This is a genomic window from Burkholderia sp. BCC0044, assembly GCF_902832955.1.
GTDB lineage: Bacteria > Pseudomonadota > Gammaproteobacteria > Burkholderiales > Burkholderiaceae > Burkholderia.
In genome coordinates this window covers 112,696-324,153 of record NZ_CADFDO010000006.1, presented here as the reverse complement: position 1 = coordinate 324,153, position 211,458 = coordinate 112,696, and the positions used below count along the sequence as shown (strand labels likewise).

At 67.2% G+C, this 211,458-nt stretch carries 201 protein-coding genes, 4 tRNA genes, 1 other RNA gene, 5 pseudogenes and 1 riboswitch (1 of these 212 only partly in view); of the genes and pseudogenes, 106 read left to right on the top strand and 105 right to left on the bottom strand.

The genetic code is table 11. The annotated features are described in order from the left end of the window. The 6 genes and pseudogenes from HWX14_RS36680 to HWX14_RS31760 all read right to left on the bottom strand — a co-directional run. Window positions 1-561, bottom strand: a pseudogene (locus HWX14_RS36680) (hypothetical protein); the annotation flags it as partial. A 290-nt stretch (window positions 562-851) separates the two neighbouring features. Further along, window positions 852-1,862, bottom strand: coding sequence for a HoxN/HupN/NixA family nickel/cobalt transporter (locus tag HWX14_RS31780; RefSeq protein ID WP_175886158.1), 1,011 nt, complete (start codon window positions 1,860-1,862; stop codon window positions 852-854). 161 nt (window positions 1,863-2,023) lie between these two features. Then, the gene (gene fusA, locus HWX14_RS31775; protein ID WP_175886157.1) at window positions 2,024-4,135 is read right to left on the bottom strand and encodes an elongation factor G; all 2,112 of its coding nucleotides are present in this window, start codon (window positions 4,133-4,135) and stop codon (window positions 2,024-2,026) included. A gap of 242 nt (window positions 4,136-4,377) precedes the next feature. Further along, window positions 4,378-4,878, bottom strand: a complete 501-nt coding sequence (locus tag HWX14_RS31770) for a DUF192 domain-containing protein (protein WP_175886156.1) — start codon at window positions 4,876-4,878, stop codon at window positions 4,378-4,380. A 160-nt stretch (window positions 4,879-5,038) separates the two neighbouring features. After that, window positions 5,039-5,254, bottom strand: a complete 216-nt coding sequence (locus tag HWX14_RS31765) for a hypothetical protein (protein WP_011352970.1) — start codon at window positions 5,252-5,254, stop codon at window positions 5,039-5,041. Between the two features lie 281 nt (window positions 5,255-5,535). Then, window positions 5,536-6,114, bottom strand: a complete 579-nt coding sequence (locus tag HWX14_RS31760; RefSeq protein WP_006490892.1) for a pseudouridine synthase — start codon at window positions 6,112-6,114, stop codon at window positions 5,536-5,538. A 275-nt stretch (window positions 6,115-6,389) separates the two neighbouring features. On the opposite strand from HWX14_RS31760, the gene icd reads away from it, so the two are divergent. Then, window positions 6,390-7,646 carry an NADP-dependent isocitrate dehydrogenase gene (gene icd, locus HWX14_RS31755; RefSeq protein WP_039368210.1) on the top strand — a complete coding sequence of 419 codons (1,257 nt, stop codon included), beginning with the start codon at window positions 6,390-6,392 and terminating at the stop codon, window positions 7,644-7,646. A gap of 280 nt (window positions 7,647-7,926) precedes the next feature. Beyond that, the gene (locus HWX14_RS31750) at window positions 7,927-10,155 is read left to right on the top strand and encodes an NADP-dependent isocitrate dehydrogenase (RefSeq protein WP_175886155.1); all 2,229 of its coding nucleotides are present in this window, start codon (window positions 7,927-7,929) and stop codon (window positions 10,153-10,155) included. Between the two features lie 123 nt (window positions 10,156-10,278). Here HWX14_RS31750 and HWX14_RS31745 read toward each other — a convergent pair whose 3' ends face one another. Continuing rightward, complete coding sequence (locus tag HWX14_RS31745) at window positions 10,279-10,503, bottom strand: hypothetical protein (protein WP_069248666.1); 225 nt, start codon at window positions 10,501-10,503, stop codon at window positions 10,279-10,281. Window positions 10,504-11,124: 621 nt separating this feature from the next. Between HWX14_RS31745 and HWX14_RS31740 the strand changes: the two genes are divergently transcribed. After that, a complete protein-coding gene (locus HWX14_RS31740) occupies window positions 11,125-12,732 on the top strand; it encodes a multicopper oxidase family protein (RefSeq protein WP_175886154.1) in 1,608 nt (535 codons plus the stop codon). A 181-nt stretch (window positions 12,733-12,913) separates the two neighbouring features. Here the strand turns inward: HWX14_RS31740 and HWX14_RS31735 are convergent, their stop codons facing one another. Continuing rightward, entirely contained in the window at window positions 12,914-13,117 is a 204-nt protein-coding gene (locus HWX14_RS31735) for a cold-shock protein (protein WP_006478030.1), read from the bottom strand. A gap of 545 nt (window positions 13,118-13,662) precedes the next feature. Between HWX14_RS31735 and clpS the strand changes: the two genes are divergently transcribed. The 4 genes from clpS to HWX14_RS31715 all read left to right on the top strand — a co-directional run bounded on the left by clpS (window position 13,663) and on the right by HWX14_RS31715 (window position 18,667). Then, the gene (gene clpS / locus HWX14_RS31730; RefSeq protein ID WP_006398529.1) at window positions 13,663-13,977 is read left to right on the top strand and encodes an ATP-dependent Clp protease adapter ClpS; all 315 of its coding nucleotides are present in this window, start codon (window positions 13,663-13,665) and stop codon (window positions 13,975-13,977) included. Next, on the top strand, window positions 13,974-16,274 hold the full coding sequence (clpA, locus tag HWX14_RS31725) for an ATP-dependent Clp protease ATP-binding subunit ClpA (protein ID WP_034186321.1): 2,301 nt from the start codon (window positions 13,974-13,976) through the stop codon (window positions 16,272-16,274). The genes clpS and clpA overlap by 4 nt, the downstream gene beginning before the upstream one ends. A 103-nt stretch (window positions 16,275-16,377) precedes the next feature. Continuing rightward, window positions 16,378-17,757 (top strand): amino acid permease, encoded by a 1,380-nt coding sequence (locus tag HWX14_RS31720; protein ID WP_175886153.1) that lies wholly within the window; start codon window positions 16,378-16,380, stop codon window positions 17,755-17,757. Window positions 17,758-17,896: 139 nt separating this feature from the next. Next, entirely contained in the window at window positions 17,897-18,667 is a 771-nt protein-coding gene (locus tag HWX14_RS31715) for a hypothetical protein (RefSeq protein WP_175886152.1), read from the top strand. 60 nt (window positions 18,668-18,727) lie between these two features. On the opposite strand, the gene dut is transcribed toward HWX14_RS31715, so the two are convergent. The 5 genes from dut to HWX14_RS31690 all read right to left on the bottom strand — a co-directional run bounded on the left by dut (window position 18,728) and on the right by HWX14_RS31690 (window position 24,988). Next, the gene (gene dut, locus HWX14_RS31710; protein ID WP_006488961.1) at window positions 18,728-19,174 is read right to left on the bottom strand and encodes a dUTP diphosphatase; all 447 of its coding nucleotides are present in this window, start codon (window positions 19,172-19,174) and stop codon (window positions 18,728-18,730) included. Between the two features lie 55 nt (window positions 19,175-19,229). Then, window positions 19,230-20,441, bottom strand: coding sequence for a bifunctional phosphopantothenoylcysteine decarboxylase/phosphopantothenate--cysteine ligase CoaBC (gene coaBC, locus HWX14_RS31705; RefSeq protein WP_175886151.1), 1,212 nt, complete (start codon window positions 20,439-20,441; stop codon window positions 19,230-19,232). 67 nt (window positions 20,442-20,508) lie between these two features. Continuing rightward, the gene (lspA, locus tag HWX14_RS31700; RefSeq protein ID WP_124677943.1) at window positions 20,509-21,009 is read right to left on the bottom strand and encodes a signal peptidase II; all 501 of its coding nucleotides are present in this window, start codon (window positions 21,007-21,009) and stop codon (window positions 20,509-20,511) included. Between the two features lie 2 nt (window positions 21,010-21,011). Next, on the bottom strand, window positions 21,012-23,849 hold the full coding sequence (gene ileS / locus HWX14_RS31695; protein ID WP_175886150.1) for an isoleucine--tRNA ligase: 2,838 nt from the start codon (window positions 23,847-23,849) through the stop codon (window positions 21,012-21,014). A gap of 101 nt (window positions 23,850-23,950) precedes the next feature. Beyond that, on the bottom strand, window positions 23,951-24,988 hold the full coding sequence (locus tag HWX14_RS31690) for a bifunctional riboflavin kinase/FAD synthetase (RefSeq protein WP_347879879.1): 1,038 nt from the start codon (window positions 24,986-24,988) through the stop codon (window positions 23,951-23,953). A gap of 78 nt (window positions 24,989-25,066) precedes the next feature. On the opposite strand from HWX14_RS31690, the gene purN reads away from it, so the two are divergent. The 6 genes from purN (at window position 25,067) to nadC (ending at window position 32,070) form a co-directional block, all read left to right on the top strand. Continuing rightward, window positions 25,067-25,729 carry a phosphoribosylglycinamide formyltransferase gene (gene purN / locus HWX14_RS31685; RefSeq protein WP_175886148.1) on the top strand — a complete coding sequence of 221 codons (663 nt, stop codon included), beginning with the start codon at window positions 25,067-25,069 and terminating at the stop codon, window positions 25,727-25,729. Next, window positions 25,726-26,991 (top strand): RsmB/NOP family class I SAM-dependent RNA methyltransferase, encoded by a 1,266-nt coding sequence (locus HWX14_RS31680; RefSeq protein WP_175886147.1) that lies wholly within the window; start codon window positions 25,726-25,728, stop codon window positions 26,989-26,991. Before purN ends, HWX14_RS31680 begins: the two co-directional genes overlap by 4 nt. Before the next feature lie 18 nt (window positions 26,992-27,009). Beyond that, entirely contained in the window at window positions 27,010-28,392 is a 1,383-nt protein-coding gene (locus HWX14_RS31675; RefSeq protein ID WP_175886146.1) for a mechanosensitive ion channel domain-containing protein, read from the top strand. A 215-nt stretch (window positions 28,393-28,607) separates the two neighbouring features. Further along, the gene (locus HWX14_RS31670) at window positions 28,608-29,804 is read left to right on the top strand and encodes an acyl-CoA desaturase (RefSeq protein WP_175886145.1); all 1,197 of its coding nucleotides are present in this window, start codon (window positions 28,608-28,610) and stop codon (window positions 29,802-29,804) included. A gap of 251 nt (window positions 29,805-30,055) precedes the next feature. Further along, a complete protein-coding gene (gene nadA, locus HWX14_RS31665) occupies window positions 30,056-31,192 on the top strand; it encodes a quinolinate synthase NadA (RefSeq protein WP_175886144.1) in 1,137 nt (378 codons plus the stop codon). After that, window positions 31,189-32,070, top strand: coding sequence for a carboxylating nicotinate-nucleotide diphosphorylase (gene nadC, locus HWX14_RS31660; RefSeq protein ID WP_175886143.1), 882 nt, complete (start codon window positions 31,189-31,191; stop codon window positions 32,068-32,070). Before nadA ends, nadC begins: the two co-directional genes overlap by 4 nt. A gap of 103 nt (window positions 32,071-32,173) precedes the next feature. Here the strand turns inward: nadC and nadB are convergent, their stop codons facing one another. The 4 genes from nadB to radC all read right to left on the bottom strand — a co-directional run bounded on the left by nadB (window position 32,174) and on the right by radC (window position 35,362). Beyond that, a complete protein-coding gene (gene nadB / locus HWX14_RS31655; protein WP_175886142.1) occupies window positions 32,174-33,760 on the bottom strand; it encodes an L-aspartate oxidase in 1,587 nt (528 codons plus the stop codon). A 172-nt stretch (window positions 33,761-33,932) separates the two neighbouring features. Further along, on the bottom strand, window positions 33,933-34,100 hold the full coding sequence (gene rpmG / locus HWX14_RS31650; protein WP_006478046.1) for a 50S ribosomal protein L33: 168 nt from the start codon (window positions 34,098-34,100) through the stop codon (window positions 33,933-33,935). Window positions 34,101-34,117: 17 nt separating this feature from the next. Further along, complete coding sequence (gene rpmB, locus HWX14_RS31645) at window positions 34,118-34,351, bottom strand: 50S ribosomal protein L28 (RefSeq protein ID WP_004186391.1); 234 nt, start codon at window positions 34,349-34,351, stop codon at window positions 34,118-34,120. Between the two features lie 237 nt (window positions 34,352-34,588). Continuing rightward, the gene (radC, locus tag HWX14_RS31640) at window positions 34,589-35,362 is read right to left on the bottom strand and encodes a DNA repair protein RadC (RefSeq protein WP_175886141.1); all 774 of its coding nucleotides are present in this window, start codon (window positions 35,360-35,362) and stop codon (window positions 34,589-34,591) included. A 135-nt stretch (window positions 35,363-35,497) separates the two neighbouring features. On the opposite strand from radC, the gene HWX14_RS31635 reads away from it, so the two are divergent. From HWX14_RS31635 to HWX14_RS31600, 8 genes are all read left to right on the top strand, one after another. Further along, window positions 35,498-35,953, top strand: a complete 456-nt coding sequence (locus HWX14_RS31635; protein ID WP_006488950.1) for a peptidylprolyl isomerase — start codon at window positions 35,498-35,500, stop codon at window positions 35,951-35,953. A 2-nt stretch (window positions 35,954-35,955) separates the two neighbouring features. Continuing rightward, window positions 35,956-36,936, top strand: coding sequence for a 4-hydroxy-3-methylbut-2-enyl diphosphate reductase (gene ispH / locus HWX14_RS31630; protein ID WP_126362942.1), 981 nt, complete (start codon window positions 35,956-35,958; stop codon window positions 36,934-36,936). Between the two features lie 269 nt (window positions 36,937-37,205). Beyond that, a complete protein-coding gene (locus tag HWX14_RS31625; RefSeq protein WP_175886140.1) occupies window positions 37,206-37,850 on the top strand; it encodes an amino acid-binding protein in 645 nt (214 codons plus the stop codon). Between the two features lie 211 nt (window positions 37,851-38,061). Beyond that, window positions 38,062-39,012, top strand: a complete 951-nt coding sequence (locus tag HWX14_RS31620) for a branched-chain amino acid ABC transporter permease (protein WP_175886139.1) — start codon at window positions 38,062-38,064, stop codon at window positions 39,010-39,012. Window positions 39,013-39,031: 19 nt separating this feature from the next. Further along, entirely contained in the window at window positions 39,032-40,201 is a 1,170-nt protein-coding gene (locus tag HWX14_RS31615) for an ABC transporter ATP-binding protein (RefSeq protein ID WP_175886138.1), read from the top strand. A gap of 23 nt (window positions 40,202-40,224) precedes the next feature. Continuing rightward, window positions 40,225-41,001, top strand: coding sequence for an ABC transporter ATP-binding protein (locus tag HWX14_RS31610; RefSeq protein ID WP_050017531.1), 777 nt, complete (start codon window positions 40,225-40,227; stop codon window positions 40,999-41,001). Then, the gene (locus HWX14_RS31605) at window positions 41,001-41,717 is read left to right on the top strand and encodes an ABC transporter ATP-binding protein (RefSeq protein ID WP_050017530.1); all 717 of its coding nucleotides are present in this window, start codon (window positions 41,001-41,003) and stop codon (window positions 41,715-41,717) included. Before HWX14_RS31610 ends, HWX14_RS31605 begins: the two co-directional genes overlap by 1 nt. Window positions 41,718-41,932: 215 nt before the next feature. Next, on the top strand, window positions 41,933-42,604 hold the full coding sequence (locus HWX14_RS31600; protein ID WP_175886137.1) for a DUF2278 family protein: 672 nt from the start codon (window positions 41,933-41,935) through the stop codon (window positions 42,602-42,604). Between the two features lie 23 nt (window positions 42,605-42,627). Here HWX14_RS31600 and HWX14_RS31595 read toward each other — a convergent pair whose 3' ends face one another. The 3 genes from HWX14_RS31595 to HWX14_RS31585 all read right to left on the bottom strand — a co-directional run bounded on the left by HWX14_RS31595 (window position 42,628) and on the right by HWX14_RS31585 (window position 45,146). Then, complete coding sequence (locus tag HWX14_RS31595) at window positions 42,628-43,083, bottom strand: GNAT family acetyltransferase (protein ID WP_175886136.1); 456 nt, start codon at window positions 43,081-43,083, stop codon at window positions 42,628-42,630. 13 nt (window positions 43,084-43,096) lie between these two features. Beyond that, the gene (locus HWX14_RS31590; RefSeq protein ID WP_175886135.1) at window positions 43,097-44,281 is read right to left on the bottom strand and encodes an acetylornithine transaminase; all 1,185 of its coding nucleotides are present in this window, start codon (window positions 44,279-44,281) and stop codon (window positions 43,097-43,099) included. Window positions 44,282-44,564: 283 nt separating this feature from the next. Next, complete coding sequence (locus tag HWX14_RS31585; protein ID WP_175886134.1) at window positions 44,565-45,146, bottom strand: 2Fe-2S iron-sulfur cluster-binding protein; 582 nt, start codon at window positions 45,144-45,146, stop codon at window positions 44,565-44,567. Window positions 45,147-45,254: 108 nt separating this feature from the next. Here HWX14_RS31585 and HWX14_RS31580 point away from each other — a divergent pair, with 108 nt between their 5' ends. Further along, window positions 45,255-46,292, top strand: coding sequence for an NAD-dependent epimerase/dehydratase family protein (locus HWX14_RS31580; RefSeq protein WP_175886133.1), 1,038 nt, complete (start codon window positions 45,255-45,257; stop codon window positions 46,290-46,292). Here the strand turns inward: HWX14_RS31580 and HWX14_RS31575 are convergent. Continuing rightward, window positions 46,275-46,463: a hypothetical protein gene (locus tag HWX14_RS31575; protein ID WP_175886132.1), complete on the bottom strand. Its 189-nt coding sequence runs from the start codon at window positions 46,461-46,463 to the stop codon at window positions 46,275-46,277. The genes HWX14_RS31580 and HWX14_RS31575 overlap by 18 nt on opposite strands. Before the next feature lie 106 nt (window positions 46,464-46,569). After that, complete coding sequence (locus HWX14_RS31570; protein ID WP_175886131.1) at window positions 46,570-47,286, bottom strand: 16S rRNA pseudouridine(516) synthase; 717 nt, start codon at window positions 47,284-47,286, stop codon at window positions 46,570-46,572. A 114-nt stretch (window positions 47,287-47,400) separates the two neighbouring features. Between HWX14_RS31570 and copC the strand changes: the two genes are divergently transcribed. The 4 genes from copC (at window position 47,401) to HWX14_RS31550 (ending at window position 50,401) form a co-directional block, all read left to right on the top strand. Continuing rightward, window positions 47,401-47,775 carry a copper homeostasis periplasmic binding protein CopC gene (copC, locus tag HWX14_RS31565; protein WP_175886130.1) on the top strand — a complete coding sequence of 125 codons (375 nt, stop codon included), beginning with the start codon at window positions 47,401-47,403 and terminating at the stop codon, window positions 47,773-47,775. A 66-nt stretch (window positions 47,776-47,841) separates the two neighbouring features. Next, a complete protein-coding gene (locus tag HWX14_RS31560) occupies window positions 47,842-48,342 on the top strand; it encodes a DinB family protein (RefSeq protein ID WP_175886129.1) in 501 nt (166 codons plus the stop codon). Window positions 48,343-48,532: 190 nt separating this feature from the next. After that, the gene (locus HWX14_RS31555) at window positions 48,533-49,306 is read left to right on the top strand and encodes an SDR family oxidoreductase (protein WP_175886128.1); all 774 of its coding nucleotides are present in this window, start codon (window positions 48,533-48,535) and stop codon (window positions 49,304-49,306) included. Between the two features lie 165 nt (window positions 49,307-49,471). Beyond that, window positions 49,472-50,401, top strand: a complete 930-nt coding sequence (locus HWX14_RS31550; RefSeq protein ID WP_175886127.1) for a LysR family transcriptional regulator — start codon at window positions 49,472-49,474, stop codon at window positions 50,399-50,401. Between the two features lie 98 nt (window positions 50,402-50,499). On the opposite strand, the gene HWX14_RS31545 is transcribed toward HWX14_RS31550, so the two are convergent. Then, complete coding sequence (locus HWX14_RS31545) at window positions 50,500-51,387, bottom strand: LysR substrate-binding domain-containing protein (RefSeq protein ID WP_175886126.1); 888 nt, start codon at window positions 51,385-51,387, stop codon at window positions 50,500-50,502. Window positions 51,388-51,493: 106 nt separating this feature from the next. Between HWX14_RS31545 and HWX14_RS31540 the strand changes: the two genes are divergently transcribed. Next, entirely contained in the window at window positions 51,494-52,384 is an 891-nt protein-coding gene (locus HWX14_RS31540; protein WP_175886125.1) for an alpha/beta hydrolase, read from the top strand. 30 nt (window positions 52,385-52,414) lie between these two features. Here the strand turns inward: HWX14_RS31540 and HWX14_RS31535 are convergent, their stop codons facing one another. Further along, window positions 52,415-53,314 carry an SDR family oxidoreductase gene (locus HWX14_RS31535; protein WP_175886124.1) on the bottom strand — a complete coding sequence of 300 codons (900 nt, stop codon included), beginning with the start codon at window positions 53,312-53,314 and terminating at the stop codon, window positions 52,415-52,417. Window positions 53,315-53,357: 43 nt separating this feature from the next. Beyond that, complete coding sequence (locus HWX14_RS31530) at window positions 53,358-54,095, bottom strand: SDR family oxidoreductase (protein WP_175886123.1); 738 nt, start codon at window positions 54,093-54,095, stop codon at window positions 53,358-53,360. 119 nt (window positions 54,096-54,214) lie between these two features. Between HWX14_RS31530 and HWX14_RS31525 the strand changes: the two genes are divergently transcribed. Continuing rightward, on the top strand, window positions 54,215-55,117 hold the full coding sequence (locus HWX14_RS31525; protein WP_175886122.1) for a LysR family transcriptional regulator: 903 nt from the start codon (window positions 54,215-54,217) through the stop codon (window positions 55,115-55,117). Between the two features lie 28 nt (window positions 55,118-55,145). Here the strand turns inward: HWX14_RS31525 and HWX14_RS31520 are convergent, their stop codons facing one another. From HWX14_RS31520 to HWX14_RS31505, 4 genes are all read right to left on the bottom strand, one after another. Continuing rightward, the gene (locus HWX14_RS31520; protein ID WP_175886121.1) at window positions 55,146-55,313 is read right to left on the bottom strand and encodes a hypothetical protein; all 168 of its coding nucleotides are present in this window, start codon (window positions 55,311-55,313) and stop codon (window positions 55,146-55,148) included. A 148-nt stretch (window positions 55,314-55,461) separates the two neighbouring features. Then, window positions 55,462-55,546 (bottom strand) — tRNA-Leu (locus tag HWX14_RS31515). Between the two features lie 105 nt (window positions 55,547-55,651). Then, entirely contained in the window at window positions 55,652-56,827 is a 1,176-nt protein-coding gene (locus HWX14_RS31510) for an ABC transporter substrate-binding protein (protein WP_175886120.1), read from the bottom strand. Between the two features lie 112 nt (window positions 56,828-56,939). Next, on the bottom strand, window positions 56,940-57,881 hold the full coding sequence (locus HWX14_RS31505) for a CysB family HTH-type transcriptional regulator (RefSeq protein ID WP_006478072.1): 942 nt from the start codon (window positions 57,879-57,881) through the stop codon (window positions 56,940-56,942). 214 nt (window positions 57,882-58,095) lie between these two features. Between HWX14_RS31505 and HWX14_RS31500 the strand changes: the two genes are divergently transcribed. From HWX14_RS31500 to HWX14_RS31470, 7 genes are all read left to right on the top strand, one after another. Further along, window positions 58,096-59,775 carry a nitrite/sulfite reductase gene (locus HWX14_RS31500; RefSeq protein ID WP_175886119.1) on the top strand — a complete coding sequence of 560 codons (1,680 nt, stop codon included), beginning with the start codon at window positions 58,096-58,098 and terminating at the stop codon, window positions 59,773-59,775. 25 nt (window positions 59,776-59,800) lie between these two features. Then, complete coding sequence (locus HWX14_RS31495) at window positions 59,801-60,343, top strand: DUF934 domain-containing protein (protein ID WP_175886118.1); 543 nt, start codon at window positions 59,801-59,803, stop codon at window positions 60,341-60,343. Beyond that, on the top strand, window positions 60,340-61,089 hold the full coding sequence (locus HWX14_RS31490; protein ID WP_175886117.1) for a phosphoadenylyl-sulfate reductase: 750 nt from the start codon (window positions 60,340-60,342) through the stop codon (window positions 61,087-61,089). The genes HWX14_RS31495 and HWX14_RS31490 overlap by 4 nt, the downstream gene beginning before the upstream one ends. A 76-nt stretch (window positions 61,090-61,165) precedes the next feature. Beyond that, a complete protein-coding gene (gene cysD, locus HWX14_RS31485; RefSeq protein ID WP_175886116.1) occupies window positions 61,166-62,128 on the top strand; it encodes a sulfate adenylyltransferase subunit CysD in 963 nt (320 codons plus the stop codon). Window positions 62,129-62,150: 22 nt separating this feature from the next. Further along, window positions 62,151-63,467: a sulfate adenylyltransferase subunit 1 gene (locus tag HWX14_RS31480; RefSeq protein WP_126362889.1), complete on the top strand. Its 1,317-nt coding sequence runs from the start codon at window positions 62,151-62,153 to the stop codon at window positions 63,465-63,467. Between the two features lie 60 nt (window positions 63,468-63,527). Further along, window positions 63,528-64,277: a uroporphyrinogen-III C-methyltransferase gene (cobA, locus tag HWX14_RS31475; protein WP_175886115.1), complete on the top strand. Its 750-nt coding sequence runs from the start codon at window positions 63,528-63,530 to the stop codon at window positions 64,275-64,277. A 30-nt stretch (window positions 64,278-64,307) separates the two neighbouring features. Next, window positions 64,308-64,408, top strand: a tRNA-Gln gene (locus HWX14_RS31470). 4 nt (window positions 64,409-64,412) lie between these two features. Here HWX14_RS31470 and HWX14_RS31465 read toward each other — a convergent pair. Genes HWX14_RS31465 through lptF form a run of 3 tightly spaced genes read right to left on the bottom strand, consistent with a single transcriptional unit; the run spans window position 64,413 to window position 67,065 of the window. Beyond that, window positions 64,413-64,793: a CbiX/SirB N-terminal domain-containing protein gene (locus tag HWX14_RS31465; protein WP_175886114.1), complete on the bottom strand. Its 381-nt coding sequence runs from the start codon at window positions 64,791-64,793 to the stop codon at window positions 64,413-64,415. Between the two features lie 25 nt (window positions 64,794-64,818). Continuing rightward, window positions 64,819-65,967, bottom strand: coding sequence for an LPS export ABC transporter permease LptG (gene lptG / locus HWX14_RS31460; protein ID WP_060966774.1), 1,149 nt, complete (start codon window positions 65,965-65,967; stop codon window positions 64,819-64,821). Between the two features lie 3 nt (window positions 65,968-65,970). Next, window positions 65,971-67,065 (bottom strand): LPS export ABC transporter permease LptF, encoded by a 1,095-nt coding sequence (gene lptF / locus HWX14_RS31455; protein ID WP_175886113.1) that lies wholly within the window; start codon window positions 67,063-67,065, stop codon window positions 65,971-65,973. Window positions 67,066-67,187: 122 nt separating this feature from the next. Here lptF and HWX14_RS31450 point away from each other — a divergent pair, with 122 nt between their 5' ends. The 3 genes from HWX14_RS31450 to HWX14_RS31440 are packed head-to-tail and all read left to right on the top strand — an operon-like array spanning window position 67,188 to window position 69,940. Beyond that, window positions 67,188-68,699, top strand: a complete 1,512-nt coding sequence (locus HWX14_RS31450; protein ID WP_175886112.1) for a leucyl aminopeptidase — start codon at window positions 67,188-67,190, stop codon at window positions 68,697-68,699. Between the two features lie 34 nt (window positions 68,700-68,733). Then, window positions 68,734-69,150 carry a DNA polymerase III subunit chi gene (locus HWX14_RS31445; RefSeq protein WP_050012070.1) on the top strand — a complete coding sequence of 139 codons (417 nt, stop codon included), beginning with the start codon at window positions 68,734-68,736 and terminating at the stop codon, window positions 69,148-69,150. 25 nt (window positions 69,151-69,175) lie between these two features. Continuing rightward, window positions 69,176-69,940, top strand: a complete 765-nt coding sequence (locus tag HWX14_RS31440; RefSeq protein WP_175886111.1) for a DUF2486 family protein — start codon at window positions 69,176-69,178, stop codon at window positions 69,938-69,940. A gap of 149 nt (window positions 69,941-70,089) precedes the next feature. Here HWX14_RS31440 and HWX14_RS31435 read toward each other — a convergent pair whose 3' ends face one another. Together HWX14_RS31435 and ilvD are read right to left on the bottom strand one after the other, a co-directional pair. After that, a complete protein-coding gene (locus HWX14_RS31435; RefSeq protein WP_175886110.1) occupies window positions 70,090-70,416 on the bottom strand; it encodes a c-type cytochrome in 327 nt (108 codons plus the stop codon). A gap of 126 nt (window positions 70,417-70,542) precedes the next feature. Further along, window positions 70,543-72,216: a dihydroxy-acid dehydratase gene (gene ilvD / locus HWX14_RS31430; RefSeq protein WP_175886109.1), complete on the bottom strand. Its 1,674-nt coding sequence runs from the start codon at window positions 72,214-72,216 to the stop codon at window positions 70,543-70,545. Between the two features lie 136 nt (window positions 72,217-72,352). Here ilvD and HWX14_RS31425 point away from each other — a divergent pair, with 136 nt between their 5' ends. After that, window positions 72,353-73,267: a LysR substrate-binding domain-containing protein gene (locus tag HWX14_RS31425; protein ID WP_175886108.1), complete on the top strand. Its 915-nt coding sequence runs from the start codon at window positions 72,353-72,355 to the stop codon at window positions 73,265-73,267. 89 nt (window positions 73,268-73,356) lie between these two features. Beyond that, window positions 73,357-74,253 carry a prolipoprotein diacylglyceryl transferase gene (gene lgt, locus HWX14_RS31420; RefSeq protein ID WP_175886107.1) on the top strand — a complete coding sequence of 299 codons (897 nt, stop codon included), beginning with the start codon at window positions 73,357-73,359 and terminating at the stop codon, window positions 74,251-74,253. Between the two features lie 136 nt (window positions 74,254-74,389). On the opposite strand, the gene HWX14_RS31415 is transcribed toward lgt, so the two are convergent. The 5 genes from HWX14_RS31415 to HWX14_RS31395 form a co-directional block, all read right to left on the bottom strand. Further along, on the bottom strand, window positions 74,390-75,130 hold the full coding sequence (locus HWX14_RS31415; protein WP_034186272.1) for an SIMPL domain-containing protein: 741 nt from the start codon (window positions 75,128-75,130) through the stop codon (window positions 74,390-74,392). Window positions 75,131-75,311: 181 nt separating this feature from the next. Next, window positions 75,312-75,773 carry an EVE domain-containing protein gene (locus tag HWX14_RS31410; protein ID WP_006478090.1) on the bottom strand — a complete coding sequence of 154 codons (462 nt, stop codon included), beginning with the start codon at window positions 75,771-75,773 and terminating at the stop codon, window positions 75,312-75,314. Window positions 75,774-75,843: 70 nt separating this feature from the next. Beyond that, window positions 75,844-76,025, bottom strand: a non-coding RNA gene (ssrS, locus tag HWX14_RS31405) — 6S RNA. Between the two features lie 81 nt (window positions 76,026-76,106). Continuing rightward, window positions 76,107-76,421 (bottom strand): cell division protein ZapA, encoded by a 315-nt coding sequence (locus HWX14_RS31400; RefSeq protein WP_011352906.1) that lies wholly within the window; start codon window positions 76,419-76,421, stop codon window positions 76,107-76,109. Next, window positions 76,418-76,768, bottom strand: a complete 351-nt coding sequence (locus HWX14_RS31395) for a hypothetical protein (RefSeq protein ID WP_059504792.1) — start codon at window positions 76,766-76,768, stop codon at window positions 76,418-76,420. Before HWX14_RS31395 ends, HWX14_RS31400 begins: the two co-directional genes overlap by 4 nt. Window positions 76,769-76,922: 154 nt before the next feature. Then, window positions 76,923-77,172, top strand: a riboswitch (cobalamin riboswitch). A gap of 41 nt (window positions 77,173-77,213) precedes the next feature. On the opposite strand from HWX14_RS31395, the gene HWX14_RS31390 reads away from it, so the two are divergent. From HWX14_RS31390 to cobC, 5 genes are all read left to right on the top strand, one after another. Continuing rightward, window positions 77,214-78,329, top strand: coding sequence for an iron ABC transporter permease (locus HWX14_RS31390; RefSeq protein WP_175886106.1), 1,116 nt, complete (start codon window positions 77,214-77,216; stop codon window positions 78,327-78,329). Further along, window positions 78,326-79,141: an ABC transporter ATP-binding protein gene (locus HWX14_RS31385; RefSeq protein WP_175886105.1), complete on the top strand. Its 816-nt coding sequence runs from the start codon at window positions 78,326-78,328 to the stop codon at window positions 79,139-79,141. Before HWX14_RS31390 ends, HWX14_RS31385 begins: the two co-directional genes overlap by 4 nt. A gap of 61 nt (window positions 79,142-79,202) precedes the next feature. Next, window positions 79,203-80,258: a nicotinate-nucleotide--dimethylbenzimidazole phosphoribosyltransferase gene (gene cobT, locus HWX14_RS31380; protein WP_175886104.1), complete on the top strand. Its 1,056-nt coding sequence runs from the start codon at window positions 79,203-79,205 to the stop codon at window positions 80,256-80,258. A 13-nt stretch (window positions 80,259-80,271) separates the two neighbouring features. Beyond that, a complete protein-coding gene (locus HWX14_RS31375) occupies window positions 80,272-81,024 on the top strand; it encodes an adenosylcobinamide-GDP ribazoletransferase (protein WP_175886103.1) in 753 nt (250 codons plus the stop codon). After that, complete coding sequence (cobC, locus tag HWX14_RS31370) at window positions 81,009-81,593, top strand: alpha-ribazole phosphatase (protein WP_175886102.1); 585 nt, start codon at window positions 81,009-81,011, stop codon at window positions 81,591-81,593. The genes HWX14_RS31375 and cobC overlap by 16 nt, the downstream gene beginning before the upstream one ends. Before the next feature lie 109 nt (window positions 81,594-81,702). Here cobC and HWX14_RS31365 read toward each other — a convergent pair whose 3' ends face one another. The 4 genes from HWX14_RS31365 to cobU are packed head-to-tail and all read right to left on the bottom strand — an operon-like array spanning window position 81,703 to window position 85,121. Continuing rightward, window positions 81,703-82,620, bottom strand: a complete 918-nt coding sequence (locus tag HWX14_RS31365; protein ID WP_175886101.1) for a cobalamin-binding protein — start codon at window positions 82,618-82,620, stop codon at window positions 81,703-81,705. Further along, window positions 82,617-83,636, bottom strand: coding sequence for a threonine-phosphate decarboxylase CobD (cobD, locus tag HWX14_RS31360; protein WP_175886100.1), 1,020 nt, complete (start codon window positions 83,634-83,636; stop codon window positions 82,617-82,619). Before cobD ends, HWX14_RS31365 begins: the two co-directional genes overlap by 4 nt. Next, window positions 83,629-84,573: an adenosylcobinamide-phosphate synthase CbiB gene (gene cbiB / locus HWX14_RS31355; RefSeq protein ID WP_175886099.1), complete on the bottom strand. Its 945-nt coding sequence runs from the start codon at window positions 84,571-84,573 to the stop codon at window positions 83,629-83,631. The genes cobD and cbiB overlap by 8 nt, the downstream gene beginning before the upstream one ends. After that, entirely contained in the window at window positions 84,567-85,121 is a 555-nt protein-coding gene (gene cobU, locus HWX14_RS31350) for a bifunctional adenosylcobinamide kinase/adenosylcobinamide-phosphate guanylyltransferase (RefSeq protein WP_175886098.1), read from the bottom strand. The genes cbiB and cobU overlap by 7 nt, the downstream gene beginning before the upstream one ends. A 74-nt stretch (window positions 85,122-85,195) precedes the next feature. Between cobU and HWX14_RS31345 the strand changes: the two genes are divergently transcribed. The 4 genes from HWX14_RS31345 (at window position 85,196) to HWX14_RS31330 (ending at window position 88,286) form a co-directional block, all read left to right on the top strand. Further along, a complete protein-coding gene (locus tag HWX14_RS31345) occupies window positions 85,196-86,698 on the top strand; it encodes a cobyric acid synthase (protein ID WP_175886097.1) in 1,503 nt (500 codons plus the stop codon). A gap of 82 nt (window positions 86,699-86,780) precedes the next feature. Next, window positions 86,781-86,918, top strand: coding sequence for a hypothetical protein (locus HWX14_RS31340; protein ID WP_175886096.1), 138 nt, complete (start codon window positions 86,781-86,783; stop codon window positions 86,916-86,918). Between the two features lie 148 nt (window positions 86,919-87,066). Further along, window positions 87,067-87,480: a DoxX family protein gene (locus tag HWX14_RS31335; RefSeq protein ID WP_175886095.1), complete on the top strand. Its 414-nt coding sequence runs from the start codon at window positions 87,067-87,069 to the stop codon at window positions 87,478-87,480. A gap of 146 nt (window positions 87,481-87,626) precedes the next feature. Further along, window positions 87,627-88,286 carry a ParA family protein gene (locus HWX14_RS31330; RefSeq protein WP_175886094.1) on the top strand — a complete coding sequence of 220 codons (660 nt, stop codon included), beginning with the start codon at window positions 87,627-87,629 and terminating at the stop codon, window positions 88,284-88,286. A 141-nt stretch (window positions 88,287-88,427) separates the two neighbouring features. On the opposite strand, the gene panD is transcribed toward HWX14_RS31330, so the two are convergent. The 4 genes from panD to HWX14_RS31310 form a co-directional block, all read right to left on the bottom strand. Beyond that, window positions 88,428-88,814 carry an aspartate 1-decarboxylase gene (gene panD, locus HWX14_RS31325; RefSeq protein WP_006484038.1) on the bottom strand — a complete coding sequence of 129 codons (387 nt, stop codon included), beginning with the start codon at window positions 88,812-88,814 and terminating at the stop codon, window positions 88,428-88,430. A 43-nt stretch (window positions 88,815-88,857) separates the two neighbouring features. Continuing rightward, entirely contained in the window at window positions 88,858-89,697 is an 840-nt protein-coding gene (panC, locus tag HWX14_RS31320) for a pantoate--beta-alanine ligase (protein ID WP_175886093.1), read from the bottom strand. A gap of 262 nt (window positions 89,698-89,959) precedes the next feature. Continuing rightward, window positions 89,960-90,832: a ScpA family protein gene (locus HWX14_RS31315; protein ID WP_012329011.1), complete on the bottom strand. Its 873-nt coding sequence runs from the start codon at window positions 90,830-90,832 to the stop codon at window positions 89,960-89,962. Window positions 90,833-90,836: 4 nt separating this feature from the next. Beyond that, window positions 90,837-91,025 carry a DUF3460 family protein gene (locus tag HWX14_RS31310; RefSeq protein ID WP_006478107.1) on the bottom strand — a complete coding sequence of 63 codons (189 nt, stop codon included), beginning with the start codon at window positions 91,023-91,025 and terminating at the stop codon, window positions 90,837-90,839. A gap of 248 nt (window positions 91,026-91,273) precedes the next feature. Here HWX14_RS31310 and HWX14_RS31305 point away from each other — a divergent pair, with 248 nt between their 5' ends. Both HWX14_RS31305 and HWX14_RS31300 read left to right on the top strand, forming a co-directional pair. Further along, window positions 91,274-93,088: an autotransporter assembly complex family protein gene (locus HWX14_RS31305; protein WP_175886092.1), complete on the top strand. Its 1,815-nt coding sequence runs from the start codon at window positions 91,274-91,276 to the stop codon at window positions 93,086-93,088. A 40-nt stretch (window positions 93,089-93,128) separates the two neighbouring features. Next, entirely contained in the window at window positions 93,129-97,172 is a 4,044-nt protein-coding gene (locus HWX14_RS31300; RefSeq protein ID WP_175886091.1) for a translocation/assembly module TamB domain-containing protein, read from the top strand. A 91-nt stretch (window positions 97,173-97,263) separates the two neighbouring features. Here the strand turns inward: HWX14_RS31300 and metG are convergent, their stop codons facing one another. Beyond that, on the bottom strand, window positions 97,264-99,420 hold the full coding sequence (gene metG, locus HWX14_RS31295; protein WP_175886090.1) for a methionine--tRNA ligase: 2,157 nt from the start codon (window positions 99,418-99,420) through the stop codon (window positions 97,264-97,266). 379 nt (window positions 99,421-99,799) lie between these two features. Beyond that, the gene (locus HWX14_RS31290; protein WP_050012048.1) at window positions 99,800-100,447 is read right to left on the bottom strand and encodes an OmpA family protein; all 648 of its coding nucleotides are present in this window, start codon (window positions 100,445-100,447) and stop codon (window positions 99,800-99,802) included. Between the two features lie 352 nt (window positions 100,448-100,799). Between HWX14_RS31290 and apbC the strand changes: the two genes are divergently transcribed. The 5 genes from apbC to HWX14_RS31265 all read left to right on the top strand — a co-directional run bounded on the left by apbC (window position 100,800) and on the right by HWX14_RS31265 (window position 106,428). Continuing rightward, window positions 100,800-101,891 carry an iron-sulfur cluster carrier protein ApbC gene (gene apbC, locus HWX14_RS31285; protein WP_175886089.1) on the top strand — a complete coding sequence of 364 codons (1,092 nt, stop codon included), beginning with the start codon at window positions 100,800-100,802 and terminating at the stop codon, window positions 101,889-101,891. Window positions 101,892-102,024: 133 nt separating this feature from the next. Then, on the top strand, window positions 102,025-102,561 hold the full coding sequence (sodC, locus tag HWX14_RS31280; protein ID WP_175886088.1) for a superoxide dismutase [Cu-Zn]: 537 nt from the start codon (window positions 102,025-102,027) through the stop codon (window positions 102,559-102,561). Between the two features lie 112 nt (window positions 102,562-102,673). Next, a complete protein-coding gene (gene dcd / locus HWX14_RS31275) occupies window positions 102,674-103,243 on the top strand; it encodes a dCTP deaminase (protein ID WP_006398615.1) in 570 nt (189 codons plus the stop codon). Between the two features lie 81 nt (window positions 103,244-103,324). Further along, entirely contained in the window at window positions 103,325-105,604 is a 2,280-nt protein-coding gene (locus HWX14_RS31270) for an arginine/lysine/ornithine decarboxylase (protein ID WP_059504824.1), read from the top strand. Window positions 105,605-105,636: 32 nt separating this feature from the next. Next, window positions 105,637-106,428, top strand: a complete 792-nt coding sequence (locus HWX14_RS31265; RefSeq protein ID WP_175886087.1) for a lysozyme inhibitor LprI family protein — start codon at window positions 105,637-105,639, stop codon at window positions 106,426-106,428. A gap of 90 nt (window positions 106,429-106,518) precedes the next feature. Here the strand turns inward: HWX14_RS31265 and HWX14_RS31260 are convergent, their stop codons facing one another. The 3 genes from HWX14_RS31260 to HWX14_RS31250 form a co-directional block, all read right to left on the bottom strand. Next, window positions 106,519-107,202, bottom strand: coding sequence for an HAD family phosphatase (locus HWX14_RS31260; RefSeq protein WP_175886086.1), 684 nt, complete (start codon window positions 107,200-107,202; stop codon window positions 106,519-106,521). Between the two features lie 104 nt (window positions 107,203-107,306). Continuing rightward, on the bottom strand, window positions 107,307-108,716 hold the full coding sequence (gene argH, locus HWX14_RS31255) for an argininosuccinate lyase (protein WP_175886085.1): 1,410 nt from the start codon (window positions 108,714-108,716) through the stop codon (window positions 107,307-107,309). Window positions 108,717-108,821: 105 nt separating this feature from the next. Then, entirely contained in the window at window positions 108,822-109,631 is an 810-nt protein-coding gene (locus HWX14_RS31250) for a helix-turn-helix transcriptional regulator (protein WP_175886084.1), read from the bottom strand. A 226-nt stretch (window positions 109,632-109,857) separates the two neighbouring features. Here HWX14_RS31250 and HWX14_RS31245 point away from each other — a divergent pair, with 226 nt between their 5' ends. Then, entirely contained in the window at window positions 109,858-110,610 is a 753-nt protein-coding gene (locus HWX14_RS31245) for a class I SAM-dependent methyltransferase (protein WP_175886083.1), read from the top strand. Between the two features lie 142 nt (window positions 110,611-110,752). Here the strand turns inward: HWX14_RS31245 and ppc are convergent, their stop codons facing one another. Beyond that, on the bottom strand, window positions 110,753-113,782 hold the full coding sequence (ppc, locus tag HWX14_RS31240; protein WP_175886082.1) for a phosphoenolpyruvate carboxylase: 3,030 nt from the start codon (window positions 113,780-113,782) through the stop codon (window positions 110,753-110,755). Between the two features lie 208 nt (window positions 113,783-113,990). Here ppc and hemC point away from each other — a divergent pair, with 208 nt between their 5' ends. Genes hemC through HWX14_RS31225 form a run of 3 tightly spaced genes read left to right on the top strand, consistent with a single transcriptional unit; the run spans window position 113,991 to window position 118,155 of the window. Further along, the gene (gene hemC, locus HWX14_RS31235) at window positions 113,991-114,995 is read left to right on the top strand and encodes a hydroxymethylbilane synthase (protein WP_011545947.1); all 1,005 of its coding nucleotides are present in this window, start codon (window positions 113,991-113,993) and stop codon (window positions 114,993-114,995) included. After that, window positions 114,995-116,965 carry a fused uroporphyrinogen-III synthase HemD/membrane protein HemX gene (hemDX, locus tag HWX14_RS31230; RefSeq protein ID WP_175886081.1) on the top strand — a complete coding sequence of 657 codons (1,971 nt, stop codon included), beginning with the start codon at window positions 114,995-114,997 and terminating at the stop codon, window positions 116,963-116,965. Before hemC ends, hemDX begins: the two co-directional genes overlap by 1 nt. A gap of 2 nt (window positions 116,966-116,967) precedes the next feature. Continuing rightward, window positions 116,968-118,155: a heme biosynthesis protein HemY gene (locus HWX14_RS31225; protein ID WP_175886080.1), complete on the top strand. Its 1,188-nt coding sequence runs from the start codon at window positions 116,968-116,970 to the stop codon at window positions 118,153-118,155. A 91-nt stretch (window positions 118,156-118,246) separates the two neighbouring features. Here the strand turns inward: HWX14_RS31225 and HWX14_RS31220 are convergent, their stop codons facing one another. The 4 genes from HWX14_RS31220 to HWX14_RS31205 form a co-directional block, all read right to left on the bottom strand. Continuing rightward, on the bottom strand, window positions 118,247-118,612 hold the full coding sequence (locus HWX14_RS31220; protein WP_175886079.1) for a DUF4180 domain-containing protein: 366 nt from the start codon (window positions 118,610-118,612) through the stop codon (window positions 118,247-118,249). A 40-nt stretch (window positions 118,613-118,652) separates the two neighbouring features. After that, on the bottom strand, window positions 118,653-119,957 hold the full coding sequence (locus tag HWX14_RS31215; RefSeq protein ID WP_175886078.1) for an MFS transporter: 1,305 nt from the start codon (window positions 119,955-119,957) through the stop codon (window positions 118,653-118,655). Between the two features lie 96 nt (window positions 119,958-120,053). After that, entirely contained in the window at window positions 120,054-120,812 is a 759-nt protein-coding gene (locus tag HWX14_RS31210; RefSeq protein ID WP_175886077.1) for an SDR family oxidoreductase, read from the bottom strand. 85 nt (window positions 120,813-120,897) lie between these two features. Next, window positions 120,898-122,337 (bottom strand): aldehyde dehydrogenase family protein, encoded by a 1,440-nt coding sequence (locus HWX14_RS31205; RefSeq protein WP_175886076.1) that lies wholly within the window; start codon window positions 122,335-122,337, stop codon window positions 120,898-120,900. A gap of 389 nt (window positions 122,338-122,726) precedes the next feature. On the opposite strand from HWX14_RS31205, the gene ppa reads away from it, so the two are divergent. Beyond that, window positions 122,727-123,254 (top strand): inorganic diphosphatase, encoded by a 528-nt coding sequence (gene ppa / locus HWX14_RS31200; RefSeq protein WP_006489643.1) that lies wholly within the window; start codon window positions 122,727-122,729, stop codon window positions 123,252-123,254. 54 nt (window positions 123,255-123,308) lie between these two features. Here the strand turns inward: ppa and HWX14_RS31195 are convergent, their stop codons facing one another. After that, a complete protein-coding gene (locus tag HWX14_RS31195) occupies window positions 123,309-124,148 on the bottom strand; it encodes a GIY-YIG nuclease family protein (RefSeq protein WP_175886075.1) in 840 nt (279 codons plus the stop codon). A 49-nt stretch (window positions 124,149-124,197) separates the two neighbouring features. Continuing rightward, entirely contained in the window at window positions 124,198-125,232 is a 1,035-nt protein-coding gene (locus HWX14_RS31190) for an AraC family transcriptional regulator (protein ID WP_175886074.1), read from the bottom strand. 151 nt (window positions 125,233-125,383) lie between these two features. On the opposite strand from HWX14_RS31190, the gene HWX14_RS31185 reads away from it, so the two are divergent. After that, on the top strand, window positions 125,384-127,630 hold the full coding sequence (locus HWX14_RS31185; protein WP_175886073.1) for a glycoside hydrolase family 3 C-terminal domain-containing protein: 2,247 nt from the start codon (window positions 125,384-125,386) through the stop codon (window positions 127,628-127,630). Window positions 127,631-127,702: 72 nt separating this feature from the next. Here the strand turns inward: HWX14_RS31185 and HWX14_RS31180 are convergent, their stop codons facing one another. Continuing rightward, window positions 127,703-128,881, bottom strand: a complete 1,179-nt coding sequence (locus tag HWX14_RS31180) for a GNAT family N-acetyltransferase (protein WP_175886072.1) — start codon at window positions 128,879-128,881, stop codon at window positions 127,703-127,705. A 109-nt stretch (window positions 128,882-128,990) separates the two neighbouring features. Between HWX14_RS31180 and HWX14_RS31175 the strand changes: the two genes are divergently transcribed. Next, window positions 128,991-130,733, top strand: a complete 1,743-nt coding sequence (locus HWX14_RS31175; RefSeq protein WP_175886071.1) for an NAD+ synthase — start codon at window positions 128,991-128,993, stop codon at window positions 130,731-130,733. Window positions 130,734-130,816: 83 nt separating this feature from the next. Then, on the top strand, window positions 130,817-131,155 hold the full coding sequence (locus HWX14_RS31170; protein ID WP_006398637.1) for a P-II family nitrogen regulator: 339 nt from the start codon (window positions 130,817-130,819) through the stop codon (window positions 131,153-131,155). A gap of 176 nt (window positions 131,156-131,331) precedes the next feature. Here the strand turns inward: HWX14_RS31170 and HWX14_RS31165 are convergent, their stop codons facing one another. Both HWX14_RS31165 and HWX14_RS31160 read right to left on the bottom strand, forming a co-directional pair. Then, window positions 131,332-132,411, bottom strand: coding sequence for a porin (locus HWX14_RS31165; protein ID WP_175886070.1), 1,080 nt, complete (start codon window positions 132,409-132,411; stop codon window positions 131,332-131,334). Between the two features lie 542 nt (window positions 132,412-132,953). Continuing rightward, complete coding sequence (locus HWX14_RS31160; protein WP_175886165.1) at window positions 132,954-133,907, bottom strand: LysR family transcriptional regulator; 954 nt, start codon at window positions 133,905-133,907, stop codon at window positions 132,954-132,956. 105 nt (window positions 133,908-134,012) lie between these two features. Between HWX14_RS31160 and HWX14_RS31155 the strand changes: the two genes are divergently transcribed. Then, window positions 134,013-134,510 (top strand): GNAT family N-acetyltransferase, encoded by a 498-nt coding sequence (locus HWX14_RS31155; protein WP_175886069.1) that lies wholly within the window; start codon window positions 134,013-134,015, stop codon window positions 134,508-134,510. 64 nt (window positions 134,511-134,574) lie between these two features. Here HWX14_RS31155 and HWX14_RS31150 read toward each other — a convergent pair whose 3' ends face one another. The 4 genes from HWX14_RS31150 to HWX14_RS31135 form a co-directional block, all read right to left on the bottom strand. Beyond that, the gene (locus tag HWX14_RS31150; RefSeq protein WP_175886068.1) at window positions 134,575-135,354 is read right to left on the bottom strand and encodes an ABC transporter ATP-binding protein; all 780 of its coding nucleotides are present in this window, start codon (window positions 135,352-135,354) and stop codon (window positions 134,575-134,577) included. 18 nt (window positions 135,355-135,372) lie between these two features. After that, on the bottom strand, window positions 135,373-136,086 hold the full coding sequence (locus tag HWX14_RS31145) for an ABC transporter permease (RefSeq protein ID WP_050012017.1): 714 nt from the start codon (window positions 136,084-136,086) through the stop codon (window positions 135,373-135,375). Then, on the bottom strand, window positions 136,083-136,772 hold the full coding sequence (hisQ, locus tag HWX14_RS31140; RefSeq protein ID WP_006489645.1) for a histidine ABC transporter permease HisQ: 690 nt from the start codon (window positions 136,770-136,772) through the stop codon (window positions 136,083-136,085). Before hisQ ends, HWX14_RS31145 begins: the two co-directional genes overlap by 4 nt. A gap of 230 nt (window positions 136,773-137,002) precedes the next feature. Beyond that, window positions 137,003-137,785 carry an ABC transporter substrate-binding protein gene (locus HWX14_RS31135; protein WP_175886067.1) on the bottom strand — a complete coding sequence of 261 codons (783 nt, stop codon included), beginning with the start codon at window positions 137,783-137,785 and terminating at the stop codon, window positions 137,003-137,005. A 365-nt stretch (window positions 137,786-138,150) separates the two neighbouring features. On the opposite strand from HWX14_RS31135, the gene HWX14_RS31130 reads away from it, so the two are divergent. After that, window positions 138,151-138,855, top strand: a complete 705-nt coding sequence (locus HWX14_RS31130) for a pirin family protein (protein WP_175886066.1) — start codon at window positions 138,151-138,153, stop codon at window positions 138,853-138,855. Window positions 138,856-138,923: 68 nt separating this feature from the next. Here HWX14_RS31130 and HWX14_RS31125 read toward each other — a convergent pair whose 3' ends face one another. Continuing rightward, on the bottom strand, window positions 138,924-139,478 hold the full coding sequence (locus HWX14_RS31125) for a periplasmic heavy metal sensor (protein ID WP_175886065.1): 555 nt from the start codon (window positions 139,476-139,478) through the stop codon (window positions 138,924-138,926). A gap of 224 nt (window positions 139,479-139,702) precedes the next feature. Here HWX14_RS31125 and HWX14_RS31120 point away from each other — a divergent pair, with 224 nt between their 5' ends. Together HWX14_RS31120 and HWX14_RS31115 are read left to right on the top strand one after the other, a co-directional pair. Next, entirely contained in the window at window positions 139,703-140,428 is a 726-nt protein-coding gene (locus HWX14_RS31120; RefSeq protein ID WP_006493394.1) for a response regulator, read from the top strand. Next, window positions 140,412-141,728: an ATP-binding protein gene (locus tag HWX14_RS31115; protein ID WP_175886064.1), complete on the top strand. Its 1,317-nt coding sequence runs from the start codon at window positions 140,412-140,414 to the stop codon at window positions 141,726-141,728. The genes HWX14_RS31120 and HWX14_RS31115 overlap by 17 nt, the downstream gene beginning before the upstream one ends. A 42-nt stretch (window positions 141,729-141,770) precedes the next feature. Here the strand turns inward: HWX14_RS31115 and HWX14_RS31110 are convergent, their stop codons facing one another. Then, window positions 141,771-142,037, bottom strand: a complete 267-nt coding sequence (locus HWX14_RS31110) for a hypothetical protein (protein WP_011545926.1) — start codon at window positions 142,035-142,037, stop codon at window positions 141,771-141,773. Between the two features lie 505 nt (window positions 142,038-142,542). On the opposite strand from HWX14_RS31110, the gene HWX14_RS31105 reads away from it, so the two are divergent. Further along, window positions 142,543-144,300, top strand: coding sequence for an ABC transporter permease subunit (locus HWX14_RS31105; protein WP_175886063.1), 1,758 nt, complete (start codon window positions 142,543-142,545; stop codon window positions 144,298-144,300). A gap of 22 nt (window positions 144,301-144,322) precedes the next feature. Then, on the top strand, window positions 144,323-145,660 hold the full coding sequence (locus HWX14_RS31100; protein ID WP_175886062.1) for a nitrate/sulfonate/bicarbonate ABC transporter ATP-binding protein: 1,338 nt from the start codon (window positions 144,323-144,325) through the stop codon (window positions 145,658-145,660). Window positions 145,661-145,738: 78 nt separating this feature from the next. Here HWX14_RS31100 and HWX14_RS31095 read toward each other — a convergent pair whose 3' ends face one another. Next, window positions 145,739-146,233: a hypothetical protein gene (locus tag HWX14_RS31095; protein WP_175886061.1), complete on the bottom strand. Its 495-nt coding sequence runs from the start codon at window positions 146,231-146,233 to the stop codon at window positions 145,739-145,741. Beyond that, a complete protein-coding gene (locus tag HWX14_RS31090) occupies window positions 146,230-146,781 on the bottom strand; it encodes a hypothetical protein (protein ID WP_175886060.1) in 552 nt (183 codons plus the stop codon). The genes HWX14_RS31095 and HWX14_RS31090 overlap by 4 nt, the downstream gene beginning before the upstream one ends. Window positions 146,782-147,069: 288 nt before the next feature. Between HWX14_RS31090 and HWX14_RS36675 the strand changes: the two genes are divergently transcribed. From HWX14_RS36675 to HWX14_RS31080, 3 genes and pseudogenes are all read left to right on the top strand, one after another. After that, window positions 147,070-147,279, top strand: a complete 210-nt coding sequence (locus HWX14_RS36675) for a hypothetical protein (RefSeq protein WP_244130385.1) — start codon at window positions 147,070-147,072, stop codon at window positions 147,277-147,279. A 138-nt stretch (window positions 147,280-147,417) separates the two neighbouring features. Continuing rightward, the gene (gene otsA / locus HWX14_RS31085) at window positions 147,418-148,839 is read left to right on the top strand and encodes an alpha,alpha-trehalose-phosphate synthase (UDP-forming) (RefSeq protein WP_175886059.1); all 1,422 of its coding nucleotides are present in this window, start codon (window positions 147,418-147,420) and stop codon (window positions 148,837-148,839) included. Next, window positions 148,832-149,423: pseudogene (locus tag HWX14_RS31080) on the top strand (AAA family ATPase). The gene otsA and the pseudogene HWX14_RS31080 overlap by 8 nt, the downstream one beginning before the upstream one ends. Before the next feature lie 30 nt (window positions 149,424-149,453). On the opposite strand, the gene HWX14_RS31075 reads toward HWX14_RS31080, so the two are convergent. After that, window positions 149,454-150,821 (bottom strand): MFS transporter, encoded by a 1,368-nt coding sequence (locus HWX14_RS31075; protein ID WP_175886058.1) that lies wholly within the window; start codon window positions 150,819-150,821, stop codon window positions 149,454-149,456. 179 nt (window positions 150,822-151,000) lie between these two features. Continuing rightward, window positions 151,001-151,381: a DUF5594 family protein gene (locus HWX14_RS31070; protein WP_175886057.1), complete on the bottom strand. Its 381-nt coding sequence runs from the start codon at window positions 151,379-151,381 to the stop codon at window positions 151,001-151,003. A 117-nt stretch (window positions 151,382-151,498) separates the two neighbouring features. Here HWX14_RS31070 and HWX14_RS31065 point away from each other — a divergent pair, with 117 nt between their 5' ends. Next, window positions 151,499-151,900 carry a hypothetical protein gene (locus HWX14_RS31065; RefSeq protein ID WP_069618065.1) on the top strand — a complete coding sequence of 134 codons (402 nt, stop codon included), beginning with the start codon at window positions 151,499-151,501 and terminating at the stop codon, window positions 151,898-151,900. A gap of 198 nt (window positions 151,901-152,098) precedes the next feature. On the opposite strand, the gene HWX14_RS31060 is transcribed toward HWX14_RS31065, so the two are convergent. Next, window positions 152,099-152,413, bottom strand: a complete 315-nt coding sequence (locus HWX14_RS31060; RefSeq protein ID WP_175886056.1) for a hypothetical protein — start codon at window positions 152,411-152,413, stop codon at window positions 152,099-152,101. Between the two features lie 143 nt (window positions 152,414-152,556). On the opposite strand from HWX14_RS31060, the gene eco reads away from it, so the two are divergent. Next, complete coding sequence (gene eco, locus HWX14_RS31055; protein ID WP_006497142.1) at window positions 152,557-153,057, top strand: serine protease inhibitor ecotin; 501 nt, start codon at window positions 152,557-152,559, stop codon at window positions 153,055-153,057. A 21-nt stretch (window positions 153,058-153,078) separates the two neighbouring features. Here the strand turns inward: eco and HWX14_RS31050 are convergent, their stop codons facing one another. Continuing rightward, complete coding sequence (locus HWX14_RS31050; RefSeq protein ID WP_175886055.1) at window positions 153,079-153,702, bottom strand: TetR/AcrR family transcriptional regulator; 624 nt, start codon at window positions 153,700-153,702, stop codon at window positions 153,079-153,081. Between the two features lie 115 nt (window positions 153,703-153,817). On the opposite strand from HWX14_RS31050, the gene HWX14_RS31045 reads away from it, so the two are divergent. After that, window positions 153,818-154,558 carry an SDR family NAD(P)-dependent oxidoreductase gene (locus HWX14_RS31045; RefSeq protein WP_175886054.1) on the top strand — a complete coding sequence of 247 codons (741 nt, stop codon included), beginning with the start codon at window positions 153,818-153,820 and terminating at the stop codon, window positions 154,556-154,558. A gap of 60 nt (window positions 154,559-154,618) precedes the next feature. Here the strand turns inward: HWX14_RS31045 and HWX14_RS31040 are convergent, their stop codons facing one another. Both HWX14_RS31040 and HWX14_RS31035 read right to left on the bottom strand, forming a co-directional pair. Next, window positions 154,619-154,951: a hypothetical protein gene (locus HWX14_RS31040; RefSeq protein WP_175886053.1), complete on the bottom strand. Its 333-nt coding sequence runs from the start codon at window positions 154,949-154,951 to the stop codon at window positions 154,619-154,621. Between the two features lie 210 nt (window positions 154,952-155,161). Next, window positions 155,162-155,238 (bottom strand) — tRNA-Met (locus tag HWX14_RS31035). A 174-nt stretch (window positions 155,239-155,412) separates the two neighbouring features. On the opposite strand from HWX14_RS31035, the gene HWX14_RS31030 reads away from it, so the two are divergent. From HWX14_RS31030 to HWX14_RS30990, 10 genes and pseudogenes are all read left to right on the top strand, one after another. Continuing rightward, window positions 155,413-155,994 (top strand): sigma-70 family RNA polymerase sigma factor, encoded by a 582-nt coding sequence (locus HWX14_RS31030; RefSeq protein WP_175886052.1) that lies wholly within the window; start codon window positions 155,413-155,415, stop codon window positions 155,992-155,994. Window positions 155,995-156,006: 12 nt separating this feature from the next. Continuing rightward, the gene (locus HWX14_RS31025) at window positions 156,007-156,315 is read left to right on the top strand and encodes a hypothetical protein (protein WP_175886051.1); all 309 of its coding nucleotides are present in this window, start codon (window positions 156,007-156,009) and stop codon (window positions 156,313-156,315) included. 2 nt (window positions 156,316-156,317) lie between these two features. After that, on the top strand, window positions 156,318-156,614 hold the full coding sequence (locus HWX14_RS31020; protein ID WP_175886050.1) for a 4Fe-4S binding protein: 297 nt from the start codon (window positions 156,318-156,320) through the stop codon (window positions 156,612-156,614). 107 nt (window positions 156,615-156,721) lie between these two features. Further along, window positions 156,722-157,438, top strand: coding sequence for a class I SAM-dependent methyltransferase (locus tag HWX14_RS31015; protein ID WP_175886049.1), 717 nt, complete (start codon window positions 156,722-156,724; stop codon window positions 157,436-157,438). A 172-nt stretch (window positions 157,439-157,610) separates the two neighbouring features. Next, window positions 157,611-157,832: pseudogene (locus HWX14_RS36670) on the top strand (hypothetical protein); the annotation flags it as partial. 275 nt (window positions 157,833-158,107) lie between these two features. Beyond that, window positions 158,108-158,323, top strand: coding sequence for a hypothetical protein (locus tag HWX14_RS31010; RefSeq protein ID WP_175886048.1), 216 nt, complete (start codon window positions 158,108-158,110; stop codon window positions 158,321-158,323). A gap of 6 nt (window positions 158,324-158,329) precedes the next feature. Next, window positions 158,330-158,704 (top strand): hypothetical protein, encoded by a 375-nt coding sequence (locus HWX14_RS31005; protein ID WP_053526435.1) that lies wholly within the window; start codon window positions 158,330-158,332, stop codon window positions 158,702-158,704. A 59-nt stretch (window positions 158,705-158,763) separates the two neighbouring features. Then, a complete protein-coding gene (locus tag HWX14_RS31000; RefSeq protein ID WP_175886047.1) occupies window positions 158,764-159,828 on the top strand; it encodes a hypothetical protein in 1,065 nt (354 codons plus the stop codon). Window positions 159,829-160,360: 532 nt separating this feature from the next. Next, window positions 160,361-161,329 carry a hypothetical protein gene (locus HWX14_RS30995; RefSeq protein WP_175886046.1) on the top strand — a complete coding sequence of 323 codons (969 nt, stop codon included), beginning with the start codon at window positions 160,361-160,363 and terminating at the stop codon, window positions 161,327-161,329. 220 nt (window positions 161,330-161,549) lie between these two features. Then, window positions 161,550-161,786: an excisionase gene (locus HWX14_RS30990; RefSeq protein WP_175886045.1), complete on the top strand. Its 237-nt coding sequence runs from the start codon at window positions 161,550-161,552 to the stop codon at window positions 161,784-161,786. A gap of 29 nt (window positions 161,787-161,815) precedes the next feature. On the opposite strand, the gene HWX14_RS30985 is transcribed toward HWX14_RS30990, so the two are convergent. After that, window positions 161,816-162,175, bottom strand: coding sequence for a hypothetical protein (locus HWX14_RS30985; RefSeq protein WP_175886044.1), 360 nt, complete (start codon window positions 162,173-162,175; stop codon window positions 161,816-161,818). Between HWX14_RS30985 and HWX14_RS30980 the strand changes: the two genes are divergently transcribed. After that, complete coding sequence (locus HWX14_RS30980) at window positions 162,138-162,617, top strand: DUF2514 family protein (protein WP_175886043.1); 480 nt, start codon at window positions 162,138-162,140, stop codon at window positions 162,615-162,617. The genes HWX14_RS30985 and HWX14_RS30980 overlap by 38 nt on opposite strands. Before the next feature lie 153 nt (window positions 162,618-162,770). On the opposite strand, the gene HWX14_RS30975 is transcribed toward HWX14_RS30980, so the two are convergent. The 4 genes from HWX14_RS30975 to HWX14_RS30960 all read right to left on the bottom strand — a co-directional run bounded on the left by HWX14_RS30975 (window position 162,771) and on the right by HWX14_RS30960 (window position 165,113). After that, the gene (locus HWX14_RS30975) at window positions 162,771-163,091 is read right to left on the bottom strand and encodes a hypothetical protein (RefSeq protein WP_175886042.1); all 321 of its coding nucleotides are present in this window, start codon (window positions 163,089-163,091) and stop codon (window positions 162,771-162,773) included. A gap of 249 nt (window positions 163,092-163,340) precedes the next feature. Further along, entirely contained in the window at window positions 163,341-164,537 is a 1,197-nt protein-coding gene (locus HWX14_RS30970) for an integrase arm-type DNA-binding domain-containing protein (protein WP_175886041.1), read from the bottom strand. A gap of 169 nt (window positions 164,538-164,706) precedes the next feature. Then, window positions 164,707-164,781, bottom strand: a tRNA-Arg gene (locus tag HWX14_RS30965). A gap of 149 nt (window positions 164,782-164,930) precedes the next feature. Further along, the gene (locus tag HWX14_RS30960; RefSeq protein ID WP_175886040.1) at window positions 164,931-165,113 is read right to left on the bottom strand and encodes a rubredoxin; all 183 of its coding nucleotides are present in this window, start codon (window positions 165,111-165,113) and stop codon (window positions 164,931-164,933) included. 199 nt (window positions 165,114-165,312) lie between these two features. Between HWX14_RS30960 and HWX14_RS30955 the strand changes: the two genes are divergently transcribed. The 5 genes from HWX14_RS30955 (at window position 165,313) to HWX14_RS30935 (ending at window position 173,253) form a co-directional block, all read left to right on the top strand. Continuing rightward, complete coding sequence (locus HWX14_RS30955) at window positions 165,313-165,717, top strand: DUF4399 domain-containing protein (protein WP_175886039.1); 405 nt, start codon at window positions 165,313-165,315, stop codon at window positions 165,715-165,717. Window positions 165,718-165,949: 232 nt separating this feature from the next. Further along, window positions 165,950-167,935 carry an ATP-binding cassette domain-containing protein gene (locus tag HWX14_RS30950; RefSeq protein ID WP_175886038.1) on the top strand — a complete coding sequence of 662 codons (1,986 nt, stop codon included), beginning with the start codon at window positions 165,950-165,952 and terminating at the stop codon, window positions 167,933-167,935. Between the two features lie 220 nt (window positions 167,936-168,155). Beyond that, window positions 168,156-170,138: a DNA topoisomerase IV subunit B gene (gene parE, locus HWX14_RS30945; RefSeq protein ID WP_175886037.1), complete on the top strand. Its 1,983-nt coding sequence runs from the start codon at window positions 168,156-168,158 to the stop codon at window positions 170,136-170,138. A gap of 76 nt (window positions 170,139-170,214) precedes the next feature. After that, window positions 170,215-172,536, top strand: coding sequence for a DNA topoisomerase IV subunit A (gene parC / locus HWX14_RS30940; protein ID WP_175886036.1), 2,322 nt, complete (start codon window positions 170,215-170,217; stop codon window positions 172,534-172,536). 258 nt (window positions 172,537-172,794) lie between these two features. Next, window positions 172,795-173,253, top strand: coding sequence for a CopD family protein (locus HWX14_RS30935; RefSeq protein ID WP_175886035.1), 459 nt, complete (start codon window positions 172,795-172,797; stop codon window positions 173,251-173,253). A 63-nt stretch (window positions 173,254-173,316) separates the two neighbouring features. Here HWX14_RS30935 and HWX14_RS30930 read toward each other — a convergent pair whose 3' ends face one another. Then, window positions 173,317-174,201 carry a LysR family transcriptional regulator gene (locus HWX14_RS30930; RefSeq protein ID WP_175886034.1) on the bottom strand — a complete coding sequence of 295 codons (885 nt, stop codon included), beginning with the start codon at window positions 174,199-174,201 and terminating at the stop codon, window positions 173,317-173,319. Between the two features lie 113 nt (window positions 174,202-174,314). On the opposite strand from HWX14_RS30930, the gene HWX14_RS30925 reads away from it, so the two are divergent. Continuing rightward, window positions 174,315-174,761, top strand: coding sequence for a multidrug/biocide efflux PACE transporter (locus tag HWX14_RS30925; protein WP_175886033.1), 447 nt, complete (start codon window positions 174,315-174,317; stop codon window positions 174,759-174,761). 45 nt (window positions 174,762-174,806) lie between these two features. Here the strand turns inward: HWX14_RS30925 and HWX14_RS30920 are convergent, their stop codons facing one another. The 7 genes from HWX14_RS30920 to HWX14_RS30890 form a co-directional block, all read right to left on the bottom strand. After that, window positions 174,807-176,015 carry a chromate transporter gene (locus HWX14_RS30920; RefSeq protein WP_175886032.1) on the bottom strand — a complete coding sequence of 403 codons (1,209 nt, stop codon included), beginning with the start codon at window positions 176,013-176,015 and terminating at the stop codon, window positions 174,807-174,809. 203 nt (window positions 176,016-176,218) lie between these two features. After that, window positions 176,219-178,558, bottom strand: a complete 2,340-nt coding sequence (locus tag HWX14_RS30915; RefSeq protein ID WP_175886031.1) for an EAL domain-containing protein — start codon at window positions 178,556-178,558, stop codon at window positions 176,219-176,221. 216 nt (window positions 178,559-178,774) lie between these two features. Next, window positions 178,775-179,659: a PhzF family phenazine biosynthesis protein gene (locus tag HWX14_RS30910; RefSeq protein ID WP_175886030.1), complete on the bottom strand. Its 885-nt coding sequence runs from the start codon at window positions 179,657-179,659 to the stop codon at window positions 178,775-178,777. Between the two features lie 13 nt (window positions 179,660-179,672). Further along, window positions 179,673-180,131, bottom strand: a complete 459-nt coding sequence (locus HWX14_RS30905; protein WP_006478174.1) for a RidA family protein — start codon at window positions 180,129-180,131, stop codon at window positions 179,673-179,675. 43 nt (window positions 180,132-180,174) lie between these two features. Further along, on the bottom strand, window positions 180,175-181,356 hold the full coding sequence (locus HWX14_RS30900; RefSeq protein WP_175886029.1) for a PLP-dependent aminotransferase family protein: 1,182 nt from the start codon (window positions 181,354-181,356) through the stop codon (window positions 180,175-180,177). A 152-nt stretch (window positions 181,357-181,508) separates the two neighbouring features. Next, window positions 181,509-182,417 (bottom strand): DMT family transporter, encoded by a 909-nt coding sequence (locus HWX14_RS30895; protein WP_175886028.1) that lies wholly within the window; start codon window positions 182,415-182,417, stop codon window positions 181,509-181,511. Between the two features lie 49 nt (window positions 182,418-182,466). Beyond that, window positions 182,467-183,159: a VOC family protein gene (locus tag HWX14_RS30890; protein ID WP_175886027.1), complete on the bottom strand. Its 693-nt coding sequence runs from the start codon at window positions 183,157-183,159 to the stop codon at window positions 182,467-182,469. Between the two features lie 230 nt (window positions 183,160-183,389). Between HWX14_RS30890 and HWX14_RS30885 the strand changes: the two genes are divergently transcribed. From HWX14_RS30885 to HWX14_RS30870, 4 genes are all read left to right on the top strand, one after another. Next, on the top strand, window positions 183,390-184,850 hold the full coding sequence (locus HWX14_RS30885; RefSeq protein WP_175886026.1) for a PLP-dependent aminotransferase family protein: 1,461 nt from the start codon (window positions 183,390-183,392) through the stop codon (window positions 184,848-184,850). Window positions 184,851-185,036: 186 nt separating this feature from the next. Next, entirely contained in the window at window positions 185,037-186,935 is a 1,899-nt protein-coding gene (htpG, locus tag HWX14_RS30880; protein WP_175886025.1) for a molecular chaperone HtpG, read from the top strand. An 8-nt stretch (window positions 186,936-186,943) separates the two neighbouring features. After that, on the top strand, window positions 186,944-187,540 hold the full coding sequence (locus HWX14_RS30875; protein ID WP_175886024.1) for a chorismate lyase: 597 nt from the start codon (window positions 186,944-186,946) through the stop codon (window positions 187,538-187,540). Next, on the top strand, window positions 187,540-188,016 hold the full coding sequence (locus tag HWX14_RS30870; RefSeq protein WP_175886023.1) for a DNA-deoxyinosine glycosylase: 477 nt from the start codon (window positions 187,540-187,542) through the stop codon (window positions 188,014-188,016). The genes HWX14_RS30875 and HWX14_RS30870 overlap by 1 nt, the downstream gene beginning before the upstream one ends. 47 nt (window positions 188,017-188,063) lie before the next feature. Here HWX14_RS30870 and HWX14_RS30865 read toward each other — a convergent pair whose 3' ends face one another. After that, entirely contained in the window at window positions 188,064-188,387 is a 324-nt protein-coding gene (locus HWX14_RS30865) for a helix-turn-helix transcriptional regulator (protein ID WP_175886022.1), read from the bottom strand. Next, on the bottom strand, window positions 188,387-188,764 hold the full coding sequence (locus HWX14_RS30860; RefSeq protein WP_175886021.1) for a type II toxin-antitoxin system RelE/ParE family toxin: 378 nt from the start codon (window positions 188,762-188,764) through the stop codon (window positions 188,387-188,389). Before HWX14_RS30860 ends, HWX14_RS30865 begins: the two co-directional genes overlap by 1 nt. A gap of 260 nt (window positions 188,765-189,024) precedes the next feature. Between HWX14_RS30860 and HWX14_RS30855 the strand changes: the two are divergent. Next, window positions 189,025-189,391, top strand: a pseudogene (locus HWX14_RS30855) (DNA-deoxyinosine glycosylase); the annotation flags it as partial. 102 nt (window positions 189,392-189,493) lie between these two features. Here HWX14_RS30855 and HWX14_RS30850 read toward each other — a convergent pair. The 3 genes from HWX14_RS30850 to HWX14_RS30840 form a co-directional block, all read right to left on the bottom strand. Further along, the gene (locus HWX14_RS30850) at window positions 189,494-190,297 is read right to left on the bottom strand and encodes a hypothetical protein (protein WP_175886020.1); all 804 of its coding nucleotides are present in this window, start codon (window positions 190,295-190,297) and stop codon (window positions 189,494-189,496) included. Between the two features lie 74 nt (window positions 190,298-190,371). Further along, window positions 190,372-191,067 carry a mobilization protein gene (locus HWX14_RS30845; protein ID WP_011545877.1) on the bottom strand — a complete coding sequence of 232 codons (696 nt, stop codon included), beginning with the start codon at window positions 191,065-191,067 and terminating at the stop codon, window positions 190,372-190,374. 203 nt (window positions 191,068-191,270) lie between these two features. After that, window positions 191,271-192,533 (bottom strand): glycosyltransferase family 87 protein, encoded by a 1,263-nt coding sequence (locus HWX14_RS30840; RefSeq protein ID WP_175886019.1) that lies wholly within the window; start codon window positions 192,531-192,533, stop codon window positions 191,271-191,273. 284 nt (window positions 192,534-192,817) lie between these two features. On the opposite strand from HWX14_RS30840, the gene HWX14_RS30835 reads away from it, so the two are divergent. The 3 genes from HWX14_RS30835 to HWX14_RS30825 all read left to right on the top strand — a co-directional run bounded on the left by HWX14_RS30835 (window position 192,818) and on the right by HWX14_RS30825 (window position 195,723). Continuing rightward, window positions 192,818-193,735: a spermidine synthase gene (locus tag HWX14_RS30835; RefSeq protein ID WP_175886018.1), complete on the top strand. Its 918-nt coding sequence runs from the start codon at window positions 192,818-192,820 to the stop codon at window positions 193,733-193,735. Between the two features lie 198 nt (window positions 193,736-193,933). Then, on the top strand, window positions 193,934-194,176 hold the full coding sequence (locus HWX14_RS30830; protein WP_006490660.1) for a DUF3311 domain-containing protein: 243 nt from the start codon (window positions 193,934-193,936) through the stop codon (window positions 194,174-194,176). Further along, window positions 194,173-195,723 carry a sodium:solute symporter family protein gene (locus HWX14_RS30825; protein ID WP_175886017.1) on the top strand — a complete coding sequence of 517 codons (1,551 nt, stop codon included), beginning with the start codon at window positions 194,173-194,175 and terminating at the stop codon, window positions 195,721-195,723. Before HWX14_RS30830 ends, HWX14_RS30825 begins: the two co-directional genes overlap by 4 nt. Window positions 195,724-195,810: 87 nt before the next feature. On the opposite strand, the gene HWX14_RS30820 is transcribed toward HWX14_RS30825, so the two are convergent. The 5 genes from HWX14_RS30820 to HWX14_RS30800 form a co-directional block, all read right to left on the bottom strand. After that, window positions 195,811-196,266, bottom strand: coding sequence for a VOC family protein (locus tag HWX14_RS30820; protein ID WP_175886016.1), 456 nt, complete (start codon window positions 196,264-196,266; stop codon window positions 195,811-195,813). A gap of 242 nt (window positions 196,267-196,508) precedes the next feature. Continuing rightward, complete coding sequence (gene tal / locus HWX14_RS30815; RefSeq protein ID WP_175886015.1) at window positions 196,509-197,462, bottom strand: transaldolase; 954 nt, start codon at window positions 197,460-197,462, stop codon at window positions 196,509-196,511. A gap of 168 nt (window positions 197,463-197,630) precedes the next feature. Further along, window positions 197,631-198,842: a benzoate/H(+) symporter BenE family transporter gene (locus HWX14_RS30810; RefSeq protein ID WP_175886014.1), complete on the bottom strand. Its 1,212-nt coding sequence runs from the start codon at window positions 198,840-198,842 to the stop codon at window positions 197,631-197,633. A 55-nt stretch (window positions 198,843-198,897) separates the two neighbouring features. After that, on the bottom strand, window positions 198,898-200,073 hold the full coding sequence (locus HWX14_RS30805; protein WP_175886013.1) for a VWA domain-containing protein: 1,176 nt from the start codon (window positions 200,071-200,073) through the stop codon (window positions 198,898-198,900). Window positions 200,074-200,094: 21 nt separating this feature from the next. Further along, entirely contained in the window at window positions 200,095-200,937 is an 843-nt protein-coding gene (locus tag HWX14_RS30800; protein ID WP_175886012.1) for a MoxR family ATPase, read from the bottom strand. Between the two features lie 244 nt (window positions 200,938-201,181). On the opposite strand from HWX14_RS30800, the gene HWX14_RS30795 reads away from it, so the two are divergent. Together HWX14_RS30795 and HWX14_RS30790 are read left to right on the top strand one after the other, a co-directional pair. After that, window positions 201,182-201,541 carry a cytochrome c gene (locus tag HWX14_RS30795; RefSeq protein WP_006478192.1) on the top strand — a complete coding sequence of 120 codons (360 nt, stop codon included), beginning with the start codon at window positions 201,182-201,184 and terminating at the stop codon, window positions 201,539-201,541. Window positions 201,542-201,581: 40 nt separating this feature from the next. Then, on the top strand, window positions 201,582-201,941 hold the full coding sequence (locus tag HWX14_RS30790; RefSeq protein WP_006478193.1) for a cytochrome c: 360 nt from the start codon (window positions 201,582-201,584) through the stop codon (window positions 201,939-201,941). A 103-nt stretch (window positions 201,942-202,044) separates the two neighbouring features. Here HWX14_RS30790 and HWX14_RS30785 read toward each other — a convergent pair whose 3' ends face one another. After that, a complete protein-coding gene (locus tag HWX14_RS30785; RefSeq protein WP_006490655.1) occupies window positions 202,045-202,479 on the bottom strand; it encodes a DUF1841 family protein in 435 nt (144 codons plus the stop codon). A 249-nt stretch (window positions 202,480-202,728) separates the two neighbouring features. Between HWX14_RS30785 and HWX14_RS30780 the strand changes: the two genes are divergently transcribed. Continuing rightward, window positions 202,729-203,658, top strand: coding sequence for a DMT family transporter (locus tag HWX14_RS30780; RefSeq protein WP_175886011.1), 930 nt, complete (start codon window positions 202,729-202,731; stop codon window positions 203,656-203,658). 100 nt (window positions 203,659-203,758) lie between these two features. Here HWX14_RS30780 and nth read toward each other — a convergent pair whose 3' ends face one another. Further along, on the bottom strand, window positions 203,759-204,403 hold the full coding sequence (nth, locus tag HWX14_RS30775; protein WP_006478196.1) for an endonuclease III: 645 nt from the start codon (window positions 204,401-204,403) through the stop codon (window positions 203,759-203,761). Next, window positions 204,400-205,421 (bottom strand): annotated as a pseudogene (rsxB, locus tag HWX14_RS30770) (electron transport complex subunit RsxB). Before rsxB ends, nth begins: the two are co-directional and overlap by 4 nt. Window positions 205,422-205,577: 156 nt before the next feature. On the opposite strand from rsxB, the gene HWX14_RS30765 reads away from it, so the two are divergent. Then, entirely contained in the window at window positions 205,578-206,210 is a 633-nt protein-coding gene (locus HWX14_RS30765; protein WP_059583716.1) for a TetR family transcriptional regulator, read from the top strand. A 110-nt stretch (window positions 206,211-206,320) separates the two neighbouring features. Here HWX14_RS30765 and phaZ read toward each other — a convergent pair whose 3' ends face one another. Both phaZ and HWX14_RS30755 read right to left on the bottom strand, forming a co-directional pair. Then, complete coding sequence (phaZ, locus tag HWX14_RS30760) at window positions 206,321-207,811, bottom strand: polyhydroxyalkanoate depolymerase (protein WP_175886009.1); 1,491 nt, start codon at window positions 207,809-207,811, stop codon at window positions 206,321-206,323. 213 nt (window positions 207,812-208,024) lie between these two features. Continuing rightward, window positions 208,025-209,854 (bottom strand): glycoside hydrolase family 15 protein, encoded by a 1,830-nt coding sequence (locus tag HWX14_RS30755; protein ID WP_175886008.1) that lies wholly within the window; start codon window positions 209,852-209,854, stop codon window positions 208,025-208,027. A 167-nt stretch (window positions 209,855-210,021) separates the two neighbouring features. Here HWX14_RS30755 and HWX14_RS30750 point away from each other — a divergent pair, with 167 nt between their 5' ends. Continuing rightward, the gene (locus HWX14_RS30750) at window positions 210,022-211,269 is read left to right on the top strand and encodes a lactonase family protein (RefSeq protein WP_175886007.1); all 1,248 of its coding nucleotides are present in this window, start codon (window positions 210,022-210,024) and stop codon (window positions 211,267-211,269) included. Window positions 211,270-211,401: 132 nt separating this feature from the next. Here HWX14_RS30750 and HWX14_RS36665 read toward each other — a convergent pair whose 3' ends face one another. Continuing rightward, window positions 211,402-211,458: the 3' portion of a DNA translocase FtsK gene (locus HWX14_RS36665; protein WP_244130384.1), read on the bottom strand. It continues 4,479 nt past the right edge of the window; only the last 57 of its 4,536 coding nucleotides appear in the window; the start codon falls outside the window, past its right edge — the gene reads right to left on this strand; its stop codon occupies window positions 211,402-211,404.

The following is a 211,458-nucleotide window of genomic DNA, read 5'->3' as shown; positions in this document are numbered from 1 at the left end:
GCCACCCGAAGTACCGCCGCCCGAAGTGCTGCCGCCCGAAGTGCCGCCACCCGAAGTACCACCACCCGAAGTACCACCACCCGAAGTACCGCCACCCGAGGTACCACCACCCGACGTACCGCCACCTGAACCACCGTTGCCGGACGCATTGCCTCCGCGGCCCGTGCCGCTCGTACTGCCTGAGGTACCACCTGTCGTTCCGCCGACACCGGCAGGTCCGACGGCGCCGTTTCCATTGTTCCCGCCGCTGCCGTTCCCGTTCCCGCTACCGGTGCCACTGCCATTCCCATTGCCGCTGCCGCTCGCCCCGGCGCCGCCATTACCGACGCCCCGGCCGGCATAAACGTGCACCGCGCACGCAGCCGGATTGGCGGCGCACGGCGAGGCGTTCTCGACCAGCGTCATGATGGTGTCCGCGCTGGCGGTCGCGTCGGGCGCGGCGTCAGGCGTCGTGTTCTGTGCGACCGCATACGAGCAGCAGCACGCAAACGCGGCCGCGGCGAGCAAGGTTGCACGAGGGCGCCGTCCCGCCGCGCGGAACGGTTGTTTCGTTTTATGCATCATGGCCTCCCCATGCGCGCGATGCCTCGTTGCCGCGCGACTATTTACGTGTGGTGCAGGGGGGCTTGAAAGATTCGTTGTCCTATCGTCGGCCGATGGCCTTCGGGCCGGCGCTTGACGCCAGCCGCGAACGCGGATCGGCACGCGGGCCCGCCGTGCGAATCCCTATCTGCGAGATTCGTGCCATCGGCCGCGCGGGCCCATGGCGCAAGGCGGGCGCAGTCGCGTGACCACGCATGCAACGTCGTTGGGGAGCGTTTTGTTTCCGGAATGAAACGTCGGCGCGTCGTTCAGCGCGCGGGCGCGTCGGCCGCGCGTTGCCAGCGGTGGAACAGGATCGATGCGATCCAGCAGACGAGGAACAGCGCGACGATGCCGTAGCCGATCGAGCCGAAGCGTTCGCCGAGCGCATCGAGCGTGTCGCGCACGGGGCCCGTCAGCGACAGCTTGTCGGCCAGCAGGCCGGCCGCCTCGATCCCGCCGATCGCCAGCGCGACGGCCGCCGACACGAACGTGATGCTCGCGTTGTAGAGCAGCTTGCGTTGCGGATCGTCCATCGCCCAGCCGTAGGCCTGGATCATCAGCACGTTGTCGGTCGAGTCGATCAGCGTCATGCCGGCGGTGAAAAGCGCGGGAAACAGCATGACCGTATAGACCGGCAGCCCCTGGCTCGCCTGCGCGGCGGCGATCGCGAGCAGGCCGATTTCGGTTGCAGTATCGAAACCGAGCCCGAACAGCACGCCGACCGGATACATGTGCCAGCTCTTCGACACGAACCGGAACAGCGGGCGCAGCAACCGCGACACGAGTCCGGCGGGACGATGGTCGTGCGCGCCGTCGTGCGGGTGCCCGGATGCGCCGCGATAGCGTCGCCACACGTCGCGCAGGATCATCAGGTTCACGCACGCGAGCACCAGCAGGAACGTGGCCGATACCGCCGTGCCGATCGTGCCGCCGATTTCGCGGAACGCATCGAACCGGTCGCGCAGCGCGAACGCGGTCAGCGCGATGCCGAGTGTCGCCGCGATCACGATCGTCGAATGACCGAGCGAGAAGAACAGGCCGACGCTCACCGGACGCTGGCCGTCCTGCATCAGCTTGCGTGTCGCGACGTCGATCGCGGCGATGTGATCCGCGTCGACCGCATGACGCAGCCCGAGCCCGTACGCGATCGCCGCGGTGCCGAGCAGCAGCGGATGGTCGCGCAGCACCGCGAGCGCCCACAGCCACACGGCGACGTTCGCGGCGATCAGGCCGGCATAGAGGGTCAGCAGGCGGCGCAGGGCAGGGGTGGGCGGCATCGGGCGGGTTCCATCTGACGATTCGCCATCCATTGTGGCACGCGAAAAAAAGCTCGGCGCGCCGATCAAAAAGCCGCGAACGCGATGCGCGCCGAAAGAAAAAAGCCCGTCCGGAACCGGACGGGCTTTGAGCGCATGCGCCAGGGCGCGAGCGAGCGGCCTTACTTCGTCTTCGCGTTGATCACGGCTTCCGACACGTTCGCCGGCGTTTCCGCGTAGTGCTTGAACTCCATCGAGTACGTCGCGCGGCCCTGCGTGGCCGAACGCAGCGACGTCGAATAGCCGAACATCTCCGCGAGCGGCACCTCGGCGCGCACCAGCTTGCCGCCGCCGCCCGCGATGTCCTCCATTCCCTGCACGATGCCGCGCCGGCTCGACAGGTCGCCCATCACGTTGCCCATGAAGTCCTCGGGCGTCTCGACCTCGACCGCCATCATCGGCTCGAGCAGCACCGGCTTCGCCTTGCGCATCGCTTCCTTGAACGCCATCGAGCCGGCCATCCGGAACGCGTTTTCGTTCGAGTCGACGTCGTGGTACGAACCGAACGTCAGATGCACCTTCACGTCGACGACCGGGTAGCCCGCGAGCACGCCGCTCTTCAGCGTCTCGGTGATGCCCTTGTCGACGGCCGGGATGAACTCGCGCGGAATCACGCCGCCCTTGATCTCGTCGAGGAACTCGTAGCCCTTGCCCGGGTTCGGCTCCAGCGTGATCACCGCATGGCCGTACTGGCCGCGCCCGCCCGACTGCTTGACGAACTTGCCCTCGACGTCGGCCGCCGTCGTGCGCACCGTTTCGCGATACGCGACCTGCGGCTTGCCGACCGTCGCCTCGACGCCGAACTCGCGCTTCATCCGGTCGACCAGGATTTCGAGGTGGAGCTCGCCCATCCCCGAAATGATGGTCTGGCCGGACTCTTCGTCGGTCTGCACGCGGAACGACGGGTCTTCCTGCGCGAGACGGTTCAGCGCGAGGCCCATCTTTTCCTGGTCGGCCTTCGTCTTCGGCTCGACGGCCTGCGAGATCACCGGCTCCGGGAATTCCATCTTCTCGAGGATGATCGGCTTGGCCGGATCGCACAGCGTGTCGCCGGTGGTCGCTTCCTTCAGGCCGACCGCAGCAGCAATGTCGCCCGCGCGCACTTCCTTGATTTCCTTGCGCTCGTTCGCGTGCATCTGCAGGATCCGGCCGAGCCGCTCCTTCTTGTCCTTCGTCGCGTTGAGCACCGTGTCGCCCGACTCGACGACACCCGAATACACGCGGAAGAAGATCAACTGGCCGACGAACGGGTCGGTCATGATCTTGAACGCGAGCGACGAGAACGGCTCGTCATCGCTCGGATGACGTTCCGCCGGCTTCTCCGGATCGTGGAAGTCGTGGCCGAGAATCGCGGGCACGTCGACGGGCGACGGCAGGTAGTCGATCACCGCGTCGAGCATCGCCTGCACGCCCTTGTTCTTGAACGCGCTGCCGCACAGCATCGGCACGATCTCGTTCGCGATCGTGCGCTGGCGCAGCGCGGCCTTGATCTCGTCCTCGGTCAGCGATTCATGGTCGTGCAGATACTTCTCGAGCAGTTCCTCGCTCGCTTCGGCCGCCGCCTCGACCATCTTCTCGCGCCACTCGTGCGCGAGCTCGACGAGGTTCGCGGGGATGTCCTCGTACGTGAACTTCACGCCCTGGCTTTCGTCGTCCCACACGATCGCCTTCATCTTCACGAGATCGACGACGCCCTGGAAATGATCTTCCGCGCCGATCGGAATCTGGATCGGCACGGCGACGCCCTTCAGGCGCTCGCCGATCTGCTTCTGCACGCGGAAGAAATCGGCGCCGATCCGGTCCATCTTGTTGACGAACGCGATGCGCGGCACCTTGTACTTGTTCGCCTGGCGCCACACGGTTTCCGATTGCGGCTGCACGCCGCCGACCGAGTCGTAGACCATGCACGCGCCGTCGAGCACGCGCATCGAGCGCTCGACCTCGATCGTGAAGTCGACGTGCCCGGGCGTGTCGATGATGTTGATCCGGTGTTCCGGATAGTTGCCGGCCATGCCCTTCCAGAAGGCGGTGGTCGCCGCCGACGTGATCGTGATGCCGCGTTCCTGCTCCTGCTCCATCCAGTCCATCGTGGCCGCGCCGTCGTGCACTTCACCGATCTTGTGGCTCACACCGGTGTAAAACAGGATGCGCTCGGTCGTCGTGGTCTTGCCGGCATCGATGTGAGCGCTGATCCCGATATTTCGATAGCGCTCGATGGGGGTTTTGCGGGGCACGTGAACCTCCTGGTGGTTCGGATCGTAAGCGGGCCGGCTGATTGGGTGCCGGCCCGGGCTGGAACTAGCGAGATTTAAAGGATAGCGCTTGTCCGTGGCTTTTGCAGATGCGGGCAGCGCCTGCCGAATCAAGGCGGGCGCCGCGGGCGGGCGCAAAAAAAGCCGGCGCCCGACAGAAATGACGGGGCGGCCGGCTTTCGGTCGGTGCGCGCGGCGCGATGCCGCCGCGCGGGCCGTCGCCGTTACTGGGCGCGCGGCAGGCCGTCGAGCTTCATGCCGGGCTTGATGCCCTTCGCGGCGAACCAGCCCTTGCTCATTTCGAGCGCATAGACGCCGTTGTTGCGCGGGCAGTGGTTGTCGGTGGTTTCCGCGCGCATCTCGTCGATGTCGGTGATCGTGCCGTCCGCGCGGATGAACGCGATCGACAGCGGAATCAGCGTGTTCTTCATCCAGAAGCAGTGCACGGCGTTCTCGTTGAAGACGAACAGCATGCCTTCGTTCGGCGCGAGCTGCGAACGGTACATCAGCCCCTGTTCGCGGTCGGCGTCGTTCGCGGCGACGGCCGCGTCGATCACGTACATGCCGGCGCGCAGCTTCACGCGCGGGAACTCGCTCGGCTGCTTGGCGCCGGGCGGCACTTGCGCGCTGGCGGCCTGCATGCCGAGTGCGAAGACGGCGAGCGCGGCGGGAAACACGACGGCGCGCGCAAGGCGGCCGAGCGACGGGCGCAGGGAGAATGACACAGCATGGCTCCTGTCTGGAAAACGAGACCCGCATGGTACGCGATGCGCGCCGGCGGGCACAAAAAAGAAAAAGGCAGATCGCCTTGCGGTGATCTGCCTTTCAACGCCGTAAGAACGGCAAGACTGCGTGTTCTTGACTGCGTTATTACAGCCAGCTTACTTAGTTCGAAGCAGCTGCCGGTGCTGCTGCGTCGCTTGCTGCAGCCTTCTTCGATGCCTTGTGGTGCTTCTTGGCAGCGTGGTGCTTCTTGGCAGCGTGCTTAGCCGGTGCCGAAGCAGCTTCTGCTGCTGCCGGAGCAGCTTCCGGAGCCGAAGCTTGTGCGAAAGCAGCCGTTGCGAAGAGGCCAGCGACCAGAGCGGCGATCAGTTTGTTCATGTTGTGTTCCTCAGCTTTAGTTAATTAACCAAATGACCCGGCAATAGGAGTCATGTCGTCTAACGGTGCCATCCACCTTTCGGTTGACAGACGCTTCGAGAAATTTCTCTTTGCGCTGCGGGCGCCGAATCGTATTCGAATAAAACGTCGCTTTCGTGACGCAAACACGGGTTCGGCTGCCAATGCCGGATAGCTAAGGTTGGCATCTGCGTGGTTTAACGCACGATCTCCGCAGGCGGTTGACGAAAAAGACGACGAAAAATGCGCGCGTCCCGGATTCGTCAGCCGGCGGGCGCGAAACCGTCCCACGGCGCGCGCGGCGGCAAGGCGATCGTTTCGCCGGGTGCAATGCCGAGCGCGAATATATCGAGCGCGCCGATGCCGACGCGCACCAGACGCAACGTCGGGAAACCGACGGCGGCCGTCATCCGGCGCACCTGCCGGTTCTTGCCCTCGGTAATCGCCAGCTCGATCCACGTGGTCGGGATCGCGGCGCGGTAGCGGATCGGCGGGTTGCGCGGCCACAGCGTGTCGGGCGGCTCGATGAATTCGGCGCGGCACGGGCGCGTCACGTAGTCGCCGAGGTCGACGCCGCGGGCGAGCGCCTTCAGGTCGGCCGGCCCCGGCGCGCCGTCGACCTGCGCCCAGTAGCGCTTCACCAGCTTGTGGCGCGGCTCCGCGATGCGGGCCTGCAGCGCGCCGTCGTCGGTGAGCAGCAGCAGCCCCTCGCTGTCCGCGTCGAGCCGGCCGGCCGCGTACACGCCGGGCGTTTTTACCCAGTCGCCGAGCGACGGCCGCGTCTCGTGCGCGGAAAACTGGCAAATGGTGCCGAACGGCTTGTTGAGGGCGATCAGGTTCATGGCGGGGCTTCTGCGGCGCCCCTGCGGGGAAGCGGGCGGGCGGTCTATGGCAAATGGCGGAATCTTAATGCATAATACGGAACGGCAAGTCCTCTGTCTTATATAAGACATAAGTAAGGTCTTGATACGCAGTGCCGCGGTTCGCGCCGAAGTGCCCGGTTGGGGCGCTAGAATAGCGGCTCGCTGTTGCCGTCACGGGGTGGCCATGCCGCGCCCCCGCCGCGCGCGCAGTTTCGACCAGCATCACCTGCTCAGCCACGTCACTGGAGTCGATCATGCCGTATCAGCACATCAAGGTTCCGGAGGGCGGTGACAAGATCACCGTCAACAAGGACTTCTCGCTCAACGTTTCCGATCAGCCGATCATTCCCTATATCGAAGGCGACGGTACGGGCTTCGATATCACGCCGGTCATGATCAAGGTCGTCGACGCGGCGGTCGCGCATGCGTACAAGGGCCAGCGCAAGATCCACTGGATGGAGATCTTCGCGGGCGAGAAGGCGACCAAGGTGTACGGTCCGGACGTGTGGCTGCCGGACGAGACGCTGCAGGTGCTGAAGGAATACGTGGTGTCGATCAAGGGGCCGCTCACGACCCCGGTCGGCGGCGGCATCCGTTCGCTGAACGTCGCGCTGCGCCAGGAGCTCGATCTCTACGTGTGCCTGCGCCCGGTCCAGTACTTCAAGGGCGTGCCGTCGCCGGTGCGCGAGCCGCAGAAGATCGACATGGTGATCTTCCGCGAGAACTCGGAAGACATCTACGCGGGCATCGAATGGGCCGCGGGCTCCGAGCAGGCGAAGAAGGTGATCAAGTTCCTGCAGGACGAGATGGGCGTGAAGAAGATCCGCTTCCCGGAAACCTCCGGGATCGGCGTCAAGCCCGTGTCGACCGAAGGCACCGAGCGGCTCGTGCGCAAGGCGATCCAGTACGCGATCGACAACGATCGCAAGTCGGTCACGCTGGTGCACAAGGGCAACATCATGAAGTTCACGGAAGGCCTGTTCCGTGACGCCGGCTATGCGCTCGCGCAGAAGGAATTCGGCGGCGAGCTGATCGACGGCGGCCCGTGGATGCGCGTGAAGAACCCGAAGACGGGCAACGAGATCGTGATCAAGGATTCGATCGCCGACGCGTTCCTGCAGCAGATCCTGCTGCGCCCGGCCGAATACGACGTGATCGCGACGCTGAACCTGAACGGCGACTACATCTCCGACGCACTGGCCGCGCAGGTCGGCGGCATCGGGATCGCGCCGGGCGCGAACCTGTCGGATTCGGTCGCGATGTTCGAGGCGACGCACGGCACGGCGCCGAAGTACGCAGGCAAGGATTACGTGAACCCGGGTTCCGAGATCCTGTCGGCGGAAATGATGCTGCGCCACCTCGGCTGGACGGAAGCAGCCGACACGATCATCGCCGCGATGGAGAAGTCGATCCTGCAGAAGCGCGTCACGTACGACTTCGCGCGCCTGATGGAAGGCGCGACGCAGGTGTCGTGCTCCGGCTTTGGCGAAGTGCTGATCGAGAACATGTAAGACCCCTTCCGGGGTGGGCCGGCAGGTTGCCGGCCGCCCCGGCGCTGACTGCCGGCGCCGGAGCGTTTCGTGGATGGCAGGTTTGTTGGCAGGGTGGTCCGGCATGCGGGCCGCGGCGCCGCGAAGCGGCCCGGAAGCCCTGCAAGGTAGAACATGACGGCCCTCGCAACACCACCGCCCGGCTGAGCCGGCGCCCCTTTCGCGATCGACCCGGTCGCTCCCCGCCGGTTACCGCCGGCGCTCCTCAGTCCCCTAATCACGTAGCAATGCTTTGACCACCATGTCCACTTCGCCCAAGATCATCTACACCCTCACCGACGAAGCGCCGGCGCTCGCGACTTACTCGCTGCTGCCGATCGTCAAGGCCTTCACGCGTTCGTCCGGCGTTGCCGTCGAAACGCGCGACATCTCGCTCGCCGGCCGCATCATCGCGGCATTCGCAGACGTCCTGCCGTCGGAGCAGAAGGGTTCCGACGATCTGGCCGAACTGGGCCAGCTCACGCTGAAGCCGGAAGCGAACATCATCAAGCTGCCGAACATCAGCGCATCGGTGCCGCAGCTGAAGGCCGCGATCGCCGAACTGCAGGCGCAGGGCTACGCGCTGCCGGCCTATCCGGAAGATCCGTCGACCGACGAAGAGAAGGCCGTCAAGGCGCGTTACGACAAGATCAAGGGCAGCGCGGTGAACCCGGTGCTGCGCGAAGGCAACTCCGACCGTCGCGCACCGCTGTCGGTCAAGAACTACGCACGCAAGCATCCGCACAAGATGGGCGCGTGGAAGGCCACGTCGAAGGCCCACGTCGCGCACATGACCGAAGGCGACTTCTACGGCAGCGAGAAGTCGGCGCTGATCGCCGATGCCGGCAGCGTGAAGATCGAACTCACGACGACCGACGGCGCGAAGAAGGTGCTGAAGGAAAAGACGGCCGTGAAGGCCGGTGAAGTGATCGACGCGTCGGTGATGAGCCGCAACGCGCTGCGCAGCTTCATCGACGCGCAGATCGCCGACGCGAAGGCGCAGGGCGTGCTGTTCTCGGTGCACCTGAAGGCGACCATGATGAAGGTCTCGGACCCGATCCTGTTCGGCCACTTCGTGTCGGTGTTCTACCGCGACGCGCTCGCGAAGCACGCGGACGTGCTGGCGAAGGTCGGCTTCAACCCGAACAACGGGATCGGCGACCTGTACGCGCGCCTGAAGGATCTGCCGGCCGACACGCGCGAAGCGATCGAAGCCGACGTCAAGGCCGAGTACGCGGTGCGCCCGCGCCTCGCGATGGTCAACTCGGACAAGGGCATCACGAACCTGCACGTGCCGAGCGACGTGATCGTCGACGCATCGATGCCGGCGATGATCCGCGATTCGGGCGGCATGTGGGGCCCGGACGGTCAGTTGTACGACGCGAAGGCCGTGATTCCGGACCGCTGCTACGCGGGCGTGTACCAGGCCGTGATCGAGGACTGCAAGCAGCACGGCGCGTTCGATCCGGTCACGATGGGCAGCGTGCCGAACGTCGGCCTGATGGCGCAGGCGGCCGAAGAATACGGTTCGCATGACAAGACGTTCCAGATCCCGGCGGACGGCGTCGTGCGCGTCACCGACGAAGCCGGCAACGTGCTGCTCGAGCATGCGGTCGAGGCGGGCGACATCTGGCGCATGTGCCAGACGAAGGACGCACCGGTGCAGGACTGGGTCAAGCTCGCGGTCAACCGTGCCCGCGCGACCGGCGCGCCGGCCGTGTTCTGGCTCGATCCGGCGCGCGCGCACGATGCGCAGATCATCGCGAAGGTCGAACGCTACCTGAAGGATCACGATACGAACGGCCTCGACATCCGCATCATGACGCCGGTGGAAGCCACGCGTTTCTCGCTCGAGCGCATCCGCGCGGGCAAGGACACGATCTCGGTCACCGGCAACGTGCTGCGCGACTACCTGACCGACCTGTTCCCGATCATGGAACTCGGCACCAGCGCGAAGATGCTGTCGATCGTGCCGCTGATGGCCGGCGGCGGGATGTTCGAAACGGGTGCGGGCGGTTCCGCGCCGAAGCACGTGCAGCAGTTCGTCGAGGAAGGCTTCCTGCGCTGGGATTCGCTCGGCGAATTCCTCGCGCTGGCCGCGTCGCTCGAACACCTCGGCAACGCGTACCAGAACCCGAAGGCAGTCGTGCTCGCGAAGACGCTCGACCAGGCGACCGGCAAGTTCCTCGACGAGAACAAGTCGCCGGCGCGCAAGGTCGGCGGCCTCGACAACCGCGGCAGCCACTTCTACCTGTGCCTGTACTGGGCGCAGGCGCTGGCCGAGCAGACCGAGGACGCCGCGCTGAAGGCGCAGTTCGAGGGTGTCGCGAAGGCGCTGTCCGACAGCGAGGCGCGCATCCTGGAAGAACTGGCGGCCGCGCAAGGCAAGCCGCAGGCGATCGGCGGCTACTACCGTCCGAACGTCGAGCTGACGAGCCAGGCCATGCGCCCGAGCGCGACGCTGAACGGCATCGTCGACGCGGTCGCGTGACGCCGGCCGCGCCATCGCGCGAGCGACTGCGACAGCCGATACGGCGGGCCTCGCGGCTCGCCGTCCCGGCGAACATGAAAACGCCCCGGTCGCCCGGGGCGTTTTTTGTTGCAGGGGCGTCATTCAGACGTGAACGATTTCCCATTCGGCGATTTCGTCCGGCACTTCCAGCGTAGCCGTGTCCAGTTCGGACGGCTGTGCGCAGTCGCCGCGAGAGATATGGTCGGCGGCGACTTCCGGGCACGAGAACGCGCCGAGCGAAGCGTTGCCGAACGTCGCTTCCCAGCCGCCGTTTGCCGGCAGGATATAGAACGACCCGAGCGCTGAACCAAAGCGAAATCCCTTCATTTCCGTTCTCCCTTTCTGATCACAAGCGATTCTGTTGTGCCGCCTGCCGGCTCGGCCGGCTATGGCCCGACTGGCTGCTTGCGCCGGATTCCGTATCGAACGTCGTGGCGAAGCGTCAGTGCATGGAACAAAGTCTACGTCCGCGACCTGCTCGGATGGTGCGTGTAGAACGGCTTCTCGAAACAAAAATTCCCCTTCAAAAACAAGTAATTACTTTCGTCGTTTTGTATTGCGGAACGTTTTTCGGCATCGCGAAACGCGAAATTTGTGCCCTGCACCACGAATTTTTATAACGCAGAGACTTGTTCCGCATCGTGAAAAATCGGCGTTTTGCGAAGTGGCAATTCCACGGACATGAGTGCGAGATCGGGTGGAAGGCGCAAAGCGGTCGCCCGGATGGTGCAGGGGATGGGCTAAGAGGCGAATGGAGCGGCCAGCCGAAGCGAGGCACGGCGTCGTTCGGCGATGCCGCGTGGCGTGGCGCCCGGCGCGGCAGCAGTCGCGTGCTGCGGCGTATCGCCGCCCGCCCGGCGGCGGCGTCTTTCGATCCGGCCCTGCGGTTATGATGACGCGACCGCCGCGGCTGTCGCGTGGCGCTGCATGAACAACGAGGATCGATTGATGAGACGGAGAACCTTCCTGTCGCACGCCATCGGCGTCGCGGCCGCGTCGCTGTTCGCGCGCACTGCGTGGGCGCAGCATGCCGGTCACGCGGGCATGGCCGGCATGGATTCGATGGACGACATGCCGGGCATGTCGGGTATGTCAGGGATGTCGGGGCACGCCCAACACGCCAAGCCCGCGCCGGCGGCGCTCGCGGCCGCCGACGCATTGCCGGCCGGCGCGCCGCTCGCGACATTGCGCACGCTGGCCAACGAAAGCCGCGAGCCCGGCACGTTCCGGGCCACGCTGGTCGCGCAACCGGTGGCGCGACCGCTGCTGCGCGGCGCGCGGCCGACGACGTTCTGGCAGTTCGGCGCGGGCACGCAAGGGCCCGTCGTCGGCCCGCTGATCGACGTGCGCGAGGGCGATACGGTCGAGATCCGGTTCGTGAACAAGCTGCCGCAGGCGTCGACGATTCACTGGCACGGCCTGCCCGTGCCGCCCGACCAGGACGGCAACCCGTCCGATCCCGTCGCGCCCGGCGCGTCGCGCGTGTATCGCTTCACGCTGCCGAAGGGCAGTGCCGGCACTTACTGGTACCACCCGCATCCGCACATGATGACGGCCGAGCAGGTGTTCCGCGGCCTGGCCGGCCCGTTCGTCGTGCGCGCCGCGGACGATCCGCTGGCCGGCTGGCCCGAGCGCCACCTGTTCGTGTCGGACCTGAAGCTGGCACGCGACGGCACGATTGCGCCGAACGACATGATGGACTGGATGAACGGCCGCGAAGGCCAGTTCGTGCTGGTCAACGGCGCGCGCCGGCCGCGCCTCGACGTCGCGGGCGACGAACGCTGGCGCGTGTGGAACGCGTGCAGCGCGCGCTACCTGCGCATCGCGTTCGACGACGGCCGCGCATTCGAGCACGCAGGCACCGACGGCGGGTTGTTCGACGCGCCGCGGCGCGTGACGTCGCTGCTGATTGCCCCGGGCGAGCGCGCGGAGCTGCTGGTGCGCGCCGGCGACCGGGTGTCGCGCGCGGTGCTGCAGGCGGCCGAGTACGACCGCCGCAAGATGGCGATGTCCCACGACGACGGCCACGGCAGCCTGCCGCCCGATCCGGCGCTGGCGCTGGCCGATGTCGCGTTTGCGCCCGCCGAGGCCCGCGCGCTGCCGGCCACGCTGCGCGCGGTGCCGCCGCTCGGCGAACCGGTCGCGCACAAGACGGTCGCGTTCGGCGAGGAAATGGACATGGACGCGATGATGAAGGGCGGCGCGCACGGCCGCCCGGCGGGCATGCGCTTCACGATCAACGGTGACACCTACGCGCCGCACCGCGCGACGCTGACGAGCCGCCGCGGCGACGTCGAGCGCTGGGAGATCCGCAATACGACCGACATGGACCACCCGTTCCACCTGCACGGCACGCAGTTCCAGGTGATCGAACGCGCGTCGGACGGTACGCGCACGAGCGAGCCGTTCCGCGCGTGGCGCGATACCGTGAACGTGCGCAGCGGCGAAACCGTGTCGATGCTCGTCACGCAAGACATGCCCGGAGAGCGCATGTTTCATTGCCACATTCTCGAACACGAGGATCTCGGCATGATGGGCACGCTGAAGGTCGTGTAACGAAGCAGCGAATATGTTTCACGTGCGGGATCGATACGCGATCTGCGCACGCGACGAGACAATACGTGTTCAATTAACGGGATTGAACGAAAAGGCCGGCCAATCGATAATCGATTGGCCGGCCTCAAAAAAAGAAACCCGGCGCTGTGCGCCGGGTTTCTTCGTCCGATATCCGATGCCTTTATGCGGCCTGGATGTTCGACGCTTGCTTGCCCTTCGGTCCTTGAACGACGTCAAAGCTCACCTTCTGGCCTTCCTTCAGCGTCTTGAAGCCATTCATGGTGATAGCCGAGAAGTGCGCAAACAGATCCTCACCGCCCTCGTCGGGAGTGATGAAACCGAAGCCCTTCGCGTCGTTGAACCACTTAACGATACCAGTTGCCATTTTCCTACTTCCCCTGTCACACAGTCGCTGCTACTTACCACGAGCACGCTCGAAAAGCTAAACGACTGAAAATACAGTCGTTCCCCCCTCACAAGCTCACCTCGGCCTCTCTCGTTTCGCCAATCGGCAAATTGAAAAAAGTGCCAGCTTGATTGTTGGCGCTCTTTATTGGAGTGTCAAGTGGAATTTTTCGACGTTTAGAGGGTCGTTGTAAAGAACCCATTTTCAGGGTTTTTCCGGCTTTGCTTTGCAGCATGCGGCCAAGCGCGGGGGCTTGAAAAGCCGCATAATCGGCTCATATACCAGGCTCGAGTGACACGCGTTCGAGTCGTCCCGGCTTGTGGGATACTGGATGCGGACACGACGTTCCGGTGCGATTCCCCCTGACGGTTCGTGTTCCGCGCCATGCGTGAAAGCCGGCACCGCAGCCGGCTTTCGTATGGCGCGAAGATGAGCGCGTGTTCCGGGATACCGGGGAGGGCGCCGGCCGGTCGGTCGGGTAATGGCAGGATTGCGGGCCTGTCCGAGTTGTTTAGAATGGGTGTATGGCGATTATCCCGGACAAGCAGGACAGTACCGTCCTGGAACGCAAGCAGCAGAAGCTCAAGCCGCCTTCGATGTACAAGGTGGTGCTGCTCAACGACGACTTCACGCCGATGGAGTTCGTCGTGATGGTGGTCCAGGAGTATTTCAAGAAGGATCGCGAGACGGCCACGCAGATCATGCTGAAGGTCCATCGCGAAGGGCGAGGGGTTTGTGGGGTCTATACGCGGGACATCGCGTCGACCAAGGTTGAGCAAGTCGTTACCCATGCGCGGCAGGCAGGGCATCCGCTGCAGTGCGTGATGGAGGAAGCATGATTGCCCAGGAATTGGAAGTCAGCCTGCACATGGCGTTCATGGAAGCACGCCAGGCGCGCCATGAGTTCATTACGGTCGAGCACCTGCTGCTGGCCCTGCTGGATAATCCGACGGCAGCCGAGGTGTTGCGCGCGTGTGCGGCCAACATCGAGGACTTGCGTCAGAACCTGCGCAATTTCATCCACGACAACACACCTACCGTCCCGGGTACCGACGATGTCGATACCCAGCCGACGCTCGGTTTCCAGCGCGTGATCCAGCGCGCGATCATGCACGTCCAGTCGACGTCGAACGGCAAGAAGGAAGTCACCGGCGCGAACGTGCTGGTCGCGATCTTCGGCGAGAAGGATTCGCACGCCGTGTACTACCTGCAGCAGCAGGGCGTGACGCGCCTCGACGTGGTGAACTTCATTTCGCACGGCATCGCGAAGACGAACAACGGCGAAGCCGCGAAGTCGACCGACGCGAACGCGGAAAGCGAAGACGCGAATGCGCAGAAGGAAACGCCGCTCGCGCAGTTCACGCAGAACCTGAACCAGATGGCGAAGGACGGCCGCATCGATCCGCTGATCGGTCGCGAGCCCGAGGTCGAGCGCGTCGTGCAGGTGCTGTGCCGTCGCCGCAAGAACAATCCGTTGCTCGTCGGCGAAGCCGGCGTCGGCAAGACCGCGATCGCCGAAGGCCTCGCGTACCGGATCACGCGCGGCGAAGTGCCGGACATCCTCGCGAACGCGCAGGTGTATTCGCTCGACATGGGCGCGCTGCTCGCGGGAACCAAGTATCGCGGCGATTTCGAGCAGCGTCTGAAGACGGTGCTGAAGGAACTGAAGGAGCGTCCGCACGCGATCCTGTTCATCGACGAAATCCATACGCTGATCGGCGCGGGCGCCGCGTCGGGCGGCACGCTCGATGCGTCGAACCTGCTGAAGCCGGCGCTGTCGTCGGGCACGCTCAAGTGCATCGGCGCGACCACCTTCACCGAGTATCGCGGCATCTTCGAGAAGGATGCGGCGTTGTCGCGGCGCTTCCAGAAGGTCGACGTGACGGAGCCGAGCGTCGAGCAGACGGTCGCGATCCTGCGCGGGCTGAAGTCGCGCTTCGAGGAGCACCACGGCGTCAAGTATTCGTCGGGCGCACTGTCGGCCGCGGCCGAGCTGTCGGCGCGCTTCATCACCGACCGTCATCTGCCGGACAAGGCGATCGACGTGATCGACGAAGCGGGCGCCGCGCAGCGCATCCTGCCGAAGTCGAAGCAGAAGAAGACGATCGGCAAGAGCGAGATCGAGGAAATCATCTCGAAGATCGCGCGCGTGCCCGCGCAAAGCGTGTCGCAGGACGATCGCAGCAAGCTGCAGACGCTCGATCGCGACCTGAAGAGCGTCGTGTTCGGCCAGGATCCGGCGATCGACGCGCTCGCGGCTTCGATCAAGATGGCGCGCGCGGGCCTCGGCAAGATGGACAAGCCGATCGGCGCGTTCCTGTTCTCCGGCCCGACGGGCGTCGGCAAGACCGAAGTGGCGCGCCAGCTCGCGTTCACGCTCGGCATCGAGCTGATCCGCTTCGACATGTCGGAATACATGGAGCGTCATGCGGTGAGCCGGCTGATCGGCGCGCCGCCGGGCTACGTCGGGTTCGACCAGGGCGGCCTGCTGACCGAAGCCGTCACGAAGAAGCCGCATTGCGTGCTGCTGCTCGACGAAATCGAGAAGGCGCATCCGGACATCTTCAACGTGCTGCTGCAGGTGATGGACCACGGCACGCTGACGGACAACAACGGCCGCAAGGCGGATTTCCGCAACGTCATCATCATCATGACGACGAACGCGGGCGCCGAGTCGATGCAGAAGGCGACGATCGGCTTCACGACGCGCCGCGAAACCGGCGACGAGATGACCGACATCAAGCGTCTGTTCACGCCGGAGTTCCGCAACCGCCTGGATTCGATCATCAGCTTCCGCTCGCTCGATGAGGAAATCATCATGCGCGTGGTCGACAAGTTCCTGATCCAGCTCGAGGAACAGCTGCACGAGAAGAAGGTCGACGCGCTCTTCACCGACGCGTTGCGCAAGCATCTCGCGAAGCACGGCTTCGACCCGCTGATGGGCGCGCGGCCGATGCAGCGGCTGATCCAGGACACGATCCGGCGCGCGCTGGCCGACGAACTGCTGTTCGGCAAGCTGTTGAACGGCGGGCACGTGACGGTCGACGTCGACGAAAACGACAAGGTGCAGTTGTCGTTCGACAAGCTGGCGAATCCGCCGCACAAGCCGAACGAAGAGACGGTCGAAGTCGAGTAAGCGATAATTCGTTGTTCATGCGAACGGCGCGGGAAGTTCTCCGCGCCGTTTCGTTTTATCCGGCGCCGGCGGCGCGATGGTGGGGCAGGGGAGTGGTAACGCAGTGACACAACAACAACGGTCGTTCGACGCTATCGTCGCGCGCGAACAAGGGTTGCGCCACGCGCTGACGTCGGGGCAGATGGCGATGATCGCGATCGGCGGCGCGATTGGCACCGGGCTGTTCCTCGGCAGCGGGTTCGCGATCGGGCTGGCCGGCCCCAGCGTGCTGGTTTCGTATGCGATCGGCGCGCTGATCGCGCTGCTGCTGATGGGCGCGCTCGCGGAAATGACCGTCGCGCATCCGACGGCCGGCTCGTTCGGCGCCTATGCCGAGCACTACGTCGGCCCGCTCGCCGGTTTTCTCGTGCGTTATGCGTACTGGTTCGCGGTTGTGTTCGCGATCGGCACCGAGATCAGCGCGATCGCCGTGTTCATGAAGTACTGGTTCCCCGCCGTGCCCGGCTGGTACTGGGTGATCGGCTTCTCCGCGCTGCTGATCGCGGTGAACCTCGCGAGCGTCGCGTTGTACGGGACGGTCGAATATGCGTTCTCGCTGCTGAAGATCGCGGCGATCATCGTGTTCATTGTGCTCGGCGCGTATCTCGTGTGGTCGGCGCCGGCCGCATCGGGTATCGGTTTCGCGAACTACACCGCACACGGCGGCTTCATGCCGAAGGGGCCGTGGGGCACCTGGGTCGCGGTGATTGTCGCGATCTTCAGCTACATGAGCATCGAAGCCGTCGCGATCGCGGCCGGCGAGGCGCGCGATCCGCAGCACGCGGTCACGCGCGCATTCCGCTCGACCGTGTTCCGGCTCGTGCTGTTCTACCTGCTGACGCTCGCGCTGATGCTCGCGATCGTGCCGTGGACGCAGGCCGGCACCGACGAAAGCCCGTTCGTGAAGGTGATGGCCGCGACGCACGTGCCGTACGCGGCGGGCGTGATCAACTTCGTGCTGTTGATCGCCGCGCTGTCGGCGATGAACAGCCAGCTCTACGTGACGACGCGGATGATGTTCAGCCTCTCGCGTGCGCGCCTCGCGCCCGCGGTGTTCGGCCGGCTCGGCGCGAACGGCGTGCCGCGCGCGGCGCTGTGGATCTCGACGAGCGGCGTCGCGGTGGCGGCCGTGCTGGTCGCGCTCGCGCCCGACACCGCGTTCACGGTGATGATGGCGATCGCGATGTTCGGCGCGCTGTTCACGTGGCTGATGATCTTCGTCACGCACCTGCGGTTCCGTGCGCGGTATCGCGGCCCCGCGCTCGCGTTCCGGATGTGGGGGCACCCGTTCGGCAGCCTGCTCGGCGCGGGGCTCGTCGCGGCGATCCTGCTGACCACCGCTTTCACGCGCGAATTCCGGATGACGATGGTGGTCGGCGTCGTCTTCGTCGTGCTGCTGACGCTCGCGTACGCGCTGCATTACCGGCACCAGCACGCGCGCTGACCGCGCCGGCGTGGCGGTTGTCCACGCCGTTCTTCACAGTCGCTAAGGTTCCGTTAAGCGAGCGGCGACTACATTCGATCCTGTCTGCATGGCGCGTCGGCCCGCACCGGCGCGCCGTTTCCAGCAAAAAGGGGTTCGAATGAACAAACTTCCCGAAATCACGCTCGCGTTCTGGATCATGAAGATCTGCGCGACGACGCTCGGCGAAACCGGCGGCGACCTGCTGTCGATGACGCTGAACGTCGGCTACGCGGTGAGCTCGATCCTGCTGTTCGGTTTCTTTCTCGTGACGCTGGGCGCCCAGCTCAGGACGACGCGTTATCGCCCGGCGATCTACTGGGCCGTGATCGTCGCGACGAGCACGGCCGGCACGACGATGTCGGACTTCATGGACCGTACGCTCGGCCTCGGCTATGCGGCCGGCTCGTCGATCCTCGTCGCGATCCTGCTGGCGATCTTCGCGGTGTGGCGATTCAGCGGCGAATCGCTGTCGGTCGACCTGATCCGTACGCGCAAGGTCGAGTTGCTGTACTGGATCGCGATCCTGTTCTCGAACACGCTCGGCACCGCGCTCGGCGACTTCCTCGCGGACAGCTCGGGGCTCGGCTTCGGCGGCGGCGCGCTGCTGATCGGTGCGCTGCTGGCGGTGATCGTGCTCGCGCACTACTTCACGCGGATCTCGGGCGTGCTGCTGTTCTGGGCCGCGTTCGTGCTCACGCGTCCGTTCGGCGCGACGGTCGGCGACCTGCTGACGAAGCCGGTCGCGAAGGGCGGGCTTGCGCTCGGCACGGTCGGCTCGTCGGCGGTGCTGCTCGGCGTGCTGGTCGCGATGGTCGTCTATGCGAGCATCGCGCAGGCGCGGCGCCGCGAACCGGCTCCCGCGAGGATCGCGCAACCGGCCGGCAAGTGACGGCGCTTGAAAGAGAACAGGGGCCACTCAGCATGGCCCCTTTTTTTCGTGCTGCGTGGCTCAGTGGCGCCCGGTGCTGCCGAAGCCGCCTTCGCCGCGATCGCTCTCGGTGAATTCGTCGACGATGTTGAACTGCGCCTGCACGACCGGCACGATCACGAGCTGCGCGAGACGTTCGAACGGGTTCAGCACGAACTCGGTCTGCCCGCGGTTCCACGTCGAGACCATCAACTGGCCCTGGTAGTCGGAGTCGATCAGGCCGACCAGGTTGCCGAGCACGATCCCGTGCTTGTGGCCGAGGCCCGAGCGCGGCAGGATCAGCGCCGCATAGCCGGGATCGGCGAGGTGGATCGCGAGGCCCGTCGGCACCAGCGTGGTTTCGCCCGGCTGCAGCGTGACCGGTGCGTCGAGGCATGCGCGCAGGTCGAGGCCGGCGCTGCCGGTGGTCGCGTAGGCGGGCAGGTAGTCGCGCATGCGCGCGTCGAGAATCTTCAGGTCGAGTTTCATGCGGTCGTCGAATCGGTCGGGAAGGGCGCGGCGGCGCGTGCCGCCGCGCAAGGGATCAGATCAGGCGGTTGTCGGGCAGGCGCTTCGCGATTTCAGCGACGAGCGCATGCGCGAGTTCGTCCTTCGGCGCGCGCGGCAGGCGCGTGAGGCCGGCGGCCTCGAACAGCACGACTTCGTTGTCGTCGAGGCCGAACGTCAGCGGGCCGAGGTTGCCGACGAGCAGCGGTACGTTCTTGCGCTTGCGCTTTTCGTCGCCGTGCACGTCGAGGTCGCCGCTTTCGGCCGCGAAGCCGACGCAGAACGGCGCATCGGGCAGCGCCGCGACCGACGCGAGGATGTCGGGATTCTCGACGAACGCGAGCGCCGGCATCTTGCGGTCGGCCGTCTTCTTCATCTTGTGCTCCGCGGGTTGAGCGACGCGCCAGTCGGCGACCGCGGCCACCGCGATGAAGATGTCCGCGTCGGCGACCGCATGCATCACCGCGTCGTACATCTGCTGCGCGGTCTGCACGTCCTGGCGGTACACGCCCCACGGCGTATCGAGCGCGACCGGCCCGGCGACGAGGTGCACGTCCGCGCCGGCCTGTTGCGCGGCGCGCGCGAGCGCGAAACCCATCTTGCCGCTCGAGCGGTTCGTCAGGCCGCGTACCGGGTCGAGCGGTTCGAACGTCGGCCCGGCCGTGATCAGCACGCGGCGGTGCGCGAGCACCTTCGGCGCGAAGTGCGCGACGATCGCTTCATAGATCGCCTCGGGCTCGAGCATGCGGCCGTCGCCGACTTCGCCGCAGGCCTGCGCGCCCGAATCCGGGCCGAGCACCGACACGCCGTCCGCACGCAATTGCGCGGCGTTGCGTTGCGTGGCCGGGTTCTGCCACATCTGGCGGTTCATCGCGGGGACGACGAGCAGCGGACAGTCGCGCGCGACGCACAGCGTCGACAGCAGGTCGTCGGCGAACCCGTGCGCGAGCTTCGCGAGGAAATCCGTCGACGCGGGCGCGATCACGATCGCGTCGGCTTCACGCGACAGGTCGATGTGCGCCATGTTGTTGTCGACGCGCGCGTCCCACTGGCTCGTATAGACGGGCCGGCCCGACAGCGCCTGCATCGTGACGGGCGTGATGAACTGGGTCGCGGCGTCGGTCATCGCGACCTGCACGGTCGCGCCGGCCTTCACGAGCAGCCGCGTGAGTTCGGCGATCTTGTAGCAGGCGATGCCGCCCGTCAGGCCGAGAACGAGGTGTTTTCCTGCGAGTTCTGCGTGTGCCAACTCAGGCCTCCTGGGGTCAAACGGAACGGCCGGCGCGAAGCCGGCCGTCGACACGGAGTATGCGCGCTCAGCGCGAGCCGCGCACGCGCCGCAGCTCGTCGTAGATCAGCAGCACCGCGCCCACCGTGATTGCGGAATCGGCGAGGTTGAACGCCGGGAAGTGCCACGCGCCGAGGTGGAAATCGAGGAAGTCGATCACGTGGCCGTAGACGAGCCGGTCGATCACGTTGCCGAGCGCGCCGCCGAGGATCAGCGCGAGCGACACGCTGAACAGCCGCTGGTGGCCGTGGCGCTTCAGCAGGAAGCAGATCACGAGCGTCGCGCCGACGCCGAGCGCGGTGAACGCCCAGCGCTGCCAGCCGCTCGCGGTCGACAGGAAGCCGAACGCGGCGCCGCGGTTGTACACCAGCACGAGGTTGAAGAACGACGTCAGCGCATGCTGCGCGCCGTACGCGAACGTTTTGAGGATCGCGATCTTCGACAGCTGGTCGAACAGGATCACGATCAGCGAAATGCCGAGCCAGGGCGCGAGCGCGCCGCTGGCCGGTTTCGACAGGGTCTTCGCCATATTTAAGCAGCGCTCCGGATTTCGCCGTTTTCAAACAGGTTCGAGAAGCAGCGGCCGCACAGCGTCGGATGGTCGGCGTGCGCGCCGACATCTTCGCGGTAGTGCCAGCAGCGCTCGCACTTCTGGTACTTCGACGCGGCCACGTCGACGCTTTCCTGCGCTTCGTCGTCGACCTGGACGACCGTCGCGGCCGACGTGATCAGCACGAACTTCAGGTCGTCGCCGAGGCTCGTCAGCGCGTCGTAGCGCGCGCCGCTCGCCTGCACGGCCACTTCGGCCTGCAGCGACGAACCGATGCGGTTCGCGGTGCGCGCTTCCTCGAGCGCCTTCGTCACGTTGCCGCGTACTTCGCGCAGCAGCGCCCACTTCTCGATCAGCGCGGCCGAGCCGGCGACTTCCGGATACGCGTAGTAGGTTTCCGTGAAGATCGTGTCGCTCGCCGGCTGGAACACCTTCCACGCTTCTTCCGCCGTGAACGACAGGAACGGCGCGAGCACGCGCAGCAGGCCGTGCGTCAGGTGATACAGCGCGGTCTGCGCGGAGCGGCGCGCGCGCGAATCGGCGGCGCTCGTGTACAGGCGGTCCTTCAGCACGTCGAGGTAGAAGCCGCCGAGGTCTTCCGAGCAGTACGTCTGCAGCTTCGCGACGACCGGGTGGAATTCGTACTTCTCGTAGTGGCCGAGCAGCTCCGTTTGCAGTTGCTGCGAGAACGCGACCGCGTAGCGGTCGATCTCGAGCCATTCGTCGACCGGCACCGCGTGCTGCGCGAAGTCGAAATCCGACAGGTTCGCGAGCAGGAAGCGCAGCGTGTTGCGGATCCGGCGATAACCTTCCGTCACGCGCTTCAGGATTTCCTCGGAGATCGCGAGCTCGCCCGAGTAGTCGGTCGACGCGATCCACAGGCGGATGATTTCCGCGCCGAGGCGGTTCGCGACTTCATGCGGGTCGATGCCGTTGCCGAGCGACTTGCTCATCTTGCGGCCTTCGCCGTCGACCGTGAAGCCGTGCGTGAGCAGGCCCTTGTACGGCGCGCGGCCGTCGATCATCGATGCGGTCAGCAGCGACGAGTGGAACCAGCCGCGATGCTGGTCCGAGCCTTCGAGGTACAGGTCGGCCGGGAACTGCAGCTGATCCTTGTGCGAGCCGCGCAGCACGTGCCAGTGCGTCGTGCCCGAGTCGAACCACACGTCGAGCGTGTCGCGGTTCTTCTCGTACAGGTTCGCGTCGTCGCCGATCAGCTCGCGCGGGTCGAGCGATTGCCACGCCTCGATACCCGACTGCTCGACGCGCTTCGCGACTTCCTCGAGCAGCTCGAGCGTGCGCGGGTGCAGCTCGCCGGTTTCCTTGTGCACGAAGAACGCCATCGGCACGCCCCACTGGCGCTGGCGCGACAGCGTCCAGTCGGGCCGGTTCGCGATCATGCTGAACAGGCGCTGCTTGCCCCACGACGGGTAGAACGCGGTCGCGTCGATGCCTTCGAGCGCGGTTTCGCGCAGCGTCTTGCCGCCGTCTTGCGGCGTCACGTCCATGCCGGCGAACCACTGCGACGTCGCGCGGTAGATGATCGCCGTCTTGTGACGCCAGCAGTGCATGTAGCTGTGCTTGTAGTGCTCGCTGCGCAGCAGCGAGCCGGCTGCGTTCAGCGCGTCGACGACCTTCGGGTTCGCGTCCCAGATCGACAGGCCGCCGAACAGCGGCAACGATTCGATGTAGCGGCCGTCGCCCATCACCGGGTTGATGATGTCCGAGTCGGTCATCCCGTGCGCCTTGCACGACTGGAAGTCCTCGATACCGTACGCAGGCGACGAGTGCACGACGCCGGTACCGGTGTCGGTCGTCACGTAGTCGCCGAGGTAGACGGGCGCGGTGCGCTGGTAGCCGGGGTGGGCCGACGCGAGCGGGTGGTGGAAGCGCAGGTTCGCGAGCTTCACGCCGGGCGCGGTCGCGACGACGCGGCCGGTCAGCTTGAAGTCGGCCATGCACGCTTCGACGCGCTCTTCCGCGATGATCAGCAGCCCGCGCTCCGTGTCGACCAGCGCGTAGACGATTTCCGGATGGAGGTTCAGCGCCTGGTTGGCGGGGATCGTCCACGGCGTGGTGGTCCAGATCACGATGCCGCCCTCGGCGCGCGGCAGCGCCGGCAGGCCGAACGCGTGCGCGGTCTTTTCCGGTTCCGCGAACGCGAACATCACGTCGATCGTCGGGTCGGTGCGGTCCTTGTACTCGACTTCCGCTTCCGCGAGCGCCGAGCCGCAGTCGAAGCACCAGTTGACCGGCTTCAGCCCGCGATACACGTAGCCCTTCTCGATGATCTTGCCGAGCGCGCGGATTTCTTCCGCCTCGTTCACGAAGTTCATCGTCTTGTACGGATTCGCCCAGTCGCCGAGCACGCCCAGGCGCTTGAAGCCGACCTTCTGCTTCTCGATCTGCTCGGTCGCATATGCGCGCGCCTTGCTCATCACTTCGGCCGCCGGCAGCGACTTGCCGAACTGCTTCTCGATCTGGATCTCGATCGGCATCCCGTGGCAATCCCAGCCCGGCACGTACGGCGCGTCGAAGCCGGCCATGTTGCGCGACTTGACGACGATGTCCTTCAGAATCTTGTTGACCGCGTGGCCGAGGTGGATGTCGCCGTTCGCATACGGCGGGCCGTCGTGCAGGATGAACTTCGGCCGGCCCTTGCTGGCCGCGCGGATCTTCTCGTAGATGCCGCGCTCCTCCCACTCCTTGACCCACTGCGGCTCGCGCTTGGGCAGGTCGCCGCGCATCGGGAACGGCGTGTCGAGCAGGTTGACCGGATACTTGGCCTGCGGTTTCGAATCGGCTTTCTTGTTGCTCATGATGGGATCGCTATCTAAATCGGGGACGCTCGGGCGTCGTGAATCGGGTAGGCGCGCGGCAGGGCGGCGCGAGGGTGCGGCGCGAGGCGCCGCCGTCCGGATCAGCTAATTCGGTCAGTGGCCGACGTCGAGAAGCCCGTCGCGCGGCTGCCCGGCGCACGATCGCGCTCGATGAAGTACGCGCGCGCATTCGCGACGTCCAGCGCGATCGCGCGCGACAGCGCTTCGAGATCGTCGAACTTCGCTTCGTCGCGCAGCTTTTTCAGGAATTCGACGCGGATCAGCTTGCCGTACGCATCGCCATGCCAGTCGAGCAGGTGCACTTCGAGCAGCACGCGGCCCGAATCGTCGACGGTCGGGCGCAGCCCGAGGCTCGCGACGCCCGGCAGCGGCGCGGGGCCGAGGCCGTGCACCTGCACGACGAAGATGCCCGCGAGCGCCGGCCGCTTGTGCGCGATCGGCAGGTTCAGCGTCGGGAAGCCGAGATCGCGGCCGAGCTTCAGCCCGTGCGCGACGTGGCCGCTGATCGCATAGCCGTGGCCGAGCGCCTGCGCGGCCGCGTCGAGATCGCCCGCGGCGAGCGCCGCGCGCACGCCGGAGCTGGAAATGCGCGTGCCGTCGCTGCCGGCCACCGTGCCCATCTGCTCGACCTCGAAGCCATGCAGCTCGCCGGCCGCCTTCAGCGTGTCGAAGGTGCCCGCGCGCTTCGCGCCGTAGCAGAAATCGTCGCCGACCATCATCCAGCGCGCGTGCAGCCCGTTCACCAGCGTGCGCTCGACGAACGCCTGCGGCGACTGGCTCGCGAACGTGTGGTTGAAGTGCTCGACGACGACGCGGTCGACTCCGTGGTCGCGCAGCGCTTCCAGCTTGTCGCGCAGCATCGCGATGCGCGGCGGCGCGCCGGCCGGGTTGAAGAATTCGCGCGGGTGCGGCTCGAACGTCATCACGCACACGGGCAGGCCGCGCGCGTCCGCTGCCGCGCGCACGCGCGCGAGCAGGGCCTGGTGGCCGCGATGGACACCGTCGAAGTTGCCGATCGTCAGCGCGCACGGGGCGCGGCTCTCGGCGTTGGGCAGGCCGCGGAAGACTTTCACGATAGCGGATGCAGCGTCGGGGGAATGGGCGGTGGGAAGCCGCAAAGCAGAAGATTATAAACGTTCGGACGGGCCGACGGCCGAGAAGGCGGGAAACGCGAAGGCGAATGGTAAAATTCGCGGATGAAAAAACTCGTGATCCTGATTTCCGGTCGCGGCAGCAACATGGAGGCCATCGTCCGCGCGTGCGCGCAGGAACGCTGGCCGGCCGAGATTGCCGCCGTGATCGCCAACCGGCCCGATGCGGCCGGGCTGGCTTTTGCCGCGTCGCACGGGGTGGCGACGGCGGTGGTCGACCACCGGTCGTTCGATGGCCGCGACAGCTTCGACGCGGCGCTCGCCGCCGAGATCGACCGTTTCTCGCCCGATCTCGTCGTGCTCGCCGGCTTCATGCGCATCCTCACGCCCGCATTCGTCAGACGATACGAAGGCCGGCTGCTGAACATCCATCCGTCGCTGCTGCCGAGCTTCAAGGGCATCCACACGCACCAGCAGGCGCTGGATGCCGGCGTCGCGCTGCATGGCGCGAGCGTGCATTTCGTCATTCCCGAGCTCGACAGCGGGGCGATCGTCGCGCAGGGCGCGGTGCCCGTGCGCGCCGGCGACGACGCGGCCGCCCTCGCGCAGCGCGTGCTGATGGTCGAGCACGTGCTGTATCCGCGTGCGGTGCGCTGGTTCGTCGAGGGGCGTCTGCGCCTCGAGGACGGCCGTGCAGTGGTCGCGCCCGAAGAGGCGCGCTGGATTTTCGCGGATCAACCGCAAACCGAAACGAGTGAGGGCGTATGAAGCTGCACGGATTCCTGATTGGCCAGACCGAAACCCTGCTCGCCGAGGTGCTGAAGTTCGCCGGCCCCGCCGACGCGACGACGAGCCGGTTCTTCCGCGCGCACCCGAAGCTCGGGCATGCCGAGCGTGGCGTGATCGCCGAGGCCGTGTTCGCGGTGCTGCGCCGGAAGATGGAGTTCTCGCATCTGGCCGAAAGCGGCACGGGCACGCCCGCGCGGCGCCTCACGCTGCTCGGCCTGATGCAGACGATGGGGCGCAATGCGCTGAAGCCGTTCCTGTCCGACACCGAGTCCGCGTGGCTCGAGCACGTGTCGAAGATCGATCCGGCAAGCCTGCCCGTGCGCATTCGCACGAACCTGCCCGACTGGATTCATCAGGCGCTGTCGGCCCGTTTCGACGCCGACGAGCTCGCGCAGCTCGCCGCCGCGCTGAACTATCCGGCGCCGCTCGACCTGCGCGCCAACGCGCAGAAGGCGACCCGCGACCAGGTGATCGAGGCGCTGCGCGTGAGCGGTATCGATGCGGGCGCGACGCCGTTCGCGCCGTTCGGCGTGCGCGTGGTCGGCAAGCCGGCGCTGACGCGGCTGAAGCTGTTCGAGGAAGGCGCGATCGAGGTGCAGGACGAAGGCAGCCAGCTGCTGTGCTCGCTGGTCGCGCCGCGGCGTGGCGAGATGATCGTCGATTTCTGCGCGGGCGCGGGCGGTAAGACGCTCGCGCTCGGCGCGATGATGCGCTCGACCGGGCGCCTCTATGCGTTCGACATCTCGGAGAAGCGCCTCGCGAAGCTGAAGCCGCGCCTCGCGCGCAGCGGGCTGTCGAACGTGAACCCGGTGCTGATCGACAGCGAGCACGACGCGAAGATCAAGCGGCTCGCCGGCAAGATCGACCGCGTGCTGGTCGACGCGCCGTGCAGTGGCCTCGGCACGCTGCGCCGCAATCCGGACCTGAAGTGGCGCCAGACGCGCACGGCGATCGACGAGCTGACGCCGAAGCAGGCGTCGATCCTCGCGAGCGCCGCGCGGCTCGTGAAGAAGGGCGGCCGGCTCGTGTACGCCACCTGCAGCGTGCTCGATGCCGAGAACGAGCGCATCGTCGAGCAGTTCCTCGTCGATCACCCCGAGTTCGTGCTGGTGCCGGCGCAGCAGGTGCTGGCCGATCAGCGCATCGAGCTCGAGACGGGCGACTACCTGTCGCTGTGGCCGCACCGTCACGCGACCGACGGCTTCTTCGCCGCGGTGCTCGAGCGCCGCGCCGCGCAGTAACGACTGCCCGGACGGACGATGGAGAATCTGCAGAGCCGCCTGCTGTCGCACCGGCTGGCATCGGTGATTCGCGATTTCCACCAGCCGGTGATGATCTGGCAGGCGGCGATCCTCGTCGGTGCGCTGTGTTTCGCGTGGGTGGCCGCGCGCTTCGTGCACGGCCGGATCGATGCGCGGCGGCGGGCGGCCGGACGCGCGCCGGGCGCGGGTGCGCAGAGCCTGAAGCGCGCGCTGTTTCCGTTGTTCGGCAGCGTGTTCGTCGGCGGCGCGCAGCTCGCGTTCGATCCGTTCATGTCGACGTCGCTGCTGTCGCTGGCGCTCGTGCCGCTGTTCGGCATCGGGCTGATCTACGTGCTGTTCTTCTTCGCGCGGCGCGTGTTCGCGCGCGACGGCCACACGCACGCGTGGCTGTCGATCGTCGAGAAGATCGTGTCGACCGTCGTGTGGGCCGCGATGGTGATGACCGTGCTCGGCATCCAGCGCGACGTGCTCGGCTGGCTCGACAGCGTGCAGTTCCGGGTCGCGACCGCGCACCTCACGCTGCTGTCGGTGATCTCCGGCGCGCTGTGGGTGTGCGTGACGCTGATGGTCGCGATGTGGCTCGGCTCGGTGCTCGAGGATCGCCTGTCGCGCGCGAGCACGCTCGACGCGAACCTGAAGGTCGTGCTGTCGCGGGTCGGCCGCGCGCTGCTCGTGTTCGCGGCGATCCTGATCGGGCTGTCGCTCGTCGGCATCGACGTGACGGTGCTCGGCGTGTTCGGCGGCGCGGTGGGCGTCGGCCTCGGTTTCGGGCTGCAGAAGATCGCGAGCAACTACGTGTCGGGCTTCATCATCCTGCTCGACCGCTCGCTGCGGCTCGGCGACGCGATCAGCGTCGGCGGGCTGCAGGGCGTCGTCACGCAGATCCGCACGCGCTACACGGTCGTGCGCGGCCTCGACGGCAACGAGACGCTGATCCCGAACGAGAAGCTGATCACCGACGTCGTGCAGAACCAGTCGTCGTACCTGACGCGCGGCTATGCGAAGGTCGCGGTGCAGGTCGCGTACACGAGCGACGTCGAGCAGGCGCTCGCGTTGCTCGCCGACGCCGCGAAGGACGTGCCGCGTGTGCTGGCCGAGCCGGCGCCGACCCCGTATCTCGTGAGTTTCGGCGCGGACGGGATCGACCTGGAGCTCGGTTTCTGGATCGAGGATTCCGCGAAAGGCACGTCGGGCGTGCGCTCGAGCGTGAACCGCAACATCTGGCGGCTGTTCAGCGAGCACGGGATCTCGATTCCGTTTCCGCAGCGCGAAGTGCGCGTGGTCGGGCTGCCGGAAGGTTTTCCCGCGGCGGACGCGGCAGCCGGGCGCGAGCCGGCGGCGGCCAACGGTGCGCTGGACGGGCACGCGCCGGCGGCGTAGCGGGTGCGGGCGGTCAATCGTACCGATTGTGCGGTCGAAACCGGATCGCGGGTCTTTCCCAGTCCGCACATGGACCGCGCGGATTGCGTCAGGGCAAGAAAATATTCATTTTTTACAAAGACTTGGAACGGTTGAAGTAAAATTCTGGTCTACACGCGGTATGCTTTCATTCTTCTGACGCCAGCGTGGCGTCGCTCTCATCACGGGTAACTGCCTTGTTGAATTCTGTGCTCGATTTTCTTTCCCACGGGCTCCTGCATTTTTCGTGGTGGCAAGTCGCATTGTTCGCGCTCGCCGTCACGCACGTCACGATCATCGGCGTGACCGTCTACCTGCACCGCTGCCAGGCGCACCGCGCACTGGAGCTGCATCCGATCGCGAGCCACTTCTTCCGTTTCTGGCTGTGGATGACCACCGGCATGCTGACCGGCCAGTGGGCCGCGATTCACCGCAAGCACCACGCGAAGTGCGAGACCGAGGAAGATCCGCACAGCCCGCAGACGCGCGGCATCTGGAAGGTATTCCTCGAGGGCGCCGAGCTGTATCGCGCGGAAGCGAAGAACGAAGAGACGATGCGCAAGTTCAGCCACGGCACGCCGAACGACTGGCTCGAGCGCAACGTCTACTCGAAGTACCCGATTCTCGGCATCAGCATGATGATGGTGATCGACGTCGCGCTGTTCGGCGTGCTCGGCCTGACCGTGTGGGCCGTGCAGATGGTCTGGATTCCGTTCTGGGCGGCGGGTGTCGTCAACGGCTTCGGTCACTTCTGGGGCTATCGCAACTTCAACTCGGCCGACGCGAGCACGAACCTGTTCCCGTGGGGCATCGTGATCGGCGGCGAAGAACTGCACAACAACCACCACACGTTCGCGACGTCGGCGAAGCTGTCGAACAAGTGGTACGAGTTCGACATCGGCTGGATGTACATCCGCATCATGTCGGCATTCGGTCTCGCGAAAGTGAAGAAGGTCGCGCCGACGCCGCGCCTGAACAAGCCGAAGACGGTGCTCGACCAGGAAACGCTGCAGGCCGTGCTGTCGAACCGCTACGAAGTGATGGCGAGCTACGGCAAGGCCGTGAAGCGTGCGTACCGTCAGGAGCTCGCGCACCTGAAGGAACTCGGTTCGAGCGAGAAGTACCAGCTGATGCGCGGCGCGCGCAAGTGGTTCCACAAGGACGCCGACGGCCTCGACGAGCCGCAGAAGAAGCTGCTGCCGGAAATCTTCGCGAACAGCCAGAAGCTGCATACGTACTTCCAGCTGCGCCAGGATCTCGCCGCGATCTGGGATCGTTCGACCGCGTCGCGCGAACAGCTTCTCGCGCAATTGCAGGATTGGTGCCATCGCGCAGAACAAAGCGGCATCAAGGCGCTGCAGGAATTCGCGACACGCCTGCGTCGCTACGCCTGATTCGAAATCGATTAGAATCTCAGGACGTCACAAACCCCGCGTTGGCGGGGTTTTTTCATTTGGGCCGCCGGTTTTTGACGGATCGGTGGTGCCCGGATTGGTATGAGGCTTGGGGCCGTGGCGCGTGGTGTCCGGCCGACCGCGTAGCATGGGACCCAAGTAAGCGCTAAAGCGCTAACTTGGGTCGACCGCGAAGCATGGGGCCGGAGTAAGTGCTGAAGCACTAACTCCGGCCGACAGGAGATATGGAGATGCAATCGACGATCAAACCCGTCGAGTACGACCGGCCCGTCGCAGCAGGGACCGTGTGCGGCGTCGGACAGGCATGGGCCAAGGTGCCCGACGCGCCGTCCGCCGAGGAGCGCGCTGCGCTGAAGGCACGCATCAAGGCGTTGCTCGCCCGTGAAAAGGCCGTGCTCGTCGCCCACTACTACGTGGATGCCGAACTGCAGGAACTGGCCGACGAAACGGGCGGCTGCGTGGCCGATTCGCTCGAAATGGCCCGCTTCGGCCGCGACCACGACGCGCAGACGCTCGTCGTCGCCGGCGTGCGCTTCATGGGCGAAACCGCGAAGATCCTGAGCCCGAACAAACGGATCCTGATGCCCGATCTCGACGCGACCTGTTCGCTCGACCTCGGCTGCCCGGTCGACGAATTCTCGGCGTTCTGCGATGCGCATCCGGACCGTACCGTCGTCGTCTACGCGAACACCAGCGCGGCCGTGAAGGCGCGCGCGGACTGGATGGTCACGTCGTCGATCGGCCTCGAGATCGTCGCCGACCTGCACGCGCGCGGCGAAAAGATCATCTGGGCGCCGGACCGCCATCTGGGCAGCTACATCCAGAAGAAGACCGGCGCGGACATGCTGCTGTGGCAGGGCTCGTGCCTCGTCCACGACGAATTCAAGGGCATCGAGCTCGACCTGCTGCGTGCCGAATATCCGGACGCGAAGGTGCTCGTCCACCCCGAGTCGCCGGAAAACGTCGTCGCGCAGGCCGATGTCGTCGGCTCGACCACGCAACTGATCGACGCGGCCGTCAAGTTCGACGCGAAGCGCTTCATCGTCGCGACCGATCTCGGCATCCTGCACAAGATGCAGCTTGCCGCACCCGGCAAGACCTTCATCGCCGCGCCGACGGCCGGCAACAGCGCGACCTGCAAGAGCTGCGCGCACTGCCCGTGGATGGCGATGAACGGCCTCGCGAACCTCGCCGACGTGCTCGAACGCGGTCACAACGAGATCTTCGTCGATCCCGCGATCGGCGAGCGCGCACGTCTGCCGATCGACCGGATGCTCGAATTCGCGGCCGCGCACAAGAAGCGCGTGCAGGCGAGCGGCGATCTGCAGCGCGACCAGCCACTGTTCGCGAACGTGGGGGCGGCATGAGCAACGCCGTATCCCCGCTGTTCGACGCCGTCCGCGCCCAATACGGCGCGGCATTCGACGAAGCGATCGCGCGCAACGTGGCCGATGCGATCGCCGAAGACGTCGGCGCCGGCGACCAGACCGGACGGCTCGTGCCGGCCGGCGAGCGCCGCCGCGCGCGGATCATCGTGCGCGAGGAAGCCGTGCTGTGCGGCGTGCCGTGGTTCGAGGGCGTGATCGCGCGGATCGATCCGTCGATCGTCGTGCAATGGCGCTATCGCGAAGGCGACCGGATGACGCCGGATTCGACCGTCTGCGAACTCGAAGGGCCCGCGCGCGCGCTGCTGACGGCCGAGCGCAACGGGCTGAACTTCCTGCAACTGCTGTCGGGTGTCGCGACCGCGACGCGCCGTTACGTCGAGCGCGTCGAGGGCACGCGCGCGAAGATCCTCGATACGCGCAAGACGCTGCCGGGGTTGCGGCTCGCGCAGAAGTACGCGGTGCGCGTGGGCGGTGGCGAGAACCAGCGGCTCGCGCTGTACGACGGCATCCTGATCAAGGAGAACCACATCGCGGCGGCCGGCGGTGTCGGCGAGGCGCTCGATGCGGCGTTCGCGCTGGAGTCGGGCGTGCCCGTGCAGGTCGAAGTCGAGACGCTCGCGCAGCTCGACACGGCGCTCGCACATCGCGCGCAGTCGGTGCTGCTCGACAACTTCACTCTCGACATGATGCGCGAAGCAGTGCGCGTGGCTGCGGGCAAGGCCGTGCTCGAAGTCTCGGGCGGCGTCAATTTCGATACGGTGCGCGCGTTCGCGGAGACGGGCGTCGATCGCATCTCGATCGGCGCGCTGACGAAGGACGTGCGGGCGACGGACTATTCGATGCGAATCGTCGACTGACCGAACGTCGTCCGATCAGACAAAAAGCCGTTGGCGTGCAAACGCCAACGGCTTTTTTCTTGTGCTGCGGCCGCAGCCGCAGCCGGGAAGGGCGGCGCGCCGCTCAGCGGCGCACGCGTGGCGTAAGCACGCTCGGCAATGCCTTCGGCAGCGTGTGCGGCCAGTCGCGGCTATAGTGCAGCCCGCGGCTTTCGCGGCGCGAGTGCGCGCTCTTCACGATCAGCGTTGCGACGTCGACGAGGTTGCGCAGTTCGAGCAGATCGCGCGTCACGCGGAAATTCGCGTAGTACTCGTGGATCTCGTCGCGCAGCAGCGACAGCCGGTGCTTCGCGCGTTCGAGGCGCTTGTCGGTGCGCACGATGCCGACGTAGTTCCACATCAGGCGGCGCAGTTCGTCCCAGTTGTGTGCGACGACGACTTCTTCGTCCGCATCCGACACGCGGCTTTCGTCCCACGCGGGCAGCGTGGCCGGCGCGTCGGCGTCGAAGCCGGCCGCCTCGATCGCCTCGGCCGCCGCGCGGCCGATCACGAGGCATTCGAGCAGCGAGTTGCTCGCGAGCCGGTTCGCGCCGTGCAGCCCCGTGTACGACGTTTCGCCGACTGCATACAGCCCGGCGAGATCGGTGCGTCCGGCGAGATCGGTGACGACGCCGCCGCACGTGTAGTGCGCGGCCGGCACGACGGGGATCGGCTGTTTCGCGATGTCGATGCCGAATTCGAGGCAGCGCGCATGAATCGTCGGGAAATGTTCGCGCAGGAACGCTTCCGGCTGATGGCTGATGTCGAGATACACGCAGTCGATCCCGCGCTTCTTGATCTCGAAGTCGATCGCGCGTGCGACGATGTCGCGCGGCGCGAGTTCGGCGCGCGGATCGTGCGCGGGCATGAAGCGCGTGCCGTCGGGCAGCTTCAGCAAGCCGCCTTCGCCGCGCACGGCCTCCGAAATCAGGAACGATTTCGCATACGGGTGGAACAGGCAGGTCGGGTGGAACTGGATGAATTCCATGTTCGACACGCGGCAGCCGGCCCGCCACGCCATCGCGATACCGTCGCCGGTCGCGGTGTCGGGGTTCGTCGTGTACAGGTAGACCTTGCCGGCGCCGCCGGTGGCGAGCACCGTGTGCGGCGCCTCGATCGTGATCGTGCGGTCGTTGTCGACGTCGAGCGCATACAGGCCGTGACAGCGGCGGCCGGGCAGGCCGAGCCGGTCCGACGTGATCAGGTCGATCGCGTGGTGGTTTTCGAAGAACGTGATGTTCGGATGCTGGCGCGCGCGCTCCGACAGCGTCGCGAGCACCGCATGGCCGGTCGCATCGGCCGCATGGATGATCCGGCGGTGGCTGTGGCCGCCTTCGCGCGTCAGGTGAAAGCCGAGTTCGGCCGCGTCGTCCTTCGTGAACGGCACGCCTTGCGAGATCAGCCATTCGATCGCCTCGCGGCCGTGCTCGACGATGTAGCGCGTCGCGCCTTCGTCGCACAGGCCGCCGCCGGCGACCAGCGTGTCGTCGACGTGGTTCTCGATGCTGTCCGCCGAGTCGAGAACCGCCGCGATGCCGCCCTGCGCGTTATCGCTCGCCCCCTCCATCATCGAACGTTTCGCGATCAGCGCGACACGTCGCGTGCTGGCCAGGTTGAGTGCGACCGACAGCCCTGCCAGGCCGCTGCCGACGATCGCCACGTCGAATTTCATGCTGCATCTCCATCGTTGCGCTTTTTGATCTTGCGTTCCGTCGGCCGTGGCCGCGGAAAGGAGAGAGCATACCGCGTCGGGCGCGAGCGCGTGCGCGCAAACTGCGCGCCAAAACGAAAAGCCCCGCAGTGCGGGGCTTTTCGGTCGCCGTCAGGCTGGCAGAAACCGGAGATTACTTGATCTTGGTTTCTTTGTATTCCACATGCTTGCGGACGACGGGATCGAACTTCTTGATCGCCATCTTTTCCGGCATGTTGCGCTTGTTCTTCGTGGTCGTGTAGAAGTGACCCGTACCAGCGGTCGACTCAAGCTTGATCTTGTCGCGGGCGCCTTTTGCCATGATTGTGCTCCTTGGGCTTAGGCTTCGCCGCGTGCGCGCAGGTCAGCGAGCACGGAATCGATGCCGTTCTTGTCGATCAGGCGCAGGCCCGCGTTGGAAACGCGCAGGCGCACCCAGCGGTTTTCGCTCTCAACCCAGAACCGGCGGTTTTGCAGGTTCGGGAGGAAGCGGCGCTTCGTCTTGTTGTTGGCGTGGGAAACGTTGTTGCCGCTCATCGGCGCTTTCCCAGTTACTTGGCATACGCGTGCCATGAGAGCACTCCTAATACGCTAAATTCGGGGTTCGATCGCCGGTGAAGGTTCCATCGCACCGCCACGTGATCCATGGCTGCACTCAGAACGCCGTAGCCCTTACAGACAAGGCCCTTCGATGGCTAGAACTGGTTGGAAAAAAGACAGACGACGATTCTAGCAGAAAAAGTTCAGAAAAATCAAACCTAATTTCGCTTCGTCGTTGCGGCGCCCTAGGATGGGCCGCCGCGCCACAGTCTACAGCCAACCGGCCCGTGCGAACGAGAAAGTATCGCTGACGCCGACGACGACGTGATCGAGCAGCCGCACGTCGACGAGTTCGAGCGCGTCTTTCAGCACGCGGGTCAGGCGGCGGTCTTCCGCGCTCGGCTGCACCGCGCCCGACGGATGGTTGTGCGCGACGATCAGGGCTGCGGCGTTCTGTTTCATCGCGCGGCGCACGATCTCGCGCGGATAGACGGCCATGCGCGTGAGCGAGCCGCGCGCGATTTCCTCGATGTCGATCATGCGGTTGCGGGCGTCCAGGTAGACCGCGACGAACACTTCGTGCGGGAGCGTGCCGATCTTCATTCGCAGGCAATCCTCGACGGCGCCGGGCGAATCGATCTGCATCCCCTCCCGTGCCTTCTCCTCCAGCATGCGCCGGGCGATCTCGGTGACCGCGACCAGCCGCGCGGAGCGCGCGGGGCCGATGCCGGGGTGCGCCTCGAAATCGTCGGCGTCCGCTTCGAGCAAGCCGCGCAGCGACTTGTACTGAGCGACCAGTTCGCGGGCGATCACGAATACGTCGTGACCGGGCTTGCCGGTGCCCAGCAGCAGCGCGATCAGTTCGTCGTCGGTCAGCGCGGCCGGCCCGCGTTCCAGCAACCGTTCGCGCGGCCGCTCGGGCCGCCAGTCGCCCGGGCGGCGCCTGCGCGGGTTGATCGGGATGACGCGGGCGGGCGGATCGGCCGCCGCATCGGTGGTGTCGCGGCATTCGGCCGATGGCAGGATGAGGCAGGGTGACGGCATGGTCGGAACTCCATTGGCGGCGGGCGGTGTGCGCAACGTCGTCGCACTTTCCGCCTTGCACGCTCAGGTGACTTACAATATTGGCTTTGCGCCGGGCCATTCGGCCGTAGCGGGCGCCGACTGAACGAGTAATTCATGAGCCTCATCGATCTATCCGAAGTGAAGCCCGGTTCCCACGTCACGTTGCATTACCGGCTGGCCCTGGCCGACGGCGCCGACATCGTCAACACCTTCTCGGACAAGCCGGCCACGCTGTTGCTGGGCGCGGGGCAACTGGCGCCGTCGCTGGAACAGATTCTGCTCGGGCTCAGGGTCGGCGACCATTCGACTTTTCAGCTAGCCCCCGATCAGGGGTTCGGCCCCCGCAATCCCGACATGCTCCAGCGCGTGACGCTGTCGACGCTGCGCGAGAACGGGATGGTCGGCGACGATTTCACGCCGGGCGAACTCATCGAGTTCAACGCGCCGGATGGCGGTCGCTACGCGGGGGTGCTGAAGGAAGTCAGCGAGACTTCCGCGCTGTTCGACTTCAATCATCCGCTCGCGGGCCAGGCGCTCACGTTCGAAGTGAAAATCATCGGAATCCTGTAATCATGAGTACCACCGATACGCTGTCCGCGCAGACCGTCGCCGCCGACGCCGAAATCCTGCTGGCCCAGCCGCGCGGTTTCTGCGCGGGCGTCGACCGCGCGATCGAGATCGTCGAGCGCGCCATCGCGATGCACGGTGCGCCGATCTACGTGCGTCACGAAATCGTCCACAACAAGTACGTGGTCGAGGATCTGAAGAAGAAGGGCGCGATCTTCGTCGAGGAACTCGAGGAAGTGCCGGCCGGCAACACCGTGATCTTCAGTGCGCACGGCGTGTCGAAAGCCGTGCGCGACGAGGCCGACGTGCGCGGGCTGCGCATTTACGACGCCACCTGCCCGCTCGTCACGAAGGTGCACGTCGAAGTGGCGAAGATGCGCCAGGATGGTGTCGACATCGTCATGATCGGGCACAAGGGCCATCCCGAAGTCGAAGGCACGATGGGCCAGGTCGAGCGCGGCATGCATCTCGTCGAAAGCGTCGAGGACGTGCAGAAGCTCGAGCTCGCCGATCCCGAGCGCATCGCGCTCGTCACGCAGACGACGCTGTCCGTCGACGACGCGGCCGAGATCATCGGCGCGCTGAAGGCGAAGTATCCGAAGATCCGCGAGCCGAAGAAGCAGGACATCTGCTACGCGACGCAGAACCGCCAGGACGCGGTGAAGTTCATGGCGCCGCAATGCGATGTCGTGATCGTGGTCGGCAGCCCGAACAGCTCGAACTCGAGCCGGCTGCGCGAAGTGGCCGAAAAGCGCGGCGTGGCTGCGTACATGGTCGATGCGCCGGACCAGATCGATCCGGCATGGGTCGCGGGCAAGCGCCGCATCGGCGTGACGGCCGGCGCGTCGGCGCCCGAAGTGCTCGCCCAGGCCGTGATCGCGCGGCTGCGCGAACTCGGCGTGCGCAACGTCCGCGCGCTCGACGGCATCGAGGAAAACGTGTCGTTTCCGCTGCCGCGCGGGTTGAACCTGCCGCCCGCCGCCTGATTGCCGCATCGCACCCTGCGGAACACCGAAGCGCGCCTTCCCGGCGCGCTTTTTTTGTGCCTCGAAATTCACATCGCAACCATTATTCCCCTTCGCAGTGCAACCCGGTTGCTCCCGTTGCGCCGAATCGTGTCTCAAAATTGGTTGCAATGCAGGAAAACCCCATCGAATCAGGAATATTGGCGGCCTATAAATGGAGTTACAATGCGCCCGTTTTCAAGCCGGAATGGCTTTGAAACGGGTTTTGGCAAGGCGCGGGAGACCATTCAATGCATGTGAAGTTGGCTTACGCCGTGTCCGTCGCCGCACCGGTTGCAATGCTTGCCGGCTGCAGCAAAAAGAGCGACGACGAGGCGGGCAGCGAGGCTGCGGGGTTCGCGGCATCATCGGCCAGCGGCGTGCGCGCCGCCGGAGCCGGACGTGCGGCGCCATCGGCGCGCCGTATCGCGCAACTGGGCAGGGACAAGGAAAACGGGGCACGTTTGACGATCGAGGAACTCAACGCGCTTGGCCTGACGACCGGGCCGGCAGCGGGCATGCGGGCAGCGGCGCGGCAAGCCGACGGCCGACGGATGCCGGACGATCGCGGCGTTGCCGGCAGCGTGCCGAGGCCACGGTCCCCCCTTCAATTCGATTCGACGAAACAGCGCGCCGCCGCGACCGACCGTGTCGCGACGCGCAGTCTGGTTCGTACGATGGATTCCGATGCAGTCCTGACGAAAGTCGGGCGCGGCTGCCGCAACGCCCTGACCGGCGACGCGGCGCGGAATCCGATCCGTCCTGGCGCGATGCTTGCATCGCACCGGACGGGCCAAGGCACGGATGCCGGGCAACCGGACGACGGCCGTCTCGGCATGCTGCCCCACGACTTCAAGGAGGCCACGAACACCGTCCTCGATGTCGTGACGATTTAGCGACGGGACTCATGACGGCACCGGAACAGTGCGGTGCCGTTTTTGTATCCGCTCCGGCGGCAGGTCCGGCCGTACAGGCCGGGCGGCGCGCGCCGGGACGATCCACCCTTACCGGTATCGACTAGTACCCGCAGTGTCGCCGAGAAGGCGCGATTCCTCGCTTACCCGCGGGGCGCAACGTCCTCCGGCAGCAGGGGCCAAGGAGCTTTAAATGGATATTTTCGTCCAGCAGGTTCTCAACGGGCTGGTGCTCGGCAGTGTGTACGCCATCATCGCGTTGGGATACACGATGGTGTACGGCATTCTCGGCATCATCAACTTCGCGCACGGCGACGTGCTGATGATCGGCGCGATGGTCGCGCTGTCGGCCATCACCGTGCTGCAGAACCACTTTCCCGGCCTAGGCAACGTCGCGACGCTGACGATCGGCCTGGGCATTGCCGCGATCGTCTGTGCGTTCGTCGGCTTCACGATCGAACGCGTCGCGTACCGGCCGCTGCGCCGCGCGCCGCGCCTCGCGCCGCTGATCACCGCGATCGGCGTGTCGATCCTGCTGCAGACCGCTGCGATGATCATCTGGTCGCGCAACCCGCTGCCGTTCCCGCAATTGCTGCCGACCGACCCGATCAACGTGATCAAGGCCACCGACACGACGCCCGGCGCCGTGATCTCGGTCACCGAAATCGTGATCATCGCGGTCGCGTTCATCGTGATGGGCGGCCTGCTGCTGCTCGTGCACAAGACCAAGCTCGGCCGCGCGATGCGCGCGATCGCCGAAAGCCCGAATACGGCGAGCCTGATGGGCGTGAACCCGAACTTCGTGATCTCCGCGACGTTCATGATCGGCTCCGCGCTCGCCGCGCTGGCCGGCGTGATGATCGCGTCCGAATACGGCAACGTGCACTTCTACATGGGCTTCATCCCCGGCATGAAGGCGTTCACCGCCGCGGTGCTCGGCGGGATCGGCAACCTCGGCGGCGCGATGGTCGGCGGCGTGCTGCTCGGCCTGATCGAACAGCTCGGGGCCGGCTACATCGGCAACCTCACGGGCGGCGTATTCGGCAGTAACTACCAGGACGTGTTCGCCTTCGTCGTGCTGATCATCGTGCTGGTGTTCCGTCCGTCGGGCCTGCTGGGCGAACGGGTCGCGGACCGCGCGTAACGGAAGGGGAGCAAACGACATGACATCCATTCAACCGATCGAATCGTCGACGTCGCTCGTCGAAGAGCGCAACACCGCCAAGACCGTCGTCATCGGCCTTCTTACCGCCGTTCTCGTGATCGCCGCGCCGATCGTGATCGGCTCGGCCGGCGGCAACTACTGGGTCCGCGTGCTCGACTTCGCGATGCTGTACGTGATGCTCGCGCTGGGCCTGAACGTGGTGGTCGGCTTCGCCGGCCTGCTGGACCTCGGCTACATCGCGTTCTACGCGGTGGGCGCCTACACGGCGGCGCTCTTGAGCTCGCCGCACCTGACCTCGCAGTTCGAGTGGATCGCGGCGCTCGCGCCGAACGGCCTGCATGTGCCGTTCCTGCTGATCGTGCCGATCGCGATGGCGCTGGCGGCGACCTTCGGGATCCTGCTCGGCGCGCCGACGCTGCGCCTGCGCGGCGACTACCTGGCGATCGTGACGCTCGGCTTCGGTGAAATCGTCCGGATCTTCATGAACAACCTCGACCGTCCGGTGAACATCACCAACGGCCCGAAGGGGATCACGGGCATCGATCCGGTGCACGTCGGCGGCTTCAACCTGTCGCAGACGCACTCGCTGTTCGGCTTCCAGCTGCCGTCGGTGTACATGTACTACTACCTGTTCGTGCTCTGCTCGCTGCTGGTGATCTGGGTGTGTACGCGTCTGCAGCACTCGCGTATCGGCCGCGCATGGGCCGCGATCCGCGAAGACGAGATCGCCGCGAAGGCGATGGGCATCAACACCCGTAACGTGAAGCTGCTCGCGTTCGCGATGGGCGCGTCGTTCGGCGGCCTGTCGGGCTCGATGTTCGGCGCGTTCCAGGGCTTCGTGTCGCCCGAGTCGTTCACGTTCTGGGAATCGATCGTCGTGCTCGCGTGCGTGGTGCTCGGCGGCATGGGCCACATCCCGGGCGTGATCCTGGGCGCGGTGCTGCTCGCGATCTTCCCGGAATTCCTGCGTTCGACGATGAGCCCGCTGCAGCACGCGCTGTTCGGTCATGACATCGTCGATACGGAAGTGATCCGTCAGGCGCTGTACGGCCTCGCGATGGTGATCATCATGCTGTACCGCTCGGAAGGCTTGTGGCCCGCGCCGAAGCATGAGGACAAGATCGCGAAACTGGCGAAGCGCAACAGCAAGAAGCCGGTGCGCGCTTAACCTACGGACAAGGGGATACACACATGAGCGACAAGCAAATCCGACTGTCCGTCTCGGGCGTGAACAAGCGCTTCGGCGGGCTGCAGGCGCTGTCCGACGTCGGCCTGCAGATCAAGGAAGGAGAGATCTACGGCCTGATCGGCCCGAACGGCGCCGGCAAGACCACGTTCTTCAACGTGATCACGGGCCTCTACACGCCGGACTCCGGCGACTTCAAGCTGGACGGCACGAACTACACGCCGACGGCCGTGCACCAGGTGGCCAAGGCCGGCATCGCGCGTACGTTCCAGAACATCCGCCTGTTCGGCGGGATGACGGCGCTCGAGAACGTGATGGTGGGCCGCCACGTGCGCACCAAGCACGGTCTGCTCGGCGCGGTGTTCCAGACGCCGGCCGAACGTCAGGAAGAGCGCGAGATCAAGGAACGCGCGATCGAGCTGCTCGACTACGTCGGCGTGCTGCAGTACGCCGACTACACGTCGCGCAACCTGTCGTACGGTCACCAGCGTCGTCTGGAAATCGCCCGTGCATTGGCGACCGACCCGAAGCTGCTCGCGCTCGACGAGCCGGCAGCCGGGATGAACGCGACCGAGAAGGTCGAACTCACGCGCCTGCTCGACAAGATCCGCTCGGACGGCCGCACGATTCTCCTGATCGAGCACGACGTGAAGCTCGTGATGGGGCTGTGCAACCGGATGACGGTGCTCGATTACGGCAAGGTGATCGCCGAGGGTCTGCCGCAGGACGTGCAGAAGAATCCGAAGGTGATTGAGGCATATCTCGGCGCAGGGGTGCACTGATGGCAGCGGCAATGTTGAAAATCAAGGGCTTGCAGGTCAACTACGGCGGCATCCAGGCCGTCAAGGGCGTTGACATGGAAGTCCGTCAGGGCGAGCTCGTGACGCTGATCGGCGCGAACGGCGCCGGCAAGACCACGACCATGAAGGCGATCACCGGCCTGAAGCCGTACTCGGCGGGCGACATCGAGTACGACGGCAAGTCGATCAAGGGCGTGCCGTCGCACGAACTGCTCAAGCGCGGCCTCGCGATGGTGCCGGAAGGCCGCGGGATCTTCGCGCGGATGTCGATCATCGAGAACATGCAGATGGGCGCGTACCTGCGCAACGACAACGACCAGATCAAGAAGGACGTCGACCGGATGTTCGGCTTCTTCCCGCGCCTGAAGGAACGGGCGACGCAGCTCGCGGGCACGCTGTCGGGCGGCGAGCAGCAGATGCTGGCGATGTCGCGCGCGATTCTGTCCAAGCCGAAGCTGCTGCTGCTCGACGAGCCGTCGATGGGGCTGTCGCCGATCATGGTCGAGAAGATCTTCGAAGTGGTGCGCGAGATCTCGAAGGAGGGCATCACGGTGCTGCTGGTCGAGCAGAACGCACGCCTCGCGCTGCAGGCGGCCGACCGCGGCTACGTGATGGATTCGGGCACGGTCACGATGGAAGGCGACGCGAAGCAGATGCTTGACGATCCGAAGGTGCGCGCCGCGTATCTGGGCGAGTAAGCGATGGAGTGAGCGGGCCCGGTTGCGCAGGTCGCACCGGGCTGTCGAAAAGCCGTTACGGGAAGAAACCGTGACGGCTTTTTTCGTATTGGGCGATTCGCGTTGAACAGTGCGCGCAAAGGCGACTCCATTCGACTGTTGCGCCGGCCGGTCGCCGGCAAACCGACACACGGGCCGCGTAGCATCGATGACCCATCGGCACACGGAGAACACACATGAGTCTGGACTACGGTTTCGTGAAGGCGAAGGTGACGTCGGTGGCGAAGCTGAAGGGCTCGCCGCACGGCAGCGAGATCCAGTATCACGTTCACCTGACGCTGGCGCTGCCGGCAGGCGACTGGGACGTCGCGATCAACGTCGGCACCAACGATGCGGACGACCTGCTGAACTACAAGCTCGTCTACGATTTCCACCATCCGGTCACGCAGACGCTCGCGGCCGCGGCCGAAGGGTACACGGACTTGACCGGGCAAACGGCGCTGCCCGCGCTTGACTACCTGCGCAGCGACATCCTGAACGAGACGGGCGCGTGGCGCGCGAGTGCGGTGATGGACGGCACCGAGCATCCGGAGCCGATCCCGTCGCTGCTGCGGCTCGTGAACGCCGCGCAGTCGCAGGAGCTCGACGTCGTCGTGTTCGGGCGCACCTATGCGCAAGGCAACGGGATCCACGACGCGCACATGAACCAGGGCTCGACGGGCCCGAACTACCTGCATCGCGCGGGCGACGACCACAACGATCATAACGACGTGTGGCAGGACGGCGCGCTGCTCGTGCGCGTGAGCGACACGCAGTGGGCCGCGTATTTCGCGGCGTTCGAGCAGCAGGCCGTGCCGACCGACGCGCTCGGCAATCCGCTGCCGGGCGCGGGGCCGATCACGCGCTGAGCCGCGCGGCTGCCGGCGGCGTTTTACGCGACCGGCAGCGTCTTGCCGAACGAGATGCGTTCCTCGACGCGATAGCCGAGCGCCGCGTAGAAGCGGCATGCGTCGTCGTTGCCGGGCAGCACCTGCAGGTTGATCTTCAGGCAGCCGCGCGCGGCGAGCGCGCGTTCCGCATGCGCGATCAGCGCGCGGCCGACGCCGAGCCGGCGCGCGTCGTTCGCGACGCCGAACGAGTAGAGCCAGCCGCGATGTCCGTCGAAACCGGCCATCAGCGTGCCGACGACGCGCGCGCCGCTGGTCGCGACGAAGAACAGCTCCGGCTGCGTCGCGAGCTTCAGCTCGATCGATCGCAGCGGATCGCGGTGCGGCGGCGCACCGGCCTCGTCGTACTGCGGGAACGCGTCGCGCCATACCGCGAGCACGGCATCGGTGTCGGCGCGTTCGAACGGGCGGATCGCGACAGCATCGGCGGCGGCATCCATCGCGGCGGTCTCCTTACAGCGTGTCGAGGATCGACCGCAGCATCGCCATCATCTGGTCGATTTCTTCGGTCGTCACGTTCAGTGCCGGCATGAAGCGCAGCAGGTTCGGCCGGGCGGCGTTCAGCAGCAGGCCGTCGGGCTGCATGTCGCGCGCCTTCTCGACGATCTGCGGGCCGATGTCCTTGCCGAGCAGCAGCGCGCGCAGCAGGCCTTCGCCGCGTTCGCCCTCGAAGCCGCGTTCCTCCGACAGCTCGAGCAGCTTGCGCTTCAGATACTCGCTGCGCGCACGCACCCCTTCGAGGAAGCCGGGTGCGACGAGCTGCGAGATCACCGAATAGCCGACCGCCGTCATCAGCGGGTTGCCGTTGTACGTGCCGCCCTGGTCGCCGGCCTCGAACACCGCGACGTCGGCCTTCGACAGCAGCGCGCCGAGCGGTGCGCCGCCGCCGATGCCCTTCGCGAGCGTCATGACGTCCGGCTCGATGCCGGACAGTTCGTACGCGAACAGCGTGCCGGCGCGGCCGCAGCCGCTCTGCACTTCGTCGACGATCAGCAGCAGGTTGTGCTGCTTCGTCAGCGCGCGCAGCGCCTGCATGAACTCACGCGTGGCCGGGATCACGCCGCCTTCGCCCTGGATCGGTTCGAGCATCACGGCGACGGTCTTGTCGGTGATCAGCTTCTCGACCGACTCGATGTTGTTCAGTTCGGCCTTCGGGAAGCCCGGCACCTGCGGCGCGTAGATCGTGTCCCAGCCCGGCTTGCCGCTGGCCGACATCGTCGCGAGCGTGCGGCCGTGGAAGCTGTGGTCGAACGTGATGATCTCGTACGCGCCGTTCCTGAACTTGCGGCCCCACTTGCGCGCGAGCTTGATCGCGCCTTCGTTCGCCTCGGCGCCGCTGTTCGTGAAGAACACCTTGTCGAACACGCTGTGCTGCGTGAGCAGGCCCGCGAGCTTCGCCATCGGCTCGTTGTAGAACGCCGGCGACGGGTTCAGCAGCTTGTCGGCCTGCGTCTTCAGCGCCTCGACGATGCCGTCGTTGCAGTGGCCGAGGCTGTTGACGGCCCAGCCCTGGATGAAGTCGAGATAGCGCTTGCCCGTGTGATCGTAGAGCCACGAACCCTTGCCGTGCGTAAACACGATGTCGGGGCGGTTCGTGATGTACATCAGCGAGTCGATCGGATAATCGTTCAGGGGCATGGCAGCAGACTCCAGCGGGCGTTGAAAGGGAAACGGGCAATAAAAAAGCCACGGAAGGCCGTGGCTGGTGGGTCGAACAGCTTGTGCGTAACCGGTGAAGCGGAGGAAGGTTACGCGCGAGTCCGTGACGAGCCGGCGGCATCCGGGCGGAGCGGCGAGCGGCGACGTCGGAGAGCGGACAGGAAGCGGTTCATGTGCGCAAGCATAAGGCATCCCGCGCCCCACTGTAAACCGCCGCGATGCCACGGATGTGACACGGCGGCGCGCAGCGGGCGCGCGGTGCTTAGACCGGATGCGCGAGATCGGCGGCGCTCGTGAACGAGTCGGCGTAGAACTCGTCGGCCGGCAGCGCGTGGTGCTGCGTGAAGTCGCGCTGCGCGGATTCGACCATCACCGGCGCGCCGCACGCGTACACCTGGTTGCGGCGCGAGCCGTCCTTCAGGATGAATTCGACGTACTGGCCCGCGAGGTATTGCAGGCGTTCGTTGGCGGGCAACTGCAGCTTCACGACCATCACGTCGTCCGCCTTGCGTTCGAGCGCGGCGATCCGGCACGGCAGCTTCTTCACCTGCACGCCGTCGACGCCTGCGATCTCGCGCACGTCGATCTCGAGATCGCATTGCGCGGTCGAGCAGCACAGCAGCGCGAGGCCGCGCGTGCGTTCGTCGTTGGACAGCGCCGACGCGGCGTGCGGGCCCTGTTCGATCTGGCCCGACACGATCTGGCCCTTGCAGGAGCCGCACGCGCCGTTCTTGCAGCCGTACGGCAGATGGACGTTCTGGCGCAGCGCGGCCGCCAGCACGGTTTCGTCCGACTCGACCTGGAATTGCCGGCCGCTTTGCTTGAGAGTGACGTTGAATGCCATAGAACCAAACTAGAACAAAATGGGGGAACCGTGCATGTCGCGCACGGCAGCTACAATGCAAAGCCGTTGCGCGTCGCGCAACGGCGGCTACTGATTTCGCAACCAAACATGATCGCGACACGAATCCTGCGCCGGCCGCGCGTACTGATCGTCGGCTGCGGCGACGTCGGCATGCGCTGCGTCGCGCAATGGCGCGACGCGCGCCGCAATCTGCGCATCCTCGCGCTGACGAGCCACCCGGCCCGCCGCGACGAACTGCGCGCCGCGGGCGCGACGCCGATCGTCGGCGACCTCGATCGCCCGGCGACGCTCGCCCGCCTCGCGGGCCTCGCCCGCACGATCCTGCATCTCGCGCCGCCGCCGTCCGACGGCCGCGACGACCGGCGCACGCGTGCGCTGATCGCCGCAACGTCCATGCCCGCGCGTCGGCCATCGACCCCGCCGGCACCGGCGGTCGGCCGGCTCCGAACGCTGCGCTGCGCGGCGCGACAGGCCGGCACGCCCGTTCGGGGAGCGCGTATTGTACCCGACGGCCTTCGCGCGCCGAGGCTGGTCTACGCCAGCACGACGGGCGTCTACGGCGACTGCGGCGGCGCGCGCATCGACGAAACGCAGCCGCTGCGCCCGGCGAACGCGCGTGCGTTCCGGCGCGTGTCGGCCGAGCGGCAACTGCGTGCGGCGACGGTGCGCGGCGTGCTGTCCGCGCGCATCGTGCGCATTCCCGGCATCTACGCGGCGAACCGCCTGCCGGTCGCGCGGCTTGAGCGCGGCACGCCGGCGCTCGAGCCGGCCGACGACGTGTACACGAACCACATCCACGCGGACGATCTCGCGGCGATCCTGCGCCGTGCGGCCGAGCGCGGCAAGCCGGCGCGCGCCGTGCACGCGTCGGACGACACCGAACTGCGGATGGGAGAGTATTTCGACCGGGTCGCGCAGGTGCTCGGCCTGCCGAAGCCGCCGCGCATCAGCCGCGCGGACGCGGAGCGCCTGCTCGAGCCGACGCTGCTGTCGTTCATGCGCGAGTCGCGGCGCCTGTCCAACGCACGGCTCAAGGCCGAATTGTGCGTGACGTTGCGCTATCCGACCGTAGACGATTTCCTTCAAACGCTCGCGCCCGGCAGCGCGTCAGGTGAGCGCCGGTAACGCCTCGATCAGCAGGAAGCACAGCAGCGCACCGATCAGCGCGCCGATCAGGTTCGGATGATATTTGTGCTTCAGATGCATCGTGGCCAGCAGGCCGCCGATCACGACGACACCGAGGACCGCGAACGCGATCATCACCGACGACAGTTCGAAAGAATGGTTGACGTTCATGATGCCTCCCCCTGCATTGCTGCTCTTGCAGCTTGTGATTTCAGTATAGCGGGGGAACCTGCGGCCGAGACGCAGCCGGACATCGAACGGTCGTGCGGATTTTCCCTTACAGGGTTTGAACGGGATTGCGCAGCATTGAAAGGTCGGCTTCGTCGAGCCATCGCCACGCGCCCGGCGCGAGATCGGCCGGCAGCACGAAGCCGCCGATGCTTTCGCGGTGCAGCAACTCGACGCGGTTGCTCGCCGCCGCGACCATCCGCTTGACCTGGTGGTACTTGCCTTCGAGCACGGTCAGCGCCAGCGCGTGCGTGTCGCGGGCCTCGGCGGCGACGGCCGCGATCGGCTTCGGCTCGCCATGCAGCTGCACGCCGGTGCGTAGCGCGTGCAATTGGGCGTCGTCGAGCGGGTGGCGCACGGTCGCGACGTAGGTCTTCGGCACCTTGCGCTTCGGCGACGTGTACGCATGCACGAACTGGCCGTCGTCGGACAGCAGCAGCAGGCCGGTCGTGTCCTGGTCGAGCCGGCCGACGCACTGCACGCCGCGCGCGACCAGCGGCGCGGGCAGCAGGCTGAACACGCTCGCATGGTGCTGCGGATCGCGCGAACACTCGTAGCCGGCCGGCTTGTTGAGCGCGAGATACGCGCGCGCATGGAACGGCCATGCCGTATCGTCGACCGAGAACACGAGGCCGTCGGTGTCGAAGGGGGCGTCCGGGTCGGTCGCGGCAGCGCCCGCGACGGCGACGCGGCCTGTTTCGATCAGACCGCGGCACTGGCGGCGCGAGCCGAAGCCCTGGGTGTAGAGAATGCTTTCGAGATCCATAGCGCGCGCATTCTATCAAGCACCGGCGTAGGGACGGCATGAACGCGCCTGCGCTGGTAAGCTGCCGGGACGCCGCGCGGCGCGCGGCGCCCGTTCATTCTTCACGGACAGTCCATGCCTTTCGATTCATTCCGGTTCGGCCGCCATGCGGCCGCCGTCATCGTCGCCGCGACCGTTTCGTCGGCCGCGTTCGCGCACGCGCATCTCGCGAAGAGCGACCCGGCGGCGGGCGCGGCGCTGGCCGCCGCACCGGCGGCCGTCACGATCGACTTCACCGAGCCGCTGGAGCCGGCATTCAGCTCGATCGTCGTCGTCGACGGCGACGGCAAGACGGTGTCGAACGACCGCGCGCGCATCGACGCGTCGAACCGCAAGCGGATGACGGTGCCGCTCGCGGCGCTCGGCACCGGCGCGTATACGGTGAAGTGGGTGGCCGTCGCGACCGACGGGCATCGCACGCAGGGCGCATACGGCTTCAGCGTGAAGTGACGCAACGGCGGCGGCAGGCCCGTGCCTGGGTTGCCGCTCGCCTTTATCCGACAGGGAGGCTCCCGCATGAATCCGACGACGCTCGACGCACTCGCCGATTTCCCCCGTCAGCTCGAAGCGCATTTCGCGGCCGTGCCCGACGGCTACGCGCGCTGGACGCCCGACGACTGGGCCGGCATCCCGAGCGAGCATTTCTCGCCGCTCGGGCAGCTGTGCCACGTGCGCGACATCGAGATCGACGGCTATCACGTGCGGCTGCGGCGCATGCTCGACGAAGACCACCCGCTGCTCGTGTCGATCGACGGCGACGCGCTCGCGATCGCGCGGCGCTACGACGATGCGTATGCATCCGACGTGCTCGCGGCGATCCGCGACGCACGACGCGAGACGCTGGAATGGCTGTCGCGCCTCACGCCCGAGCAGTTCGAGCGTACCGGCGCGTTCGACGGCTACGGTTCGCTGACCGTGCGCGGGCTCGTCCACTACCTGTGCAGCCACGACCAGCAGCATCTGGCCGGCATGCAGTGGCTGCTCGGCAAGATCGACGCGGCGCTGTACGCGCGCTGAGCCGGCCGGGGGCTGCGCAGTCCGCAGTCGATCGGTCGCAGAATCCGGCGTCGCCGTCGGTGCGGCAGACCACATTACCGGGCTTCGATTGGCTCGGTTTTCTGGATAATCCATCCAGCCGCGGCCGGCTGACCGGTGCGTCGCATATGCCTACACTCCTAGCTTCGTCCAACGAAAAAAGGAGTCAACCGTGGCAACTCATACGCTCGCAGACAAGGTCGTCCTGATCGCAGGCGGCGCAAAGAATCTCGGCGGCCTGATCGCCCGGGACCTGGCGGGCCACGGCGCGAAGGCGGTGGCGATTCACTACAACAGCGCGGCGTCGCAGGCGCAGGCCGAGGAGACGGCCGCCGCGGTGCGGGCGGCCGGCGCACAAGCCGCGACGTTCCAGGCGGACCTGACGACGGCCGCCGCGGTCGAGCAGCTGTTCGACGACGCGAAGCAGCGCTTCGGCAAGATCGACATCGCGATCAACACGGTCGGCAAGGTGCTGAAGAAGCCGTTCACCGAGATCAGCGAAGCCGAGTACGACGAGATGTTCGCGGTCAACAGCAAGTCGGCGTTCTTCTTCATCAAGGAAGCCGGTCGGCACCTCGAGGATCACGGCAAGCTCGTCACGCTCGTGACGTCGCTGCTCGGCGCGTTCACGCCGTTCTACGCGGCGTACGAAGGATCGAAGGCGCCGGTCGAGCACTTCACGCGCGCGGCGTCGAAGGAGTACGGCGCGCGCGGGATCTCGGTGACGGCCGTCGGGCCGGGCCCGATGGATACGCCGTTCTTCTATCCGGCCGAAGGCGCCGATGCGGTCGCGTATCACAAGACGGCCGCCGCGCTGTCCCCGTTCAGCAAGACGGGGCTGACCGACATCGAGGACGTCGTGCCGTTCATCCGCCATCTCGTGACCGATGGCTGGTGGATCACGGGCCAGACGATCCTGATCAACGGCGGCTATACGACCAAGTAACGGGGCCGCTTGCGGCCGCGCGGCGCACCGCACTGGCGCGTTTGCGTGGACAATGGACGGGCGCGCAGCCATGAGGCCGCGCGCCCGTTTTCTCTGTGCCGCCGAAGCCGGCCGCGATGCGCGGCGGCCGGCGCCGACCGTCGTTCGAACCCGGGTTTCCCGCCGATGGACAAGCTGGATCAGGTCAGGATCTTCCTGCAGGTTGCCGAGATGGGCAGCTTCATCAAGGCCGCGCATGCGCTCGACGTGCCGCGCGCAACCGTGTCGGCGGCCGTCCAGCAGCTCGAGACGGCGCTCGGCACGCGGCTGCTGCACCGCACGACGCGCCAGGTGCAGCTGACCGCCGACGGCGCGTTGCTGCTCGAACGCGGCCGGCGCCTGCTCGCGGAGGCCGACGAACTCGACCGCCTGTTCCGGCGCCGCGACCGCGACGTGGTCGGGCGGCTGAACGTCGACGTGCCGAGCCGGATCGCGCGGCGCGTCGTGGCGCCCGCGCTGCCGTCGCTGTTTCGCCGCCACCCGAAGCTGCAACTGTCGCTCGGCTCGACGGACCGCACGATCGACCTCGTGCAGGAGGGCGTCGACTGCGCGATCCGCGTCGGGCGGCTCGCGGACAGCAGCCTCGTCGTGCGGCCGCTCGGGCAGTTCACGCTGATCAACTGCGCGAGCCCCGACTACCTGCGCGAGTGCGGCGTGCCCGAGCATCCGGATGCGCTCGCGCACGGGCACTGGGCGATCGGCTATGCGTCGCCGACGACGGGGCGCGAACTCGGCTGGGAATACTGCGCGAACGGGCAGCGGCACACGTTGGCACTGCCGAGCCGCGTGATCGTCAACAACGCCGAAACCTATATCGCCGGCTGCGTCGCGGGAATGGGGCTGATCCAGATTCCGCGCTTCGACGTCGAGCATTTGCTCGCAAGCGGTGCGCTCGTCGACGTGATGCCTGGCCACCGCGCCGAGCCGATGGACGTGTCGGCCGTGTATCCGCACCGCCGGCATCGCTCGAGGCGGCTCAATGCGTTCATCGAGTGGTTCGGCGCGTTGATGGCGGAGGCATTGAACGACGCGGGCGCGAGCGACAGCGGCGACTGACAGCGGCATCGTGCCGGTATCCACAGGCCGTCCGTCGTTTACCGGCCCGTGACGCCGGCGCGACGCGGCGGCCCGTGCGACGAGCGCGCCGCGCGCGCTCAGGCGGCGAACTGCCGCATGCGCCCGGTGGCCCGCACCGCGTCGATCAGCGCGGCGCCGACGCCTGCGGGTTTCGACGCGAATGCGTAAAAGCGGGCGGCCGGCAGCGCCGGCAGGCCGTCGTGCGGCCCGCACGCGCGCAGGCCGTCGCGCAGTTGGCTGCGCGCGAGCGCCGTGACCGCGAAGCCGGCGAGCGCGGCCGACATGCAGCCGGCCATGCTCGCGCTTTCGAACAGCACGCGAAACGGCCGCAGCGCCGCCGCGAGCGTGGACACCGCGGCTTCCCGGTACACGCACGGTTCCGGAAACAGCGCGAGCGGCACGCCTTCGTCGGCGTCGAGCGCCGTATCGGCCGCGAAGGCCCACACGAGCGGCTCCTCCCACAGCAGTTCGCCCGGCGTGTCGACCTGTCGGCACTGCTTGCCGAACACGACGTCCAGCCGGCCCAACGATTGCTCGCGCAGCAGCGACGCGGTGATCCCGACCTTCAGTTCGATCGATGTGCGCGGATGGCGGTCGCGGAACGTGCGCAGCACCTGCGGCAGCCACGTGCCCGCGAAATCCTCCGACGCGCCGATCCGCAGCGGCCCGTGCGCCGGCGCGCCGCGCAGCCGCGCGCGCACCTCGCGCTCCATGTCGACGATGTTGCGCGCGTACGCGTACAGCGTGTCGCCGGCCGGCGTCAGCGCGATACGGCGTGTCGTGCGCGCCAGCAGCACGGTGCCGGCCGCCTGTTCGAGCCGCTTGATGTGGCCGCTGACGGCGGACGGCGTCAGCGCGAGGCGTTCCGCGGCCGGCGCGAACCCACGGCTGTCGACGACTTCGAGAAAGGTGCGCAGCAGCGCGATGTCGAGCGCGGTGGACGCGGGGTCGGTCGGCGGTTCCATGGATCGATTCAACACAATATTTGACGAGTGAATCATGATACTCCGCGAATCGTGATGAAAGGCCGGCCTACCATCGTAGGTTCAAGCTGACTGTATGGAGTACACGATGACGACCTATGCGCAGGCGACGACCGCGTCGCTCGACATTGCCTATCTCGAATGGAACCCGCGCGGCGAGCGCGTGGCCGTGCTGCTGCACGGCTGGCCGGACAGCCCGGTCGGCTGGGAGGCGGTGGCGTCGGCGCTGGCCGCACGCGGCTACCGCGTGCTCGCCCCTGCATTGCGCGGTTTTGCGCCGACCCGCTTTCGCGACGCGTCCGTGCCGCGCAGCGGCCAGCTCGCGGCGCTCGGGCGCGACCTGCTCGAATTCGTCGATGCGCTCGGTATCGAGCGGCCCGTGCTGGTCGGCCACGACTGGGGCGCCCGCGCGGCCGCGAACGCGTGCGGGCTGCGCGACGGCGTCGCATCGCAGCTCGTGATGCTGTCGGTCGGGTACGGCACCAACGATCCCGCTCAGCCGCTGTCGCTACAGCAGGCGCGCAACTACTGGTATCACTGGTTCATGGCGACGCCGCGCGGCGAGCAGGCGCTGCGCGACGACCGCCGCGCGTTCGCGCGCCTGATGTGGGATACGTGGTCGCCACCGGGCTGGTATCGCGACAGCGATTTCGACGCGGCGGCCGTCGCGTTCGACGGACCCGACTGGATCGACGTCGTGCTGCATTCGTACCGGCAGCGCTGGGGCTTCGCGCCGGGCACGCCGGCCTATGCCGCCGACGACGCGCGGCTGAACCCGGCGCCCGTGCTGGCGGTGCCGACGCTGGTGCTGCACGGCGGCGCGGACACCTGCAATCATCCGGACAGCTCGGCCGGGCGCGAGCGGTTCTTCGCCGGGCGCTACGAGCGGCAAGTGCTCGACGGAATCGGGCACTTCCCGCAGCGCGAATCCGCGGCGGCGGTCGCGGACGCGATTCTCCGGTTCTGCGAGCGGGGTTGACGCGCGCCGGCCGGCCCGGCGCGCGAACGATCAGCCGCCGACGCGCGGCGCGAGCAGATCGGCGAGGCCGATGTTCCTGAACAGCTCGCGGCGGATGCGATCGCCGACGCGGAACACTTCCTCGGCGCCGTCCTGTGACGGGTCGACGAACACGGTATAGGGGCGCTTGCCGGCCGGCGCCGCGACGAGCTCGGCAATCGCCGTGGCGACGGCGCCGGCGTCGGCGTCGGCCGGTTCAAGCGCGGCGAGGCCCGTCAGCGCCTGGTCGGCGACGCCCGCGTACGGCCCGTTGTCGTAGGCCGCCTGCACGGCGGTATCGGCCGGCTTGCCCGCATGGACGAAGTGATTCGTGCCCCGGGTGAACGCGCCCGGCACGACGATCGACGTCTCGATGCCCCAGCGGGCGAGTTCGGCGGCGTAGGACACCGCGAGCGAATCCATCGCGGCTTTCGCGGCGAAGTAGGGCGCGAGGAACGGCGGGGTGCCGCCGCGCGCCGACGAGGACGACACCCACACGAGCAGGCCGCGACCCCGGCGGCGCAGGTGCGGCAGCGCCGCGCGGTTCACGCGCTGGGTCGACACGACGTTGATGTCGTAGAGCTGCGCAAGCTGCTCGGGCGTGAACGCTTCGGCCGGCCCGAACACCATGTGGCCCGCGTTGTGGACGACGATGTCCAGACGGCCGTTGTCGGCGATCACGCGCTCGATGGCGGCGTCGACCGATACGTCGTCGCCGACGTCGAGTTCGACGCTGCGCAGGTCGACGCCGTGTTCCTGCGCATAGGCCGCGACGGCGGCGGCGCGCGGCGCATTGCGCCCGGCGCTCTCGCGCATCGATGCATAGACCGTGTGACCGGCGCGGGCGAGCGCCTGGGCCGTCAGCCAGCCGAAGCCGCTGGACGCGCCGGTGACGAGGACGACTTTGTTCATGAGCTATCTCCTGCGGAAAGATGAGGCGGCGGCGAGCGGCCCGTCAGCACATGCCGCCGTTGGCGCGCAGGATCTGGCCGTTGATCCACGCGCCGTCCGGGCCGGCGAGGAATGCGACGACGCGCGCGATGTCGTCGGGCTGGCCGAGCCGCTCAAGCGGATTCAGCTTCGCGAGCCGATCGACGAGTTCGGGGCTCTTGCCCTGCAGGAACAACTCGGTCGCGACCGGCCCGGGCGCGACCGCATTCACGCGGACGCCGCGCCCGCGCATTTCCTGCGCAAGCACTTGCGTGAGGCTTTCGACTGCCGCCTTGCTGGCGACGTACACGCCGTAAGTCGGCATGCGCATGCCGATCACGCTGGTCGACAGGCTGATGATGCGTCCGCCGTCGCGCACCCGCCTCGCCGCTTCGCGGCAGACGTTGAACGTGCCTTTCACGTTGATCGCGAACGTTTCGTCGAAGAGCGCATCGTCGCAGTCGGCGATGGTCGCCAGCTTCATCACGCCTGCGGAATTGACCACCACATCCAGGCCGCCGAATGCGTCGCGGGTGGCGTCGAACAGCGCGGCCACGGCGGCCGGGTCGGCGACGTTCGCCTGCACCGCGACCGCCTGGCCGCCGTCGGCGACGATCGCGTCGACCACCTCGCGGGCCGGGCCGGCGCTGCCCGCATAGTTGACGACGACCCGGAAGCCGTCGCGGGCGAGCTGGCGCGCGATTTCCGCGCCGATGCCGCGCGACGAACCCGTGACGAGGGCGACCTGTTCCGATGTGCTCATGTCCTGCTCCTGATGAAGGTTGAATGCCGTTCGATCCGGCGACAGAACTACTGTAGGCTTCCTCGATCAATAAAAATAATGAATAATGATCAGTCAATGAATGACTGAAAGTATGTCTCATGGGATTCGACAGCAGGCTGCTCAGCGGTATCGGCGTGCTCTCCGCGGTGATCGAGGCCGGCACCTTCGCGCGGGCGGGCGAGGCGATGGGGCTGACGCAACCGGCGGTGAGCCGCGCCGTCGCCCGGCTGGAAGAGCGGGTCGGCATCCGGATCTTCAACCGGACGGCGCGCGCGATCACGTTGACCGACGAAGGGCGACGCTTTTACGAGGCGGTCGCGCCGCTCTTGGCCGGCATCGAGGAGGCGGCGCTCGACGCCGGCCAGTCGAAGGCGCGCGTGAGAGGGCGGCTGCGGGTCAACGTGGACGGCACGTTCGGCCACTACGTGCTGGCGCCGCGGATGGCGGAATTTCTCGACCGCTTTCCCGATCTGTCGGTCGAGATCAGCGTGCGGGACCGGATGGGCGACCTCGTCGCCGACGGCTTCGACGTGGCCGTGCGCTTCGGCATCCCGGAGCCGTCGTCATATCGGGCGCGACTGCTGCTCGAGACGCGCGTGCTGACCTGCGCATCGGCAGCCTACGTCGCGCGTCATGGCGAACCGCGGCACCCGCGGGATCTCGCGGACGGTCACCGGTGCGTGCTGATCCGCGATCCGGTGACGGGCCGACCGTACGAATGGGAGTTCCATCGCGGCAAGGAAGTCGTGCCGATCGACGCCGCCGGCAGGTTGACCGTCAACGATACGGGCGGGCTGCTCGGCGCGTGCGTGGGCGGCGTCGGTATTGCGCAACTGCTGGAACTCTATGCGCGGGACGTCTTGGCCGAAGGGCGGCTGGTCCTGCTGTTGCCGGAATGGACGGACGAAACCTTCCCGCTTTACGCGTATCACCACGCGTCGAACCTCGTGGCCGCGAAAGTGAGGGTGTTTCTCGACTTCGTCCGCGAGTTGATGGCCTGAGTCTGACGGGCGAAGGGCGGCCGTCAGGTCATTCGGTGCGATGGGGAATGTTGTCCGGGAACGGATAGGGCGCGTGCGGCCCGGGCCAGTCGGGCACGGGCGGCGCGCTCAGTATGTCGCAGCCGCCGAGCATGAGCGCCAGCACGGTGGCGAGCACGCCGCGGCAAGTCCGGCATGCAATCGTGCGCATGGACATGGGCGGCCTCCATGGTCGGCATTTCCTGATGCTTGGACTGTCGGAGCGGGCCACCTGTTGCGGCGAACGCGGCGCAACAACAAAAAACCCGCGAAGCGGCGAGCTTGCGCGGGTTTCGACGGTTGCAGCGCATGATGCTGCGAAAGACTGGTGCCCAGGGCCGGAATCGAACCGGCACGCCTTGCGGCGGGGGATTTTGAGTCCCCTGCGTCTACCAATTTCACCACCTGGGCTTGATCCTGGCCGCGCGTCCGATGATGCAGATTGTGCGCGGCGAAACGCGGATTATGGCGGAAAACGGGGCGCCGGGCAAGCAGCTCCGCGACCGGCCGCATCTGCTACTGGCTCAGGTACACGAACCGGCCCTGTTTCACGATCCCCATCACGCTCGCGCGCTGGTCGAGTCCCACGTGATCCTTGTCGCTCGTATTGACGACGCCGTTCGGCACGACGAGCTCGTGCGCGCGTTCCAGCTCGCGGCGCAGCGCCGCGCGGAACGCGGGCGTGCCGGGCTGCGCGGTTTTCAGCGCGCGGCCGACCGCATCGGCGAGGCGCGGGTAGACGCCTGCCGCGTCGCCCGCGAACTGCGTGACCGTGCCGGCGCCGTACTTCGCGTCGTACGCATCGACGAACGCGAGCGCGGCCTGACGGGCCGGGTGGTCGGCCGGCAGCGTGCGCGCGACGACCACCGGCTGGGTCGGGAACAGCGTCCCGTCGACGTCCTTGCCGCCCAGCTTGATGAATTCCGGCGTCGCGATCCCGTGCGTCTGGTAGATCGCGCCCTTGTAGCCGCGCTCGATCAGCGTACGCTGCGGCAGCACGGTCGGCGTGCCCGCGCCGGCGATCAGGATCGCGTCGGGTTTCGCCGCGATCAGCTTCAGCGCCTGGCCCGTGACGCTCGCGTCGGTGCGGTTGAAGCGTTCGGTCGCGATCACGCGGATCTTGCGCAGGTCCGCGAAGCGCGTGAATTCGTTGAGCCAGCTGTCGCCGTAGCTGTCCGCGAAGCCGATGAAGCCGACCGTCTTCACGCCGTGGTTCGCCATGTAGCGCGTCATCACGTCGGCCATCGCGCGGTCGCTCTGCGCCATCTTGAACGCCCAGGTCCGCGCGCCTTCCTGCGGCTCGACGATCGAGCCCGAGCCGACCAGCGTGATCATCGGCGTCTGGGCTGCGGCCACCGGGTCGAGCGCCGCGAGCGCGGCCGGCGTGATGTTCGGGCCGACCACGACGTCGACGTGATCCTCGTCGACCAGCTTGCGGATGTTGCGCACCGCGGCGCCCGGGTCGGACGCGTCGTCGAGCACCGTGACCTGCACGGGTTGCCCGGCGATCGTCTTCGGCCACATCAGGATCGCGTTCTTGCTCGTGATGCCGATCGCGGCGGCCGGGCCGGTCGACGACAGGTCGACGCCGACCTTCAGGTCGGCGTGCGCGGCCGCGCAGGCCAGCACGAGGGCGGCGCCGGCGGCGCGGCGCAACGAGGCGGGCAGCCGTGGCAGGGCGGGAAGCGTCATGCGGGAATCTCCGTCGGGCAACGAAAAGGGGCGCGATATGCGCCCCGGTGTTTATACACGCGGGCTCGGGAAAACGCCGGGCCGCCCCGGGTTTTCCGGACCCCCGGGGCGCTTACAGCTCGTACGATTCGGCTTCGCCCTTGAGCGCCTGCTCGATCAGCTTGCGGTTCAGCGTCGGCGACAGCAGTTCGACGAGCGTATACACATAGCTGCGCAGGTAGGCACCCTGCTTGAGCGCGACGCGCGTCACGTTGCTGCCGAACAGGTGGCCGACCGGGATCAGCCGCAGGCCGCGGTCGCGCTCCGGATTGAACGCGATGTCGGCCATGATGCCGACGCCGAGGCCGAGTTCGACATAGGTCTTGATCACGTCGGCGTCGATCGCCTCGAGCACGATGTCCGGCGACAGCCCGCGCAGCGCGAACGCATGATTGATCTTCTTGCGGCCGGCGAACGCGTCGTCGTACGTGATCAGCGGGTACTGCGCGAGATCGTCGAGCGTGACCGGCTTGCGTTCGAGCAGCGGATGGTCGGCCGGCACGACGGCCGCGTGATGCCACTGGAAGCAGGGCAGCGACACGAGCTCCTTGTAGTCGGAGATCGCCTCGGTCGCGATCGCGAGATCGGCCTGGTCGTGGATCACCATCTCGGCCACCTGCGTCGGGCTGCCTTGCAGGATCGACAGGTGCACCTTCGGGAAGCGCTTCTTGAACTCGGCGATCGCGGCCGGCAGCGAATAGCGGGCCTGCGTGTGGGTCGCCGCGATGGTCAGGTTGCCCTGATCCTGCGCCGCATAATCCTTTCCGACCCTTTTCAGGCTTTCCACCTCCTGGAGAATCCGCTCGACCGACGCGAGGATGATCCGGCCCGGCTCGGTGAGCGAGCGCACGCGCTTGCCGTGCCGCGTGAAGATCTCGACGCCCAGCTCGTCCTCGAGCTCGATGATCGCCTTCGATACCCCCGGCTGCGACGTGTAGAGCGCCTTGGCGGCCTCGGTGAGGTTGAAATTCTGCCGGACGGCCTCGCGCACGAAGCGAAATTGGTGCAGGTTCATTTATAACCCTTCCGCATATCAACAGAATTTTTTAGTCGTTTGAAATATAAGGCGAGTTTATTACGATTCACCGGAGTTTTTCAAATATGGATATCTGTTTTCGTCATTAGCAATCCAGCCGGCCTCGGTTGGCGGCGGTGACGACGGAACGGAGATTCGGGCGCGACGTGGCTAGGACGTCGCGCGGTCAACACGAAAACCCTGGGGTCCCCGAATGTATCAGTACGACCAATACGACCAGACGATCGTCGACGAGCGAGTCGCGCAGTACCGCGATCAGGTGCGCCGCCGGCTGTCGGGCGAGTTGAGCGAAGACGAATTCCGTCCGCTGCGTCTGCAGAACGGCCTGTACATGCAGCGCCACGCGTACATGCACCGCATCGCGATTCCGTACGGCAACCTGCGCAGCGACCAGCTCCGGATGCTGGCGCGCATCGCCCGCGAACACGACCGCGGCTACGGCCACTTCTCGACCCGCTCGAACATCCAGTTCAACTGGATCGAGCTCGAAGACACGCCCGAGATCCTCGCGAAGCTCGCGTCGGTGCAGATGCACGGGATCCAGACGTCGGGCAACTGCATCCGCAACATCACGGCCGACCAGTTCGCCGGCGTCGCGCACGACGAAGAGATCGATCCGCGCCCGTGGGCCGAGATCCTGCGCCAGTGGTCGACGTTCCATCCCGAATTCGCGTGGCTGCCGCGCAAGTTCAAGATCGCGGTGTCGGGCTCGGCGCATGACCGCGCGGCCGTGCAGATCCACGACCTCGGCGTGTACCTGAAGAAGAACGCGCAGGGCGAGGTGGTCGCGAGCATCCTCGCGGGCGGCGGCCTCGGCCGCACGCCGATCATCGGCGCGGTGATCAAGGAAGACCTGCCGTGGCAGCACCTGCTCACGTACTGCGAAGCCGTGCTGCGCGTGTACAACCGTTACGGCCGCCGCGACAACCTGTACAAGGCGCGGATCAAGATCCTCGTGAAGGCGCTGTCGCCGGCGAAGTTCGCGCAGCAGGTCGAGGAAGAATGGCAGCACCTGAAGGACGGCCCGTCGACGCTCACGCAGGCCGAAATCGACCGCGTGTCGCAGTACTTCCAGCCGCCCGTCTACGAGAAGCTGGCCGACACCGACGCGTCGTTCGAACAGCACCTGCTCGAGAACAAGGCGTTCGCGCGCTGGGTCGAGCGTAACGTCGCGCCGCACAAGGTGCCGGGCTATGCGGCCGTCACGCTGTCGCTGAAGGACCACCGCGTGGCCCCGGGCGACGCGACCGACGCGCAGATGGATCTGGTCGCCGACTGGGCCGACGCGTACTCGTTCGGCGAGCTGCGCGTGTCGCACGAGCAGAACCTGATTCTCGCGAACGTGAAGAAGCGCGACCTGTTCGCGCTGTGGGAAAAGGCGAAGGCGGCCGGTTTCGCGACGCCGAACGTCGGCCTCCTGACCGACATCATCGCGTGCCCGGGCGGGGACTTCTGCTCGCTTGCGAACGCGAAGTCGATCCCGATCGCGCTGGCGATCCAGCAGCGTTTCGACGATCTCGACTACGTGTACGACCTCGGCGAACTGTCGCTGAACATTTCCGGTTGCATGAACTCGTGCGGTCATCACCACGTCGGCAACATCGGCATCCTCGGCGTCGACAAGGACGGCGCCGAGTGGTACCAGGTGTCGCTCGGCGGCGAGCAGGGCACGGGCCGCAACGGCGCGCGCCTCGGCCGCGTGATCGGGCCGTCGTTCTCGGCGGAAGAAGTGCCCGACGTGATCGCGAAGCTGATCGACACGTTCGTCGAGGCACGCATCGACGGCGAGCGCTTCGTCGACACGTACGACCGCATCGGCATCGCGCCGTTCAAGGAGCGCGTGTATGCGGCGCGCCAGGCAGTGAACGCGTAACCAACCGGGTAGAAGGAATTTGCAGATGGCTTCGATTATCAAGAACCGCGCAGTGATCGACGACGCATGGCAGGTCGTGCGCGCGGCGGAAGACGGTACGCTGCCCGCGGTCGACGCATTGCCGGCCGGCAAGGTGCTGGTGCCGTTCGCATTGTGGCAGGCCGAGCGCGCGGCGCTCGTCGCCGCGAAGACGAAGGACGAACTCGGCGTGTGGCTCGCGCCGGACAGCGAGCCGGCCGATCTCGTGGCCGACTTCGGTGCGATTTCGCTGATCGCGGTCGATTTCCCGCGCTTCGCGGACGGCCGCGGCTACAGCATCGCGCGCCTGCTGCGCGAGCGTCATGGCTGGACCGGCGAGCTGCGCGCGATCGGCGACGTGCTGCGCGACCAATTGCTGTACATGTCGCGTTGCGGCTTCGACGCATTCGCGGTGCGTGCCGACAAGGACATCCACGACGCGCTGAATGCGTTCACGGAATTCACGCAGCGTTACCAGGGCGCGTTCGACGAGCCGGCGCCGTTGTTTCGCCGCCGCGAGGCAGCGCCCGACGCCAAGGTGAGCGCATGAGTACCGCGACCGTCACCGCGCTGACGCCGGAACTCGCCGCGAAGGTCGAGCGCCTCGACGCGCTGCTCGCGCAGATCGGCGAGCGTCACGACAAGGTGAAGTTCGCGAGCAGCCTCGCCGCGGAAGACATGCTGCTCACGCACGCGATCCTGTCGAAGGGCGTGTCGATCGGCATCTTCTCGCTGAACACGGGCCGTCTGCATGCGGAAACGCTCGGCATGATCGACCGCGTGCGCGAGCGCTACGGCTACGAGATCGAGCAGTTCCACCCGCGGCAGGACGCGGTCGACCAATATGTCGCCGAGCACGGCCTGAACGCGTTCTACGAGAGCGTCGAGCTGCGCAAGTCGTGCTGCCACATCCGCAAGGTCGAGCCGCTGAACCGCGCGCTGGCGGACGTCGGCGCGTGGGTGACGGGCCAGCGCCGCGAGCAGTCGGTCACGCGTGCGGAGCTGCACGAGGAAGAACAGGACGAAGCGCGCGGGATCGCGAAGTACAACCCGCTCGCCGACTGGACGGAAGCCGACGTGTGGGCGTACCTTAACGCGTTCGACGTCCCGGTCAACCCGCTGCACGCGCGCGGCTACCCGAGCATCGGCTGCGAGCCGTGCACGCGCGCGATCCGTCCCGGCGAGGACAGCCGCGCGGGCCGCTGGTGGTGGGAGTCGCGCGACACGAAGGAATGCGGGCTGCACATCACGATCACGCCGATTCCCGCGGCGGCCGAAGCCGGCGCCGCGCACTGAACGCCCGATAAGAAACTGAATATTGCGCCGCCTGCGACAGCGGGCGGCACGAACCCAGAAGAGAAGGACTGAAATCATGAGCACGACGCTCGAGCAATCCGCCTTTGCCCCGCCCACCGGCGACGACAGCCGCATGGGCCACCTCGACTGGCTCGAAGCCGAGTCGATCCACATCCTGCGCGAACTGGTTGCCGAATGCAGCAAGCCGGCGCTGTTGTTCTCGGGCGGCAAGGATTCGGTCGTCGTGCTGCACCTCGCGCTGAAGGCATTCGGCCTCGGCGCGAACCGCAAGACGACGCTGCCGTTCCCGCTCGTGCATATCGACACGGGCCACAACTACGAGGAAGTGATCGACTTCCGCGATCGCCGCGCGCAAGAGCTCGGCGCCGAACTGGTGGTCGGCCACGTCGAGGATTCGATCAAGCGCGGCACGGTCGTGCTGCGCCGCGAAACCGATTCGCGCAACGCCGCGCAGGCCGTCACGCTGCTGGAAACGATCGAGCAGCACGGCTACACGGCGCTGATCGGCGGCGCGCGCCGCGACGAAGAGAAGGCGCGCGCGAAGGAACGGATCTTCTCGTTCCGCGACGAATTCGGCCAGTGGGACCCGAAGGCGCAGCGCCCGGAACTGTGGAGCCTGTACAACGCCCGCCTGCACAAGGGCGAGCATCTGCGCGTGTTCCCGATCTCGAACTGGACCGAGCTCGACGTGTGGCAGTACATCGCGCGCGAGAACCTCGAACTGCCGTCGATCTATTACGCGCACCAGCGCGAGATCGTGCGCCGCAACGGGCTGCTCGTGCCGGTCACGCCGCTCACGCCGATGCGTGACGGCGAGACGAGCGAGCTCGCGCAGGTGCGCTTCCGCACGGTCGGCGACATCAGCTGCACGTGCCCGGTCGAGAGCGACGCGGACGACGTCGAGAAGATCATCGCCGAGACGGCGGTGACCGAGATCACCGAGCGCGGCGCGACCCGGATGGACGACCAGGCATCCGAAGCCGCGATGGAACAGCGCAAGAAGCAAGGTTATTTCTGAAGCACACGAGGACATTCACATCATGAGCATCATCGAGAACACCGAAGACCTCGGCGTGTTGCGTTTCATCACCGCGGGCAGCGTCGACGACGGCAAGAGCACGCTGATCGGCCGCCTGCTGTACGACAGCAAGGCCGTGCTGTCCGACCAGCTGTCCGCGCTGTCGCGCGCGAAGAACAAGCGCACGGTCGGCGACGAGCTCGACCTCGCGCTGCTGACGGACGGCCTCGAAGCCGAGCGCGAGCAGGGCATCACGATCGACGTCGCGTACCGCTACTTCGCGACCGCGAAGCGCAAGTTCATCATCGCCGACACGCCGGGCCACGAGCAGTACACGCGCAACATGGTGACGGGCGCGTCGACCGCGCACGCGGCGATCGTGCTGATCGACGCGACGCGCATCACGGTCGAGAACGGCGTCGTGCAACTGCTGCCGCAGACCAAGCGCCACAGCGCGATCGTCAAGCTGCTCGGGCTGCAGCACGTGATCGTCGCGATCAACAAGATGGACCTCGTCGACTATAGCGAGGCGCGCTTCAACGAGATCCGCGACGCGTACGTCGCGCTCGCGAAGCAGCTCGGCCTGACCGACGTGCGCTTCGTGCCGGTGTCGGCGCTGAAGGGCGACAACATCGTCGGCGCGAGCGAGCGCATGCCGTGGTACGCGGGCGAGCCGCTGCTCGACGTGCTCGAGTCGCTGCCGGTCGAGACGCAGGCGCATGACGCGCTGCGCTTCCCGGTGCAGTGGGTCGCGCGCCAGGACGGCAGCTCGGCCGACGATTTCCGCGGCTACATGGGCCGGATCGAGTCGGGCGAGGTGAAGGTCGGCGACGAAATCGTCGTGCTGCCGTCGAACCGCACCGCAACGGTCGCCGAGATCGTCGCGCCGGTGCCGGGCGGCACCGCGTCGGTCGCGCACGCGTTCGCGGGCCAGACGGTGACGATCCGTCTCGAAGAGGACGTCGACGTGTCGCGCGGCGACATGTTCGTCACGACCGCCGAGCCGGTCGAGCCGGCCAAGAAGCTGGAAGCCGACCTGTGCTGGTTCGACGACGCGCCGCTGTCGCAGCAGCGCAAGTACCTGCTGAAGCAGACCACCAGCACGGTGTTCGCGAAGATCGGCGCGGTCAAGCAGGTGCTCGACGTGCATACGCTGTCGCACGCGACCGACCGTCAGGAACTGAAGATGAACGACATCGGCCGCGTGGCGCTGACGCTGCAAAAGCCGATCGTCTGCGACACCTACGATGCGCACCCCGGTACGGGCGCGTTCGTGCTGATCGACGAGGCGACGCATCACACGGTCGCCGCGGGCATGATCCGCGCGTTCTCGGCGTAATCGTCAATTTGCGCGGCGGCGAACCGGCCGCCGCGGCAGGACCCTAGCGAAGCGACACACATGGGCAAGGTATATCTGATCGGAGCAGGACCGGGCGCGGCGGACCTCATCACGGTGCGCGGCATGCGGCTGCTCGAACAGGCCGACGTCGTGCTGCACGACGCGCTCGTCGAGCCGGCGATGCTCGACTATGCGCCGAACGCGCGGAAGATCGCGGTCGGCAAGCGCTGCGGGCAGCGCTCGACCGCGCAGCATTTCATCAACAAGCAGATCGTCGATGCGGCGCGCGAGCATGCGTGCGTCGTGCGGCTGAAGGGCGGCGATCCGATGCTGTTCGGCCGCGCCGAAGAGGAAATGCGCGCGCTGGAGGCGGCCGGCATCGACTACGAGGTCGTGCCGGGCATCACCGCGGCGCTGGCCGGTGCGGCGACGCTCAAGCGTTCGCTGACATTGCGCGGCGTATCGCGCAGCGTCGCGTTCGCGACGCACAGCCGTGCGCCGGGCAGCGACGAGATCCGCGAAGCCGCGCGCGCCGATTCGATCGTCTACTACATGGGCCGCGACAGCGCGCCCGGCATCGCGCAGGAACTGATCGACGCGGGCCGTGCGCCGGCGACACCGGTGGCGATCGTCGAGGCCTGTAGCACCGCCCGCGAACGCACGCTGACGCTGACGCTCGCGCAGATGGCGGCCGGCGACGCGCAGGCATGGCTCGATCCCGCGGAACCGAGCCTGCTGATGATCGGCGACGCGTTCGCCGAACGCGCACGGCTCGTGAAAGAGGGCGGCGCGTTGCGCAATGCCGCTTGAGTCGGCGGAGCAGTTCGCGCGGCACGCGACGCGGCGATTGCTCCGATAGGCGAAAAAAAGCGCTGGCTTCTGAAGCCAGCGCTTTTTTGTTTTGGGCTTGCCGGTTGGGCTTACCGCTTCGGCTCGCCGCGTCGCTTACGCGTCGCCGCCGAGCTGGTCGACGCAGTAGCGCGCGACCGCGTCGAGCACGCCGTCGTCTTCGCCGACGGCCGTCGCGCAGCGGATCTCGACGCCCGGATGCGCGGTGCGGCATGCGTCGACGAGCTGCGGCAGGTCGCGGCGTACATGGCCGCCCTGGCCGAAGAACACCGGCACCACGGTGATGCGCGTGCAGCCGGCCGCGACTTGCGCGGCCACGGCATCACCGAGCGACGGCGTCATCAGTTCGAGGAACGCGAGCGACACCTGCGCGGCAGGGGAGCCGCCGCGCAGCCGCGCGGCGAGCCGCTCGAACGGCTCGGCCCAGCGCGGGTCGCGGGCGCCGTGGCCGAACAGGACGATACCGTGCGAACTCATCTGGAAGCCTCCGTCGTGACGGCGCTCAGTGCCGGTCGACCCACTTGAGCGCGAACAGGCCGAGCGCGAGATAGATGAGGCCCGGCGTCGCGGCGGTGAGCGGCGCGGGCCACGTGTTCAGCGTACCGATGTGCGAGAACAGCGTGTTGAGCAGCTGGAAGCTCATGCCGAGCATGATGCCGCCGAACACTTTCACGCCGACCACGCCGGCGCGCGTGTGCAGGTACGCGAACGGCAGCGACAGCACGAGCATCACGAACACCGCGAACGGATACAGCAGCTTGCGCCACAGCGCGATGTCGTAGCGCTGCGTGTCCTGCTGGTTCTCGCGCAAGTGCTGGATGTAGCGGAACAGGTTGATGATCGACATGCGCTCCGGCGACACGAGCAGCACCGACAGGATCTGCGGTGTCAGGTCGGACCGCAGCCGGTATTCGGGCAGCGACACCTGCTGCGACCGGTACACGGGGTTCAGCGCATCGGCCGGCTGGCCGCTGACCGGCTTGATCGGCGTCAGCTCCGTTTCGGTAACGCCCTTCAGCAGCCAGTGGCCGGGCGGCTCGTAGCGGCCGGTCTGCGCGATCCGCACGTTCTGCAGCTGGAATTTCGAGTCGAATTCGTAGATGCGCACGTTGCTGATCGTCGAGTCGGGCGACAGGCTGCCGACGTTGACGAAGCGCGTGACCTGCTCGCCGTTCTCGCGGGCCGCGAGCGTGTCCTTGACCCACACGCCCGACTGGAAGTTCGACGACACCGATGCGCCAAGCGCCTGCAGCCGCACGCGTTCGGACAACTGGTCGGCGTACGGGCCGACGAATTCGCCGATCAGGTAGGTGACGATCACGAGCGGCACGCCGATCTTCAGCAGCGAGCGCAGCGCCTGGTTGGTCGCGAGGCCCGACACGCGGAAGATCGTGAATTCCGAGTTCGCGGCCATCTGCGCGAACACGTAGATCGCGCTGATCAGCGCGGCGACCGGGATGATCTCGTAGAAGCGCGACGGCGTCTGCAGCGCGACGCGCAGCACCGCGTAGCCGAACTTGTAGTTGCCGTGCCCGACCGAGTTCAGTTCGCTGATCAGGTCGAAGAAGAAGAACAGACCGGAGAACGCGAACAGGATGAAGATGAACGTGACGTAGATCTGCCGCGCGAAGTACTTTTCATAGAGCCGCATCGATCATGCTCCCGAGCGGCCGAACAGCGCGCGTGTCAACAACGGACGATTGCGCACGCGCAACCAGAAAATGAACGCGACGATCGCCGCGACGAGCACGTGCAGCCCGACGAGGCCGACGCCGAACGACATCTTGCCCTGCTCGATCTGCGCCTGCACGACGTTCAGCAGGTTCGAATACGTGAGGTAGATCAGCACGGCCATCACGAGGTTGATCGTGCGGCTGCGGCGCGGGTTCTGGTACGACAGCGGGATGCCGAGCACCATCAGGTTGATCGCGATCAGCGGCAGCCCCGCGCGCCACGCGAATTCCGCGAGGTTGTCGCGCGTCGGGTTGCGCAGCAGGTCGGGCGTGGGCGTGCTGTTGGTGGTCTGCACGTTGGTGACCGGCTTGCTCGTGATTTTCACGCCGTAGCGCTCGAACTCCATGATCTTGAAGTTCGGCTGGCCGGGCGTGCCGTCGTAGCGGCGGCCGTCCTCGAGGACGACGAAGCGATCGCCGTCCTTCGAGGTTTCCGTATGGCCCGTTTGCGACACGACCACGTTGACCTTGCCGTTTTCCGTCGACGTGACGAAGACGTTCTGCACCTTGCTCTGGTCGGGCGACATCTTCTCGATGAAGAACACGCGGTGGTTCGCGGCCGACTCGCGGAACTGGCCGGGCGCGAGCAGCGAGATTTCGTCGCGCTGCTGGAAGCGCGCCTTGATCATCTTGCTCTGCTGGTTCGACCACGGCCAGCCGACGAACGCGAAGAAGGCGATCAGCAGGATGATCGGCGTGGCGAACACGCCGATCGGCTTGATGAGGCGCGTGAGGCTCACGCCGGACGCGAGCCAGACCACCATTTCGGAGTCCCGGTACCACCGGGTCAGCACGAACAGGATCGACACGAACAGCGTGACGACGAGCATCACGGCGAGATAGCCGATCACGGTCAGGCCGATCAGCACGAGCACGTCCCGGGGATCGATTTCGCCGGACGCGGCGTAGCCGACGATGCGAATCATCATCGTCGTGAGCATGATCGTGAGCAGCACCATGAACACGGCGCCAGCCGTATACGCAAGCTCGCGCTGGAGGGAGCGTTCGAAGATCATTCTTGATGAGAAGAGGGCGGGAGGCTGCGCACGCGTGGTGCGGCGCTCGCGCCGCCACGGGAAAAATAGCGGATAATTGCGGCTTTCATCCTTAGCCCAGATTTTATCCGAGGACAAGCGCGATGGACTTTAGCATAAAAGGCTGTGATTGGAGCAAAGGCGAGGCCAAGGGGTTCCTGACCGGGAAGTCCGACTGCATCGTGCTCGGCATCTTCGAGGCGCAGACCCTGTCGGGCGCGGCGCTCGACATCGACACGGCCACCAAGGGACTGATCTCGCGCGTGGTGAAGGCCGGCGACATGGACGGCAAGCGCGGCAAGACGCTGTTCCTCCACGAAGTATCGGGCATCGGCGCGTCGCGCGTGCTGCTCGTCGGGCTCGGCAAGCAGGATGCTTTCAATCAGAAAGCCTATAACGACGCGGTGACGGCCGCCTGGCGCGCGCTGCTGGCGACCAAGGTCGTCCAGGTCACGTTCTCGCTCGCGCAACTGCCGGTCGACGAGCGCAGCTCCGACTGGGGCGTGCGCGCCGCTATCCTCGCGCTGCGCAACGAGACCTACCGCTTCACGCAGATGAAGAGCAAGCCGGAACCGGCGTCGCACACGCTCAAGCGCGTCGTGTTCAGCGTCGACCCGGCCGACGAAAAGGCCGCGAAGGTCGCGATCAAGCAGGCCGTCGCGCTCGCGAACGGGATGGATCTCACCCGCGACCTCGGCAACCTGCCGGGCAACGTCTGCACGCCGACCTACCTCGGCAACACCGCGAAGAAGATCGCGAAGGATTGGGGCCTGAAGGCCGAAGTCCTCGGGCTCAAGCAGATCCAGGCGCTGAAGATGGGGTCGTTCCTGTCGGTCGCGCGGGCGTCGGTCGAGCCGCCGCAATTCATCGTGCTGCACTACCAGGGCGCCGCCGCGAAGGCCGCGCCGGTCGTGCTGGTCGGCAAGGGCATCACGTTCGATACGGGCGGCATCTCGCTGAAGCCGGGCGAAGGCATGGACGAGATGAAGTACGACATGTGCGGCGCGGGCTCGGTGCTCGGCACGATCCGCGCGGTTGCCGAGATGGGCCTGAAGATCAACGTCGTCGCGATCGTGCCGACCTGCGAGAACATGCCGGGCGGCAACGCGACGAAGCCGGGCGACATCGTCACCAGCATGAAGGGGCTGACGATCGAGGTGCTGAACACCGACGCCGAAGGCCGCCTGATCCTGTGCGACGCACTCACGTATGCCGAGCGCTTCAAGCCGGCCGCGGTGATCGACGTCGCGACGCTGACGGGCGCATGCGTGATCGCGCTGGGCGGCCACAACAGCGGGCTGTTCTCGACGAACGACGCGCTCGCGGGCGAACTGCTCGACGCGTCGCGCGAGGCGAACGACCCGGCATGGCGCATGCCGCTCGACGACGAGTACCAGGATCAGCTGAAGTCGAATTTCGCGGATCTCGCGAACATCGGCGGGCGCCCGGCCGGCGCCGTGACGGCCGCGTGCTTCCTGTCGCGCTTCACCGAGAGCTATCCGTGGGCCCACCTCGACATCGCGGGCACCGCATGGAAGGGCGGTGCCGCGAAGGGTGCGACGGGCCGTCCGGTGCCGTTGCTCGCGCAGTTCCTGATCGACCGCGCCGGCCAGTGATGGCGGGGCTGACGACGCTGCGGGTGCGCGGGCAATGACGCGGATCGATTTCCACTCGAACGTCGGCGATTCGCTCGCGTACGCGTGCCGGCTGCTGCGCAAGGCCTACCTGGCCGGGCAGCCGGTCGTCGTGCTCGCCGAGCCCGCGCGCCTGCGCGCGCTCGACGAGCGGCTCTGGACGTTCTCGCCGCTCGATTTCATCCCGCATTGCGGCGTCGACAGCGAGCACGCAGCCGGCACGCCGATCGTGCTGGCCGCCGATCTCGACCGCGCACCGCATCATCACGTGCTGCTGAACCTCGGCGCGACCGTGCCCGCGCAGTTCGCTCGCTTCGAGCGCCTGCTCGAAGTGGTCGGCAACGCGCCGGACGAGCTGGCCGCGGGCCGCGACCGCTACCGGTTCTACCGCGACCGCGGCTACGCGCTGAACAACTACAAGCAGGGCGGCTAGCCGCAACCGTCGACGGAGTGTTCCCGTGACAGAAGCCGATTCATCCTCGATCCCGACGCTGACCGACGTGCTGGTGCCGGGCAAGCCGGCGCCGGCGCGTTCGCCCGCGTCCGCCGCACCCGGGCCGCGGCCGCACGACAGCGCGGCGATTCCGGTGCTCACCGACGTGATCGCACCGGCCGCCGCCGGTGCTGCGCCGGCCGATTCCCACCAAGCCGAAGCCGACCCCGATTCCGTCGTGGTCGAACCGGTACCGACGCCGCACGTGCCGGCCGTCGAGCTGCCGGGCGACGTCGCGACGGCCGCTGCCGCGGGCGAAACCGATGCGCCGGCCGAACCCGGCGCCGCGGAGCACGTGGTCGCCGAAGACGCCGCGGCGATGACGGCGCCGCTGCGCTCGTCGCTGGTCGATGACGACCTGCCGCCCCACACGTTCGCCGCGATTGCACGCGAAGCGGCCGCGCACGCGCCCGACACGGCCGTGCCGGAGGCGGGCCTCCCGCCCAGTGCAGCGCCGCAGCCGGATGCGCAGGCCGCAGCGGCCCTGACGCCGGAAGATGCGCAGCACATCGCCGAACGGCTGCGCCATCGCCTGACGAACTATCTGACGGGGCCAGGACGCGAGGCCATCGAAGCGCGTTGTCGCGATGCGCTGCACGAGCATTCGGCCTGGCTGGTCGGGCAGGTCACGCGTGAAGTCGCGCTCGCGCTGGAAACCGAGGTGATGGATTGGGTGCGCGATGCGGTCGATGAAGAGATCGCCCGCCGTCGCGCCGGTCATTCCGGCTGAACGGCAATCGTTCGCGGCGGGGAAAAAGAGGGGGCGGTTAGTAAGGGCCTGCGAAGCCGGCAGTGAGGTGCCGCCGGTCGGGGGCGGTGCGGGGCCGTCTGCCCGCGACGCGCTGCATACGACGTAGGTGCGCCGCGCCGGTACCCGATTCAGCGAACCGACAGCACCCACTGGGCCAGCGTGCGGGCTTCGATGCTCGTCAGTTGCGTATTGGCGGGCATCGGCACGCTGCCCCATACGCCGACGCTGCCTTTCACGATCGATTGCGCCAGATAATCGGCCGCGTCGCCGCGCGCCGCGTACTTGCCGGCGATGTCGTGGAACGACGGACCCATCAGCGGCTTGCCGATCGCATGGCAGGCCATGCAGTTCTTGCGCTGGGCGAGCGCGAGCCCGTCGGCCTGGTCGGCGCGCGCCGCCGCAGCGCTGCCGGTCAGCAGCGTGGCGAGCAGCACGCGCAATATCGTCTGTTTCATGCGGTTCTCCGCCGGCGGGGACGGCCGGCTTCATGGTCCGCGCATTATAGAAGCAAAGGGAAAGCACGTTTTGGGCGTTCCCCCGGCGGCCCGTTTATCGGGGTCGCATGCGATGACGTCGCTGCATCAACCGGTGACCGCCCCCTGGTTCGCCGGCCGGGCGAGCGCCGCGAATTTCGCGAGCACCCCGCGCGTATAGCGCGGCGCCGGTTGTCGCCAGGCGGCGCGGCGGCGCGCGAGTTCCGCGTCGTCGACGTTCAGTTGCAGCAGCAGCCGGTGCGCGTCGATCGTGATCGAATCGCCTTCCTGCACCAGCGCGATCGTGCCGCCGACGAACGCCTCCGGCGCGACGTGGCCGACCACCATGCCCCAGGTGCCGCCCGAGAATCGCCCGTCCGTGATGAAGCCGACCGATTCGCCGAGCCCCTTGCCGATGATCGCGGAAGTCGGCGCGAGCATCTCCGGCATGCCGGGGCCGCCCTGCGGGCCGAGGTAGCGCAGCACGAGGATGTCGCCCGCGCGGATCCGGTCGCCGAGGATCGCATCCATCGCGCTCTGCTCGTCGTCGAACACGCGCGCCGGGCCGGTGATCACCGGGTTCTTCAGGCCGGTGATCTTCGCGACCGCGCCGTCTTCCGCGAGATTGCCCTTCAGGATCGCCAGGTGGCCTTCCTTGTACAGCGCGCGGTCGATCGGGAAGATCACGTCCTGGTCCGCGCGCGGTACGGCCGGCACGTCCTTCAGCTCGTCGGCGATCGTGCGGCCGGTGATCGTCATGCAGTCGCCGTGCAGCAGCCCCGCGTCGAGCAGGATCTTCAGCACCTGCGGAATCCCCCCGGCCCGGTGCAGGTCGGTCGCGACGTACTTCCCGGACGGCTTCAGGTCGCAGATCACCGGCACGCGCTTGCGGATGCGCTCGAAGTCGTCGATCGTCCAGTCGACCTCGGCCGCGTGCGCGATCGCGAGATAGTGCAGCACCGCATTGGTCGAGCCGCCGGTGGCCATGATCACCGACACCGCGTTCTCGATCGATTCCTTCGTGATGATGTCGCGCGGCTTCAGGTCGCGCTTCACGGCCTCGACCAGCACGCGCGCCGATGCGGCGGCCGAATCGACTTTCTCCTGATCGGGGTTCGCCATCGTCGACGAATACAGCAGCGACATCCCGAGCGCCTCGAACGACGAACTCATCGTGTTCGCGGTGTACATGCCGCCGCACGACCCCGACGTCGGGCACGCGTTTTTCTCGACGCCTTCGAAATCCTCCTGCGACATCCGGCCCGCGGTGAATTCGCCGACGGCCTCGAACGACGACACGATCGTCAGGTCGCGGCCCTTCCAGTTGCCCGGGCGGATCGTGCCGCCGTACACGTAGATGCCCGGCACGTTCAGGCGCGCGAGCGCGATCATGCCGCCGGGCATGTTCTTGTCGCAGCCGCCGACCACCACCACGCCGTCCATCCACTGGCCCTGCACGCAGGTCTCGATGCAGTCGGCGATCACTTCGCGCGACACGAGCGAGTACTTCATGCCTTCGGTGCCCATCGACATGCCGTCCGAAATCGTCGGCGTGCCGAAGATCTGCGGGTTCGCGCCGGCCGCCTTCACGGCGTCGACCGCGGCGTCCGACAGCCGCTGCAGGCCGGAATTGCACGGCGTGATCGTCGAATGGCCGTTCGCGATGCCGACCATCGGCTTGTCGAAATCGTCCTTCTGGTAGCCGAGCGCGTAATACATCGAGCGGTTCGGCGAACGGGCCACGCCTTGCGTGATGTTTCTAGAGCGGCGGTTGTACGACATGGGGAGCTCCATCGTTGTTTTGGCGACGCCGGCGCGAACGGCGCGCCGGGTGGGTCAATCAAGCATGGAGTTTCCGTTATGGGATGTCCAATATATTATTTGTCTCCTATTAAGTCGTTTTGCGAATGAGTCGAGTATGGCCGATCCCACCCCCGACCTGCGCCAGTGGCGCTATTTCGTCACCGTCGCCGACGAGCGCCATTTCGGCCGCGCGGCGGAGCGTCTGTCGATGACGCAGCCGCCGCTGTCGCAGGCGATCCGCGCGCTCGAGGACGCGCTCGGCGTTGCGCTGTTCGTGCGCACCAAGCGCTCGGTCGCGCTGACGGCGGTCGGCGCGGCGCTGCTGCCCGACGTGCGCCGGCTGCTCGCGTCGGCCGATGCGCTGCCGCCGCTCGCGCGACGGCTCGCGCGCGGCGAGGCCGGCTCGCTGTCGCTCGCGTTCGTGTCGACCGCCGATTACGGGCTGCTGCCGTCGCTGCTGCGTGCGTTCGCCGCGCGCTATCCGCAGGTCCGGCTGCAGCTCACGGAAGCGACGAGCGACGTGCAGATCGACGAACTCGTCGCCGGGCGCATCGACGCGGGGCTCGTGATTCCGCCCGTGCCGCCGCGTCACGCGGCCGGGCTGTCGTATCTGCCGGTGGTGCGCGAGCCGCTGGTAGTCGCGATGCCGGCCGGGGCGTCCGACGCGCCCGAGGACGAGCCCGTACAGCTCGCCGAGGTCGCCGCGTTGCCGCTCGTGATCTTTCCGCGCCGTTTGGCGCCCGGCTTTTATGACATCATTACGGGCTGCTACGGCGCGGCGGGGGAAACCCCGCGCATCGGCCAGGAGGCGATCCAGATGCAGACGATCGTCAGCCTCGTGTCGGCCGGGATGGGCGTCGCACTGGTGCCGCAATCGCTGCGTAACCTGCGGCGCACCGGCGTCGTGTACCGGCCGCTGGCCGGCCACGCGCCGGTCGTCGAGACGGGGCTCGTGTGGCGCACCGGCGACGTGAGCCCCGTGCTCGCGGGCTTCATCGACGTCGTGCGCGCGCAGGGGCTGGCCGCGTGACGTGAACGATGGTGCGCGGGCGCCGTCCAACGCGCGGTGCCGCACGTGTGCGACGGCCGTACCGTATTCGAAAACTTCTTCGCTAACCCATGATCATTCACCCGAATTTCGACCCCGTTGCGATCCATCTCGGGCCGCTGGCCGTGCGCTGGTACGGCCTCATGTATCTCGTCGGCTTCATCGCTGCGATCGTCGTCGGCCGGATCCGCCTGAAGCTGCCGCACGTCGCGGCGCAGGGCTGGACCGCGAAGGACATCGACGACATGATGTTCTACGGCGTGCTCGGCACCGTGCTCGGCGGCCGGCTCGGCTATGTGCTGTTCTACAAGGCCGATTTCTACTTCTCGCATCCGCTCGACGTGTTCAAGGTGTGGGAAGGCGGCATGTCGTTTCACGGCGGCTTCCTCGGCGTGACGCTCGCGATGATGCTGTTCGCGTGGCAGCGCAAGCGGCACTGGCTGCAGGTCACCGATTTCGTCGCGCCGATGGTGCCGTTGGGGCTCGCGGCCGGGCGGCTCGGCAACTTCATCAACGGCGAACTGTGGGGCCGCGTGACCGATCCGACGGCGCCGTGGGCGATGCTGTTCCCCGGCGCGATGCGCGACGACGCGGCATGGCTGCCGAAGCATCCGGAGCTCGTCGAGAAGTGGCATCTCGCCGACGTGTTCATGCAATACCAGATGCTGCCGCGCCATCCTTCGCAGCTCTATGAAATCGCGCTCGAAGGCATCGCGCTGTTCTTCGTGCTGTTCCTGTTCGCGCGCAAGCCGCGGCCGATGGGCGCGATATCCGCGCTGTTCCTGATCGGTTATGGGCTCGCACGCTTCACGGTCGAGTTCGCGCGCGAGCCCGATGATTTTCTCGGCCTGCTCGCGCTCGGCCTGTCGATGGGGCAGTGGCTGTCGCTGCCGATGATCCTCGCGGGTGTCGCGATGATGGTCTGGGCGTATCGCCGCCGCGCGGCGAACGCGAATGCGGCTGCGTGAAGTGGCTGCATGCGGTGGCTGCTTGACGCGGTATCGATGTACGCGTGATCGGCGCGTGCATCGGTCACCCGGATGCACATGAAAACGCCGGCCCTCGGGCCGGCGTTTTTCGTTTTCGACTGCTGCGCGATGCGCGTTACTTCATCTGCACCGAGCCGTTGACGGTGACCGACACGGTGGCCTTGCCGCCTTCGACCGCGATCGGCGCGCTCATCTTCGCGCTGTCCATCGGCGCCGCGGCCATCGCCATCATGCGCGGATACGGCTGCACGTTGCGGCCGCTGCCGACGTTCACATCGCGGATCGTGTAGCTGCTGTAGCCGAAGGCCTTCGCGGCTTCGTCCGCGCGGGCGCGGAACGACTTGATCGCCTCGGTCGTGAGCTTCTGCTCGGCCGTGCGCTGCGCTTCCGGCGACAGCGAGAACTCGACGTTCGCGACCTGCATCAGGTTCGACAACTGGCCTGCCAGCTTCGACGCCGCGGCGAAATCGCGCGATTCGAGCGCGACCTCGGTGCGGCCGCGCCATGCGGAGATCTTGCCGTCGCGATCGGTGCTCGGATACACGGAGAACGCGCCCGTGTGCGCGGTGACGCCCGATACGCCCTTCGCCTGCGACAGGGCCGCGTCCGCGCGCTGGTTCAACTGCGCGGTGAGGCTGCCCGGATCCTTGGCCTGCTGCTCGTAGAACAGCGTGATGTGGATGATGTCCTGCGGCACGTCGGCACTGGCCTGCGACGACAGCGACAGCACGCCCGCCGGCTCCGGAAAGTGCGGGTTCGCCGTCTGGGCGTGCGCGGCGGGCGACGCGAGCGTCAGCGCGACGGGAACGGCGGCGGCGAGGGCGAGCGACAGCGCGAGTGCGGATTTCTTGGTCATTGTTGGACTCCTTGTGCGAGGGCGCGCACGCGGATCACGCGTGCGCGACGCGGGCGTACCGCGCGACGAAAAAAACGACGGCCGGCCCGATCGGCCGACAGCGGTTGCTTAGGCCGCGCGAACGTGTCGCGAGTTCCGTTGCGGCGGCGCGTACTGACCAGATTTGACCTTTGGCGCGCGCCTACTTCATCAACTTTTCGGTGATGAATCGCCATTCGGCCCGCGTGACGGGCGTGATCGACAACCGGTTGCCGCGGGCGAGCACGCGCATGTCGGCGAGCTCGTCGTGCTCGCGCAGCGCGGCGAGCGGCACGAGCGGCGACTTCTTCACGAAGCGCACGTCGACGAGCAGCCAGCGTGGCGCTTCCTGCGTCGATTTCGGGTCGTAATAGGGGCTTTTCGGATCGAACTGCGTGGGATCGGGGTAGGGCGTGGACGATACTTCGGCGAGCCCCGCGATGCCCGGCTCGGGGCAACTCGAGTGATAGAACAGTACGCCGTCGCCGATCTTCATCGTGTCGCGCATGAAATTGCGCGCCTGATAGTTGCGCACGCCGGTCCACGGCAGCGAGCGCTGCGGTGCGTTGGCGAGATCGTCGATGCTTGCTTCGTCCGGTTCGGACTTCATCAGCCAGTATTGCATGGTCGTGATCGACGCAGAAAAAGGCCGCTACAAAAGGAAACGGCATCGGGCGTTACCCGATGCCGTTGGATAGGCCCCCGCCTTGGCCGCTAGGCCGGCATCCTGAACCTGAGGTTCAGAATTGGTCGCAGTTAGCAGCACTTCGGGTACATCAGACAGAGTGACGCGCGCGCCCGTGCTACAAATTTCCGCAACCGTGCACATGGCATTGGTTCAAGGAATATATGACCTTGGCGAACCAGGCAGGGAAGCTGACTGAACTGTGTTTCGATGCGCCAATTTGACCACCGTTGACCGTCGAGATCAAGCGGAATCGACGCATCGTTTCAACCGTTACTGCGTCTCGTGCTGTGCGAGCACCGCGCCGAGCTGTTCGTTCATCTGATGCATTGTACGACGGATTTCCTCCGCCGGAAATGCTTCACCGTGCCGCACGCTCGTTTGCAGTCGCAGCAATTCCGATGCAAGCGACAGCGCCGCCATCACCGCGATGCGATCGGTGCCGCGCACCGAGCTGTTCGAGCGGATTTTCGACATTTCGGCGTCGACGCGCGCGACCGCTTCGAGCAGCGCCGCTTCGGTCTCGGCCGAACAGGCGAGCCGATAGGCCTGACCGAGAATCGAGACTTCGATCTGCTTGGTGCTCATGCATGTTCTCCGTGGCTGGCCGCGTCATCGCCATCCGTGCGCGCCTGCGCATCGAGCAGGTCGAGCTGGTTGTCGGCTTGCTCCGCGCCCTTCGAGCGCGGCAGCTTTTCGAGAATCGCGTTCAGTTTCACCTGGGCGTCGTCGATCTTCGCCGACAGCGTGTCGCGCTCGGCCGCGAGCGCATTGCGTTCGTCGCGCAGCTGCGCGAGTTCCGCGCGGACCGTGTCCGCTTCCGCGCGCAATTGCGCGACCTGCTCCTCGAGCGCGAGCCGTTCCGAGTGATAGCGCTTGTTCAGCGAAATCAGACGGCCAATATTTTGAGACAGGGTTTCGAGTTCGTTGAGCATTTGCTGCGTCCTCTAAAGACCCAGCATTTTAGCGCGGAATACCGCGCAATCCGACATCTGTAACGTTTCCAGTCGTAACACCCCTGCTTCTTGCCGCGAATCGGCGCGTCCCGCGCGGGTCCGGATGCTTCCTTGACGCTCGCGCGACCGGCTCCTAAACTGGCGCCGCCTCGGTGCTCGCGCGCAGGACGCGCGGTTAAACGGGAAGCAGGGTGTGGGCTCCACGAGCGCGCCAACCTGCGCTGCCCCCGCAACGGTAAGCGGCCGCGTCGCGTGACGCAGGCCGGCTCGGGCGCGTTTCGCGTGCAGGTCGCTCGCGGGCGCGGGCCACTGCGCGTCATCGCGCGGGAAGGCGAGCCGGTCCGCCGCCAGCCCGGATACCGGCCGAGACGGGGAGCCCGCACGGGCTCCATGACGCGCGGCCTGCGGGGAAGCGGGGCGCGCAATGTTTCACGGAACGTCCTTCGATGCCGACCCCAATCGTCCGCCACGCGCCCCTGTCGCGCCCGGCCGGCTGCCGCAAGCGGATGCGCCGCGCGTCGTGCGCGCGGCCGTGCGCGGCATGAGCGCCGCGCGCGCCGCCGTCATCTGGGCCGCGCTGGCCGCCGTGGTCGCGCTGCTGTTCGTCGCGTCGCTGTCGATCGGCAGCGTGCCGATGTCGCCATGGCAAGCGCTCGCGTCGCTCGTGCCGCACGGCGGCGATACCCTGTTCGCCGATATCGTGCGCACGCTGCGCCTGCCGCGCGCGCTCGCGGGCTTCGCGTGCGGCGCGCTGCTCGCGCTGGCGGGCGCGTTGTTGCAGGTGCTGCTGCGCAATCCGCTCGCGGAGCCGTACGTGCTGGGCGTGTCCGGCGGCGCGGCCGGCTTCGCGCTCGTCGCGATGATCGCAGGGGGCGCATGGTGGCTCGTCGACGCATCCGCGTTCGCCGGTTCGCTCGTATCGGTCGCGCTCGTGCTGGGGCTCGCGAGGCGCGAGCTGTGGCGCGGCGAATCGCGCGACGCGTCGCCGCGGCTGCTGCTCACGGGCGTCGTGATCGCGGCGGGGTGGGGCGCGCTCGTCACGCTGTTGCTGTCGCTCGCGCCCGACGCGCGGCTGCGCGGCATCATCTTCTGGCTGACGGGCGACCTGAGTGGCGCGACGGCGCCGTGGTTCGCGTGGGGCGCGCTGCTGCTGAGCGCAGGCGTCGCGCTGCCGGCCGCGCCGCAACTGAACGTGCTGCTGCGCGGCGATGCGACCGCGCTCGCGCTCGGCGTGCCGGTCGCGCGGCTGCGCGTGCGGATCTATCTCGTCGCGTCGCTGGCCGCCGCGGCCGCGGTGACGACGGCCGGCACGATCGGCTTCGTCGGGCTCGTCGTGCCGCATGCATTGCGGCTCGCGTTCGGCAACGACCAGCGGATGCTGCTGCCGGCCGCGATGCTCGCGGGCGGCGGCGGCGTGATGGCGGCCGACCTCCTCGCGCGCACCGCGATCGCGCCCGCGCAATTGCCGGTCGGCGTGATGACCGCGTTGATCGGCGTGCCGGTGTTCCTGTGGATGTTGCTGAGGAGACCGATGCGATGACGGGCCCCGCACTGAACGCCGCTGCCGGCGACATGTACTACACGGCCGTCGACCTGACGCTGAAAGCCGGCGCGCGCACGCTGCTCGACTGCTTCACGCAGGCGTTCCGCCCCGGCGAGATCTGGTGCGTCGCCGGGCCGAACGGCGCGGGCAAGACGACGCTGCTCGCCACGCTCGCCGGATTGCAGCCGCCCGCCGGCGGACACGTCGAGATCGACGGCCGGCCGCTTGCCGCGTGGCGCCCCGAACGACTCGCGCAGCGCCGCGCACTGATGCCGCAGCAATTGCACGATGCGTTCAGCGCGACCGTGTTCGACACGGTGCTGCTCAACCGCTTTCCGTATCTCGGTGGCTGGGGCTGGGAGCGCGACGGCGACCGTGCGGCCGCGCGCGATGCGCTCGCGACGTTCGACCTGAGCCCGCTCGCGTCGCGCGACGTGATGTCGCTGTCGGGCGGCGAGCGGCAACGGGTCGCGCTGGCCGCGACGCTGTGCCAGGATGCGCCGCTGATGCTGCTCGACGAACCGCTCGCGCATCTCGACCTGCATCACCAGATCGACTGTCTGACCGCGCTGGCCGCCTGGCTCGCGGCGGGCCCGCGCACGGTATTGTTTTCGTGTCACGACCTGAATCTCGCGCGGCGTTTCGCGACGCACGCGCTGTTGCTCGACGGCCGCGGCCATGCGTGGGCCGGCCCCGTGCACGACGTGCTGACGCCCGAGCGCGCGAGCGATGCATTCGGCTATCCGCTCGTGCTGATTCGCGAGAACGGCCGCGATGCGTTGCTGCCGGCGTGGCCTGCGCGACAATGACCTTTCCTGTCCCGATTTTTTCGATGCGCGGCGCATGCCGCACCCACGACACGGCTCCTCGATGACCACTCCGACCCAATTCCCGCCCGCGATCGCGCCGCTCGACGACGCATTGCGCAAGCGCCTGCAGCATGTGATCGACCACAAGACCAAGCCGCCCGGCAGCCTCGGCCAGCTCGAGGCGCTCGCGCTGCAGATCGGCCTGATCCAGCGCACCGAGCGGCCCGTCGTGCAGCGTCCCGTGACGATCGTGTTCGCGGGCGATCACGGGATCGCGGCCGAGGGCGTCAGTCCTTATCCGCAGGCGGTGACCGCGCAGATGGTCGCGAACTTCCTGGCCGGCGGTGCGGCGATCAACGCGTTTTCAGGCGTCGCGCAGAGCACGCTCGAGATCGTCGATGCGGGCGTCGCGTCGCCGCTGCCGCTGTCGGACCGGCTGGTGTCGCTGCCGGTCGCGCGCGGCACGCGCAACTTCGCGACGGAGCCGGCGATGACGCGTGAAGAAGCGACGACGGCGCTGGCCGCCGGCGCGGCGCGTGTCCGCCTGCACGCATCGCTCGGCACGAACGTGATCGGCTTCGGCGAGATGGGCATCGCGAACACGTCGTCGGCCGCGTGCCTGATGAGCCGCCTGCTCGACGTGCCGATCGACGCATGCGTCGGCCGCGGCACGGGCCTCGACGATCAGGGCCTCGCGCACAAGCGTGCGGTGCTCGGCCGCGCGCTCGTCAAGCACTCGCATGCGATCGCGCCGCTCGACGTGCTCGCGACGTTCGGCGGCTTCGAGATCGCGATGATGACAGGCGCGTACCTCGCGGCCGCGAGCGAGCGGATGACGATCCTCGTCGACGGCTTCATCGCGACCGCCGCGCTGCTCGTCGCCGAGCGCATCGCGCCCGGCGTGCGCGACTACTGCGTGTTCTCGCATACGTCGCACGAGGCCGGCCACCGGCGCATGCTCGAGCATTTCGGCGCGAAGCCGCTGCTCGCGCTCGACCTGCGGCTCGGCGAAGGCACGGGCGCCGCGCTCGCGCTGCCGCTGGTGCGCGCGGCCGCCGCGTTCCTCAGCGAGATGGCGAGCTTCGAGTCCGCCGGCGTCGACGATCGTGACGCCTGAGCGCACACGCGGCATGCGCGCCGAACTGCGCTACTTCTTCGTCGCGCTCGGCTATTTCACGCGCGTGCCCGTGCCGCGCTCGATCGGCTACGCGGCTGGCGATCTCGATCAGGCCGCGCGCTATTTCCCGCTCGTCGGCACGTGCGTCGGCGCGTGGGGCGCGCTCGTCTACCTCGTCGCGCTGCGCGCGCTGCCCCCATCGATCGCGGTCGGGCTGTCGATGGCCGCGACGCTGCTCGCGACCGGCGCCTTCCACGAAGACGGCCTCGCCGACAGTTGCGACGCGTTCGGCGGCGGTTACACGCGCGACGACGTGCTGCGCATCATGCACGATTCGCGGATCGGCACGTTCGGCGCGGTCGCGCTCGTGATCGCGCTCGGCCTGAAATGGCAGGCGCTGACGTCGATGCTGCCGTTGCGCGCCGCATGGACGATGATCGCCGCGCATGCGGCGAGCCGCGCGATGGCCGTGAGCCTGCTGATGACGCTCGACTACGTGCGGCCCGAAGGCAAGGCGAAGCCGGTTGCGCAACGGATGGGCGCACGCGCGGCGTGCGTCGCGGCGGTGTTCGGATTGCCGTGGCTGTTCTGGCCGGACTGGCGCATGGGCGTCGCCGCATGCGTGGCGCTCGCGCTCGTGCGCGCGTGGGCGGCCCGCTATTTCGTGAAGCGGATCGGCGGTTATACGGGCGACTGTCTTGGCTTCGTGCAGCAACTGGGCGAACTGGCGATCTATCTCGTGGTGCTCGGATGGACGTCGTCCTGATTCGTCATCCGGCCGTCGGCATCGGGCCGGGCGTCTGTTACGGGCGCAGCGACGTGCCGCTCGCTGAATCGGCTGATGACGGCGCGCAGGCCGTGCGTGCGCATCTGGCGGAACGGGGTGCGCCGTCGCCCGAACAGGTCTGGACGAGCCCGCTGACGCGCTGCGCATCGGTTGCCGAACAGCTCGCGCGGGCATTCGACGTGCCGCTGCTGCGCGACGCCGACTGGCAGGAAATGGATTTCGGCGCGTGGGAAATGCAGCGCTGGGACGATATCGACCGTGCCGCACTCGATGCGTGGGCGGCCGACCTGATGCATGCGTGCGCGCATGGCGGAGAAAGCGTCGCGCGATTCGTCGCGCGGGTTGCGCGGCGGGCCGATGCGCTTGCGGCATTCGACGGGCCGCAATGGGTTGTCACGCATGCGGGCGTGATCCGCGCATTCGCGTCGCATGTATTGCGCGTGCCGCTCGATACGTTGCTGTCGCGGCCGGTGCCGACGGGCGGGGTCGTGTGGCTGCGCATGGACGACGACGTGCGCGCATGGGAAGTCGTGCACTGGGACGCATAGGCGCACTTGCGTCCGCAAGTGAACGACGCTGCGCACGATGTATCCGTCTTACGCACCGGACGCGTCCGGCACCGATGCACGATGAACGCGTGCGCCGCCGCGCTGGAAATCAGCGCGCCGGCCGCCGCGCACGCGCGGCATCCAGATCCTCACATAGCGCGGCCGCGCCCAGCGCGATGCGCGGCGACGGCCGCGTCAGCAGATCGCCGTCGATCGCGAACAGGTTGTTGCGCGCCACGGCCGTCAGCGCGGGCCACGCGCGCCAGCGCTCAAGGCTCGGCAGCGGTTCGTTCGAACGGGTCGCGCCGGCACTCGTCGTCACGACCGCTTCCGGGTTCGCCGCGAGCACGGCCTCGTCGGTCACGGTCGGCGCGAGCGGTTTGAGCGACGCGAACACGTTGCGGCCGCCGCACAGTTCGAACACTTCGTTGATCAGGTGCGTGCCGTTGAGCGTCGTCAGCGGGTGGTCCCATACCTGGAAGAACGTCGCGACGGGCGGGCGTGCCGCGTAGCGTGCGCGCAGTGCCGCGATGTCGCGCGTGAAGGCGGCCGCGGCGGCATCGGCGGCCGGTTGCGTGCCGAGCAGCGTGCCGAGCCGGCGCAGCGACGACGACACGTCGTCGAGATGCTTCGGTTCGCTGAAGAACAGCGGGATGTGCAGCGCGCGCAGCGCGTCGGTCTGCCGCTCGGCGTTGCCGTGCCGCCAGACGACGATCAGGTCGGGCTTCAGCGCGGCGATGCGTTCGAGATCGAGCGCCTTGTTGTCGCCGACGCGCGGCACCGCTTGCGCGGCGGCCGGATAGTCGCTGTACGTGACGGTGCCGACGAGCTTCGCGCCGCCGCCGGCCGCGTAGACGAGCTCGGTCGCGTGCGGCGCGAGGCTGATCACGCGCCGCGCGGGCGCGGGCAGCGTGACCGTATTGCCGACGTCGTCGCGGGTCGTGACGTCGGCGTGGACGAGCGGCGCGTGAGCGAGTGCGGCGAGCAGTGAGGCCGGCGCGATCCGGCTGAACACACGTGGACTCATGCCGACGCCCGCTGCAGCAGCGGCACGCCATGCGCGAGCGCGTCGCCGAGGCGCTGCCATTCGGCTTCGCTGCCCGGCAGGCCGACGCGCACGCTCGACGGCGTCGGGAAGTGCCGCGTCCAGATGCCGTGCGCCGCAAGCGCCGCATGCAGCGCCGCGGCGCGCGGGTCGTCGGTCCAGCTGAACAGCGGCGTCGCGCGAACCGCGAAGCCGTGCGCGCGCAGCAGCGCGGCCAGCCGCTCGCCGTCGGCCGCGAGCCGCTCGCGCGCGGCGGCTTGCCACGCACGATCGGCGAACGCCGCGGCGACCGCGTGACGCGCGGGGCCGCTGACGGTCCATGCGCCGAGCCTGTCGCGCAGCGCGGCGATCAGCGCGGGATGCGCGAGCACGAAGCCCGCACGGATCCCGGCGAGCCCGAAGAACTTGCCGACCGAGCGCAGCACGACGAGCCCCGGACGATCGACCTGCGGCGCGAGCGATGGCGCGGCACCCGTATCGGCGAACGCTTCGTCGACGATCAGCGTGCCGCCGCGTGCCGCCAGTTGCGCGTGCCAGCCGAGCAGGCGCTCGGTCGGCACGAACTCGGCGGTCGGATTATTCGGATTCCCGACGATGACGTGGCGCAGCGTCGCGGGCAGCGTATCGGCGCGGATGTCGAGCGCGACGACGCGGTGGCCGTGGCGCGCGAACGCGGGCGCGTATTCGCCGTACGCGAGCGGTGCGACGCCGGCGTCGCCGGCCGGCAGCAATGCCGGCAACGCGCGGATCGCGGCCTGGCTGCCGGCAACCGGCAGCACGTGCGCGGCATCGGGCGCGCGGTAGTACTGCGCGGCGCAGGCCGCGAGGCCGTCGCCGTCGTCGGGCAGCCGGCGCCAGGCGTCGGCCGGCACGGGCGGCACCGGGTAGCCGAGCGGATTGATGCCGGTCGACAGATCGAGCCACGCGTCGTACGGAATGCCGTGGCGGTGGGCGGCTTCATGCAGGTTGCCGCCGTGCGCGATCGATGAATCAGACATGATGGGTAGCCATGACGAGTGCGCCGCTCGCGACCAGCAGCGCGAGCCACAGCGCGAGCGTGCGCGTGACGAGCGACAGCGCGGCGACGATGTGAAGGGCGGTGGCCGTGGCGCCGGTGCCCAGCGCCGGCCGATCCTCGATCTCGCCGTGATAGACGGCCGGGCCGCCGAGCTGCACGTTCAGGCTGCCGGCGCCCGCGGCCATCACGGGGCCCGCGTTCGGGCTGTCCCAGTGGCGCGCTTGCGTGCGCCAGCAGCGCCATGCGGCGGCCGTGTCGCCGAGCAGCGCGTAGCTGGCGGCCGTGAGGCGCGCGGGAATCCAGTTCAGCGCGTCGTCGATGCGCGCGGCGGCCCAGCCGAAGGTCAGGAAGCGCGGCGTGCGGTAGCCCCACATCGCGTCGAGCGTGTTCGCGAGCCGGAACAGCAACGCGCCGGGGCCGCCCGCGACGACGAACCAGAAGAGCGCGCCGAAGATCGCGTCGTTGCCGTTTTCGAGCGCCGATTCGACGGCCGCGCGCGACAGCGCACCTTCGTCCGCGCTGCTCGTGTCGCGCGACACGATGCGCGCGGTCAGCGCGCGCGCCGCGTCGAGGTCGTGCCGCAGCAGCGCGGCGGCGATCGGCGCGACGTGGTCGGCGAGGCTCTTCGCGCCGAGCGCGAACCACAGCAGCGCGACGTGCAGCGCAGCGGCGAACGGCCAGGGCAGCACGGCGACGAGCCATGCCGCGACGGCCACCGGCGGCACGACCGCCGCGAGCCACGCGGCGACGCCGATCACGCGGCCGCGCCGGCCCGTGTTCAGCGCGGCTTCGATGCGCGCGGCGAAGCGGCCGAACGCGACGAGCGGATGCCAGCCGGCCGGCTCGCCGATGGCGCGGTCGACGAGCGCGGCCGCGACCGCGAGCATCGCGACGACGGGCAGCGACAGCATCAGCATGACGACGCGCCTGCCTTGAGGTCGAGCGGCAGCCCGGCAACCAGCAGCGTCACGCGCGTCGCGAGCGCGGCGACGCGTTGGTTCAGGCGGCCGAGCTCGTCGACGTAGCGGCGCGTGACCGACCCGAGCGGCACGACGCCGAGCCCGATCTCGTTGCTGACGACGATCACCTTCGCGCGCGCGCCGCACAGCGCGTGCTCGAGTCGCTCGACCTGCGCCGCGTACTGCGCATCGTCGAGCGGTTCGCCGTCGGCGGGGCACAACAGGTTCGTGAGCCACAGCGTCAGGCAGTCGACGAGCAGGCATGCGTGCGGATCGTCGAGCCGCGCGAGCGTGCCCGCGAGATCGACGCTCGCGTCGGCGAACCCCCAGTCGGCCGGCCGGCGCGCGCGGTGATGCGCGATGCGCTGCGCGAATTCGGCATCGGCGGCGGTCGCGGTCGCGATGTAGGTGACGGGGCGGCCGCTGTCGGCGGCGAGCCGCTCGGCATGCGCGCTCTTGCCCGAGCGCGCGCCGCCGAGGACGAAGGTGAGGTCGTGCGGAATCATCGCGTGATTGTAACGGCGCGCGCGACCCGGCGCGGGCGATAATGCCGCCTTTGCTTCGCGACACCTTTCACACGATGAATGCACCCGAGCCGCGGCCGCGCGGCACGCTGATGATCCAGGGCACGACGTCCGACGCGGGCAAGAGCACGCTCGTCGCGGGCCTGTGCCGCCTCGCGCGCCGCGGCGGCGCGCGCGTGGCGCCGTTCAAGCCGCAGAACATGGCGCTCAACAGCGCGGTGACGGTCGACGGCGGCGAGATCGGCCGCGCGCAGGCGTTGCAGGCGCTGGCCGCCGGCGTCGCGCCGCATACGGATTTCAATCCGGTGCTGCTGAAGCCGACGAGCGATCGCGGCGCGCAGGTGATCATTCACGGCAAGGCGCGCATGAACCTCGACGCGCGGGCGTATCACGACTACAAGCCGGTCGCGTTCGATGCGGTACTCGAGTCGTATGCGCGCCTGCGCGCCGGGTACGACACGGTGATCGTCGAAGGCGCCGGCAGCCCGGCCGAGATCAACCTGCGCGACGGCGACATCGCGAACATGGGGTTTGCCGAGCGCGTCGACTGCCCGGTCGTGCTCGTCGCCGACATCGATCGCGGCGGCGTGTTCGCGCACCTGGTCGGCACGCTCGCGTGCCTGTCGGACAGCGAGCGCGCGCGCGTGCGCGGCTTCGTGATCAACCGCTTTCGCGGCGACCTCAAGCTGCTCGAACCGGGGCTCGACTGGCTGCGCGCGCAGACGGGCAAGCCGGTGTTCGGCGTGCTGCCGTATCTGCACGGGCTGCTGCTCGACGCCGAGGACATGCTGCCCGCGCAGGCGCGCAGCGCCGCCGCCCGGGGCGACGCCGGCGTGTTGCGCGTCGTCGTGCCCGCGCTGCCGCGCATCAGCAACCACACCGATTTCGATCCGCTGCGCGCGCATCCGCAGGTCGAATTCACGTACTGGAAGAGCGGCCCCGTACCCGACGCCGATCTGCTGATCCTGCCCGGTTCGAAGAGCGTGCAGCGCGACCTCGCGTGGCTGCGCGACGCGGGCTGGGACGCGCTGATCCGGCGCCATCTGCGCTACGGCGGCAAGGTGATCGGCATCTGCGGCGGCATGCAGATGCTCGGCCGCACGCTCGATGATCCGCTCGGCCTCGAAGGCGCGCCCGGCAGCGTGCCGGGGCTCGGGCTGCTCGATTTCGACACGACGCTGCAACCCGACAAGACGCTGAAGAACGTGACCGGGCAACTCGCGCTGCCGGGCGCGGCCGCCGTGCGCGGCTACGAGATCCACATGGGCGACACGCGCGGGCCGGCGCTCGCAATGCCCGCGCTGACGCTGGCCGCCGATGCCGCGCAGGATGGCGTGCGCCCTGACGGCGCGATGTCGGCCGACGGCCAGATTCTCGCGACCTACGTGCACGGGCTGTTCGACGCGCCCGACGCCTGCGCGGCGCTGCTCGCGTGGGCGGGGCTCGACGGCGCGGCCCGCATCGACTACCCGGCGCTGCGCGAGGCGTCGCTCGAGCGGCTGGCCGACACGTTCGCCGAGCACCTCGACCTTGACGCGCTGTACGCCGAATTTCGTTGAGGCCGCGTCGGTCCGCCCTCGCTTTTTCCGCCCGATCGCGTACAACAGAGGAGGGCGGAGGTCCGCCCGAAGGAGGGCGACGATGAGGGCTCGATGGTGGTGGAGCGTCCTGCTCGCGGCGCTGCTGGGCGCGTCCGCGGCCGCGCAGGCGTGCGATTCGTATGCGCCGGGCGGCGGCCAGTCCGGCGGCGACGCCACGCAAGGCAAGAGCGGTTACTGAGCGGGAAGCAGGGCATGATCGGTCATGCCCTTTTTTTGCCTTCATTCATTCCTGATTGGAAATTATTTAAGCGAATTCGCGTGTTTATCGGCCGAATCGATTCGAATAGAGTGCGATCCATTCCCCTCCACTCACGAAGGAATTCGCCATGAACGCCAACCGCCTGAACGATTTCGCCGCGACGCTGCTGCGCGTCGCCCTCGGCGTGCTGTACCTCGCGCACGTCGCGCAGAAAGTATTCGTCTTCACGCTGCCGGGCACCGCGCAGTTCTTCACGTCGATCGGCCTGCCGGGCTGGCTCGCGTACCTGACCACGTTCGTCGAACTGGCGGGCGGCCTGGCGCTGCTCGCGGGCTTCCGCGTGCGCATCGCCGCGCTGGTGCTGCTGCCGTTCATGCTCGGCGCGGTCGCCGCGCATCTGCCGAACGGCTGGGGCTTCTCGTCGCCGCACGGCGGCTGGGAATATCCGGCGTTCTGGGCTGTCACGCTGGCCGTGCAGGCCCTGCTGGGCGGCGGCGCGTTCGCGATCGGCGCGCGGGAGGCCGCGGTCCAGCGCGCGTAACGTGAATGAAAGCAGACGAAAGGGGCCCAGGTTCGGTGCGACCGGTTCCGGTGACCCCCCGTTTGCCGATATCATCGCTCCCTGTATCCGCAATCGAGCGGCGCCTGCCATGCGGCCGGCGCCGCGCGGCTTTTTCGGGGGAATTCATGACGGTCATCGTGGTGGCGAATCCGAAGGGCGGCGTGGGGAAGAGCACGCTGTCCACCAATCTAGCCGGCTATTTCACGGCGCAGGGCGCATGGGTCGCGCTGGCCGACCTGGACCGGCAGCAGTCCGCGCATGCGTGGCTCGACCTGCGGCCGGCCGGCTTGCCGGCGATCGAGGCGTGGGATCTCGATCCGGACGCGCCGTCGAAGCCGCCGCGCGGGCTCGAATACGCCGTGATCGATACGCCGGCCGGGCTGCACGGCACGCGGCTCAACGTCGCGCTGCAACTGGCCGACAAGGTGATCGTGCCGCTGCAGCCGTCGATGTTCGATATTCTCGCGACCCGGCAGTTTCTGGAGCGCCTCGCCAGCGAGAAGGCCGTTCGCAAGGGCAGCGTCGAGATCGGGATCGTCGGGATGCGGGTCGACGCGCGCACGCGCTCGTCCGACCAGCTGCACCGGTTCGTCGAAGGGCTCGGCCTGCCGGTGCTCGGTTACGTGCGCGACACGCAGAACTACGTGCAGATCGCCGCGCACGGCCTGACGCTGTGGGATGTCGCGAAAAGCCGCGTGGAGAAGGATCTCGAACAGTGGCGGCCGATCGTCGAATGGGCCGAGCGGCGCGTGCCGAAGGCCGAGAAGGCCGTCAAGGCTTCCTGAGCATCCCGCCATCCGGCCCATCCGGCCGGCGTGACACCCAATGAGAAAGGGCCGGATCCCGTCGCGTACGGCATCCGGCCCTTCGGCGGCAAGCGGCGTCACTGCACCCGCGCGCCACGGCACGCGGGCATGCCGCTCGGGTTACGTCCAGTTTTGCGTCGGCACGTGATCGCGATGGCCCTTGATCTTGTTGCCTTCGTCGATGAACACGAGCTTCGGCTTCCAGCCGGCCTGCAATTCGGCTTCGTCGACCATCGCGAACGCGGCGATGATCACGAGGTCGCCGAGCTGCGCGCGGCGCGCGGCCGAGCCGTTCAGCGAGATCATCCCGCTGCCGCGCTCGCCCTTGATCGCGTACGTCGAGAAGCGCTCGCCGTTGTTGATGTTCCAGATGTCGATCCGTTCGTTTTCGATGAGGCCCGCCGCTTCGAGCAGGTCTTCGTCGATCGCGCACGAACCTTCGTAGTGCAGTTCGCAGTGCGTGACCGCCGCACGGTGGATCTTCGATTTGAGCATGTGGCGCTGCATGGTGTCTCCGTGATGCGTCGTGAGAGGCGCGGGCGGCCGCCCGTCAGATTTCCAGGTTGTCGATGAGGCGCGTCGCGCCGAGCTTCGCGGCCGCGAGCACGACGAGCGGCTCGCCGGCTTCGAGTTCGGCGGCGCTCGGCGCGATCAGGTTCGCGCGGCGGCGGATCGCGATGTAGTCGGGCACCCAGCCGCGTTCGGCCAGGTGCGTGTGCGCGTGCTGCTCGAGCTTGCCGAGGTCGCGTTCGCCGCCGAGCACGCGCTCGCGCACGCGCTGCAGCGTTTTCGCCAGTTCGGGCGCTTCCTTGCGCTCGTCGGTCGTCAGGTAGCGGTTGCGCGACGACAGCGCGAGGCCGTCCTCGTCGCGCACGGTCTCGGCCGCGATGATGTCGACCGGCAGCGCGAGCTGCTGGCACATCCGGCGCACGATCATCAGCTGCTGGTAATCCTTCTTGCCGAACACGGCGACGCGCGGCTGTACGCAGGACATCAGCTTCGTGACGACCGTGCACACGCCGGCGAAGAAGCCGGGCCGGAACTCGCCCTCGAGAATCCCGCCGAGGTCGTCCGGCGGCAGCACGCGATACTCCTGCGGCTCAGGGTACATGTCGCGCTCGGTCGGCGCGAACAGCACGTACACGTTGTCCTGCTGCAGCTTCTCGATATCGTCCTGGAGCGTGCGCGGGTACTTGTCGAAATCCTCGTTCGGGCCGAATTGCAGCCGGTTGACGAAGATGCTCGCCACGACCGGGTCGCCGTGCTGGCGCGCGAGGCGCATCAGCGACAGGTGCCCTTCGTGCAGGTTGCCCATCGTCGGCACGAACGCCGTGCGGTTCTGTCCGCGCAGCTGGTCGCGCAGTTCCTGGATCGAGCTGATGACTTTCATGATCGGGTAGCGGGTTCCTCGCGCAGGCGCGCGTTGACGCCGCGGCAGCGGCGTCGGGGTCGAAGCGGAGAACGCCGGCGCGCGGGCGGCGCATCGGGCGTCGGCGGATTGTAGAGGATTTGGCCGCGCGACGCATCGATAAAAGAACGATCGTTCACTTTATATCGGGACGTGCCGGGCACCCCGCCGGAGGGCCCTCCGCCGCGGCGGAGCGGCGAGCGTCGGGAGGACCCGGGGAACGGGAAGCGGCGGAGGGCGGCCCTTACGCGGGCAGGTACGCGAGACGCACGTAGATCGGCGCGAACGGCTCGGCCTGCGTGATCTCGAGCAGCGACTCGCGCGCGAGTTCGAGCATCGCGATGAAGTTCACGACGACGACCGGCACGCCGCGCGACGTGTCGAACAGGTCGGCGAACTCCATGAAGCGCGCGTTCTGCAGCCGGCGCAGGATCAGGCTCATGTGTTCGCGCACCGACAGTTCCTCGCGGGAGATCTTGTGGTGCTGGACGAGCTTCGCGCGCTTGAGCACGTCGGCCCACGCGGCGCGCAGGTCGTCCGAATTCACGTCGGGAAAGCGCGGCGTGACGCTCTGCTCGATGTACACCTCGGCGCGCAGGAAATCGCGGCCGAGCTGCGGCAACTGGTCGAGCCGCTGCGCGGCGAGCTTCATCTGCTCGTACTCGAGCAGCCGGCGCACGAGTTCGGCGCGCGGATCCTCGGCTTCCTCGCCGGTGTCGGCCTTCTTGACCGGCAGCAGCATCCGCGACTTGATCTCGATCAGCATCGCGGCCATCAGCAGGTACTCGGCCGCGAGCTCGAGGTTCGACGTGCGGATCTGGTCGACGTAGCCCAGATATTGCGCGGTGACCTGCGCCATCGGGATGTCGAGCACGTTGAAGTTCTGCTTGCGGATCAGGTACAGCAACAGGTCGAGCGGGCCTTCGAACGTCTCGAGGAACACCTCGAGCGCATCGGGCGGGATGTAGAGATCCTGCGGCAGCTTGAACAGCGGCTCGCCGTACAGGCGAGCGAACGCCGCGACGCCGTCGACCGTGTCGGGCGTCGAATCGGCGCCCGCGGGCGCGGCGATCGCGTCGTCCTGCCGGGCGGCGCTGGCCTCGTCGGCGGCGCTCACGTCGTCAGAAGTTCTGGTAGTAGACGTACGACGTTTGCTTCACGCGCGATTCCTGCTGCTCCGCGCGTTCTTCGAGATCGATCGGCTGCTTGTCCCACAGCAGGGAACGGCCCTTGCGCTGCTCTTCCTCGAGCGTCGGCTTCTGCTGCTTGAGCTGGTTCAGGAACTGCGTGACGTCGGACTGGTACGGCATGGCTGGATCTTCCGTTTCGGGCGGCGCACGATGCGCCGGATTCTCGATGGCGGGATTTTACCGCATCGCGGGGAACAGCCGGCGCCAATCGCGCGTCGAATCCGCGGGCCGGTGCTGGCAGGCATCGTGCGGCGGCCCTTACGGGGCTTGGCACTCTTTCACAATCGTTTGGCTGTGACGCCCGCGCCCTGTGGTCAAATACAGGGTTTTCCACGAAACCGTAACACTCCCGGACGGCGAGGTCATATTTGGCGGGGCAGTCGAACCAGCAAGCACACACGGCGCATCACGCGGGCCGGCGCGCGGCACGCGATCGCGCCGGCGCCGCGGCCCGTGTCGCGCGGGCGGCCCTCGCGGGCTGCCTGGCCGCGTGCTTCGCGCTGCCGGCCCATGCGAAGTACGACGTCGACATCGACGCGCCGCGCGCGATCCGCAAGCTCCTGAAGACGCATCTCGATATCGCCCGCTTCGCGAAGCGCGACGACATCAGCGACGATCAGTTCGACTTCCTCGTGACCGCCACGCCGCAACAGGTGCGCGACCTGACCGCGACGGCCGGCTATTTCTCGCCGGTCGTGCGCACCGACGTGCGCACCCGCGATGGCAAGCGCGACGTGCGCATCGCGGTCGATCCGGGCAAGCAGACCGTCGTGTCGACGGTCGACCTGACGTTCAAGGGGCCGGTCGAAACCGAGGATCCGAAGCAGGAGACCGCGACCCGTTTCGCGTTCTCGATGAAGCCGGGCGACCCGTTCACGCAGTCCGACTGGGACGACGCGAAGGGCGCGGCGCTCCGGCAACTGCAGTCGCGCCGCTATCTCGGCGCGAAGATCGCGTCGTCCGAGGCGCGCATCGATCCGCGCACGCAGCGCGCGACGCTCGCGGTCGCGTTCGACAGCGGTCCGACGTTTACGATCGGCAAGGTCGATGTCGACGGCGTGCGCCGTTATCCGGAACAGATCGTCACGAACGTCAATCCGCTGTCGGAAGGCGAGATCTACGACGTGCGGCGGATCACCGAATTGCAGCGGCAGTTGCAGAACACGCCGTACTACGCGAGCGTCGCGATCGACGTCGGCGACGATACGTCGAAGCCCGATCGCACGCCCGTGCACGTGAAGGTCAGCGAATTCCCGTACAACAACATTCGTGGCGGCGTCGGCTTCGCGACCGATACCGGGCCGCACGTGCAAGGCTCCTATACGTATCTCGACACGTTCGGCGCCGCGTGGCCGCTGACGGTCTCGGGCCGGGTCGACCAGATCCAGCAGTACGGGCAGGTCCAGCTGTCGATGCCGCCGGGCGAGAAGGGCTGGACCAACAGCGTGCTCGCGTCGTACACGAACACCAACGTGTCGGATACGCGCATCTACAGCGCGCGGGTCGGCGTGCAGCGCACGCGCACCGGCCAGTTCATCGACTATGCGTATTCGCTGATGTACTACCAGGACCGGCTCGACCAGAACGGCGCGGGGCCGACCACGAGCCGCGCGCTGGTGCCGCAGTGGGCGTGGACCCGCCGCAACGTCGACGATCCGCTGTTCCCGCGCTCGGGCAACCTGATTCACGCGGAGGCCGGCTTCGCGGTCAAGCACGTGCTGGCCGACGAAACCTTCATCCGCGGCTACGCGCGCGGCCAGCAGTATTTGCCGATCGGCAAGCGCGACCTGTTCGTGTTCCGCGCGGAGCTCGGCGGCGTGTTTACGAGCGGCAGCTCGACCGGCGTGCCGGCGTCGCTGTTGTTCCGCGCCGGCGGCTCGAACTCGGTGCGCGGTTACGGCTACCAGAGCATCGGCAACAGCGTCGACGGCTCCGTCCTGCCGACCAAGTACCTGATGACGGGCACGGCCGAATACCAGCACTGGTTCAACCGCGACTGGGGCGCCGCGACGTTCTTCGACATCGGCACCGCGACCGATGCGTGGGGCGAGCGCGTGTTCTACCCGGGCGTGGGCGTCGGTGCGCGCTGGCGCAGCCCGGTCGGCCCGATCAACGTCGATGTCGCGTACGGGTTGCGCAACCACAGCGTGCGCCCGTACCTGACGCTCGGCATCGCTTTCTGACCCTGCCGTCCTATTGACGACGACCCGCACGACGAACCGCATGACGAAGGACCCGAACGACACGCCGCCGCCTCACGATCCGGATTCGCCCGACGGCGCGCCCGGTACGCCGCCGCGCGCGCCGCGCCGCGGCCGCGCGTGGCGCGTCGTCGCGTGGACGCTCGCGACGGTCGTGCTGCTCGTCGTGCTGGCGGCGGCGCTCGTGCTGGGCGCGGTGACGACCGAGCGCGGCACGCGGCTCGCGTGGCAGGTCGCCGGCAAGGTGCTCGGCACGCGGCTCGCGGGCACGCTCGAAGGCGGCTCGCTCGCGACCGGCGTGCGCTTGCGCGGGTTCGCGTGGACCAGCCCCGACGGCACCGGCACCGAGGTTCGCATCGACCGGCTCGACGGCCGCTGGGCGCTCACGCGTGCACCGTGGCGGCTGTCCGTCGCCTATCTGCGCGCCGGCACGATCGACGTGCGGATCGTGCCGGGGCCGTCGACGCCGAGTACGACGCCGCAGGACCTGAGCCTGCCGCTGCAGGTGCGGATCGACGACCTGCGCGTCGATCGCCTTGCCATTCACGAAGGCGGCTCGACGACGCAGCTCGACCATCTCGCGCTGAACGGCCGCAGCGACGGCCGCCACCATGAGCTCGTGCTCGACGGCGTCGATACGCCGTACGGCGCGTTGACCGCGCGCGCGAAGCTCGACGGCGTGAAGCCGTTCGCGCTGACGGGCGACGCGACCTACGTGGGCAAACTCGCCGACGAACCGGTCAACGCGAGCGCGAACGTATCGGGGTCGCTCGAAGCGCTCGTCGCCGACGTCTCCGCGAGCGGGATGAAGCTGAACGGGCGCGCGCACGTCGAGGCCGCGCCGTTCGGCACAGTGCCGCTCACGCGTGCGTCGCTCGCGTTCGACCACGTGAACCCGCAGGCGCTGTCGCCCGGCGCGCCCGCGGCCGATCTGGCAGTGCGCGCGGAACTTGCACCGGTGAGCGCGCCGGCCGGTTCGGCGCCCGCGAAGGGGTTCGCGGTGACCGGGCCGGTGTCGATCGTCAACGCGAAGCCGGGCACGCTCGGCGACCATCTGCTGCCGGTGGTCGACGCGCATGCGACCGTGCATCTCGACGCGCACGCGCAGCGGATCGATGGCCTCGCGCTGAAGCTTATTCGCGATGGCAGCATGACCGGCGGCGGCACGCTTACGGGCGGCAAGGGCCGCTTCGACCTGAAGGTCGCGAACCTCGACCTGAACGCGTTCGTCGCCGAGTTGCGGCCGATGCGCCTCGGCGGCCCGCTTGGCGTCACGCTCGCGGGCGACGTGACGACCATCGATTTCAACCTGAACGACCCGAAGCTCGCGCTCGGCGCGCGCGCCAAGGTCGCGCTGACGAAGCAGCAAACCGTACTGACCGACACGCGCGTGACGGCGGGCAAGGGGCGCATCGACCTGACGGGCGTGTTCCGCCACGACGCGCGTTCGACCTATGACGCGAAGGCGACGCTGACCGCGTTCGATCCGCTGCTGCTCGCCGCGATGAGCGCGCCGAAGGCGGGCGGCGGCAAGGCGCTCGCCAAAGCGGCCAAGGCGCCGGCCAAGCGCGGCGAGACGCGCGTGTCGGGCACGCTGACCGCGTCGGGCGCGTTCGCGCCGCAGGTGTCGACGAAGGCGACCTTCAAGCTCGCCGACAGTCTGTACGACGGCGTGCCGCTGACCGGCGCCGGCGTCGTGCAACTCGCGGGCTCGCGGATCCTGCCGAGCAACGCGAACCTGTCGATCGCCGGCAACCACGTCGACCTGCGCGGCAGCTTCGGCGCGCCCGGCGACCGGCTGCGCTTCGTCGTCGACGCGCCGCAGCTCGACCGCCTCGGCTTCGGCGTCGAAGGGCTCGTGCAGGCGCAGGGCGACCTGACCGGCAGCTTCGCGCATCCGAACGTGACGGCGACCTACAAGGCCGAGCACGTCGTCGTCGGCTCGAACCGGATCGGCACCGCGCAGGGCCGCGCGGACATCCGCGACGGCGCGCACGGCGCGCTCGTGTTCACGGCCGACGCGGCCGACATCGCACTCGGCTCGTTCAAGCTGAAGTCGTTGCGCGCGAACCTCGACGGCACGCGCGCGAAGCACACGCTCGACGCGTCGGCGCTCGGGATGGCCGGCGGCCGCGTGATCGACCTGACGCTCGCGGCGAACGGCGGCGTGGTCGAGAACCGCGACGGCATGCGCTGGGACGGCACCGTCACGCGTCTCGCGAACCGCGGCACGCCGGCGCTCGCGCTGCAGGCGCCGCTGACGATATCGGCCGGCGCCGGCCGCGTGACGCTCGGCGCGACGCGGCTCACGCTCGAAGGCGCGGCGATCGACCTGAAGTCGTTCGTGTTCGATCACGGCCAGATGCGCTCGGCCGGTTCGGTGAGCGGCGCGTCGGTCGCGCGTTTCCTCGAGGTACGGCAGGAACTGACCGGCCAGCGGCCGCCGGTGCGCACCGACGTCGTACTCGATGCCGACTGGGATTTCTCGCTCGGCGCGAACGCGACGGGCTACGTGCAGGTGAAGCGCCGCGGCGGCGACGTGACGATCGAGACCGGGCGCGGCATCGCATCGCTCGGCCTGACCGATCTGTCCGCGCGTGCGAGTTTCGCGCCGGGCAACCGGCTGAACGTGACGGCGCTCGCGAAGGCGAGCCGGATCGGCACGCTCGACGCGAACGTCACCGTGCCGTTCGCGCTGCGCGACGGCGTGTTCGGCATCGTCGACGACGGCCCGCTGTCGGGCCGCATCGACGCCGACATCCCGGCGCTGAAGACCACCGGCAACCTGTTCGGGCCGAGCTACCTGCTCGGCGGGCGCGCGGCGCTGAAGCTGACGGTCTCCGGCACGCCGGTGAAACCGAACCTGTCCGGGACGCTGACGGGCGACGAGCTGTCCGCGACGCTGATCGACCAGGGCGTGCAACTGAAGGACGGCATCGTGCGCGTGAAGCTGTCGGACAACCTCGTCGAATTCCAGCAGGTCGAATTCCACGGCGGCGACGGCACGCTGCGCGCGCTCGGCCGCGTGCGCCTCGACGGCGAAGCGCCCGACCTGACCGCGAGCATCGTCGCGGACAAGCTCGAACTGTTCGCGGCGCCGGACCGCAAGCTGTCGCTGTCGGGCAAGGCCACCGTCGCGAACGACGGGCCGCGCGGCGCGCTGTCGATCGACGGCAAGTTCGTGGTCGATCGCGCGCTGTTCGACCTGCCCGAGCAATCGGCGCCGCACCTGTCGGACGACGTCGTGATCGTGCAGCCGGACGGCACGGTGCGCGGCGAGACGCCGACCGGCACCGCGGCCGCGAAGCCGAAGCCGGTCGACAACAAGCCGGCGCCGTCGCTGGCGCCGCGCGCGAACATCGACGTCGGGCTCGGCAACAACTTCCGTTTCAAGGGCCACGGCGCGGATCTCGGGCTGCGCGGCACGATCACCGTGATGAGCGCGCCGGGCGTGCCGCTGCGCGCGGTCGGCAACGTGCGCGTGACCGAAGGCTCGACGTACACGACGTTCGGCCGCAAGCTCGCGATCGAGAACGGCTTCTTCACGTTCAACGGCCCGGTGTCGAACCCGGGCGTCAACATCCTCGCGATGCGGCGCAACCAGGAGGTCGAGGCCGGCGTGCAGGTGACGGGCACGATCCAGTCGCCGACGGTCAAGCTCGTGTCGGAGCCGAACGTGACGGACAACGAAAAGCTGTCGTGGCTGCTGTTCGGGCACGGCACCGACCAGGGCAACAACGTCGGTCAGCAGGGGGCGATGACGGCGGCGCTCGGGCTGCTCGGCAGCGTGACCGGCAAGCGCGTCGCGCAGACCTTCGGCCTCGACGAGGTGTCGGTCGGCCGCAGCGAGGTCGGCCTGACCGATCCGCAGGTCGTGCTGGTGTCGAAGGCGATCAACGAGCGGTTCGTGCTCGGCTTCGAGCAGGGGCTGCAATCGGCGAGCAACGCGTTCAAGGCGACGATCAACCTGACGCGCTTCTGGTCGGTGTCCGCGTACGGCGGCACGTTCCAGGGCGTCGACCTGAACTACACGCGGCGCTTCGATCGCTGGTTCGGGCAGCGGTGACCGCGCACGCGGCGTACCGGGCCGCGATAAAAAAGCCCCGCACGATTCAAACCGTGCGGGGCTTTTTTGCGCCGGCGGCAGCGCGCTCGGCTTACTTCACGCGCATGCCGGGCTTCGCGCCGCTGTGCGGCTCGAGGATGTAGAGACCCGGTTCCGCCTTCTCGTCGGTGGCCGACGCGGCGAGCACCATCCCTTCGGACAGCCCGAACTTCATCTTGCGCGGCGCGAGGTTCGCGACCATCACCGTCAGCTTGCCGACGAGCTGCTCGGGCTGGTACGCGGACTTGATGCCCGAGAACACGTTGCGGGTCTTTTCCTCGCCGACGTCGAGCGTGAGCTGCAGCAGCTTGTCCGAGCCTTCGACCGCCTGGCACGCGACGATCTTCGCGATGCGCAGGTCGATCTTCGCGAAATCGTCGATCGAGATCGGTGCGTCGTCGGCGCCGTTCACGACGGCCGGCTTCGCGTTCGCCTTCGCGTTGCTCTTCGCCTCCTTCGCGGCGCTCGCGCTCGCGGCGGCCGCACCCGTTGCCTCGGCCTGCAGCGAATCGCGGTTCGCGGCGAGCAGCGCCTCGATCTGCTTCGCGTCGACGCGCGTCATCAGGTGCTGGTACGCCTTGATCGGCTGCGCCGACGACAGCGGCTTCGCGGCATCGGCCCACGCGAGCGGCGCGATCCCGAAGAACGCCTCGACCGCTTCGGCCACGCGCGGCATCACCGGCTTCAGCGCGAGCGACAGCAGGCGGAAGGCTTCGAGGCTCACGCTGCAGGTTTCGTGCAGCGCGACCGCGTTGGCCGGATCCTTCGCGAGATCCCACGGCTTCGCGCCGTCGACGTACGCGTTCACTTCGTCCGCGAGCTCCATCGTGTGGCGCAGCGCGCGGCCGTATTCGCGTGCTTCGTAGCTCGCGGCGATCTGTGGAATCGCCTCGCGCAGCTTTGCGACGAGCGGATGATTCATCGCGCTGTCCTGCACGCGGCCGTCGAAACGCTTGATCAGGAAGCCGGCCGCGCGGCTCGCGATGTTCACGTACTTGCCGACGAGATCGCTGTTCACGCGCGCCTGGAAGTCGTCGAGGTTCAGGTCGATGTCTTCCATCGTCGCGTTCAGCTTCGCGGCGTAGTAGTAGCGCAGCCACTCGGGGTTCAGGCCGGTGTCGATGTAGCTCTGCGCGGTGATGAACGTACCGCGCGATTTCGACATCTTCGCGCCGTCGACCGTCAGGAAGCCGTGCGCGAACACGTTGGTCGGCGTGCGGTGGCCCGAGAACTCGAGCATCGCGGGCCAGAACAACGTGTGGAAGTACAGGATGTCCTTGCCGATGAAGTGATACTGCTCGGCCTTCGAGCCCGGACGGATCCATGCATCGAAATCGACGCCGTTACGGTCGCACAGGTTCTTGAAGCTCGCGTAGTAGCCGACCGGCGCGTCGAGCCACACGTAGAAGTACTTGCCGGGCGCGCCCGGGATCTCGAAGCCGAAGTACGGCGCGTCACGCGAGATGTCCCAGTCGGCGAGCTTGGCTTCGCCGGCGTCGCCGAGCCATTCGCGCATCTTGTTGGTCGCTTCGGGCTGCGCGAGGCCGCTGACCCATTCGCGCAGGAACGATTCGCAGCGCGGATCGGACAGGCGGAAGAAGTAGTGCTTCGAGGTCTTGCGCACCGGCGTCGCGCCCGACACGACCGAATACGGGTTCAGCAGTTCGGTCGGCAGGTACGTCGAGCCGCACACTTCGCAGCTGTCGCCGTACTGGTCCTTCGCGTGGCACTTCGGGCACTCGCCCTTGATGAAGCGGTCCGGCAGGAACATTTCCTTGACCGGATCGTACGCCTGCTCGATTTCGCGTTCGGCGATCAGGCCGGCTTCCTGCAGCGCGAGATAGATCTTCTCGCTCAGCACGCGGTTCTCGTCCGAATCGGTCGAATAGAAGTTGTCGAACGACACGCCGAAGCTGTCGAAGTCGCGCTTGTGCTCGGTCCACACGCGGTCGATCAGCTGCTTCGGCGTCAGGCCTTCCTTCTCCGCGCGCAGCATGACTGGCGTGCCGTGCGTATCGTCGGCGCCGATGTAGTAGACCTCATGACCATGCATTCGCAGCGTCCGCACCCAGATGTCGGTCTGGATGTACTCGACCAGGTGGCCGATGTGGATCTGCCCGTTGGCATAGGGCAGTGCGGACGTAACGAGGATCTGGCGGCTGCCTTGCGGCGCCGCAGCCTGCACGGAAGTGAGGTCGGATGCGGACATAGGGTCTTGAGAAGAACAGCGGGAAAAACGACGGGAAATTGCGATTCTAGCAGGGGCGCGGGCGAGCGCGGCGGGCAGGCGCGGCGGACCGGGCGCCGGAACGGGCGGAGCCGCACACGCGGCGTGCCCGGCGGCGTTGTGCTGCAACGCAGCATGAATTCTGCGGGCAAAAAAAACCGGGGCGGATACGGCCCCGGAGCAACAACGACAAGAGGAGAATGGTGACGCGCCGGCAACGCCAGCCGCGTACCGTAAATACTGACCACGGCCTGCGACAGAAGTTCGAAAATTTTTTCGATTTGTTACCGGCCCCGCCCGAAGCCTTGTCAGGCGGGGCTGTGCGGGCAAGGCGCCCGCACGTTTCCCCTCGTGGTCGTGCTTACTGATGCTGTTGCGGTGCGCGCAGGTAGATCTCGACGCGGCGGTTCTGTGCGCGGCCGGCTTCGGTCGCGTTGTCCGCGATCGGGTTCGACGGGCCCATGCCTTGCGCCGACAGACGGCCGCCGTTCACGCCGCGCTGCACGAGCGCGTTGACGACGCTTTGCGCGCGGTTCTGCGACAGCGTCTGGTTCAGCTGCGCCGAGCCCGTGCTGTCCGTGTAGCCGACGATCGACGCCGTCACTTGCGGGTTCTGGTTCAGGGTCGTCGCCAGGTCGTTCAGCAGCGGCGTGAACGCCGGCGTGATCGCGTACTGGTTGGTCGCGAACGTGACCGAGCTCGGCACGTTCAGCTTCAGCGAGCCGTCCGGCTGCTCGGTGACCTGCGTGCCCGTCTGCGCTGCCGACGGTGCGAGCTTGTTCTTGATCGCTTGCCAGTTGTACCCCGTCACGCCGCCGACCAGTGCGCCGACGCCTGCCCCGATCGCCGCGCCCTTGCCGCCACCGGCCAGTGCGCCGATGCCCGCGCCCAGCGCCGCACCCGTGCCGGTGCCGACGGCCGTGTTGTTACCTTGCTGCGTGGCGCAGCCTGCCAGCAAGGCGCCGGCGAGTGCGAAGACGGACAGGCGAGTCGCGATTTTCATGTTCATCTTGGATTCCTCTCTTGGTTGAACGAGTCGACAACGACGACAAACAACAGTGATGGCTCCCTGCGCGGGCTGCCCGAAAAAGGCGGGCAGACCCGTGCTCGCGGCAGCCGCCGAGGCGGTCGCATGCCCTGTCCGTCAGCGTGGCTGTTCGGGCAGTGCGACGCGTCAGCCTCTACAATATAGGCGGTGAGTGGCCGATTTGGCCCTATAGCATGCCGCACGCGAAGAGTGCGCCGGGTCGCGCGTTCGCGCAATGGCGTGCAACAGATTCTTTCACTTTTCCCGATTTTCGCAGCGTAATTTGATATTTTTTGACGTTTGCGCGCGAGAAAAACGTTTTCACGGAGTTTTGATGAGCATTGACCGGGCACAAGTCGACGCCGCGCTGGCGGCAGTCGTCGATCCCAATACCGGCCGCCCGTACGCGGCGAACAAGGGCGTGCGCAACGTCGCGATCGACGGCGATGTCGTGGCGCTCGACGTGGTGCTCGGTTATCCGGCGCGCAGCCAGCACGACGACGTGCGTGCGCGCGTCGCCGCGGCGCTGCAGGCCGTGCCGGGCGTGCGCGACGCACGCGTCGCCGTGTCGCAGGAGATCGTCGCGCACACGGTGCAGCGCGGCGTGAAGCTGTTGCCGAACGTGAAGAACATCGTCGCGGTCGCGTCGGGCAAGGGCGGCGTGGGCAAGAGCACGACGGCCGTGAACCTCGCGCTCGCGCTCGCCGCGGAAGGCGCGTCGGTCGGCATTCTCGACGCCGACATCTACGGCCCGTCGCTGCCGACGATGCTCGGCATCCACGGCCAGCGCCCCGAGTCGCCGGACAACCAGTCGATGAACCCGCTGGTCGGCCACGGGCTGCAGGCGAACTCGATCGGCTTCCTGATCGAGGAAGACAACCCGATGGTGTGGCGCGGCCCGATGGCGACGTCCGCGCTCGAGCAGCTGCTGCGCCAGACCAACTGGCGCGAGCTCGACTACCTGATCGTCGACATGCCGCCGGGCACTGGCGACATCCAGCTCACGCTCGCGCAGCGCGTGCCCGTCACCGGCGCGGTGATCGTCACGACGCCGCAGGACATCGCGCTGCTCGACGCGAAGAAGGGGCTGAAGATGTTCGAGAAGGTCGGGATCCCGATCCTCGGCATCGTCGAGAACATGAGCATCCACATCTGCTCGAACTGCGGCCACGAGGAGCACATCTTCGGCGCCGGCGGGGCGGAGCGGATGGCGAAGGATTACGACGTGACCGTGCTCGGCAGCCTGCCGCTCGACATCGCGATCCGCGAGCGCGCCGACAGCGGCACGCCGACGGTCGCGGCCGATCCGGATGGCGCGCTTGCGCGTCGCTACCGCGACATCGCGCGCGGGGTCGCGCTGGCGATTGCCGAGCGATCGCGCGACATGACGTCGAAGTTCCCGTCGATCGTTGTTCAAAATACGTAAAACCCTTGCGGGGCGGGGCCTCACGCTGTTTACGGCGCCGCGAGGCGCGGTATCATGGCGACTTTTCCCGGGTCCCTTTACCCGCCCGGCGCGGCCGTCGTCTCAAACGGCGGCCAGCCGGCATGAGGATCGAATGAAACAACGACATCACGGCGTGCGCGCCGGCCGCGTGCAGCGCGCGCTGCTGGCCGCCGCCGCGCTGGGCCTGCTGGCCGGCTGTACCTCCTTTTCCTCGTCGCACGAAAAACGGGCCGACGCGCAGTTGCAGCCAACGGTCGGCTCGCAGGCGCGCGGCGCGGTGACGTTCGTCGAGCGCCCGGACGGCGTGCAGGTCACCTACAACCTGGTCGGCCTGCCGCCGAACAGCGATCACGCGCTGCAGGTGCATGAACGCGGCGACTGCAACGCGGGCGACGGTTCGAGCGCCGGCCAGGTGTTCGCACCGGCCGCCGACCGGTTGCGCGCGGGCGCGCGCGTCGCCGGCGATCTCGGCAACATCCACGCGGATGCGAACGGCGTCGCGGCCGGCTTCATCGTCGCGCCCGATCTGGCCCTCGATGGCGTGCGCTCGGCGATGAACCGCGCGGCGCTGGTGCACCGCGACTCGAGCGACCCGGCGTTTCCGCAGCATGGCGCGGGGCCCGCGCTGGCTTGCGGCGTGATCCGGTGACGGCCGCCGCGTGCGTGGGCCGATGATCGCGTAAAATGTGCGCCTTTCCCGGCCGCCGTCCCGACCCGGCGGCCTTCGTTTACCGTCACGCAGCGTTTCCAGGCGCCCCGATATGAGCATCAAGTCCGACAAATGGATTCGGCGCATGGCCGAAGAGCACAAGATGATCGAGCCGTTCGTGCCCGATCAGGTCCGCGCGTCCGAGGACGGCCGCCGGATCGTCAGCTACGGCACGTCGAGCTACGGCTACGACATCCGCTGCGCGGACGAATTCAAGATCTTCACGAACATCAACTCGACGATCGTCGATCCGAAGAACTTCGACGAGGGTTCGTTTGTCGATTTCAAGGGCGACGTGTGCATCATCCCGCCGAACTCGTTTGCGCTGGCCCGCACCGTCGAATATTTCCGCATCCCGCGCACCGTGCTGACCGTCTGCCTCGGCAAGTCGACCTACGCGCGCTGCGGGATCATCGTCAACGTGACGCCGTTCGAACCCGAGTGGGAAGGCTACGTCACGCTGGAATTCTCGAACACCACGCCGTTGCCCGCGAAGATCTACGCGAACGAAGGCGTCGCGCAGGTGCTCTTCTTCGAAAGCGACGAGGTGTGCGACGTGTCGTACGCCGATCGCGGCGGCAAGTATCAGGGTCAGCGCGGTGTCACGCTGCCGAAAACCTGATCTGGTTGCATAACGTCTCACCAGTTTCCGGGTGACCGCTGCGCGTGACGCGCCGCGGTCGTTCTTTTTGGAGAATCGCCCATGAAGTTTCGTTTTCCCGTCGTCATCATCGACGAAGATTTCCGCTCCGAGAACATCTCGGGCTCCGGCATCCGGGCGTTGGCCGAAGCGATCGAGAAGGAGGGCGTCGAAGTCCTCGGCCTCACGAGCTACGGCGATCTGACGTCGTTCGCGCAGCAATCGAGCCGCGCGTCGTGCTTCATCCTGTCGATCGACGACGACGAACTCATGCTCGGCGAAACCGGCCCGGACGGCGAGCTGCCCGAGCTCGCGACCGCGATCATCGAGCTGCGCGCGTTCGTCACCGAAGTGCGCCGCCGCAACGCGGACATCCCGATCTTCCTGTACGGCGAGACGCGCACGTCGCGCCATCTGCCGAACGACATCCTGCGCGAACTGCACGGCTTCATCCACATGTTCGAGGACACGCCGGAGTTCGTCGCGCGCCACATCATCCGCGAGGCGAAGGTTTATCTCGACTCGCTCGCGCCGCCGTTCTTCAAGGAACTGGTGAAGTACGCGGACGAAGGCTCGTACTCGTGGCACTGCCCGGGCCACTCGGGCGGCGTCGCGTTCCTGAAGAACCCGCTCGGCCAGATGTTCCACCAGTTCTTCGGCGAGAACATGCTGCGCGCGGACGTGTGCAACGCGGTCGATGAACTCGGCCAGCTGCTCGACCACACGGGGCCGGTGGCGGCGTCCGAGCGCAACGCGGCGCGCATCTTCAGCGCCGACCACCTGTTCTTCGTGACCAACGGCACGTCGACGTCGAACAAGATCGTCTGGCATGCGACGGTCGCCCCCGGCGACATCGTGCTGGTCGACCGCAACTGCCACAAGTCGATCCTGCACGCGATCACGATGACGGGCGCGATCCCCGTGTTCCTTACGCCGACGCGCAACCATTTCGGCATCATCGGGCCGATCCCGCGCGACGAATTCAAGCCGGAGAACATCCGCAAGAAGATCGAGGCGAACCCGTTCGCGCGCGAGGCGATGCGCCAGAACCCGGACATGAAGCCGCGGATCCTGACGATCACGCAGAGCACGTACGACGGCGTGGTCTACAACGTCGAGATGATCAAGGACCTGCTCGGCGACCTGCTCGACACGCTGCACTTCGACGAAGCGTGGCTGCCGCACGCGACGTTCCACGATTTCTACCGCGACATGCACGCGATCGGCGACGGCCGTCCGCGCACGGGCGCGCTCGTGTTCGCGACGCACTCGACGCACAAGCTGCTCGCCGGCATTTCGCAGGCGTCGCAGATCGTCGTGCAGGATTCGGAGAACCGCACATTCGACAAGCACCGCTTCAACGAGGCGTACCTGATGCACACGTCGACGAGCCCGCAGTACGCGATCATCGCGTCGTGCGACGTCGCGGCCGCGATGATGGAGCCGCCGGGCGGCACCGCGCTCGTCGAGGAATCGATCGCCGAGGCGATCGACTTCCGCCGCGCGATGCGCAAGGTCGACGCCGAGTATGGCGACGACTGGTTCTTCAGCGTGTGGGGCCCGGACAACCTGTCCGAGGAAGGCATCGGTTCGCGCGAAGACTGGATGCTGAAGCCGAACGACCACTGGCACGGCTTCGGCCCGCTCGCGGAAGGCTTCAACATGCTCGACCCGATCAAGGCGACGATCATCACGCCGGGGCTCGACGTCGACGGCGAGTTCGGCGAGACGGGCATTCCGGCCGCGATCGTCACGAAGTACCTGGCCGAGCACGGGATCATCGTCGAGAAGACCGGCCTGTACTCGTTCTTCATCATGTTCACGATCGGCATCACGAAGGGCCGCTGGAACTCGATGGTGACCGAGCTGCAACAGTTCAAGGACGACTACGACAACAACCAGCCGCTGTGGCGCGTGCTGCCGGAATTCGTCGCGCAGCATCCGCGCTACGAGCGCGTCGGCCTGCGCGACCTGTGCACGCAGATCCACGACGTGTACCGCGCGAACGACATCGCGCGCCTGACGACGGAGATGTACCTGTCGGACATGGAGCCGGCGATGAAGCCGTCGGACGCGTTCGCGAAGCTCGCGCACCGCAAGATCGACCGCGTGCCGCTCGACGAGCTCGAAGGCCGCGTGACGAGCATCCTGCTCACGCCGTACCCGCCGGGCATCCCGCTGCTGATTCCGGGCGAGCGCTTCAACAAGACGATCGTGAACTACCTGCGGTTCGCGCGCGACTTCAACGAGCGCTTCCCGGGCTTCCACACCGACATCCACGGCCTCGTCGCGGAAGAGGTGAACGGCCGCGTCGAGTACTTCGTCGACTGCGTGCGCGACTGATGGCGACGGCGACGCACGGACGAATCCGGACGATGCGCGCGGCGCTGGCCGCGCTCGTCGTCTGGGCGGCAGGATTGACGGGGCTCGCGGGCGCGGGTGTCGCCCATGCGGAAGTCGCGGCGGCCGATCCGATCGACGTCGCGATGCGGCAATGCCTCGCGCGGCGCGACCGGTCGTCGCCGGCCGGGCAGATCCAGTGCATGGGCGAAGCGCAGCAGCAGTGGCAGGCCGTGATGGACGGCGCGTACCAGCGCCTGTCGAAGGATGCGCCGGCCGACGCGAAGCGCGGCTGGCAGGACAGCCAGCGCCACTGGCTCACGTGGCGCAAGGACGAAGTGCTGCTGCTGAAGGCCGTGTACGACACGACGCGCGGCACCGCGTATGCGATGTCGAGCGCCGACCTGCAACTGCAGCCGGTGCGCGATCGCGCGCTGGCGCTGCGCGGGGCGGCCGATCGCTATGCGCCGCCGCCCGCGGCCGTGCCGGTCGCGGCGACGAGCGGTGCGCAGGGCGGGGCGGGGGCGGTCGCGCCGGCCGGCGCCAGGCCGGCGAACGCGTCGCGCGATCCGGCGGTGCGCCGGGTGCGGCCGTGTGCGCAGGACGCCGCGTGCGAACACGCGCTGTTCGACCTGAACCGCTATTACCAGAAGCTGCGCCGCAAGATGCCCGCGCATTCGGCCGCGACGCTGGTGCGCGCGCAACGCGCGTGGGTGGCGTTCCGCGATGCGACGGCGCCGCTCGTCGGCGAGGACGGACGCGTCGACCTGATCGGCGCGCGCATCGCGACGATGAAGCGGCTGTCGGAGACGGCCGGCAACCGGTAGGCATCGCCGCGATGCCGGCGATCCGGCGCGGCAACGCAAAACGGGCACCCTCGGGTGCCCGTTTGCATTTTGGGAGGCGTGTAGCGCCGTTTATGCGGGCTGCTGCGTGTCCAGACGGCCGAACCACGACGGCACGAGCGCGACCGCGTCGTCGAGCGACGCGAGCACGTGCAGGCTCAGCGCGACGATCTCGGGCGTCGGCGCCTTCAGGTCGGGCACGGTGACGACCGCCGCGCCCGCGCCGGCCGCCGACTGCGCGCCGAAGTCGCTGTCCTCGAACGCGACGCACGCGTGCGCCGGCACGCCGAGGCGTTCGGCCGCGAGCCGGTAGACGGCCGGGTCGGGCTTGCCGCGCGCGACTTCGTCGCCGCCCGCGATCGCGCGGAAGAACGGCAGCACGCCGACCGCGTCGAGCCGCGCGCGGATCACGTCGCGCGCGGACGACGACGCGACCGCGCACGGAATGCCGGCCTGCGCGAGCGTGTCGAGCAGCGCGAGCGCGCCCGACTTCAGCGGAAACTTCGGATGGGGTTCAGGCGCGGCGAGTTGCTCGCGCACGCGGATGCGTACCGCGTCGAACGTGTCAGCGTCGCCGATCAGCCGCGCGAGGATCACCTGGCCTTCGGCGAACGAGCGGCCGACGATCTGCAGATAATCGATCTCGGTCAGCACGACGCCGTGCGCGTTCGACACGTCGATCCACGTGTTCATGATGGTCCGCTCGGAATCGACGAGCAGGCCGTCCATGTCGAAGAGCGCGGCGGAAAAGGTCATCGGGGGCATCCGTGAAGCGATGAAGCGGGGAAGGCGACGGGCGGCGCGACGGCCGCCCGAATGAAAAACGGACGCCGAAGGCGTCCGTCAGGGACCGCGGGCCGTTACTTGCCCAGCGCGGCGCGGGCAGCCTTGACGGCCGCGCGCACCTGGTCGGGCGCGGTGCCGCCCGGGTGGTTGCGGCTCGCGACCGACCCTTCGAGCGTCAGGTAGCCGAACACGTCGTCGCCGATCAGGTGCGCGACGTTCGGCAGTTCCTGCTTCATTTCGTCGAGCGTCAGGTCGGCGAGGTCGATCCCGCGGTCGTCGCAGATCTTCACCGCGTGCGCGACGGCTTCGTGCGCGTCGCGGAACGGCAGGCCGCGCTTGACCAGGTAGTCGGCGAGGTCGGTGGCGGTCGAGAAGCCCTGGAGCGCGGCCGCGCGCATCGCGTCCGGCTTCACGGTGATGCCGGCGACCATCTCGGCGAAGATCCGCAGCGTGTCGGCGACGGTGTCGACCGTGTCGAACAGCGGTTCCTTGTCTTCCTGGTTGTCCTTGTTGTACGCGAGCGGCTGGCCCTTCATCAGCGTGAGCAGCGCCATCAGGTGGCCGTTCACGCGGCCGGTCTTGCCGCGCGCGAGCTCGGGCACGTCCGGGTTCTTCTTCTGCGGCATGATCGAGCTGCCGGTGCAGAAGCGGTCGGCGATGTCGATGAAGCCGACGCGCGGGCTCATCCACAGCACGAGTTCTTCGGAGAAGCGCGACACGTGCGTCATCACGAGCGCGGACGCCGCCGTGAATTCGATCGCGAAATCGCGATCGGACACCGCGTCGAGCGAGTTCGCGCAGATGCCGTCGAAGCCGAGCGTCTTCGCCACTGCGTGGCGGTCGATCGGGTAGCTCGTGCCCGCGAGCGCGGCCGCGCCGAGCGGCAGGCGGTTCACGCGGGTGCGGCAGTCGCGCATGCGTTCCGCGTCGCGCGTGAACATCTCGACGTACGCGAGCAGGTGGTGGCCGAACGTGACCGGCTGCGCGACCTGCAGGTGCGTGAAGCCCGGCATGATCGTGTCGGCGTTCTGTTCCGCGAGGTCGATCAGCGCGCCGCGCAGGTCGGTCAGCAGTCCGCCGATGCGGTCGATCTCGCCGCGCAGCCACAGGCGGATATCGGTCGCGACCTGGTCGTTGCGCGAGCGGCCCGTGTGCAGGCGCTTGCCGGCATCGCCGATCAGCGCGGTCAGGCGCGCCTCGATGTTCAGGTGGACGTCTTCCAGGTCGAGCTGCCATTCGAATTCGCCGCGCTCGATCTCGCCCTTGATCTGCGCCATCCCGCGTTCGATCGCGGCCAGGTCGTCGGCGCTGATGATCTTCTGCGCGGCGAGCATGTTCGCGTGCGCGAGCGAGCCGGCGATGTCGACGAGCGCGAGGCGCTTGTCGAAAAACACCGACGACGTGTAGCGCTTGACCAGGTCCGACATCGGTTCGGAGAAGCGGGCCGACCAGGCCTCGCCCTTTTTGTGCAGTTGGGACGTCATGGCGATTCTTCGAAGGGGAGTTGGGCGGCCGTGCGCCGCCGAGGGAATCCCGCGATTCTAACATTCGCGGGCCGGCCCGCCGGCCTTTGCCGGCGTGGCCGGTGCTCAGTCGCGCACCAGCACGACGAGCTTCAGGTCCTCGCGGTGCGCGGGCTTCAGCGTGATCTGCTGGTACACCAGGCGGCCGTCGGCCGGATGGTCGAATTCGCGCAGCCCGCCTTCGCGCTCGAACACGTCCTGCGACGCCCAGTACTGCGCGAACGCGTCGCTGCCGGCCGTCAGCGCGTCGATCAGCGCGCGCGTCGGCGCGTCGGCCAGATGGCGGATCGAATCCGCGCGGAATTCGGCCGCGAGCCGCCGCGCGCGGGTCTCCCAGTCGACGATCAGCGTGCGCGCGGCCGGCGACATGAACGTGAAGCGCAGCAGGTTGCGGTCGTGCTCGCCGTCGAGCCAGCCGGAAAAGAGCGCGGCGGCCGGCGCATTCCACGCGAGCGCGTTCCATTGGCGGTCGAGCACGTAGGCGGGCGTCGCGATCGCGGCGACGGTCGCGGCGAGCGTCGGCGGCAGGTCGCCGGCCGCGACGTCGGGCTCGGCCGGGTCGCGTTGCGCGGCCAGCTCGAACAGGTACGCGCGCTCGGCCTTCGACAGCTGCAGCGCGACGGCGATCCGGGCGAGCGCGTCGGCCGAGGCCGATACGGGCCGGCCCTGTTCGATCCACGTGTACCAGGTCGGGCTGACGCCGCACAGTTGCGCGACTTCCTCGCGCCGCAGTCCCGGCGTGCGGCGGCGCGGGCCGGGCGGCAGGCCGATGGCCTGCGGCGACAGCCGCTCGCGGTGGGCGCGGATGAATTCGCCGAGCGCGCGGGCGGGCGTGGCGTCGAGCGGCGGGACGGGGGCGGAGGACGGCTGGCTCATGCGGAAACGACGAAGTGGGAGCGAAGACGCGGTAACGATCGAACGATCAGACAGGTGGATCGAATACCAGAATAACTACTTAACTTGTACTGGTACAAACGCAGGCCTATTGTAGCGGCTCGCGCGCTGGCAGGGCAGCGGGCGTCCCACACAACGCGTTGCACGGGGCCGGATCGCGCGCTGAAGCGCCGGGTTCGGCCGACTGCATCGAGAAAAGGAGCGAACGATGAAACACCACGACCAGGTCGCCGACGCATTCGGCACGACGGCTGCCGCCTATCTGACGAGCACGGTTCATGCGACGGGCGCCGACCTGCAGACGCTCGCCGACGCGGTGAGTGCGACGCCCGATGCCGCGGTGCTCGATCTCGGGTGCGGCGCCGGCCACGCGAGCTTCGCGGTCGCGCCGCACGTGCGCGACGTGGTCGCGTACGATCTCGCCGCGCCGATGCTCGCGACCGTCGACGCGGCCGCGCGCGAGCGCGGGCTCGCGAACATCCGCACGCAGCAGGGCCCGGCCGAGCGGTTGCCGTTCGACACCGCGACGTTCGACTGGGTCGTGAGCCGCATGAGCGCGCACCACTGGCACGACATGCGCGCGGCGCTCGCCGAGGTGCGCCGCGTGTTGAAGCCGGGCGGCCGCGTGCTGATGATCGACATCGCGGGCAACGATCATCCGCTGCTCGATACGTACCTGCAGGCTGCGGAAGTGCTGCGCGACGCGTCGCACGTGCGCGACTACCGCGCGGACGAATGGCTCGCGATGTTCCGTGAAGCCGGTTTCGACGCGCAGGTGCACGGCCGCTGGCGGCTCCCGATCGATTTCGACACGTGGGTCGAGCGCATCCGCACGCCGGCCGACAGCGTCGCCGGCATCCGCGCGCTGTGGGCGCATGCGCCGGACGAGGTGCGCGGCTATTACGCGGTGCAGCCCGACGGTTCGTTCGAGCACGATGCGTTGCTGATCGACGCGCGCTGAGCGTGCGGCGCGCGCCGCGCCGTTGCGCCATTTCACCATTTCTCCGGCGCATGAAAAAAGCCGCGATACGCACGAACGCGTATCGCGGCTTTCGTTATCCCGGCCGGCGCCGAACACACCCGGCGCCCGCGCCGCCTGCGGATCAGCCGGTGTTGCGCAGGCCGGCCGCGATCCCGTTGATCGTCAGGTGAATCCCGCGGCGCAGCCGCGCGTTCGTGTCGCCCGCGCGGTGACGCTTGATCAGCTCGACCTGCAGGTGATTCAGCGGATCGAGATACGGGAAGCGGTTCTTGATCGAGCGCGCGAGCAGCGGGTTGGTCGCGAGGCGGCCTTCCTGCCCGGTGATTTCCGCGAGCGCCTGCGACGTGCGCTCCCATTCCGCGACGATCCGCTCGAACACGTGCTTGCGCAGCTTGCGGTCGGACACGAGCTGCGCATAGCGCGACGCGACCGCGAGATCGGTCTTCGCGAGCACCATGTCCATGTTCGACAGCAGGTTCGAGAAGAACGGCCAGGTCTTGTTCATCTTCTTCAGCAGCGTCACGCGTTTCGCGCGTTCGGCGTCGTCCTGCGCACCGTCGAGATACGCGCTCACCGCGCTGCCGAAGCCGTACCAGCCGGTCAGCAGCAACCGGCACTGGCCCCACGAGAAGCCCCACGGAATCGCACGCAGATCCTCGATCTTGCGCTGCTTCGGATCCTGCAGCTTGCGCGACGCCGGGCGGCTGCCGATGTTCAGCTCGGCGATCTCGGTGATCGGCGTCGACGAGAAGAAGTAGTCGGTGAAGCCCGGGGTTTCGTAGACGAGCGCGCGGTACGCGGCCATCGCCGAATCGGACAGCGTCTGCATCGCGGCCTCGAACGCGGGCAACTGCGCCGGTGCGTTCGACTGCGGCAGCAGCGACGCCTCGAGCGTCGCGGCGACGACCGTCTCGAGGTTGCGCCGGCCGATCGACGGGTTCGCGAACTTGCTCGCGATCACCTCGCCCTGTTCGGTCAGGCGGATCTGGCCGTTCACGGTGCCCGGCGGCTGCGACAGGATCGCCTGGTAGGTCGGGCCGCCTCCGCGGCCGACCGTGCCGCCGCGGCCGTGGAACAGCCGCAGCGTGATCTTGCGCTCGCGGAACAGGTCGACGAGCGCGAGTTCCGCGCGATACAGCTCCCAGTTCGACGTGAGGAAGCCGCCGTCCTTGTTGCTGTCCGAGTAGCCGAGCATCACTTCCTGTTCGGCGCCCTGGTGCGCGACCAGCGCGTCGATGCCCGGCAGCGCGAAGTATTCGCGCATGATGCGCGACGCGTCGCGCAGGTCGGGGATCGTCTCGAACAGCGGAATCACCATCAGGCTGTTCTTCGCGTGGCTGCCCGGCACGCCGAGCGTGCCTTCGAGCAGGCCCGTCTCCTTCTGCAGCAGCAATACCTCGACGAGGTCGCTGACGGTTTCCGTGTGCGAAATGATGTAGTTGCGCACCGCGCGCGCGCCGAATTGCGCGCGGACCTCGCGCGCCTTCTCGAACACGCCCAGCTCGCTTTGCGCGAGCGCCGAGTATTCGATGTACGGCGAGCGCAACGGGCGCGGATCGGCGAGCGCGGCGAGCAGCACGCGCAGCTTGTCTTCCTCGGCGAGCGCCGCATAGTCGGCCTCGACGCCCGCGCGCGCGAACAGCTCGGCGACCACCGCCTCGTGGACGTCGGAACTCTGGCGCAGGTCGATGCTCGCGAGATGGAAGCCGAACACTTCGGCCGCGCGCACGAGCGGCGCGAGGCGCGGTGTGGCGAGCGATGCGCCGTGGTGTTCGTCGAGCGACGCGGTCAGCACCTTCAGATCGGCGACGAACGCTTCGGAATCCTCGTACGGAATCGCCCGCACGGGCGGCGCGCCGCGGCCCGCGCTGCGCACCGGCACCGTGCCTTCGCCGAGGCGCACGCGCGCGCTCGCGGCGAGCCGCGTGTAGATGCCGATCAGCGCGCGGCGATACGGTTCGTCGACGCGATGCGGCGACTGGTCGGGCGACGCGGCCGCGAGCGCCTTCACCGCGTCGTTCGCGCCGACCAGCAGGTTCGACACCGACAGCTCGGCGCCGAGCTTGTGCACCTGCTCCAGATAGTGCTCGAGGATCACCGCGGCCTGGCGGTTGATCGCCTCGTCGAGCGTCGCGGCCGTCACGTTCGGGTTGCCGTCGCGATCGCCGCCGATCCAGCTGCCCATCTGGAAGAACGCGGGCACGCGCGCCGACAGGCCGTGCTCGGCGAGCGCGGCCTCGATGTCGCCGTACAGCGCGGGCAGTTCGTCGAGGAACGTCGCGCGGTAGTACGACAGCGCGTTCTCGATCTCGTCGCCGACCGTCAGGCGTGCGTCGCGCAGCATGCGCGTCTGCCACAGCGCGGTCACGCGCGCGCGCAGCATCGCTTCGTTGTACTGGCGCTCGCGCGCGGTCAGCTCCTGGTCGCGCTCGGCGAGCAGGCGCGCGATGTCGTGCTGCGCGTCGAGGATGCTCTTGCGCTGTACTTCGGTCGGGTGCGCGGTCAGCACCGGCACGATCAGCGCATCGTCGAAGAAGCGCTGCAGCAGACGCTTCGACGCGTTGCCGGTGGTTTTCAGCTGGTCGAGCGCGTATGCGACCGTGCCGGGCTGCGGCGCGGAGCCGGCCAGCGCGTGGATGCGGCGGCGGCGGTTGTGGTGGCGGTCTTCCGCGATGTTGGCGAGGTGCGAGAAATAGCTGAACGCACGCACGACGCTCACCGTCTGCTCCGGCGTCAGCTTGCGCAGCTTCTTCTCGAGCGTCTGCGCGGCTTCGCTGTCGTCCTCGCGGCGGAACTTGACCGCGGTCTGGCGGATCGTCTCGACCACGTCGAACACCGTATCGCCTTCCTGTTCGCGCACGACGTCGCCGAGCAGGCGGCCGAGGAAGCGGATGTCCTCGAACAGCGGGCGGTCCTTGTCGTCGCGCGTGCGGGTGCCGGCCTTCGGCGCGACGGCTTTGCGGGCCGCGGCGTCGGCGGCTTTCGTCGTGGGTTTCGTCTGACGTATCGGGTCTTTCGGTTTCGTTGCCGTGGGTTTCGTTGCCGTTTTCGCACGGCCGTTCGCGGCGGTGGCGACGGTGTCCGGGGAGGCATCGGGGGAGGGCAAGGCAGCATTGCGGCGCGCCGTACGCGCCGATCCGGAAGACTTCACGATGGGTTTCCTTGGGAAAGCTCGAGTCAAAAGGAACTGCGGAAACTGCGGGAACTGCGGTCAAGCAACCAGCTACGTGCGGCACCTCCGCACAACGGCGCCGCGACCCGCGCGCAAGCAGGCCGGGCGCAGGCTCCGGGCCCGGGCGGGCCGGGGCGTGCGTGCTACCATTGTTCGATCTTCAATCCCGTCCTTCGATGTTCCAGCAATGAATTCCGAGACCCCCGCGGCCGGGCCGCAGCAGGCACAGCCGCCCGCGACGTTGACGATTGCTTCGCGCGAGAGCCGCCTGGCGATGTGGCAAGCCGAACATGTGCGTGATGCGCTGCGCAAATTATATCCAGCTTGTGACGTGAAAATCCTCGGGATGACGACGCGCGGCGATCAGATTCTCGATCGCACGCTGTCGAAGGTCGGCGGCAAGGGCCTGTTCGTGAAGGAACTGGAGGCCGCGCTGGCCGACGGCCGCGCCGATCTCGCCGTGCATTCGCTGAAGGACGTGCCGATGGCGCTGCCCGACGGCTTCTCGCTCGCCGCGATCATGGAACGCGAAGATCCGCGCGATGCGTTCGTGTCGAACGACTACGCGTCGCTCGACGCGCTGCCGGCCGGCGCGGTCGTCGGCACGTCGAGCCTGCGTCGCGAGGCGATGCTGCGTTCGCGTTATCCGCACCTCGAGGTCCTGCCGCTGCGCGGCAACCTCGACACGCGCCTCGCGAAGCTCGACCGCGGCGACTACGCGGCGATCATCCTCGCGGCCGCCGGCCTGAAACGCCTCGGCCTCGAAGCGCGGATCCGCGCGCTGCTCGACGTCGAGGCCAGCCCGCCCGCGGCCGGCCAAGGCGCGCTCGGCATCGAGATCGCCGCGCACCGCGACGACGTCGCCGCGTGGCTCGCGCCGCTGCACGACCCGCAGACCGCGCTCGCGGTCGAGGCCGAGCGGATGGTGTCGCGCGCGCTCGGCGGCAGCTGCGAGGTGCCGCTCGCCGCGCACGCGGTGTGGCGCGCGGGCGAGCTGTACCTGACGGGCCGCGTGTCGACCACCGACGGCAAGCGCGTGCTGACGGCCGAGGAGTGTGGCGCGGTCGTGACCGTCGCCGATGCGCTCGCGCTCGGCCGCGCGGTGTCCGACGAGCTCGAGGCGCAAGGCGCGCTCGACATCGTCCAGGCGCTGCTCGCGAGCTCGCAGGCCGCGGGCAAGGGCGACGCCTGATGGCGGGCGGCGCGCGCGCGTTCACCGCTGTCCTGACGCGTCCGGACGGGCAGTCCGACGCACTCGCGTCGCAACTGGCCGACGCCGGCTGCGACGTGCTCGAATTCCCGCTGATCGATATCGCGCCGGTCGACGATCCGGCGGGGCTCGACGCCGCGTTCGCGGCGCTGGCCGACTACGCGCTGGTGATTTTCGTGTCGCCGAACGCGATCGACCGCGCGCTCGCGCGGTACGACGCGATCTGGCCGAACGCGCTGCCGGTCGGCGTGGTCGGGCCCGGCAGCGTCGCGGCGCTCGAGCGCCACGGCATCGCGGCGCCCGCGCATCGCGTGATCGCGCCGCAGGCGCCGGCCGACGGCGGCGTGCCCCATTACGATTCGGAAAGCCTGTTCGCGAGCATCGAGGCCGCGTTCGGCGGCGCGCAGGCGCTGGCCGGCAAGCGCGTGCTGATCGTGCGCGGCGACGGCGGCCGCGAATGGCTCGCCGAGCGCTTGCGCGAGGCCGGTGCGGACGTCACGCTCGTCGCCGCGTACCGGCGCGTCGTGCCCGAGCCGCGCGTCGGCGCGTGGGAGCGCGTGCACGCGCTGCTCGACGGCCAGCCGCACGCGTGGCTCGTCACGAGCTCGGAAGGCGTGCGCAACCTGCACGAGCTCGCGCGGGCCCACCTGAACGATGCCGAGATCGACGCGCTGAAGCATGCGCCGCTCGTCACGCCGCACCCGCGGATCGAGCAGACCGCGCGTGCATTGGGTTTTGATAGGATTACGCTGACCGGCGCGGGCGATGAGCGCATCGTCCGCGCGTTTCGAACGATGGCCGACGAGGCCGTCCAACCGGCGACAGCCGCACCGGTGACTAAACGCATGACAGATACCAACGATTCCAAAAGCGTCGCTTCCCAGCCGGCCGCTGCATCCGCGCCGCCGTCCAGCCCCCCTTATCTCGCGCCCGAGCCGCGTGCGCGCCGCGGCGGCAGCGCGGTGCTGTGGTTCGTCGTCGTCGTGCTCGGCTGCGCGGCGGGTGTCGGCGGCTACGCGCTGAACCGCAAGATCGACCGGCTCGACGGCACGTTCGTCGCGCGCCAGAAGGCGCTCGATGCGCAAGCGGCCGACACGCGGATGAAGACCGAGCAGGCGCTCGCGAGCACGCACCAGGTCGACACGCAGCTCGCGCAGCTCGACGGCAAGCTCGCCGACGCGCAGAGCGCGCAGCAGGCGCTGCAGCAGCAATACCAGGACCTGTCGCGCAACCGCGATGCGTGGATGCTCGAGGAAGTCGACCAGATGCTGTCGAGCGCGAGCCAGCAGCTTCAACTGACCGGCAACACGCAGCTCGCGCTGATCGCGCTGCAGAACGCCGATGCGCGTCTCGCGACGTCGCAGAGCGCGCAGGCCGTCACGGTGCGCAAGGCGCTCGCGCAGGACATCGAGAAGCTGAAGGCCGCGCCGGCGGCCGATCTCACCGGCCTCGCGATCAAGCTCGACGACGCGATCGCCAGGATCGACGCGCTGCCGCTGTCCGGCGAGGCGATCGTGCCGCACGCGGCGCCGAAGGCCGCGCCGGCCGACACCGCGTCGTCGGTCGCCGCCGGCGAGCCGCGCTGGAAGGTGTGGTGGCACGACTTCTCGGCCGGCCTCGGCCAGCAACTGAAGGGCCTCGTGCAGGTGCGCCGGATCGACAACGCGGACGCGATGCTCGCGTCGCCCGACCAAGGCTACTTCGTGCGCGAGAACGTGAAGCTGCGCCTGCTCACCGCACGGCTGTCGCTGCTGGCGCGCAACGACAGCGCGATGAAGGCCGACCTGCACGCCGCCCAGGCGTCGCTCGGCAAGTATTTCGATCAGGCGTCGAAGGACACGCAGACCGTCGAGGATCTGCTCAAGCAGGTTGACGGCGCATCGCTGACGGTCGCGGTGCCGAACCTGAACACGAGCCTGAACGCCGTTCAGCAGTTCAAGAGCCGGGGGTAACGATGACGCTTCGAGGAATCGTCTGGCTCGCGGTCCTGTTCGCGATCGCCGCGGCGCTCGCCACCGTCGGCCGTTTCGACGCGGGGCAGGTGCTGCTCGTCTATCCGCCGTACCGGGTCGACGTGTCGCTGAACCTGTTCGTGATCGCCATCGTCGTGCTGTTCATCGTCGTGTATGCGCTGCTGCGCATCGTGCGCAACATCTGGCGCATGCCGCAGCGGGTCGCCGCGTATCGGGCGCGTTCGCGTAACGAGAAGGCACAGGCGTCGCTGCGCGATGCAATCGCGAACCTGTACGCGGGCCGCTTCTCGCGGGCGGAGAAGGCCGCGCGTGAAGCGCTGACCGTCGACGCGAACCTGGGCGCCGCGAGTCTCGTCGGCGCTACCGCCGCGCACCGGATGCACGAATACACGCGCCGCGACGACTGGCTGTCGAAAGTCGACGCGCCCGAGTGGCAGGACGCCCGGCTGCTCGCCGCGGCCGACATGCGCGCGGATGCCCGCGACGCCGACGGCGCGCTCGCCGCGCTGGCCGACATGCAGGCCGGCGGCAAGCGCATCCATGCGCAGCAGGTCGCGCTGCGGGCGCAGCAGCAACTGAAGAACTGGGCCGAGGTGCTGAAGCTCGCGAAGGCGCTCGAGAAGCGCGAGGCGCTGCATCCGGCCGCGGCCGTGCGGCTGCGCCAGCAGGCGGCGGAAAACCTGCTGCGCGAACGCCGGCACGACCCGGACGCGCTGCTCGAAGTGTGGCAGTCGCTGTCGCCGGTCGAGCGCCAGTCGCCGCGCCTGGCCGATCTCGCGGCCGAGCTGCTGGTGCCGCTCGAGCGCCGCAACGAAGCGCGCCGCATCGTCGAGGACGCGCTCGCGCACAACTGGGATGCGCGCCTGCTGCGCCGTTATCCGGACACGGCCGGCGCCGATGCGCTGCCGCTGATCCAGAAGGCCGAAGGCTGGAAGAAGGATCATCCGGAAGACGCCGACCTGCTGTTCGCGCTCGGCCGCCTCTGCCAGCAGCAGCAGCTGTGGGGCAAGGCGCAGTCGTTCCTCGAATCGGCGCTGAAGCTGGCCGACAACGAGGCGCTGAAGGTGCGCGCGCATCGCGCGCTCGCCCGGCTGTTCGAGCAGCTCGGCGAAACCGACAAGGCCGCGAAGCACTACCGCGAAAGCGCGCTGGCGATCACCGTGGTGTGACGCGGCGCTGCGCTGCGTAAAAAGCCCCGAACGCCGATCGGCCTTCGGGGCTTTTTTTCGCCCGTGGCGAGGCAGCGGGGCGCGGGGTGCGTTACGCGCCGAGCCTGCGCAGCAGGTCGTCCTCGCTCGCGACGAACCAGACCGATTTTCCGCGATTGCACTCGCGAACGAGCGCGCGCAGCGCTTCGCTGTGCGCGAGCCGACGGTCGATGTCGCCGACCACGCCGAGCCGGACGCCGTAGTTGGTCAGCTTTTGCAGCACGGCGCCGGCCAGCCCGCTGTCGAGCCGGTAGAAGTCGTCGTGCAGCGCGTCGGTGGCGACCGCGATCCAGTCGGCTTGATGCTCGTGCGCGAGCGCGACGAGATCGAGCGCGTCGCTTTCCCGTTGCACGAGGCCGCCGGAAGGATCGCGGACCAGCACGCGGCTGCCGGCGGCCTGAACGATTCGATGGGGCATGCGGATTGGCTCCGTCGACATGATCGTTACGCGCCGCGCGTCACTTGTCGACGAGCCGCTTCGGCACCGACAGCGCCAGCAGCCCGCCGAGCACGAGGAAGCCGGCCAGCATGTACATGCCCGCATCGTTGGTGCTCGTCGCCTGCTTGAGCCAGCCCATCAGGTACGGGCTCAGGAAGCCGGCGAGGTTGCCGATCGAGTTGATCATCGCGATGCCGGCGGCGGCGGCCGTGCCGCCGAGGAACGCGGTCGGCAGGCTCCAGAACAGCGGCAGCGTCGTCAGGATGCCGATCGTCGCCAGCGTGAGGCCGAGCATCGCGAGCGCGGTCTGGTGCGCCCAGATCACCGACAGCACGAGGCCGAGCGCGCCGATCGCGGCCGGAATCGCGAGGTGCCAGCGGCGTTCGCGGCGCTTGTCCGCGCTGCGCGCGATCAGGATCATCGCGACCACCGCGGCCGCATACGGAATCGCCGACAGCAGGCCGATCATGACCGTGTCGGTCACGCCGGTCGCCTTGATGATCGTCGGCAGCCAGAAGCCGACGCCGTAGAGCCCCATCACGAACGAGAAATAGATCAGCGCCATCAGCCACACGCGCGGGCTCGACATCACGGCGCCGAGCGGCAGGTCTTCCTTGGTGGCTTCCTCCGCATCGACGTTGCGGGCGAGCAGCGCCTTTTCTTCGTCGGTCAGCCACGTCGCCTTCGCGATCCGCTCGTCGAGCGTGAAGAACACGAGCACGCCGGCGAGCACCGACGGAATGCCTTCGAGCAGGAACAGCCATTGCCAGCCGTGCCAGCCGCTCACGCCGTCGAACGCCTTCAGGATGAAGCCGGAGAGCGGCCCGCCGATCACGCCGGACAGTGCGACGGCCGTCATGAAGAACGTGGTCATCCGGCCGCGCCGGTGCGCGGGATACCAGTAGGTGAGATAGAGGATCACGCCAGGGAAGAAGCCCGCTTCGGCGACGCCGAGCAGGAAGCGCATCACATAGAACATCGCGGGCGTCGTGACGAACATCGTCAGGATCGAGATCACGCCCCAGGTCGCCATGATGCGGGCGATCCACACGCGGGCGCCCACCCGGTGCAGGATGATGTTGCTCGGCACCTCGAACAGGAAATAGCCGAAGAAGAAGATCCCGGCGCCGAGCCCGTACACGGTATCGCTCAGGTTCAGGTCGCTCGCCATCTGCAGCTTCGCGAACCCGACGTTCACGCGGTCGAGATAGGCGACCACGTAGCACAGCAGCAGGAGCGGCACGAGCCGCCACGATACCTTGCGATAGGTTGCTTCTTCGAATGCGCCGGACGAGCCCGGCAGTGACTGCGTCGAGGTTGCCATGTTGTCTCCTGTTTTATAGTTGGCCGGAGCAGACGCAGCGGCGTCCGATCCGGTTTCGTGCGAAGCAAGACGGAGTGATCGTGCCGCCTGGTACGACTAGATGCAGCGCCCGCCGTCGACTTCGAGGCACACGCCGGTGATGAATTCGGCTTCGTCGGATGCGAGGTAGAGCGCGGCGTTCGCGATGTCCTGCGGCGTCGAGAAACGGCCGAGCGGGATCGTCGCGAGGAAGCGGCGGCGATTTTCCGGCGTGTCCTCGCAGCCCATGAACTCGGTCATCAGCGCGGTTTCGCCGAGCACCGGGTTGATGCAGTTCACGCGGATGCGATCGGCGCCGAGCTCGGCCGCGAGCGACTTGCTCGCGGTGATCATCGCGCCCTTCGTGCTGTTGTACCAGACGAGGCCGGGGCGCGGCCGCACGCCGGCCGTCGACGCGACGTTCACGAACACGCCGCCGCCCTGTGCGCGGAAGTACGGCACCAAGGTCTGCACGCACCAGAACAGGCTCTTCATGTTGACCGCGTACACGCGGTCGAATTCGGCTTCCGTCACGTCGAGCACCGGCTTGTTGCGGTGCGTGGTGCCCGCGTTGTTCACGACGGTCTGCACCGAATGGAAATCGTCGAGCGCGGCCTGCAGCAGCGCGCGCCAGTCGTCCTCCTTCGACACGTCGCCGGCCACCGCGATCGCCTTGCCGCCCGCGAGCGCGATCTCGCTCGCGACGCGCTCGGCCGCCGCGCCGTTCAGGTCGTTGACGACGACGTTCGCGCCTTCGCGCGCATACGTCTTCGCGATGCTTTCGCCGAATCCCGAGCCGCCGCCTGTCACGATGGCCGTCTTGCCGCTCAACCGCATGGTGTGTCTCCTGTGCCGGTCATGAGAGTCGTCGTGTGTCGCGATGCGGCTGGGCGCTGCCGGCCGCGTGTCGCGCGCTGCGCGTTCAGCCGTGCCGGATCGCGATCGTCTTCAGCGCGGTGAAGCCGTACAGCGCCTCGAAGCCTTTCTCGCGGCCATGGCCCGAATGGCCGACGCCGCCGAACGGCAGTTCGACGCCGCCGCCCGCGCCATAGTTGTTGATGAACACCTGGCCCGCGCGCAGGCGCCGCGCAAGCCGCATCTGGCGGGCGCCGTCGCGGGTCCAGATGCCGGCGACGAGGCCGTACGGCGTGCCGTTCGCGAGCGCGACGGCTTCGTCCTCGTCGACGAAACGCATCGCCGCGAGCACCGGGCCGAACACTTCTTCCTGCGCGAGCCGGTGCGACGCCGGCACGTCGCGCAACAGCGCGGGCGCCTGGTAGAAGCCGGTTTCGGGCGCGTCGGCGACGACCTGCCCGTGGCCGGCCATCGGAATGCCGTCGTGCTGCGCGTCGGACAGGAAATCCCACACGCGCTGCTGCTGCTTCGCGTTGATCAGCGGGCCGCAGTCGAGATCGGCGCGGCTCGGGCCGACGCGCAACCCGTTGAACGCGGTGGCGAGGCGCTCGACGAGCGGCTCGTACACCGCGCGCTCGATCAGCACGCGGCTGCCGGCCGAGCAGGTCTGCCCGCCGTTCTGCACGATCGCGGATACGAGCACGGGCAGCGCCGCGTCGAGATCGGCATCGGCGAACACGATTTGCGGCGACTTGCCGCCGAGTTCGAGCGTGACCGGCACGTGGTTCTCGGCCGCCATCTGCGTGACCAGCTTGCCGGTGGCCGGCGAACCCGTGAACGAGATGTGGTCGATGCCCGGATGGCGGGCGAGCGCGGCGCCCGCTTCATGGCCGTAGCCGGTGACGACGTTGAGCGCGCCGGCCGGCAGTCCGGCCTCGGCGGCCAGCTCGGCGACGCGCAGCACCGACAGGCACGAGTCCTCGGCCGGCTTGACCACGCACGCGTTGCCGGCCGCGAGCGCCGCGCCGACGCTGCGCCCGAAGATCTGCATCGGGTAGTTCCACGGCACGATATGACCGGTGACGCCGTGCGGCTCGCGCACCGTCAGCACCGTGTAGCCGGCCTGGTAGGGGAGGGTTTCGCCGTGCAGCTTGTCGGCGGCGCCTGCGTAGAACTCGAAGTAGCGCACGAGCGCGGCGGCATCCGCGCGCGCCTGCTTCAGCGGCTTGCCGGTGTCGCGCGCCTCGATCGCGGCGAGTTCCTCGAGATGGTCGGCCACGCGCGCCGACAGCCGCATCAGCACGCGGCCGCGTTCGGCGGCGCTCGCCGCGCCCCACGGGCCCGCGAACGCGTCGCGGGCCGCGGCGACCGCGCGCTCGATGTCGGGCGCGGTGCCGCGCGCGATCGTCGCGAACGGCTGGCCGTCGGACGGATCGACGACCGCGATGGTTTCCAGTTGCGCGGGCAACGTCCATTCGCCCGCGATGAAGTGCTTCGCCTCTTCCATGTCTGCTCCTGTCGACCCGAGTTAGCGCTTCAGCGCTTACTCGGGTCCCATGCATAGCGGTCAACCCGAGTTAGTGCTTCAGCGCTTGCTTGGGTCTCACGCATCGCGGTCGACCCATGTTGGCGCTTCAGCGCTTGCTTGGGTCTTACGCATCGCGGTCGACCCATGTTGACGCTTCAGCGCTTACCCGGGTGCCGTGCTTTCTAATCGACGTGCCACGCCGCCGCCGGTTCGGCGGCCGGACATCCGGAACGATTATCGCGCCGATCGTCATCCGGACGCCACCGGTCGATTGGCTATAATGGCGCATTCCTTTTGGGGAATGCCCGCGGCCGTGCATCGGCCGCGGCGCCCTGTCCCGAATTCCCATCGACCTACAGAGAGTGCTCATGAGCTTCAATCATGTTCCGGCCGGCAAGGACCTGCCGCAAGATTTCAACGTGATCATCGAGATTCCCGCGCAAAGCGATCCGGTGAAGTACGAGGCGGACAAGGAACTGGGCCTCCTCGTCGTCGACCGCTTCATCGGCACGGGCATGCGCTATCCGGTGAACTACGGCTATATTCCGCAGACGCTGTCGGGCGACGGCGATCCGGTCGACGTGCTGGTGATCACGCCGTTCCCGCTGCTGGCCGGCTCGATCGTGCGTTCGCGCGTGCTCGGCATGCTGCAGATGACCGACGAGTCGGGCGTCGACGCGAAGCTGGTCGCGGTGCCGCACGACAAGATCTGCCCGATGACGGCGAACCTGAAGACGATCGACGACGTGCCCGAGTACCTGAAGGACCAGATCAAGCACTTCTTCGAGCAATACAAGGCGCTCGAGAAGGGCAAGTGGGTGAAGGTCGAAGGCTGGGCCGGCATCGAAGCCGCGCACAAGGAAATCACCGACGGCGCCGCAAACTACAAGAAGTAAGCGGCGTGCCGGCCGACCGCCGGCTCGTACGGAACGCGAACCGCGCGTGTCTCGTCAGGAGGCCGCGCGGTTTTGTTTTGTGCGCGCGGTTTTCGGGCGGGCGGATGGGGAGGCAGGCGGCGTGGCCGGTGCTTTCTTCGCGCGTTTTGCACGGGGCGGGGCAACGGACGGAGCGATTGCTGCGGCGGTTTTCGTGGCCGACGGACGGCGACGGGCCGGTGCGGAAGCGGCGTCTTCGCGTATGTTCGCGGCTGGTTTGCCGGCGACGGCCGGTGCCTTCCTTTTTGACGACGCGGATGCGGTCAGGTCGGTTTTCTTTACCGGTGTGCCACGCGAAGAGGTCTTTTTTGCGGCTGCATCGCCGACGGTTTTCGCACGTTTCGCGTCCGGCGCGGCTTGATTTGCCTTCGTCGCCTTAGACGCTTGTTTGCCCTTCGCAGGCTTCGCATTCTTCGCGGCCTTTGCAGACCCTGCAACTTTCCCGGCCTTCACCTTTTTCCCGGCAACCTGTTCCGTTGCAGCCGCCGTCGCCGCATCGTCGATGCTTTCCGCCTTCCCGTTCCTCCGCCCGCGTGCCGTCGCCTTCGTCCCAGCCGTGCCGCCGCTCTCGTCGAGCGCGACCACCACCGGCAACACCGATTCCAGCGTCCGCAGCCCGGCCGCCAGCTCGCGCTTTTTCGCGGGCGTGAGCCGCTTCACCCAGTATTCGGCGCGCGACGCGCTCGACCGGTCGGGGAGCGCAAACGACGCGAGCACCGCGCGCGGCTTGCGCGAGCGCGTGTAGCGCGCGCCCTTGCCGGACGCGTGTTCGTCGAAGCGCGCGGCGACATCGGTCGTGATGCCCGTGTAGACGCTGTCGTCGGCGCACTCGATCAGATACAGAAACCAGGACATGGCAGGGCGGCGGGATGCGAAGCCGCCAGTGTCTCAGAAAAAACGGGCGTCAACGCCACCGGTCGCCGTGCCCGTCGCGAAAGCGGCTCGGCGCCGCGCCGAGTTCGCGCGTGAAGAAGCGCGTGAACGCGCTCGTCGATCGGAAGCCGACGCGCACGCCGATTTCGCCGATCGGCAACTGCGTATTGAGCAGCAGGTCGCGCGCCTCGCCGAGCCGCGCCTGCGCGACGAGCGCATGGAACCCGACCGCTTCGCGATGCAGCCGCCGGCGCAGCGTCCAGCGCGACATCGCGAAGCGCGTGCACACGTGCTGCATCAGCGTATCGGTCGGCACGTCGGCGTCGTCGGACGTGCGCAGCCAGTCGCGCACGCATTGCTCGACCGACGAGCCGAACGTCGAGCGAGCGCGCACGCGTTCGCGCGCGGCGTCGGCCGCATGCCGCTGGATGCCGGCGAGCGGCGCGTTGTAGCGCTCGAACGGCGTGTCGAAGTGTGCGGAGCGCAGCACGATGCGGTTGTGCGCGGCATCGAACGATACCGGCGCGCCGAGCATGTCGCGCAGCGCGGCGACAGGCGCGAACGCGCGGCCGGCGAATGCGGCATCGGCGATGTGCACGTGCGGGTCGTATAGGCGCGCGAGCGCCGCGAGGATCGCGAGGTTCGCGAACGCGCTGCCCGCGTGCCGGCCGTCGCCTTCGTTCACGTACTCGAGCGCGACCGCGTCGCCGTTCTCGTGCGCGAATACCCAATCGACGTTGCCGATCAGCTCGCGATAGTGCAGGTAGCCGTGCAGCGCGTCGCGCAGCGTCGCCGCGTTGCACGTGATGCCCGCGAGTTCGGGAAACGGCACGAGCCACGGCACGACCTGCGGCGGCGGGCGGTGCCACGACAGCGGCCAGTCGTTCATCAGTTGCAGCGCGGCCACGTGCCGGTCGCCCGCGATGCGTCGCGAATCGTCGGCGAGCTCGGCCGGCCCGATGCCGAGCGTCTCGTAAAGCGGTGCGGGATCGATGCCGTTCGCGCGTGCGTCTTCGCACAGCCAGCGGTAGATCCGGACGGATACCGATTTCTGTTGCAACTCCATGTCTGTCTCCCTGTCGTCATGCCGTTCGGGTTTGTCCCCGCTGCGAGAGGTCAACGCATGCTCCTGCCGGTCAAGCGTGGTGACCGGTCGATTTTTAGACTTGGACGCTGGAGTTAAGCCACAAGTACAACAGAACGATTCTGGAGGATCAATGAAAACTTCGCTGTTCCGGTGTTCGACGATTGCGTCCGCGTGCGCGCTCACGGTGTTGCTCGCATCGTGCGGCGGTGACGACATCCATGCCCCGGCCGACCCCGACGCGGCAGCCGATCAGCGCGCGGCCGCACTCGTCGCGCAACTGACGACCGACGAGAAGCTGCAGCTCGTGCATGGCACCGGCATGCCCGCGCTCAGCCTGGGCGGCCCGTTCCCGGCCGACGCGCTGAACGGCGCGAGCTACATCCCGGGCGTGCCGCGCCTCGGCATTCCGGCGGTCAGCAGCGCCGATTCGGCGGGCGGCGTGAACGTGAAGAATGCGCGCGTGACCGCGCTGCCCGCGCCGGTCGCGCTCGCGGCGACGTGGGACCCGGCGCTCGCGGGCACCTACGGCACGCGCATCGCGCTCGAATTGCGCGCGCTCGGTTTCGCGGAAGGGCTCGGCGGCGGCGTGAACCTCGCGCGCGAGCCGCGCAACGGCCGCACCTTCGAATACATGGGCGAGGACCCAGTGCTCGCGGGCACGCTGAGCGCTGCTCGCACGCAGGCCACGCAGGCGCAGAAAGTCATCGCGACGATCAAGCATTTCGCGTTCAACGACCAGGAAACCAACCGGATGACGGTCGATTCGGTCGTCGACGAGCGGACCATGCGCGAAGCCGAACTGCTCGCGTTCGAGATCGGCGTGAAGGACGGCCAGCCGGGCAACGTGATGTGCGCGTACAACAAGCTCAACGGCGTGTATGCGTGCGAGAACCCCTATCTGCTGACGACGGTGCTGAAGAACGAATGGGGTTTCAAGGGCGTCGTGCAGTCCGACTGGGGCGCGACGCATTCGACGGTCGCGGCCGTGCAGGCCGGGCTCGACGAGGAACAGCCGGGCGCGGCCGACGACGGCAACGCGCCGCTCGGCTCGTACTTCAATTCGAAGCTGCGCGCGGCGCTGCAGGCCGGCAGCGTGTCGGTCGCGCGGCTGAACGACATGGTGCAGCGCAAGCTGCGCACGCTGATCCGCATCGGCGTGATGGACGCGCCGCCGAAGCCGGGCGGCGCGCTCGACGAAGCCGCGGGCAACGCCGATGCGCTCGCGATCGCACGGCAAGCGGCGGTGCTGCTGAAGAACGCGGCCGCGCCGGGCGACACGCAACCGGTGCTGCCGCTCGCCGCCGGCACGCTCAAGTCGGTCGTCGTGATCGGCGGCCATGCGGACGCGGGCGTGCTGTCGGGCGGCGGCTCGGGTGCGGTGCCGGCGATCGACGGCAACGCGGTGACATCGTGCCAGCAGCCGGCCGACATGCTGTTCGGCGGATGCGCGACCTGGTACAAGTCCGCGCCGCTCGCGGCGATCCGCGCGAAGGCGCCGAACGCGTCGGTCAGCTATCTCGACGGGACCGACGCGAATGCCGCGGCGAGCGCGGCCGCGCAGGCCGATGTCGCGATCGTGTTCGCCACGCAGTGGCAGACGGAAGGGCTCGATCTCGCGAGCCTGTCGCTGCCCGATGCGAAGGCGGACCCGTACAACCAGCAATACGACCAGAACGCGCTGATCGCCGCGGTCGCCGCGAAGGCGAAGCGCGTGATCGTCGTGCTCGAGAACGGCAGCCCGGTGCTGATGCCGTGGCTCGCGAACGTGCACGGCGTGCTGGACGTGTGGTACCCGGGCGCGCAGGGCGGCCAGGCGATCGCCGACCTGCTGTTCGGCGACGCGAATCCGTCGGGCCGGCTGCCGCTGACGTTCCCGAAGCAGGAGGCCGACCTGCCGCAGCCGACGATCGATCCGTCGAACCTGCAAAACGTCTACGCGGAAGGGCTCGCGTACGGCTATCGCTGGTTCGACGCGAAGGCGATCGAGCCGCTGTTCCCGTTCGGCTACGGGCTGTCGTACACGACGTATGCGTTGTCGGCGATGTCCGCCCAGGCGGACGCCGCGGGCAACGTGACGGTCGGCGTAACGGTGACGAATACCGGTGCGCGCGCCGGTACGCAGACGGTGCAGATCTACGCGGCGCTGCCCGCGTCGCTCGGCGAGCCGCCGAAGCGGCTCGTCGGCTGGACCAAGGTTGCACTGCAGCCGGGCGAGGCGCGCATGGTCAGCATCGCGGTGCCGGCGCAGCGCTTCGCGGTGTGGGATGCGAGCGCGCACGCATGGCGGCTCGGCGCGGGCAGCTATGGGCTGTCGGCGGCCGCGTCGTCGCGCGATCCGCAGGCGCTGTCGCAGACGGTGACGCTCGCCGCGCACTGAACGGGCGGCAGCCGAACGGCATGCGGCGAGGCCCTGCGTGGCTTCGCCGCATGCGCGGCGCGCCGGATGACGCTACCCGTTGCCGCGCCGAAACGGATCGTGTTCGCGCAGTTCGTCGACGTACGCGTGGATATGCTCGGTCTCGCGTTCGAGAAAGCGCGCGACCGCATCGGAAAACGCCGGATGCGCGAGCCAGTGCGCGGAGTGCGTGACGGTCGGCAGGAAGCCGCGCGCGAGCTTGTGCTCGCCCTGCGCGCCGCCTTCGAACGTGTCGAGCCCGGCCTCGATGCAGAATTCGAGCAACTGGTAGTAGGCCGTTTCGAAATGCAGGCAGGGGACGTGCTCGATCGCGCCCCAGTAGCGGCCGTACAGCGTGCCGCCGCCGTGCTCGCCGCGCCGGTATACGGCGAGCGCGCTCGCGATCGGTTGCCCGTCGGCTTCCGCGATCACGAGCAGCAGGTTCTCGGGCATCGTCGCGCCGATCGTGCGGAAGAAGTCGAGGTTCAGGTACGGGCTCGAATAATGCTCGCGGTACGTTTGCCGATAGCAGCGCGAGAAGAAGCGCCAGTCGGCGTCTGTGATTCGGTCGCCGGTGAGCCGCCGGAAAGTCACGCCCGCGTCGTGCACCTTGCGCCGCTCCGCGCGGATGTTCTTGCGCTTCTTCTGCTCGAGCGTGCCGAGGAAATCGTCAAAGTGGCGGTAGCCGTCGTTGAGCCAGTGAAACTGCACGCCCTCGCGCAGCATCATGCCCATCGATTCGAGCAGGCGCGCTTCGTCGCCGGTCGGGAACAGCACGTGCAGCGACGACACGTCGCTCTGCTCGGCGAACGCGAGCAGCGTGGCCGCGAGCCGGCGGCGCGCGTCGTCATCGGCCGCGAGCAGCCGCGTGCCCTGCACCGGCGTGAACGGCACCGCGCACAGCAGCTTCGGGTAATAGGGCAGGTCGTTGCGCTGGTACGCGTCGGCCCACGCCCAGTCGAACACGTATTCGCCGTACGAATGCTGTTTCGCGTAGACGGGCGCGGCGGCCGCGAGGCGACCGGTGCGCTCGTCGGTCAGCGTGACGAAGTGCGGCGACCAGCCGGTGTCGTCCACCGCGCAGCGCGCGACGTGCAGCGCGTCGAGGAATTCGTGGCGCAGGAACGGCGTCGGCTGCGCGTCGCGCGCGAGCAGCGCGTTCCATTCGTCGGCCGGCACCTCGGCGGGGGACGACAGGATGCCCGTGCGATAATCGATGCGTTCGTGTTTCAAGCGTGAATCCGTACCGTTGGATGTTGCCGGATGCGGGCCGCCGTGGCTCGCGTCCGGGTCGATTTCGTCAGCCGTTCAAGGCGCGCCGCCGGGTTGCGCCGATCCCGCCATGAAGACCCGACTCGCTCTCGCCCAGATCAACGTCACCGTCGGCGATTTCGCCGGCAACGTCGCGCGCATCGTCGCGGCCGCACGCGCCGCGCACAACGATGGTGCGCAACTGATGGTCGCACCCGAACTCGCGCTGTCCGGCTATCCGCCCGAAGACCTGCTGCTGCGGCCCGCGTTCTACGCGGCGGCGGCCGCCGCGCTCGATGCGCTCGCCGACGCGCTGCGCGCATTCGACGGGCTCGCGGTGCTGGTCGGCCATCCGTTGCGCGGTGCGGGCAGCGGTGCGGGCAAGGGGCCGGGCAGCGGGGCGGGCGACGATGCGCGCGCGTCAGCCGTCGATGGTAATGCAAACCGCCCGATCGAGCGCGGCGTGCCGCCCACCGACACCTTCAACGCGGTGTCGCTGATCGTCGGCGGCGAGATCGTCGGCACCTACCGCAAGCAGGATCTGCCGAACGCCGAGGTGTTCGACGAGAAGCGCTACTTCGCGACCGACACCGAGCCGCTCGTATTCGAGCTGAACGGCGTGAAATACGGCGTGATCATCTGCGAGGACGCGTGGCATGCGTCGGCCGCGCAGATCGCGAAGGCGGCCGGCGCGCAGGTGCTGCTGATCCCGAACGGCTCGCCGTATCACATGAACAAGGAAGCGGTGCGCATCGACATCCTGCGCGCGCGGATTCGCGAGACCGGGCTGCCGATGGTGTACGTGAACCTCGTCGGCGGCCAGGACGAACTCGTGTTCGACGGCGGTTCGTTCGTGCTCGACGGCGACGGCGCGCTCGTCGCGAAGATGCCGCAGTTCGACGAAGGGCACGCGATCGTCGAATTCGACGGCGCGCGGCCGCTGCCCGGCGCGATCGCGCCCGAGCTGTCGGCCGACGCGCAGGTGTATCGCGCGCTCGTGACCGGCGTGCGCGACTACATCGGCAAGAACGGCTTTCCCGGCGTGCTGATCGGGCTGTCGGGCGGCGTCGATTCGGCGCTGGTGCTGGCTGTCGCGTGCGATGCGCTCGGGCCCGAGCGCGTGCGCGCGGTGATGATGCCGTCGCGCTTCACGGCCGACATCTCGACCACCGATGCGGCGGAGATGGCGCGGCGCGTCGGCGTGCGCTACGACGAGATCGCGATCGCGCCGATGTTCGATGCGTTCCGCGGCGCGCTTGCCGACGAATTCGCCGGCCGCGCGGAAGACGCGACGGAGGAGAACATCCAGGCGCGCATCCGCGGCACGCTGCTGATGGCGCTGTCGAACAAGTTCGGCTCGATCGTGCTGACGACCGGCAACAAGAGCGAGATGGCGGTCGGCTACTGCACGCTGTACGGCGACATGGCCGGCGGGTTCGCGGTGATCAAGGACATCGCGAAGACGCTCGTGTACCGGTTGTGCCGCTATCGCAACGAAACGGCCGACTACACGCTGCGCGACGTGATTCCCGAGCGGATCCTGACGCGCGCGCCGTCGGCGGAGCTGCGCGAGAACCAGACCGACCAGGACAGCCTGCCGCCGTACGACGTGCTGGACGCGATCATGCGGATGTACATGGAAGAAGACCGGCCGCTCGCCGAGATCGTCGCGGCCGGCTACGCGCAGGCCGACGTCGAGCGCGTGACGCGGCTCATCAAGATCAACGAATACAAGCGCCGCCAGGCGCCGATCGGCATTCGCGTCACGCATCGCGCATTCGGGCGCGACTGGCGCTACCCGATCACGTCGCGCTTTACCGAACGGCTCGATTGACCGGCGCTGGGCCGGATGCGGCCCGTCGGCTTACAATTGGGGACGCGATTTTTCATCCATACGAGCATTGAGGGACACCCATCATGAAACGCATCACCGCCATCATCAAGCCGTTCAAGCTGGACGAAGTCCGCGAAGCGCTCGCCGAAGTGGGTCTCACGGGCCTGACCGTGACGGAAGTGAAGGGCTTCGGCCGCCAGAAAGGGCATACCGAGCTGTATCGCGGCGCCGAATACGTGGTCGACTTCCTGCCGAAGATGAAGATCGAGGTGGTTGTCGCGGAAGCGCAGGTCGATCAGGTGATCGACGCGGTGATCGGTGCGGCGCGCACCGGCAAGATCGGCGACGGCAAGATCTTCGTGTCGGATGTCGAACGCGTGATCCGCATCCGCACCGGCGAAGAGAACGAAGCGGCCGTCTGAGCGCCGCGTTCGCTTGATTCGGTCAAGCGCGGCCGAATCGGCCGATCGGGCCGCGGATCGCACGAATCCGCCGCCCAAGAAAAAACGGTGCGGATACCCGATTGGGTACCGCACCGATACGCGCCTCTCGCAGCAGCGTGGAAAGTGTTGTCGAATCGTTCTTTGACGGCGCCTGATCAGAACAGGTGCTGGATACCGGCGTAGACGCCGGTCTGGCTGCCGCCCGGATGCGGGTTGCCGGTCGACACGGCGGTGCCTGCACCGTTCGCGTTCAGACCGAAGTTGGCCGACGAGCTGTTGCGCACCGTCGCGGCCTGCAGGTCGAACAGCGTGCGCTTCGAGATGTTGTACGAACCGCCGATCGTGTAGATGTTCGCGTTGCCGCCGCCGTGGTTCGCGTTCACGTGATACACGGCCGCGATCAGCGCCGCTGCCGGCGTGGCCTGCCACGTCACACCGCCCCACACCTGTTGCGTACCCGTCACGCCGGCGTTCACTGCCGGGCCACCGCTGCCGTCGGCGCGCGATGCCTGGTAAGCCGCCTGCAGCTTGAACTGGCCGAGGAACACGTTCACGCCCGCGAAGTATTCACGCGAATAGTTGAACACGTCCGAGAAGCGGCCGTTGCTGTCGCGCGTTTCGTCGTAGATGCCGCGCAACTGGAACAGCGAGTTCGTATAGGTGACCTGACCGCCCATTGCACGGCCCGGCTGGCCGGCCGTCGTGTTGCCGTTGAAGCTGGTCGAGTTCGAGAACGAGAACTGGCCGTAGAAGTCGAGGCCGTACAGCGACGGCGACTGGTACGACACGTTGTTGCTGGTCTTGTTCCAGTTGCGGCCGCGCACCAGCGAGGCCGTCGACCAGGCCGACTGGCCGAACGGGTCGAAGTCCCACACGCCGTTGGCGATCGCGAGCTCGCGACCCAACAGCAGCGTACCGTAGCGGTCGTTCGAGATACCGACGGTCGCGAAACGATCCCAGATCGAGCCGCTGAAGCCGCCCGTCATCGTGTTGAACGCGCCTTCGATGTGGAACAGGACCTTGTTGCCGCCGCCGATGTCCTCGCTACCCTTCAAGCCCCACAGGCTCGTGCCCCAGTCGCCGCTTTCCGCGCGCACTTGGTGGCCGTTTTGCAGGCCGTTCAGGTATTCGATGCCTGCATCCAGGCGGCCATACAGCGTGACGCTGCTCTGCGCGTGCGCCGTCACCACCCCAGCAGCCATCAGCGCGGCCGCGACCAAAGCTTTCTTCATCATCTCCTCCATACCCTGTCAAAAAGTCAACCCAGACTGCACGAGATGCCCGGAGCGCGAGCGCCGGGCAAAAGCGGGATAACCAGGGAGACCTCGTGCAGGGCCGGTAAGCGCGGCACGCGGGCAAGCAGACGGAAAACCGTTGAGCGGTCCCGCGCAGCCGGGTCGGCCTGCGGGGTCTCCTTGTTGTGTCGTGAAGCTAAACTACATTTCACGAACTTCGTTTTGCTACTTTGGTTACTAATTTAGCAAAAATACAATTTTGTGGCGACGGAAATCGTTGTTTGACTAACCGCTGTCGCCAAATTGCCATGCAACACGGTGCGCAACAGGGTCCCCAAGGGTGCGCGATGACCGGAAAACCCTTGTCCCACAAGGGAGACATGGATTCCACGGGCATGGGTCAAGGATTGCCACTATTGACGTTGCAAGGGCGCCGGCGTAAGCGCGAAAGTCGCGAAATTGGTAAGTATTTCGTAATGATTCCGGCGATTGTCGCCATCGCCGATCGACGCCGGAAACGCCCGTCCGACAACGCGCGGCGCCTAGTCCGAGCGCGGCCGTGCATCGAGCAACTGCGCGCGAATCCAGCGATGCGCATCGGTGCGCGCATGCTTCGCGTGCGAGTAGACCTTCACCGTGTAGCGCGGGATCTCGAACGGCGCGGGGAAGAGGCGGATCGGCGCCGCGTGCCGCAGCGCCTGCGCGGCACGGTTCGGCACGGTCATCAGGAGTGCCGACTCCGCGATCACGAACGGCGCGGCCAGCACGGTCGGCAACTGCACGGCCACGTGTCGCGCGAGACCGAGCCGGTCGAGCACGTAGTCGACGACGCCGCGCGATTCGTTCCACGGCGTGACGACCACGTGGCGCGCCGCCAGGTACTGGTCGAGCGTCAGCCGCCGGCGGATGTCCGGATGCGCGGCGCTCGCGATCACGACGTAGTCGTCGGAGAACCAGTCGAAATCCTCGATGCCCGGCGCGTCGGCCGACGATTCCTCGTGGTAGCCGAGCGCGAAGTCGATGCGGCCGGCCGCGAGCTCGTCGACGGAAATCTTGCGGTCCGAATGGACGACGCGGATCCGTAGGTGCGGCGCCACGTGCTGGATGCGGGCGAGGAACGCCGGCAGCACCGCGAACGCCGTGTAGTCGGTCGCGGCGAACACGAACGTACGGTCGCTTTGCGCGGGATCGAAGCGGCGCGCGCGGGCGAGCCCCTTCGACATCGCGTCGAGCGCGTCGCCGGCCCACGTGGCGATGTCGTCGGCGCGCACGGTCGGCTGCATCTCGTTGCCGAGGCGCACGAACAGCGCATCGCCGATCGCGTCGCGCAGCCGGGCGAGCGCATGGCTCAATGCGGACGGGCTCAACGCGAGCTCGTGCGCGGCTGCCGCCACCGAGCGGTGGCGGTACAACGCGTCGAACACGAGCAGCAGGTTCAGATCGAGACGGCGCAGATCGGGATGCATGATGTTCAGGTCGGAATGAAAAAACTGCACTTCCTGCAGGCACGGCATGAACGTAGCATGACGGTTTGAGCGGCGCCACTGCGACTGTGCGGCGCCGCCTTTCCGTTTCAGCCGGGCCGGAGGAGGGCTCAACCCGTGCAAATCGATATCCGTTCCGCCACCGTCGCCGACGTGCCGCAGATCCTGCGCTTCATCACCGAACTGGCTGTCTACGAGAAGGCGGAGCACGAAGTCGTCGCGACGCCCGACTCGCTCGAACGCAGCCTGTTCGGCGAAGGCTCGCCGGCGCGCGCGCTGATGTGCGAGGTCGACGGCGAGCCGGCCGGCTTCGCCGTGTATTTCTTCTCGTATTCGACGTGGCTCGCGCGGCAGGGGCTGTATCTGGAGGATCTGTACGTGTCGCCGCGGTTTCGCGGCGCCGGCGCGGGGCTGCGGCTGCTGAAGGCGCTCGCGCGGATCGCGGTCGAGTCGGGCTGCGGGCGTTTCGAATGGAGCGTGCTCGACTGGAACGAGCCGGCGATCCGCTTCTACGAGAGCGTCGGCGCGGCGCCGCAGAGCGAATGGGTGCGTTACCGGCTGGCGGGCGACGAATTGCGCGCATTCGCCGACGGCGCGCCGGTGAGCGTCGCGTAAACGCAAAACGGGCGCCGCGCGGCGAACCGCGGGGCGCCCGTTCGAGCGTGGCGGGTGACGGGCGTTACTTGAGGCTGCCCGACAGGAAGCCGCGCAGGCGTTCGCTCTTCGGGTTCGCGAACACTTCGGCCGGCACGCCTTGTTCCTCGACGCGGCCCTGGTGCAGGAACATCACGTGATTCGACACGTTGCGCGCGAAGCCCATCTCGTGCGTGACGACGATCATCGTGCGGCCTTCCTCGGCGAGCTTCTGCATCACCTTCAGCACTTCGCCCACCAGCTCCGGGTCGAGCGCGGAGGTCGGCTCGTCGAACAGCATCACGTCCGGATGCATCGCCAGCGCACGCGCGATCGCCACGCGCTGCTGCTGGCCGCCGGACAGATGCGACGGATACTGCTTCTCGACGCGCGGCGCGAGGCCGACCTTCTCGAGATACTCGCGCGCACGGTCCTCGGCTTCCTTCTTCGGGATGCCGAGCACGTTCACCGGCGCTTCCATCACGTTCTCGATCACGTTCATGTGCGACCAGAGGTTGAAGTGCTGGAACACCATCGACAGCTTGGTGCGCACGCGCTGCAGCTGCTTCGAATCGGCCGCACGCAGCGCGCCCGTCTTGTCGAGCGCGGTGCGCACTTCCTCGCCGTCGACGAAGATGCGGCCCGCGTTCGGCTGCTCGAGGAAGTTGATACAGCGCAGCATCGTGCTCTTGCCGGAGCCGGACGAGCCGATCACGCTGATCACGTCGCCCGAGTTCGCCCTGAGCGACACGCCTTTGAGCACCTCGTTGTCGCCGTACCGCTTGTGGAGATCGTCGACGAAAAGCTTCTGGGTCTGGGAGTTCATCAATAGTCCTGCGAAAACTTACTTGCCTTGCGGGCGCAGATACGCGAGCCAGCGGCGCTCGGCCTGGCGGAACAGCCACACGAGCGTGAACGAGATCACGAGGTAGAGCAGGGCGGCGATGCCGAACGCGTGGAACGACATGTAGGTCGCCGAGTTCACGTCGCGCGCGATCTTCAGGATGTCCGGCACGGTCGCGGTGAAGGCCACCGTCGTCGCGTGCAGCATCAGGATCACTTCGTTGCTGTACAGCGGCAGCGCGCGGCGCAGCGCCGACGGCAGGATCACGCGGCGATACATCGTGAACGGGGACATCCCGTACGCGCGCGCGGCTTCGATCTCGCCGTACGACGTCGCCTTGATCGCGCCCGCGAAGATTTCGGTGGTGTACGCGCAGGTGTTCAGCGTGAACGCGAGCAGCGTGCAGTGCATCCCGTCGCGGAAGAACGCATCGAGCATCGGCGTGCCGCGCACGGCCTGCAGGCTGTACAGGCCCGTGTAGCACAGCAGCAGTTGCACGTAGAGCGGCGTGCCGCGGAACACGTACGTGTACAGCCACACGGCGCCCGCCAGCCACTTCCGCTTCGACACGCGCGCGACGGCGAGCGGCACCGACAGGCAGAAGCCGAGGCCGATCGACACGACCAGCAGCCACAGCGTGATCGCGACACCGGTGATGCGATAGCCGTCGGTGTACAGATAGTTGCGCCAGTATTCTTGGATGAGTTCGATCATAGGTCAGCCTTGCGGACACCGGTCGAGTAGCGCTTTTCGAGCCACATCAGCACGAAGTTCGAGATCGTCGTGATGGCGAGGTAGACCGCTCCCGCGATCAGCGTGAAGAAGAAGAACCGCAGCGTGCCCTTGCCGGCGTCCTGCGACGCCTTCACGACGTCGGCCAGGCCGATGATCGACACGAGCGCGGTCGACTTCACGAGCACCTGCCAGTTGTTGCCGATGCCCGGCAGCGCGAAGCGCATCATCTGCGGGAACATGATCCGCGTGAACACCTGCCAGTTCGTCATCCCGTATGCGCTGCCGGCCTCGAGCTGGCCGCGCGGCACCGACAGGAACGCGCCGCGGAACGTCTCGGTGAAGTACGCGCCGTAGATGAAGCCGAGCACGAGCACGCCGGCCAGGAACGGGTCGATGTCGATCTGGTCCCAGCCGAGCGCGTCGGTCGCCATGTTCAGCCAGATCTGCAGGCTGTAGAACAGCAGCAGCATCAGCACGAGATCGGGTACGCCGCGGATCAGCGTCGTGTAGACGGTGCCGACGCCGTTCGTCACGCGGTTGCGCGACAGCTTCGCGCCGGCGCCGAGCAGCCCGAGCAGGAACGACAGCGCAAGCGAAAGCACCGCCAGTTTGACGGTTTGCCAGGTGCCGGCGAGGATCAGCGGGCCGTAGCCTTGTAGAAACATATGGGGTCCCTGGTGTGGTCCCTGAGGGCGCACGCAGTGCGCCGCGAAAGACGCGCCCGCCAAGCTGCGCGGAACGCCCCGTGCGTATCATGACCGTCCGCCCCGGCAACGGTGCCGGGCGAGCCCGTCGCGCGAGCGGCGGGCAAGGGGGCGGGCGGCGCGTGGTTGACTGCCTGTACTGCCCGGACGCGGGGCCGCCCCCGCATCCGCTGCTTCTGCTTAGGCCGCGTTCAGCGCGCCGACGCCGAATAGACGCTGAACGAGAAGTACTTGTGCGACAGCCGGTCGTACGTGCCGTCCTTGTGCATGTCGGCCAGCGCCCGGTTGATCCTGAGCTTCAGGTCGGTGTCTTCCTTGCGCAGGCCGATCGCGGTGCCGTCGCCGATCGTCTTCGGATCCTTCACTTCCGGCCCGGCGAACGCGAAGCCCTTGCCGCGCGGCGTGCGCAGGAAGCCGTAGTCGGCCTGCAGCTCGTCCTGCAGCGTCGCGTCGAGGCGGCCCGAGCCGAGATCGGTATAGACCTGGTCCTGGTTCTGGTAAGGAATGACCGTCACGCCCTGCGGTTCCCAGTACGCCTTCGCGTAGGTTTCCTGCGTCGAGCCCTGCTCGACGCCGACGCGCTTGCCTTTCAGCGACGCGACCGTCGGCAGCAGCGGCGAGCCGCTCTTCGCGATCATCCGCGCGGGCGCGTCGTACACCTTGTCGGAGAAGTCGATCTGCTCGCGGCGCTTGTCCGTGACGGTCAGCGACGACACGATGACGTCGTACTTCTTCGCCTTCAGCGCCGGGATGATCCCGTCGAGATCCTGCGCCACCCACACGCATTTCACGTTGATCCGCTTGCAGATTTCCTTGGTGAGATCGACGTCGAAACCGACGATCTCGCCGCTCGGCGCGGTCGACTCGAACGGCGGGTAGCTGGCATCGACGCCGATCCGCACGGTCTTCCACTCCTTCGCGAAGGCGCTGCCCGCCACGAGGGCGACGGCGGCGCACAGGGCGGCCTTCTTCATTTCCATCCTTCTGTTGCTGACTTTCCGGGGGCGCTCGCGGCCGGTCGGACCGGGCGCCGCGGCGTATTCTAGACGGCCAAAAATCGCCGATCGGCGCTCTGGCGTTGGCGGCCGCCGGAACGGCGAACGCCAAAAGGGCGGTATTTTACCCGAACGCGATACCCGGAAAACGGCAATCCGGCACGGTCGACCGATTCCTCGAATCGGCTGTTGCGGCAATCGCGGTATTCGCAACGAATATTTCTGAGATTGGTTTCGCGGCTGCAACGATGCGGTGCGCGGGCGGCGGATTGTGGCGCGGTCAGCCTCCCCCTACAGTGGAGGTAAACCCGAACAGAACATCTGCGCCCCCGAGCGTCCACCCCATGTTCCAGATCCTGCGCGCCGAAGACCGCTGGCACACGCGCCACGGCTGGCTCGAGTCGAGTCACAGTTTTTCGTCCGCCTGCCGCACCGCGCATGCGCCGGTGCGTCCGTCCATCGGCGCGCTGTGCGTGCTCAGCGAGGACCGGATCGCGCCGACGCGCGGTTTCGGGATGCAGCCGCGCCGCGACGTGGAGATCGTCACTTACGTGCTGGATGGCACGCTCGCGCACCGCGACAGCCTCGGCTGCGGCGCGATCGTGCGGACCGGCGGCATCCAGCGGATGAGCGCCGGCACGGGGCTCATGCACAGCGAAACCAACGCGTCGCGCGACCGGCCGCTGCATCTGCTGCAGATCTGGCTGCAGCCGGCCGAGCCGGGCGGGCGGCCCGGCTACGAGGAGCGGCGTTTCGCCGACGACGAGAAGCGCGGCCGGCTGAGGCTCGTCGCGGCGCCCGACGGCGGTGACGGCGTGCTGTCGATGCGGGCGGATGCCCGCATCTTCGCGGGGCTGATCGACGGCGACGAGACGACCGCGTTCGACGTACCGGCCGGGCGCAGCGTCTACGTGCACGTGGCGCGCGGCGAGGTCGAGGTCAACGGCCGCGCGCTGGCGGCCGGCGACGGCGCGCGGATCGGCGGCGTGGACGCGGTCGCGTTCGCGCGCGGCCGCACGGCCGAGGTGCTGCTGTTCGACGTCGCCTGAAACGAAAAAGGGGACGCAGGCCGGTGCCTGCGTCCCCTTCGAGGCCGCTGCGGGAGCGGCCCGCCGGCTTACTGCGCCGGCGCCGACGCGCCCTTGGCGGCCGCGCGATGCTGCTCCCAGCGCTCCTTCATCTTCTCGTGGCGCTGCTCCATCTTCGCGAACTGCTGCTTGAGCGCGGTGCTGACCGTCGTCTTCTGCTGGTCGTTCAGCCCGTTGTAGAACGTGAGCCACGCGGCGGACGTCTGCTCGCGCAGTTGCGCGTTCTGCGCCTCCGCCTGCTGGCGTGCCGAGTGCATCGCGCTCAGGTCGAGGATCGGCTGGTTCTGCTGCGCCTTGAACTGCTCGCGCATCTGCTCGTGGCTCTTGCGCATCGCGTCACGGTTCTGCTTCATCGTGTTGACGGCTGCCTGCCATTGCTGTTCCTGCGACGCGTTGAGCTTCAGCTGGTCGTGCAGTTTCATGATCGCGCCGAACGGGCCGCCTTCGTGCCCGTCATGCATCCGGTGCATGCCGGGGCCGCCCGGCGGCGGCACGTCGGTGGGCTGCGCGGCATGCGCGGTGCCGAATGCGAGAGCGAGCACGGTGGCGGCCGCGATGGCCACGCGGGAAGTCTTCTTATACATTTCAGAAACTCCTTGTATCCAAAGGGTCCGGCGATGCGGTGCCGGGAAAGTCGGGTACCGCATCCGGTAAGACGCAGGTTAGCGATGCAGGCCCCGGCGGGTGTTACGCGGGGTGGCGGCCCGGTTACCGCGCATTACAGTTCCCTTGCGCGGTAACCCGCAGTAACCCTTTCGCCCCTTTGTTTCGTTCTTCGACTCCGCCCTCGCGCGGTAAACTTCGAGCCATGACTACCCAGATCCTCATCGTCGACGACGACCAAGAACTCCGAGACCTGCTGCGCGACTATCTCGTGCGCCAGGGGATGGAAGTGTCCGTGCTGCACGACGCGGCGACGCTCGAGAAGCGCCTCGAGCGCGAGCGGCCCGACCTGATCGTGCTGGACCTGATGATGCCGGGCGTGGACGGCCTGACCGCGCTGCGCCAGTTGCGCGCGGCCGGCGACGACATCCCCGTGATCATGCTGACCGCACGGGCGGACGACGTCGACCGCATCGTCGGGCTCGAGCTCGGCGCGGACGACTACCTCGGCAAGCCGTTCAACCCGCGCGAGCTGCTCGCGCGCGTGCAGGCCGTGCTGCGCCGCCGCCGCGCGACGCCGTCGGCAGCCGCGCCCGAGCAGCGCGAGCCGTTCGCGTTCGGCCGCTTCCTGCTCGACTTCCAGGCGCGCACGCTGTCGGTCGACGGCAAGCCGGCCACGCTGTCGAGCAGCGAATTCGCGCTGCTGAAGATCTTCGTGAACCATGCGCTGCGCACGCTCACGCGCGAGCGGCTGCTCGAGCTGCTGCACGGGCCCGAGTACGACGGCACCGACCGCGGCATCGACGTCCAGGTGTGGCGCCTGCGCCGCATCCTCGAAACGGATCCGTCGACGCCGCGCTTCATCCAGACGGTCCGCGGGCGCGGCTACGTGTTCGTGCCCGACGGCGAGGCCCATGCGCAAACCCATTGATTCACTGTTCGGGCGGCTGGCGCTGCTCGTCGTCGGCGTCCTGCTCCTGTCGCACTTCGCGTGGTTCTTCGCGATGCGGCTCGAGCGCAACCAGATGCAGACGCGTTATGCGGTCGAGGAGGCCGCGTTCCTCGTCGACGCGGTGCGCCAGCACGTCGCGCGCACGCCCGACCAGCCGCTGCCGTCGCGCGTGCGGCTCGTGTCGCCGGATAGCGCCGACGTGCCGAAGGGCGGCGATGCGGGGCTGCCGCCGCCGCTGAAGCGGTTCCGCGACGACGTGAGCGACCGCATGCCGCCCGGCACGCAGGTCGAGATCGGCACGCCCGGCCATCCGCCGGTGCTGTGGGTGAAGGAGCCGGCCGACCGCAACTGGATCGTGGTGCCCGTGCAGCCGCTGCGGCCGCCGCGCTCGCTCGACCGGATGCTGCTGTGGCTCGGCACGATCTTTTCGGCCGGCGTGATCGCCGCGCTGTTCGCGGCCTGGCAGTTGCAGCAGCCGCTGCGCTCGCTCGCGCGCGCGGTCGCGCGTTTCGGCCGCGGGCAGCCGGTGCCCCCGCTGCGCGAACGCGGGCCGCGCGAGCTGCGCCAGCTCACGCACGGCTTCAACCAGATGGTGGAGCAGGTGTCGCAGGCCGACAGCGATCGCGCGGTGATGCTGGCCGGCGTTGCGCACGACCTGCGCACGCCGCTCGCGCGGATGCGCCTGCGGGCGGAAATGATGGATGACGCGCGGCTGCGCGACGGCGTCGTGCGCGATGTCGACTCGATGTCGCACATCGTCGACCAGTTCCTGGTGTTTGCGCATGGCGGGGCCGATCGCAGCGAGCCGGTGCCGGTCGACCAGGCGTGCGAGCGGATCGCGCGCAGCTATCGCGCGGTCGCGCCGAACGCGCCGACGGTCCAGACGCGGCTGGAGGCCGATCCCGGCTTCCGGCTGCCGACGGCGACGCTCGACCGGATCCTGTCGAACCTGCTGGACAACGCGCATGCGTATGGCGCACCGCCCGTGCTCGTCGAGACGGCGCGCACGCCGGCCGGCTACGTGCTGTCGGTCAGCGACAGCGGCGGCGGCATCGCGCCGCGTGACCTCGCGGTCGCCACGCGGCCGTTCGTGCGGCTCGATCCGGCGCGCGGCGGGAACGGCCACAGCGGGCTCGGGCTCGCGATCGTCGAGCGGCTCGTGCTCAGGCTGGGCGGCGCGTGCGACATCGGCAATCGCCCCGAAGGCGGCCTGCGGGTATCGATGACGTTCCCGTTCGAGGCCGTGCCGAAGGACGAACCTCACGCGCAGGCCGCCTGAGCGGCTGCGGCGCCTGCCCCACCGGGCGGGCGCCGCGCGGCGTCATTCGCCGAACAGCGTGCCGAGCGTCTCGGCCGCGTTGCTGTCGATGGTGTTGTAGGTCACCGTGGTGGCCTCGAAGATATAGACGGTCGTATACCGGCCGAGGCGCTCCAGGATTTCCTCCTGCAGCGATTCCGGCACGACGTTCATGTTCAGGTACCACGCCGTCGACGACAGCCGCGTCTGGAACGACCCGTACTCCTGCATGAGTTCATAGAACGCGTCGGCATCCTGATCGCGACAGACGATCACCAAGTTTCCTGCCATTCCCTTCCTCCCGCTCGTCGGTCGATCCCCGGGGCCGGTCGACACAGGGCGCGTGCGCATGGCCGCGACCCGGCCGGAAACGGCCCCCCGGGGGCTAGCCCCGATCATACCTGCTTCGCCGTATCCGGCTGCTGATGCCGGACACGGTTTGGGCCCGCGTGCGGGTGGCGGGTTCACGGCCGGGCCGGATCACGGCATAATTCGGGCCTGCGTGCCGGCCGCGGGACCGCGGCCAGGCTGTTCCGTACCGCGCGCCCGCCGCCCGTCCACGCGCCGGGCACGATCCATGCGCTGCCCGCGCCGTTCCCGGACGGTTGTACCTGAAATACGGGTTGGTGTAGTGTCGTGCCGTCGCGGCCCGGCTCGACCGGCCGCGGCAGCGCATGCGCGCACGGCGCGCCGCGTGCGCGAGATCGCCAGTCAATCGAATTACCGCGCCCGTGCGCTTTGCCATGAATCAACATCGACTGCCGGCTTCGATCGGCCTTACCGGGGAGGGCGCCTGATGAACGTCGGATTCTTCAATCCGAACCGGACCGCCAACGCATCCGCGTGGCGCGTGCTGCCGAACCGGTGGGACTTCATCGCCTTTCCGCTGATCATCTGCCTGATCGCGATGGCGGTGGTCGGCTTCCACGAAACGATGGCGCCGATCGGCGTGCTGCAGACGCAGAAGATCTCGCTCGATCCGTCGAACCTGCCCGAATACGCGCTGCGCACCACGCTGCGGATGCTCGCCGCGATGGTCGCGTCGCTGGCGTTTACGCTCGTCTACGGCACCCTCGCGGCCAAGAGCCGCCGCGCGGGCATGGTGCTGATCCCGATCCTCGACATCCTGCAGTCGGTGCCGGTGCTCGGCTTCATCTCGTTTACGGTCACGTTCTTCCTCGCGCTGTTCCCGAGCCGCGTGCTCGGCGCCGAGCTGGCCGCGATCTTCGCGATCTTCACGAGCCAGGCATGGAACATGACGTTCAGCTTCTACCAGTCGCTGCGCACGGTGCCGCGCGACCTGGACGAAGTGGCGCGGAGCTTCCACCTGACGTCGTGGCAGCGCTTCTGGAAGCTCGAGGTGCCGTTCTCGATGCCGGGCCTGATCTGGAACATGATGATGTCGATGTCGGGCGGCTGGTTCTTCGTCGTCGCGTCGGAGGCGATCACCGTCGGCAACCAGACGATCACGCTGCCGGGCATCGGCGCGTATCTCGCGCAGGCGATCTCGGACAAGAACTTCGGCGCGATCGGCTGGGTGATCCTGACGATGACGGTCGTGATTCTCGCCTACGACCAGTTCCTGTTCCGCCCGCTCATCGCGTGGGCCGACAAGTTCCGGATGGAGAACACCGCGTCGGGCGATGCGCCGCAATCGTGGCTGCTCGACCTCGTGCGCCGCACGCGGCTGATCCATCAGCTGCTCGTGCCGGCCGGCTGGTTGTTCGCGAAGGCCGCGCGGATCCCGCTGCGCCTGCCGCTGTCGGGCGCGATGCGCTTCTCGCTGCCGAAAGTCGAGAAGAAGGCGTCGCGCACGGTCGACATCGCGTGGGCGGGCCTCGTGCTGATCGGCACCGCCTATATCGTGTGGCGCGTCGTCAGCTTCGTCGCGACCGGCGTGACGATGGACGAGGTCGGCCACGTGCTCGTGCTCGGGCTCATCACGCTGCTGCGCGTGGTCGTGCTGATCTCGATCGCCTCCGTGATCTGGGTGCCGATCGGCGTATGGGTCGGGCTGCGTCCGAAGCTGGCGGAGAAGCTGCAGCCACTCGCGCAGTTCCTCGCCGCGTTCCCGGCGAACCTGCTGTTCCCGGTGTTCGTGATCGTGATCGCGCGCTTCCACCTGAACGCGGACATCTGGCTGTCGCCGCTGATCGTGCTCGGTACGCAGTGGTATATCCTGTTCAACGTGATCGCGGGCGCGACGTCCTACCCGAACGACTATCGCGAAGCGGCGACCAACTTTCGGATCCGCGGCTGGCAGTGGTGGCGTCAGGCGATCCTGCCCGGCATCTTCCCGTACTACGTGACCGGTGCGATCACCGCCTCGGGCGGCGCGTGGAACGCGAGCATCGTGTCGGAAGCCGTGCAGTGGGGCAGCACCCGGATCGAGGCGCACGGCCTCGGCGCCTACATCGCGCAGACCACCGCCGCCGGCGATTTTCCGAAGATCATCCTGGGCATCGCCGTGATGTCCCTGTTCGTCACCCTGTTCAACCGCCTGCTGTGGCGCCCGCTGTATGCCTTCGCCGAAGCGAAGCTGCGGCTCGACTGAGACCGATTGAGAGCGAAACGCGATGCACAATCCGAATGCTGTAAACGCCCCCGTCCAGACGTCCCAGCCGCCGCGCCTCGGTGAAGAAATCCTGCGCGTCGATCACGTCTGCCGCGGCTTCAACAAGACCCAGGGCGAGCTGCTCGTGCTCGACGACGCGAACCTGTCGCTGCGCGAAGGCGAGATCGTCGGCCTGCTCGGCCGCTCCGGGTCGGGCAAGTCGACGTTGTTGCGCATCATCGCGGGCCTGATCGAGCCGACCGGCGGTGAAGTGACCTATCTCGGCCAGCCGCTGCGCGGCCCGGCCGAAGGTGTCGCGATGGTGTTCCAGACTTTCGCGCTGTTTCCGTGGCTCACCGTGTTGCAGAACGTCGAAGCCGGGCTCGAAGCGCTCGGCGTGGGTGCGCGCGAGCGGCGCGAGCGTGCGCTGGCCGCGATCGACTTGATCGGTCTCGATGGTTTCGAGAACGCGTATCCGCGCGAGCTGTCGGGCGGGATGCGTCAACGCGTCGGTTTCGCGCGCGCGCTCGTCGTCGACCCGACGATCCTGCTGATGGACGAGCCGTTCTCCGCGCTCGACGTGCTGACCGCCGAGACGCTGCGTACCGATTTGCTCGACCTGTGGACGCAGGGCCGGATGCCGATCAAGTCGGTGCTGATCGTCACGCACAACATCGAGGAAGCGGTGTTCATGTGCGATCGCATTCTCGTGCTGTCGTCGAACCCGGGCCGCGTGATCGCCGAGATCAAGGTGCCGTTCAAGCATCCGCGCAATCGTCTCGACCCTGCGTTCCGCAAGCTCGTCGACGACATCTACGCGAAGATGACCGCGCGCCAGACCGGCGAGGCGACCAAGAAGGGGCTCGAGCTCGGCAGCTGGCTGCCGCAGGTGTCGACCAACCTGATGGCCGGCCTGATCGAGACGCTTGCGATGGCGCCGTACCACGGCCGTGCGGACATGCCGGAAATCGCGCGCTCGCTGCACCTGGAGGTCGACGACCTGTTCCCGATCGCGGAAGTGCTGCAGTACCTCGGCTTCGCGGACGTACGCGAAGGCGACGTGTTCCTGACGCCGCCGGGGCGCGTGTTCGCGGAATTCGGCACGCAGGAGCGCAAGCTGATGTTCGCGGATCACCTGCTGAAGCACGTGCCGCTCGCCGCGCGGATCAAGAAGGTGCTGAACGAGCGTCCGGGCCATCGCGCGCCGCGCGTGCGCTTCGAGCAGGAGCTGGAGGATTTCCTGTCGGATGGCGCGGCCGAGGAAACGCTCGACGCGGTGATCGACTGGGGGCGGTACGGCGAGATCTTCTCGTACAACGACCAGACGGAGATCTTCAGCCTCGAGGACGTCGAGTCCTGATGCTGGCGGGGCGCGCGGTATAACTGCGCCTCGTAGAACCCCAAGGGCGCCGCGCACGACGCGCGGCGCCCCGCACCGCTACTGCAAATTCCCCCACCGATCAACGGCCGGTTCCGCGGACGCCCACTTCCAGTGCGTGCCTTGCTGGCACGCATTCGCGAAGTACCAGTCGGCCTTGTCGCCGTCCTTCACCGAGAACGCGAATTCCTTGCACAGCGCGAGCGCCGACGCGTACGCACGCGTGACGCGCACCTCGCCTTCGCCGTTTTCCAGCGGCAGGGTGTTCTTCACCTTCCACGGCTTCACTTCGCCGACGGCGAGGCTGCCGGCCGTCTTCGCGATTGCGTCCTGCTGATTCTGATGGAGCTGCTTCATCGTGCGGTTGACGGCTTCGTCGGTCGCGGCCTGCACGGCGATGCCGACGCCGACGCCGACCGCCGGGTTCGCGGTGACGAGGCCCGTGGCCGCGCCGGCCAGCGCGCCGCTCGCCGCGCCGACCGACCCGCAGCCCGACAGCGCGACCGTCGCCGCGCACAGCGTACCGATCGCCGCGATACGGATCGCGACGCTCATTGCAGCGCGCCCCAGCGTTCGGTCGCCGGTTCGGCCGATGCCCATTTCCACACGGGCCCGTCGCGGCAGAGGGTGGCGACGTAGAACGCCGATTGCGCGGCCTTGTCGGCCTTCGCCGGCGTGTCGACCGCGAACACGATTTCCTTGCAGTCGAGCGGACCGACGCTGATCATCCGGCTGACCGTCACGCGGCCGTGCTCGTCATCCTCGATCGGGAACGAATGGTGCGTCGACCACGGCGCGACGCCGCCGACGTCGAGCGGGCCAGCCGCCTTCGCGATCTGCTCCTGCGTGTAGCGGTGCGCGACGCGTTGCGAGTACTGGACACCGGCCCGCGCGCCGGCGACGGCGCCGAGGCCGATGCCCGTCGCGACGGCGGCGTTGTTGGTGACCTTGGAGGCGATCGCGGCGCCCGCGATACCGGCGCCGGCCGTCGCGCCTTCGCTGTACAACGAATTGCAGCCGGACAGCAGTGCAGCCGTGGCGATCACGGCCAGCACGACGCGCGCCGGCGTGGCCCGGCGCGGCGATTCGAAACGAATGTTCATCCCTGAGTGCAAGTCCTGTCTGGGTGAGCGGCGACGCGTGCACGCCCTGATGCCGCGTCATTGTTTCGCAATTGTCATGGGAAAACTGCAAAGCTTTGACAAATCGCCGGGCGGCAGGCCGCGTGCGCGCGGGCGGCGTCATTGTCGGATAGATGATCGACGAGGGGTCGAAACGTTACAAATTGAAGGTAATTGTTACCTTCGGATGCGATCAAGCGACCTAGACTGTTTTGTTATGGAATGTTTCTACGACGGCCTCGGGCCGCGCCGCTTATGAGACACCCAGCCATGCGCCGTTCGAAACGGTTGTCACCCCGGCCGCCTGACGCGGCGGCCGGCCATCCGGAAGACCGCCCGCGTCCGCGGACCGACGCGCCACCGGCACCACCTGCGGGCGCGCCGGACGAGACGCCGTTGGACGGCGATCACAACCAGGGTGGTGCTCGCCCGGAAGGGCTCGACTATCAACGCGACCTCGGGCAGGAGCAGGACGCTTGATACGATCGTCGCCGCATTCCATCGCCGTATTTCATTGCAATTCTCGGAACTGAATCGCCGCGCGGCCGCCTTCGGGCCGCCGCGCCTGCTCTGGTGCGCGTCGCGCGCCGGCCAATCGAATCGAGGAGGGGAAGTCGCATGAGCAGATTGATCGTGGTATCGAATCGTGTCGCCGCCGGCGAGGATACGCGCCCGAGCGCGGGCGGCCTGGCCGTCGGCGTGATGGACGCGCTGAAGGAAACGGGCGGCGTGTGGTTCGGCTGGAACGGCGAGATCGTCGGTGCGCCGGATACGGAGCCCGCGATCCTGTGTGACGGCAACGTGACCTACGCGACGGTCGGGCTGACCCGGCGCGACTACGACCAGTACTACCGCGGCTTCTCGAACGCGACGCTGTGGCCGGTGTTTCATTACCGCGGCGATCTCGCGCGCTTCGACCGCCAGGAGTACGCCGGTTATCTGCGCGTGAACGCGATGCTCGCAAAGCAACTCGCCGCACTGCTGCGTCCGGACGACCTGATCTGGGTGCACGACTACCACCTGCTGCCGTTCGCGCATTGCCTGCGCGAGCTCGGCGTGAAGAACCCGATCGGCTTCTTCCTGCACATCCCGTTTCCGTCGCCCGACATGCTGCGGCTCGTGCCGCCGCACGAGGAGCTCGTGAAGTTCATGTGCGCGTACGACGTCGCGGGCTTCCAGACCGACGCCGACAAGCAGGCGTTCACCGACTACATCGAGCGGCGCGGCATCGGCGCGGCGAGCGACGACGGGATGCTGCATGCGCACGGCCGCGTCGTGAAGGTCGCCGCCTATCCGATCGGCGTGTATCCCGATGCGATCGCGCAGGCGGCCGTGCAGTACGGCACGCGCAAGCCGGTGAAGATGCTGCGCGAGGCGCTGGGCGACCGCAAGCTGGTGATGAGCGTCGACCGTCTCGATTACTCGAAGGGGCTCGTCGAGCGCTTCCAGTCGTTCGAGCGGATGCTCGCGAATGCGCCGGGCTGGCAGGGGCGCGTATCGCTGCTGCAGATCGCGCCGCCGACGCGTTCCGACGTGCAGACCTATCAGCACATCCGCGAAACGCTCGAAGGCGAGGCCGGCCGCATCAACGGCCGCTTCTCGCAGCTCGACTGGACGCCGATCCAGTATCTGAACCGCAAGTACGAGCGCAACCTGCTGATGGCGTTCTTCCGGATGTCGCAGGTCGGCTACGTGACGCCGCTGCGCGACGGGATGAATCTCGTCGCGAAGGAATACGTCGCGTCGCAGGATCCGGCCGACCCGGGCGTGCTCGTGCTGTCGGAGTTCGCGGGCGCGGCGGCCGAGCTGACCGGCGCGCTGCTCGTCAATCCGTACGACCTGTCGCAGATGGCCGAGGCGCTCGAACGCGCGCTGTCGATGCCGCTCGCGGAGCGGCAGGCGCGTCACGAGCAGAACCTCGCGCGGTTGCGCGAGAACGACCTGTCGGTCTGGCGCGATACGTTCGTCGCCGACTTGCGCAGTGTCGCCGCGGCGGCGTCGGTCACGCAGCGCGCGGGCCGGCGGGTCGCGCATGCGTGAGTTCGCGCCCGGCGCCGGTAGCGATGACGAAGCGGCCGACGAGACGATCGGCCGCTTTTTCGTCGTGACGGGCGGCCCGGGTTCGGGCAAGAGCACGTTGCTCGATGCGCTCGAGCGCGCCGGGTTCGCGCGCTCGCAGGAGGCCGGGCGCGGCGTGATCCGCGACCAGATGGCCGTCGACGGCCCGGCGCTGCCGTGGCGCGACCCGGCCGCGTTCGCCGAGCTGATGCTGGGCTGGGAGATGCGGTCCTACCATCTCGCGCGGCAGGCGCGCGGGCCGGTGTTCTTCGACCGCGGCGTGCCGGACGTGATCGGCTATCTGAAGCTGACCGGGCTGGCGGTACCCGCGCACGCGGAGGCCGCGGCGCGGCGTTTCCGCTATCACCGGCGCGTGTTCATCGCGCCGCCGTGGCCCGACATCTATGCGCAGGACAGCGAGCGCCGGCAGGATTTCGCGGAAGCGGTGCGGACCCATGACGCGATGGTCGATTGCTATACGTCGTACGGCTATCGGCTGATCGAGTTGCCGCGCGTGAGCGTGAAGGCGCGCGCGCTTCGTGATGGATGCGCTCGACGCCGCATGACGTCCGCCGCGGGTGCGGTGCACGACGGCGTCAGGCCGCCGAGTCCGGACGCGGCGACGCGATGCGCAGCAGGCTGACGAGCGCGGCCACCGCCGCGAACACCGTGGCGACATAGAGTGCGATCGTCGGCCCGCGGTCGGGTGCCAGCCCGAAAATCAGCGCGACGAGCGCGGCGCCGAGCGTCTGGCCCGTCAGGCGCGCGGTGCTCAGCATGCCGCCGGCGCCGCCGCTGCGCTCGCGCGGCGCCGACGACAGCATCGCGCGGTTGTTCGGCGACTGGAACAGCCCGAAGCCCGCGCCGCACAGCGCCATTCGCCACACGATGTCGACCGTGCCCGGGTGCGCGCCGATCGTCGCGAGCGACAGCAGCCCGGCCGCAAACAGCGCAAGCCCGATCCCGCCGAGAAGGCCGGCCGAATAGCGGTCCGACAGCACGCCCGCGAGCGGCGCGGCGAACACGATCACGAGCGGCCACGGCGTCATGTAGAGGCCCGTCTCGACCTGCGAGAAACCGAGCGAATGCTGCAGCCAGAACGGCAGCGCGACGAACGCGAGCATCTGCGACGTGAACGACGCGGTCGACGTGTAGATCGACAGCGCGAACATCGGGATGCGCATCAGGTCGACCGGCAGGAGCGGCGCCGGCTGCGACAACTGACGCTTCACGAAGAAGTAACCCACCACGAATGCGACGATCAGTTCGACCGCGACGTACGCATGACCTTCGCCATGACCGAGCCCGTCGACGGCCGTGATCAGCAGGCCGAACACGCAGGCGTTCATCAGCGCGCTCGGGAAGTCGTACGGCGCGTCGTGCAGCGGGTTGGCGGGCAGCGCACGCACGCTGCCGAGCACGGCCGCGATGCCGATCGGCACGTTGACCGCGAAGAGCCACGGCCACGACGCGAACGACAGGATCGCGGACGCGACGGTCGGCCCGATCGCCGACGACAGCGCGACCACCATCGCATTGATCGACAGCCCGCGCCCGAGCATCGACGACGGGTAGATCATCCGCACGAGCGCCGCGTTGACGCTCATGATGCCGGCCGCGCCGAAGCCCTGGATCACGCGCATCACGGCCAGCATCGGCAGCGAGCCGGCGAGCGCGCAGCCGAGCGACGCCGCGGTGAACAGCGCGAGCCCGGCGATGTAGATGCGGCGATAGCCGATGCGTTCGCCGAGCGACGCGAGCGGCAGCAGCGTGATCGTGACCGCGAGCTGGTACGCGTTGACGATCCAGATCGACGCGGCGTCGGACGCGTGCAGGTCGCGCGCGATGGTCGGCAGTGCGACGTTCGCGATGGCGCCGTCGAGCACGGCGAGCGTGATGCCCAGGGCGACGCAGACGATCGCCCAGTAGCGTTGCGGAAGCGGCAGGCCGGTATCGGCGTTCATGACGGGAGCGAGAGCGTGGTTGTCCGCGCGCCCGCTTGCCGGTTGCGTGCGCAACCATGTGTAGGGGCGGCGATGAACGGCCCGGCCGGCGCGGCTGCACCGGGACGGGGCCGGTCGAGTGTATCACCGGGCCGCATCGCGCGACGCCAAGCCGCGCGGTGGCCGGCTGGCGCGCGCATTCAGCCTTCGAAGTCGAGACCGCCGAGCCGCACGAGCGGGTCGGCCTGCGTGCGCGACGCGAGATCGATGTCGCGTGCGCTTTGCCACGCACCCAGCTTTTTCGGCAACGCGGCGAGGTAGTGCTCGAAGCGCTGCGGGCCGTCGGGTTCCATCAACCGCTCGATCTCGTCGGTGTCCCACGTCAGTTCGAGATTCAGCGGATGCATGAAGCCGCTCACGTGCTCGTGCGGTGTGCTGCGGATCTGCACGCGCGTCGGGTGCCCGTGCCCGCCATAGGGGACGACGTCGGTCTGCACGTGGTCGGCGAAGAATGCGGCGATCGCCTGCGCGATGCGCGGCGCGAATTCGGTATCGAAACGGCGAGCGGTTTCGGGCTGCATGAAGGCGTCTCCTGTGTGCCGAAAATCGTAGCACGACGACGACGCGTTTCGGCGTGGGCGATACCGGTAATCGCGCGTTACCACTTGCTGCATCTATTACGGCCGCGTCCCGCCACAATGCATCGCATCCAGTACCACTTCGCGTGGGAGTCCATCATGAAAAAGATTGCCGCAGTGTGTGTCCTTGCCGGTTCGCTCGCGGTCGCGGGCCCGGCGTCCGCGCATGGCCGCGACGGCGGCGCCGTCATCGGCGCATTGATCGGCGGCGCGGTGCTGGGCGCGATCGTGACGTCCGCGATGAATCCGCCCGTCGCGTATCAGGCGCCCGTGTACCAGGCGCCTGCCTATCAGCCGCCGACGTACTACCAGGCCCCCGCCTACCAGCAGCCGGCCTACCCGACCTATCAGCAGGCGCAGTATCAGGACGACGGCCCGAACTATTGCTACGACCGCTACCAGCGCGCGTACGTGTGCGGGGCGCCGGTGCAGGGCGGTTACGCGCGGCCGGCCGGCTGGTAAGCACACACGCGCGGCGCGCGAGCGGGTTGCGGGCCGGTTGGCCGGCGCCCGCCGACGTTCGCTTCGCCGGGCCGGACGACGAAAGGCCCTCGCTCGATGCGAGGGCCTTTGTCTTTTGCGTGGTCGTTCTGGAGCCGGCGTGATGCGCCGCCGGCCATCGGCGGGCCGTGCGTGGATACAAACGGTTGCAATTGCGCGTCAGTGGCGATGACCGCCGCCGTCGCCGCGACCATGTCCGCCGCCGCCGCCTTCGTTCCAGTCGCCGCGGCGTCCGCCGCGCCCCCAGCCGTTGCCGCGATCGCCGTCCCAGCGGTGGTAGTCGCGCCGGCCGCGATCCCAGTCGCGTCCGCCGCCACCGCCCCAGATGTTGACCGTGCCGTACACGGGCGACGGGGCGTACGCATAGCCGGGATCGGAATAGTACGGCTGTCCGTAGCCGTATCCGGCGTCCGGGGCGACGACGCAGCCGGCCAGCAGGGTGGCGACGCCGGCGGCAGCAATGAGCTTCAGCATGATGTTCTCCGTTGGTTCCGCTATAAGTACCGCGCCCGGGGATTGCCGGCTGTTTGCAATTGTGTCGCCAAATTACAGCCTCGTAAGGTCTTGCGACGAAAGTGTTAGCATCCGGGGCTCATTTGTTTTTCAGGAGCACATCGATGAAATTCGCGATCCGGGCCGCACTGGCCGCCTTCTGCGTGACGACCGCCGCCGCATGCGTGGCCGCGCCGGCATCCGCGCCCGCCGTGCCCGCCGAGTCGATCAAGATGTTCCCGCAGGCAGCGGCCGGCCAGCAGCGCGTCGTGATCGCGCTGCCCGCGCTCGAGAACGAGGGCGACGCGCGCGTCGAGCTGATGATCGGCAAGACGCTGCAGACCGACTGCAACCAGCAGTGGTTCGGCGGCGAGCTGACCGCCGAGGACGTGAAGGGCTGGGGCTATACGTATTACCGGCTCACCGACGTGAAGGGGCCGGCATCGACGCTGATGGCGTGCCCGGGCCAGGCGCCGCAGCAGCGGTTCGTGCAGGTGCGCGGCGATGGACAACTGCTGCGCTACAACAGCCGCCTGCCGCTCGTCGTGTATGTGCCGGACGGCTTCGACGTGCGCTATCGCGTGTGGCATGCGTCGAAGGACGTGCAGCAAGCTGCGAAGCAGTAACCCTTCGGCGGCGTCCTGCCGCTACCCACCGGCCGCGCGGCTCGTACCGACGAGCGCCGGCCATGCGGCCAGCGCGGCTTGCGCGACGGCCTCCAGATCGCGGCGGCTCGCGCCGTCGCGCGCCTGGATCGACATGCCCTGCTGAACCGTCACGTAGTAGCGCGCGATCGCGTCGAGATTCGCGTGCGCTGATATTTCGCCGGTCGCGACGCCTTGCGCGAGGCGTTCCCGCAGCGCGTCGACCGTGCCCTCGCGCATCGCGATCAGCGTTTGCCGGACCATATCGGAACGTTCGGCCGGATGCAGCGCCGACAGCACGATCAGGCAGCCGGCCGGCTTCGAGCGCCGCGTGAACACGCGTGCGGTGTCCATCAGGTAGTTCTGCACGGCGTCGTACGCGCTGGCCGCGCGTTCGACGCCCCCCCAGATTTCCCGCCCCTCGGTTGCGCGGTAATGCTCGAGCGCTTGCCGGAACAACGCTTCCTTGCTGCCGAAGGCCGCATACAGGCTCGGCGACGCGATGCCCATCGCGGCCGTCAGGTCCGTCATCGACGCCCCTTCGTAGCCGAGACGCCAGAACACCTCCATCGCGCGATCCAGCGCCGCTTCCTTGTCGAAGCTTCTCGGTCGGCCTCGTTCAGCCATTGCGTCCGTTCCTTCGTCGATATCTGTATCGATCGATAAAATAAATCAATTGACTGTGCAGCGCAACTTGCCACATTCTGTGTCGGTCGTTACATAAATGAGGAAAGGAACCGACATGACTCGACTTCAGGGTAAGCGTGCACTCATCACGGGCGGCAGCCGCGGCATTGGCGCGGCGATCGCGAAACGGCTGGCGGCCGATGGCGCGGACGTGGCGATCACGTATGAAAAATCGGCCGAGCGGGCGCAGGCGGTGGTTGCCGGCATCGAGGCGCTGGGCCGTCGCGCTATCGCGATCCAGGCCGACAGCGCCGATCCGGTTGCCGTGCGCAACGCGGTCGATCGTGCCGCGGAGGCGTTCGGCGGCCTCGACATTCTCGTCAACAACGCGGGGATTTTCCGGGCCGGCGCGCTGGACGACCTCACGCTCGACGATATCGACGCGACGCTGAACGTGAACGTGCGCGCGGTGATCGTCGCGTCGCAGGCGGCGGCGCGGCATCTCGGGGAAGGCGGGCGCATCGTGTCGACCGGCAGTTGCCTCGCGACGCGCGTGCCCGATGCGGGGATGAGCCTCTACGCGGCGAGCAAGGCCGCGTTGATCGGCTGGACGCAGGGGCTCGCGCGCGATCTCGGCTCGCGCGGCATCACGGTCAACATCGTGCATCCGGGGTCGACCGATACCGATATGAACCCGGCCGATGGCGAGCATGCCGATGCGCAGCGTTCGCGGATGGCGATTCAGCAGTACGGCAAGGCCGATGACGTGGCCGCGCTCGTGGCGTTCGTCGTCGGGCCGGAAGGGCGGTCGATCAACGGGACCGGGTTGACGATCGACGGCGGGGCGAACGCATAAAAGCCGATGCCCGGCGTGAGTTGGCCGGGTAACGGTGCGTTCGTTGTTCGTCGTGGTTCGTCATTGGCAGCCGAGGCGCTGGTGCTCGGCTTCCAGGTCGGCGCGTTTGTCGTAGGCGCGCAGTTCGTTGCGCGGCTTGCCGTCCGGGCCCATCCCGCGCACGACCCGCTGGCCGCGGTCGGGCGAGTGCGTGACCGCATCGATGCCGGCGGCCAGTTCCCGGCAGCGGGCGTCGGCGGAGGTGCTTCCGGGGCGCGGTGCTGCCGAGGCAGTGACGTTGGCGATGCCCGGGCTGACGTAGCGCTGTTTCGCGGAGGCCGTGCCGGTGTCGGTGGCGTTGGCCGTGGAGGTCATCGTAAAAAGAGCAGCGAGCGCCGCGATCATTCGAATCATTCGAGAAGTCCGTGTGCTGAACTGAAGAAGGTTCGGAATTCTACGCAATGTTCGCTGCATGTCTGCGGCGAATGGACGAGGTGCGATTGCGTGTCGCACGTCGCGGTGAACGGTTGATTGCCCTATCTTCGTGTGCTGCGCTGCATGCGCCAGCAACATCCCCCGAACAGCAAAAAGCCCGCTTGCTTTCGCAAAGCGGGCTTCGGCATTTGGTTGCGGGGGTAGGATTTGAACCTACGACCTTCGGGTTATGAGCCCGACGAGCTGCCAGACTGCTCCACCCCGCGGCGCGAAGTGTACTTTGGGTTGATGCTCGGAGTCAAACGATTCGTGCGGAGACGGGCTGACGCCATATCGGGCCTGCTCCTTGAAACCCCTCCAACGCAGGGACGCCGATGCGTATAGCCGCAAATTTTTCACACTCGCCACAATATTCGCGCGCCTGAAACGTCTTCAGACGCATGGAACCGCCACCCACTTCGCAAACGATGACCGACCCAGACCGCGACATCACTGCGACGGTGATGCGTGAACGAACGAGGCTAGGGAATTTCATTCGGCGCCGGATCCGCGACCCGGACGATGCCGAGGACGTTCTGCAGGATGTGCTTCACGAATTCGTGCAGGCTTATCGGCTTCCGGCGCCAATCGAACAGGCGAGTGCATGGCTGTTCCGTACCGCGCGCAACCGCATCATCGATCGTTTTCGCAAGAAGAAGGAGCAACCGCTGGCCGATCTGCTCGATGCGGACGACGAAGCGGACAGCGAGTATCGCCTGGATCTCGCGCTACCGTCGCACGATGCCGGTCCTGAAGCGCTCTACGCTCGCACGCTGTTGCTCAAGGCGTTGCAGGATGCGCTCGACGAATTGCCGGCGAATCAGCGCGAGGTTTTCATCGCGCACGAACTGGACGGGCAGTCCTTCAAGGAGATGGCCGCGCAAAGCGGCGTCACGCTCAATACGCTGCTCGCGCGCAAACGCTATGCGGTTCTGCACCTGCGTGCGCGACTGCAACCCATTTATGACGAACTGGATATCTAGAGGAGTCGACGGATGAATTTTCGAATCAGATGTGTGGGCAAAGTGCTGCTCGTGGTGATTGCCATCGGCGTGCTCGGATGGGTGGTCATGACGCTGTGGAACTGGGTGATGCCGGCGCTATTCGTCGGCGCTCGGACGATCGACTTCGCCCATGCGCTGGGGCTGCTCGTGTTGAGCCGCATCCTGTTCGGCGGATTCCGCGGACATCGCGGCTGGCACGGCCGGCGTCACTGGCGCAAGTGGGAGGCCATGACGCCCGAAGAACGCGAGCAGTTCCGGGCCGCATGGCGATCGGGTGGCAAGCGGCCTACCGAGGAATGAACATGCGCGAGAAATCAACAGCCGACTGCAAGCAGAAGGCGGGCGTGATTGTGCCGGTCGTCGATCTGAAACGTTGTGAAGGGAAGGGGGATTGCGTCACCGTTTGCCCTGAAAACGTGTTCGAGGTCCGGCGCATCGATCAGGGCGATTATCTCGATCTCGGTTTGATGCATCGGTTGAAGCTGCGCGTGCATGGAATGAAGGTCGCGTATACGCCGAATGCCGACGCGTGCAGATCATGCGGGCTTTGCGTGACGGCGTGTCCTGAGCGTGCGATCACGCTTGCGCGAAGGGCATAGCGTCGCTCGTGCTCGCCGATGATGGAACGGCAGCGCAGGGAGCGTGACGGCGGATTGGCGGTCGCTGGATACGCCGTCCAAGTGATCAACCTCATCAGGGAACGCACGTGACTTCAACTACTCATGTTCTTCTGCAACGGCTTCATGAAGAAAGCCGGAGCGAAATCATCGCCCGCGCCCGCGCGCAGTTCCAGGGGCCGAACGAGGCGTTTCCGGCGCTCGTCGACGAATACGACGCGCTCGTCCCCCGGCTGCGCGGGCGTTTTCTCGAAACGTTCGGCCTGTTCAGCGAAGATTTCGCGTCGTCGGAAGGCAGTGCTCTATCGCTGGCCGTGTCGGCGGAGACGGGAAGGTTCTTGCGCAATATGGTGCTCGCGCAACGGCCGGTCAGGATCCTTGAACTCGGCAGTTCCTGCGGCGTGTCGACTTTGTATTTAGCAGACGCGCTGCGGACGTTGGGTCGTGGGGTGGTCATCGCGACCGAACGTGATGCGTTCAAGTGCGCGCGTTTGCGGGCTCACGTCGAAACAGCCGGCCTGGACGCCTATGTCGATTTGCGCGAGGGCGATGTATTCGAGACGGTTGCTGAACTGGACGGGCCTGTCGACATGGTGTTTATCGACATAGGGGCCGACGCCTATCTGAAGCTGTTCAAGCAGATCGAGCGCCTGCTGCGGCCGGGATCGGTCGTGCTGGCCGACAACATGTACACGGCCGAGGACGCCGTTCGACCGTACAAGCAATACCTCGACGAGGATCCGCGGTTTTCGACCACGACGCTGGATTTTGAGTCGGGGGTGGAGTTTACGGTGGTTGTTGTTTGAGCGGGGCGTTCTTGTGAATCTTGGGGAGGCATAGAGCTTGCCTGTTCCCCGACAGAATTCATGCGTCAATGCTGACAGGGGGGTGTGGGGTGATTTTCAGAATTTATACCCCCAAAAACACCCCTAAAAAATCGTAGTCGTGAATTCTACAGGTGCGGTTCCCAAGGACCGCCGAATGGGCTGCAGCTCACGGATGACGGCACACGGCTTCGACGGCCTCACGTCGACCATCGTGAACGAGCACGATTTCAACCGGGGCTGGATCGAGCGTCAACTGGCTTACAGCGAGCGCGATGGTGTTCGGCCTGCGTACAACCACGCCGAGTCCCTTCCCTGGCGCCGGAAGATGATGCAGTGGTGGCCCGGCCCTCTCGCTAGCATCCTTACAGAGTAATAAGGGTTGTTACTTTTGCGACACGTTTTGATGGGAATCAATTCAGACGTGCGGGGACCAACCGATGATGACGGCTCTGGAGCGCGATTTCGGGCCATCCTGTTGAAGTGGCCCGAAACTTGCGTGAGTTTCTGACAAAGGTTCCGAGCCGCCGGTTCAGCTGGCGTCTCAGTGTTTGTTGGTGTGGCGAAACACAGACAGCAGGACTAAAGTTTTGTTTACTACCTGCCGTTCATGGTACATATGCCGGACGGCGCAGCAGAAGGAGAGACACGATGTTTGATTTTCGCATGTCGCTGAGCGAAAACTTCGCATCGTTCCGCGACGAAAAAACGGGGAAGTTCGTGTTTGTCGATTCGTTCGACAATCATGAGTTTAGTGTTCGCATGGGTACGCTTCGCGATAGCCGCCTCATTGGGACGGTTGTTGCCAAGTCGAGCGAAGATCTGAACAGCAAGTTGAGAGATCTCGTCGAGCACAACACGAAGTGATCGATTATGCCGATAACAGCACAAGAACTGACGGCACTTGAAACACGGATCAACACAGCGCTAGCGAAGCACAACGCGAAGCTTGTGCTCTCGGCTCACTTCACTGGTGACCGTGTGAACCACGTGCGGAACGTACCGCCGATTACGCTGGCGGAGCTTGAAGCGATGTTGCAGCAAGTCGTCTCGCAGCACGTGGGGAAGATCTTGGCGCTCAACGATCAGGCCACGTTCAATCTCCGATGTGGCAACTCGCACATCAACATACCTTGCGGCCTCGCTAAGGCAACAGGTAACGGCGCGGCGATGCACGAAATTACCGCGATTACAGTGATGCGAAATCCTAAGTTTTACTGTAAAGATCCGACAGAATTTCACGTATAAGCCCCGCCCCGAGCGGGGCTTTTCACATCTAACGGGCTGCGCGATGATGGCGCCGGTGCATGACGCTGGACAACTCTCCATCCTCGTCCTCAGCTCAAACCTACCATCTGCCGCAAAGGCCCCTCATGCCGAAAAGAAAGTTCGCAATGTGGTTGATGTTCCTGATGATGTCGGCGTTGGGTACAAGCGCTTACGCGGATCAGTCTGGGATGCTGATTCAGAAGGGGCCAAACAACCGATACAACTATGTCCCTAGCATGATCATGCTGGCAGACGGCACGCAGAAAATGTGGTGGTGTGCCGGCGGCGCGTCGAGTGACGTTATTCTTTATCGCGCAATCAATGCCAATACGCAGCAGATTACTACTGATACGACGCAGGTTCTTGCGGAAGGTGCGAGCGGGTCATGGGATTCTGTATTTGTGTGCGACCCATCGGTGATCATGGGCGATTTTATTTATCCCGATGGCAGTGGGGTACACTACTCGTACTTGATGTACTACACCGGGACTGACAATTCGACCAACGGAGGAATTAATAACGGCGTTGGGGTTGCATACTCTAACGATGGGATCAATTGGTGGAAGTGGCCGTACCCGATATTGCGTACTTCGTCGACGGAGTATGGAATTGGCGAGCAGTCTGCGATAAGCGCGGACGGGAAGTCTGCGGTGTGGCTGTTCGTCCTGCAGAAGCTCGACTCGTCTCCTCAGCACTACCACTTGTACTACTCGACGGATGGGGTGCATCTTCAATACAAGTTTCAAGTCTCGGAGTCCGGTGTGTTCGGTAATTTCATCACCGAAGCCGATTTCGCTTTTGACTACAATGGCGGGAATGTCTATATGGTCACAAATCGTATAAACGATGAGGCGACAATGGATGTTTATCAGATGCCGTGGACCAGTTTAAGTAATGGTACGTGGCAGCACTTCGCATCGCTTGGGGCGAACGGAACCTACAGGCCCACTCCAACAAGCTACAAATACAACGGCGGGGCAGGGTTTCTGAGGAATGAGTTTGGAAACAACTCGACCTGGCTACCGATGATCGAGGTGTTTTTCGGCGCAGGATTGGTTATTGATCAAACGGACATGTGGTGGTGGCAAACGACTGGTAACTGAGCGACGATCACCGCATCGCCGGCCGCAGCACATGCGCCGGCCGGGCGACGAGAAGCACTCGATCGTGATCTTGCAACCAGACGATCGGGAGGAGTGGCTGACGACGTCGAACGTCGAAGCTGCGCGGGCAATGCTCCGGCTCTATCCAGCGGAGGCCATGGTTGCGGAGCCACAGTAGCTTTTGATTGCCCCAAAAACGTACTTAATAGGATTTTCATGAATGCCGGACAAGATACGTCAAGATGAGATTGTTCTCTTCACTTATCACTGCCATACCGTGTCCTAGTTGCGCGAATTCCGCGCGATTATCAACAGATCGTGCTATTCATGTAAGTGACCTTGACCGGATGGTCGGGGTGGAGTAGAAGTTCATTGCAACGGTCGTGTCTTCCCAAAGGCCGTTACGTTATATCGTTTCTTGAATTTCTTGTGGCTTTCGTTTGATCGATTTGTCTTGATTTGACCAGTGTTAAGAAATTAAATTTTGGATGGCCGCTTGGGGCGGGCGATCTGCATAAGCGAGGGAGGGTCAATGAAAAAGCTGGCGATTTTTTTGTCTTTGGTTTTTGTTCATACTTCTGGAATCTGCCAAACATATACAAAGGATAATGGCGTAATCCATGTCGAGTTTAATGGATATGGTTACCCAATGATAACAAATTTCAAAATATTGGGTGCTACGGCGGTGCCGCACGATAACGCGGGTGCTGATTTCCAGATGACCGCCAGAAGCGCGCAGGGTAATGCCTATAATCCAACGCAAGGCGGAGACTGCCGTGGGAACCCGTCGCTCCTGAACGGAGCTTTGGAAAATTGGAATGGGGCCTCAATTGGGGTGCCCGCTCAGAACGGAATTTTGCTGGGCGTGCAGCCTCGTAATTATAATGATCCCAGTAGCGGAGACCAAGGATGTGCCGGAAATGGTGCTCTGCTGCCGTATCAGTTTAATTTTGGCGTTACCATTGGAGATGGCGTATCGCTTCCAAAGGAAGCGATGGTGGTTGATATGTCAATTCAAAAATTGACCGGCGGGCAAGATATTATTCAATACGCGTCCGAGTTGCCGGCGATTTTTGCGAACGCCTCATTCATGCGCTATGCATATTACGCGGATACAAATGGTGGAATATTGCCGTACTCGGTCTCTGTAAATGGTGCATACACTAACGATATCACCCAGTGGCCTGCTCTTGTAAACTATTCTGGAGTAGGGAAGGCGGTGATTCTCTGCTCTATACCAAATGCTACAAATAATTCTGGGCAGGGTGTGTGCATGGCTATTTACTCAAATTTCGATACGGCGTTTTATTTGAGTCATCGATTTGGATCGGCGAATGAATTGTCATATTTCAGTATGGTCGGAAAATCCGATCCCTCTGCAACGATAGCTGATAATTCTTGGCATTCTTTAAGAAGATTCATTCTTGTTGGTAATGTCTCAACCATTCAGGGGCTTGTTGGCGAAATTTCCCCGTTTGCGACGAGTAATTCAAATTGGTGATGGGCGTGGCGCTGTTTTCTGGGCGTTAAGAGAGCGAGACACGTTGCTTGCTGAGTCGAAGTGAGGGGGCTGGACTGCCTGTGCCCGAACGCTGAGTCGTTTCCTTGCCTGCTCGTGCCAAGCGCGGGTAGGCATTTTTATGGTCCATACATTGTTGACGCTGCGGTTGTGAACTCAACTGGACCACGCCGCCGTAGTCGTCTCTGCTAGGAGGTCGCTGATGAAGATCAGATTGAACCTTTGGCTCGAGCGCGAATTTTTTCCGCCACCAGCGATGCGAACAGCTTCGCGATGGATCAAGCAGGGGAAGATCTACCCGCCACCGATCAAGGTGGGTAACGCGTACTACGTCGAAGAGAAAGCCATCTACCAGGAAGGGAATCGGCCGTTGAGGTTGGCAGAACGCCTGGCGGTCGAAGAAATCGACGAGCGGAGCAAGTCCAAACGACCTAGATGATCAGGCCGGCGGTGTCGCCGGCATTTCTATCAAGCCATGCTTGCGAAGAGACTGGCGGCCGCTCGCTTCACCAGGTAGCTCTGCAACGTCGTCGCCTCGATGCTTGAGAGGGAGAACTGGATTGTCCCTTCGCGCATCAATACCAGGCTCCCGTCGTTCGTCACGGCGCATGCGAATCCCGCGGGCCCGATCTTCGGGAGCGGCGTCGTAACATGGGGTGCTGCTGGGGCACGCTGCGCGACGCGCGGCTTGCGCTTCGTTTTCAGTTGCTTAGTGTCGAACACGCTGGAACGTGCACCGTCCGATTTAGCGATCGGAATGACGTTCTTCGCGTCGACGATTTTTTGCTGAATGCGTTCTACGGCGTCTGGCGTCGCGCTCGCGATCACGGCCGGCGGCTGCTACTCCAAAGGCCACGCCGACGGTGTGCGCACGACGATAGTCGCGGCGCAGGAGGACCAGGCGAAAGCCATCGCGGCCGCGCGCGCCGAAGAACAACGCCGCACCGGGGCACAATCGGAGATCACCAACAATGCGAACCAGCAACGTACCACTGCGCTCGCAGATGCTTTTGCTGCTCGCGCTGCCGCTGGCAGCCTGCAACAGCGCGTCGATCAGCTCGTCGCAGTCGCCTGTCATCCCGCCACTGCCGCCGGAAGCCCGGCAGCCGGCGACGCCCTCGATTTGCTTGCCAACGTGCTCGGCCGCACTGACCAGCGCGCTGGCGAACTGGCAGAGTATGCTGACCGAACCCGCATCGCCGGCCAGCAATGCGAGCGCGACTACGACGCACTGACGGCGCCGAAGCGGGGCATCGCGGTTTCGCCGTAAATTGCGTTGGCGGACATGTTGATCAGCGGCTTCACCGAGGCTAATCGCACGAGTGATCTAACCGCGGTGACAGGCGCAGCGGCCGGTGCAGGGTGAGCGCTAATATTGTCGAGGGGATGCCCGGGATTGCGGAGTACAAAACGGCTGAAGACCTTATTTCTTGCCATCCCCGTAGCGCGTCTGAGCTTCTTCATATCCGAGCTTCGTCAATATGACGACATTGTCAACAACATCGACCCAGCCTTCTTCCTTCATCTTTGTGATGTGAGGGAAAAGGGCGCGGAGTTGTACCACAGACGTGTAGTTGTTTCCCGTCTGGATGTGCATTGGCGTCGTGTACGAGATGCTGCTCCCTGGACCCCACTCTGCTTCGGCGAAGCGCTTAAACATAGAGTCAATTTGTGCTTCGAGCGGGAGACGCCGGTCGACTTCCAAGGTGATTCGGTACTCTGACGGATCGTAGGTCTGGTTCATATTGATGCCTTTATCAATGATGGTAATGACGAACTCACAAGGTGTTGGGGCAGATGTAGTTCTGCCCGGCTACCTTGCCTTTCGTTCAAACTCGATGATTGCCCGCAGTTCGTCTGCGGTGAATCGTCCGTCGAGATAGATCTTGCTCAGATACCAAGCTGGACAATCACGGGCGCTATTCCAATCGATGTGTCCGTCGGCTTGGCGAAGAATCGCTCGCGCGGTCTGCTCGTCCATTTTCCTGCCCCGTCAATTGGATGTTTGGGTTAGATAGTCAGCCCAGTGTTGCATCATCTTCCGCCGCTCAGGCAGATATTCAGCATGCACATAAGCGGCAGTGACCTGGTTTCGCTCCGCGTGAGCGAGTTGACGGTCGACGACGTCCCGGCTATAGCCGAGCTCGCGAAGCACGGTCGCGGCCAACCCGCGGAATCCATGGCCGGTCATCCGCGACTTGTAGCCCATGCGGTAGAGCGCGTAGAGCATCGTGTTGTTCGAGATGTGGCTTCGTCCCTGGACGCTGTAGAAGACATACCGCTGATTGCCGTTGAGCTCGCGCAGGGCGGCCAGTACCTCTAGCGCTTGCCGCGATAGCGGGACGCTGTGCGGATCGCGCATCTTCATACGCTCAGGCGGGATGCGCCATTCGGCCGCGCGCTCATCGAATTCATCCCATTCAGCGTTGATCATCTCGGTCGTCCGAGTGAACGTCAGCGCCATGAAGCGAAGGGCGAGTTGTGTGACTCGATCGCCAGAGTAGGAGGCAATGTCACGCATGAGCTGCGGGATTTCGACGGGCTTCACGCGCGCCATGTGCTTGACGCCCGGGCCTTTCTTCAAAACGGTTTCGGCATCGATGTCGGCAGCAGGATTGCGTGAGCATCGCCCGGTCATGATGCCGTACTGGAAGACCGCCCGCGATCGCTGCAGCACTCGCTTAGCTGTTTCACGAACGCCTCGTGCCTCGATCGCACGCACGATCTCGAGCATGTCAGGCGCCTCAATGTCGCGCAGCGACTTTGAGCCGATCCGCGGGAACGCGTCGACTTCGAGAGAGTTAATCACCTTGTCTGCGTAGACTTCCGTCCAGCCGTCCTTCTGCGACTCGAACCACTCCCGCGCGACAGCTTCGAAGGACGACGATGCCTCGATAGCCCGGGCCCGCTTGATCTCGCGCTTCTGTTCGGTCGGGTCGGTTCCGGCAGCCAACAGCTTCCGTGCAGCGAGACAGGCTTGTCGTGCCTCGGCCAACGACACTTCAGGGTAGACGCCGAACGACGCGAGCTTTTCTTTCCCATCGAACCGATACTTCATGCGCCAGTACTTGGAGCCGTTCGGCATGACCTGGAGATAAAGTCCCTTGCCATCTGCAAGACGGTAAGGTTGCTCGGCAGGCTTCGCGCGACGCACCTTCAAGTCAGTGAGAGGATCGGTTTGCTTCGGCATTTTGCGTTGGGGTATCGACGCCGAGCACTTCGGGGTATATCCCCACTGATACCCCCAAGGTGCTTGGCTTGTACTGGGCAGTCGTGGGCAATGATGGCAGCAAAAAGCCCCACAGAGCAAAGCTTTGCGGGGCTTTTTAGGAAATCTCGGGAGGCTTTGCGAACCTAGCTGGTCCCCCCGACAGGAATCGAACCTGTATCTAGCGCTTAGGAGGCGCTTGTTCTATCCATTGAACTACGGGGAGAGCCAAGTCCGGGCGATCGCGCGAAAAAACGCGAACCGGACGGCGGTGTGGACAGCGCGCAGAGTATAGCAAACGCGCGGCGCGTCGGCGGGGCGGAATGCACCACCCGACGCGCGTATCGCGCAATCACCCGCGATCGAAACAGAAAATCAGAAATCGACGACGACGAAATCTTCCTTGCCCACGTCGCACAGCGGGCAGCGCCAGTCGGCGGGAATGTCGGCGAAACGCGTGCCGGCCGGAATACCCTCGTCGGGCAGGCCTTCCACTTCGTTGTAGACCCACCCGCAAATCAGGCAGACCCAGCTCTGGTATTCGGTTACTTCGCTCATGTTGCGCTCGGGATAATGAAAATTCGGCGATGCCGTCCGCAGCCTCGCCGGCGGACGAAAGGCGCAATGGTACCGGAATTTCGCCGAACGCCTGCGCAACGTCGTTTTAAACGTACGCATCGCGAACAACGCAACTGAAACACGCCCGCTGTTCGTGCGGTGTATGCTTCCGAGGCTGTCCAATCATAAGGAGAATGCGATGCTGAACAGAAAGTGGATCGCAGGTGCGGTATGCGTCGCGGCGATGGCCGTGTCGACGATCGCGCGGGCCGAGGCGCGCGTGTATTTCGAAGCGCCGAGCGACGGTGCGACGGTGTCGAATCCGGTGCACGTGAAGTTCGGGCTCGAAGGGATGGAGCTTCGGCCCGCCGGCGACATGACGCCGAACACCGGCCATCATCACCTGCTGATCGACGGCAAGCCGGTACCGAAGGGCGACGTGATTCCCGCGAGCGAGCGTTCGCTGCACTTCGGCAAGGCCCAGAACGAAACCGACATCAAGCTGCCGCCCGGGCAGCACACGCTGACGCTGCAATTCGGCGACGGCGCGCACCGTTCGTACGGTCCCGAACTGAGCTCGACGATCACGGTCAACGTGAAATAACCGCACGTCCCCGCGCAGGCGCGCGCCGCGCCGCGCGCGGGATCTGCCGACCGGCCGGCCGCGGGCATCGGGCCGGCATTCGCGTGCTCATGCAGGCACGCAAACCGTAGCCGGCATCCGAAAACCGGAAGCCAGCGGCACCGCGCCCACGACACTGCGCTGGGCGCGTCAAAAACGCCCCGCGGCACTCGTCCATCCAGCCGAGCCGATGCCGGCCTCCGCGCCCGGTACAATGGGCGCTTCCGATTTCTCTCTTCGCCGTCTCCCCATGTCGCTCTATTCCATTACCGGCGCGCAGCTCGCGTTCGGTCACGTCGCGTTGCTCGATCACGCGGATTTCTCGCTGGAAGCCGGCGAGCGGGTCGGCCTGATCGGCCGCAACGGCGCGGGCAAGTCGTCGCTGCTGAAGATCGTCGCCGATCTCGCGAAGCCCGACGACGGGCTGGTCACGCGCCAGCAGGAGCTCGTGACGGTCTACGTGCCGCAGGAGCCCGAATTCGAGCCGGGCGCGACGGTGTTCGACGCGGTCGCGTCCGGGCTCGCCCACACGCGCGACCTGCTCGAAGAATACGAATCGATCGCGCACCGTCTCGCGGAGATACCGGAAGGCGCCGAGCACGATGCGCTGCTCGCGCGGATGAACGCGCTGCAGTCGTCGCTCGATGCGCACGACGCGTGGAACTGGCGCACGCGCGTGTCGATGACGCTCGCGCAGATCGGCCTGACGAACGGCGACGCAAGCGTCGACGCGCTGTCGGGCGGGATGCAGAAGCGCGTCGCGCTGGCGCGCGCGCTGGTGCTGCAGCCCGACGTGCTGCTGCTCGACGAACCGACCAACCACCTCGACTTCGACGGCATCCGCTGGCTCGAGGAGCTGCTGGTCGCGCAGCGCGCGGGCCTGCTGTTCATCACCCACGATCGCGCGTTCCTCGACCGCGTCGCGACGCGCATCGTCGAGCTCGATCGCGGCCGGCTGCTGTCCTACCCGGGCAATTTCTCCGCGTACCAGATGCGCAAGGCGCAGCAGCTCGAAGTCGAGCGCGTGGAGAACGAGAAGTTCGACAAGCTGCTCGCGCAGGAAGAAGTATGGATCCGCAAGGGCGTCGAAGCGCGCCGCACGCGCAGCGTCGGCCGCATCGCGCGGCTCGTGCAGATGCGCAACGAACGCGCGGAACGCCGCAATGCGCAGGGCAACGTGAAGCTCGACGTCGCGCAGGGCGAGAAGTCCGGCAAGATCGTCGCGGAGCTGACCGACGTGACGAAGCGCTACGGCGGCCGCACGGTGGTCGACCGCTTCTCGACGACGGTGATGCGCGGCGACAAGATCGGCTTCGTCGGCCCGAACGGCGCCGGCAAGACCACGTTGCTGAAGCTGATCCTCGGCGACCTGAAGCCCGACGAAGGCACGGTGCGCACCGGCACGAACCTGCAGGTCGCGTATTTCGACCAGATGCGCGCGCAGCTCGACCAGGAGAAGAGCCTGGCCGACACGATCAGCCCCGGCAGCGAATGGGTCGAGATCGGCGGTGTGCGCAAGCACGTGATGAGCTATCTCGGCGATTTCCTGTTCGCGCCGGAACGCGCGCGTTCGCCGGTGAAGTCGCTGTCGGGCGGCGAGCGCAACCGGCTGCTGCTCGCGCGGTTGTTCGCGCGTCCGGCCAACGTGCTGGTGCTCGACGAACCGACCAACGACCTCGACATCCCGACGCTCGAACTGCTCGAAGAGCTGCTGGCCGACTACGACGGCACGGTGCTGCTGGTCAGCCACGATCGCGCGTTCCTCGACAACGTCGTGACGTCGGTGATCGCGGCCGAGGGCGACGGCAAGTGGCGCGAATACGTCGGCGGCTTCACCGACTGGCAGATCCAGAGCGAGCGCTCGGAGCAACTCGCGCAGCAGGAAGCGGCGAAGCGCGCGGTCAAGGAGGCGGCGCCCGCGAAGGACGAACCGGCGAAGAGCGCGGCCGGCCGCAACGCGCAGCGCACGGTGAAGCTGTCGTTCAACGAGCAGCGCGAACTCGATTCGCTGCCGGAGAAGATCGCCGCGCTCGAAGCGGAGCAGAAGACGATCAATGCGCAGCTCGAGGACGGCGCGATTTTCGCGAAGGATCCGCAGGAAGGCACGCGCCTGACCGAGCGGTTCGCGGCGATCGACGACGAACTGCTCGCCGCGCTCGAACGGTGGGAAACGCTCGAGGCGAAGCGCAAGCCGGCGTGACGCGTGCGGTGCGCGCCGATCCCGCGATTGGCGCGCCGCGCGGAACCAGTAAAATACCGCGCGTCCGGGGTCGCGCCGCGTACGCCGCGCGCCCGCTTTCGGAGCAGTCCAAGCACACCGTTGTTTCGATTCGCTTTTTTACGGAACTCAACGTTTTGTCCACGACGTTATCCACACGAGGTGTGGACAACGTCCCGATGAATGACGAAATTCAGCGCCTATGTCAACAAAGAAACCCAGCGCGGCCTATAGCGAAGCATCGATCAAGGTGCTCAAGGGTCTCGAGCCGGTCAAGCAGCGGCCCGGCATGTACACCCGTACCGAGAATCCGCTGCACATCATCCAGGAAGTCATCGACAACGCGTCCGACGAGGCGCTTGGCGGCTACGGCAAGCAGATCACGGTCACGCTGCACGCCGACCAGTCGGTCTCGGTCGAAGACGACGGCCGCGGCATCCCGTTCGGCATGCACCCCGAAGAGGGCGTGCCAGTCGTCGAGATCGTGTTCACTCGCCTGCACGCGGGCGGCAAGTTCGACAAGGCCGCGGGCGGCGCCTATACGTTCTCGGGCGGCCTGCACGGCGTCGGCGTGTCGGTGACGAACGCGCTCGCGACACGTCTCGACGTGACGGTGTGGCGCGACGGCAAGATCGCCGAGCTCGGCTTCGCCGACGGCGACGTCGTGAAGCCGCTGTCCACGCAGGGCGCGGGCCGCGGCGAGAAGAAGTCCGGCACGCGCGTGCAGGTGTGGCCGAATCCGAAGTACTTCGATTCGCCGAACCTGCCGCTCGGCGAACTGCAGCGCCTGCTGCGCTCGAAGGCCGTGCTGCTGCCGGGCGTCGAGGTCGTGCTCGTCAACGAGAAGACCGGCGAGCGCCAGACGTGGAAGTATGAAGACGGCCTGCGCGGCTACCTGCTCGACGAGATGAACGGCAGCGAACTGCTGATCCCGCTGTTCGAAGGCGAGCGTTTCGCCGATTCGCGTTCGACCGACGAAACCTTCGCCGAGGGCGAGGGCGCGTCGTGGGTCGTCGCATGGAGCGAGGAAGGGTCGCTGGTGCGCGAGTCGTACGTGAACCTGATCCCGACGCCGGCCGGCGGCACGCACGAGTCGGGCCTGCGCGACGGCCTGTACCAGGCGGTGAAGAGCTTCGTCGAACTGCACAACCTGCAGCCGAAAGGCGTGAAGCTGCTCGCGGAAGACGTGTTCGCGCGCGTGTCGTTCGTGCTGTCCGCGAAGGTGCTCGATCCGCAGTTCCAGGGGCAGATCAAGGAGCGGCTGAACAGCCGCGACGCGGTGAAGCTCGTGTCGTCGTTCTCGCGTCCGGCGCTCGAACTGTGGCTGAACCAGCACGTCGAGCATGGCAAGAAGCTCGCCGAACTCGTGATCAAGCAGGCGCAGGCGCGCACGCGCGCCGGCCAGAAGGTCGAGAAGCGCAAGAGCTCGGGTGTCGCGGTGCTGCCGGGCAAGCTGACCGATTGCGAGACGGAAGATATCGCGCGCAACGAACTGTTCCTCGTCGAGGGCGACTCGGCGGGCGGCTCCGCGAAGATGGGCCGCGACAAGGAATACCAGGCGATCCTGCCGCTGCGCGGCAAGGTGCTGAACACGTGGGAAACCGAGCGCGACCGCTTGTTCGCGAACAACGAGGTGCACGACATCTCGGTCGCGATCGGCGTCGATCCGCACAGCCCTGACGACACCGTCGACGTGTCGAACCTGCGCTACGGCAAGATCTGCATCCTGTCGGACGCGGACGTCGACGGTTCGCACATCCAGGTGCTGCTGCTCACGCTGTTCTTCAAGCATTTCCCGCAACTGATCGAGCGCGGCCATGTGTACGTCGCGCGTCCGCCGCTGTTCCGCGTCGACGCGCCCGCGCGCGGCAAGAAGCCCGCGCAGAAGCTCTATGCGCTCGACGACGGCGAGCTCGAAGCGATCCTCGACAAGCTGCGCAAGGACGGCGTGCGCGACACGCAGTGGAGCATCAGCCGCTTCAAGGGCCTCGGCGAAATGAGCGCGGAGCAGCTGTGGGACACGACGATGAATCCCGACACGCGCCGCCTGATGCCGATCAAGCTCGGCGAGCTCGACTACGAGGCGACCGTCGCGCGGATGACGATGCTGATGGGCAAGGGCGAGGCAGCCGCGCGGCGCGGCTGGCTCGAGGAAAAGGGCAACGACGTCGAAGCGGATATTTAAGCGTTAAGCGGAGCTTCCGCGCGGCCGGGCATGACGCCCGGCCCGGCCTCACGCCACTTACGAATACGGAATTCAGATGGACGACAATACTTCCGATCTCTTCGCCAGCCCCGACGCGCCCGAGAGCGACGCGCTGACGCTCGGCAACTACGCGGAGCAGGCGTATCTCAGCTACGCGGTCAGCGTGGTGAAGAGCCGCGCGCTGCCCGACGTGTGCGACGGCCAGAAGCCGGTGCAGCGCCGGATCCTGTTCGCGATGAACGAAATGGGCCTGGGCCCCGACGCGAAGCCGGTGAAGTCGGCGCGCGTGGTCGGCGACGTGCTCGGTAAATATCACCCGCACGGCGACCAGTCGGCGTACGACGCGCTCGTGCGTCTCGCGCAGGATTTCTCGCTGCGCTATCCGCTGATCGACGGGCAGGGCAACTTCGGCTCGCGCGACGGCGACGGCGCGGCGGCGATGCGTTACACGGAAGCGCGTCTTACGCCGATCGCGAAGCTGCTGCTCGACGAGATCGACCAGGGCACGGTCGACTTCATGCCGAACTACGACGGCTCGTTCGAGGAGCCGAAGACGCTGCCGAGCCGCATGCCGTTCGTGCTGCTGAACGGCGCGTCGGGCATCGCGGTCGGCCTCGCCACCGAAATCCCGTCGCACAACCTGCGTGAAGTCGCGGCCGCGGCGGTCGCATTGATCCGCAATCCAAAGCTCACGCACGCGGAGCTGATGAACCTGATCCCCGGCCCGGATTTCCCCGGCGGCGGCCAGATCATCTCGAGCGATACCGAAATCTCGGCGGCGTACGAATCGGGCCGCGGCAGCCTCAAGGTGCGCGCGAAATGGAAGATCGAGGATCTCGCGCGCGGCCAGTGGCAGCTCGTCGTGACCGAACTGCCGCCGAGCACGTCGGGCCAGAAGGTGCTCGAGGAAATCGAGGAACTGACCAACCCGAAGCTCAAGCTCGGCAAGAAGACGCTGACGCCCGAGCAGCTCAACACGAAGAAGGCGATGCTCGACCTGCTCGACGCGGTGCGCGACGAGTCGGGCAAGGAAGCGGCGGTGCGGCTCGTGTTCGAGCCGAAGTCGCGCACGATCGACCAGACGGAATTCGTGAACACGCTGCTCGCGTACACGAGCCTCGAATCGAACGCGACGCTGAACCTCGTGATGATCGGCGCCGACGGCCGGCCGGGCCAGAAGGGCCTGCTGACGATCCTCGACGAATGGGTGAAGTTCCGCCAGCTGACGATGACGCGCCGTTGCCGCCATCGTCTCGCGAAGGTCGACGACCGCATCCACATCCTCGAAGGGCGGATGATCGTCTTCCTGAACATCGACGAGGTGATCCGCATCATCCGCGAGTCGGACGAGCCGAAGGCCGCGCTGATGAGCGCGTTCGGCCTCAGCGAGCGGCAGGCCGAGGACATCCTCGAAATCCGCCTGCGCCAGCTCGCGCGGCTCGAGAAGATCAAGATCGAGAAGGAACTCGAAGCGCTGCGCGACGAGAAGGCGAAGCTCGAGGAACTGCTCGCGAACGAAAGCGCGATGAAGCGGCTGATGATCAAGGAGATCGAGGCCGATGCGAAGCAATACGGCGACGATCGCCGCACGCTGATCCAGCAGGAAAAGCGCGCGACGTTCGAGGCGAAGGTGGTCGACGAGCCGGTGACGGTGGTCGTCTCGCAGAAGGGCTGGGTGCGTGCGCTGAAGGGCCACGGGCTCGACCCGGCCGGCTTCACGTTCAAGGCGGGCGATCACCTGTACGCGGCCTTCCAGTGCCGCACGCCCGATCGCCTGATCGCGTGGGGCAGCAGCGGCCGCGTGTATTCGGTCGACGTGTCGGTGCTGCCGGGCGGACGCGGCGACGGCGTGCCGGTCACGTCGCTGATCGAGCTCGAATCGGGCTCGCACCTGATGCATTACTACGCGGCGCCGGCCGACCAGCAACTGCTGCTCGCGTCGAGCAACGGCTTCGGCTTCCTCGCGAAGGTCGGCGACATGGTGAGCCGCCTGAAGGCCGGCAAGTCGTTCATGACGATCGATACGGGCGCGGTGCCGCTCGCGCCGATGCCGGTACTGCCGAACGCCACGCAGGTCGCGTGTCTGTCGAGCGGCGGCCGCTTGCTCGTGTTCGGGATGGACGAGATGAAGACGCTGTCCGGCGGCGGGCGCGGCGTGATCCTGATGGCGCTCGACGACAAGGAAACGCTTGTGCAGGCGCTGGCGATCGATCCGGCCGGCGTCGTGCTGATCGGCACCGGCCGCGGCGGCAAGGCGCAGGACGACACGCTGTCGTATGCCGGGCTCGCGCCGCATATCGGCAAGCGCGCCCGCAAGGGCCGCGCGCCGGACACGAAGCTCAAGGTCGTCAACGAACTGCGTCCGCTGCTCGGCTGACGCCGCGCGCTGCGCGGTCGTCCGGATCGTCCGGATCGGCCGCGATCGAAGGCCGCACGTCCGCTTCGGCGGCGTGCGGCTTTTTCTTGCCGGCGGGGATTCGGGTAAGCAAGCGTGGCGCTGTCACGCGGAATTTGCAAAATAGTGTGAAATCGCGCTGAGGGTCTGAACCGCCGCGCGGCTGGCGAGTCGAACGTCGCTTGATGCCGCGTGTGACGCGGCCGTTCGCTGCACCCCATTCATCACAGGATCGTCCCCATGTCCCACGCCGTTGCCGTCGCGCTGTTTCTTCACCTGCTGGCCGTCGCCGTGTGGGTGGGCGGGATGGTCTTCGCGCACTTCTGCCTGCGCCCGGCGCTGTCCGACCTGTCGCCGCAGCTGCGGCTGCCGCTGATCGAAGGCGTGTTCGGCCGCTTCTTCAACTGGGTTTCAGGGGCCGTGATCGTGATCCTGCTGACCGGCGGCTTCCTGCTGGTGAGCTTCGGCGGCGCGCACGCGACGTGGTCGCTGCATGCGATGGCCGGGCTCGGCGTCGTGATGATGCTGATCTTCGGGCACATCCGCTTCGCGCTGTTCCCGCGCATTCGCCGTGCGGTACAGGCGCAGAACTGGCCGGACGGCGCGCGCGCGGTGAATGCGGTGCGCCTGCTCGTCGTCGTGAACCTCGTGCTCGGCGTCGTCACGATCGGCGCGGCCGTGCTGTCGCGCGGGTTCTGACCGGCCGGCGTCCAGCCGGCCGCCCTCGGCCGCAGGCCCGGCACCACGTGGCGCTACGCGCCGCTACGCCGCCAGCATCGCGTCGAGCAGCCATGAGCCGGCCGGCCCGAGCGGCCGGTTGCGCGACCACACCGCATCCACCCGCACGCGGCGCGGCCAGCCGCGCGCACGCAGCTCGCACAGGCGGTCGCGCGCGAAGTGCTCGACCATCCAGCGCGGCAGTTCCGCCCAGCCGAAGCCCAGCACCGCCATCTCCAGCAGCATCAGGTAGCTCGGCGCCAGCCAGTGCTGCGTGCCGACGACGATCCGGTCGTCGGTGCCGCGGCCTTCCGTTTTCACGTAGGTATTGAGGCGCAGTTCGCGCACGTCGCGCAGCGCCGCGTGCGGCACCTCGGCGTCGCCGTATTCGGCGAGCGCGTGCGTGCGGCCGACGAACAGCCCGATCTCCGATTCCTCCGCGACCGTCGCCGCGCCGATATCGGCCGGGTAGGCCGCGCGCGCGGCCATCAGCCCGAGTTGCGCGCGGCCCTGCTGGATCAGGTCGAGCACGTCGTCGTGCTCGGCGATCTGGCATTCGAGCTCGAGCGCCGGAAAGCGCCGTTCGAGCGCCATCAACGTCTCCTCGTAGCGCTTCGACTGGTAGGTATCGGAGACGACGAGCGTGAGCCGCGCTTCCTCGCCGTGCGCGAGCCGGGCAGCCGCGCGATCGATGGCCGCGCTGGCCTCGAGCGCGCGCTGTACCTGCGGCAGCAGCGCACGGCCGGCGTCGGTGAGCGTCGGCGTGCGCGTCGAGCGATCGAACAACTGCACGCCGAGATCGATTTCGAGATTCGCGATCGCTTCCGACACGGTCGACTGGCGCTTGCCGAGCTTGCGGGCGGCGGCCGTAAACGAGCCGAGCAGCGCCGCTTCGGCGAATGCGAGCAGGGCTTCCGGGGCGTGGTGCATGCAGGGCTCCTGGCGGTGTTGTATCGGTAAAACCGATGATATCAAACTGGATTCATACGGTTGTGCCGATCAAAATGGCCTCCATCGACGAAGTAACGCATTGGGAGCGAATCATGAAACAGATGAACAAAACGGTGGCGGAACGCCTGCTGCACGCGCTGACGTTCGAACTGGTGGCGATCGCACTGTGCGCGCCGATCGGCGCATGGCTGCTCGACATGCCGGTATCGCACGTCGGTGTGCTGACGGTGATGGTGTCGTTGATCGCGATGGCGTGGAACATGACCTTCAACACGCTGTTCGACCGCTTCGAGCGGCGGGCCGGGTTGTCGCGCACGCTCGGCATGCGGATCGCGCATGCGGTGACGTTCGAGCTGGGCCTCGTCGCGATGGTGGTGCCGGTTGCCGCGTGGTGGCTGAACGTGAGCCTCGTCGAGGCGCTGCTGCTCGACCTCGGCATCGTGCTGTTCTTCCTGCCTTACACGTTCTGCTTCAACCTCGCGTACGACGCGCTGCGCGCCCGCTGGATGGCGCGCCGGGTCGCGGTGCAGGCGGGTTGAACGAGTCAGGCCGGTCGGGCCGAGCAGGGCGGAGGCCGTCGCCCGTCAGTGCGCGGCCGCCCACAGCCACACGCTGCACACAGCGGCGACCGCGCCGTACACGGCATAGACGGGCACCTTGAAGCGCGTGAAGCACAGCGTCGCGAAGGCGCCCGTCAGCCAGTAAATGGGATCGCCCGGCTCGCGATGCAGGATCTTCACGACGGCGACGACGAGAAAGGCCGTCGTCGCCGCGCGCAGCAGGCGCATCCCGTGCTCGAAGCGCGAATGGCGCTTGAGGCGGAACAGGTGGTTCTGCGCGAACACGACGAGGCAGCCCGACGGAATGAACAGCGCGGCCGTGGCGAGCAGCGCGCCGACCCAGCCGTCGGTCAGGTAGCCGAGAAACGGCACGACGTTCAGCAACGGCCCGGGCGCGACCGGCGACAGCGCGAACGCCAGCGTGAAATCGTGATCGGAGATGCCCGTCGCCGGCGACACGAACAGCGTCTTGAGCACCGGCAGCGCGGAGAAGCCGCCGCCGAACAGCGTCATGCCGGCGCCCGCGAGGCGCGGCCATAGCAGCTCCGCCTGGTAATCGCCGGGCAGCGGCACCGCGAACAGCACGACGAGCACGCCGAGCAGCACGAGCAGGCCGCGATCGCGCTTCGACAGCGTGAGATCGACCGCGTCGCGTTGCGACGGCCCGGTCAGCCAGCCCGCTGCAAACGCAGCGAACAGAATCCCGACGAAAGCGGCCGGACTATGCGCGAAAGCGAGCAGAATCGTCGATAGCGCGGCGATCGCCTGTTCGAGCCGCGTGCGCGCGAGCGAGCGCAACTGCTTGACCCACGTGACGCCGATCAGCGCGGCGAGCACCATCCCGAAGTGATTGATCAGCATCGGCGCGGCAAGCGAGCGCACGAGCGGCGTCTGATAGAAGATCGCGAACAGCGTCATCAGGATCGAGAACGGCAGCACGCTCGCAATGCCGGCGACCCAGGCGCCGGCACGGCCATGCAGCGTCTGGCCGACCTGCACGGCGACATTGCAGCCGACGGGGCCCGGTACGAGCCACGCGAGCGCGACGAGATCGCCGAAGACGTGCGGCTCGATGCGCTGCAGCCGCTCCACGTAATGGCGTTCGAGTTGCGCCATCATCGAAAGTCCGCCCCACGAAACGGCAGAAATGCTCGCGACGACCCTGAACAAGGCCCATAGGGATGCCGGTGCCTCTTCGACACGAGCGGTCGCTTCGACTTCGACGGTTGTCATGATTGTGTGGTTGGCGCAGGGCCGGATCTCTCGCGTATGGCCGTGCCGGCGGCCCGCCGGCACGTAGGCCCTCCCGATTGTCCGCCGCGCATCATGACACTGCCATGCGCGAAAACGCTAGTTCATGAACTCAGCGATCGGATCGGAAAACGTAACAATTGCGGCGGTGCGCCACGCCCGCCACGCCGGCAGCGGCGCGGCGCTCAACTGCCCGTGCTGCCGGTCGCGCGATGCGCGACGACGTTAGGATGATCGCCGCGCACGCCGAAGCGGGCGATCAGCGCGGGAATCGCATCGGCCGGCACCGGGCGCGAGAACAGGAAACCCTGCGCCTCGATTTCGCCGAGCGCGGACAGCCACGTGATCTGCTCCTCGGTCTCCGTGCCCTCGACGACGACGGTCAGCCCGAGCGAGCGCGCGAGATGCACGATCGACGACACCATCACGCACACGCTGCGATCGGTCGGAATCGCCTGCACGAACGAGCGGTCGACCTTCAGCGTGTCGACGGAGAAGCGGTGCAGGTACGACAGCGACGAATAGCCGGTGCCGAAATCGTCGAGCGCGATCCGGATGCCGAGCTTTTTCAGCGCGACGATCTTCTCGGACACGAGTTCCGGATATTCCATCATCGCGGTTTCGGTGATCTCGATCTCGAGCCGGTTCGCGTCGATGCCGGTGTCCTGCAGCGCCTGCGAGATCGTCTCGATCAGGTCGCCGCGCCAGAACTGCACGGGCGAGATGTTGACCGCGAGCGTCAGCGTGTCGTGGCCTTCGTCGCGCCAGCGCGCGATCTGCTCGCACGCGGTGCGGATCACGAAGTCGCCGATCGGCACGATCAGGCCGGTCGATTCGGCGATCGAAATGAATTCGTTCGCGGAGATCACGCCGTGCTCCGGATGATCCCAGCGCGCGAGCGCCTCGAAGCCGGTGATGGTGCGATGCGTGAGGTCGATCTTCGGCTGGTACGCGAGGAACAGCTGGCCCTCGGCGAGCGCGACGCGCAACTGCTGTTCCCAGCGCATCAGGTGGTCGGCGCGGTGCGACAGGTGCGGTGCATAGAACTGGTAGCAGTTCTTGCCGGCATCCTTCGCGCTGTACATCGCGAGGTCGGCCTTTTTCAGCAGGTCGATCTCGCTTTCGTTCGCGACGGTGTGCAGCGCGATGCCGATGCTCGCATGCAGCACGAACGAACTGCCGCGAACGTCGAACGGCTCGCCGAACATCCGGATGATCGCTTCCGCGAGCCGCACCGCACGCCGCTCGACGTCGTCGCCCTTCATCACGACGACGAACTCGTCGCCGCCGATGCGCGCGAGCGAGCCTTCGTCGCCGACCGCATCGGCCAGGCGCGATGCGGTCATCTGCAGCACGATGTCGCCGGCGTTGTGGCCGAGCGTGTCGTTGACGGTCTTGAAGTTGTCGAGATCGATGAACAGCAGGCCGAGCCGCGACAGGCTCGCGGGCATCGACACGTCGTTGCGCAGCCCGCGCAGCGTCGCATAGCGGTTCGCGAGGCCGGTGAGCAGGTCGTATTCGGCGAGCTGCGTCATTTCGCGCTCGCGGCCGAGCAGCTTGCCGATCAGGCCCGTCGCGACGCCGAAGAACGCGAGCATCGCGAGCGTGATGAAGCTCGTCATCAGCAGGTAGACGTTGCGCGTGTGGGTGTAGTCCGCGAACTCTTCCGTCTGCGACAGCCCGACCATCACCGCGAGCGGGTAGCCGTCGAGGTGGCGGTACGACACGATGCGCGTCACGCCGTCGATCGGATCGATGATCGTGCCGGTCACGCGCTCGGCGATCGGGTAGACGCCCGACGCCGAAAACGCGCCCGGCGCGTTGCTCACCGAGCCCGTGCGCCGCGCGAGCACGGCGCCCGTGTCGGACACGACCGCGATCACGCCTTCCTTGCCGATGGCCGCGTTGTTGTAGAAATCGTTCGTGAAGTAGCTCGGGTCTTCCGACACGACGACGATGCCCGCGAAGCTGCCGTCCGGGTTGTTCAGGCGCCGCGTCATCTGCAGCGTCCAGTGGCTCGACACGCGGCCGAGCACGGGCTTGCTGATGAAGAGGCGATCGTCGTTGTGCGCGAGGTGGACCTTGAAGTGCTCGCGGTCGGACAGGTTGATCGGCTGCGGATGGAGGTCGGCGGTGTTCGCGAACAGGATGCCCTTTGCGTTGACGAGCGATACCTGGATCAGCGTGTCGCTCGGCACGACGCCTTTCTCGACGGCGCTCGCGAGATTGAAGCGCGCCGGCGACTTCTCGAATTCGAACTTGACGAAGCGGGTGATCTGGTCGACCTGATGGATCGCCTTGACCGTATGCTGCTCGAGCGCGGACGACAGGATCGCCGCGGAGGCCGCTGCTTCCTTGTATGCACTGTCCTTTTCAACGGACAGGCGCGCGATGATCACGGCCCACAGCAGCGCGAGCGCCAGCATCCCGAGCAGCGGGATGGCAAACAGCGCCCGCCGGCGCGATTTGCGCGGCGCGCGCAGCGGCCGGTTCGGCGGCGTGTGGTTGGACCGGGCGGAGCTCATCGAAGAGGGCGGCGTCCTGCTCGCGTGCGCCATCCGTCGGGATGGCCGGCTATGGTTCGGATTGTCCCGACGTCTGTTCGTTCGCGGGACGCGCAACCAGGGACAGACCTCCGAAACAACGGATTAGGCCCGATATTACTGGCTGGAACGTTTTTGCGATAGTTGGGCAAAGCGTAGGGCGCCGGACGAGCCGGCGCCGTCGCACATCGCGAAACGTCAGTCGGGCGACCGGAACGTGCCGTCGACGACGGTGACGACGTGGCCGCCGATCCAGGTCGTGCCGTCTTCGTCGTAGTTGACGAAGATGCGGCCGTCGCGGCCGATCGCCGTGCCCTGGCGGGCCGTATACGATTGGCCGGGGCGGCGTTCCTGCCGCGTCAGCAGCCCGGCCAGCGCGGCGTTCGCGCTGCCGGTGACGGGATCCTCGCCGGGCGTGCCGAACATGCCGCCCGTCATCAGGCAGCGGATCTCGAACGTCGCGGGGCCGCCTTCGGCATGCGGCGCGTAGGCGGCGAGGCCGTCCACGCCGTAGCGGTGGGTCAGCGCCGCCAGCGCGGCCGGATCGGGCGACAGGCCGATGCACGCGTCGGCCGACTTCAGCCGCGCGACCAGCCACGGCGCGCCGTTGTCCACCGCGCACGGCTCGGCGTCCAGGTCGAGCGCGTCGCTGCGCAGCGCGGCGGCCAGTGCCGCGTAGTCCGAACGGTCGAGCGGCGTGACGCGCGCCGGCGGTGCGGCAAACGCCCAGCGGCCGGCCTGCTCGCGCAGCGCGACCCGGCCGACCCCGCACTGCTGGATCAGTCGGCCCGGCGTGCGCGGCCGCGCGCCGCTTTCCAGGAACGCGTGCGCGGTGCCGAGCGTCGGGTGGCCGGCGAACGGCAGTTCGCCGCCCGTCGTGAAGATCCGCACGCGATAGTCGGCTTCCGGATCGGTCGGCGTGCAGAGAAACGTCGTTTCCGACAGGTTCGTCCAGCGGGCGATCTCGAGCATCGCGTCGTCGCCGAGCGAATCGGCGTCGAACACCACGGCGAGCGGATTGCCCTTGAACGGCACCGACGTGAACACGTCGACCTGCTTGAAGCGAACGAGACGGCCGGGCATCGCGCGGCGCCCGTTACGCGACTTCGGCGATCAGTTCGATCTCGACGCACGCGCCGAGCGGGATCTGCGCGACGCCGAACGCCGAGCGCGCATGCTTGCCCGCGTCGCCGAACACTTCGGCGATCAGCTCCGACGCGCCGTTCGTCACGACGTGCTGTTCGGTGAAGTCGAGCGTCGAGTTGACGAGGCTCATCAGCTTGACGATGCGCGTGACCTTGTTCAGGTCGCCGGTGTGCGCGTGCAGGGTGGCGAGCAGGTCGATCGCGATCGAGCGGGCGGCCGCCTTGCCGTCTTCCGTTTGCAGATCGGCGCCGAGCTTGCCGGCCCAGACCTTGCCGTCCTTCTTCGCGATGTGGCCCGACAGGTAGACCGTGTTGCCGCTTTGCGCGCTCATCACGTAGGCGGCGGCCGGTGCGCCGGCGGTCGGGAGCTCGATGCCGAGCGACTTCAGTTTGTCGTAGACGTTAGCCATGCGTTCGATTCCTCGTAGAGAGTCGTGACAGGGAAAAAGGGGATCAGAGGCGCTCGCGCAGCAGCTTACCGAGGCGCGCGACGCCTTCCTCGATCTTCTCGGGCGGCACCGTCACGAACGACAGGCGCAGCGTGTTCTGCTGCGCGTTCTCCGCGAAGAACGGCGCGCCCGGCACGAAGGCGACGTGGTTGTCGACGGCCGCGGCGAGCAGCTTCATGCTGTCGATCTGCGCGGGCAGGTTCACCCAGATGAACATCCCGCCTTCCGGGCGGTTCCACGTGACGCCTTCCGGCATGTGGCGCGCGAGCGCGCCGAGCATCGCGTCGCACTGCGCGCTGTACAGCTCGCGGATCGTCGGGATGTGCTCGTCGAGGAAGCCGTCCTTGATCACTTCGTGCGCGATGCGCTGCGTGAGCGTCGGCGTGTGCAGGTCGGTGGCCTGCTTGGCCTGCACGAGCTTGAAGTGGAGTTCCTCGGGCGCGATGATGTAGCCGATCCGCAGGCCCGGCGCGAGCACCTTCGAGAACGTGCCGAGGTGCACGACGTGGTCGGGCGCCATCGACAGCATCGTCGGCAGCGGCTCGCCGTGGTAGTTCAGCGCGCCGTACGGATCGTCCTCCAGCACCGGGAACGGGCTCGTCTGCGCGAACGCGGCGAGCGCGCGGCGGCGCTCGACGGGCAGGCGGCGGCCGGTCGGGTTCTGGAAGTTCGGCTGCGCGTACAGCAGGCGCGCGCCTTGCGTGAGTTCGGGCGTGAGACCTGCCGGCAGCAGGCCCTGCTCGTCGGTGGGCACCTGCACGTAGCGCGGCTCGTACAGCGAGAACGACTGCAGCGCGCCGAGGTAGGTCGGCGTTTCGACGAGGATCGGGCTGTCCGGGTCGATCAGCGCCTTGCCGAGCAGGTCGAGCGCCTGCTGCGAGCCGGTCGTGATCAGCACTTGCGACACGCGCACGCTGTAGCGCTCGGCGATCCATTCGCGCAGCGGCAGGTAGCCTTCGGTCGCGCTGTACTGGAGCGCGGCGGCCGGCGCGTCGCGCAGCACGCGGTCGGCGGCGGCGCGCATGCGTTCCGCCGGGAACGTCGCGGGGGCGGGCAGGCCGCCGGCGAACGAGATGACCTCGGGGCGTTCCGTGACCTTCAGGATCTCGCGGATCGCCGAGCTCGTCAGCTTGCGGGCGCGTTCGGAAAGCTGCCAGTGCGGCGGATGCAGGTCGCTCGGATTCATAGTCTCCTCGTTCGGATATCGTGGTCAGTCAAGAAAGGTCGTTCGGGCGGATCGCTTCGGCGCTGCCGGGTAGGCGGGCACGAGCACGATTGAGCCCTCTCGGCCGTGTGGGCAAAACCGATCAGGCAAAACGTCCATTATGGCGCACCTCATCAGCCGGCGCGAGCGGCGCGCGGCGCCGTGGCGACCGCCGAGCGGCGCCCGAGCACCACGGTGGCGATCACGGCGGCCGCGAACAGCCACGTCGACGACGTGACCGTTTCGCCGAACAGCAGTGCGGAAAAGGCGATCGTGAAGAAGATCTGCAGCAGTTGCACCTGCCCGACGCGCGCGGTGCCGCCCATCGCGAGCCCCGCATACCACGCGAAAAAGCCGATGAATTGCGAAAAGAGGGTCACGTAGCCGAACGCGAGCCACGTGCGCAGCGCGAGCGGGCCCGGATGCGCGGCATGCTGCATCCACGCGAGCCAGCCGACCGGCAGCACGAGGAACGGCGCCGACACGACGAGCGCCCAGCAGATCACCTGCCAGCCGCCGATCTGGCGCGCGAGGCGCGCGCCTTCCGCATAGCCCAACGCGCCGATGCCGACCGCGACGAGCATCAGCGCGTCGCCGGCCTGCACGGTGCCGCCGCCGTCGCGCAGCGCGAACGCGATCACGAGCGCGCTGCCGGCCACCGCGCTGGCCCAGAACGCCTTCGACGGCCGTTCGTGCGACAGCCATGCCGCGTACAGCGCGACGAACAGCGGCTGCAGCCCGTTGACCACCGCGCCGTGCGAGGCCGGCACCGATTTCATCGCCCACGCCGAGAACACCGGATACGCGATGATCACGCCGGCCGACGTGATCGCGAGGCTTTTCAGTTGCGCGCGGGTCGGCAGCCGCTCGCGGCGCCACCACAGCAGCAGGCCGGCCGGCACGGCGGCGGCGAGTGCGCGGCCGAGCCCGTTGAGCAGCGGATTGAGTTCGGAGACGACGATCCGCGTCATCGGCAGCGTCAGGCTGAAGATCATCACGCCGATGAGGCCGAGCAGCATGCCCCGGGTTTCGCGCGAATTCATGTCGTGGGTGTCTCCATGTCTTGCAGGGTGGCGGTAATCGGGCGGGCGGTCAGCGCAGCGTGCGCACGCCCTGCGGCGTGTCGAATTCGGCGACGAGCGCCGGCGGGCCGTCGGTGGGCTCGACGTCGAGCAGGTGGGCGGCGCCGAGCCAGTCGAGCTGCTCGCGGATCGTATCCGCGTGCGGGTGCGCGCCCTTGAGCGCCTTCAGCGCGATGCCGTCGTTCGGCAGAGAGTCGGCCGGATGGCGCGGGCTGTCCCACTGGATCAGCGACGGCACGAGGCCGTCGCCGGCGCCTTGCCACGCGGGGAAGCTGCCGTCGTCGGGCACCGTGAGGCCCCAGCTCAGGTCGCCGCGCCGCATCGCGACGACCGGCGCGATACGGGCCGGATACTGGCGCTGCCACAGCGCAAGCTGGCGCGGGCGGTCGACGCGCGCGACCCAGTGCGCGAGAAACGGGCCCTGCTCGAGCCGCGCGCGGATCGCCGGATCGTCGAGCCCGAACAACCGCGCACGCGGCGGCTTCGCATCGTCGCCCGGCGCGGGCGCGTCGGGGTCGATCGCGATCACTTCGAGGTAGCGCCCGCCCCACGCGCCGAACAGCGCATTGTGGGTGCGCATCAGCGGATGGCGGCCGCCGCCGGCCGGTTCGATGCCGAGGGCGTCGGCGACATGGCGCACGCCTTCGGCGAGGGTGCGCGCGGCAATCACGAGATGGTCGAGTGTCAGGGAGCGGGCTGGCATGAGCGTCGGTCGGGAAGCGAAAGTGTCATGGTAGGCGGGCGAGAAGCCGGGCGGGGGCCGGACCGGCCTGCGCACCGGCCGCGATGCGGGCCGGCGGGCGCAGCGCCAGGTGCGGCGGGGCCGGTGCGCAGGCCGCACGATCGCCATTTCGGTCAACTGTAATCGTCGCTACCGGCACAGTAACGGTACAATCGGCGCGATACCCTTCGGTACAGTTGGAGCTGCCGCCCATGTCCACCGTCCCACTCGCCCAGATTCCCGCGCCGCACGACACGGCCACGCTCACGCTCGTCGACCAACTGGTCCAGTGGGCGCGGCGCCGCATCGACGAACGCGTGTTCCGTCCCGGCATGCGCATGCCGTCGATCCGCAAGCTCGCGCTCGACAAGAGCGTGTCGCGCTTCACCGTCGTCGAGGCCTACGAGCGCCTCGTCGCGCAGGGCTACCTCGACTCGCGGCGCGGCTCCGGCTTCTACGTGCGCGAGCGCACGGGCGCCGGCCCGCAGCCGGCCGACGGCGTCGCGCGCGCGGCCGAGGCCGCGCCCGTGCACAACACGATCGACGTCGTCTGGCTGCTGCGCAACATGCTGCACACCGTCAGCCCGGAGAAGGGCCCGGGCCTCGGCTACCTGCCGGGCCGCTGGCTCGACGGCGAGCTGATCACCGGCGCGCTGCGCGCGCTCGGGCGCCAGTCGGGCGCGCAGATGCTCGGCTTCGGCACCGCGCAGGGCTTCCTGCCGCTGCGCCAGCAACTGCAGACGCGCCTCGCCGAAGTCGAGATCGGCGCGAAGCCCGAACAGATCGTGCTGGTTTCCGGCATCACGCAGGCGATCGACCTGATCTCGCGGATCTACATGCGCCCGGGCGACGCGGTGATCGTCGGCGATCCCGCGTGGTTCCAGATGTTCGGCCGTTTCGCGGCGCAGGGCGCGCAGCTCGTCGGGATGCCGTATACGCCCGACGGCCCCGACCTCGACGCGCTCGAAACCCTGGTGCAGATGTGGCGGCCGAAGATGCTCGTGATCAACTCGGTGCTGCAGAACCCGACCGGCACGTCGCTGTCGGCCGCGCAGGCGTTCCGGATCCTGAAGCTCGCGGAGGCCTACGACTTCCTGGTGGTCGAGGACGACGTGTACGGCGACCTGTGCCCGCCGAGCTATCCGGCCACGCGCCTCGCGAGCCTCGACCAGTTGAAGCGCGTGATCTATCTCGGCAGCTATTCGAAGACGCTCGCGGCGAACCTGCGGGTGGGCTACGTGGCCTGCGCGCCGGAGATCGCGAAGGCGGTCACCGACCAGAAGATGCTGGTCGGGATGACCACGCCCGAGCTCAACGAGCGCGTGCTGTACAAGATCCTGACCGAAGGGCATTACCGGCGCCACGTCGAGCGGCTGCGCGCGCGGCTCGACGGCGTGCGCGACAAGACCGCGCGGATGCTCGAGCGCACGGGGCTCGGGCTCTTCACGATGCCGGCGGCCGGGATGTTCCTGTGGGCCGACACGGGCGTCGATTCGGACGCGCTCGCGGCGGTCGCGCACGAGGCCGGCTTCCTGCTGACGCCGGGCAGCCTGTTCTCGCCGCAGCAGTCGCCGTCCACGTGGATGCGCTTCAACGTCGCGAACTGCGGCGATCCGGCGCTCCCCGGGCTGCTCGCGCGCTATATCGATTCGGCGGTGCGGCGCGCGTCGTGACGCGGCGCGGCCGGCCGGCTCTTGAAATGCCGCATGCCGTCCCCAGATACGCGCGCAAACCGCTGGCGTCAGGCGGCCGTCCCAAACGGGCCGTCCCAAACGGGCCGTCCTTCACGGGTCCGCCGGCATCGCGCGCCGGGCGCCGGCGTCACCCCTTTTCAGTTCAAGTAAGAGGAAACAGCATCCATGGCACACGAAACGATGAGCTTTCAGGCAGAGGTCAAGCAACTCCTCCACCTGATGATCCATTCGCTCTACAGCAACAAGGAAATTTTCCTGCGCGAACTGGTGTCGAATGCGTCCGACGCGGCCGACAAGCTGCGTTTCGAAGGGCTCGCTGACAGCGCGCTGTACGAGAACGATCCGAACCTGCGCATCCGCATCGGCTACGACAAGGCCGCGCGCACGATCACGATCGACGACAACGGCATCGGCATGAGCCGCGACGAGGCGATCGCGAACCTCGGCACGATCGCGCGTTCGGGCACCAAGGAATTCTTCACGAAGCTGTCGGGCGACCAGCAGAAGGATGCGGCGCTGATCGGCCAGTTCGGCGTGGGCTTCTACTCGGGCTTCATCGTCGCGGACAAGATCACCGTCGAGACGCGCCGCGCGGGCCTGCCGGCGAACGAAGCCGTGCGCTGGGAAAGCGCGGGCGAAGGCGATTTCACGATCGACGCGATCGAACGCGCGCAACGCGGCACGACGATCACGCTGCACCTGCGCGAAGGCGAGGACGACCTGCTGTCGTCGCACCGCCTGAAGTCGATCATCCAGAAGTACTCCGACCACATCGCGCTGCCGATCCTGATGCGCAAGGAAGAGTGGGATCAAGAAAAGGGCGAGATGGTCCTGAAGGACGAGGACGAAACCGTCAACCAGGCGAGCGCGCTGTGGACGCGTTCGAAGAGCGACGTCACCGACGAGCAGTACACGCAGTTCTACCAGCACATCGCGCACGATCATCAGGATCCGCTCACGTGGACCCACAACCGCGTCGAGGGCCGCAGCGAATACACGCAGCTGCTGTTCGTGCCGGCGCACGCGCCGTTCGACCTGTGGAACCGCGATTATCGCGGCGGCCTGAAGCTGTACGTGAAGCGCGTGTTCATCATGGACGACGCCGAGCAGCTGCTGCCGCAATACCTGCGCTTCGTGAAGGGCGTCGTCGATTCGGCCGACCTGCCGCTGAACGTGTCGCGCGAGATCCTGCAGGAAAGCCGCGACGTGAAGGCGATCCGCGAAGGCGTGACCAAGCGCGCGCTGTCGATGCTCGAGGAACTCGCGAACGCGGAAGACGATGCCGGCAAGGAGAAGTACAAGACGTTCTGGGGCGCGTTCGGCCAGGTGCTGAAGGAAGGCCTCGGCGAGGATCACGCGAACCGCGAGCGCATCGCGAAGCTGCTGCGCTTCGCGTCGACGCACGGCGACACCGACGCGCAGGACGTGTCGCTCGCCGACTACGTGTCGCGCATGAAGCCCGAGCAGAGCAAGATCTACTACGTGACCGCCGATACGTGGCAGGCCGCGAAGAACAGCCCGCATCTGGAAGTGTTCCGCAAGAAGGGCGTCGAGGTGCTGCTGCTGACCGACCGCGTCGACGAATGGATGCTGTCGTTCCTGCACGAATTCGACGGCAAGCCGCTCGCGAGCGTGGCCCGCGGCGACCTCGATCTCGGCGAGCTGAACGACGAGGAGAAGAAGGCGCAGGAGCAGGCCGGCGAGGCGATCAAGCCGGTTGTCGACAAGATGAAGGAAGCGCTCGGCGACAAGGTGAAGGAAGTGCGCGTCACGTTCCGTCTGACCGATTCGCCGTCGTGCCTCGTCGCGGACGACAACGACATGAGCGGCTACCTGCAGCGGATGCTGAAGGCGGCCGGTCAGAACGCGCCGGCGATGCAGCCGATCCTCGAGATCAATCCGGAGCATGCACTCGTGAAGCAGCTGAATGCCGACAGCGCCGATTTCGGCGACTGGTGCCATCTGCTGTTCGATCAGGCGCTCTTGGCCGAAGGCGGCATGCTCGACGATCCGGCGAGCTTCGTGAAGCGGACCAACGCGCTGCTGCTGTCGCGCGCCGCGTGAACGCGCGGATGCGATTCGATGGCGCGCAGGCCGGCTGGCGCGAGACGCCGCGGCCTGGCTGCACGCTCGACCAGCGCGACTGGCTGACGCGCGGCGGATCGCTGACCGCGCACCTCGCGCGGCTCGGCCGCGTGAACGTGCGCGTGACGCGCGAGGCCGTCGACGCGCCGTGGTTCGACGAGCCCGACGCACTCGCGAGTTCGCCGCGCGCGCCGATGTGGGTGCGCGAGGTGATCCTGTCGGTCGACGGCACGCCGTACGTCGCCGCGCACAGCATCGCGCCGCTCGCGGCCAGCAAGGGCGTGTGGCAGGCGATGCGGCGGCTGCGCACGCGGCCGCTCGCGGAGCTGCTGTACAGCGATCCGCAGGTCGAGCGCTCGGCGCTCGTGAGCCGGCGCGTGATCGCCGGTCATCCGCTGTATGCGCTCGCGAGCCATGCATTGCAGGGCGCGCGCGCGCCGCATGCGTTCGCCGCGCGGCGCTCGGTGTTCCAGCGGCACGGCAAGCCGCTGATGGTCACCGAGTGCATGCTGCCGGCGCTGTGGCGTCATCTCGCCGCGCACGGCGACGGGCCGAGATCCGTCGGGTCGTACGGAGACGCGTGATGTTGCAGGGCTTTCCGCCGGTCGTCGCACCGGATACGCACACGATGATCCTCGGCAGCTTTCCGGGCGAGGCGTCGCTCGACGCCGCGCAGTACTACGCGCATCCGCGCAACCAGTTCTGGCGATTGTTGGGGGCGGTGCTCGGCGAGCCGGGGCTGCACGAGCTCGCGTATGACGCGCGGCTCGAACGCGTGCTTGCGCATGGCATCGGCATATGGGATGTGCTCGATGCATGCCATCGCAAGGGCAGTCTCGATTCGGCAATCAGGAATGCGAAGCCGAACGACTTCGATTCGCTGCGCGAGCATGCGCCGTTGCTGAAGAAGGTGTGTTTCAACGGGAAGACGGCGGGGCGGTTCGCTGAAGTGATCGGCCAGGCTGGGTACGAGACGCTCGTGCTGCCTTCGTCGAGCCCGGCGAATGCGATGCTGTCGTTCGAGCAGAAGTTGAACGCGTGGCGGCAAGTTGTCGCTTGAGGTTTGGTGTTCCCGGTATAGCCGGCGAAGGAACAGGGGCGTCGTCGTCAGGCGGTGAATACGACTTCGATATGTCCTTCGGCTTCCGGATGCCGGTCCGGCCCCACGATGATCTGCACATCGCGCCCGAGCTTTGCGAGACAGTCCAGCATCTTTGCTTCGCTCACGCCGCGAAACTGCCCGCGCAGCATGTTCGACAGCTTCGGTTGCGTCATGCCGAGTAATCGAGCCGCGTGCTGCTGAGTCCATTTCCGTGCCTTGATGATTTCTCCGATCTTGGCGGCGAGCTGGGCCTTCACTCGCATTTCTCCGGCATCGTGCATGCCCAGGTCGGCGTATACGTTGCCGCTGCCCTGTTCGATTTCGATCATCACTTTTCTCCATTTGCGTGTGCTTCGGCTGCCTTCAGCCGCTCGCGAACCAGATCGCTGTCCGGCTTCGGTGTAGCGATGCCACGGGACGATTTCTTCTGGAAACAGTGCAACACATACACCGCACTACCCAGTTTCACCGTGTACACGGCGCGATACGTGCCGTTGTCTTCCGACTCCACGACCTCGAGCACACCGGCTGATCCGAAACCCCTCAACGGCTTGGCCTGATCGTGCTTTCGTCCCGTCTGGGCCAGATACAGCGCATAGCCGAACGTGTCCTGCACCGCTTCGGGCATCGCTTTCAGGTCCTTGCGTGCCGAGCCGAGCCAGTAGAGAGGTTTGGTGTACGGGTCCATCGGCAAATTTATACCCATTTGTGTATATTTTCAATCGCGACGCGCAAAAGGCAATGCGGTCATGCCGACCGGGCAGCCGTCACGTCGTGTGCCGAATCGTTCGGCATGGGCATTTTTGCGATCGGTCGAGGCCCGGGACAAGTCGGCCGTTCGACCAATGGCGACGTCGGTGCGAGTGAGCGACGGACCGTCAGCCAGTAGCCGAAACCTCGGGACGTCCGGGCTGCAAGCGGTCGGGCGGGATCGAGCCTGATGGGTGTCAAATTAGCCAAAACATCAACCAGTTCTGGCGGCTGCTCGGCGCGGCTGCTTGGCGAGCCGACGCTGCATGAACTGCCGTACGACGCGCGGCTCGAACGCGTGCTGTCGCGCGGTATCGGCATCCGGGATGTGCTCGATGCATGCCATCGCAAAGGCAGTCTCGATTCGGCGATCAGAAACGCGAAGCCGAACGACTTCGCGTCGCTGCGCGAGCATGCGCCGTTGCTGAAGCGCGTGTGTTTCAACGGCAAGACGGCGGGGCGGTTCGCCGACGTGATCGGTCAGGCCGGGTACGAGACGCTCGTGCTGCCGTCGTCGAGCCCGGCGAATGCGATGCTGTCGTTCGAGCAGAAGTTGGCGCAATGGCGCGCACTTCGTGCCTGAGACGCGTTGAATTTCGACTAGTCGATGAAGCGGTGCAGCGGCGGCGGCAGCAACAGGACAAACCGAACCTGATGCGACCGCGCCGCCACTCGACGCTACCGGTCAGGGCTTCGCTTCGCCTTGCCCGACGCCCGTGGCCGACGTAATGCGACTTTGCGCAGCGACGAGTTGATCATCGGTGGTCGCCACCAGCCACAGACGCGCATGCTTCTCGATCTGGCGGTTGTGGTCCTTCAACGGCCCCATCGCGGCCGCGGCCTTCCAGACCACCGGGCCGATTCGGCTACTCCTGCCCGACGGCGCGCCGACCAGCAGGCAGTAAGGTCCCAGCGGAAGCGATACGAACGGAAGTGCCGGGCTGGCGATCACGCGCCAGTCGATGAACGGTGTGTCGCCGATCAGCAGCGGCGTGGGCAAGCCGTAGAGCACGCTGAAATCGTACAGCGCCAGTTGCTCCCGCATGCCGACGTAAGTTCGCCGGATGTCGTCGACGACCGCCGCGCGGATCTCGTCCTCGAACATCGGTTCCTGCGCGTAGCGGGCCCATGCCTGTCGCGCCTCCCATTGATACGCGCTGAACAGGCCGATCTCCACGCAATCCTGCACAGCGCGCTGAACCTCCGCTACGGACCCGGCTTCCCCGGGCGTGCCCATCTGCGCCGCCCGCAAAAAGCGGGCAAGTCCCGCCTCGTGGATCGCGGGACCCTCCGCGGATGCGTCGTCGTCGGCGTTCTTGCCCAGCGGCACGTAGGTATATTGCTCGGCCGCGAAATGCGATTTCTTGCCTTCGTCGAACTTGATTTCGCCATCGACGCAGTCGAGATAGCGCGTCCCGATTCGACCGTGCTCCCAAATCCAGTTTTTCAGGAACGGACGGAGTGGATGCAGTCTGTCGTGATCGGCCATTGAACCTCCAAGTTTTCCCGGTATGCGCCATTCCAGCCACGCGCCGCACACGCCGTACCGTCGCGGGGCCCGCGCTACAACGCGAGCGTGCCCAGCTCCTCGTAAGTACGATGCAGCCAGACCTTGACGCGCTGCCGCTCCAGCAAGCCGAGCCCCGTGGCCGCGCGGTCGGGATGATTGACCGCCGCCCAGAAGCTCGCGCTTTGTCGATCGATCTTCTGCATCGTCGTATCGGGCAAGCGGCGCAGCGTAATCACGCTGGCGCCGAGGGCTTCGGCCCGCTCGCGTTCGCCGGATGCCTCCAGAATCTCGAAGCGATCGCCGCGGACTTCGTTCAGCACCAGCACGAGCTTGATTCGTCCACCGAATTCGTCGAGCCATTGCCGCAGCAGATCGACCGAATCGCGTCCGGTGTCCATCACGTGCCACCACGTCAACGTGAGGCCGTGTTCTTCGGCAAAATCGACTACGTCCGAATCGTCGAGCCACTTGGCGAGCGACTGTCGCGTCTGGGCCGCGAGGTCGACCAGTATGCGCCGCTGCGGATCTTCGAGCGCCGATTCCATGACCGGATCGAGGCTGTCATGCTGATCGAGCACGGCAGGCGCGGCAAAATCGGCATAGAACCGCAGCAGCGCGCCGTGCGATCGGTCGGTATCGAAGCCCACGAAGGGCATGCTCCGGTCGATGAAATACTGGGCCAGCACGCGGGCCGCGAGCGATTTGCCGACGCCGCCTTTTTCCCCGCCGATGAAGTGGATGTGACTCATGCTTACGAAATCCCGTGTGATGGAGCAGGTATGGTCAGAGCGGATGTTGGCAGGCTTCGATGACGTTACGGTACGACCGGTCACGTCGAAAGAAAATGCGTGCGCCGCAGCAGCATGCTGGCTGATCAACGCCGGTGTCAAACTGAACAAAATGGCGACCGGTTCTGGCGCTTGCTTGGCGCGGTGCTCGGCGAGCCGGCGCGCTAGCCGGACGATTCCTGTACGGCCACCGAGGTTGTTGCGTCAGCCGCGCGATGAAGCGATGCGCGGTAGACGATCAGTATCAGGAATATCGGCAACAGGACAGCGCCCGGTTGCCCCATCGCGGGCCTGAACACGAGGAAAAACGAGAGCCCCGGCAACAACCACGCCAACGCGATGAGCGCATGGTCCGCCCATCCGAGCGCGCGGGTCGTCCGGTCGTATTTGCACACGTAAATGATCGCAAGAAGCAGCCACGCGAGATCGTAGTAGATGAGGTACGGCTGGGTCAGCAGCGTCGCGACGATTGCCGCTGCCGCGCATAAGTCCGCATGCTTCTTCCTCGCCCATAGGCCCGCGGTCGCGATCACGGCCGGTATCGCGATGGCCGCCTGAACGGCAAAGGCGGTCGGCAGGCTGGCGCCCAGCCGTCGCGACATCGCGAACGGCGTCGGCATCGCACTCCAGATTCCGCCTGCATTGTTCACCAGGATCAACTGGCTGAACCACGATAGCGTGTCGAAAAAGCGCAGCCACAGCGGCACGCCGAGCACCAGTGCGCTGACCGCGCAGAACAGCGCGGCCGTGACGGTCATCGCGCCGAGCGCGCGGAAATGTCCGCCGCAGAGGAACAGCAACGGAAACAGGAGCGCGAGTTGCGGTTTGATGACGAGCATGCCGGCGCATACGCCGGCGACGACCGGCCGTCGCTCGAGCGATCCCAGTGCGCCGGCAGCGAACGCTAGCGTCAGCAACGAATTCTGCCCGCAGATCGTCACGACCCAGATGCCGGGGAACGCGACCAGCGTGATCCACGGCAGGGGGCGATCCTTCATCGCGAGCGTGCACGCCGCCAACGCGCTTGCGATGCCGATGCTGACGAACAGGCCGTACGAAGCGGCATAGGGCAGCAGCGCCAGCGGATAAACCAGCAACTGGAAGGTCGGCGGATAAACCCACGGTGCGAAAATCTGCGCGGGCGGGAAGTCCGGCAGCAATCGGGCTTCCGCCGCGAACATCTGGTGAAGGTCGAAAGCGGCGAGCGGCCCGCTGTGGAGGGAAACGAAAGACGCGCTCCAGAACACCCGGAAGTCGATGCCCGGGGGCGGCACGCCGGGGAGATGCAGCGCCCAGTACGAAAATGCCCAGATACCCAGCAACACGAGCTGGAACACCAGGATCGCCGCGCTGTACAGGACGAGCCGCTCTCTGGAGAGCCATCCCTGGCGATCTGGCGGTGCGTGGTCCGTCGCTGTATGCGTCATGGCCGCTGTGTGCCTCCCCGAATGCCGTTTCAGTTTGGCATAGGTTCGGGCGGGCGAACGGCCTTTTTATTGCAAGAAAGTAAATGATCGATCGCGTACGCGGATCGAGCTGGCGGCGGGTTTCGCGGATTTCGATGGTCGTCGTATCAGCAGGCGAATAGGCCGGAACATCGGGGCCGTCGGGGCGGACGCGCTCGCCGCCGGCGGCCCCGCCCCCCGCCAATGCTATCCTCTCGTCCGCTCATCCAGCGTCATCCAGCATCACCCAGCGAGATTCAACCATCATGACCCGACTGATCAAGCGCGCGTCCGCCGAGGCGCGCGCGTTCAAGCAACGCAAGCCGTCCGCGTACAACGGCTCCGACAAGCTCCAGCCGCCGCGCGTGAAGCGCCGCCCGGAGATCGACGAACACGACGACGTGCCGGTGCTCGACGCGCCGCGCAAGCCGCGTTTCGCGCCCGTGACGTTCTCCGAAGAAGGCGGCGTGCGCTTCCTGCACTTCGGTACCGAGTGGGTGCAGGGCGCGATGCGGATCTCGAAGCCGCTGCATATCGAGCTCGAATACGCGCAGCAGATGATGGCGTGGCTGCTGTTCCTCGAAACGCCCGAGCGGATCGTCCAGCTCGGGCTCGGCACCGGCGCGCTGACCAAGTTCTCGCACCGTTTCCTGCCGCACGCGAAGGTCGAGGCCGTCGAGCTGAACCCGGCCGTGATCGTCGCCGCGCGCACGATGTTCGCGCTGCCGCCCGACGACGCGCGCCTCGTCGTGCACGAAGCCGACGCATGGGACTTCGTCAACGACCCGGCCAACCGCGGCACGACCGGCGCGATCCAGATCGACCTGTACGACGCGACCGCGCGCGGCCCCGTGCTCGACAGCGTCGCGTTCTACCGCGCGGTGCGCAACTGCCTCGCCGACGCCGGCATCGCGACGATCAACCTGTTCGGCGATCATCCGAGCTTCGTGCGCAACATGAAGCACCTGAACGCGGCGTTCGACCACCGCGTGATCGCGCTGCCTGAAGTGCACGACGGCAACCGGATCGCGATCGCGTTCTCGGGCCCCGCGCTCGACGTGCCGTTCGCGCAACTGGAAGCCCGCGCGAAGCTGATCGAGGACACGCTGAAGCTGCCCGCGCGCAAGTGGGTGAAAGCTTTGAAAGAAACGATCGGCGCACGCGAATCCTCGTTCGCGATCTGACGCTCGTGCGCCGGCCGCATGCCGGTGCAACCACGCGACAAGGGGCGGATCACCTCGGGTTCGCCCCCGCTTGACCGCGTGCTCGCGGCTCCTATACTGGCGCGAAGCCAGGGGAGCCGCAGCCTACCCGTTTTGCCGCTCCTCTCGGCGCCGTACCCGCTCAACAAGATCGATAACCGGGATAGAAGAGGAGACGTCATGGCTCACGATGCCGACGCCAACCGGGCCGCCAAGCGCTGGCTCTGGCTGCTGGTACTGCCGCTGATCGCGATGGTCTGGGTGCCGTCGTACAGCAAGATCGAACCGCAATGGCTCGGTTTTCCGTTTTTCTACTGGTACCAGTTGCTGTGGGTCTTCATCAGCGCGGTGATTACCGCGTTCGTGTATTTCAAGACCAAGAACGCGTGGAAGGCGAGCGGTACGCAAGGAGGTGCGCAATGAATCTCGGCGCAACCTTCGTCTTCGTCCTGCTGTTCATCGGCGTCACGATCATCGGCTTCCTGGCCGCGAACTGGCGTCGCGGCGATCTCGCCCATCTCGACGAATGGGGCCTCGGCGGACGCCGCTTCGGCACGATCGTCACGTGGTTCCTGCTCGGCGGCGATCTCTACACGGCCTATACGTTCGTCGCGGTGCCCGCGCTCGTGTTCGGCGCCGGCGCGATGGGCTTCTTCGCGCTGCCGTACACGATCCTGATCTATCCGTTCGCGTTCGTCGTGTTCCCGAAGCTGTGGAGCATCGCGAAGCGGCACGGCTACGTGACGGCCGCGGACTTCGTCAACGCGCGCTATGGCAGCCGGATGCTCGCGCTGGCGATCGCGGTGACGGGCATCCTCGCGACGATGCCGTACATCGCGCTGCAGCTCGTCGGCATCGAGGTGGTGATCGGCGCGCTCGGCTTCGACACGACCGGCTTCGTCGGCGACCTGCCGCTGATCATCGCGTTCGCGATCCTCGCCGCGTACACGTACACGTCGGGGCTGCGCGCGCCCGCGATGATCGCGATCGTGAAGGACGTGCTGATCTACGTCACGATCGCCGCCGCGGTGATCGTGATCCCCGCGAAGCTCGGCGGCTTCGGGCATATCTTCTCCGCGGTGCCGCCCGCGAAGCTGCTGCTGAAGGCGCCCGACGCCACGAGCCTGAACGGCTACAGCGCGTATGCGACGCTCGCGATCGGCTCGGCGCTCGCGCTGTTCCTGTATCCGCACTCGGTCACGGCGATCCTGTCGTCGTCGTCGGGCAACTCGATCCGCCGCAACATGGCGATGCTGCCCGCGTACTCGTTCGTGCTCGGCCTGCTCGCGCTGCTCGGCTACATGGCGCTCGCCTCCGGCGTGAAGGACATGCCGCAGTACGCGCCGTACTTCAAGGCGTTCGGCCCGAACTTCGCGGTGCCCGCGCTGTTCCTCGAGTACTTCCCGTCGTGGTTCGTCGGCGTCGCGTTCGCGGCGATCGGCATCGGCGCGCTGGTGCCGGCGGCGATCATGTCGATCGCGGCGGCGAACCTGTACACGCGCAACATCCACCGCGAGTTCTTGAACCGCAACATGTCGCACGACCAGGAAACGCACGTCGCGAAGCTCGTGTCGCTGATCGTGAAGGTCGGCGCGGTCGCGTTCATCCTCGGGCTGCCGCTGACCTACGCGATCCAGCTGCAGCTGCTCGGCGGGATCTGGATCATCCAGACGCTGCCGGCGATCGTGCTCGGCCTGTACACGCGCGTGCTCGACCATCGCGGCTTGCTGGCGGGCTGGGCGGCCGGCATCGTCTGCGGCACGTGGATGGCGGTCTCGCTGAAGCTGGCGAGTTCGATCTTCACGATCCACCTGTTCGGCCTCGCGATTCCCGGCTACGCGGCCGTGTGGTCGCTGGTCCTGAACCTCGTGGTGTCGGTGGTGGTGAGCGTGCTGGTGCGCGTGATCGGCATGGCGCATGCGGAGGATCGCACGCGGCCGGAGGATTATCTCGACGTCGTCGAGAGCTGATACGGGCGGGCGCGGCAGTGTGTCGCGCACGCGTCGCGCAGCAACGAAAACGCCCGCCACCGCAAGGTGGCGGGCGTTTCCTTTGCGTCAGCCCTGCGCGCGTTTCGCGAGTTCCTCGCGCTGCGACAGATCCTCGACGTTGACCATCCAGTGCACGCCGAAGCGATCCTTCGCCATCCCGAAGCCGAGCGCCCAGAACGTCTTGCCGAACGGCATCGTCACTTCGCCGCCGTCGGCGAGCGCATCGAACAGCTTCTGGCCTTCGTCGACCGTCGCCGGGTTCAGCGACAGCGAATAGCCGGCGTGCGCGGCGCCGGCCGGCTGGCTGCAGTCCCCGTCCGAGCACATGATCATCGACTCGCCGATCGTGAAGCTCGCGTGCATCACCTTGTCGGCCATCTCCGGCGACATCGGGTAATCGGGATTCGGCGGGGCGTCCTTGAAGTGCATCTTGAACATCGTCTTTGCGCCGAGTGCCTTTTCGTAGAACTGAAGGGCTTCGTCGGCACGACCGTAGAACGTCAGGTACGGTTGAACTTGCATCGTTGTCTCCTGGGATGTGCCATGCCGGCGCGATGGCGCTGGCGTGGCGTCGTGCAAGATTGACTGGGGAAAAGGGTGCGTCGGGAGGCGGCCGTCGCACCCGTGACGTGGATTGTAGTGCGCGCGCTTGACGATGGAATGAAAAATAAAAACGGCCGCGAACACGACGTTCGCGGCCGTTGCAGCGCGCGTGCTGACGGCTATTGTCAGTCTTGCTGACAGCCGCTGACGCGCGGCGCGGCTCAGCGCAGCGCGTCGATCAGCTTCTCGAGCTTCACCGCGTCGGCGGCGAACACGCGGATGCCTTCGGCGAGCTTTTCGGTCGCCATCGCTTCGTCGTTCAGCTGGAAGCGGAACGATGCCTCGTCGATCGCGACGCGCTCGGCCGGCTTGTCCTGCAGCGTGTCCGGCGACAGCTTGCGCGCGACCGTGTCGTTGCTCTCCTGCAGCTTCTGCAGCAAATCGGGACTGATCGTCAGCAGGTCGCAGCCGGCGAGCTCGGTGATCTGGCTCGTCGTGCGGAAGCTCGCGCCCATCACTTCGGTGTTGTAGCCGAACGTCTTGTAGTACGTGTAGATACGGCGCACCGATTGCACGCCCGGATCGTTCGCGCCGCCGTCGCGCGCTTCATTCCATTCGGCGCCGGCCTGCTTCTTGTACCAGTCGTAGATGCGGCCGACGAACGGCGAGATCAGCTGCGCGCCGGCTTCCGCGCACGCGGCGGCCTGCACGAGCGAGAAAAGCAGGGTCATGTTGCACTTGATCCCTTCCTTCTGCAGCACCTCGGCCGCGCGGATGCCTTCCCACGTCGATGCGAGCTTGATCAGGATGCGCTCGCGGCCGACGCCGGCTGCTTCGTACAGCTTGATGAGCTCGCGGCCCTTGTCGATCGAGCGCTGCGTGTCGAACGACAGGCGTGCGTCGACCTCGGTCGATACGCGGCCCGGGATCAGCTTCAGGATTTCGGTGCCGAACGCGATCAGCAGGCGGTCGATGATGAAATCGGTGCTTTCGTTGCGATGATCGCGGACGGTTTTCTCGAGGATCGGCTTGTACGCATCCTTCTGGACGGCCTTCAGGATCAGCGACGGGTTCGTGGTCGCGTCCTGCGGCTTGTATTGCGCAAGCTGCTGGAAGTCGCCCGTGTCGGCGACGACGGTCGTGTACTGCTTCAGCTGGTCGAGTGCGGTAGTCATGGCGATTCGGAAGAAGAGCGCGGGGCGCCGGGTTCTCACGGGCCGCGCGAGCGCGGCGGCGAAGCGAAGCGGCGCCGGGCGCCGCTTCCGATCCATCATTTTAGGCCCGATTCGTGTCGCGCACGTTTTGGCGTGCCGGGCGCGCGCCGCGGCGGGCCGTGAGCCGCGTCACGCGGGGCGCCGCGCGTTCAGGATCACCTGCGTGACGACGCCCGCGACGAGCCCCCAGAACGCCGGGCCGATCGACAGCAGCGTGAGGCCCGACGCCGTGACCATGAACGTGACGAGCGCCGCTTCGCGCTGCTTCACGTCCTGCATCGCGTTCGCGAGCCCGCTCATGATCGAGCCGAACAGCGCGAGCGCGGCGACCGACACGACGAGCGCCTTCGGCAGCGCCGCGAACAGCGCGGCGATCGTCGCGCCGAAGATGCCGGCGATCAGGTAGAACGTGCCGCACCACACGGCGGCCGTATAGCGCTTCGCATGATCCTCGTGCGCTTCGGGGCCCGTGCAGATCGCGGCCGTGATCGCCGCGAGGTTCACGCCGTGCGAGCCGAACGGCGCGAGCAGCAGCGATGCGAGGCCGGTCGTCGCGATCAGCGGCGACGACGGCGTCGGGTAGCCGTCCGCGCGCAGCACCGCGATGCCCGGCACGTTCTGCGACGCCATCGCGACAACGAACAACGGAATGCCGATGCTGACGATCGACGCGATCGAGAATGCGGGCATCGTGAACACGGGCTGCGCGAGCGCGATGTGGAAATGGCTGAAGTCGAGCAGCCCGAGGCTGCCGGCCGCCACCGTGCCGACGATCAGCGTCGTCGGAATCGCGTAGCGCGGCGCGAGCCGCTTGACGATCAGGTAGGTGAAGAACATCGCGAGCACGAGCGCGGTCTGGAACTGCGCGGCGCGGAAGATCTCGATGCCGATCTCGAACAGGATGCCCGCGAGCAGCGCGGCCGCGATGCCGGCCGGAATGCGCTTCATCAGCGTGTCGAACAGCCCGCTGACGCCGACGGCCGTCAGCAGCAGCGCGCACACGACGAACGCGCCGATCGCCTCGGCGTAGGGCACGCCCGGCAGCGACGCGACCAGCAGCGCGGCGCCGGGCGTCGACCAGGCGACGACCACCGGCGCGCGAAAGCGCAGCGACAGGCCGATCGTCGTCAGCGCCATGCCGATCGACAGCGCCCAGATCCACGACGAGATCTGCGCATCGGTGAGGTGGGCGGCGCGGCCGGCCTGGAACATCAGCACGAGCGAACTCGTGTAGCCGGTCATCATCGCGACGAAGCCGGCGACGAGCGCGGACACGGACGTATCGGCGAAAAAGCGGCGGCCGCCGGCGCGGCTGGCGCTCGCGGTGGGCGAAGGGTTCATGCTCTCTCCGGGGCGGCCGCTCGGACGCGGCCTGGGTATCTGCGGGTGGGGGTCGTTACTTGCTGAGTGCGCGCATCGCGGTTTCGAGGCCCGCGAGCGTGAGCGGATACATGCGCTGGCCGAGCACGTCGCGAATGATCGCGACCGACTGCCGGTACTCCCATAGCCGCTCGGGCTCGGGGTTCAGCCATGCATGGTGGGGGAACTGGTCGGCGAGGCGGCGCAGCCACACGGCGCCGGCTTCCGGGTTGTTGTATTCGACCGAGCCGCCGGGCTGCAGCACTTCGTACGGGCTCATCGTCGCGTCGCCGACGAAGATCAGCTTGTAGTCGGGCGTGAACTTGTGCAGCACGTCCCACGTCGCGGTGCGTTCCGAGTGGCGGCGGCGGTTGTTCTTCCACAGGTGGTCGTACACGCAGTTGTGGAAGTAGAAGAATTCGAGGTGCTTGAATTCAGCCTTCGCGGCCGAGAACAGTTCTTCGGTGCGCTTGATGTGGTCGTCCATCGAGCCGCCGACGTCGAGCAGCATCAGCACCTTCACGTTGTTGTGGCGCTCGGGCACCATCCGCAGGTCGAGCCAGCCGGCGTTCGCGGCCGTGCTGCGGATCGTGCCGGGCAGGTCGAGCTCCTCGGCCGCGCCTTCGCGCGCGAAGCGGCGCAGCCGCCGCAGCGCGACCTTGATGTTGCGCGTGCCGATCTCCACCGAATCGTCGTAGTCGCGGTACGCGCGCGCTTCCCACACCTTCACCGCGGTGCGGTTGCCGTTCGACGGGCCGCCGATGCGCACGCCTTCCGGGTTGTAGCCGCCGTGCCCGAACGGCGACGTGCCGCCCGTGCCGATCCACTTGTTGCCGCCTTCGTGGCGTTCCTTCTGCTCGTCGAGCAGCGCCTTCAGACGCTCCATCAGCTTGTCGAGGCCGCCCAGCGCTTCGATCTGCGCCTTCTCCTCGGGCGACAGCTCGCGTTCGAGGCGCTTCTCGAGCCAGTCGAGCGGGATGTCGAACGCCTCGGACGGCAGCGCGGACACGCCGTGGAAATACGCGCCGAACGCCTGGTCGAACTTGTCGAAGTACTGCTCGTCCTTGACGAGCGTCATCCGAGCGAGGAAGTAGAACGCGTCGATCGACGGCGAGATCAGCCCGGCCTTCAGCGATTCGAGCAGCGTCAGGTATTCCTTCACCGAGACGGGCAGCTTGGCTGCGCGCAGCGCGTAGAAGAAATTGAGCAGCATGGCCGGGCCTTCGCGGGTGGATTACCGGTTGTGCCGGTTCATGTAGACGAGCCGTTCGAGCAGGCTCAGATCCTGCTCGTTCTTCAGCAGCGCGCCTGCGAGCGGCGGCACGATCTGCTTCGCGTCCGCGCCGCGCAGCGCGTCGGCCGGGATGTTCTCGGCGAGCAGCAGCTTCAGCCAGTCGAGCAGCTCGGACGTCGACGGCTTCTTCTTCAGGCCCGACACGCCGCGCAATTCGAAGAAGCTCTCGAGCGCCGCGCGCAGCAGCGCCTCGCGGATGTTCGGGAAGTGCACGCCGACGATCTTCTGCATCGTCGACGGATCGGGAAACTGAATGTAGTGGAAGAAGCAGCGGCGCAGGAACGCGTCGGGCAGCTCCTTCTCGTTGTTCGACGTGATGATGACGAGCGGGCGGTGCTTCGCGCGGACCGTCTCGCGCGTCTCGTACACGTGGAACTCCATCCGGTCGAGCTCGCGCAGCAGGTCGTTCGGGAATTCGATGTCGGCCTTGTCGATCTCGTCGATCAGCAGCACGCTCGGCTGCTCGGCGTCGAACGCCTGCCACAGCACGCCCTTGACGATGTAGTTCGCGATGTCCTTCACGCGTTCGTCGCCGAGCTGCGAATCGCGCAGCCGCGACACGGCGTCGTATTCGTACAGGCCCTGCTGCGCCTTGGTGGTCGACTTGATGTGCCACTGCAGCAGCGGCATGTCGAGCGCGGCGGCCACTTCCTCGGCGAGCATGGTCTTGCCGGTGCCGGGCTCGCCCTTGATCAGCAGCGGGCGCTGCAGCGTCAGCGCGGCATTGACCGCGAGCTTCAGATCGTCGGTGGCGACGTACTGCGAGGACCCTTCGAAACGCATGGCGGCGCTCTTCTTCATCGGGAAAAAAACCCAGTATAAGTCAGAAGGGCTGTCCGGGCGGGCCGCGCCCGCGTATCGTTGCGGGGCTGTGGCGGGGCCCACCGGGGCGCCGTATGGACGCGTTCCCCGCCGACGCGGTACAATCTGGCCGTTTTTTTTGGCCTGCGTGGCGACCGACAAGCAAAACGGCGCGGGCCGTTGCCGCTTCGGCGCCAGTTTCCCCTCAAGCTAGGTTACAAGAGCTATGAACAAATTCGTCGGCAAACACGTCGTTGTCGCAGCGCTCGTGGCGCTCGCGGGCAGCGCGCAGGCGGCCGGTGTGGTCGGCAACCCGAAGGACGGGGCGAGCAAGGCCGCCATGTGCATCGGTTGCCACGGCATCCAGGACTACCGCGCGGCGTACCCGGAGGTCTACCGGGTGCCTGTCCTCGGCGGCCAGAACCAGCAATACCTCGAGAACGCGCTGAAGGCCTACCGCAAGAAGGATCGTCACTTCCCGTCGATGAACGCGATCGCCGGCTCGCTGACCGACCAGGACATCGCGGATCTGTCGGCGTACTACGCCGCCCAGAAGGCCGACACGAAGGACAACCCCTACAAGTAAAGCGCGCGCCGCCGATCTCTCCGGCGGGACAGGAGCATTCATGAACAACGCATTCAAGACGGCGGCGGTTGCACTGGCGGCCGGCCTCGCGATCGGTACCGCACACGCCGCCGACATCTCGAAGGGCAAGGAACTGGTCGAATCGCACAACTGCGCGGCCTGCCACGGCGCGCAGCTGAACAAGCCGATCAACGCGGAGTACCCGCGCCTCGCCGGCCAGCACGCCGACTATCTCGTGTGGGCGATGCGCCAGTACCAGATGGGGCTGACGAACCCGCTGATCGGCCGCAACAACGCGATCATGCAGGCGCAGGTCCAGAACCTGTCGGTCAGCGACATGAAGGACATCGCGTCCTACATCGAGTCGCTGAAGGAAACCGACCTCGTGTTCAAGAAGTAAGCGCGACGGGCCTCACGGGCTCGCGCGCAGGAATGCCCCGCCTCGGCGGGGTATTTTTTTGTCCGCGGCCCGGCGGCGCGGACGGGTGTGCCGGGCCGGGCGCTCAGTCGCGCGACGCGCGGCGCAGGATGCGCTGCAGGTACGCGTCGGTATCGGGCGGCGTGTTCGTGCGCTGCGCTTCCCAGATCGTCTCGCCGAGGCATTCCATGATCGCGTGCTGCGCGTCGTGGGTCGAGTCGAGCTTCGCGGCCAGCTTGTCGTGCGCGGCGCGGATCCCGGGCGGCTGGTCGATCGACAGCTGCTCGCTGATCGCGAGGTGCATCGACAGGTGCAGGAACGGGTTCGTCCGGCCTTCCTCGGGCGTGTAGTTGCGCGCGGCCGCGCCATCGGCGTCGGCCAGTTCGTCGTGGTATTCGGGATGCTCGACGATCCAGTCGGCCGCGATCGCTTCCAGCGGCGTCAGGATCTCGCCCGCGCGCTGCTTGCGCCAGGTCTCGGTGAAAAAGCGACGCACGTCGTCGCGGCTTGGATTGAACATGGTGGGGAAACGTCGTGATTCGGGCGGCGTCATGCCGCGTCGCGCATTGTACGCCGGCACGGCGGACGGCGCTGGCGGCGGCCCCGGCGGCGGCTAGCGGCTGGAGGCGGGCGGCAGGAGGCGGGCAGCACGGCGCGGCGCGTTGCGCCCGTCCTTCGCGGAACGGGTAAGCGCGGGCTAGGCTCGCCGCCGCCGCGCCGCTACACTCCGACGATTCCCGTCACGGCGCCTTGCTCGCCCGCTTTCATCATGACCGTCACTGTCCGCTCATCGTCCGCCGCCCTGCAGGGCGCGCTCTACGTCGCGTTGTCCGCCGCCGCGTTCGGCGCGATGGCGATTTTCGGCCGCTACGCGTATGCGGCCGGCGTCGACGTGCTCGGGCTGCTGATCGTGCGCTTCGCGATCGGCGGCGCGGTGCTCGCCGCGATCGCGCGGCACCGCGGCGTCGCATGGCCGCGCGGGCGCTCGCTCGCGCCGCTGGTGGCGATGGGCGCGCTCGGCTACGTCGGGCAGTCGTTCTGCTATTTCAGCGCGCTGCAGCACGCGCAGGCGAGCCTCGTCGCGCTGCTGCTGTACCTGTATCCGGCGTTCGTCACGCTGTTGGCCGCGTGGTGGCTCGGCGAACGGCTGACGCGGGCGAAGGCCGTCGCGCTGGTGCTGTGCGTCGCGGGCTCGGCGCTGATGGTCGGCGGCGGGCACGGCGAGCCGCTCGGGATCGCGCTCGCGCTGGCCGCCGCGGTGATCTACTCGCTGTACATCGTCGGCGGGACGAAGGCGACGCGCGGCGTCGATCCGCTCGCGACCACCGCGATCATCTGCCTGTCGGCGACCGCGACGCTCATCGCGATCGCCGTCGTGCGAACGGCGGCGTTCGGCGCGCCGCCGCGCTGGCCCGCGACGGCCGGCGGCTGGGCGTCGATGCTCGCGATCGCGCTCGTCTCGACGGTCGCGGCCATGCTCGCGTTCTTCTCCGGGCTCGAGCGGCTCGGGGCCGCGCGCACGTCGATGCTGTCGACGCTCGAACCGGTCGTGACGGTCGCGCTCGCGGCGCTGCTGTTCGGGGAGGCCTTGTCGCCGCTGCAGTGGGCGGGTGGTGTCGCGATTCTGGCTGCCGTGCTGGCGCTCGTGCGCGCGGGCGGCGCGGCCGCCGACGACGCGACGGCGACGTCGAATGCGTAGTGGGAAGGGGCACGCCGCCGGCGCCGCAGCGGGGCCGGCCGGTCGTCGCGCGGCCCGAGCGACCGGCGCGGCGCGTGGATACGTCAGCCGCGGCTGACGCTTACTCGTTGGGCGGCGGCGTCTTCGGCCGGAACTCGCACAGCGGCTCGATCGCGCAGTGCCAGCATTCGGGCCGGCGGGCCTTGCATACGTAGCGCCCGTGCAGGATCAGCCAGTGATGCGCGTCCTGCAGGAATTCCTTCGGCGTGAACTTCTCGAGCGCGGCCTCGACGGCCCGCACGTCCTTGCCCGGCGCGAGCCCGGTGCGATTCGCGACGCGGAAGATGTGCGTGTCGACCGCGATCGTCGGCTGTCCGAACGCGGTGTTCAGCACGACGTTCGCGGTCTTGCGGCCGACGCCCGGCAAGCCTTCGAGCGCTTCGCGATCGGCCGGCACCTCGCCGTCGTAGCGCTCGAGCAGGATCCGGCACGTCGCGACCACGTTCTTCGCCTTGGTGCGATAAAGGCCGATCGTCTTGATGTACTCGGTGACGCCTTCCTCGCCCAGCGCGACGATTTGTCGCGGGGTGTTCGCGACCGGAAACATTTTCCGCATCGCCTTGTTGACCGACACGTCGGTCGCCTGCGCGGACAGCATCACGGCGATCAGCAGCTCGAACGGCGTCGAATATTCGAGCTCGGTGGTCGGATGCGGATTGAGGCTCTGCAGCGTTTCGTAGATCGCGCGTCGTTTGCTGGCGTTCATGGAGCGTTCTGGTCGGGCGGCGCGGACGGGCCGTCCGGATCGTCGTTGCCTGCGTCGTTTTTGGGGGCGTCGCTGTCCGATGCCGCGTCGGCGTCGCGCTGCGCCTGCTGTTCGGCGAGCCGCTTGCGGCGCGCCTCGGCCGCGTCGATCTGCGCCTGTACGGCCGCGCTCACGCCTTCGGTGTTCTTCGGCGCGGCGCCTTGCCCGGACAGCTCTTCCTTCTTCTTGCGCGCGCGTTCGAGCGCGGCGGCGATGATCGCGCGTTTCTTCGCTTCCGCATCGTCGGCGGCCGGTGCGGCGGCGGGCGTGCCCTGCGAGCCGGGCTGCGCTGCCGATGGCTCCGCGGCCGGCTTTGCCGCGCTCGCCGCGCGGCGGGCGGCGGCGCGCGCTTCGGCGGCCTCGCGCTCGCGGCGCTGGCGCGCGAGCCGCAGGTCGTGGCGTTCGCGCGCGGCGTCGGCCTGTTCCTGCGACCACGCATCCCAGCCCGTGCGATCGCCGGTGACGGGCAGCATCGCGATGCAGTCGACCGGACACGGCGGCACGCACAGGTCGCAGCCCGTGCACAGCGACGCGACGATCGTGTGCATCTGCTTCGGTGCGCCGACGATCGCGTCGACCGGGCACGCCTGCATGCACAGCGTGCAGCCGATGCACAGGTTTTCGTCGATGAACGCGAGCGCGCGCGGATGCTCGCTGCCGTTGACGGGGTTCAGCGGAATCACCGGCTTGCCGAGCAGGCTCGCGAGGCGCGCGATGCCTTCGGCGCCGCCGGGCGGGCACTGGTTGTAGTTCGCGTCGCCGGCGGCGATCGCCTCGGCGTACGGACGGCAGCCGTTATAGCCGCACTTCGTGCATTGCGTCTGGGGAAGCAGATCTTCGATGCGATCCGCGAGTGTCTTGGAATCGGTCACGGTGACAACAGGCTGACGACGGGCGCAGCGGCGCCGAATGGCTCTCGGCCGCGTCGGGCGCGGCCGGAAAGGTTTGCCAAAGCTCGATTATCGCCGATTTCCCGCATTGCGCTGGACGCCGTCTATGCGCATAATCGAACCGCTTTTTTGCAGGGGCTCAGCAGGAGGGCGGCCGTCCGCGGCGCGCCCGTTCCAGGGCGGCCGGCGCCAAGGCGGTGGGGGTGCCGGTCCGGATCAAGCGGCTCACATAGCAAAACGCCACCATGAATCAGCCAAAAATCAAAAGAGATCCTGAAGGTACGCGCCGCCGCATCCTGATGGCGGCAGCCGAAGAGTTCGCGAATGGAGGGCTGTTCGGCGCGCGCGTCGATCAGATCGCGCGTCGGGCCGAAACGAACGAGCGCATGCTCTATTACTACTTCGGCAGCAAGGAGCAGCTCTTCACGGCGGTGCTCGAACACGCGTTCTCCGCGCTGACGGAGGCCGAGCGCGTGCTGGATCTCGACGGCGTCGCGCCGGTGGAAGCCGTCACGCGGCTCGCGCATTTCGTTTGGGACTACTACCGCGACCATCCGGAGCTGCTCAGGCTCATCAACAACGAGAACCTGCACGAAGCGCGCTATCTGCACAAGTCCACGCGGATCCGCGAGATGATGTCGCCGATCGTCGCGAAGCTCGGCAACGTGCTGATGCGCGGCCAGAAGGCCGGGCTGTTCCGCAGCGACGTTGATCCGCTGCGCTTCTACGTGACGCTGTCGGGGCTCGGCTACTACATCGTGTCGAACCGCTTCACGCTCGCCGCGACGCTCGGCCGCGACTTCACCGACACCGACGAGCGCGCGGAGATGGTGCGGATGAACACCGAGGTGCTGCTCGCGTATCTGCTGCGGCGCTGACGCGCCGAACGGACGAGCCGATGAGCCGTCCGCGCGCGGCCCCGGCCGGATAAAAAAACGCCGCCGTTGCGTCAAGCAACGGCGGCGTTTTTGCGTCGGAACGCGGTGCGTCAGGCGGCCTTGCGGGCCCGCACGGTTTTTGCGCGCGGGCTGCCTGCCGCGCGTTTCGCGGCCGGCGCGGCTTTCGCGGCGGGCGTCCTGGCGGGCGCGACCGTCACGGCCGGCGCTTTCGCGCGCGTGCGTTTCGCGGCGGTGGCGCGCACCGCGGTTTCCGGCTCCGGCTTCGCGGCCGGCACGACGCCGATCGTGGTCGCATCCTGCGCATCGACGGGCAACTTCGCCGCGCCGTTCTTCGGCTCCGGCGCATGCTCGCGGATGAAGTCGCGCAGTTGCGGATAGATGATCGTGCGCCAGCGGCGGCCCGAGAAGATCCCGTAGTGGCCGCACTTCTCGGCGGTCAGGCTGCGGCGATCGTCTTGCGGAATGCCCGTGCACAGCTCGTGCGCGACGTGCGTCTGGCCGCTGCCCGAGATGTCGTCGAGTTCGCCCTCGATCGTCATCAACGCGGTGTGCTTGATGTCCTGCGGACGCACGCGCTCGCCCTCGACGTCCCACGTGCCTTCCGCGAGCCGGAATTCCTGGAACACGACACGGATCGTCTCGAGGTAATACTCGGCGGCCATGTCGAGCACCGCGTTGTACTCGTCGTAGAAGCGGCGGTGCGCTTCGGCGTCGTCCTCGTCGCCGCGCAGCAGGCTCTGGTAGAAATCCCAGTGCGATTGCGCGTGGCGCTCCGGGTTCATCGCGACGAAGCCCGTGTGCTGCAGGAAGCCCGGATACACCTGGCGGCCTTCGCCCGGATAGTTCGCAGGCACCGTGTGGATCACGTTGTTCTCGAACCACGCGGTCGAGTGTTGCGTGGCCAGCGAGTTCACCGACGTCGGGCTGCGGCGCGCGTCGATCGGGCCGCCCATCATCGTCATCGTGAGCGGCGTGTCCTCGCCGCGGCTCGCCATCAGCGAGATCGCCGCGAGCACCGGCACCGTCGGCTGGCACACGGAGATCACGTGCAGGTTGCGCGCGCCGATGTGACGGATGAATTCCTGGATGTACGCGATGTAGTCGTGCAGGTGGAACGGGCCGGTCTCGACCGGCACCATCCGCGCGTCGATCCAGTCGGTGATGTACACCTTGTGATCCTGCAGCAGCGTGCGCACCGTGTCGCGCAGCAGCGTCGAGTGGTGGCCCGACAGCGGCGCGCAGACCAGCACGACCGGCTCGTCCTTCAGTTGCGTGACGGCGTCGGCGTCGTCCGAATAGCGCTTGAAGCGCAGCAGCCGGCAGAACGGTTTCTCGATGATCGTCTGCTCGACGATCGGGATGTTGTGGCCGTCCTTGACGATCTGATGAAGGTTGAATTCCGGCTTTTCGTAATCCTTGCCGAGCCGGTACATCAGCTCATAGGCGGCCGCCATCCGCGGCGCGCCGGGGATCAGCGAGAACGGGCTGGACGGATTCGCGAACGACTTCGACGCGGCCTGGGCCCAGGCCGTGAGCGGGCTCAGCATCGCCCGCTGGAATTCGTGCAGTTGGTAAAGCATGCAGGCTACTCCCGCGTGGGGGGACGGTGCGCAAGGGCGGCGTGAGGCGTCGCGGCGTGCCGTGTGGGTCAGCGGCCGGCCATGTTGCATTGCAGCCGGACAATCTCGTCGATCATATCGGACAACGATCGGTTGTGCAATGCAACATTTCCCCGGGTTTTCATCAAAGTGTTGCGATTTGACGATCTATGAACAAGGCTGCCGCGCCGCCGTTCAGCGGCCGGTGGCCACGGCCGGCGCGGGCTGGCCCGCCGCGCGCGCCATCGCCTCTTCATGGTGCATCAGGTTCATCGCGGTATGCACGAGCGCGACGTGCGAGAACGCCTGCGGGAAGTTGCCGACGAGCCGCCCGGCGACCGGGTCGTATTCCTCGGCGAGCAGCCCCAGGTCGTTCGACAGCGCGAGCAGCCGGCTGAAGAGCCGATGCGCGTCGTCGATCCGGCCGAGCAGCGCATAGCTGTCGACCAGCCAGAAGCTGCACGCGAGAAACGTGCCTTCGCCCGGCGGCAGGCCGTCGTCGTATTCGGTCGTGCGGTAGCGCATCACGAGGCCGTCGTGCAGCAATTCCCGTTCGATCGCATCGACCGTGCCGACGATGCGCGGGTCTTCCGGCGGCAGGAAGCCGAGCTGCGGCAGCAGCAGCACGCTCGCGTCGAGCTCGTCGCTGCCGTAGCTCTGCGCGAACGCCTGCTTGCCTTCGTGCCATGCGTTCGCGCAGACGTCCGCGTGGATCTGCTCGCGCAGCGCGCGCCAGCGGTCGAGCGAGCCGGGCAGCCGGAACATTTCCGCCGACTTGATCGCGCGGTCGAACGCGACCCACGCCATCACCTTCGAGAACGTGAAGTGTCGGCGGCCGCCGCGCGTTTCCCAGATCCCTTCGTCGGGCTCCTGCCAGATCTTCTCGAGATGGTCGAGCAGCGCGCACTGCACCGACCAGACCGTGTCGTCGGCCTGCAGGCCGCCCACGCGCGCGAGGTGCAGCGCGGCCATCACCTCGCCGAACACGTCGAGCTGAAGCTGGTTCGCGGCGCCGTTGCCGACGCGCACCGGCTTCGAGTCCTGGTAGCCGGGCAGCCAGTCGAGTTCCATTTCCGGCAGCCGGCGCTCGCCGGCGATCCCGTACATGATCTGGATCTGCTCGGGCGAGCCGGCCATCACGCGGCCGAGCCACGTGCGCCATGCGCGCGCCTCGTCGTAGTAGCCGCCGCGCATCAGCGCGAGCAGCGTGATCGTCGCGTCGCGCAGCCAGCAGTAGCGGTAGTCCCAGTTGCGGTTGCCGCCGATCTTCTCGGGCAGCGACGTGGTCGGCGCGGCGACGATGCCGCCGGTCGGCTCGTACGCGAGCGCCTTCAGCGTGATCAGCGAGCGGCGCACGGCGGCCGCGTAGCGGCCCTGCACCTGGCAGCGGCCCGACCATTCGAGCCAGTAGTTCTCGGTGCGCGCGAGCATCGACAGCGGATCGCGCGCCGGCGGCAGCCGCATGTGCGACGCCGCGTAGCCGAGCGAGAAGGGCACGCGCTCGTCGGCGCTGACCGTGAATTCCGCGAGCGTATGGAGGTTCTTGCCGGTGAGTGGCACCGGCGTGCGCAGCACGACGGTATCGGGACCGGCGATGGCCTTCATGCCGTCCTCGCGGGTCAGTTGCGTGACCCACGGAATCGAGAAACCGTAGTCGAAGCGCAACACGAGCTCCATGCGCATCTTCATCGTGCCGTGGCGGCCGACGACGATCCGCACCAGTTCGGACCAGCCGTTGCCGGGCGGCATGAAGTCGATCACGGTGACGGCGCCGTCGGCGCTTTCGTAGTCGGTTTCGAGAATCAGCGTGTCGCCGCGATAGCGGCGCGTCGTGTGCGTGATCGCGGCGTCGGCCGCCGGAGCAAGCAACCAGCGGCCGTGCTCGGGCGTGCCGAGCAGCGCCGCGAAGCAGGCGCCCGAATCGAAGCGGGGCCAGCACAGCCAGTCGACGGAGCCGTCTTTTGCGATCAGCGCGGCCGTATGGCCGTCGCCGACGAGGGCGTAGTCTTCGATCAGGGCGGGCATGGGCAGGCGATCCTTGGGTATTCGAGTTTCACAATGCGGACGTCGGCGGCCCGGACTTCACGCCCGGGCGCCGCGCCCCGTATACTCGGCCGGGCGGCGGAGCGCATGAACGGCCGGCGTTTCGTCCTATCTCAACACTTGAAGCGACTCGATGCAAGGAGGATTCAATGCCCAACCGTTTACGGGAGCGTGACGCTCGCGCTTCGACACGAGGGTTCCCGCTTAGGTTCGCTCACTGGATGAAAGGTTTCGCGATCGTGCTGTCCCTGTCCGCGACCCACGCATTCGCACAGCAATCGTCCGCCCCGGCCGACGGCGTCTACAACCTGCTCGTCGGCACCTATACGGGCGGCGGCAGCGACGGGATCTACGTTTATCGCTTCGATACCAAGACCGGCAGCGTCGCGCCGGTGTCGTCGGCGAAGACCGAGAATCCGTCGTATCTGTTGCCGAGCCGCGACGGTCGCACCGTCTACGCGGTCAACGAACTGCCCGGCGACAACGGGCCGGCGACGCAGCGCGGCGGCGTGAGCGCATTCCGCTTCGACGCGAAAACGGGCGCGCTGAGCTTCATCGACCGCGTATCGTCGGAAGGGAACGACCCTTGCTATCTCGCGCTGTCGCCGGACGGCAAGTATCTCGTGACCGCCAACTACTCGGTCGCGGCCGACCCGGGCGGCAGCTTCGCGGTATTCCCGCTGCGCGACGACGGCGCGCTCGGCCAGGCCGTGCTGGCGGTCCATCACGAAGGCACCGGGCCGGTGAAGGGTCGCCAGGACGGCGCGCACGTGCATTCGACGGTGTTTTCGCCGGACGGCCGCTACCTGTTCGTGCAGGATCTCGGTGCGGACAAGATCTACGGCTACCGCTACACGGTGGACGGCAGCCGCGGGCTGATCGGCCCGACCGACACGCGCTACACGCCGGTGAAGGCGGGCTCGGGCCCGCGTCACATGGTGTTCGGCGCCGATGGCCGGTTCGCGTACGTGACGAGCGAGCTCAACGCGTCGGTCGAGGTGTTCGGCTATCGCGACGGCAAGCTGACGCCGGTCCAGACGGTGCCGATGACGGCGCCGGGCTTCAAGGGCAAGGTCGGCGGCGGCGCGATCCACCTGTCGCCGGACGGCCGCTTCCTGTACGTGAGCAACCGCGGCGACGCGAACGATCTCGTGATCTACGCGGTGAGCCAGGCCGATGGCCGGCTGAAGCACGTCGGCCGCCAGTCGAGCCTCGGCAAGACGCCGCGCGAGTTCCTGATCGATCCGACCGGCAAGTGGCTGATCGTCGGCAACCAGGACAGCGACACGTTCTACGTGTTCAGTCGCGACGTCGAAACGGGGCAGCTCGGCGCGAATCCGCAGAAGGTCGCGGTCGGCAAGCCGGTCGACTTCAAGCTGGTGCCGGTCGCGCAGTAAATCGCGGCGGATTCCCGGCCGATTCCCGGCCGATGCAAGAAGGGCGCTGCCGATGCAGCGCCCTTCGTATTTCGGGCGGCCGGTTTCACGGCGCGCCCGTATCGATGAATCGCGGCCGCCTGGCCGCCGGCCTCAGTCGGCCGCGGCCGGCACGAGCACCTCGCGGCTGCCGTTGATGCCCATCGCCGA

Coding starts and splice junctions, on each gene's coding strand:
- HWX14_RS31265 (WP_175886087.1), top strand. CDS start 105,637: ATGCGCGCGGCGCTGGCCGCGCTCGTCGTCTGGGCGGCAGGATTGACG.
- hemC (WP_011545947.1), top strand. CDS start 113,991: ATGAATTCCGAGACCCCCGCGGCCGGGCCGCAGCAGGCACAGCCGCCC.
- clpS (WP_006398529.1), top strand. CDS start 13,663: ATGGCGATTATCCCGGACAAGCAGGACAGTACCGTCCTGGAACGCAAG.
- HWX14_RS31625 (WP_175886140.1), top strand. CDS start 37,206: ATGCATGTGAAGTTGGCTTACGCCGTGTCCGTCGCCGCACCGGTTGCA.
- HWX14_RS31185 (WP_175886073.1), top strand. CDS start 125,384: ATGAAAACTTCGCTGTTCCGGTGTTCGACGATTGCGTCCGCGTGCGCG.
- HWX14_RS31125 (WP_175886065.1), bottom strand. CDS start 139,478: ATGTATAAGAAGACTTCCCGCGTGGCCATCGCGGCCGCCACCGTGCTC.
- HWX14_RS31400 (WP_011352906.1), bottom strand. CDS start 76,421: ATGAGCACCAAGCAGATCGAAGTCTCGATTCTCGGTCAGGCCTATCGG.
- cysD (WP_175886116.1), top strand. CDS start 61,166: ATGAGCACGACGCTCGAGCAATCCGCCTTTGCCCCGCCCACCGGCGAC.
- HWX14_RS30810 (WP_175886014.1), bottom strand. CDS start 198,842: ATGAACCCTTCGCCCACCGCGAGCGCCAGCCGCGCCGGCGGCCGCCGC.
- cobT (WP_175886104.1), top strand. CDS start 79,203: ATGACCACTCCGACCCAATTCCCGCCCGCGATCGCGCCGCTCGACGAC.
- HWX14_RS31425 (WP_175886108.1), top strand. CDS start 72,353: ATGGCCGATCCCACCCCCGACCTGCGCCAGTGGCGCTATTTCGTCACC.
- HWX14_RS31120 (WP_006493394.1), top strand. CDS start 139,703: ATGACTACCCAGATCCTCATCGTCGACGACGACCAAGAACTCCGAGAC.
- eco (WP_006497142.1), top strand. CDS start 152,557: ATGAAATTCGCGATCCGGGCCGCACTGGCCGCCTTCTGCGTGACGACC.
- parC (WP_175886036.1), top strand. CDS start 170,215: ATGGACGACAATACTTCCGATCTCTTCGCCAGCCCCGACGCGCCCGAG.
- argH (WP_175886085.1), bottom strand. CDS start 108,716: ATGACGTCCCAACTGCACAAAAAGGGCGAGGCCTGGTCGGCCCGCTTC.
- HWX14_RS30930 (WP_175886034.1), bottom strand. CDS start 174,201: ATGCACCACGCCCCGGAAGCCCTGCTCGCATTCGCCGAAGCGGCGCTG.
- cobA (WP_175886115.1), top strand. CDS start 63,528: ATGGGCAAGGTATATCTGATCGGAGCAGGACCGGGCGCGGCGGACCTC.
- htpG (WP_175886025.1), top strand. CDS start 185,037: ATGGCACACGAAACGATGAGCTTTCAGGCAGAGGTCAAGCAACTCCTC.
- HWX14_RS30765 (WP_059583716.1), top strand. CDS start 205,578: ATGAATCAGCCAAAAATCAAAAGAGATCCTGAAGGTACGCGCCGCCGC.
- HWX14_RS30845 (WP_011545877.1), bottom strand. CDS start 191,067: ATGAGTCACATCCACTTCATCGGCGGGGAAAAAGGCGGCGTCGGCAAA.
- rpmB (WP_004186391.1), bottom strand. CDS start 34,351: ATGGCACGCGTATGCCAAGTAACTGGGAAAGCGCCGATGAGCGGCAAC.
- HWX14_RS31635 (WP_006488950.1), top strand. CDS start 35,498: ATGAGCCTCATCGATCTATCCGAAGTGAAGCCCGGTTCCCACGTCACG.
- HWX14_RS31060 (WP_175886056.1), bottom strand. CDS start 152,413: ATGCTGAAGCTCATTGCTGCCGCCGGCGTCGCCACCCTGCTGGCCGGC.
- HWX14_RS30795 (WP_006478192.1), top strand. CDS start 201,182: ATGAACAAATTCGTCGGCAAACACGTCGTTGTCGCAGCGCTCGTGGCG.
- nadA (WP_175886144.1), top strand. CDS start 30,056: ATGCAATCGACGATCAAACCCGTCGAGTACGACCGGCCCGTCGCAGCA.
- HWX14_RS30800 (WP_175886012.1), bottom strand. CDS start 200,937: ATGCGTTTCGAAGGGTCCTCGCAGTACGTCGCCACCGACGATCTGAAG.
- HWX14_RS30970 (WP_175886041.1), bottom strand. CDS start 164,537: ATGCCGAAGCAAACCGATCCTCTCACTGACTTGAAGGTGCGTCGCGCG.
- HWX14_RS31065 (WP_069618065.1), top strand. CDS start 151,499: ATGCATCGCATCCAGTACCACTTCGCGTGGGAGTCCATCATGAAAAAG.
- HWX14_RS30780 (WP_175886011.1), top strand. CDS start 202,729: ATGACCGTCACTGTCCGCTCATCGTCCGCCGCCCTGCAGGGCGCGCTC.
- HWX14_RS30835 (WP_175886018.1), top strand. CDS start 192,818: ATGACCCGACTGATCAAGCGCGCGTCCGCCGAGGCGCGCGCGTTCAAG.
- panD (WP_006484038.1), bottom strand. CDS start 88,814: ATGCAGCGCCACATGCTCAAATCGAAGATCCACCGTGCGGCGGTCACG.
- sodC (WP_175886088.1), top strand. CDS start 102,025: ATGAAACAACGACATCACGGCGTGCGCGCCGGCCGCGTGCAGCGCGCG.
- lptF (WP_175886113.1), bottom strand. CDS start 67,065: ATGATCTTCGAACGCTCCCTCCAGCGCGAGCTTGCGTATACGGCTGGC.
- HWX14_RS30935 (WP_175886035.1), top strand. CDS start 172,795: ATGTCCCACGCCGTTGCCGTCGCGCTGTTTCTTCACCTGCTGGCCGTC.
- hisQ (WP_006489645.1), bottom strand. CDS start 136,772: ATGTTTCTACAAGGCTACGGCCCGCTGATCCTCGCCGGCACCTGGCAA.
- HWX14_RS31025 (WP_175886051.1), top strand. CDS start 156,007: ATGAATTTTCGAATCAGATGTGTGGGCAAAGTGCTGCTCGTGGTGATT.
- HWX14_RS30990 (WP_175886045.1), top strand. CDS start 161,550: ATGAAGATCAGATTGAACCTTTGGCTCGAGCGCGAATTTTTTCCGCCA.
- HWX14_RS31165 (WP_175886070.1), bottom strand. CDS start 132,411: ATGATGAAGAAAGCTTTGGTCGCGGCCGCGCTGATGGCTGCTGGGGTG.
- HWX14_RS31605 (WP_050017530.1), top strand. CDS start 41,001: ATGGCAGCGGCAATGTTGAAAATCAAGGGCTTGCAGGTCAACTACGGC.
- cobD (WP_175886100.1), bottom strand. CDS start 83,636: ATGTCTGATTCATCGATCGCGCACGGCGGCAACCTGCATGAAGCCGCC.
- HWX14_RS30875 (WP_175886024.1), top strand. CDS start 186,944: ATGCGATTCGATGGCGCGCAGGCCGGCTGGCGCGAGACGCCGCGGCCT.
- HWX14_RS31340 (WP_175886096.1), top strand. CDS start 86,781: ATGAGGGCTCGATGGTGGTGGAGCGTCCTGCTCGCGGCGCTGCTGGGC.
- HWX14_RS30860 (WP_175886021.1), bottom strand. CDS start 188,764: ATGGGTATAAATTTGCCGATGGACCCGTACACCAAACCTCTCTACTGG.
- HWX14_RS31210 (WP_175886077.1), bottom strand. CDS start 120,812: ATGCGGTTGAGCGGCAAGACGGCCATCGTGACAGGCGGCGGCTCGGGA.
- HWX14_RS31090 (WP_175886060.1), bottom strand. CDS start 146,781: ATGAACATTCGTTTCGAATCGCCGCGCCGGGCCACGCCGGCGCGCGTC.
- HWX14_RS31780 (WP_175886158.1), bottom strand. CDS start 1,862: ATGCCGCCCACCCCTGCCCTGCGCCGCCTGCTGACCCTCTATGCCGGC.
- lptG (WP_060966774.1), bottom strand. CDS start 65,967: ATGCGGCTCTATGAAAAGTACTTCGCGCGGCAGATCTACGTCACGTTC.
- hemDX (WP_175886081.1), top strand. CDS start 114,995: ATGGCGGGCGGCGCGCGCGCGTTCACCGCTGTCCTGACGCGTCCGGAC.
- HWX14_RS30830 (WP_006490660.1), top strand. CDS start 193,934: ATGGCTCACGATGCCGACGCCAACCGGGCCGCCAAGCGCTGGCTCTGG.
- HWX14_RS31675 (WP_175886146.1), top strand. CDS start 27,010: ATGGAGAATCTGCAGAGCCGCCTGCTGTCGCACCGGCTGGCATCGGTG.
- HWX14_RS31245 (WP_175886083.1), top strand. CDS start 109,858: ATGAAACACCACGACCAGGTCGCCGACGCATTCGGCACGACGGCTGCC.
- tal (WP_175886015.1), bottom strand. CDS start 197,462: ATGACTACCGCACTCGACCAGCTGAAGCAGTACACGACCGTCGTCGCC.
- HWX14_RS31535 (WP_175886124.1), bottom strand. CDS start 53,314: ATGAACAAAGTCGTCCTCGTCACCGGCGCGTCCAGCGGCTTCGGCTGG.
- HWX14_RS30925 (WP_175886033.1), top strand. CDS start 174,315: ATGAAACAGATGAACAAAACGGTGGCGGAACGCCTGCTGCACGCGCTG.
- HWX14_RS30865 (WP_175886022.1), bottom strand. CDS start 188,387: ATGATCGAAATCGAACAGGGCAGCGGCAACGTATACGCCGACCTGGGC.
- HWX14_RS31110 (WP_011545926.1), bottom strand. CDS start 142,037: ATGGCAGGAAACTTGGTGATCGTCTGTCGCGATCAGGATGCCGACGCG.
- rpmG (WP_006478046.1), bottom strand. CDS start 34,100: ATGGCAAAAGGCGCCCGCGACAAGATCAAGCTTGAGTCGACCGCTGGT.
- HWX14_RS31610 (WP_050017531.1), top strand. CDS start 40,225: ATGAGCGACAAGCAAATCCGACTGTCCGTCTCGGGCGTGAACAAGCGC.
- HWX14_RS31095 (WP_175886061.1), bottom strand. CDS start 146,233: ATGAGCGTCGCGATCCGTATCGCGGCGATCGGTACGCTGTGCGCGGCG.
- HWX14_RS36675 (WP_244130385.1), top strand. CDS start 147,070: ATGCGCCGTTCGAAACGGTTGTCACCCCGGCCGCCTGACGCGGCGGCC.
- metG (WP_175886090.1), bottom strand. CDS start 99,420: ATGTCCGCATCCGACCTCACTTCCGTGCAGGCTGCGGCGCCGCAAGGC.
- HWX14_RS31410 (WP_006478090.1), bottom strand. CDS start 75,773: ATGCAATACTGGCTGATGAAGTCCGAACCGGACGAAGCAAGCATCGAC.
- HWX14_RS31490 (WP_175886117.1), top strand. CDS start 60,340: ATGAGTACCGCGACCGTCACCGCGCTGACGCCGGAACTCGCCGCGAAG.
- HWX14_RS31300 (WP_175886091.1), top strand. CDS start 93,129: ATGACGAAGGACCCGAACGACACGCCGCCGCCTCACGATCCGGATTCG.
- HWX14_RS30955 (WP_175886039.1), top strand. CDS start 165,313: ATGCTGAACAGAAAGTGGATCGCAGGTGCGGTATGCGTCGCGGCGATG.
- HWX14_RS30750 (WP_175886007.1), top strand. CDS start 210,022: ATGCCCAACCGTTTACGGGAGCGTGACGCTCGCGCTTCGACACGAGGG.
- HWX14_RS31070 (WP_175886057.1), bottom strand. CDS start 151,381: ATGCAGCCCGAAACCGCTCGCCGTTTCGATACCGAATTCGCGCCGCGC.
- HWX14_RS30975 (WP_175886042.1), bottom strand. CDS start 163,091: ATGAACCAGACCTACGATCCGTCAGAGTACCGAATCACCTTGGAAGTC.
- HWX14_RS30850 (WP_175886020.1), bottom strand. CDS start 190,297: ATGGCCGATCACGACAGACTGCATCCACTCCGTCCGTTCCTGAAAAAC.
- HWX14_RS30995 (WP_175886046.1), top strand. CDS start 160,361: ATGAAAAAGCTGGCGATTTTTTTGTCTTTGGTTTTTGTTCATACTTCT.
- radC (WP_175886141.1), bottom strand. CDS start 35,362: ATGCCGTCACCCTGCCTCATCCTGCCATCGGCCGAATGCCGCGACACC.
- HWX14_RS30910 (WP_175886030.1), bottom strand. CDS start 179,659: ATGCCCGGCCGTCTCGTTCGCTTCAAGCAGGTCGACGTGTTCACGTCG.
- HWX14_RS31600 (WP_175886137.1), top strand. CDS start 41,933: ATGAGTCTGGACTACGGTTTCGTGAAGGCGAAGGTGACGTCGGTGGCG.
- HWX14_RS30905 (WP_006478174.1), bottom strand. CDS start 180,131: ATGGCTAACGTCTACGACAAACTGAAGTCGCTCGGCATCGAGCTCCCG.
- copC (WP_175886130.1), top strand. CDS start 47,401: ATGCCTTTCGATTCATTCCGGTTCGGCCGCCATGCGGCCGCCGTCATC.
- HWX14_RS31105 (WP_175886063.1), top strand. CDS start 142,543: ATGAACGTCGGATTCTTCAATCCGAACCGGACCGCCAACGCATCCGCG.
- HWX14_RS31335 (WP_175886095.1), top strand. CDS start 87,067: ATGAACGCCAACCGCCTGAACGATTTCGCCGCGACGCTGCTGCGCGTC.
- HWX14_RS31510 (WP_175886120.1), bottom strand. CDS start 56,827: ATGACGCTTCCCGCCCTGCCACGGCTGCCCGCCTCGTTGCGCCGCGCC.
- HWX14_RS31525 (WP_175886122.1), top strand. CDS start 54,215: ATGGGATTCGACAGCAGGCTGCTCAGCGGTATCGGCGTGCTCTCCGCG.
- HWX14_RS30805 (WP_175886013.1), bottom strand. CDS start 200,073: ATGCTGCTCAATTTCTTCTACGCGCTGCGCGCAGCCAAGCTGCCCGTC.
- HWX14_RS31545 (WP_175886126.1), bottom strand. CDS start 51,387: ATGGAACCGCCGACCGACCCCGCGTCCACCGCGCTCGACATCGCGCTG.
- HWX14_RS31580 (WP_175886133.1), top strand. CDS start 45,255: ATGATCGCGACACGAATCCTGCGCCGGCCGCGCGTACTGATCGTCGGC.
- HWX14_RS31550 (WP_175886127.1), top strand. CDS start 49,472: ATGGACAAGCTGGATCAGGTCAGGATCTTCCTGCAGGTTGCCGAGATG.
- HWX14_RS31415 (WP_034186272.1), bottom strand. CDS start 75,130: ATGACCAAGAAATCCGCACTCGCGCTGTCGCTCGCCCTCGCCGCCGCC.
- HWX14_RS30920 (WP_175886032.1), bottom strand. CDS start 176,015: ATGACAACCGTCGAAGTCGAAGCGACCGCTCGTGTCGAAGAGGCACCG.
- HWX14_RS31395 (WP_059504792.1), bottom strand. CDS start 76,768: ATGCTCAACGAACTCGAAACCCTGTCTCAAAATATTGGCCGTCTGATT.
- HWX14_RS31735 (WP_006478030.1), bottom strand. CDS start 13,117: ATGGCAACTGGTATCGTTAAGTGGTTCAACGACGCGAAGGGCTTCGGT.
- lgt (WP_175886107.1), top strand. CDS start 73,357: ATGATCATTCACCCGAATTTCGACCCCGTTGCGATCCATCTCGGGCCG.
- HWX14_RS31100 (WP_175886062.1), top strand. CDS start 144,323: ATGCACAATCCGAATGCTGTAAACGCCCCCGTCCAGACGTCCCAGCCG.
- HWX14_RS31595 (WP_175886136.1), bottom strand. CDS start 43,083: ATGGATGCCGCCGCCGATGCTGTCGCGATCCGCCCGTTCGAACGCGCC.
- HWX14_RS31145 (WP_050012017.1), bottom strand. CDS start 136,086: ATGATCGAACTCATCCAAGAATACTGGCGCAACTATCTGTACACCGAC.
- HWX14_RS31175 (WP_175886071.1), top strand. CDS start 128,991: ATGAAGACCCGACTCGCTCTCGCCCAGATCAACGTCACCGTCGGCGAT.
- HWX14_RS31225 (WP_175886080.1), top strand. CDS start 116,968: ATGACGCTTCGAGGAATCGTCTGGCTCGCGGTCCTGTTCGCGATCGCC.
- HWX14_RS31030 (WP_175886052.1), top strand. CDS start 155,413: ATGGAACCGCCACCCACTTCGCAAACGATGACCGACCCAGACCGCGAC.
- nadC (WP_175886143.1), top strand. CDS start 31,189: ATGAGCAACGCCGTATCCCCGCTGTTCGACGCCGTCCGCGCCCAATAC.
- lspA (WP_124677943.1), bottom strand. CDS start 21,009: ATGGCGAAGACCCTGTCGAAACCGGCCAGCGGCGCGCTCGCGCCCTGG.
- HWX14_RS31435 (WP_175886110.1), bottom strand. CDS start 70,416: ATGAAACAGACGATATTGCGCGTGCTGCTCGCCACGCTGCTGACCGGC.
- dut (WP_006488961.1), bottom strand. CDS start 19,174: ATGAAACTCGACCTGAAGATTCTCGACGCGCGCATGCGCGACTACCTG.
- cobC (WP_175886102.1), top strand. CDS start 81,009: ATGGACGTCGTCCTGATTCGTCATCCGGCCGTCGGCATCGGGCCGGGC.
- HWX14_RS31575 (WP_175886132.1), bottom strand. CDS start 46,463: ATGAACGTCAACCATTCTTTCGAACTGTCGTCGGTGATGATCGCGTTC.
- nadB (WP_175886142.1), bottom strand. CDS start 33,760: ATGAAATTCGACGTGGCGATCGTCGGCAGCGGCCTGGCAGGGCTGTCG.
- HWX14_RS31715 (WP_175886152.1), top strand. CDS start 17,897: ATGAACAAACTTCCCGAAATCACGCTCGCGTTCTGGATCATGAAGATC.
- clpA (WP_034186321.1), top strand. CDS start 13,974: ATGATTGCCCAGGAATTGGAAGTCAGCCTGCACATGGCGTTCATGGAA.
- HWX14_RS31495 (WP_175886118.1), top strand. CDS start 59,801: ATGGCTTCGATTATCAAGAACCGCGCAGTGATCGACGACGCATGGCAG.
- HWX14_RS31365 (WP_175886101.1), bottom strand. CDS start 82,620: ATGAGTCCACGTGTGTTCAGCCGGATCGCGCCGGCCTCACTGCTCGCC.
- apbC (WP_175886089.1), top strand. CDS start 100,800: ATGAGCATTGACCGGGCACAAGTCGACGCCGCGCTGGCGGCAGTCGTC.
- HWX14_RS30915 (WP_175886031.1), bottom strand. CDS start 178,558: ATGAGCTCCGCCCGGTCCAACCACACGCCGCCGAACCGGCCGCTGCGC.
- HWX14_RS31740 (WP_175886154.1), top strand. CDS start 11,125: ATGAGACGGAGAACCTTCCTGTCGCACGCCATCGGCGTCGCGGCCGCG.
- icd (WP_039368210.1), top strand. CDS start 6,390: ATGCCGTATCAGCACATCAAGGTTCCGGAGGGCGGTGACAAGATCACC.
- HWX14_RS31760 (WP_006490892.1), bottom strand. CDS start 6,114: ATGAACCTGATCGCCCTCAACAAGCCGTTCGGCACCATTTGCCAGTTT.
- HWX14_RS30790 (WP_006478193.1), top strand. CDS start 201,582: ATGAACAACGCATTCAAGACGGCGGCGGTTGCACTGGCGGCCGGCCTC.
- HWX14_RS31260 (WP_175886086.1), bottom strand. CDS start 107,202: ATGACCTTTTCCGCCGCGCTCTTCGACATGGACGGCCTGCTCGTCGAT.
- HWX14_RS31750 (WP_175886155.1), top strand. CDS start 7,927: ATGTCCACTTCGCCCAAGATCATCTACACCCTCACCGACGAAGCGCCG.
- HWX14_RS31480 (WP_126362889.1), top strand. CDS start 62,151: ATGAGCATCATCGAGAACACCGAAGACCTCGGCGTGTTGCGTTTCATC.
- HWX14_RS31570 (WP_175886131.1), bottom strand. CDS start 47,286: ATGGATCTCGAAAGCATTCTCTACACCCAGGGCTTCGGCTCGCGCCGC.
- HWX14_RS31020 (WP_175886050.1), top strand. CDS start 156,318: ATGCGCGAGAAATCAACAGCCGACTGCAAGCAGAAGGCGGGCGTGATT.
- HWX14_RS31310 (WP_006478107.1), bottom strand. CDS start 91,025: ATGCCGTACCAGTCCGACGTCACGCAGTTCCTGAACCAGCTCAAGCAG.
- HWX14_RS31450 (WP_175886112.1), top strand. CDS start 67,188: ATGGACTTTAGCATAAAAGGCTGTGATTGGAGCAAAGGCGAGGCCAAG.
- HWX14_RS31130 (WP_175886066.1), top strand. CDS start 138,151: ATGTTCCAGATCCTGCGCGCCGAAGACCGCTGGCACACGCGCCACGGC.
- HWX14_RS31520 (WP_175886121.1), bottom strand. CDS start 55,313: ATGTCCATGCGCACGATTGCATGCCGGACTTGCCGCGGCGTGCTCGCC.
- purN (WP_175886148.1), top strand. CDS start 25,067: ATGAAAAAACTCGTGATCCTGATTTCCGGTCGCGGCAGCAACATGGAG.
- HWX14_RS31680 (WP_175886147.1), top strand. CDS start 25,726: ATGAAGCTGCACGGATTCCTGATTGGCCAGACCGAAACCCTGCTCGCC.
- HWX14_RS31445 (WP_050012070.1), top strand. CDS start 68,734: ATGACGCGGATCGATTTCCACTCGAACGTCGGCGATTCGCTCGCGTAC.
- parE (WP_175886037.1), top strand. CDS start 168,156: ATGTCAACAAAGAAACCCAGCGCGGCCTATAGCGAAGCATCGATCAAG.
- HWX14_RS31385 (WP_175886105.1), top strand. CDS start 78,326: ATGACGGGCCCCGCACTGAACGCCGCTGCCGGCGACATGTACTACACG.
- HWX14_RS31205 (WP_175886076.1), bottom strand. CDS start 122,337: ATGGAAGAGGCGAAGCACTTCATCGCGGGCGAATGGACGTTGCCCGCG.
- HWX14_RS31250 (WP_175886084.1), bottom strand. CDS start 109,631: ATGAGCCAGCCGTCCTCCGCCCCCGTCCCGCCGCTCGACGCCACGCCC.
- HWX14_RS31005 (WP_053526435.1), top strand. CDS start 158,330: ATGCCGATAACAGCACAAGAACTGACGGCACTTGAAACACGGATCAAC.
- HWX14_RS31330 (WP_175886094.1), top strand. CDS start 87,627: ATGACGGTCATCGTGGTGGCGAATCCGAAGGGCGGCGTGGGGAAGAGC.
- HWX14_RS31390 (WP_175886106.1), top strand. CDS start 77,214: ATGTTTCACGGAACGTCCTTCGATGCCGACCCCAATCGTCCGCCACGC.
- HWX14_RS31530 (WP_175886123.1), bottom strand. CDS start 54,095: ATGAGCACATCGGAACAGGTCGCCCTCGTCACGGGTTCGTCGCGCGGC.
- HWX14_RS30840 (WP_175886019.1), bottom strand. CDS start 192,533: ATGACGCATACAGCGACGGACCACGCACCGCCAGATCGCCAGGGATGG.
- HWX14_RS31270 (WP_059504824.1), top strand. CDS start 103,325: ATGAAGTTTCGTTTTCCCGTCGTCATCATCGACGAAGATTTCCGCTCC.
- HWX14_RS31000 (WP_175886047.1), top strand. CDS start 158,764: ATGACGCTGGACAACTCTCCATCCTCGTCCTCAGCTCAAACCTACCAT.
- HWX14_RS30890 (WP_175886027.1), bottom strand. CDS start 183,159: ATGCCAGCCCGCTCCCTGACACTCGACCATCTCGTGATTGCCGCGCGC.
- HWX14_RS30960 (WP_175886040.1), bottom strand. CDS start 165,113: ATGAGCGAAGTAACCGAATACCAGAGCTGGGTCTGCCTGATTTGCGGG.
- otsA (WP_175886059.1), top strand. CDS start 147,418: ATGAGCAGATTGATCGTGGTATCGAATCGTGTCGCCGCCGGCGAGGAT.
- HWX14_RS31195 (WP_175886075.1), bottom strand. CDS start 124,148: ATGTCCTGGTTTCTGTATCTGATCGAGTGCGCCGACGACAGCGTCTAC.
- HWX14_RS30755 (WP_175886008.1), bottom strand. CDS start 209,854: ATGCCCGCCCTGATCGAAGACTACGCCCTCGTCGGCGACGGCCATACG.
- HWX14_RS31560 (WP_175886129.1), top strand. CDS start 47,842: ATGAATCCGACGACGCTCGACGCACTCGCCGATTTCCCCCGTCAGCTC.
- HWX14_RS31500 (WP_175886119.1), top strand. CDS start 58,096: ATGTATCAGTACGACCAATACGACCAGACGATCGTCGACGAGCGAGTC.
- HWX14_RS31745 (WP_069248666.1), bottom strand. CDS start 10,503: ATGAAGGGATTTCGCTTTGGTTCAGCGCTCGGGTCGTTCTATATCCTG.
- HWX14_RS30950 (WP_175886038.1), top strand. CDS start 165,950: ATGGGCGCTTCCGATTTCTCTCTTCGCCGTCTCCCCATGTCGCTCTAT.
- HWX14_RS30900 (WP_175886029.1), bottom strand. CDS start 181,356: ATGAATCCGAGCGACCTGCATCCGCCGCACTGGCAGCTTTCCGAACGC.
- HWX14_RS31215 (WP_175886078.1), bottom strand. CDS start 119,957: ATGGCAACCTCGACGCAGTCACTGCCGGGCTCGTCCGGCGCATTCGAA.
- HWX14_RS30885 (WP_175886026.1), top strand. CDS start 183,390: ATGTCCACCGTCCCACTCGCCCAGATTCCCGCGCCGCACGACACGGCC.
- HWX14_RS31590 (WP_175886135.1), bottom strand. CDS start 44,281: ATGCCCCTGAACGATTATCCGATCGACTCGCTGATGTACATCACGAAC.
- HWX14_RS30820 (WP_175886016.1), bottom strand. CDS start 196,266: ATGCAAGTTCAACCGTACCTGACGTTCTACGGTCGTGCCGACGAAGCC.
- HWX14_RS31765 (WP_011352970.1), bottom strand. CDS start 5,254: ATGAACAAACTGATCGCCGCTCTGGTCGCTGGCCTCTTCGCAACGGCT.
- HWX14_RS31150 (WP_175886068.1), bottom strand. CDS start 135,354: ATGAACTCCCAGACCCAGAAGCTTTTCGTCGACGATCTCCACAAGCGG.
- HWX14_RS31585 (WP_175886134.1), bottom strand. CDS start 45,146: ATGGCATTCAACGTCACTCTCAAGCAAAGCGGCCGGCAATTCCAGGTC.
- HWX14_RS31115 (WP_175886064.1), top strand. CDS start 140,412: ATGCGCAAACCCATTGATTCACTGTTCGGGCGGCTGGCGCTGCTCGTC.
- HWX14_RS31375 (WP_175886103.1), top strand. CDS start 80,272: ATGCGCGCCGAACTGCGCTACTTCTTCGTCGCGCTCGGCTATTTCACG.
- phaZ (WP_175886009.1), bottom strand. CDS start 207,811: ATGCTTTACCAACTGCACGAATTCCAGCGGGCGATGCTGAGCCCGCTC.
- ileS (WP_175886150.1), bottom strand. CDS start 23,849: ATGAGCAACAAGAAAGCCGATTCGAAACCGCAGGCCAAGTATCCGGTC.
- HWX14_RS31190 (WP_175886074.1), bottom strand. CDS start 125,232: ATGGAGTTGCAACAGAAATCGGTATCCGTCCGGATCTACCGCTGGCTG.
- HWX14_RS31010 (WP_175886048.1), top strand. CDS start 158,108: ATGTTTGATTTTCGCATGTCGCTGAGCGAAAACTTCGCATCGTTCCGC.
- ispH (WP_126362942.1), top strand. CDS start 35,956: ATGAGTACCACCGATACGCTGTCCGCGCAGACCGTCGCCGCCGACGCC.
- HWX14_RS30785 (WP_006490655.1), bottom strand. CDS start 202,479: ATGTTCAATCCAAGCCGCGACGACGTGCGTCGCTTTTTCACCGAGACC.
- HWX14_RS30870 (WP_175886023.1), top strand. CDS start 187,540: ATGTTGCAGGGCTTTCCGCCGGTCGTCGCACCGGATACGCACACGATG.
- nth (WP_006478196.1), bottom strand. CDS start 204,403: ATGAACGCCAGCAAACGACGCGCGATCTACGAAACGCTGCAGAGCCTC.
- HWX14_RS31465 (WP_175886114.1), bottom strand. CDS start 64,793: ATGAGTTCGCACGGTATCGTCCTGTTCGGCCACGGCGCCCGCGACCCG.
- HWX14_RS31135 (WP_175886067.1), bottom strand. CDS start 137,785: ATGAAGAAGGCCGCCCTGTGCGCCGCCGTCGCCCTCGTGGCGGGCAGC.
- HWX14_RS30980 (WP_175886043.1), top strand. CDS start 162,138: ATGCGTTCTACGGCGTCTGGCGTCGCGCTCGCGATCACGGCCGGCGGC.
- dcd (WP_006398615.1), top strand. CDS start 102,674: ATGAGCATCAAGTCCGACAAATGGATTCGGCGCATGGCCGAAGAGCAC.
- panC (WP_175886093.1), bottom strand. CDS start 89,697: ATGAAAGTCATCAGCTCGATCCAGGAACTGCGCGACCAGCTGCGCGGA.
- cbiB (WP_175886099.1), bottom strand. CDS start 84,573: ATGCTGATGCTGTCGCTGCCCGTCGTCGCGATGCTCGCGGTCGCGGCC.
- HWX14_RS31505 (WP_006478072.1), bottom strand. CDS start 57,881: ATGAACCTGCACCAATTTCGCTTCGTGCGCGAGGCCGTCCGGCAGAAT.
- HWX14_RS31040 (WP_175886053.1), bottom strand. CDS start 154,951: ATGATTCGAATGATCGCGGCGCTCGCTGCTCTTTTTACGATGACCTCC.
- HWX14_RS31170 (WP_006398637.1), top strand. CDS start 130,817: ATGAAACGCATCACCGCCATCATCAAGCCGTTCAAGCTGGACGAAGTC.
- HWX14_RS31075 (WP_175886058.1), bottom strand. CDS start 150,821: ATGAACGCCGATACCGGCCTGCCGCTTCCGCAACGCTACTGGGCGATC.
- HWX14_RS31620 (WP_175886139.1), top strand. CDS start 38,062: ATGGATATTTTCGTCCAGCAGGTTCTCAACGGGCTGGTGCTCGGCAGT.
- ilvD (WP_175886109.1), bottom strand. CDS start 72,216: ATGTCGTACAACCGCCGCTCTAGAAACATCACGCAAGGCGTGGCCCGT.
- HWX14_RS31045 (WP_175886054.1), top strand. CDS start 153,818: ATGACTCGACTTCAGGGTAAGCGTGCACTCATCACGGGCGGCAGCCGC.
- HWX14_RS30825 (WP_175886017.1), top strand. CDS start 194,173: ATGAATCTCGGCGCAACCTTCGTCTTCGTCCTGCTGTTCATCGGCGTC.
- HWX14_RS31540 (WP_175886125.1), top strand. CDS start 51,494: ATGACGACCTATGCGCAGGCGACGACCGCGTCGCTCGACATTGCCTAT.
- HWX14_RS31220 (WP_175886079.1), bottom strand. CDS start 118,612: ATGCCCCATCGAATCGTTCAGGCCGCCGGCAGCCGCGTGCTGGTCCGC.
- HWX14_RS30895 (WP_175886028.1), bottom strand. CDS start 182,417: ATGAATTCGCGCGAAACCCGGGGCATGCTGCTCGGCCTCATCGGCGTG.
- HWX14_RS31615 (WP_175886138.1), top strand. CDS start 39,032: ATGACATCCATTCAACCGATCGAATCGTCGACGTCGCTCGTCGAAGAG.
- HWX14_RS31290 (WP_050012048.1), bottom strand. CDS start 100,447: ATGAACATGAAAATCGCGACTCGCCTGTCCGTCTTCGCACTCGCCGGC.
- ppa (WP_006489643.1), top strand. CDS start 122,727: ATGAGCTTCAATCATGTTCCGGCCGGCAAGGACCTGCCGCAAGATTTC.
- HWX14_RS31345 (WP_175886097.1), top strand. CDS start 85,196: ATGAATGCACCCGAGCCGCGGCCGCGCGGCACGCTGATGATCCAGGGC.
- cobU (WP_175886098.1), bottom strand. CDS start 85,121: ATGATTCCGCACGACCTCACCTTCGTCCTCGGCGGCGCGCGCTCGGGC.
- HWX14_RS31050 (WP_175886055.1), bottom strand. CDS start 153,702: ATGGCTGAACGAGGCCGACCGAGAAGCTTCGACAAGGAAGCGGCGCTG.